The organism is Streptomyces sp. SLBN-31 (assembly GCF_006715395.1).
Taxonomy (GTDB): Bacteria; Actinomycetota; Actinomycetes; order Streptomycetales; family Streptomycetaceae; genus Streptomyces.
Map to the genome: position 1 here is coordinate 2314498 of NZ_VFNC01000002.1, position 230686 is coordinate 2545183.

Genomic DNA, 230686 nt, shown 5'->3' on the forward strand with positions numbered 1-230686 from the left:
CTCGGCCTCGACGGCAAGGAACGCAGCCTGCCCGGCGAGCTGTCCGGCGGTGAGCAGCAGCGGGTCGCGCTGGCCCGCGCCCTGGTCAACCACCCCCCGCTGCTGCTCGCCGACGAGCCCGCCGGCAGTCTCGACAGCAAGGGCACCCGCGAGGTGATGCGGCTGCTGTCCCGCTTCCACGGACGCGGCCAGACGATCGTGCTGGTCACCCATGACGCGCGGCTGGCCAGCGCCGCGGACCGGGTGATCTCCTTCTTCGACGGCCGCATAGCCGACGACGCGGAACTGGACGGCGCCCCGAAGTCCCGCAGGAGCGGCATATCCGGGGTGCTGGAGCTCAGGGACTGAGATGCGGACGTACCACGCTCTCCGGAGGCACTGATCCGCATGCGAGCCACCCTGCGCTGGGCGCACTCCGATCTGCGCACGCACCGCGGCGAGGCGCTGTTCCTGGTCCTGGCCACCGCCGGGATCGTGGTGTCGCTGCTGCTGGCCACCGCCCTGTTCGGCTACGCCACCAACCCCTGGCAGCGGGTCTTCGCCGAGTCGCGCGGCGCCCACGTCTGGATCCACACCAGCCAGTCCGCCAAGGTCGGCCGGCTCACGGGGCTGGACGGCGTCGATTCCGTCGCCGGCCCCTACCCCACCGCCTCCGCGACCCTCGCCTCCCGCGGCGCCCGGGCCGCCGTCGAACTGCGCGCGACACCCGACCGTCCCGCCGTCGGCCGGCCCCTCGTCGCCTCCGGCCGCTGGCTGAACGCCCGGACCCCGGACGGCGTGGTCCTGGAGAGCAGCCTGGCCCGCGCCCTGCTCGCCGAACCGGGCGACACGCTCACCCTGCCGGGCACCGGGCGGAGGGTGACCGTCCTGGGCGTGGCCGACGCGGCCGAGCCGCGCTACCACGCGGGCGAGCGGCCGGGCCTGGTCTGGGCGCTGCCGTCCGCCGTGCCCCACCCGACCGGCCGGGTCATCGGCCTGCGCCTGACCGACCCCGAGGACACCGACTACGTCGTCCAGCGCGCCGTCACCGTCCTCGGCGCCGGAGCCGTGGGCGAGGTCTCCACCTGGCAGCAGGCGCGCGCCGAGGCCCAGGGCGACTACCGGCTGCTCGGTCAGGTGCTGGGCCTGTTCGGGCTCGGCGCGCTGATCGCCGCCGGTCTGGCGGTCCACGGCGCGATCGCCACCCGTATCCGCGGCCACCTGCGGGACATCTCGGTCCTGAAGGCGATCGGCTTCACACCGGGCCAGGTCGTACGGGTCTTCCTCTCACAGCACCTCGCCTACGCGCTGCTCGGCGCCGTGGCCGCGGCGGCGCTGACGGAAACACTGGGCAGCCGCTTCCCGGGCCGCCTCGGGGACGCGGTCGCCGTCTGGCAGGGGCTGCCCGGCTACACCGCGGCGCTGTTCGCGGTCCCGGTGGGCGCGGTGCTGTTCATCGGCGCGACGACGGGCCTGGCGGCCTGGCGCGCGGGGCGGGTGCCGCCGGTGCCGGGAGTACGGCCCGTCGGAGCCCGGGGAGAGCGTGTCCCGGGCGGAGTACGGACGACGCCGGGCGTGCGTGCCGTGTCCCTGCCGGCCGGGCAGCTCTCCGCGCTCTCCCGGCGCGCGCTCGGCACCCGGCTGTCGCCCGCGCTGGTGCTGGGCTGGCACACGGTCGTCAGCCGTCGTCTGCGGTCGGTGACGACCGTGGCCCGGCTGGCTCTGCCCCTGCTGCTGATCGTCGTCGCGATGTCCGCCTGGACCACCATCGACCGCTTCCACAGCAGCCCGGAGCGGATCGGTCTGCCGGCCGCCCTCACCGTCCACGCCAACGACGGCCTGGGCGAGCACGGCACCCGTGCCCTGCTGGACCGTGACCCGCAGGTCGCCGCGGCCTACCCCGGCCTGGAGGTGGCCGCCCTGGTCCCCGGCCAGACCGCCACCATCGCCCTGCGCGGCCTGGGCACCCGCCAGGACCCCTACCCGTACGCCCTCGCCGAGGGCCGCCCCGCGCGCGGGGACGACGAGGCGGTGGCCGGGCAGGGCCTCCTCGACCTGCTGGACGTACGGATCGGCGACTGGGTCCGCCTCACCGTCGGCGACCAGCCGCAGATCCTGCACATCGTCGGCCGCAGCATCGAACCGGAGAACGCCGGCCGGGTCGTCTCCACCTCCCTCGACACCCTCCACCAGAACGACCCCCGCCTGACCCCGACCCTCTACCAGGTACGGCTGCGCCCAGGCGCCGAGCCCCGCGCGGTGGCGGCCCGCCTGACCGCCGCCGGGCACGGACGGCTGGACGTGCACGCCGTGACCAACCCGGCCGACGGGCTCTCACCGCTGCGCGGAGTCGTGGCCGGACTGATCGCCGTCCTCGCCCTGATCGGCCTGATCGAGCTGCTCACCGCCATCGGCGGCACCGTCCGCGAGGGCGAACGCGATCTCCTCGCCCTCAAGGCCATCGGCCTCTCCCCCCGCCAGATCACCGCGATCACCGTCACCGCCAGCGGCTGCACGGCCCTGGCCGCCGCCCTCGTCGGCACCGCCCTGGGCACGCCCCTCGCGCACTGGCTGATCAACTCCCAGGGCAGGTCGAGCGGTATCGGCTCGGGGATCGCCCAGGCCCCGTCGCCGGCGCTGCTGGTGCTGCTCGGGGTGGCGGCGGTGCTGGGCGCCACGGGACTCGCCGCCCTCCCGGCGGCACGAGCGGCCCGCCGGCGCCTGGCGGACACCCTGAGCGCGGTGGCGTGAGAGCGGTGGCCTGAGCGGGCCGGTCATCCACCACCCGCTCAGGCGCAAAGATGGTCAGGCGCGTCCGCGCAGTTCCCGGTACTTGGCCACCAGCGCCTTGCTGGAGGCGTCCAGACCCGGCACGTCCGCGCCCTCCGTCAGCGCGGGCTCGACCCGCTTGGCCAGCACCTTGCCCAGCTCCACGCCCCACTGGTCGAAGGAGTCGATGTTCCACACGGCACCCTGGACGAACACCTTGTGCTCGTAGAGGGCGATCAGCTGCCCCAGCACGGACGGCGTCAGCTCACGCGCGAGGATCGTGGTCGTCGGGTGGTTGCCCTTGAACGTCTTGTGCGCCACCAGCTCCTCCGGCACACCCTCCGCACGCACCTCGTCCGGCGTCTTGCCGAAGGCCAACGCCTGCGTCTGCGCGAAGAAGTTGGCCATCAGCAGGTCGTGCTGCGCCTTCAGCGCCTCGCTCAGCTCCGCGACCGGCTCGGCGAACCCGATGAAGTCCGCGGGGATCAGCTTCGTGCCCTGGTGGATCAACTGGTAGTAGGCGTGCTGGCCGTTGGTGCCGGGCGTGCCCCACACCACCGGTCCGGTCTGCCAGTCGACCTCCTGCCCGTCCCGGCCCACGTACTTGCCGTTGGACTCCATGTCCAGCTGCTGCAGGTACGCCGTGAACTTGGAGAGGTAGTGGCTGTACGGCAGCACCGCGTGCGACTGGGCGTCGAAGAAGTTGCCGTACCAGATGCCCAGCAGACCGAGCAGCAGCGGCACGTTGGACTCGGCGGGCGCGGTCCTGAAGTGCTCGTCGACCAGCCGGAACCCGTCGAGCATCTCCCGGAAGCGGTCCGGGCCGACGGCGATCATCAGGGACAGGCCGATCGCGGAGTCGTAGGAGTAGCGGCCGCCGACCCAGTCCCAGAACTCGAACATGTTCGCCGTGTCGATGCCGAAGTCGGCCACCTTCTCGGCGTTCGTCGACAGGGCCACGAAGTGCTTGGCGACCGCCTCCTGACCGGCCTTCAGCTCACCGAGCAGCCACTCGCGCGCCGAGGTCGCGTTGGTGATCGTCTCGATGGTGGTGAACGTCTTGGACGCGATGACGAACAGCGTCTCGGCGGCGTCCAGGTCGCGGGTGGCCTCGTGCAGATCGGCGCCGTCGACGTTCGACACGAAGCGGACCGTGAGGTCGCGGTCCGTGTAGGCGCGCAGCACCTCGTAGGCCATCGCGGGGCCGAGGTCCGAGCCGCCGATGCCCACGTTGACGACGTTCTTGATGCGCTTGCCGGTGTGGCCGGTCCAGGCGCCGGAGCGGACGCGGTCGGCGAAGCCGGCCATCTTGTCGAGGACCGCGTGCACGCGCGGGACCACGTTCTCGCCGTCGACCTCGATCACCGCGTCGGGTGCGGCGCGCAGGGCGGTGTGCAGGACCGCGCGGTCCTCCGTCGTGTTGATCTTCTCACCGCGGAACATGGCGTCGCGCAGCCCGAACACGTCGGTGGCGGCGGCGAGTTCACGCAGCAGGCGGAGGGTCTCGTCGGTGACCAGGTGCTTGGAGCAGTCGACGTACAGGTCTCCCACCTCGAGCGTGTGTCCGCTGCCGCGGCCCGGGTCGGCGGCGAACAGCTCCCGCAGATGGGTGCCGGAGAGCTCCTCGCGGTGCTTGGCCAGCGCGGTCCACTCGGGCATCTGGTTGAGCCTGGTACGGCCGTCTGCGTTCATGTGCGACTTCAGCCTTCTTTCGTGCCTGTCCCAGCTGTTCCAACCTAGTTGATCAGCGCGGCGCGTGAGCCGTGGTGGCGTCGTCGTGCGGCGCAACAACAGGTACGTTCACCTTGAGCGCGGGTATCAGCGCGATGACGGCGAGGACGAAGAAGGCCGCTGTCAGCAGGGGCGGGGTGTTGAGGCCCCAGGCGGTGGCGACGGCGCCGCCGAGGAGGGCACCCAGCGGGACTCCGGCGTAGGACAGGGTGCGGAAGGCTGAGCTGACGCGGCCGAGCATGTCGGCGGGGCTGCATTCCTGCATCAGGGTCGTGGTGTTGACGTTCCACACCATGCCCATCAGTCCGAAGACCGCGATCGCCACCACCAGGACGAGCAGGCTGCGCACGCTGCCCATGACGACCAGAGCCGCGGTCTGCGCGGTGCCGGCGGTCAGCACGGCCCGCAGCCGGCCGAGACGGGCGACGAACCGACCGTTCACCACTCCCCCGACCAGGCTGCCCAGGGTGACCGCGGTGCCGGCCGCGGCGTATCCGGCGGTGCCGCCGTGCAGCCAGCCGGTCACGAGGACCACCAGAGTGGCGAGCTGGGCGCCCATGCCGATGTTGCACAGGGCCGTGGCGGCGCACAGTCCGCGCAGGGCACGGTCCCGGGCGAGGGTGCGCAGTCCCTCAGCGATCTCCCGGCGCAGGGTGCTCCCAGCCACCGCCGCTCTGCGCTGCGGGGCGGCAGTCCGCAGCGAGGCGACCAGGGCCGCGGCCACCAGGAAGGTCGCCGCGTCGACCGCGAACGGCGCGGCGGCACCGGCCGCCAGCAGCAGGGGGACGGCCGGGGCGCCCAGCAGTCCGCCGGCGATGCGCTGCCCCGTCAGCAGCCGGGCGTTCGCACTGCCGAGGACCTCACGGTCCACCAGGACCGGCAGCAGGGCCGTGGACGCGTTGTCGAACAGGGTCTGGAGCGTGGTCAGGGTGAAGGCCAGGGCGATCAGCAGCCCGATGGAGGCGTGTCCGAGGGCGACGGCGACCGCGAAGGAGGCGACCAGCAGCCCTCGTAACGCGTCCACCGTCCACATCGCCCGCCGCTGGTCCACCCGGTCGGCCACCGCACCGCCGAGCAGCCCGAAGGCGAGCCAGGGCAGATAGCCGCAGGCGGTCACCGTCGCGACCAGCAGCGGCCGGTCCGTGAGCCGCACGGCGAGCAGGGGCAGCGCCGCACCGCGCAGGGCGTCCCCGAAGCTGGAGAGCACGGCGGCGCTCCACAACCGCCCGAACCCCCCGCGCCACGCCGGCGCGCGCACCCCCGCGGACTCGACCGTCGCCACAGCTCCCCCTCACGATTCGTCCGTATCGAGACGATGCACAAACCGTAGAGGGTGCCACTGACAATCGATGCGGGAGCGGGCGGGCAGCCGCTGTGGGTGCAGGAGGGCAGCCGATGCCCGCGGGCGGGCAGCCGGTGCGAAACAGCTCCGGCCAGGCGCCCTCTCGGTGCCCGGCCGGCTTTCAACTCCTAGATCTCGCCCCGCAGTTTGGCGAGTGCCTCGGCGAGGATGGCCTCGCCGTCCGCGTCGCTGCGCCGCTCCCGGACGTACGCGAGGTGCGTCTTGTAGGGCTCGGTGCGCGGCGGGTCCGGCGGGTTGTCCCGGTCCTGTCCGGCGGGGAAGCCGCAGCGCGGGCAGTCCCAGGTCTCGGGAACCTGCGCGTCGCTGGCGAAGCTGGGCTGCGTCTCGTGCCCGTTGGAGCACCAGAAGGAGATGCGCAGACGCGGCGCGGACTCGCCGCGCTCGGCCTCGCCCATCGGCCCCGCCCCGACCCGGCTTCCTCGGATCGCGTTGCCACTTGCCACGGTCGTAACTCCCTGCGTGATGGTGCCGCGAAGCGAGTCGGCGTTTCGCTTCGTTGCGAGCGCCTCAGTCTACGTAAGGCCCAACGCACGTCCAGTGGTTGGAGTTACCGCCCCCACACCTAGACGCAAGCCCCATGATAGGCCGCGCTCAGCTGCGCGTACCGAACATGGGGCCTTACGTATGGAATGAAGGTGCTGTGTGTGCGTTGCCGCTCAGCCGTTCGACGTCAGGACGTCTTCATGATGAGGCCGAGTACGACAATGCACGCGAACCACAGCAGACCGATCACCAGGGTGATGCGGTCGAGGTTGCGCTCGGCGACCGAGGAGCCGCCGACGGACGACTGCATACCGCCACCGAACATGTCGGAGAGGCCGCCGCCCTTCCCCTTGTGCATCAGCACCAGCAGCATCAGCAGCAGGCTGAAGACGATCAGGGCGATCGAGAACCCCAAAACCACGGCTGGACCAACTTCCTCGGATTCGGACGGACGACGCGGGGTCCGGCACAGTGCCGGACCCCGCAAGGGTACGACGGATCGGGCCTAGCGCATACTCACTGGTCGCGGAAGCGCACGATCTTGACGAACTCGTCGGCGTCCAGGGACGCGCCGCCCACCAGGGCGCCGTCGATGTCGGCCTGGGACATGATCTCGGCGACGTTGCCCGCCTTGACCGAGCCGCCGTACTGGATGCGGACCTTGTCGGCCAGCTCCTGCGTGTACAGCTCGGCGATCTTGCCGCGGACGGCCGCGCAGACCTCCTGGGCGTCCTCGGCGCCGCAGACCTTGCCGGTGCCGATGGCCCAGACGGGCTCGTAGGCGATCACGACGGTCTCGGCCTGCTCGGCCGGGAGGTCCTTCAGACCGCCCTCGACCTGGGCGAGGGTGTGGGTGACGTGGTTGCCCGCCTCGCGGACGTCCAGCTCCTCGCCGACGCACAGGATCGGGGTCAGACCGTGCTTGTAGGCGGCCTTGACCTTGGCGTTGACGATCTCGTCCGTCTCGGCGTGGTACTGACGGCGCTCGGAGTGGCCGACGGCCACGTACGTGCACTTCAGCTTGGCCAGCATGGCGCCGGAGATCTCGCCGGTGTAGGCGCCGGAGTCATGGGCCGAGATGTCCTGGGCGCCGTACTTGATCTTGAGTTTGTCGCCGTCGACCAGGGTCTGCACGGAGCGCAGGTCGGTGAAGGGCGGCAGGACGGCGACCTCGACGGCCTCGTAGTCCTTGTCCGCGAGGGCGAAGGCGAGCTTCTGGACGTGTGCGATGGCCTCGAGGTGGTTGAGGTTCATCTTCCAGTTGCCCGCCATCAGCGGCGTGCGCGTGCTCATGCTTGGTCAGTCCTCCAGTGCGGCGAGGCCGGGGAGCGTCTTGCCCTCGAGGTATTCGAGGGAGGCGCCGCCACCGGTCGAGATGTGGCCGAATGCGGTCTCGTCGAAGCCCAGGAGGCGCACGGCCGCGGCGGAGTCGCCGCCGCCGACGACCGTGAAGGCCGGGGAGTCGATGAGGGCCTGGGCGACCGCCTTGGTGCCCTCGGCGTAGTCGGGGTGCTCGAAGACGCCCATGGGGCCGTTCCAGAAGACGGTGGCGGCGTCGGCGAGCTTCGAGGCGTACAGCTTGCGGGTCTCCGGACCGATGTCCAGGCCCTGCTGGTCGGCCGGGATGGCGTCCGCGGCGACGGTCGTGGGATTGGCCGGGGCCTTGGTCTTCAGGTCCGGGAACCCGGTGGCGACCAGCGCGTCGACCGGCAGGACCAGTTCGACGCCGGTCTTCTCGGCGCGCTCGATGTACTCCTTGACGGCCGGGATCTGGTCCTCCTGAAGGAGGGAGTTGCCGATCTCGTGGCCCTGGGCCTTGAGGAAGGTGTAGGCCATGCCGCCGCCGATGAGGAGGCGGTCGGCCTTGCCGAGGAGCTCGTCGATGACGGCCAGCTTGTCGGAGACCTTGGCGCCGCCGAGCGCGACGACGTACGGCCGCCGGACCTCGTCGGTGAGCTTCTTCAGGACGCCGACCTCGTTCGCGATGAGGTAGCCGGCGTAGTGCGGCAGGCGGGCCGGGAGGTCGTAGACGGAGGCGTGCTTGCGGTGCACCGCGCCGAAGCCGTCGCCGACGTAGACGTCCGCGAGGGCGGCGAGGCGGTCGGCGAACTCGCCGCGCTCGGTGTCGTCCTTGGAGGTCTCACCGGCGTTGAAGCGGAGATTCTCGATCACCGCGACCTGGCCGGGCTGCAGGCCGTTCACCGCGTCGTGGGCGGCGGGGCCGACGGTGTCCTGGGCGAACGCCACGGGCGCGTCGAGGAGTTCACCGAGCCGCTCGGCGGCGGGCAGCAGGGAGAAGGCGGGGTCCGGGGCGCCCTTGGGGCGGCCCAGGTGCGAGGCGACGACCACCTTGGCGCCCGCCTCGGCGAGGGCCCTGACGGTGGGCAGTACGGCGCGGATGCGGCCGTCGTCGGTGATCAGGCCGTCGGCGAGCGGCACGTTGAGGTCGGCGCGGACGAAGACCCGCTTGCCGTCCACGCCTTCGGCGAGAAGTTCGTCGATCGTCTTCATGAAGGGGCTCCTAGAAAGGGCTCGGGAGGCTCGGAGGTCCGAGTGGGCTGCTCCTGTCCGTGAGGCTGCTACCTGTGCGGGGCGGGCGCGAGGGCCGGTCGGGCCCCAGCCACGCGACACAGGGCTCGGACAGCGCGGCCGTGCGCTGCCCGAGCCCTGCACTCACACCGAGGTGCTGCCTGCTGCGGCTATCAGAGCTGGTTGCCGACGAAGACCGTGAGGTCGACGAGGCGGTTGGAGTAGCCCCACTCGTTGTCGTACCAGCCGAGGATCTTCACCGTCGTGCCCTCCTGGACCATGGTCAGGGAGGAGTCGAAGGTGCAGGACGACGGGTCGCTGACGATGTCCGAGGAGACGATCTCGTCCTCGGTGTAGGTCAGGTAGCCCTGCAGCTCGCCCTCGGAGGCCTTCTTGAAGGCGGCGTTGACCTCGTCCTTGGTGACCTCGCGCGACAGCTCCACGACGAGGTCGGTGGCCGAGCCGGTCGGGACCGGGACGCGCATCGCGATGCCGTCCAGCTTGCCCTTGAGCTGCGGCAGGACCAGGGCGGTGGCCTTCGCGGCACCGGTCGTGGTCGGAATGATGTTCTCGGCGGCGGCACGAGCGCGGCGCAGGTCCTTGTGCGGGAAGTCCAGGATGCGCTGGTCGTTCGTGTACGCGTGCACCGTCGTCATCAGACCCTTGACGATGCCGAAGTTCTCGTCGAGGACCTTCGCCATCGGCGCCACACAGTTGGTGGTGCAGGAGGCGTTGGAGATGACGTGGTGGTTCGCCGGGTCGTACTTGTCCTGGTTGACGCCCATCACGATGGTGATGTCCTCGTCCTTGGCCGGAGCCGAGATGAGGACCTTCTTCGCGCCACCGGCGATGTGCTTCTCGGCGTCGGCCTTCTTCGTGAAGATGCCGGTCGACTCGATGACGATGTCGACGCCCAGCTCGCCCCACGGGATGTCGGCGGGGTTGCGCTCGGACAGGACCTTGATGGTCTTGCCGTCGACGGTGATGGTGTCGGCGGTGTGCGAGACCTCGGCCTTGAGGCGGCCCAGGATGGTGTCGTACTTCAGCAGGTGGGCGGTGGTCGCGGTGTCACCCAGGTCGTTGACAGCCACGATCTCGATGTCAGCACCCTGCTCCAGCAGCGCGCGGAAGTAGTTGCGACCGATACGACCGAAGCCGTTGATGCCTACGCGGATCGTCACGAACCGATCTCCTCGTTGGTACGCCGGCCATGCGGTGCCGGCGAGCTCTGTTTGGGATGTCCCCGACCACCCCCGACCCTACCTCCCTGAGGCCCCCGGAGTGACATCGAGACGCCCCATACATGGGCAGGCGGTCCGTACCGGCCAGTAGGGGTACGGACCGCCCGGCCCGAAATTCCGATCACTCCTTTTGACTACGGTGACCTAGTCATCGTTGACCAGGCAGTTCACCCTTCCAGGGCCGCGAATGCCTTCTTGAGGAGCGCGGCACGGTCCGTCGCCGCGGTGACGTGCTCCAGGCCGAAGCCCAACAGCACGGTGCGGTCGGTGGTGACGGCGCCGTAGGTCTTGAAGAGCGCTCCGGTGCGCGTCCAGTCCTTCAGCACCGCCGGGCTGCCCGCGGGCGGTCCGGACACGCTCCAGGCGCCGAGCGAGGTCTCGAAGCCCTCGGGCTGGGTGGCCGTGCCGCCGAGGACGAGCGCGGTGTCGTCGGCGAGGACGCCGCGGCCGCCGGAGCCGGGGTCGGTGACGTAGGCGATCGACACCTGCACCGACTTGCCGGCGTAGGCGCTCAGGTCGTAGTCGACCTGCTGCCAGCCGCTGGAGGAGCCGGTGAGGCTGTTCCAGGAGCCGCTGGTGCCGGTCGCGGTGCAGCCGGAGGAGGCGACGGTCAGGTAGTGCTTGAGCCACGGGTGCTCGTTGACCAGGAAGCCCGCCTCGCACTCCGCCGGTACGGCCGTGCTGGTCGCACCGCCCGCCTCCGGAAGAGTCGTCCAGTCGTCGGCGCCGTTGTGGGCCTCGACGATGACGTGGTCGTAGCCCGGCTCGGTGTCCCACAGCAACTGGCTGCGCAGGGTCGGCTTGTCGGCCGCCGCGACACCGGTGAGGTCGATGGTGCCGGTGAGGCGCTTGTAGGAGTCGTCGGTGTGGACGGCGGCCGCCATGTACGAACCCGAGTAGGGCCCGTACGGGTTGACGGTCCCCGCGAACTGGCCGGCTCCGGCGCTCGCGAACTGCGGGTACTTGTCGACCGGCAGCGAGTCGGAGGTGACGGCGTAGGTGCCCGCCTTGTCGAGCGGGTTGCCGGGGGCCGCACCGAGCGCCCCGCTGAAGCCCGCGAGTTCACCGGAACCGGTGAAGCCGGTGGCGCCCGGGGTCGACGTACGCGAGTAGGCGCCCAGGTAGTACTGGCTGAAGTCGTTGGACAGGGTGCCGCCGCCGAGGTCGACGCTGCCGCCGGCCTGCTCCCCCGCCTCGATCAGCTTGCCGCCCTCGTTGAGGTAGGCCCGCAACTGGAGCTGGGTGGCGTTGCCGGGGGCGCTCGCGCCCGTGTAGTGCACGACGGTCCTGAAGTGCTTCAGCACGCCGAGCGCGTCGGGCGCGCCCTGGCCGGCGACGTCCCAGACGACCGCCTTGCGGCCGTTCGCCTTCAGCGCGTCCACGTAGGTCTGCGCCTGCGTGGCCGTCGCGCCCTCCTCGGCGACGACGAGCGTGTCGGCCTTGGCCCGCTGGGCGACGGTGTAGGTGAAGTGTTCGCTGGAGACCTTCTTGCCGCTCCTGGACCGGCCGGTGAACCACACCTCGACCTTGTCGCCCGGGTCGCCGTCGCGGACCTTGGCGCGGTACTCGTCGAAGTGCAGGTTGTCATCGCCGCCGTAGATCTCGCCGCCCTTCCACGCCTTCAGCGGCCGGTCCTTCGTACGGCCGCCGTTGACGCGGTAACGGAGTTCCTTGTCGCGGACCGCCTTGCGGACGACGACCGAGACCTCCTGGTCGGCGCCGCGCGAGTACGAGGTGGCGAACTTCGCCGGGGTGAAGTCGGCGGCCTTCAGGCCCAGGGACGAGGACGGCGTGTCGGGGTGCCGGGCGGTCTCGGCGACCGACAGCGCGAAGGGGACGTTCTTCGCGAACTCCTGCTGGATCAGCTTCTCGTCGTCCGGGAAGTTGAACACGGACTGGCAGTCGGCGGCGTTCCACTGGTCACCGGGGTCGAGGTTCGAGGCGGTCTGACAGGTCGACATCTCCGGGGTGAACATCGACATGCCGTTGACGTTGGCCGCGTGGCCGTCCGCCTCGCCGTTGGTGGTGTACAGCTCCGAGGAGACCTGCGGGCGGTAGCCGGGGATCGCGGAGTTGCCCGGGGTACCGGCGAGGGCCTTGTAGAGCACGTCGTCCGGGGTCGGGGTGGCGACCTGCCAGCCGACGCCGTAGAGCAGGAGCTCGGCGGCGGAGTGGTAGTTGATGCCGTACGAGAACCCGATCCGCTTCTCGAAGCGGTCCAGCGCCTTGGTCTCGGGCTCGGATCCGGGGCTCGCGCCGCGGTAGGTCTCGCTGGTGGGGTTGGGGGACGAACCCTCGTCGTCGTAACCCCACTTGTAGGCGAAGTTGCGGTTGAGGTCGACGCCGTCACCGGTGGAGATGACGCCGTCGCCGTTGACGTCCCGCAGGTTCTTGCGCCACAGGCGGGTGTCGGAGTCCTTGAAGGTGTAGTCGTAACCGTCGGGGTTGGCCGAGATGACGAACCACAGTTCGGTGCTGTCGACGATCCGCTTGACGCGCTTGTCCGTCCTGTAGTTGTCCAGGTAGTAGTGCATCAGCCGGCGGGTCATCTCCGGCGTGATCCACTCGCGGGCGTGCTGGTTGGACATGTAGAGCACGGAGGGCCTGGAGCCGTCCTTGGTCTTCTTCGCGTCCCTGGTCAGTTTGAGCGCGAGGATGTCCTGCCCGTTGACGGTCTTTCCGATGGAGACGACCTTGGTGAGACCGGGATTGAGCTGACCGGTCCGGACGATCTCCTCCTTCAGGCCACCGCTGCCGCTGTACGGGCGGAACACGCCCTGCGCGGCGGTGTCCACCCGTTTCTCGGCATTGGCCGAAAGTGTGTGCTCGGTGAGGTCGACGCCCTGCTTCCGCAGCTTCCCGGCCTGCCGGCCGGTGAGATAGACCTCGACGGTGGCCTTCCCCTTCGCGGGGACCTGCTCGCCGAGTTCCTGGCCGTCCTGCCCGGCGGCCAGCAGCAGGGGTACCTGCTTGGCCGTGGCCTCGGCGCGATAGACGTTGACCTCGTTCGGATCGGAACCCTGTGAGGTCCCGTTCTGTGCCTGGGCGATGGGCGCAAGGCTCGCTCCGCCGAGCAGGAGCGCGCCGACAGCGAGGATCGATCTCGCTCTGGGTCTCATGAACCCCCCTAGCAGACCTTCGTCACGGTGACGAAGTGCTGCCAGGCTCATGTCAGTTCACAACCGAGTCAAGGGCGACACAAAGACAGTAAAAGACCGCTGCCGGCGCCCAAATGGACGCCGGCAGCGGGAGGTTGTCGGTAGGTCAGCCGACGAGGTTGTCCGCCAGCTCCTCGGTGATGCTGGACTCCGTGCCCGGGATGCCGAGGTCGGAGGCACGCTTGTCGGCCATCGCCAGCAGGCGGCGGATACGGCCGGCCACGGCGTCCTTGGTCAGCGGCGGGTCGGCGAGCGCGCCCAGCTCCTCCAGGGAGGCCTGCTTGTGCTCCATGCGCAGGCGCCCGGCGGCCGCGAGGTGCTCGGGGACCTCCTCGCCGAGGATCTCCAGCGCGCGCTGGACCCGGGCTCCGGCGGCGACGGCCGCGCGGGCGGAGCGGCGGAGGTTGGCGTCGTCGAAGTTGGCGAGACGGTTCGCCGTGGCCCGGACCTCCCGGCGCATCCGGCGCTCCTCCCAGGCCAGCACCGACTCGTGGGCGCCGAGCCGGGTGAGCAGGGCGCCGATCGCGTCGCCGTCCCGGACGACGACCCGGTCCACCCCCCGTACCTCGCGCGCCTTCGCGGCGATCGACAGCCGGCGGGCCGCGCCGACCAGGGCGAGCGCCGCCTCGGGCCCCGGGGAGGTCACCTCCAGGGAGGAGGAGCGGCCGGGCTCGGTGAGCGAGCCGTGCGCCAGGAACGCACCGCGCCAGGCGGCCTCCGCGTCGCAGGTGGCCCCCGAGACCACCTGCGGGGGCAGACCGCGGATCGGGCGGCCGCGCCCGTCCACCAGGCCGGTCTGGCGGGCCAGCTGGTCACCGCCGGCGACGACCCGGACGACGTAACGCGAGCCGCGGCGCAGTCCGCCGGGCGCCATCACGATCAGCTCCGAGGAGTGGCCGAAGATCTCCAGAATGTCTCTCTTCAGGCGCCGGGCCGCCATCGCGGTGTCCAGCTCCGCCTCGATCACGATGCGGCCGCTCACCAGGTGGAGGCCGCCGGCGAACCGCAGAATGGCGGAGACCTCCGCCTTCCTGCAGCAGGTCCGGGTGACGGGGAGCCGGGAGATCTCGTCCTTCACCGCTGCCGTCATCGCCATGGGCCGATCCTTCCATGCATCCGAAAAATACGGTCGTACGCGGCGGCCAGCAGCTCCGGGTCGTGCCGCGGAGTTCCGTCTCTCCGTGCCACCGGGGCGAGCTCGACCGCGGCCCCGAGCCGCTTGGCGGCCTCGGTGAGCACGTCGCGGTCGGGCACGGCGGCCTCGTCGGCCAGCACCACGTCCAGGGCGAGTTTAGGGGCGTGTCGTCCCAAAACCTCCAAATGACGCTGCGGGGAGAAGCCCTCGGTTTCTCCGGGCTGCGGGGCGAGGTTCAGCGAGAGTACCCGGCGTGCCTTGGTCTGGGTGAGGGCGTCCAGCAGTTCCGGTACGAGCAGGTGCGGGATCACCGAGGAGAACCAGGAGCCGGGGCCGAGCACGACCCAGTCCGCGTCCAGGACCGCCTCGACGGCCTCGGGGACGGCCGGCGGGTCGTGCGGCACGAGGTGCACGGACTGCACCTCGCCGGGTGTGAGGGCGACCGTGGCCTGGCCCCGGACCGTGTCCACGTCCTCCGGCCGGTCCGGGTCGTGCCCCTTGACCAGGGCCTGCAGCTCCAGTGGTACGGCGGACATGGGCAGCACGCGCCCGTGCGCGCCCAGCAGCCTGCCGACCAGGTCGAGGGCCTGGACGTGGTCCCCCAGCTGCTCCCACAGGGCGACGATCAGCAGGTTGCCCACCGCGTGGTCGTGCAGGTCGCCCTTGGAGTGGAAGCGGTGCTGGATGACCCGGGCCCAGGTCTGGCCCCACTCGTCGTCGCCGCACAGCGCGGCCAGCGCCTTGCGCAGGTCGCCGGGCGGCAGCACGCCCAGCTCGTCACGCAGGCGCCCGCTGGAGCCGCCGTCGTCGGCCACGGTGACGACGGCGGTGAGGTCGCCGGTGATCCGGCGCAGCGCGGCGAGTGAGGCGGACAGGCCCATGCCGCCGCCGAGGGCGACGACCTTGGGCTGTGCACCGCGCCGGCGCGGCCTGGCTCCGCGGGTCTCGACCGTCCGGCCCGCGCGTGACTCGGGCACCATCCGGCGCAGCCTGCTCAGCCGCACAGAGCGTTCCGTCATTCGCGTCCCATGTCCCGGTGCACGACCACCGTCTCCACGCCCTCGGCCGCGAGGCGGGCGGCGAGCTTCTCCGACATGGCCACCGAGCGGTGCTTGCCGCCCGTGCAGCCGATGGCGACGGTCACGTACCGCTTGCCCTCGCGGCGGTAGCCGGCCGCGATGAGGCGCAGCAGCTCGGCGTAGCGGTCCAGGAAATCCTTGGCGCCGGGCTGGTTGAAGACGTAGGCCGCCACCTCCTCGTTGAGGCCGGTGAAGGGGCGCAGCTCCGGGACCCAGTGGGGGTTGGGCAGGAAGCGCATGTCCGCGACCAGGTCGGCGTCGACCGGTAGGCCGTACTTGAAGCCGAAGGACATGACGGTGGCCCGCAGCTCGGGCTCCTCCTCGCCGGCGAACTGGGCGTCCATCTTGGCGCGCAGCTCGTGCACGTTCAGGCTGGAGGTGTCGATCACCAGGTCGGCGTCACCGCGCAGCTCGCGCAGCAGCTCGCGCTCCGCGGCGATGCCGTCGACGATGCGGCCGTCGCCCTGGAGGGGGTGCGGGCGGCGCACCGACTCGAAGCGGCGGACCAGGGCCTCGTCGGAGGACTCCAGGAAGACGATGCGGCGGGTGACGTGCCGGGTCTCCAGGTCGGCCAGGGACTCGCGCAGATTGTCGAAGAAGCGCCGGCCGCGTACGTCGACGACGACCGCGATCCGGGCCACGTTGCCCTGCGAGCGGGCGCCGAGCTCCACCATGGTGGGGATCAGCGCGGGCGGGAGGTTGTCGACGACGAACCAGCCCAGGTCCTCCAGGCACTTCGCGGCCGTCGACCTTCCGGCGCCGGACATGCCGGAGATGATCACCAGCTCGGGGATGGCGACTTCGGGAAGCCCACCCGTCTCGCCGGTCGTGCCCGTACTCACCTGTGCTCCGTCTCCGCCTCGGCCCGTTTGTTCGTGCTGCTCGTCGTGGTTGTTCACATTCATGTCTCCTGCCCCCGTCGTTCGTCCGGGGCTCCCGTCGTCACGGGCTCCCCACCGGAACCCATGGTGCCGGGTTCCTCCTCCATGATCTCTCCAGTGGCCGTGTTCACGGCGGGTGCGGCCGGAGCCGCCTGGGCGAGGGCCACGGCGATCGTCTCGGCCGTCTTGCGACCTATGCCGGGTACCTCGCAGATCTGGTCGATGGTGGCGGATCGCAGTCTCTTCAACGAACCGAAGTGCTTCAGAAGTGCCTGCTTGCGGGTGTCGCCGAGGCCGGGCACCTCGTCCAGCGGGCTGGAGCGGAAGCGCTTGGCCCGCTTGGTGCGCTGGTAGGTGATCGCGAAGCGGTGTGCCTCGTCGCGGACGCGCTGCAGCAGGTAGAGGCCCTCGCTGGTGCGGGGCAGGACCACGGGGTCGTCCTCGTCCGGCAGCCAGACCTCTTCCAGCCGCTTGGCGAGACCGCAGACGGCGACGTCGTCGATGCCGAGCTCGTCCAGGGCTCTCTTCGCCGCCGCGACCTGCGGCTGTCCGCCGTCGACGACGACGAGCTGGGGCGGGTAGGCGAACTTCTTGGGCCGGCCGTCCTCGTTCTTCAGGCCGTCGGTCTGGAATCCGTCGTCCTGCAGGTCCGCCTGGAGACCTGCCTGCGTACCGTCCACCTGGAGGGCGTCCGTCGCCTCACCCACGAGACCGTCCCCCTGGCCGTCGTCCCCCCACTCGCCGGTCTTCTCCTTCTCGGCGAGGTAGCGCCGGAAGCGGCGGGTGATCACCTCGTGCATGGAGCGGACGTCGTCCTGGCCCTCGAAGCCCTTGATCTGGAAGCGGCGGTACTCGCTCTTGCGCTGCAGGCCGTCCTCGAAGACGACCATGGACGCGACGACGTCGTCGCCCTGGAGGTGCGAGATGTCGTAGCACTCGATGCGCAGCGGGGCGCTGTCCAGGTCGAGGGCCTCGGCGATCTCCTCCAGGGCACGCGAACGCGTGGTGAGGTCGGAGGCGCGCTTGGTCTTGTGCAAAACGAGCGCCTGCTGCGCGTTGCGCTGCACAGTCTCCATCAGCGCCTTCTTGTCGCCGCGCTGCGGGATGCGCAGCGAGACGCCCGAGCCGCGCCGGTCGGCGAGCCACTCCTGAACGGGTTCGACCGGGTCGGGCAGGGCGGGGACGAGGACCTCCTTGGGGACGGAGTCGCCCTTCTCCTCGCCGTAGAGCTGCTGCAACGCGTGCTCGACGAGGGCGCCGGTGGTGATCTCCTCGACCTTGTCGGTGACCCAGCCGCGCTGGCCGCGCACGCGCCCGCCGCGGACGTGGAAGATCTGGACGGCCGCCTCCAGCTCGTCCTCGGCGACCGCGATCAGGTCGGCGTCGGTCGCGTCGGCGAGCACGACCGCGTTCTTCTCCATGGCCTTCCGCAGGGCCTCGATGTCGTCGCGCAGGCGGGCGGCCCGCTCGTACTCCATCTCCTCGGCCGCCTCCGTCATCCGCTTCTCCAGGCGGCGGAGGTAGGTGCCGGTGCGGCCGGCCATGAAGTCGCAGAACTCCTCGGCGAGTTCGCGGTGCTCCTCGGGGTCGACACGGCCCACGCAGGGTGCCGAGCACTTGCCGATGTAGCCGAGCAGGCAGGGGCGGCCGGTACGGGTGGCGTTCTTGAAGACGCCTGCCGAGCAGGTGCGTACGGGGAAGACGCGCAGCAGGAGGTCGACGGTGTCGCGGATCGCCCACGCGTGCGCGTACGGGCCGAAGTACCGGACTCCCTTCCTCTTGTGACCGCGCATCACCTGCACGCGCGGGAACTCCTCGTTCATCGTCACCGCGAGGTACGGGTAGCTCTTGTCGTCGCGGTACTTGACGTTGAACCGGGGGTTGAACTCCTTGATCCAGGAGTACTCCAGCTGCAGCGCCTCGACCTCTGTGGACACCACGGTCCACTCCACGGACGCGGCGGTGGTGACCATCGACCGGGTGCGGGGGTGCAGGTTCGTCAGGTCCTGGAAATAGTTCGCCAGGCGCTGACGCAGGCTTTTCGCCTTTCCGACGTAGATCACCCGGCGGTGCTCGTCACGGAACCTGTACACCCCGGGAGAGTCGGGGATCTGTCCCGGCTTGGGGCGGTAGCTGGAGGGGTCGGCCATGTCTCACACCCTACTGGCGGGGGGTGACAGTACGGCGAGGCTGTGGACAACGCCTATCGAGCCTACGCGCCTCGGGGAAGGCCGGCACGCTCGGCAGGTGGGCGCCCCCGCGGCGCCGGGCGACGGCCCCGGTGCGCGCCGCGTCGACGATCATGAGACCGGAGGATCGACGGCGACCGGACAGGTGGCGGGCTGTGACGGGGCGGCCACGCGGGCGTGCGGCCACCGATCGGGTCTCGGCCAGGTGTCCGCGCCTGTCGGGCATCAGGTGTTGTCGGGACTTGGTCAACACGCTTCAATGCGGGGGAACTCGGGGCCGTGAACGACGGCGTACGGATGTGAAGACGCCCCCGACGCCGACGGGGTGGCCCCGACCTTCGCACCAACCGGCCCGACCAGCCGTAGCGAGCATTCACAGAAAGGCCCCCTGCATGCCGCACGCCACACAGCACGCGGACGTCGCCGCCGTCGTCGGCGCGGAACTGGAATCGGCCCTGCGGGGCGGGCCCTTCCACGTCGCGTTGCGCGCCGCCATCGCCGCCCGCGGGCTGCCGCTGCAGCGCGTGCAGCACCATCTGTCGCGCCACGGGGTGAAGGTGGGCGTGACCAGCCTGAGTTACTGGCAGCAGGGCGCCCGGCGGCCACAGCGGCCGGAGTCGCTGCGGGCCGTGCGGGCCCTGGAGGAGATACTCCAGCTGCCGGAGGAGTCACTGATACGGCTGCTCGCCGAGACCGACGAACGGACCTGTGCCGAACGGCCCGCCGCCCGCTCGTACCGCTCCCTGGTCGCCGCCTCGGACGTCCTGGACCGGATGCTGACCGAGCTGCGCCTGCCGCCGGACGGCGGGCTGCACACCCTCGGGCACCACGAGCGGGTGCGCATCGGCCCGCGGCGCGAGCTGTCGGGGCGCGAGTCGCAGCACATCGTGCGCGCCCACAAGGACGGCATCGACCGTTTCGTCGCCGTCCACCACGGCGACCCGGGGTGCGCGCCGGAGCGCATGCGGGTGCACGCCCTGGAGAACTGCCGTACAGGACGCGTGCGCGCACACCACGACACCGGGGTCCTCGTGGCCGAACTGCTCTTCGACACCCGGCTGCGGGCCGGGGACACCTTCCTCTTCCGCTACTGCGTCGAGGACGGCACGGCCGGCGTCTGCCGCGAGTACGTCCGCGGGTTCGGGCCGGCCGGCGGGCAGTACGCCCTGCAGGTGCGCTTCGACGAACACGCGCTGCCGGTGCGCTGCCATCGCTTCGCCCAGCACTCCGCGGCCGCTCCGCGAGGCGGCCGCCAGGAACTCGTCCTCAGCGGCCACCACCACTCGGTCCACCTCGTCGAGCCCCGGGTGCGCACGGGGATCGTGGGCATCGGCTGGGACTGGGAGTGAGCTCTGGCCGAGAGCTGTCCCTCGACGCTCCGGGTGCGCGCTGCCTCAGGTGAGCGGGCCCGCGACGATCTTGCCGTTCGCCGTCCGCACCGAGAGTTCGCGCAGCGGCTCCGTGGCCGGGGAGCGCAGCACCTTGCCGGTCCTGGCGTCGAACTCGCTGCCGTGGCAGGGGCAGATCAGCGTCGTCCCCTCCAGCTTGTTGATCGGGCACCCCGCGTGCGTGCAGATCGTGCTGTACGCCTTCAGCGAGCCGTCCCCGGCACGGCTGACCACGACATTGTGGTCCCGGTAGAGCTCGGCACCGCCCGTGGCGACGTCCGATCCCGGGCCGAGTTCGACGGGCGCCGTCGGTGTGGTGGGTGCCCCTTCCGCCCCGGCCCCCGTCGCACAGGCGGCGAGTCCTGGACCGGCCACGGTCGTGAGGGCCGCGCCCCGCAGGACGGTACGACGGCTCGGGGAAGGGCGGGCAGGCATACGGTTCTCCGCTGGTGAGGGGCTGGTGCACGGCGACGATACTCCCGGGCGACCGCCGAACCGCTGGTCGGGGGTGGTGTGAGTTAAACGCTTGCGTAAGCGTTTACGTCGCGCGGGGAATGAGATACGTTCCGCCCTGGAGCGCGTGGTACGGACAGCCGGCCTCAAGCGCTCGGTACGGAGAGGAGGACGCGGTGCCGACCATGGCCGATGTCGCGCGGAGCGCCGGGGTGTCCGTGGCGACCGTCTCGCACGTCCTCAACGGCACCCGGCCGGTCCTGCCGCACACCCGGCAGTCCGTCCTGGACGCGATCGAGCGGCTGGGCTACACACCGAACAACCTGGCCCGTTCCCTGGTGACCTCCCGCACCCGGTCGATCGGTCTCGCGGTCTCGGCCATCAGAAACCCGTACTTCACGGAGATCCTCCAAGGCGTGGAAGCGGCCGCCCTGGACGCGGGCCACGGCCTGCTCATCGCCGACCCGCACGACGATCCCGCCCACGAGCGCACGGTCGTCCAGCTGCTGCACGAACGGCGCGTGGACGGCATGATCGTCGCTCCCTCGGCCGACCCACGCGAACTCATCGCCTACCTCGCGCGCCATGACGTACCGACCGTTTTCCTCGACCGGCTGGTCGACACGGCCGCGGCTTCGCCCGAAGGGGCTCCGGGGTCGGGTGACGGCGGCCTGCGCTTCGACCAGGTCTGTGCCGAGAGCGCGGAACCGACCGCACGGCTCGTCGCCCACCTCGCCGGACGCGGCCACCGCCGCATCGCCCTGATCGCCGGGCTGCCCGGCCTCAGCACCACCCGCGAGCGCATCGCCGGCTACCGGGAGGGGATCGCGGCCGCCGGCCTCCCCCACGACGAGCGTCTGCTGGCGCACGGCGACTCCGAGTCGGCCGGTGCCGAACGGGCCACGGCCGCCCTGCTGTCCCTCGCCGCCCCGCCCACCGCGCTCGTGACGGCCAACAACGCGATGACCCTCGGTGCCCTGCGCGCCCTGCGCGACCGCGGTCTGTCCGTGCCCGACGACATCGCGCTGTGCTGCTTCGACGACTTCCCCTGGGCCGATCTCTTCTCCCCGCGGCTCACCGCGATCGCCCAGCCCGGCAGGGAGATCGGCACCCAGGCGGTACGGCTTCTGCTGGACCGCCTCGCCGCACCGGACCGGCCCGCCCGCACCGTGCGGCTGCCCTGCGCCTTCGTCCACCGGACCTCGTGCGGGTGCCCGGAACCCGGTCCGGCGGCACCAGCCGACCGATCCGCGGAATCCGGGGAGTCCGGGGAGTCCGGGGAGGACGGACGGTCCGGGGAGGACGGACGGTCCGGGGAGTCGGAGCGGTCCGCCGAGTCCGAGCGGACCGGTGAGTCGGCGCGACCCGCTCACGCCGGCAGGTCCACGCAGTACCCGCAGTCCGCGCAGTTCGAGAGAGGAACCGTCTCGTGATCGTCGTCGCCGGTGAGGCCCTGATCGATCTGGTACCGCAGGGCACGGGTGCCCTCGCCGGGCTGAAGCCGGCGCTCGGCGGCGGCCCGTACAACACCGCCGTGGCCCTCGGCCGCCTCGGCTCGCCCACCGCGTTCTGCTCGCGTACCTCGCTGGACGCCTTCGGCGAGGCCCTCCTCGACGGGCTCCGGGAAGCCGGCGTGGACGTGTCGGCCGTGCAGCGCGGCCCCGAGCCGACCACGCTCGCGGTCGCGACGATCGACGGAAACGGCTCGGCCGCCTACTCCTTCTACGTCGAGGGCACCGCCGACCGGCTGTTCACCGCGCCTGCGACGCTCCCCGCCGGGACGCGCGCCGTGTCCTTCGGGACGTGCTCGCTCGTCCTGGAGCCCGGCGCGAGCGCCTACGAGGAGCTGATGCGAACGGCGGCCGAACAGGGCGTGTTCACCGCGCTCGACCCCAACATCCGGGCCGGGCTGATCCCGGACGCGGACGCCTACCGGGCGCGCTTCAAGAGCTGGCTGCCGTCGGTGTCCCTGCTGAAGCTCTCCGAGGAGGACGCCCTGTGGCTGGGCGGCACCCCGCGTGAGTGGCTGGCCGCGGGACCTTCGGCAGTGGTGATCACCCAGGGCGGTGACGGGCTGAGCGTCTTCACGGCGGACGGCGCGGTGCATTCCGTGCCGGGCGAGAAGGTCGAGGTCGTGGACACGATCGGTGCCGGAGACACCGTGAACGCGGCTCTGCTGCACGGTCTGGCCGCCCAGGACGCCCTGTCCGCCGAGGCACTCCTGGGGCTGGGCGCCGACGGGTGGACGAGGCTGCTGCGATTCGCGGCGCGGGCGGCCGCCGTCACGTGTTCCCGGGCGGGCGCGGAGCCGCCGTACGCCTCCGAACTCGGAGACCTGTGACGAACGGCGCCCCGCGGGGAACTCCCGCGGGGCGCCGTGCCTTCTCCGTCGTTCGGTGACCTCAGGCCTTGCGCGCCCGTGTTGTCTTCTTCGCGGGCGTCGCCTTCTTCGCGGCCGTGTTGTCGGCGGTCTTGGCCGTCGTGCTCCTGGTCGCCGCGGCCTTGGCCGTCGCCGTCCTCTTCGCCGTCGACTTGGCCGCGACCGTCTTCTTCGCCGCCGTCCTGCGCGGAGCCTTCACGGGGGCAGCGTCGCTGATCCGGTCGGCTCCGAGGACCTCGCGCAGGAACTTGCCGGTGTGGCTGGCCGGGACTCCGGCGACCTCCTCGGGCGTGCCCTCGGCGACGACGAGTCCGCCGCCGGCACCGCCCTCGGGACCCATGTCGACGATCCAGTCGGCGGTCTTGATGACGTCGAGGTTGTGCTCGATGACGATGACCGTGTTGCCCTTGTCGACCAGGCCGGACAGCACCTTGAGCAGCTTGCTGATGTCCTCGAAGTGCAGGCCGGTGGTCGGCTCGTCGAGGACGTAGACGGTGCGTCCCGTGGAGCGCTTCTGCAGCTCGCTGGCGAGCTTCACGCGCTGCGCCTCACCACCGGAAAGGGTGGTCGCGGACTGGCCGAGGCGGACGTAGCCCAGACCGACGTCGTTCAGCGTCGAGAGGTGACGGTTGATCGCCGGGACGGCCTCGAAGAAGTTCATCGCCTCCTCGATGGGCATGTTCAGGACCTCGGCGATGGACTTGCCCTTGTAGTGGACCTCCAGCGTCTCCCGGTTGTACCGGGCGCCGTGGCAGACCTCGCACGGGACGTAGACGTCCGGGAGGAAGTTCATCTCGATCTTGATCGTGCCGTCGCCCGCGCAGTTCTCGCAGCGGCCACCCTTGACGTTGAAGGAGAACCGGCCGGGCAGGTAGCCGCGGACCTTCGCCTCGGTGGTCTCGGCGAACAGCCTGCGGATGTGGTCGAAGACGCCGGTGTAGGTCGCCGGGTTGGACCGCGGGGTGCGGCCGATGGGCGACTGGTCGACGTGCACGACCTTGTCGACGAGATCGTCGCCGTCCACGCGCGTGTGCCTGCCGGGGACGTTGCGCGCGCCGTTCAGCTCGCGGGCCAGGTGCGTGTACAGGATGTCGTTGACCAGCGTGGACTTGCCGGAACCGGACACCCCCGTGACGGCCGTGAAGACGCCCAGCGGGAACGAGACGTCGATGTCCTGCAGGTTGTTCTCGCGGGCCCCGTGCACCGTGAGCCGGCGGGACGGGTCCTGCGGGCGGCGGATGTCGGGCAGCGGGATCGCCTTCTTGCCGGACAGGTACTGACCGGTCTGCGACTCGGCGTTGGCGAGCAGCTCCTTCAGTGAGCCGCTGTGCACGACCTTGCCGCCGTGCTCGCCCGCGCCGGGGCCGATGTCGACGACCCAGTCGGCGACCTTGATGGTGTCCTCGTCGTGCTCGACGACGATGAGCGTGTTGCCCATGTCGCGCAGCCGGACCAGGGTCTCGATCAGCCGGTGGTTGTCGCGCTGGTGCAGGCCGATGGACGGCTCGTCGAGGACGTACAGGACGCCCACGAGGCCGGAGCCGATCTGGGTGGCCAGGCGGATGCGCTGGGCCTCGCCGCCGGAGAGGGTGCCGGCCGCGCGGTTGAGGGAGAGGTAGTCCAGGCCGACGTCGACCAGGAAGCGCAGCCGCTCGTTGACCTCCTTCAGCACGCGCTCGGCGATCTTCTTGTCGCGGGCGGTCAGCTTCAGCTCGCCAAGGAAGTCCGCGCAGTCGCTGATGGACATCGCCGAGACCTCGGCGATCGACTTCCCCATGATCGTGACCGCGAGGACGATCGGCTTCAGGCGGGTGCCCTCACAGGTGGGGCAGGGCACCTCGCGCATGTAGCCCTCGAAGCGCTCCCGGCTGGAGTCGCTCTCGGCCTCGCTGTGCCGGCGCTTGACGAAGGGGACGGCTCCTTCGAAGGGCGTCGTGTACACGCGCTCGCGGCCGTACCGGTTGCGGTAGCGGACCTCGATCTGGGTCTTGTGGCCGTGGAGCAGGGCCTTCTTGGCCCGCTGCGGCAGGCCGGCGAAGGGGATGTCCGTCCGGAAGCCCAGCGCGTCCGCCAGGGCACCGATCAGGCGGCCGAAGTAGTCCTTGGTGTGACCGTGCGACCAGGGGTGGATGGCGCCCTCGTCGAGGGACTTGTCCTCGTCCGGGACGATCAGTTCCGGGTCGACCTCCATGCGCGTGCCGATGCCGGTGCACTCGGGGCAGGCGCCGAAGGGCGAGTTGAAGGAGAAGGAGCGGGGTTCCAGCTCCTCGAAGGACAGGTCGTCGTACGGGCAGTACAGGTGCTCCGAGTACATGCGCTCGCGCTCGGGGTCGTCCTCGGGGAGGTCGACGAAGTCGAGGACGACCATGCCGCCGGACAGGCCGAGGGCGGTCTCCACGGAGTCGGTGAGGCGGCGCTTGGCGGAGTCCTTCACCGTGAGGCGGTCGACGACCACCTCGATGGTGTGCTTCTCCTGCTTCTTCAGCGTCGGCGGGTTGGAGAGCTGGACGGTCTCGCCGTCCACGCGCGCCCGGCTGTAGCCCTTGGTCTGCAGGTCGGCGAAGAGGTCGACGAACTCGCCCTTGCGCTCCCGCACCAGCGGCGACAGCACCTGGAAGCGGCTCCCCTCCGGCAGCTCCAGGACCCTGTCCACGATGGCCTGCGGCGACTGGCGCGAGATCGGGCGGCCGCACTCGGGACAGTGCGGCTTGCCGATGCGCGCGAAGAGCAGCCGGAGGTAGTCGTAGACCTCGGTGATCGTGCCGACCGTCGAGCGCGGGTTGCGCGAGGTCGACTTCTGGTCGATGGAGACCGCCGGCGACAGACCTTCGATGAAGTCGACGTCCGGCTTGTCCATCTGGCCGAGGAACTGACGGGCGTACGAGGAGAGCGACTCCACGTAGCGCCGCTGCCCCTCGGCGAAAATGGTGTCGAAGGCCAGCGAGGACTTGCCCGACCCCGACAGGCCCGTGAAGACGATGAGCGAGTCGCGCGGCAGGTCGAGCGAGACATTCTTCAGGTTGTGCTCGCGCGCGCCACGGACGATGAGACGGTCGGCCACGCCGGTCCGCACCTTTCTTGAGAGAAGTGACAGGGGCGAGGCCCCCGTGTCTTCTCACACTAGGGGGAGCCACTGACAACGCCGGTCGGATTCCGGGTTGCATAACAATCCCCGGCCATCCAGCATGCCCGACGCCACTCCCGACCATATAGCACGTGCTTTCGATTTACGGCACTGCTTCACCACCTTCACCCAAAGGTGTGGCGAGGCTAGGGTCAGCACCATGATTGATCACGGTCATGACCTGGCGTCTGTACATGACGCGACGAACCGGCTGCTCACCGCAGCCGCCGAACTGGACAACGCGTCGGTGACCGAGCCGTCACGGCTGCCGGGCTGGACCCGTGGCCACGTTCTCGCGCACCTCGCCCGCAACGCCGACGCCCTCGTGAACGTCCTGGAGGGCCGCCCCATGTACGTTTCCGGCAAGGCCCGCGACGCCGACATCGAGCGTGACGCGCCGCGCCCCCTTCAGACACAGCTCGCCGATCTGCGCGAGAGCGCAGCCCGCTTCCAGGCGGCGGGGGCGGCACCCGCGGACTGGTCGCGGACTGTGGAGCTGCGCAACGGGGTCACCGACTCGGCGTCCCGGGTGCCGTTCCGGCGTTGGGCTGAGGTGGAGCTGCATCACGTGGACCTCGGCATCGGATACGAGCTGGAGGACGTGCCGGAGCAGTTCACGGAGCGGGAGATCGCCTTCCTGGCCGACCGCTTCTCGGGCCACCCGGACGTGCCGCCGACCCGCCTCATGGACGGCACGCGCGCGTGGCGGACCGGCCGGGAGGCGGCGGACGTGGAGATCACGGTGACGGGGCCGGCGCCCGAGCTGCTGGGCTGGCTCGCGGGGCGCCGGGACGGCTCCGGGCTGACGGTGCGGGGCGGCTCGCTTCCCGGACTGCCGCCGCTGTAGGGCGCGGGCCCCACTCGGCCGCGGGCGCGACCTTCGGCGGGGACTCCTGCGCCCTCCCCCGCTATAGGCTGACCGCCATGACGTACAGCGGACAGGTGACGGTCGGCGGCCCGGCGGACGTGCACGAGCTCAAGGACCTGATGATCACCAAGATCGCGGTCGGCCCGATGGACAACAACGCCTATCTGCTGCGCTGCCGGGCCACGGACGAGCAGTTGCTGATCGACGCGGCCAACGACGCGGACATCCTGCTCGGCATGATCGGTGACGACGGCATCGCCTCCGTCGTCACCACGCACCAGCACGGGGACCACTGGCAGGCGCTCGCCCGGGTCGTCGCGGCCACCGGGGCGCGCACGTACGCGGGCCGGGACGACGCCTCGGGCATCCCGGTGCCGACCGACGTCCTGGTCGACGACGGCGACACCATCCGGGTGGGGCAGGTGGAGCTCACCGCGCGCCACCTGGTCGGGCACACGCCGGGCTCGATCGCGCTCGTCTACGACGACCCGCACGGGCATCCCCATGTGTTCACGGGCGACTGCCTCTTCCCCGGCGGGGTCGGCAACACCCGGAAGGATCCGAAGGCGTTCGCGAGCCTGATCCGCGACGTGGAGACGAAGATCTTCGACGTGCTGCCGGACGAGACCTGGGTCTATCCGGGGCACGGCAACGACACGTCGCTGGGCGCGGAGCGACCCCACCTGCCGGAGTGGCACGCGCGCGGGTGGTGACGGTCTCCGGACGGCGCACAGGGGCGGAGGGTCGATCGATCCTCCGCCCCTGTGCGCCTCGGCCCGCTTGCCGCCTCGAGAGGACGGGCCCGTGACCCATGGGAGTCATGCCGTACAGCGCACGGAACGGCGAATGCGTCACGCACCCCTGGGCCGAAGTCCCGCACGCCTTGGGCCGAAGTCCCGCACCGCGTGGGCCGAAGACCCGCACCCCACCGTCGAAGTTCCGTACGCCCGCGCCGAGTCGGTGCGCGCCCCGTGTGAACCGTTCGCACGCGCCGGGGCCATGCGCGCGCTCCCGGCGCACTTGGTTGCGCGGTCAACTGGAAATCGCCCCGCTCAGGATGACGGCTCCTGCGCGGTACGGGCCGCCGGTCCACCCAACCCCGCCCTCGACCGGCGGCCCCGGCGTTCCACCGCGTGCGGCCGGAGCGCGTTCACAGGAATGCAACACCCGTTCCCAGTATGCGGACAGTTGCCGACGTGACCTCGACAAACGAGACGTCGGGCTGTCAATCTCCCGCCATGCATCTCGCCCCTCGCGCAATGCGCCGCGCCGTCGCCGCGGCAACCATCGTCCTGCTCGCCACAGCCGTCGGCTGCGCGCCGCAGCCGGAGGACAAGGCGAGCGACAACGCCTCGGGATCGACCGGAAGCACCTGCGCCAAGGGCAAGTTGGCCACCAAGACCTCCGGCAGGCTGACGATCGCCACCGACGAGCCCGCGTACGAGCCCTGGTTCAAGGACGACAAGCCGGCCAACGGCAAGGGCTTCGAGTCGGCGGTCGCGTACGCCGTCGCCCAGCAGCTCGGATACGCCAGGAGCGCGGTCGTCTGGCAGAGCGTTCCCTTCAACAAGGCCTTCGCTCCCGGCGAGAAGACCTTCGACTTCGACATCAACCAGGTGTCGGTCAGCGCCGAGCGCAAGAAGGCCGTGGACTTCTCGTCCGGCTACTACGACGTGCGTCAGGCCGTCATCGCGCTCAAGGGCAGCAAGGCCGCCAAGGCGACCGGCATCGCGGACCTCAAGGGCCTCAAGCTGGGCGCCCAGGTCGGCACGACAAGCCTGAACTACATCAGCGACGTGGTGAAGCCGTCGCAGCAGGCGGCCGTGTACTCCATGAACGACCAGGCCATCTCCGCTCTCAAGAACGGCCAGGTCGACGCGATCGTCACCGATCTGCCGACCGCGTTCTACGTCACCGCGGCCCAGGTGACCAACGCCAGGATCGTCGGCCAGTTCGAGAACCAGGGCACCACGCCCGAGCAGTTCGGGCTCGTCCTCGACAAGGGCAGCGCTCTCACGTCGTGCGTGTCGTCGGCGGTGGACGCCCTCCGCGAGGACGGCACGCTGGCGAAGCTTGAGAAGCAGTGGCTGTCCGACGCCGTCGACGCTCCGGTGCTCAAGTGACGCTCCTCAAGGACGACTCGGGCCGGGAAGGCGCGGACGGCGGGGGCGGCGCGCCGGGCGCGGACGAAGCGTACGTCCCCTCGGAGCGGCGTCTGGACCGGGAGCGTCACAAGCGTGCCCGCGCCCGCCGTGCGACCGCCATCGCCGCACTGTCCACCCTCCTCACGGCCGTCGTGCTGTACGTGGTCGTCGTCAACGCGCCCGGCTGGCCGCGCACCAAGGAGACCTTCTTCGACGCGCACTACGCGCGCGAGGCCTTGCCCAAGGTCCTCGAAGGGCTCTGGCTCAACGTCCGGTTGCTGCTCGTCTGCGGCGTGCTGGTGCTGGTCCTCGGCATGCTGATCGCCATCGCGCGCACTCTGCCCGGGCCGGTGTTCTTCCCGCTGCGGGCGCTCGCGGCCGCATACACGGACTTCTTCCGCGGCCTGCCGCTGATCATCAACCTGATGATCGTGATCTTCGGCGTACCCGCGCTGCGTCTGCAGGGCGTGACGGTCGATCCGGTGCTGCTCGGCGGTACGGCGCTGACGCTGACGTACTCCGCTTACGTGGCCGAGGTGTTCCGCGCGGGCATCGAGTCCGTCCATCCCTCGCAGCGGGCCGCGGCCCGCTCGCTGGGCCTGACCAACCGGCAGGCGCTGCGGTACGTGGTCCTCCCCCAGGCCGTACGCCGTCAGGTGCCACCTCTGCTCAACGACCTTGTGTCCCTCCAGAAGGACACCGGTCTGGTGTCGATCGGCGGCGCGATCGACGCCGTGCGGGCGGCCGACATCATCGCGCAGCGCAGCATGAACTACACGTCGTACATCGTCGCGGGACTGGTCTTCGTGGCGCTGACGATCCCCATGACGCGCTTCACGGACTGGGTGACGGCGCGGATGGACCGGCAGCGCGCTCAAGGAGGAGCGATATGAGCGACGCCCCCGTGCTGCGCATGGAGTCCGTGCGCAAGACGTTCGGCGGCTCCGTGGTTCTGCGGGACGTCGACCTGGAGGTCGCCCCCCACACGGTGACCGCTCTGATCGGTGCCTCGGGTTCGGGCAAGTCGACGCTGCTGCGGTGCGCGAACCTGCTGGAGGAGATCGACGACGGCGCCATCTGGCTCGACGGCGAGGAGATCACGGATCCGCGCGTCGACCAGGACGCCGTACGGCGCCGTATCGGCGTGGTCTTCCAGGCGTACAACCTGTTTCCGCACATGACCGTGCTGGACAACATCACCCTCGCCCCGCGGCGCGTCCACGGCGTGTCCCGCGAGGAGGCCGAGGAGCGCGCCGGAGAGCTGCTGGAGCGGCTCGGGCTCAGCGAGAAGGCCCACGCCTACCCGGACCGGCTGAGCGGCGGCCAGCAGCAGCGTGTGGCCATCGTGCGTGCCCTCGCCGTGCGGCCCCGGCTGCTGCTGCTCGACGAGATCACCGCCGCGCTCGACCCGGAGCTCGTCGGCGAGGTGCTCACCGTCGTGCGCGACCTGAAGGGCGACGGGATGACCATGGTGCTGGCGACGCACGAGATGGGCTTCGCCCGGGACGTCGCCGACCAGGTCTGTTTTCTGGACGGAGGTGTCGTCCTGGAACGAGGTACGGCCGAGCAGATCTTCGGCGACCCGCAGCAGGAACGCACACGGCGTTTCCTGCGACGCATCGTCGAGGCGGGGCGGCTGTAAGCGGCCTGGTAAGGGGCGCCCTCCTGGCGAGCGGGAGTTACGCCGGGCGCGATGCCTGCGCCGCGAGCGGGAGTTACGCCGCGCGCGATGGCTATGCCTCGGCCTGCGCGGGACCCGCCAGTGCCGCCACCCGCTCCACTCCGAAGACATATCCCTGGACACCGCAGCCGGCGATGACGCCGTCGGCGCGCAGCGACACGTAGGAGTGGTGCCGGAAGGACTCCCGCTTGTGGATGTTGGAGATGTGGACCTCCAGCACGGGCAGTCCGTCGCAGGTGTTGAGCGCGTCCAGGATCGCCACGGACGTGTGCGAGTAGGCGCCGGGGTTGATGACGATCCCGCAGTGGTTCAGCCGTGCCTCGTGGATCCAGTCGACCAGCTCGCCCTCGTGGTTGGACTGCCGGAAGTCCACTCGGCCGCCATGCGCGGCCGCGGCCTTGGCGCACAGGGCCTCCACGTCGGCCAGGGTGTCCTTGCCGTAGATCTCGGGCTGCCGCTGGCCGAGCAGGTTCAGGTTCGGCCCGTTGAGGATCATGATCGGGGCGTTGGCCAGGGTGCGGGGCACGGTTCCTCCGGTCCGGTCGGATAGAGCGATCCACGGGGACCACTGTTCGGACCCGGTCTATCACGGCGCCCCGGCAGCGGGTCTGCGGGGACGTTTCTACGGGTTGATCGCCAGCTCCAAGTAGGCCGCGAACAGCACGAGATGGACGCCTCCCTGCAACGGGGTGGCCCGTCCGGGCACCACCGTCAGGGAGGCCACCACCACGGTCAGGGCGAGCAGCACCATGTGGGTGGCGCCGAGTCCGAGCACCAGTGGGCCGGAGAGCCACACCGAAGCCAGGGCGACGGCGGGGATGGTCAGGCCGATGCTGGCCATGGCCGAGCCGAGCGCGAGGTTCAGGCTGGTCTGCACCCGGTCGCGGCGGGCGGAGCGCAGGGCGGCGATGGTCTCGGGCAGCAGCACCAGCAGGGCGATGATCACGCCGACGACGGCATGGGGCAGCCCGGCGGCCTCCACACCGGACTCGATCGTCGGGGACACGCCCTTGGCCAGGCCGACCACGCCGATCAGCGCGAGGCCGAGGAAACTCAGGCTGATCCACGCGGTGCGGGCGGTGGGTGCGTCGGCGTGGTCGTCGGCGGTGATCACGTCGCCCTGGCGGGGGATGGGCAGGAAGTAGTCACGGTGGCGCACCGTCTGGGTCGCGACGAACAGGCCGTAGAGGATCAGGGAGGAGATCGCGGCGAAGGTGAGCTGGATGGCGGAGAACTCCGGGCCGGGCCGGCTGGTGGTGAACGTCGGCAGGACCAGGCTGAGCGTGGCCAGGGTCGCGACGGTCGCGAGGGCGGCGCCGGTGCCCTCGGGGTTGAACACCGCGGTGCCGTGCCGGAGCGAGGCGACGAGCAGACTGATGCCGACGATGCCGTTGCAGGTGATCATCACGGCCGCGAAGACCGTGTCCCTGGCCAGGGTCGAGCCCTTGTCGCCGCCGTCTGCCATCAGGGTGACGATGAGGGCGACCTCGATGATCGTGACGGCGACCGCGAGGACGAGGGAGCCGAAAGGTTCCCCGACCCGGTGGGCGACCACCTCGGCGTGATGGACGGCGGCCAGCACGGCCCCCGCGAGGACCAGCGTCACCAGCGCGACGACCACGCCGGGGAGGTCACGCCCCCAGGTGAAGATCAGCAGGACGACCGCCAGAACCGGCACGAGAGACGTCCACTGGCTGGTGAGCGACCCGAGCCGAGCGATCATGGAGCGATCCTCGCAGAGGGGCACGGGCCCCGCATTCCGGTGGTACGGGGCCCGGATCGTGTCATGTGAGCTGTGTCATCTCCTGGACGTCGCAGTCGGTGAAGGACGGCGGCCGGGTGCACAACGCGGCCATCCGCTCGGCGAACTTGGAGGTCTCGGGGTCGTCGCTGTTGGCCATCGCCTGCTCGTACGAGTCGAACTCGATCACCACGAGGTAGCGGCCCGGCCGGTTCCTGTCCTTGAGGACGAGGCGGTGCGTGGGACCGCCGCTGCGGCCCGCGAAGCGTTGGTCCATCTCCTCGCCCAGCTTCCGCAGTTCCTCGATGCGGTCGGTCTCGAAGTCGATGATCTGTACGAACTTCTCCGGTGCGTCCACGGGTTCCTCCACCGGGCCATGGCTCTCCCGGGGTGGGATCGCCTGGCAACCAACGAAGCACCGGGAGCGATATGTTGCAATTCATCCCGTCTCGCTCCCGGTGCTGGTTGTTCCTACGCCGGTCGTCCTCAGACCTGGACGCCGTCCTTCGGAGCGCCTTCGCTCCCGGCCTGCGCCGCCTCGACCGCCGCCTGCTTCTTCGAGGCACGCAGGCTGGTGATCGTGGTGACGATCAGGACCGTGCAGATCACACCCAGGGAGACCGGTATGGAGATCTCCGGGACGTGCACGCCGGACTCGTGCAGGGCGTGCAGCACCAGCTTGACGCCGATGAAGCCGAGGATGATCGACAGGCCGTAGCTGAGGTGGACCAGCTTCCTGAGCAAGCCACCTATGAGGAAGTACAGCTGCCTGAGGCCCATCAGGGCGAAGGCGTTGGCGGTGAAGACGATGTACGGGTCCTGGGTCAGGCCGAAGATCGCGGGGATCGAGTCGAGGGCGAAGAGGACGTCCGTGGTGCCGATCGCCAGCATCACGACCAGCATCGGGGTCATGACCCGCTTGCCGTTCTGCTGGATCAACAGCTTGGTGCCGTGGTAGCGGTCGGCCACGCCGAAGCGACGCTCGGCGGCCTTGAGGAGCTTGTTCTCCTCGAACTCCTCTTCCTCCTCGCCGGCCCGGGCCTCCTGGATGAGCTTCCAGGCGGTCCAGATCAGGAAGGCGCCGAAGAGGTAGAACACCCACGAGAAGCTGGCGAGGATCGCGGCACCCGCGGCGATGAAGATCGCCCGCAGGACCAGGGCTATGAGGACGCCGATCAGCAGGACCCGCTGCTGGTACTGCGAGGGCACGGCGAACTTCGCCATGATCAGGACGAAGACGAAGAGGTTGTCGACGCTCAGGGACTTCTCGGTGATGAAGCCCGCGAAGAACTCGCCGGCGGGCTGTCCGCCCGCGAAGACGAACAGACCGAGTCCGAAGAGCCCGGCGAGGGCGATCCAGACGATCGTCCAGATCCCCGCTTCCTTGATCGACACGTCGTGCGGTTTGCGGCCGATGAAGAAGTCGACCGCGATCAGGGCGGCAAGGCCCACGATGGTCAGAACCCACAGGTTCACGGAAACATCCACTGCGCCTCCGGCAGGACGGAACGGCCAATTACCAGCGTCGTCGCGCTGCCGGAGGTCTCTTCCACCCACGGTGGGCCGACGCCCCGGGATCCGATCGGATCCGTATTGACGGGTACGCCGCAGTCGACAGGGAGTACTCCCCTCCGTGGGAACAACCGTACCCCAATCACCAAGGAAAGGTAAAGTGATTGGCAAAAGAAAGGTCAAAGCAGCAGCTCAGAGTCGCTTTACGTGTACTTGGTACGGGCTGCCGCCACCAAAGTGAGCACCTGCTGCAGGACCTGGCTCCCGGGCGGTACGAGCGCGGGCTCGAACGTCCAGGCGTGGCCGACCCAGGGGTCGGCGAGGTGGTCGTCGGGCACCGGCGTCAGTCGCAGCAGCGAACGCCACAAGGGGTCGAGCAGGGGCCCGTAGCTCGAGGCCTCCTCCCGGTCCGCGACCATCATCAGGTGGACACCGACGGCGGGGCCCTCGTCCGCGAGGTAGCGCAACTGGTTCACGGCCCTGTCGTCGAAGCCGTGCGGGAAGTCGTTGACGATCAGCAGCTGCTCCGCCGTGTCGAAGCCGGGCGGCAGCGCGTCGGGGGCGCCGCCGCGCACCGCCATCTGCACCAGGTCGACGCGCTCGGTGAGACGGCCGAGGACGTCCGCCACGCCGGCGGCACCCAGCGCGGGCGGGGCCCCGAGCACACCGGTGCGCACCAGCGGTGCGAGAGCCCGCGCGCCCGAGCCCGCCGGGTCCACGACGTGCACGGCGAACTCGCCGGCGGGATAGACGGCCAGCAGACGGGCCGCGAGCGCGACCGCCGTCTCCATGGCGAGGTGCCCCAGTCCCGCGGCGTCGGCGAACGACTCGTCAAACAGCTCGGAGCGTCCGCTGTCGATCCAAAGACCCCGCTCCAACGGCAGCCGCACCAGCATCGGGATGCGCAGCAGCCCGCTCTCCGGTAGATGGAGATCGCCCACGCGGACGGCCATCGGGAGCTCCATCGGCACCCGGTAGCCGTGCCAGACGGGGTTGTCCCAGCGCGCGTACGCGGGCGGCAGCGCGGGCTCGACGACGTCGGCCTCGGCGGAGAGCTGGGCGAGGTCGCGGTCCAGGGCCGCCCGTGCCTGGTCGACGAGGTGCGCGTGCTTGGCCTGCGCCGCTTCCCGCGCGGCGTCGCCCTGTCCGCCGATCCTGCTGCGCGGGTCGGAAAGGGCCTGGTCGAGTTCCTTCTCCATCCGGGAGTCGGCGAAGTCGACGGCGCTGCGGTAGGCGGCGGTCGTGCGGGCCAGGTCCTCGAACATGCCCCAGACCTGGTTGTACAGCCGCTCGTCCATGGACCAGCCGGTCGCGTCGCCGGCGACGGGCTGCGCCGGTTGTCCCGGCGAGGCCGGGGGCGCCGTCGGGACGGGCGGCGGGGGTGCGGCGGGCCTGCGGCCCGGGTGGCTGTAGTCGATGGGGCCGGAGACGGTGGGCGCGGACGGCTGGGTGAGCGCCGAGGAATCCGGGGGCGTGAGGCCCTGCGGCACCGTGGGCTGCGCGGCGCCGGACGCGGGCGTGCTCTGCGGGCCGTAGGGAGAGGCGTGCGGTCCCGCTGCCTGCCGCGTACGGTCGCCGTCCGCGGTCCGCTGCGGGGGTGCCTGGACCGAGCGGGCCAGACTCTGGGCGACCGCCTCGTCGATGTGGCCCGCGAGGTGGTGGGCCTCGGGCAGGCCCTGGTCGGTGAGGAGTTCGGCGAGACCGCCGGCATATCCCTGCCCGACGGCGCGCACCTTCCAGGCGCCCTGCCGGCGGTAGAGCTCCAGGGCCACGACGGCCGACTCGGCGTCCAGACCGGTGATCGTGTAGGTGGCGACCTCGGTGCCGTCGAGCCCGGTGACGGCGACGAAGGGGGCGGCCACGGCGCCGAAGCGGGCCGGGCCCGCACCGCCCGCCGTGGGCAGCGCGAGCAGCACGTTGACCCGGTGGACGGCCTCCGGCATGGCGTCCAGGTCCACCGCGAGACGGTGGTCCGCGGCCGCCTGCCGGGAGACCTCAAGGCCCGGCAGGGTCGGCGCACCCGGGTGGGCCACCCATTCGGTGCTCCGCGCCTTGCCGTTTTCGTCGCCGAGCGTGGCCGAGGCCACGACCGGCGCGCCGGCCGAGACCCGGATCTCGAGTCGGGCCTGGGAGAGCGGGTGGTTCTGCCCCCGCACCAGCTCGGCCGCCATCGCCCTCGTCCCCCTGTGTCGCCGGTGTGCCGTGTGTAGCTCTTCGGGTGGTCCTACAGGACCGGCAGGATCGTCGGCATCAGGTCCTGGAAGGTGCGGCCGTTGGCCGGGGCGCCGATGGCCGTCATCGTCCAGCCCGTGCCCGAGCGGTGCACCTTCGCCATGATCTGGGCCGTGTAGGCACCGCCGCCCGCGAGCGTGTAGCGGGCCAGTTCCTGGCCGTTGGTCTCGTCGACGAGACGGCAGAAGGCGTTCTGCACCTCCTGGAAGGTCTGTCCCGTGAAGGAGTTCACGGTGAAGACGATCTGGTCGATGTGGACCGGGACGCGCGCGAGGTCGACGAGGATCGCCTCGTCGTCGCCGCCCTGGCCGACACCGCCGACGAGGTTGTCGCCGGTGTGGCGCACGGAGCCGTCGTCGCTCACGAGGTGGCGGAAGAAGACGACGTCCACGGGCTGCTTGTCGGCGAACAGGACGGCCGAGGCGTCCAGGTCGATCTCCCGCGTACGCGAACCGAACAGGCCGCGCCGGGGAGCCGCCTGCCAGCCGAGACCCATGCGCACCGCGGTCAGGCTGCCCCCGTCGTTCTTCTGCAGACTGATGGCCTGACCCTTGGTCATGTTGACGGTCACGCGCTGATTCCCCTCTCGAGCTGTCCCCTGTTGCCGCGGAGTCCGCGGTTGAGCAGAACCCTACGCAGGGGGACCGACGGTGCCGTACCCCGGCTCCCGCTTTGTGTCGGTCTTGCAACACAGTCGGCGGGCCGGGGCACGGGGTGGACCGGCGAGGTCAGGCCAGTCCCGCCTCCTTCATCTGGCGCAGTTCCTTCTTCATCTCGGAGACCTCGTCGCGCAGTCGGGCGGCGATCTCGAACTGCAGGTCCGCAGCGGCGGCGCGCATACGCGCCGTCATCTCCTCGATCTGCGCGGCGAGATCGGCCGCGGGACGGTCGGTCGGGACCGTCTCCCCGGCCTTGCCCTTGGCGGTCTTGGCACCGCCGGCCGCCTTGCCGCCGAGGGCGGGCACGGGTGCCTTGGCGGCCTTGCCGTCCTTGGACTTGCGGTAGCCGGAGCCGAGCAGCTGCTCCGTGTCGATGTCCTCGCGGGCGATCTGCGCCACGATGTCGTTGATCTTCTTGCGGAGCGGCTGGGGGTCGATGCCGCGCTCCGTGTTGTAGGCGACCTGCTTCTCCCGGCGGCGGTTGGTCTCGTCGATGGCCTTCTCCATCGCCGGGGTGATCTTGTCGGCGTACATGTGGACCTGGCCGGAGACGTTGCGCGCCGCGCGGCCGATGGTCTGGATCAGGGAGGTGCCGGACCGCAGGAAGCCCTCCTTGTCGGCGTCGAGGATCGCCACCAGGGACACCTCGGGCAGGTCGAGTCCCTCACGGAGGAGGTTGATGCCGACCAGGACGTCGAACTCGCCGGAGCGCAGCTCGCGCAGCAGCTCGACACGGCGCAGGGTGTCGACGTCGCTGTGCAGGTAGCGCACCTGGATGCCGAGCTCCAGGAAGTAGTCCGTGAGGTCCTCGGCCATCTTCTTGGTGAGGGTGGTGACCAGGACGCGTTCGTCCTTCTCCGTGCGCGTGCGGATCTCGTGCACCAGGTCGTCGATCTGCCCCTCGGTGGGCTTGACGACGACCTCCGGGTCGACCAGGCCGGTGGGGCGGATGATCTGCTCGACGACGCCGTCCCCGCGCGAGAGCTCGTACTTTCCGGGGGTCGCCGACAGGTACACGGTCTGTCCGATGCGCTCCTGGAACTCCTCCCACTTCAGCGGGCGGTTGTCCAGGGCCGAGGGCAGCCGGAAGCCGTGGTCGACGAGGGTGCGCTTGCGGGAGGCGTCGCCCTCGTACATGGCGCCGATCTGCGGGACGGTGACGTGCGACTCGTCGATGACCAGGAGGAAGTCGTCGGGGAAGTAGTCCAGCAGGGTGTTGGGCGGGGAGCCGGGCGAGCGTCCGTCGAAGTGCATCGAGTAGTTCTCGACGCCGGAGCAGGAGCCGATCTGGCGGAGCATCTCGATGTCGTACGTGGTGCGCATCCGCAGGCGCTGGGCCTCCAGGAGCTTGCCCTGCTTCTCCAGCTCGGCGAGGCGCTCGCCGAGCTCCTTCTCGATGTCGTTGACGGCCCGCTCCAGGCGCTCGGGGCCCGCGACGTAGTGGGAGGCCGGGAAGACGTACAGCTGCCGGTCGTCGCTGATGATCTCGCCGGTGAGCGGGTGGAGCGTGGAGAGGGCCTCGATCTCGTCGCCGAACATCTCGATGCGGACCGCGAGCTCCTCGTAGACCGGGAAGATCTCGATGGTGTCGCCGCGGACCCGGAAGGTGCCGCGGGTGAACGCCAGGTCGTTGCGCGTGTACTGGATGTCCACGAAGCGGCGCAGCAGCTCGTCGCGGTCGATCTCGTCGCCGACCCTGAGGGGGACCATGCGGTCCACGTACTCCTGCGGTGTACCGAGGCCGTAGATGCAGGACACCGAGGCGACCACGACGACGTCGCGGCGGGTGAGCAGCGAGTTCGTGGCGGAGTGACGCAGGCGCTCGACCTCCTCGTTGATCGAGGAGTCCTTCTCGATGTAGGTGTCCGACTGGGGGACGTACGCCTCGGGCTGGTAGTAGTCGTAGTACGAGACGAAGTACTCGACGGCGTTGTTCGGGAGCAGCTCGCGGAACTCGTTCGCCAGCTGGGCGGCCAGCGTCTTGTTCGGCGCCATCACCAGGGTGGGACGCTGGAGCTTCTCGATCATCCACGCGGTGGTGGCGGACTTGCCGGTGCCGGTCGCGCCGAGCAGGACGACGTCCTTCTCACCGGCCTCGATGCGCTTGGCCAGGTCGGCGATGGCCGCCGGCTGGTCGCCGCTGGGCTGGTAGGGGCTGACGACCTCGAAGGGCGCCACCGTGCGTTCGATGTTGGAAACGGGCCGCATGGCATCCACCGTACGACCCCCCACTGACAATGCGGTCCGATCAGCGGTTCTGTGGGGTGCGGGAGGCGCGGCGGCCCAGAGGCCGGACCGGTCGGTGGGGGTGGTGGGCCGGGTGGTGGACGGAGGGGTGGGCCGGCACGCCCGGCTTGTGCTCGACGGGACTCCAGTCGGGCTTGCCCATGACCATCAGCGGGTCGAACATCACCACCACGGCGGCGATCAGGAGGAAGGCGAGCGGTCCGATCAGCATCGGCCACAGCAGGGCCGCGGGCGACTCGCCGGACGTGGGGGCGGACGTGCCGTGGAGGTGGACGGTGAGGGCGGCCATGCCCGTGTAGTGCATGCCGCTGACGGCGAGACCCATGACGAGGCTCGCGCCCACGCTCCACAGGAACCCCCGGACCTGTCCCGCGGCCCACAGGGCGGCGGTGGCGGCGCACATCGCGATGACGACGGAGACGGCGACCGTGAACGTGTTGTACCCCAGCCTTCCGTTCAGGCGCATCGCGGCCATGCCCAGGTAGTGCATCGACGCGATGCCCAGGCCGGTGATCGTTCCGCCTGTGAACAGGGCGGTCCCCCTGGCGCCGCGGTATCCGACGATGAAGATCCCGACGCCCACCATCACGATGGCGACGCCCAGGCTGGCGAACGTCATCGCCTTGTCGTAGTGGAGGGGCGCCTGTCTGACCGTGAACCCCATCATCGCGACGAAGTGCATGGTCCATATGCCGGACCCGATCGCCGCCGAGCCCAGGGCGAGCCAGGCCGGGCGCGAGGAATGTGTAACGAGCATGGATCTGGTGGTGCAGCGCAGGCCGAGGGCGCCACCGAGGCAGGCCATGAGGTAGGCCACCAGCGGTGTGACGAGTCCGTAGCTGAATCCGTCGACCGTGCCTTGCATGCGCGGCTGCCCTTCCCGCCCTTTGCGTACCGGAACTACATGATTGCGCCCCCTCCCCCGACCGGCCGAGCGGTCAGGGCTGAGGCAGAGAGTATGACCCCCACCGGAACGGTCGAACGATTTTCCGGCAAAGAAACACGTCGTTGCCCCAGTTGTGCGGCACCAGTGAGCGGACTTGGGCAACTCCATTCAATGTGTGGTCATTGTGTACCCCGTCGGCGTTGACTCACTGCTGTCACAGTTGAGCTGTTCGTGATCGCTCGACGCGAGGAGTGCGTATGTACGCGCGCGCAGTTGTCGCCATCGTCACCGCGTTGCTGGGGGCCGCCGCCTTCCTGCTGCCCGGTTCCGACGCCCGGGCGGGCGACGGCGAGCCGCCCCTGGTCATCGCGCACCGGGGCGCCTCCGCCCGTGCGCCGGAGAACACCCTGGCCGCCATCGACAAGGCGGCCCGGATGGGCTTCTCCTGGGTCGAGAACGACGTTCAGCGCACCAAGGACGGTGAGCTCGTCGTCCTCCACGACGACAGCCTGCGGCGGACGACCGATGTGGAGGAGGTCTTCCCCGACCGCGCGCCCTGGAAGGTGAAGGACTTCACCGCGGCCGAGATCGCTCGCCTGGACGCGGGCGCCTGGTTCGCGCCCCGCTACGCGGGCACGCGCGTGCCGACGCTGGAGCAGTACATGCGCCGGGTCGAGCGCAATCACGAGAAGCTGCTGCTCGAGATCAAGAACCCGGAGCTGTACCCGGGCATCGAACGGCAGATCCTGAAGCTGCTGGGCAACGACGGCTGGCTCGACCATCGGCACCTGGCCGGCCGGCTGGTCGTGCAGAGCTTCAGTGCGGCCAGCCTGAAGATCGTCCACCACCTGAAGCCCGCGGTCACGACGGCCTACCTCGGTGCGCCGACCGTGGCCCACCTGCCCGAGTACGCGGCGTTCACCGACGGGATCAACCCCTCCCTCGGTGCGGTCTCGACGGGCTACGTCTCCACGGTGCACGCGTTCACGGGGCCGCACGGCAAGCCGCTGTCGGTCTTCGCGTGGACCGTCGACGACGCGGACGCCGCCCGTCGGGCGGCGCGGTACGGCGTCGACGGCGTCATCACCAACAAGCCCGACTTCGTCCAGGCGGCCCTCCAGTCGCCCTGAACGGCGGCCGGACGGGCGTTGTCAGTGCCGGGCCGTACCGTGGGCGCATGGACAGCGATGGGCGGTACGAACAGCAGGTCGTGTGGACGGTGGTCGGCACCGGGGTCGGTCCGCTGCTGCTCGCCGCGACCCGCGAGGGTCTGGTCAACGTCGTGTTCCACGCCACGGACGCGGTGCGCGACAAGGCGCTCGAGCGGCTCCGGTCGCGGCTGGGCGGCGAGCCCGTCGAGGCACCCGACTCCCCCCTGCTGGCCGAGGCGATACGACAGGTGGAGATGTACTTCGCGGGCGAGCGGCACGACTTCGACCTGCCGCTGGACTGGTCGCTGATCTCCGGCTTCAACCGGCAGGTGTTCCGCGAACTGGCGTCCGGCGTGCCCTACGGAGCCGTCGTCGGCTACGGCGACCTGGCCGGGCGAGTGCGGCAGCCCAGTGCGGCCCAGGCCGTCGGCGTGGCGATGGGTTCCAATCCGCTGCCGGTCGTGGTGCCCTGCCACCGGGTCGTGGAGAGCGACGGGGGCATCGGCGGGTTCGGCGGCGGGCTGGAGACCAAGCGGAAACTGCTCGCCCTGGAGGGCGTGCTGCCCGAGCCGCTGTTCTGATCCGCCCCGTCCCTCAAGCGACCGGTTCGGCGGCCCGAAAGGGGCACGTTCAGGGTGGCCGGGAAGGCTAGGCCGTAGCAGACTCGAACATGCGCACAGCCACTGGCATCCGAGGGCTCGGAAGCCGAAGGGACGGCGATCACGCATGAGCGGAAACAGGGCAGTCGCGTATCTCAAGCCGGGCGCGGTGGAAGTCCAGTCCATCGACTACCCGACGCTTGAAGTGAAGGACGGGCCGGGGGTCGCGCCCGACAACGTCGGCCGGAAGTGCCGGCACGGGGTGATCCTCAAGGTGCTCGCCAGCAACATCTGTGGCAGCGACCAGCACATGGTGCGCGGGCGGACGACCGCGCCCGAAGGGCTGGTCCTCGGACACGAGATCACCGGAGAGGTCGTCGAACGGGGTCCCGACGTCGAGTTCATCGATGTCGGCGACATCGTCTCCGTACCGTTCAACATCGCCTGCGGGCGGTGCCGCAACTGCAAGGAGCGCAAGACCGGCATCTGTCTGAACGTCAACCCGTCCCGCCCGGGAGCGGCCTACGGCTATGTCGACATGGGCGGCTGGGTCGGCGGTCAGGCGGAGTACGCCATGGTCCCGTACGCGGACTTCAACCTGCTGAAGTTCCCGGACCCGGACCAGGCCCGCGAGAAGCTGCTCGACCTCACCATGCTGTCGGACATCTTCCCGACCGGGTTCCACGGCGCGGTGACCGCGGGCGCGGGCGTCGGCTCGACGGTGTACGTCGCCGGGGCCGGCCCGGTCGGTCTGGCGGCGGCCGCGTCGGCGCAGCTGCTGGGTGCGGCCGTGGTCATCGTCGGCGACCTCAACACCGAACGCCTCGCCCAGGCGAGGAGCTTCGGCTGCGAGACCGTCGACGTGTCGCAGGGTGACATCGGGGAGCAGATCGAGCAGATCCTCGGCGAGCCCGAGGTGGACGCGGCGGTCGACGCCGTCGGCTTCGAGGCCCGGGCCCACGGCCCGGACGCCCAGGAGGCGCCCGCCACGGTCCTCAACTCACTGATGTCGATCACCCAGGCGGGCGGCGCCCTGGGCATCCCGGGGCTCTACGTCACGGACGACCCCGGCGGGGTCGACGAGGACGCGAAGTCTGGGACGCTGAAGGTGCGGCTGGGCCTGGGCTGGGCCAAGAGCCACCGCTTCACGACCGGGCAGTGCCCGGTGATGAAGTACCACCGCAACCTGATGCGGGCGATCCTGCACGAGCGTGTGCACATCGCCAAGGCGGTCAACGCGACCGTCATCGGCATCGAGGACGCGCCGCGCGGCTACGCCGAGTTCGACCAGGGCGCCAGCCGCAAGTACGTGCTGAATCCGCATGGGGTGCTGGACAGCCTGCAGCCCGTCTGAGGGCCGGTGAGAAGTACGGTGCCCATGCCACGGCCACGCGCGCGTGGGCACCGCCCTCCGCTCCCCGGTCTCGATCCGCTAGTCGTAGTGCCGGGCCTCGAAGACGTTCCCGTCGGGGTCACGGAAGTAGAAGCTGCGCCTGGCCTTTCCGCGGGCGCCGAACGAGTCGTGGTCGATGTCCGACACGGGCACCGAGCCCTCCTGGAGTCGGCTCCGCAGTTCCTCGAAGTGCTCGGCGGGCATGGCCAGGCAGACGTGGTTGACCGGGTGCCCCGAGCTCTCGGCGGCTCCCGGGAGCATCCGCATCCGCTCCGCCATGGTGAGCGGCATGAGATCGAGGATGGTCTCCTCGTTGAGCCGTACTGAGGGGAAGGGCGCTGTGCCCTCGGCGAATTCGGTGAGCCGCAGCGTTTCCAAGCCGACGGTCTTCTCGTAGAAGCCGGCCGAGGCCTCGGGGTCGCGTACCCAGAGGACGACGTGGTCGAGGCGTGCCGTGTTGTCGGTCATGCACCCAAGGCTCGTGTCGTCCTCGACCGACCGCAAGGGTTTGACCGGGCACGCCGCTTGCCAGAGATGAGGGGAGAAACGAACGACAGGAGGCGGGCTCGTGGTGCTGGTGGTGTCGGAGGAAGTACGCGAGGCGGTCGACGCGCGTCGACCCGTGGTGGCCCTGGAGTCCACGATCATCGCGCACGGGCTGCCACGTCCGCGGAATCTGCAGGTGGCGCTGGAGCTGGAGGACGTCGTACGACGGGAGGGCGCCGTTCCGGCGACGATCGCCGTGCTGGACGGGCGGCCCCACGTCGGCCTCGACAAGAAGCAGTTGGAGCGGGTCGCGAACGAGGACGGCATCCGCAAGCTGGGCCATCGCGATCTGCCGCTCGCGGTGGCTTCGGGGGCCAGCGGGGCGACCACGGTGTCGGCCACCGCTCTGCTGGCGGCGCTGGCGGGGGTGCGGGTGTTCGCCACGGGCGGCCTCGGCGGCGTGCACCGGGAGTGGACGGTCACGCAGGACGAGTCGGCCGACCTGGGACTGCTGGCGCGGACGCGGATCACCGTGGTGTGCGCGGGTGTGAAGTCGATCCTGGACGTGCCGGCGACCCTGCAGCGTCTGGAGACGCTGGGCGTCGCGGTGGCCGGATACGGCACGGACCGCTTCCCCGGCTTCTATCTGTCCGACTCGGGACATCCGGTGGAGTGGACGCTGGAGAACCCCGGGCAGGTGGCGGACGTCATGCGGGCGCAGGACGCGCTCGACGGGCCGGAGTCGGCGCTGATCGTCGCCAATCCCGTGCCCGAGGAGGAGCAGCTCGACCCCGAGTTGCACGCGCGTGTGCTGACCGAGGCACTGCACGCGTGCGAGGCCGAGGGGGTCGCCGGGCAGGCCGTCACGCCGTTCCTGCTCGACTATCTGGTGCGGCACACAGACGGCGCCTCGCTCAGCGCCAATCTGGCGGCGGTACGCGGCAACGTAAGGCTCGCGGCACGGATCGCGGCGGCCTGGGCCGGAGCGTGACGACGACGCCGGAGGGGGCCGGATCCGAGGGTGTGCGGGCGGCGGTCACCTCGGCGGGCGGTGCCCTGCTGGTCGTCGGCGACGTGATCACGGATGTCGTCGCCCGGCACCGCGGGCCGCTGGCACCGGGGACCGACACCGCTGCCGCGATCCGCACGGTGCCGGGTGGGGCCGGCGCCAATGTGGCCTGCTGGGCGGCACACTGGGGCTGCCCGGAGGTGCGGCTGCTCGGTCGGGTCGGCGCGGACGCGGCGGACTGGCACGAGCGGGAACTGACCGCTTGCGGGGTGCGGCCGCGGCTCGTCGTCGATCCGCAGGCGGCCACGGGAACGGTGATCTGCCTGGTGGACGCGGGTGACGCGGCCGAGCGGACATTCCTGACCGACAGCGGGGCGTCGCTGCGCCTGGACCCCGACGACTGGTCGGACACGCTGCTGGACGGCGTGGCCCGGCTGCACCTGTCGGGCTATCTGCTGTTCTCCGATCCCAGCCGAGCGCTGGTCACGGTCGCGCTGGAGGCGGCACGCGCGCGTGGTGTGCCGGTGAGCCTGGACCCCGCGTCGGCGGGATTCCTCGCGCGGCTGGGGGTGGAACGCTTCCTGGGCCTCGTCGACGGACTGGACCTGCTGCTGCCGAGCCGGGACGAGGCGTGCCTGCTCACCGGGCTCCCCGACCCGTCGGACGCGGCCGCGAAGCTGAGCCGGCACGTGCCGCTGGTGGTGACCAAGCAGGGCCGGGACGGTGCTCTGGTGGCCCACTCCGGTGCGGTCTCCGCCCACGTCCCCGCCGTACCGGCGACTCCCACGGACACCACGGGAGCCGGTGACGCGTTCACGGGCGCCTTCCTCGCCGCGCTGGTCGCGGGCGCGGAGCCGGAGGACGCGGCGCGGGAAGGATGCAGGGCCGGGGCACAGGCGGTCGAGCGAGTGGGTGGGAGACCGCCGGGGAGGGGCTGAGCGGACGTCACGGTCGGGGAGGGGCTCAGCGGACGCCACGGCCGGGGAGGGACTGAGCGGACGCCACGCCGGGCAGGGACTGAGCGGACGCCACGGTCGGGCTTCCCGTGACCGGTCCCGCGGATCTCCCAGCACCTCCCCGCACGTCTACGCCCTGCGCCCCCAAGCGGAGATCATCGGGGCAGTGGCCAGGTCCATTCCCCCGGCGGCCACCTTGGCGAGATGGGTCTCGATGTCCTCGTCCGTGGCGAGTCCGGCGTCGACGAGCCGGCCGCGGATCTGGCGGATCGTGGCGGATTCCAGGGCCGCGCAGGCGGGTGAGGCGAGCGGGAAGTAGGCGTCGGCCTCCACTTGGCGCAGACCCGCCTCGCGCAGCAGTCGGGGCAGGCGGCGGCCGTAGGAGAGGTCGGCGCCGCGGTCGGCGAGGAGTTGGCGGAATCCGTGCCGCAGGCGGTTGGCGAGGCGCTGCTCGGGACCGTGTTCGTCGGGGCAGGCGAGGGGCTGCAGGGCAGGGTCGGCGTCCTCGATCAGGAGGCGGCCGCCGGGGCGCAGGGCCGCGATCATCGACCGCAACGCCCGTTCGTGGTCGGGGACGTGGACGAGGACGAGCCGGGCGTGCACCAGGTCGAACCCCTCCCCCGGTGGTTCCTCGGTGCCGACGTCGTGGACGCGGACGTCCACCGGCGGGCGTGCGGCGGCGGCCAGGAGGGAGGTGTCGATGTCGGTGGCGACGACCTTCCCGGTCGGTCCGACCTTCTTGGCCAGCCAGGACACCACGGAGGTGCCGCCGGCGCCGACCTCCCAGCAGCGCCAGCCGGGGCCGACGCCGAACCCTTCGAGGTGCCGGAAGGTCGTGGGGTCGAAGAGCCTGGCGAAGGCGTCGAAACGCTCGGCCGCCTCGCTCTGCCGGTTGTCGAGGAGATACCCGTCGGATCGCGTCATGCCGCGATCATCCCAGTTGCCCCGGTTGCGGCGAGCGGTCGACGCGACCGCACCTTCCTGCGCCGTCCTTCGGCGAACCGTCCGAGAACCAGTCGTCGAGCCCTGGCGTCCACATGCGCAAACCCCCTCGTCCACAGGCGGGAACAAAGCGGAATCCTCTGTTCCCACAGGCTCGCCCGGCGCTTACGAAGACCTGGCAGACTGGCGCGCCACGACGCAGGAATGCGGCGCAGCGCGAACGAGCAGAAGGAGCTGAGGGCTCCTGACGCGAACGGCAAGTCACGCACGAGGAGATCCACGCGAGGAGATCCAGATGTCCATGGCAGGGAATCTGCGGAAGGTCACGAGCCTTGGCAGGGTCGGCGGCCTCCGCAGGGTGGCACGGCTGACTCGACGGCGCCCGCGCGTCGACCTGAGCCACCCGGCCCGGTCCCCCCTGGGCTCCTCGGTGGTGAACTGCGTGAGCTATCGGGACGGTGTGCGGGTGCCGGGTGGCAGCGATCTGGTCGACACGGTGGAACGTGTGCGCAAGAACCGGGACGGCTTCGTCTGGCTCGGTCTGCACGAGCCGACGGACGACGAGTTCGCGGGCATCGCCGAGCTGTTCGACCTGCACCCGCTGGCGGTGGAGGACGCGGTCGAGGCACATCAGCGTCCGAAGCTGGAGCGGTACGGCGAGACGCTGTTCGCGGTGTTCAAGACGGTCTGCTACGTCGAGCACGAGCAGCTGACGGCGACCAGCGAGGTGGTGAACACCGGCGAGATCATGGTGTTCGTCGGCGAGGACTTCGTGATCACCGTCAGGCACGGCATGCACGGCTCCCTCGGCCCCCTGCGCGAGGAACTGGAGGCCGACGCGCAGCAACTGGGCAAGGGTCCGGCCGCGGTGCTGCACGCGATCGCGGACCACGTGGTAGACGACTATCTGAACGTCACGGACGCGGTGCAGGCGGACATCGACCAGGTGGAGACGGACGTGTTCGCGGAGAGCGGCGCACGGACCGACCCCGGGCGCATCTATCAGCTGAAGCGTGAACTCCTCGAACTGAAGCGGGCGGTGGTGCCGCTCGCCCGCCCGGTCGAGGACCTCGCGACACGGCCGATCCGGGTGGTCGACCCGGAGATACAGGCGTACTTCCGTGACGTACTCGACCACCTCATGCGGGCGAAGGAGCAGATCGCCTCCTTCGACGAGCTGCTCAACTCGATCCTGCAGGCGCATCTCGCGCAGGTCACCGTCGCGCAGAACGAGGACATGCGGAAGATAACCGCCTGGGCCGCCGTGATCGCCGTACCGACGATGGTCTGCGGGGTGTACGGCATGAACTTCCAGTACATGCCGGAGCTGCACTGGAAGTTCGGCTACCCCCTGGTCATAGCCGTGATTTCGGCGGCCTGCCTGGTCCTCTACCGCGGGTTCAGGCGCAACGGCTGGCTGTGAGTTCCAGGTCGGCGGTCAGCCGGTCGTCGTCCTGGCGTAGACGCCGTGGGCGAAGTCGGCGATCTGGTCCCCCGTCAGGTGCTGGGCCAGGTCGGCCTCGCTGATCATGCCGACCAGCCGCTTGTTGTCGATGACGGGGAGCCGGCGGATCTGGTGGTCGCGCATCTCCCGCAGCACGTCTGCGACATCGGCGTCCGCGTCGATCCAGCGCGGGGTGCCCTTGGCCATCTCGCCGGCGGTCACCCTGGCCGGGTCGTGGCCCATGGCCACACAGCCGATGACGATGTCGCGGTCGGTCAGGATGCCGCACAGCCGCTCGCCCTCGTCGCTGATGGGCAGGGCTCCGACGTTCAGCTCGCGCATGAGCTGGGCGGCGCGGTCCAGGGTCTCGTGGGCGGGGATCCACTGGGCGCCCCGGTGCATGATGTCTCCGGCGGTGGTCATGGAGTACCTCCCGGTGCCGGGCGGCCGGCGCGGCACAGGACGCACCGCGGGAACCGGCGCCCTACATTCTCGCCGCGCGACATGACGGCCGCATCCGCAGCGGGACGGGCACCGCTCAGACGTTGAAGCCGACGATCCTGCGCGGGGTGACACGGATGATCACGCGGACCTCGTCGTCCTTCTCCGCGGGCGGGTCGATGCCGAGGTACTTGTGCGAGAGCTCGTACGGCAGGCGCTTGGCCTCGTCGGGGAGGATCTCGGCGGTGCCGCGGATCTCGACCGAGGTGTAGGGGTCGGCGAGGTCGAAGACAGTGAGGCTGACGCGGGGGTCGCGGCGGAGGTTGCGGACCTTCTGGCGGCCGTCGGTCGAGGAGAAGAGCACGGTGTCGCCTTCCCGCTTGATCCACACCACCGAGTTGTGCGGAGCCCCGTCGGGGCCGAGCGTGGCGACGCCGGCGAAGTTCTTGCCGTCGAGGAGGGCGCGGACGGGATCGTCGAAGGTGACGGGGCCCGCGGAGGAGATCGTCATGCGGCCAGGATAATTAAATGCACGCGCATAGAAAAGAGGTTTGCCGAACCACCTGTTCCAGGGTCACCCGCTCCACGCCGGATGGCGAGGATCGTCCGCACGAACGAGCACGTCGGCCGTGCCGGCCGGGTCGGTCTCGGCTTCGTAGCGCTCGTAGGCGGGGAGTGTCCAGTGGTCGGTCTCAGGGGTGCGGCGGCGCAGGGCACCGGGCGACAGGAGGACGTGGACGGTCAGATCGAAGGGGAACCAGTGACGCAGCAGGAGGGGGCCGTGGAGCAACAGAAAGCCGCTCGGCGGGAGTTGGACGTAGTCGCTGCGGGTGGCCCGGTCGGTGGCCGGGTCCCGCAGGTCGGGCAGGACGCGTCCGTCGGCACCGGGTTCGAGGGGGCCGAACACCTCGCGCCACAGGGCGCCGGTGTCGAACCAGCCGTTGTAGTAGGCCTCGACGTCCTGGCGACCGTACTCGAGGCGGACCGAGGCCGGACGCAGGAAGCCCTGGGCGCCGACGACCAGCGAGGGGCGACCGCGTGTACGCAGCGACTCGGCGACGCGTTCGGCGAGGTCTCCCGGGCGGGCCGCCGGGGCGCCGTCGAAGGCGACGCGGGGCCAGGGGCTGCCGTCGGCGGGCTTCAGGCCGAGCAGTCGCTCGGCCAGGAGGTCGCCGAGCCGGTCCCAGGTGATCGCTTCGAGTCGCACACGGCCCATGATGCGTCAGGCACCGGTCGCCGGCGTCGTCGGTGTGGCGCGAAGGGCGGGATCGCGAAGGGCGGGATTCGGAGTGGTCCGCGGATGAGGCGGGGGAAGGAAACACGTATGGCGCACCTCGCGACTCCCCCGCCCCGCACCGGACTTCTCGTGATCCAGCCGCTCAAGAGACGCCGTTGCGCGGACTGCCAGGCGGGGCCGCTTGGGATGCTCGTGCTCGAAGAGGGAACGCCGCGCTGTCTGGACTGCGCCGACCTGGGACATCTGGTGTTCCTGCCGCGCGGCGACACGGCGTTGACGCGGCGGTCGCGGGAGGAGAGCACGCTGTCGGCGGTCGTCGTGCGGTTCAACCGTCGGAAGTCGCGCTACGAGCGGCAGGGCGTTCTGGTCGAGGAGGCGGGGCTGGCCCGGGCCGAGGAGCGCTGCCTGGCGGACGCGGAGGCGCGGCGCCGGCGTCGGGCCCGGGACGCGCGGCGGCGGGCCGCCGAGGACGTGCGGTTCGCGGAGGCGTTCGCGGCCGAGATACGGCGGCTGTTCCCCGGTTGTCCTCAGGAGCGGGCGCGGGCCGTCGCGGGTCACGCGTCGGCGCGGGGCAGCGGGCGGGTCGGCCGGAGCGCGGCCGGGCGGGCGTTGTCGGAGGGGGCGGTGGTCGCGGCGGTGGCGGCGTCCGTGCGGCATCTGGAGACGCCGTACGACCAGCTGCTGATGAGCGGGGTGCCGCGGCACGAGGCCAGACGGCGGATCAGGGCGGGGGTGGAGACGGTGCTGCGGAGCTGGCGGTCGGCGGGGACGGGTGCGGAGGCGGGCTGAGGGATCGGGAGCGGGGCCGGTGGTCGTGCCGTCGGCCTGGACGCTCGCGCATGGGCCCGCGTTCCTCGGCCATGGTCCCGGTGCTCGGACGGGGTTCGACTTGTGGTGACGGGGGCGCCGGGCGAGATACCGGCCGACACGGGGAGTTGAGGTTGTGGTGATCGATGGACCGTACTTCTGGCTGACGGTGCTGGGGGTGCTCGGGACCGGTGTGGTGGCCGGGGTGTTCTGCGGGTTCTCGACGTTCGTGATGAGGGCACTGGCCACGCTGCCGCCGGCACAGGGGGTGGCCGCGATGAACGCGATCAACACCACGGCGGTGATGCCGGCGTTCATGATCGTGTTCGTGGGGTCGGCGGTGCTGTGCGCGGTGATCGGCGTGGTGACGTTCGTGCTGTGGCCCGAGAGCGGCACGGCGGAGCTGCTGGTGGGCAGTGCGCTGTATCTGTTCGGGTGCTTCGGGGTGACCATGGTGGCGAACGTGCCCCGCAACGAGATATTGGGCAGGCTGGATCCGGGCACCCCCGAGGCTGCGGCGTACTGGCCGTCGTACCTGCGCGAGTGGACGTTCTGGAACCACGTCCGGACGGTGGCCTCGGCCGGGGCGGCGCTGGCGTACGTGCTGGCGATCACCTGAAGGTGTCCTGAGACGTTCCGATTTCGGGCTCAGGGTGTCCTGAGACGTTCCGATGGCGGGCTGAGAGTGCCCTGAGAGGTTTCCGGGGCGGGCTGGGCGGCCTCTGAGAAGGCCGGTCCGAAAGCGCTGTCCGCCCACTCTGCGCCCGTGCCCGACCCGTCGTATCGTGGCCGGAAGAGTGCCGCCCTATTACGCACGGCCGTCGTACCCGCAGCAAGGAAACCGGCCATGGCCGATCCCAAGGGTTTCATGACCACGCCCCGGCAGGACTGGCCCCGGCGGCCGGTCGAGGAGCGGGTGCGGGACTGGAACGAGGTCTACGTCCCCGGGGCGTTGCTGCCGATCGTCAACCGGCAGGCAGACCGTTGCATGGACTGCGGCGTGCCGTTCTGCCACGACGCCTGTCCGCTCGGCAACCTGATCCCGGAATGGAACGACCTGGTCAGCCGGGACGACTGGCGGCAGGCGGCCGACCGGCTGCACGCCACCAACAACTTCCCGGAATTCACCGGACGGTTGTGTCCGGCGCCCTGCGAGGCGGGGTGCGTGCTGGCGATCAACCAGCCCGCGGTCACCATCAAGAACGTCGAGGCGGCCATCGCCGACCGGGCCTGGGAACTGGGGCTGGCGCCGCCGCGGCCGCCGGAGCGGCTCTCCGGACGGACCGTCGCGGTGGTCGGCTCGGGGCCGACCGGGCTGGCGGCGGCACAGCAGCTGACGCGGGCCGGGCACACGGTCGCGGTGTACGAGCGGGACGACCGGCTCGGCGGGCTGATGCGGTACGGCATCCCGGAGTTCAAGATGGAGAAGCACCATCTGGAGCGGCGGATCGAGCAGATGCGGGCCGAGGGGACGAAGTTCCGCACGTCGATGGTGGTCGGCCGGGATGTCGGGGCGTCCGAGCTGCGCACGCGCTACGACGCCGTGGTGATCGCCACCGGGGCGACGGCGTGGCGCGAACTGCCCGTCCCGGGGCGCGAGCTGGACGGCATACATCAGGCCATGGAGTACCTTCCGCTGGCCAACCGGGTGTGCGAGGGGGACCTCGAGAGCTCCCCGGTGTCCGCCGCCGGGAAGCACGTCGTCATCGTCGGCGGCGGTGACACCGGCGCCGACTGCCTGGGTACGGCGGTGCGCCAACGGGCCGCCTCGGTCACCCAGTTGGACATCTACGCGCAGCCGGGCACCGAGCGGGACGAGGACGCCGAGCCGTGGCCGACGTACCCGAAGATCTACCGGTTGTCGGCCGCCCACGAAGAAGCGCGTGAGCTGCGGACGGCGCCGGCGGCGAGGGCGGACGCGCGGCTGTTCGCGGCGTCCACGCTCCGCTTCACCGGGGACGGGGGCGGGCATGTGCGATCGCTGCATCTGGTCGAGGTCGACGCGGCCCGGCGCCCGTTGCCGGGCACCGGGCGAACACTGCCCGCCGACCTCGTGCTGCTGGCGCTCGGCTTCTCCGGGCCGGACCGGGGCGACGGGCTGATCGACCAGCTGGGGCTTCAGATGGAGCCGCGCGGGACGATCAGGCGGGACGCCGGGTTCGTGACGAGTGTGCCGGGCGTGTTCGCCGCCGGGGACGCCGCTCGCGGGCAGTCGTTGATCGTGTGGGCGATCGCGGAGGGGCGGGCGGTGGCGGCGGCCGTGGACCGTCACCTGACGGGGAGCTCACAACTGCCGGCACCGATCGGCCCGTTCGACCGGCCGATGATGGTGTAGCCGTACGGCGAACGGAGGTGCCTCAGCGGCGCCGCTCGTCCGTCCCCGCCACCTTGCCCGTCGACAGCGCCACCCTGTTCCACGTGTTGATCGTGAGGATCAGGGCCAGCACGTGGGCGAGTTCCTCTTCGTCGAAGTGGGCAGCGGCCTCGGCGTAGACGTCGTCGGGGACGCCGCCGTCGGACACCAGGGTCACCGCCTCCGTCAGGGCGAGGGCGGCCTGCTCCTTCTCGGTGAAGAAGTGGCGGGCCTCGCGCCAGACGGCGACCATGTGCAGCCGGTCCTCGCTCTCCCCCGCCCTGCGGGCGTCGTTGGTGTGCATGTGCAGGCAGTACGCGCAGTGGTTGAGGAGCGAGGAACGGATCTGGACCAGTTCGACGAGCGTCGGGTCGAGGCCCTCGCGGGCGGCGGCGTCGAAGCCGACGAGGGCGCGGAAGACCTTCGGGGCGGACTTCGCGAAGTCGAGGCGCGTGCGGGGCGAAGCGGCCGCGGCGGCGGGGCCGGCGGGGTTCGTGAGGGAGGTCGTGTGCGTCATGTGATCGACCCTACGGACCCGATAGACCGGTTGTAGGGTGCATTTCCATGGCGAAATCGTGGGTCAATTCCGCGGAGCGGGTCGGGACCGACCTGCATCTGGAGCTGTCCGGGACGGGCGGGCGGCGGGCCGCGCTCATCGCCGCGCTGCGCGAGGCCGTACGCGACGGGCGGCTCGCTCCCGGCACCCGGTTGCCGCCCTACCGCTCGCTCGCCGCCGACCTGGGCGTCGCCCGCAACACGGTGGCCGACGCGTACGCGGAGCTGGTCGCGGAGGGATGGCTGACCGCCCGGCAGGGATCGGGCACCCGTGTCGCGGACCGCGCCACCCCCTCATCGCCGACCGCCCCCACCCCCGTCCGCGCGCCCGCGCCCACACCCCCGCGCCCCCCGCTGCACGACCTGCGCCAGGGCACGCCGGACGCCTCCGCGTTCCCCCGCGCGGCCTGGCTGGCCTCCTACCGGCGGGCCCTCCAGCAGGCGCCCAACGAGGTGTTCGGACCCGGCGATCCGGCCGGGCGCGTCGAGCTGCGGGAGGCGCTCGCGGAGTATCTGGCACGCGCGCGTGGGGTGCGGACGGATGCGGACCGGATCGTGGTCTGCTCCGGGTTCGCGCACGCCCTGCGGCTGCTGTTCGGCGGCGGAGTGCTGCGCGGGCCGCTGGCCGTGGAGGCGTACGGGCTGCCCTTCCACCGGGAGCTGCTCACGGCGGCGGGTGTGCGGACCGTACCGCTGCCCCTGGACGAACACGGGGCGCGGGTGGACCGGTTGGGGCGGGAGCGGGCCGTACTGCTCACGCCCGCACACCAGTTCCCGACGGGCGGGCCGCTGCACGCCGAGCGACGGGCGGCCGTGATCGGCTGGGCACGCGCGCGTGGCAGTGTGGTGCTGGAGGACGACTACGACGGGGAGTTCCGCTACGACCGCAAGCCCGTCGGCGCCGTCCAGGGGCTCGACCCCGAGCGGGTGGTCCTGCTGGGCTCGGTCAGCAAGAGCCTGTCACCGGCCGTGCGGCTGGGCTGGATGGTGCTTCCGGAGCGGTACGTCGAGGGGGTGCTGGCGGCCAAGGGCGAACGCGAGGCGTGGGCGAGCGTCCTCGACCAGCTGAGCCTCGCCGACTTCCTCGCGAGTGGCTCCTACGACCGTCATGTGCGGCGGATGCGGCAGCGGTACCGGAGCCGCCGCGACCGGCTCGTGGCCGCCCTCGCCGCGCAGGCGCCGCACGTCGGGGTGACCGGGGTGGCCGCCGGTCTGCACGCGGTGCTGCGGCTGCCGCCCGGCACCGAGCGGTCCGCCGTGAAGGCCGCGGCCTGGCAGGGCGTCGCGCTGGACGGGCTGGCCGGGTTCCGCCATCCGGAGACGGACATGGAGGCTGCCGACGGCCTGGTCGTGGGGTACGCGACACCGGCGGAGCACGCGTACGAGGCGGCGTTGGAGGCGCTGTGCCGGGGGCTGCCCGGCGCGCTCTGAGGGGGGTGGCGCGCCGTGCGGACCGACTCCCGGTGTCGGGGCGTCGGCCAGCACGACCTGCGTGGACTGCGTGGACTGCGTGGACTGCGTCAGATCCCTGTGCGGGACCGTCCGGTTGACACGTGCCACGAACGGCACGCGGAGGTCCGGGGCCGGCGTCTGCCGGCCTTCCCCCACGTCCTGCCGTCGATCTCGACCATCGGCTGATTACCCATCAATTCATAACCATGGAAAGGAAAACGGGAAGAAAAGTCGCTGGAGCGCCGGACCATCGCGTCACGACAGCAGAAAGTCGGCCTCCCCCGCCTTGGCGCCCTCGATGAACGCCGTCATCTCGTCGGTGGTGTAGATCAGCGCCGGGCCGTCCGGGTCGGTGGACTGGCGGACGGCGATGCGGCCGTCGGCGAGTTTCATCGCTTCCAGGCAGTTGCCGCCGTTGCCGCCGCTCCAGGGCTTGTGCCAGCCCTCGCTGCCCAACTCCCGCGCGGGCATGCCGTTGTAGACGTGTTTGCGCGGCTTGATGCGATCCATTCACAGCTCCTTGCGGAGATCCCGGAGGATCTCCTTCGTGCGATGTGCCGTAGCGGCCTGCGCCGCCATGCGGTCCATGACCTCGAGGTGGGTCGCCACCTCGGCGCGCGCGTCCAGGTAGACGGCGCCGGTCAGGTACTCGCTGTAGACCATGTCCGGCAGTTCTGACATGGCAAATCGGAACAGCACGAAGGGGCCGAACGTGCCGGGGTGCGGGCCGCTCAGGAACGGCGCGACCTGCAGCGTGACGTTGGGCAGCTTCGTGGCGTCGAGCAGCTTGTCGATCTGGGCACGCATCACCTCCGGGTCGCCGACGGGGCGGCGCAGCGCGGTCTCGTCGAACACGGCCCAGAAACGGGGCGCGTCCGGGCGGGTGAGCAGTTCCTGGCGTTGTATGCGCAGCGCGACATGACGCTCGATGTCCTCGGGCCGGGTCTGGCCGATGGCGCCCGATCTCAGCACACCGCGCGCGTAGTCCTCGGTCTGCAACAGGCCGGGGACGAAGTGCGGATCGTAGGAGCGGATGAGGGAGGCCGCGCCCTCCAGGCTGACGTACATGGAGAACCAGCCGGGCAGGATGTCGTGGAACCGCTGCCACCAGCCCGGTTTGTTGGCCTCCTCGGCCAGCTGCACGAAGGTCTCGGCCTCCTCGTCGGAGACGCCGTAGGACTTCAGCAGCAGTTGCAGGTACGGGATTTTCAGGCCGACCTCGGCCATCTCCATACGGCGGACCGTGGCGGGGGCGACGCGCAGGACCTTGGCGGCCTCCTCGCGCTTGAGTCCGGCGCGTTCCCGCAGGTCCAGCAGGCGTCGGCCGAGGACGACCTGACCGACCGTCGGCGCGGACCGCGGCTCGCTCACCCTCCACCTCCCTCGACCCCTGGGAATCCACCAGCATGCTGACAGCCATACGGCGCCATTCGAAGACCTATTCGAAGATCTGTACGGTTCGGTACCGATCCACGCTGATCTCAACTGGCGCCGTTCGACGTGCTGTTGCGAGCAGTGTGCCACGCCGTTCCACAACGTCACACAGCACTCTGCAATTTTCAGAGTGACACTTGCCAAGTGTTCACGCCGGGGCGATAGTGGCAAGCGTGATTCCGTCCGCGCCCTTAGGAACAGACGCCGCCGAAGGCCACCCCCACAGCCTCGGTGCCGCCCCGGGAGCAGACCCCGCAGGGGTCGCCGCCGAGCGCCGGTTCCGATTCGAGCTGGCCGCCCATCCGGGCTCTCCCGCGCAGGCCAGACGCATGACCCGGGCGCGACTGAACGGCTGGTCGGTGTGCGAGGACGTCTGCGACACCGCCGCCCTGGTGGTCACCGAGCTGGTCACCAACGCCCTCGTCCACACCGCGAGCAGCCTCATCGTCTGCGAGCTGCACGACGGCGAGGACCTGGTGCGGATAGCCGTGCGTGACGAGGGCTGTGCGCCGGGTGCGCCCCATCCGTCGCGGGCTCGGCCCGAGGAGGAGCACGGGAGGGGACTGCTTCTTATCGACGCCCTCTGTCACGCGTGGGGAGCCCATGAACACGGCCCCGGTCTGCTGGTCTGGGCGGAGCTGCCGCGCAAGTCCGAGGAGCCGTGGCACGACTGCGGACCCTGCAACGACCTGGGCTGGGGAGCCCGCCCCAAGCCCGGCCCGGCCGGCGGCGACGGGGACGGCGACGAGGCGGACGCGCAGCACGGGACGGGGGCCGTGGGGGCCGCTCCGACCGCGCGGCTCCGAGAGGGGGGACGGGAGTGAGGGCCGCATCCGGCGGTCAGGTGCTGAGCCTGGACACGTTGGTCCGCCTCAAGCGCGGACTGCACGGCTCGGGCAGGCCCCGGCGGCTGCCCGTGCCCGAGGGGATGACGGCCCCCCTGGGCTGCGACGCGGTGGCGGTGCCCGCCTGCCTCGGCCCGCTGCTGATGCCCCGGCTGCCACGGGTGGGGTGCGTCTACGCCGATGAGGCGCACTGGTGGTGGCTGGTCCCGTCCGACTCCGACTACGCCCTGGAGTGGCCGGCCCCCGCCCTGTACGCCGCCGGGGCGGTTGTTCCGGACGCCCCGGCGGTCCCCGGCCTGATCCACAAGCCGGACGGCACGCTCCCGTACACCCCGCCGATACCGCTGTACCTGGCCCTGTGCCGGGTCACGGGCACGACGCCGACGTGGTCCCGCCCGGTGATCGCCTGACGGGCTGTGGCCCGTGGTTGCGTAAACACCGGCGCGGGGAGCCGGGGTCCGGAGTCCGGGGTCACCCGGCACAGGGCCCGCGCTGCCCGTGCATCGCTCGGCACTGGACCCGCGCGGCCCGTGCATCGCTCGGCACCGAACCCGCGCGGCCCGTGCATCGCCATGGGGCGTACGCCCGCGCGCTCGTCCTTCTCCCACCCGCGCCCTGCCCTCGCGGACGCCGTCCCGCGATAGTGGCCGTCCGGCGAGGTGAAGGGGGAAGCCGGCGGTGGGAAAGACGCGGGACTCGGACGGGCTGGGCGACGCGCGGCGCGCGGAGGAACGGGACGGCACACGGGACGCGGACCCCGGGGAGGAAGCCCGGGGCGCGGCAGACGGCGCGGGGACACGGGGACGCGACGCGCCACGGCAGCGGGACGCGACGCGGAAACCGGACGCGGCCCAGGAGCCGGATGCGACACGGCACCCAGACGCGCCGCAGGAATCTGACGGCACACGGGTGCCAGGCCGGACACGGAAACCAGACACGACAGAGACACCGAACCCGCAGCAGAAGCCCCGCCTCAGGGACCGCCGCCGTGGGAGGCGTGTGCTCGGGCGGAGGAAGAAGCGTGCCGGTGACGCGCAGCCCGGGGTGTCGGAGTCGGAGCAGTTGCTGTTCGGCGGGCCGCTGCGTTACGACATGGGCTGGAACCGGCACACCGACGCGTTCCTGGAGCTGAATCTGCGGGCGATGGTGACGCGGCTGCCGGAGCTGCTGGGGGCGAGCTGTCGGCTGGCCTGGCAGGCCGACCCGCGGGCGGCGCGCGCCGTGCTCGCGGCCGAGGTGGGCCGGGGCGTGGCGCAGGCGGTGGGCCTGCTCGCGATGAACAGCGTGCTGGGGCGGCTGATCGCCGGGGGCGCGATCGGGGACCGGCTGCGCGACGCCGTACCGGTACTGGCCGTGATGGCCGCCGTGGCCCTGGTCGGGGCGCTGCTGCGGGCCGCCTCCACATGGGCGACCGGGCGCCTGGAGCCCAAGGTGGAGCGGGTGGCCACCGAGTTGTACCTGGAGCGGGCGGCCGCCGTGGAGCTGGCCGCGATCGAGGACCACGCCTTCCACAAACTGCTGGACACCGCCCAGTACGGCGCCGGATCGGCGCGGCGGATGATCTCGTACGCCACGCGCGTGGTGAGCGCCCTGATCTCGCTCGTCGCGGCGGCGAGCGTGCTGACCGTGCTGCACCCGGTGCTGCTGCCCCTGCTGGCGACGATGACGCTGCCGACCGCCTGGGGCGCGCTGACGAACGCCCGGCGCCGCTACGAGTCCTGGCACACCTGGGTGCAGCACGCGCGGGCGAGCCGCCTGGTCAGCGGTCTGCTCACCGAACCGGAAGCGGCGCCCGAGATTCGGGTGCACGGGGTCGGCCCCTTCCTGCTGCGGCACTACCGGACCATGGCGGAGACGGCCGAGGCCGAGCAGGCACGGCTCGCCCGGCTCGCGGCGCGCACCGGGGTGATCGCGTCGGCCTGGACGGGCATCACGACGGTGGCGACGTACGCGACGCTCGCCGGGCTGCTGCTGGCCGGGGCGATGGCGCTGTCGGTGGCGGGTACGGCGGTGATCGCGATCCGGACGGGCTCGTCGAGTCTGGACAACCTGGTCGTGGCGGTCAATTCGCTGCACGAGGACGCGCTGTTCGTGGGCGACCTGCAGAGGCTGTACGTCGAGGCGGCCGAGCGGGCGATCCCGGTGGGCGGCGACGCCCTGCCCGAGGACCCGCGGGAGATCCGCTTCGAGCACGTCAGCTTCAGCTACCCCGGCGAGCCCGCGCGCCCGGCCCTCGACGACGTCACCCTCAGCCTCCCGCTCGGCCGGATCGTGGCCCTGGTCGGCGAGAACGGCTCCGGCAAGACCACCCTGGTCAAGCTGCTGGCGGGCCTGTACCGGCCGGACAGCGGCCGCATCCTGTGGGACGGCGTGGACGCGGCGACGGCCGACCGGTACCAGCTGGCCGAGCGGGTCGCGATGGTGGCCCAGGACTTCAAGCGCTGGCCGTTCACGGCCCGCGTCAACGTGGCGATCGGCCGTTCCTCGGCGCCGCTGACGGAGGACCGCATGGCGTCCGCGCTCGCCGAGGCCGGTGCAGAGGACGTGGTGGCCGGTCTGCCGCGCGGCCTGGACACTCTGCTCGCCCGCCAGTTCAGCGGAGGGCACGAGCTGTCCGGCGGTCAGTGGCAACGGCTGGGCATCTCGCGGGCGGCCTACCGGCGCGGCCGGATCCTGGTCGTGGACGAGCCGACGGCGGCCCTGGACGCCCGGGCCGAGCTGGAGGTCTTCGAGAAGATCCGCGCGCTGGCCTCGACCGGCCAGACGGTGGTCCTCATCACCCACCGGCTGGCGTCCGTACGGCACGCCGATCTGGTGCACGTGCTCGACCGGGGGCGGCTGGCGGAGTCCGGCACCCCGGAGGAGCTGCTGGCCGGTGGCGGTATCTACGCGGAGCTGTACTCGCTCCAGGCGGAACAGTTCACTGCGCCGGTGCCCGCCCCCGAGGCGGGATGACGCGCCTCAGGCGACCGCGTCCGCGGCCGCGTCACCACGCACGATCACCAGGAACATGTCCGTCGCGAGGTCCATGACGACCTCGGCGGCCAGTCCTTCCAGTCGTCGCGCGTGCGCGAACTCCTCCGCCGGCCACGAGCCTCGCGGCCCACCTGCGGGAAAGCGTTCGAGCACCATTCGCCCGTTCACCATCTCGCACCTCCAGAAAGCGTTGTGCTTGTAGGAGTTAACGCCTTCGGGGGCCGAAAGGCCTCGCTCAGTTGCGGGACTGAGACGTAGTTGACACTTGTTCAGCGCGGAGTGTGAGGATCCCGTAACTTTGCGATCATATTGGTCGCTTTCCGTATCAGTCCTCGTACTCATCGTGACAGCGGACGCGGGCGCTGTTCACAGGCGCCCCAGGAGACGACGCACGTCCCTTCGGTTCCTCCCAGTCCTCCTGTCGGCCCAGCGCGGTCAGGTCGAGCAGGCTCGTCGTGGACCCGAGCCCGTCGAGCCCGCGCCCGTACGTCGAGTACGTGTGACAGATGCGCTCCCCGTCGCGCAGGAAGCAGCTGACACCGGCTCGCTCGACGAGCTCGCCGTCCCGCTCCACAGTCGCCTCGAAGTCGTGATTGAAGTCACTGCCGAAGGACGAGTACCAGGGCAGCGTCCAGCCCATCCGCGCCTGGAACGGCAGGATTTTGGTGTACGTCGCCCGGGACGACCGCGAACGTCGTACCGCGCGCCGCCAGATGCGCCAGGTGCCCGATCTGGTCCAGGAACGCGGCGCAGTCGCGGCAGCCGGCGTCCCACTCCCCGCTCTGCGTTGAGCGCGCCGTGCGCGCGCGTGGCGGCCTTCTCCTTGACGAGCAGGTCGGCGCGCGCCGCGCGCCACTGCTCACGCGAGACGATCTCCGGAAGCGACATGGCCCCTCCTGTGCAGCGGTCCCTTCGGTGTGGTGAGCGGCGGGAGAGGCCGAACTCATCGGCGCCGCACGGGCTTTGCCGAAAGCCGGGGTTGGGCGGCACGTCCGGGGAGCCGTCCGGTACGACGACGGCCGCGGCCTCCTCGATGCCGATCCGTCCTTGATCGTCGTGCGCGCGGGCGGTGCATCCGGTGATGATGAGATCGGCGGGAGTCTCGGTCATACCGTCGACGTATGCCGCGGTTGTCGGAACGCCTGAGCCGAACCGCGCATCCTGTCGTCGCTCTACCGCGGAATCGGCCGGACGGGGATCCTTGGCTCACCCGGCCGGCCCGACGGCTCTGGAAAGGGGCCCGTCATGCTCCTCGGCACCTGGAACCTGGAGAATTTCTTCCGTCCCGGCGATCCCGGTGGGCCGCCGGACGATGCGACGTACCGGACGAAGCTCGCCGCGCTCGCCGCCGTCGTCACGGAGCTCGATCCGACGCTGCTCGGCGTGCAGGAGGTCGGTGACCCGGAAGCGTTGCAGGACCTGCTGGACCTGGTCGGCGGTGACTGGCACAGCGCGCTCTCCAAGCACGAGGACGGCCGGCACATCCGGGTGGGCGTCATCAGCCGCGCGCCGCTGCGGGTGCTGGCCGACACCAACGCCTTCCCGCCGGGGCTCCACCCCGTGCAGGTGAACGACTCCGGCACGGAACTCTCGGCCGCGGGGCGCGGCTTCCTGGCCGTCGAGGTCACGACGGACGCCGGTCCGCTGCGGGTGGCCGTGGCCCACCTGAAGTCGAAGCTCCTGGAGTATCCGGGGAACCGATTCTTCCCCCATGACGAGGGTGAACGCGCCCGCTACGGCGCCTACGCCCTGTACCGGCGCGCCGCCGAGGCGGCCACCCTGCGCGCCCTCGCCGACGAACTGCTGGCCGGGGACGGCCGCGCGCGGGATGTCGCCGTGCTGGGCGACATGAACGACGAGGTGCAGGCGGCGACCACGCAGATACTGCTCGGACCGCCCGGTTCCGAGATGGGCACCCCCGGCTACGACCGCCCGGACCAGGGCGACGCCGAGCGGCTGTGGGACGTGGCCCCGCTGATCCCGCCCGAACAGCGCTACTCCCGGGTCAACTCGGGGCGTCGGGAGCTCATCGACCACATCCTGCTGAGCCACCGCCTGGTCCACCGGGTGACGGCGGCCGGCACGGGCCTGCCCGGCGACGGCGCCGCGCACCTGCCGTCGGTGGGCCAGGACCCCTCCGAGCGACGCGGGAAGCCCGGTTCGGACCACGCGCCGGTGTGGGCACGGGTGGGTCAGTAGCGGCGGCGGCCGGCCCCCGTGGGTCAGTCCTCCGTCACCCTCAACTTCGACTGCCCGTGCGGCAGGGCCTCCCAGTCGTCCATGAACCGTGCCCGCAGCCCGTGCTTCTCGGCCAGGGCCACCAGCGTCTGCGTCCGGTAGTAGAAGTCCTCCCGCAGTACGTGGTGTTCCTCCCCCTCGGTGCGGTCGAAGGTGAAGTCGAACCAGCCGCCGGGCGCCAGCACCCGCCCGACGTGGGCCAGGCACTCCTCGATGACGTGCAGGGGCGAGTGCGAGAAGACGCTGTGGGCGTGTACGACGTCGAAGTGCGCGTCCGGCAGGAAGCGGAAGGTGAGGTCGCGGACGGGGGTCAGCGTGGGCAGCCGCTTCTCCAGGCCCATCTCCACGACCGTGTCCTGGGCGGCGAAGAGGATGTCGGGCGAGATGTCGATGCCGTAGTAGTGCCCGGGCTCCAGGTGCCGGATGAACCGCCAGCCGCCGCGCAGGTTGCCGCAGCCGATCTCCAGCATCCGGTGCTCGGGGCGCAGTCCGTGGCCGACGAGGTAGTCGAACTGCATCGCGCCGAGTGCCAGCCAGCGCTCGCGGGTTCGGCTGCCGACGGCCGCGTCCGGGCTGTCGCGGGTGTCCGACCGCATCACGGCCCGGTAGTAGTCGACGTGGTCGGGGTGGCGGTGGCTCAGCCACAAGTCCCTTGCCGCACGGGCGAGATGGCGGGGCACCCGGTCGGGGTGACGCAGCGCGTAGCCGAGGCGGTGGCCGAGGGCGGCGCGGTTGGCGGTGAGGTTCCTGGCGGGCATGGTCCGGCCTTTCCGAGACGGAGGAGCGGGGTACTGCCGCAAGCCTCGGGGCGGGGACGGGGTCTGCGGATCGGCCGACTGCAGCCGTCCGCCGGGCGGTTCGGGCGAGCACGATGTCAGCCGATCGGTTGATGCGGGACGGGGCGGGCCACGTTAGACACGGAACATGGAGAACACCGAGGGCCCGGGCACGGGGAGCGTCGAGGGCCCGGGGGCGGATCGTGACGCCGTTGCGGACCCGGGGGCGGATCGTGACGCCGTTGCGGACCCGGGGGCGGATCGTGGCGCCGTTGCGGACCCGGGGGCGGATCGTGACGCCGTTGCGGACCCGGGGGCGGATCGTGACGCCGTTGCGGACCCGGGGGCGGATCGTGGCGCCGTTGCGGATCCGGACGAGCGTCGTCTGGCCGCCGTCGTGCACGGCGCGTTTCTGCTGCTGCTGGGGTCCTCCTTCGCGCGCTTCCTCGGCCGCGACCAGGGAGAGGCCCGTACCGCCTGGGTGGCGGGGCTCTTCGCGGGCTTCGCGCTGCTGTACGCCCTGGGCCACCTGCTCGCCCCGCCACCGCGCGCCGGCACCCCGCCCACGGCACGTCATCTGGTCTGGCTGGCCTCGGTGTCGGCGGTCTGGGTGGCGCTGCTGGCCCTCGCGCCGAGCGCCACCTGGTGTGCGATGCCGTTGCTGTTCGCCGGCCTGTACGCGCTGCCGCCCCGGATCGCGGTGCCGTTGGCCGCCGTACTCACGGCGTTGGTAGTGGTGTCCGAAGTCCGGGCGTCGCAGGGCCGGTTGAACCCCAACATGGTCGTGGCACCGATCGCCGTCGCCGCGGTCGCCACGGCCGTCTTCGTCCATCTCCAGCGACAGGGGGCACGTCAGCGGGCGCTGATCGACGACCTGGTCCGCACGCGCCGCGACCTGGCGGCGACGGAGCGGCGCGCGGGCGTCCTGGCGGAGCGGCAGCGGCTGTCGGCGGAGATCCACGACACGCTCGCACAGGGGTTGTCCAGTCAGGGGATGCTGTTGCAGGCCGCGCAGCGCGTATGGGCGACGGACCCGGAGACCGCCCGTACGCATGTGCGCGAGGCGGCCGCCGTCACCGCGCGCAGCCTCGCCGAGGCCCGCCGGTTCGTCCACGACCTCGCGCCCGCCGACCTGGCCGGGCAGTCCCTGCCCGCGGCCCTCGCCGCCCTCGCCGAACGGGAGAGCGGCCCGGGCCTGACCGTCGGCTTCCGCCTCGACGGCGAGCTTCCCGGCCCGCTGCCCGAGCGCACCGAGGCGGCGCTCCTGCGCATCGCCCAGGGCGCCCTGGCCAACGTACGGGAACACGCCGCCGCGACCCGGGCCGCGCTGACCCTGACCTGCCTGGACGAGCAGATCTCCCTCGACGTCGCCGACAACGGACGGGGCTTCGAGCCGGCCCCGACCGCCCTGCCGCCCCCTACCGCCCGGCCGGCTGCCGACCCCGGCCGGGCCCGCGGCCACGGGCTGCCGGCCATGCGCATCCGGGCACGGCAGTCGGGCGGCACCCTCACGGTGGAGTCGGCACCGGGCGAGGGGACGGTCGTGACGGCGGCGATCCCGCTGGCCCCGAAGGAGGCGGCCGTATGAGCACGGTGCACGGCTCGACGCCCCGCGTCTCGACGCCGGAGCCGGCCGCGTGAGCGGGCCCGTCCGGCTGCTGCTCTGCGACGACCACGCGGTGGTCCGCGCCGGGTTGCGCGCGCTGGTGGCCAGCGCCGAGGGGATCGAGGTGGTCGGGGAGGCGGGCAGCGGGGAGGAGGCGCTCGTCATGACCGCCCGGCTGCGCCCCGACGTGGTCCTGATGGACCTGCAACTCGGCGACGGCATGGACGGGGTGGCCGCCATCCGGGAGTTGACGGCTGGTCAGTCGCCGCCGCGCGTTTTGGTGTTGACGATGTTCGACACCGACGCCGACATCACCCGGGCCATCGAGGCGGGCGCCACCGGCTACCTGCTGAAGGCCGAGCGCCCCGAGGAACTCTTCGCGGCCGTCCACAGCGCGGCCCGCGGCCATACGGCTCTGTCGGCCCCCGTCGCCGACCGCCTCCTCGCCCGGATGCGCAGCCCGCACCCGGTGCTGTCCGCCCGGGAACGGGAGATCCTCGGCCAGCTGGCCCGCGGCCTCGGCAACCGGGAGATCGCCCGTGCGCTGTTCATCAGCGAGGCGACGGTGAAGACCCATCTGGGTCGGATCTACGGCAAGTTGGGGGTGGAGACCCGGGCGGGCGCGGTGGCGGTGGCGAAGGAGCGACGGCTGCTGGGCTGACGCCTCTACCGGGCGGTGTCAGCTCGGGCGCCGTCGCACGGCTGCCGGGGTGATCGCCCCTACCTTGCCGGAGGCAGCTCGGGCGCCGTAGCACAGCTGCCGGACCCACCGCTCCTGCCCGGCCGGGTCACCTCGGGCGCCGTAGCACAGCTGCCGGACCCACCGCTCCTGCCCGGCCGGGTCACCTCGGGCGCCGTAGCACAGCTGCCGGACCCACCGCCCCGCCCCTACCCGGCCAGGGGCAGCTCGGGCAGTCGTAGCCGGGCACGTTCGCCGTCCTTGGCCAGCTCGGCCAGCAGGGCGGCGATCTGCTCCCGGTCGCGGGCCGAGAGGTGCCCCGAGTCGTCGAGGTGGACGGCGCAGGCGGTGGTGGCGTCCGCGAGCCGTTCGAGCGAGGCGACGACCTCGTCGGCGCCCTCCGAGTGCCGGGCGAGTGGGGGCAGTTCGGCGGCTGTGAGGGCGATGGCGGTACGGGCCTCGGCGAGCGCCCGGTAGGCCTCGCGGCGCAGCGTCCATCGTGTGGCGCGGTCGGCCGACTCGCTCAGCACGTGGGCGAGATAGGCCTGCGTGGCTTCGCCGGCCGCCGCCAGCCGGGCCCGCACTCCCCCGCCGCGCTGCCCCGGCATCGGCAGATGGCCGACGACCAGCACGATCGCGCAGGCCAGCAGCGTCTCGCCGATCCGGCTGACGGAGGCCTGTGGCTCGCCGCCGACCATCACCAGGGCCAGCACCAGGACGGTGACGACGGTGGTCTGCGCGGCGAAGTGCCGGGTGGCGACGGGGATGAGGGCGCCGCAGAGGGTGACGAGGACGACGAGCCCCTCCGGTCGGGGCAGCACGGCGGCGAACCCGGCGAACAGCAGCGCCCCCAGCACGGTTCCGGCGGCCCGGCTCAGCACCCGGGAGGCGAGCGGCCCGAGGTCGGGCTTGACGAGGAAGACTGCGGTGGCGGGCAGCCAGTACCAGTGGGTGTGCTGCCCGTACCAGCGGGCGTGGTGCAGTGCCTGCGCGACGGCGGCACTGGCCCCGAAGCACAGTCCGACCCGTAGGCCGTACTCGCGTCCGCCGGCCCCGAAGGCGACTCGAAGCAAGTCCCGCACGGACCGGCTGCGTGTGTGCAGATCGCCGCCGCTGCCCCGGTCGAAGGCGTCGGCGGCGTGCAGCAGGGCGTCGTCGAGGGCGCGCAGGGCGGGCACGGACCGGTGCGGTGCGGGCAGGGGCCCGGTGTGCGTGTTCTCCCGTACGGCGCCGGCGAGTCGGCGGGGGCCTTCGGAGATACGCCCGGCGACGGGCTCCCCGGCCCAGGCGAGCGCCGTCGCCGCCTCGGCGAGCGGCAGCGCGGCGGCGTACTGCGCGTGCAGCCGCCGCTCCGCCGAGGAGCTGGCGTACCGCCGCAGCCGGGGTCCGGTGAGGGCGTCCTGCGCGTGGTCGAGGGCGGCGGTCAGCGCGACGCGGCGCGCGACGGCCGCCTCGGTGCCGGCGGCGTCGAGCAGGTCGGCGACGGCGTCGTACACCGCCGCCACGGCGGCCCGTTCCCCGTCGAACCGGAAGTCGCCGGCGGTGGCGCCGGGGGTGGGCAGGAGCAGCCGCAGACCGAGCAGCCAGCCGGCGCCGAGGACGAAGGCGAGCGCCCGCGCCCAGCCGGCCTCGGACGCCGGCATCCCGGCCCCGACGGCCGAGGCGACGAGCAACTGCGTCCCGGCGCCGGAGGCCACGGGCCCCACGGCGCTGACGCCGCCGGCGAGGAGCCCGATACCGGTGAACAAGACGGTGAGGGCGACGGGTCCGGCGTGCACCCCGGCGTACGTCCCGACGAGCATCCCCCCGGCCCCGGCGAGCGCGGGCATCCCGATCCGCTTCACCGACGCCCGCCGGCTGCCCGGGCGGTCGTTGATCCCGGCGAGCATGGCGGCGATGGCGGCGATGACGCCGAGCGCGGTGCGGTCGAGGAGGACGGCGGTGAGGAGCAGTGGCCCGGCCGACAGCGCACCGCGCGTGACGGCACTGAAGGAGACGGGACCGCGCTGGGCACGCAGGGCGTGGGCGAGCCAGGGCGGCGGACGGAACGTGACGGCGGGGCGGGACACGGGGCTCCTGTCCGGACGAGGGCGGGGTGTGCCTTCGGGCGACGGTGGCCGGGCTGGGGGTGTGATGTCCACGGTAAGGGGCGTTGCCGTGACGGACGGGGCGATTGTGTTTCGGGGGTGTGACGGTCGGGCCGGAAGCCGGGTTCTTTATGAACGCAATCAGGTGCGGCTGCGATGCCGTCGGCCGGAAGCGGCTGGAGAACGAGGCGACGATCCGGCGGCCCATGGATTCCAAAACGAAGGCCTGGGCATTTGCACCGCTGGTGTCGCCATCCCAACGTCCCTCGCAACTCGCTTGCCTCAACGGCAATTGACTGCATAGCATCATGTTCACTATCGCGAATCGATGTTCGTTCCGGCGCGACGGGGGCCTGGTATGACGTTGGTGATGGCGGTGGCGGTCTTCTGGGGAGTGCTGCAACTGTTCGCCGTCTCCTGGCCGACCCGTTCGGTGCGCTTGTCGACCGTGCTGCTGGCGCTCGCGGTCGGGGTGTACGGCTGCGGTGTGGCGACCGCATTGGTGCAGCTCGCATACACCCGTCTGTATGCGGACCAGTCGGGGCAGTCGCTGGTGACGGTGGTGAACACCACCGGCTACACGGTGGCTCCGTGGGTGGAGGAACTGATCAAGGTTGCCCCGCTGCTGCTGGCCGAAGGGAGCCTGAAGGTTCGCCGTCAGTGGGGGCTGACCGACTTCGTGGTGGTGGGCGCGGCACTGGGAGCGGGGTTCGGGCTGCTGGAAGCGGTACTGCGGTTCGGTCTGGACGCGGACCGGGCGATGGCCCGCGACGGGGGCTGGATCATCCCCGACAGCTTGTCTCCTCCTTATGTCCCGGGCCTGAAGCAGGTGTTGACGACCTGGCTCCCGGCTCCGTTCAGCCAGCTGAAGCTGGGCGGTCCGGCAGTCACGGAGACCTTCTCTCATCTGGTGTTGACGGCGATGGCCGGCTTGGGAGCAGGGCTGCTGTGGCGCGCGCGGGGCTGGGTGCGCCTCGTGTCGGCGCTCCCGGTCGCGGCGGCTGTCGCGTATCACACGGTGAACAACTACGCCGTGCAGGAACCCGCCAGCCGAGCCGCGCACTGGCTCGAATCCCTGGACGGAAGGGCGTGGGCGGCGCCCCTCGTGTGCCTGGCCATCGCCGGGGTCGTCGACCTGCGTCAGATCCACCGCGGTAAGCGCACCGTGCCCGGTGTGCTGCTCACCTCCGAACGCGCCGACGGCGACAGCCTGGGAGCACTGCTGCGGTACGCGGCCTGGCGTCCGCCTTGGAGTCTGGTGATCGCCCTGCGCTATGTCAGGCTGCGACGATCCTTGCTGTACGCCGCCGCGTCGGCGCCGACCGACGACGCCGGAGAACTGCACCAGGCGGTAGCTCGGATCACCACTCGGATCGAGGCATCCGACAACCAGGACGCCTGGCGGGCGCTGGACATCCGCGCCCTGCTGAAGGCGGCGCGCACGGCCCGCGGCAACCGGCGGCGATGGCTCCTCGTGATCCCGTGCGTGCTGGTGCTCCCCTCCTTATTGTTCCTCGGCGTCGGCTCGTTCACCTCGACTGCTGGTCTCCAGAGGTTCTTCAGTACCGGTTCCGGGCCGAAGGTCCTCATGGGCTTCGGCATCGCCGCCCTGGCCTGGATCGCCTACCAGCTCGCCGTGCTTCTGCGCATGTGGCGGACGGCATCGGCGCAGCCCCTGGGCGAGCTGCTCGCGATCCACCGTTTCCGTCTCGGCACCGCGCTGGGGTCGGCCACCACCGGCGTGCTCCTGCTCTGGCGCGGGTTGGGGGAATGCTCGCGTGATACTCAAGGCGGACCCCTCAACTGCGTCTGGATATCGCGTCCTCACATCGTTCCCCGCACCCTGACATGCATTGCTTGGAGTTGTTGATGAGTCAGGCACTTCCGCCGGAACCGCGGTTCTACGAACTCAGCGAACGGCTGGAGGCCTATGCGAACACCGGTTACACGTTCTCTGACACGGCCGAGAGTCCAGGGCCCGGTCTGGCCTCTTACCTGAGAATCGCGGCACGGGATCCCGCGCGTGCTGCCACGGCGGTCCGGCAGATCGACCAACTGCTCTCGGTCGGACTCTTCTCGGATGAGGTCGCCGAGGACGTGGAGGACCTCCCACACATTCGTCCTCCGGCGGGAACGAGTGTGGAGGACTGTCTGCGCGTCGCCAGGGAGCACCTGAACCGCTTCCTGCAAGCTCCGTCCCAGGTCCCGCTGATGAACCCGCAGAACAACTGGGAATGGAACGAGCGATTCCCCGAATTGAGCCAGCTGCTCGGTGCCTATTTTCACCAGGATTTCTTTTCCTTCTACGATTCCCGCGACGATGCTCTCGACGAATACGTCGCCGAGGTCCTGCCGGAGAATCGCGCACAGGCAGCGCAGGAACTCGGTGAACTCATGGCCATGGTGACCTCGGACCAGGAACTCCACACCGCAGCGGATGCGCTGGGGCTCAGCCTCTTGCCTCCGGAAGGGATGTCGCTCCGGCAGTGGCTGGAGCTGCTCCGCCACAGGATCACCGCACCATAGAGGCGGCGCGTCGGCACGCCTTGCTCACCGGCTGGTCGGAGTCGACGACACGCTCGAGCAGCGCCTGGGCGTCGGAGAGGGCGGCGTCCAGGGACGCGGGATACCGCTCCATTCCGGCCACGAGGTCGTCCACGCCGCGCAGTCCTGCCCGCTCCAGTAGCCGCTTTTCATTGGTGACCCATGCGCCGCGCCCCGCCAGCACCGCGTGCGCCATCTGTACGGCGGCGGTGGCGACCGCTCCGGCGACCTCCGTGAGACGGCCTGCCGGAGCGTGGTTGACCTTCGCGTAGGACAGGGTGGCGCGCGCGGTGTCGCGCCAGCGAGCTGTGGCGGAGGCCCGCAGTTTCGCCGGGTAGGAGGCCACGCGTGGCAGGTCGCCGCGGAGGACGTGGTTGATCGCGAGTTCCGCCACCACCAGGTAGCTCGGGATCCCCGCGAGATGGAAGAGCAACGGCTCCACCCGGAACCGCCCCTCCTCGGCCTCCCCCATCTCCCGCTCCACGACGTCCAGGTCGCGGTAGTGCACGTCGACGCGTCGGCCGTCGATCGTCAGCCACGCGCCGCCGTTGAAGACGCCGCCGCCCCAACCGCCGACCTCGGAGATCTCGCCCTCCCAGCCGATGGCGCGGAGGTCGTCGGGGTCGAAGGGGCCGCGGTAGTAGACGGCCAGGTCCCAGTCGCTGTCCGGCCTGTGGGTGCCCTGGGCACGGGATCCGCCGAGGGCCACGGCGCGGACGGTGGGGAGGGCGGCCAGGCGGTCGGCGGTGGCGTCGAGGAAGGCGCGGTCGGTGAGAGAGGGCACGGTGCGGTTCCCGTCGGTGGGCGTCCACGGGAGTCTCGTCGCCCGTGGCGGGCGGTGTCGAACGGTTATCCGCCGGTCGACGGGCGCGGAAATTCGGGTGCGCACCCGGGCCTCGGGACCGACCATCTATGGGTTGCGCATGACCTGCTTGCCCCTCCCCTCGTCCAAGGAGCCGCCCCCCGTGATCCGTCGCGTCACCTCACCCGCGCTCTTCCCACCGCCCCGCTACTCCCACGCATCCGTCGTCGAGGCCGGGACGAGGCTCGCGTTCCTCGCCGGGGCCGTGCCGCTCGACGCCACCGGCACGCTGGTCGGGGAGGGGGACGCCGTGCGGCAGGCCGAGCAGGTGCTGGAGAATCTCGGGGAGCAACTGCGCGCCGTGGGCAGCGACTTCGCGCAGGTCGTGGCGACCGACGTGTACGTGGTGAGCGATGACACCTCCGTGCTGTCCGCCGTCTGGGAGGTCGTGGAGGCGTCCGGGCTCAGCGTCGGACCGCACTCCTCGACGCTGCTCGGGGTGAACTGCCTCGGCTACAGCGGCCAGTTGGTGGAGATCACCGCCACCGCGGTCGTGCCCGAGGCGGTGTCGTCGTGAGTGCATCCGAGGCGCCTGCCGTCCTCCGCCGGGCCACCGCTCCCGATGCCCTCGCCGCCGCCGACGTCTGGCTGGAGTCCTTCGCCGCCGCGCTGCCGACCGTGGTCGGTCCGCGTTCCGCCGACGAGGTGCGGGAGTACTTCCGAAACGTGGTGGTGCCGTCGCGCGAGACCTGGCTGGCCGAGGCCGCCGACCGGATCGTGGGAGTCATGGTGCTCTCGGGTGACGAGCTCTCCCAGCTCTACCTCTCCCCGGACTGGCGGGGGCGCGGCATCGGCGACCGTTTCGTGGCGTTGGCCAAGGAGCGCAGCCCGCGGGGCCTGGAGCTGTGGACCTTCCAGGTCAACGAGCCCGCCCACCGGTTCTACGAGCGGCACGGCTTCGTCGCCGTCGAGTACACGGACGGCAGTGGCAACGAGGAGCGGGAGCCGGACGTGCGGTACGCCTGGCGGCCGTGAGTCAGGGGGCGATCTCCCGTCGCCCGAACGCCCAGCCCGCGGCCTGTGCCGCCAGGCCGACGAGGTCCGGTTCGCCGGTCTCGCCGTTCAGGTGCCGGTACTCGACCGCGGTGAGGATGACGATCCGTTCGCGCAGGCCGAGGTGGTCGTAGAAGCCGGTGTCCAGGATGTCGGCGGCCGCCTCGCCCGCCGGGACGCCTGCCGCGTGGCGGGTGTGGACGAGGGCTTCGAGCCGCAGGAGGTACGTGATGTGGTTCCGGACCTCCTGGGGGCTCATCACCGGCCCGTGCCCGGGGACGACGGTCTCCGGCTCCAGCGCGAGGATCGTCTCGCAGGCCGCGGTGATCCGGGCGAGCGGGCCGTCCCAGTGCACGGGGTGGTCGTCCGCGAACAGGACGTCCCCGGCGCAGACCACCCGCTGCGCGGGCAGGTGGACGATGAGGTCGCCCGCGGAGTGCGCGGGGCCCACCTCGATGAGCTCGGCCTCGATGTCGCCGACCCGGAGGTCGTAGCGGCCGCTGAAGGTGACCGTCGGCGGCACGGCCTCGACGTCCTCGTACCGATAGCGGCCGAAGTGTTCGCGGGCGTACCAGCCGAGCGGCTGGTCGGCCGGCGTTCCGGTGGTGAGGAAGTGCATCTGCTGGGGCGAGGGCTCCCGGCACAGGTGCTCCGCGCTCGCCTTGGTGGCGATGATCCCGGCGCCCGGGAAGAGGCCGTTGCCGAAGGTGTGGTCGCCGTTGACGTGGGTGTTGACGATCGTCCCCACCCCCGCCGCGCCGGCCGGCAGGACCGGGCGGGCGGCGGCGATCAGCGCTTCGGTCATCGGCCGGTCGTAGGGCGTGTCGACCAGCACCGCCTGCTCGCCGGAGGTGATGAGCAGGCAGTTGGCGAAGCCCCAGGTACCCGTGTGGGGCGGGGCCCACAGGTGGAGGCCCTCGGCCACCGGGGTGAGAGCGTCGGGAAGGTTCATGGCGCTCATTGTGGGCGAGGACGATCATCCTCGGGGATCCGCCCCCACACCCGCCGCTTCGGCACCGGCTTCGCCCAACTGCCCGCGCGGCTGGTCGTCAGCCCCAGCCCCACCAGCGACTCCGCCAGCTTCACCGCCGCGCCGACCCCGTCCACCACCGGCAGCCCGAGTTTCTCCCCGACCGCCCGCTGCAGTCCGGTCATCCCCGCACACCCGAGCACAAGCACCTCGGCGCCCGCCTCCCTCGCCCGCTCGGCGGCCGTCAGGAACGCGGCCTGCGCGCGGTCGGCGTCGCCGAGGTCGAGCACGCCCAGGCCGGTGCCGACGACCGCCGCGCAGTTGCGTCCCACGCCCGCCAGTTCGAGGCTGTCCTCGATCTGCCCGCAGGACCGCTCCAGCGTCGTGACGACCCCGTAGCGCCGCCCGAGCAGGCAGGCCAGGTGGGCCGCGGCCTCGGTGATGTCCACGACGGGTACGTCCACCAACTCCCGGACGCCTTCCCGCCCGTGCTCCCCGAAGCCGGCCAGCACGACGGCGTCGTAGGCCGGGCCCTCGTAGGTCCGCAGTAGGTCGATGACGGCCGCGGCCGAGAGGTGACTGTCCAGCCAGCCCTCGGCGGACTCCGGTCCCCAGGCGGGGGTGAGTCCGAGCACGGTGGTGCCCGGGCCTGCGGCGGCCCGGGCACCTCGTACGATCTCCTCGGTCATCTCCTGCGTGGTGTTGCAGTTGGTGACGACGATCCGCACGTCCGTCAGACCTCCACGGCTTCGGGCTCGGACGCGCGCTCGGCCCGGCAGATCAGCAGGTACAGTCCGGCCGCGAGGGCCGTGCCGATGAACCACGAGTACGGGGCGACGTCGCTGAAGGTCTTCACCAGCGCGAGCACCGCCGCGACCCCGGCCGAGGGCAGGAACGCCCACAGCGCCTTGGGGTTGACGCCCTTCCTGTAGTAGTAGCGGGAGCCGGGGCGGGCGTCGAAGAGCTCGTCCACGTTCACACGGCCGCGCTTGACCAGGTAGTAGTCGACCATGATGACGCCGAACAGCGGGCCCAGGAAGGCGCCGAGGCCGCCGAGGAAGTAGTTGACGACGGTCGGGTTGGAGAAGAGGTTCCAGGGTGTGACGACCAGCGCGGCGACCGTACTGATCATGCCGCCGACCTTGAACGTGATCTTCTGCGGCCAGACGTTGGCCAGGTCGTACGCCGGTGAGACGAAGTTGGCGACGATGTTGACGCCCATGGTGGCCACGGCGAAGGTGAAGGCCGCGACGACCAGCACCCAGGTGTTGCCGATCTTGGCGACGAGTTCGGCCGGGTCGGTGATGGCCGTACCGAACACCTTCAGGGAGCCGGCCGTGACGATCACCGAGACGACCACGAAGGCGGTCGAGTTGACGGGCAGCCCCCAGAAGTTGCCGCGGCGCACGGTCGGGTAGTCCGGCGCGAAGCGGGAGAAGTCGCAGAAGTTGAGCATCAGCGTGCCGTAGGTCGCGAGGATCAGGCCGATCGCGCCGAACCACTGCCGCCACTGCTCGCCGACCGGCACCGGGTGCGGGGTGGAGGTGAGCGAGATGCTCCAGTCGGCCTTCCACAGCACCCACACCGCCAGCGCGATCATCACCAGCCAGATCGCGGGACCGCAGAAGTCCTGGAACTTCCGTACGGACTCCATTCCCTGACTGATGATCAGCGCCTGGATCAGCCACAGGGAGACGAAGGAACACCAGCCCAGGGCGTCGAGTCCCAGGAAGGAGTGGTGGGTCCAGGACACCAGGCCCGGCCACGCCGCCAGCAGCATGACGTTCACGGCGACGGAGGCAAGGTAGGTCTGGATGCCGTACCACATGATGGCGATCACGGCGCGGATCAGGGCCGGGATGTTGGCGCCCCAGACGCCGAAGCTGATGCGGCTGACGACCGGGAAGGGCACGCCGTGCCGCTGGCCGATCCGGCCCATCCAGTTCATGCCGACGTAGATGAGCACGAAGCCGATGAGCAGGGCGGTGAAGACCTGCCACACGTTCATGCCGAGGACCAGCAGGCCGGCGGCGAAGGTGTAGTTGCCGAGGTTGTGGACGTCGGACATCCACATGGCGAACAGGTCGAAGACCTTCCAGTTCCTCTTCCCGGCGGGCGCGAGGTCTTCGTTGGTGAGGCGGGGATCGGGGACGAACGCTGGGGCGCCGGTGGCTGCGGCGCGGTCGGCGAGGGACACGGGGCCTCCAGAACGGGGGAGGGAGGAACGGGTGCGGCCGTTTGGTATACCAAACTGCGGTCATGGTCCCCCCGTCAAGGGTTCCGACCGATGTCGTCGTCGTTAACGCTCCGTAAAACACCCCATGGCCCGGAGCGGGCGCCCCCACGGGGACAATGGCTCCATGAGCTCCCCCACGAAGATCGAACCCCTGGGCGCGGTCCGTGAACGCGTCCTGGCGAACCTGCGGCAGGAGATCATCGCGGGCCGCCTCCTGCCCGGCGACCGACTGGTCGAGCGGGAGCTCGCGGACCGCTACGGCGTCTCCCGGGTGCCGGTCCGCGAGGCGATCCGGGCGCTGGTCGCCGAGGGGTTCGTGCACTTCGAGACCCCGCGCCGCACGGTCGTACGGCGGCTCACGCCGAACGACGTCCGGGAGCTGTTCGAACTGCGCGAGGCGCTCGAGGTCTACGCGGCCGGGCTCGCCGCGTCGAACGCCACCCCGGAGGATCTGGCGGAGGTGCAGGAGCTCCTGGAGCGCGCGGCCGCCGCGACCGAGGCCGGGGACGCCGAGCTGATCACGGACATCAACAGCCGTCTGCACGACCGCATCGTGGCTATGGCGGGCAACAGCCTGCTGACCGCCGCCCTGGAACCGGTCGCCGGCCGGCTGCGCTGGATGACCCGGCGGAACGAGGAGTGGCCTCAACTCCTCTTGGAACACCGCGAGTTGTACGAGGCGATCGCCTCCGGCGACCCCGAACGCGCCCGCACGCACGCGCTGGCCCACGTGCGCACCAACTACCGCTCCACGGTGCGGCATCTGTTCGGCGACGCCGAGAGCTGAGCCGGACTCCCGGGATCAGCGGCGGGCGTACTTGTCCGTCGCCGCCACCAGCGCCTCGGCCATGCCGGGGCCGCCCACGCTGTGGCCCACGTCGTCCACGATCACCAACTCGCTGCCGGGCCAGGCGTGGTGGAGCCGCCACGAGATGCCGAGCAGGTTGCCGAAGTCGAGGCTGCCCTGGACGAGGGTGCCCGGCACGTCCTTCAGCAGGCCGGCGTCCCGCAGGACGACGCCCTCGTCGTTGCCCTCGCCGAGGAAGTGGTCGTGGCCCCAGTAGTGCGTGACGGTGCGGGCGAAGCCGTAGCGGAACTCCGGGTCCTCGAACCGCGGGACGGACCTGGGCGGCGCGGGAATCGTCGCCGTCTCCCAGTCGGTCCAGGTCCGCGCCGCCCTCGCCCGCACCTCCGGATCGTGCGACTCCAGCAGCCGGTTGCAGGCGGCGGCGAGGTTGCCGTCCCGTTCCGCGGCGGGCAGAGCGGCCAGGAACCTTTCGAAGGCCTCCGGGAAGAACCGGCCGACTCCCCTGGTCAGCAGGGCCACTTCGGCGTCGGAACCGGTCGCGACCCCGGTCACCACCACCTCCGACACCGCGGCCGGATGCGTCTGCGCGTACCGCAGCCCCAGCGCCGAACCGAACGACACCCCCCACACCAGCCACCGCCCGATCCCCAAGTGCCGCCGCAGCAGCTCCAGATCGGCGATGAGGTGAGCGGTCGTGTTGACGCTCATGTCGGTGTCGTAGGCGCTCGCGCTCGGTGTGGAGCGTCCGCTGCCACGCTGGTCGAGCAGGACGATCCGGTAGACGGCCGGGTCGAACAGGCGCCGGTAGTAGGGGCTGGAGCCGGAACCCGGTCCGCCGTGCAGGACGAGGGCCGGCTTGCCCCGCGGGTTTCCGCAGGTCTCCCAGTACACGCGATTGCCGTCGCCGACGTCGAGCAGGCCGTGCTCGTACGGTTCGATCTCCGGGTAGGGGGGCATCCGGGCACGGTAACGCCCCCCGGTCGGGACCGCCTCCTCATTTCACGGGCAGGCCCGCCGCCTCCCCCGCCGTGCGCAGCACGTCCCGCAGCATGTCCGGGGTGAGCCTGCCGGTGAAGGTGTTGCGCTGGCTGACGTGGAAGCAGCCGAAGAGGTCGAGGCCGTCCAGCGGCACGCGCGCCCCGTGCGCGAACACGGGCCGCGGCCGCGGAACCGCCCAGCCCGCCTCGGCGAACGCGGGCAGCGCCGCCTGCCAGCCGAACGCGCCGAGCACGACCACCGCGCGGAGCGTCGGCCGCAGCAGCCGCAGCTCCTGCACCAGCCAGGACCGGCAGGTGTTCCGTTCCGCGGGCGTGGGCTTGTTCTCGGGCGGGGCGCAGTGCACCGGCGAGGTGACACGGACGCCGTGGAGCTCGAGGCCGTCGTCGGCGGCGACGGAGGTGGGCTGGGAGGCCAGCCCCACGTCGTACAGCGCCCGGTACAGCACGTCCCCGGAGCGGTCCCCGGTGAACATGCGGCCGGTGCGGTTGCCGCCGTGCGCGGCGGGAGCCAGGCCGACGATCAGCAGCGAGGCGTCGGAGGGACCGAACCCGGGCACCGGCCGCGCCCAGTACGTCCAGTCCCGGAAGGCCGCCCGCTTGGTCCGCCCGACCTTCTCCCGCCACTCCACGAGCCGAGGACACGCGGCACATCCGGCGATCCGGGAGTCGAGCTCGACCAGGCTGTCCATGGATCAACGGTACGTCGCCCGTCCCGTCGGAAAACCGCGCGGAATACCCGGCCCGAGCGAGCTAAGGTCGGGGACATGGCTCCGCACGCTGACGAGGACGGCACCGCCGATCCGCACAACACCGTCCAGAGGGCCGACGCCGAGCAGGCCGTCGATCCGAAGGTCGCCGCCGCGATCGCCGCCGCGGAAGCGGCCGGGCCGGCGAACGGCGAGAGCGTCCGCGTCGACAGCTGGATCTGGGCCGTCCGCCTGATCAAGACCCGTTCGCTCGGTGCCACCGCCTGCAAGGGCGGGCATGTGCGGGTGAACGGCCAGAACGTGAAGCCCTCACACAGCCTCCGCGTCGGCGACGAGGTGCGGCTGCGCCACGAGGGCCGGGAACGGATCGTGATCGTCAAGCGGCTGATCCGCAAGCGGGTCGGCGCGCCCGTGGCGGTCCAGTGCTACGTCGACAACTCGCCGCCTCCGCCGCCGCGCGAGGCCGTCGCCCCGATCGGCATCCGCGACCGCGGCACCGGGCGACCGACCAAGCGCGACCGCCGTGAGCTGGAACGACTGCGCGGGATCATGGGCGGCGGCACGGGACGAACGGGCGGGCACTGACTCCGGGCACACGGAGGGGGCGTCCGGCGCGAACCGGACGCCCCCTCCGCCGCCGGGGCTCACCCCCGTCGTCGTACGAGATCCAGCAGATCCCTGTTCGAGCCGCGCCGCGCCCAGGCGATCACGGCCAGCGGCACGATCAGGATCAGCGGCGTCGCGGCGTTCTCCCCTCCGAAGACGATCATCTGGACGAAGAACGCGCCGACCATCAGCGCGCTCAGCGCGACCGCGGCCACGGACTGCAGCACCGGGATCAACAGGGCCACGGCACCGGCGAGTTCGAGCGCGCCGATGGTGTACATCCCCACGCCGCCCCAGCCGATCTCGTCGAAGGCGTCGACGGCGTACTGGTTGCCGATCAACTTCGGCAGGGCGCTCGCGACACCGTAGAAGAGGGCGAGCAGGACCTGCACGGTGCGCAGGGCGACCCGGGCGCGGCGGCCGCGGACGGAGACGGAAGCGGCGGAGGCGGAGGCGGAGGGGACGGTGGTCTCGGACATGGGGTTCTCCTGCGGTAAGCGGTCGGTGTCGGTGTCGCTGTCACAGGGGAAGACCCCGGCGCCCGCCCGAACTCATCGCCGTCCGCGCCCCTTTCACAGCTCGAACCAGCCGTGCCCGTGGTACCAGTGGCCGCCCGCCCGCAGATGGTCGCCGACGGCCCGTTCCAGGGCGCTGCGCCGGGGCAGGGTCTCCACCGGCAGGTCCGGGTCGCCGAAGACGAACTCCACCGGGTCGGTGTCCGCCGGTTCCTTGTCCTCGCGGGCGAGCCGGAAGCGCTGCTGGAAGCGGACGATGTTGGAGCCGGCCGGCAGGTAGCGCGTCAACTGCCGGTCCAGCAGCCAGGAGTGGCAGGTCGCGACCCGGTACTTCTCCTCGGGGAAGCAGCGGGCGAAGAAGTCCGCGGCGAGCGCCAGCGAGCGGTCGCAGGCGGCCGGGGTGAGCGGGCCGAGGAAGTCGGGGATGTGCAGGTTCAGGCACGGCGTGCCCGGACCGACGTCGAGTCCCGCCGCCGCGAGCGCGGTGCCCGTGCGCCGGCCCAGTCGTGCCCGCTCGAACTGCAGCCGGCCCAGCTGGTACAGCTCGCCGCGGAAGTGGTGGCCGAACCACCAGACGGCGTGCACGCCCGCCACGCCGTACCGCCGCCGGTGCACCGCCATGTGCCGCCCGAGGTCGGCCAGGGTCCGCCGGGACACCTCGTCCGGGACGCCCCGCTCGCGGTGCTGGGCGCGCGTGTACGGCAGTGCCGCCACGAACACGAACACGGGGAAGCAGCGCTGCAGCGGGCCCGAGGCCCAGTCGAGGTCGGGCAGGTCGAGGCCGGTGCCGATCTCGCCCATCCCCCGGACGAGCTCCGCCACGGAACGCTCCAGCGCCTGCCGCAGCTCCGGGTCGTCGATCACCCGTCGGCTCATCCGTACGAGTTCCCCGATGTCCTCATGGGGTACCGCGAGATCGAGCAGCACCTCGGCCAGTTCGTCCGCAGCCGGCAGCACAGGAACCCCCTTTGGTGAACGTCCGCATCGAAGAGTACGTTGCAGGAAGGAACGGTGATCAGGCGATGCGTACCGGCAGTGAACCCACGACCGCGCGCAGTGCCCTGCGGGCGCGGTTCTGGCTGAGCGTGTGGGGGCTGGTCTGGGCGGTCTTCGGCACGGCCGCGTTCGCGCTCGTGGGACGGCCCGGATGGGCGGCGGCCTGCGGAGTGCTGTGGCTGGTGATCACCATCGACCTGACGTTCATCCTCAGGCACATGCGCCAGGGCCCGCACTACCAGCCGGGCCCGGACATCCCGCCGTACCGGCCGCCGGGCAGGCGTTAGCTCAGGCCGACTCGTCGAAGCGGGCCGCCCTCAGGTACTGCGGGTTGGGGTCCAGCGCGGCCGCGAGGCGGAAGTGGCGCTTGGCCTGGTCGCCGCGGCCCTGGCGTTCGTAGGTGCGGGCGAGCGCGAAGTGCGCGAACGAGTTGTCCGGCTCGCGCTCCAGGACGATCGTGAACTCCAGCTCCGCGGGCCGCAGTTGCGCGGCGGCGAAGAAGGCACGCGCGCGCAGCAGACGGGCGGCGGTGTTCTCGGGGTGCGCGGCGATGACACCGTCGAGCAGCTTCACCGCGCCCCGCGGGTCCCGTGCGTTGAGCAGTTGCTCGGCGGCACGGAAGTCGATGACGTGCGTCTCCGGAGTACGTCCGGTCGAACCGCTGGTCTCGGGCACGGCAGAGTCCTTCCCTCACTGGAGGGGTTCAACGCGCCAGGACAGGCGTGCTATTCCCGGGGCTGCCGTGACGAGTGGCCCTCAGCGTGCGCCCGACGCTCGAGATCGGCCCATACGTCCCGCACCCGGCGCCGCAGCTCCTCCAGCGGTACGTCGTTGTCGATCACGACGTCCGCGATCTCCCGGCGCTTCTCCCGCGTCGCCTGGGCGGCCATCCGGGCGCGGGCGTCCTCCTCGGTCATGCCGCGCAGCCGCACCAGCCGGTCGAGCTGGGTCTCGGGGCTCGCGTCGACGACGATCACGACGTCGTACAGCCCGGCCAGGCCGTTCTCGGCGAGGAGCGGCACGTCGTGGACGACGACGGCGTCCTCGGCGGCGGCCTCCTCCAGTTCCCGGGACCGCACGCCCACCAGGGGGTGCACGACCGAGTTGAGCACGGCCAGCTTCTCCGGGTCCGCGAAGACGATCGAACCGAGCTTGGGACGGTCCAGGGTGCCGTCCGCGGTGAGCACGTCCGGTCCGAAGGCGTCCACGACGGCGGCCAGTCCTGGCGTGCCCGGCTCGACGACCTCGCGCGCGATGCGGTCCGCGTCGATCAGCACGGCCCCGCACGCCACGAGAAGCCGCGACACCTCGCTCTTACCGGCACCGATGCCCCCGGTCAGGCCCACCTTCAGCATGCCCCGAAGCTTACGGCCCGCCTCCGGCCGCGCGTGCCGGACCCTCGGGAGTCAGTTGTCGCCCTCCCGCTCCGCCAGGAAGCGCTCGAACTCCTGCCCGATCTCGTCGGCGGAGGGGATGTCCACCGGCTCGGCCAGCATGTTGCCGCGGCTCGCGGCGCCGGCGACGGCGTCGTACTGGTTCTCCAGGCCCTGCACCAGGGTGGTGAGCTCCTCGTCGCCCTCGCGGATCTGCCGCTCGATCTCCGTCTGGGTGCGGTGGGCGTCGGTACGCAGGCCGTGCGCGATGCCCGGGAGGACCAGGCCGGTGGCGGCCGTGATGGCCTCCAGCACGGTCAGGGCCGCGTCCGGGTACGGGGAGCGGGCGATGTAGTGCGGGACGTGCGCGGCGACGCCGAGGACGTCGTGCCCGGCCTCCATCAGGCGGTACTCCACGAGGGACTCCGCGCTGCCGGGGACCTGCGCCTCGTCGAAGGGGCTGCGGTGCCCGGGCACCAGGTCGCCGCGGTTGCCGTGCGGGGTCAGGCCGACGGGGCGGGTGTGCGGGACGCCCATCGGGATGCCGTGGAAGTTCACGGCCAGGCGTACGCCGAGCCGCTCCACGATCTGCTCGACGGCCTTGGCGAAGCGCTCCCACTCCACGTCCGGCTCGGGGCCGGAGAGCAGCAGGAAGGGCGCCCCGGTGGCGTCCTGGACGAGCCGCACGTCGATGCTCGGCTCCTCGTAGTCGGTCCACCGGTCGCGCTCGAAGGTCAGCAGCGGACGGCGGGCGCGGTAGTCCACGAGCCGGTCGTGGTCGAAGCGGGCCACGACCTGGTGGGGCAGCGAGTCGAGCAGCCGGTCGACGATCTGGTCGCCGGTCTCGCCCGCGTCGATGTATCCGTCGAAGTGGTAGAGCATGACAAGGCCGGCCGACTCCTGGGCGAGCGCCATGTCGACGACTGCCAGGCCCTTCGGCTCCCATGCGTACAAACCCTGCGGATCAAGCACAGTGACCGCTCCTCCTCGTGTTCGTACACATCAACACGCCCTGGAGCAGGGTCATTCCCACCGGGGCCCCTGATCAGCCACATCTCAGTCGCTTTTCATGGCAGGGCTGATTGGAGCGCGCCCCAAAGGGGTGCGGGGAACTGCGCGACAAGCCCCCACCGGCCGGCAGCCGAAAACACCGAGGGGCCGCACCTCGAAAGGTACGGCCCCTCAGTCAGGAGCTACTGCTCAGTGAGCGTCAGCTCAGCTCTGGCCACCGGCCAGCTTCTCGCGAAGCGCGGCAAGCGCCTCGTCCGAAGCCAGCGCACCGGAGGTGTCCGCACCCTCGGAGGAGTACGAACCGCCGCCACCCGCGGCCGGAGCCGCACCGGCGGCGTCGCCGCCCTCGGCGGCAGCGGCAGCGTCGGCCTCGCGGCTCTTGATGACCTGCTGCTGGTGCTGCTCGAAGCGGGTCTGCGCCTCGGCGTACTGGCGCTCCCACTCCTCGCGCTGCTTCTCGTAGCCCTCGAGCCAGTCGTTGGTCTCGGGATCGAAGCCCTCGGGGTAGATGTAGTTGCCCTGGTCGTCGTACGACGCGGCCATGCCGTACAGCGTCGGGTCGAACTCGACCGAGGCCGGGTCCGAACCGAAGGACTCGTTGGCCTGCTTCAGCGAGAGGCTGATGCGACGGCGCTCGAGGTCGATGTCGATGACCTTGACGAAGATCTCGTCGTTGACCTGGACGACCTGCTCCGGGATCTCCACGTGGCGCTCGGCCAGCTCGGAGATGTGGACCAGACCCTCGATGCCCTCGTCCACGCGGACGAACGCACCGAACGGAACCAGCTTCGTGACCTTGCCGGGCACGACCTGGCCGATCTGGTGGGTACGGGCGAACTGCTGCCACGGGTCTTCCTGGGTCGCCTTCAGCGACAGGGAGACGCGCTCGCGGTCCATGTCGACGTCGAGGACCTCGACCGTGACCTCCTGGCCGACCTCGACGACCTCGGAGGGGTGGTCGATGTGCTTCCAGGACAGCTCGGAGACGTGGACCAGACCGTCGACGCCACCCAGGTCCACGAAGGCACCGAAGTTGACGATCGAGGAGACCACACCGGAGCGGACCTGACCCTTCTGCAGGGTCGTGAGGAACGTCTGGCGGACCTCGGACTGGGTCTGCTCCAGCCAGGCACGGCGGGACAGGACCACGTTGTTGCGGTTCTTGTCCAGCTCGATGATCTTGGCCTCGAGCTCCTTGCCCACGTAGGGCTGGAGGTCGCGGACGCGGCGCATCTCGACCAGGGAGGCCGGGAGGAAGCCACGGAGGCCGATGTCGAGGATGAGACCACCCTTGACGACCTCGATGACGGTACCGGTGACGATCCCGTCCTCTTCCTTGATCTTCTCGATGGTGCCCCAGGCACGCTCGTACTGGGCGCGCTTCTTCGAGAGGATCAGGCGGCCTTCCTTGTCCTCCTTCTGGAGAACAAGGGCCTCGATCTCGTCACCGACGGCGACGACCTCGTTCGGGTCGACGTCGTGCTTGATGGAGAGCTCGCGGCTCGGGATAACGCCTTCGGTCTTGTAACCGATGTCGAGCAGGACCTCGTCCCGGTCGACCTTCACGATGACGCCGTCGACGATGTCGCCGTCGTTGAAGTACTTGATCGTCTCGTCGATCGCGGCGAGGAAGGCTTCCTCGTTACCGATGTCGTTGACCGCTACCTGCGGGGTGGTGGCGGTGGTCTCGGTGCTGCTCGTCATGTGGGAAAGGGCTCCGGTACGGACATTGAAGTCGTAGGTACTGCTTACGCCGGGAGCCCGTTTCGCTCTGAAGAAGCCGGACAGCCAAGGAAGCGCCCCACCGAAATCGGTGATGGCGCCTCGACAACCGAGGGGACATACAACAGATGCGAGCGCAGCCTGCTACGTCTGAGGTGCGCAGGCCCGCAGCGCAACTTGTAGCATACGGGGGCAGCCAGGCAGGGTCAATGCGCGAAGGCGCACACCCGGGGCGGATCGCCCCATACCCGGCACAAGAACTGTCTCGCGAGGCCACGCAGGCCTGCGACACGCCCTCCGTGACACCCGTGGGCGTCGGGTTGGAGGGAAGAGTACGACGAGGGAGCCGATCATCCAAGAGTCCGTTTCTTCCGAGCGCGAGTACGACCCCGAGTCCGGGCCCGGCCCCGAGTCCCGGCACGACTCGGAGCACGAGGTCGAGCCCGAGGCCACCCGGCGCACGGCCGGTGTCGCGGAGAGCTCCCGGGCCAACCGGGGCTGGTGGGACCGGAACGCCGACGAGTACCAGGTCGAGCACGGCACGTTCCTCGGGGACGACCGCTTCGTGTGGGGCCCGGAGGGCCTCGACGAGGTGGAGGCCGAGCTGCTGGGTCCGCCGGAGGACCTCAAGGGCCGGGACGTCCTGGAGATCGGCGCGGGCGCCGCCCAGTGCTCGCGCTGGCTGGCCGCGCAGGGCGCCCGCCCGGTGGCCCTGGACATCTCGCACCGCCAGCTGCAGCACGCCCTGCGCATCGGCGGCGCGTTCCCCCTGGTCTGCGCGGACGCCGGCGAGCTGCCCTTCGCGGACGCGTCCTTCGACCTGGCCTGCTCGGCGTACGGGGCGCTGCCCTTCGTCGCCGAGCCGGTACGGGTACTGAAGGAGGTGCGGCGGGTGCTGCGTCCCGGCGGGCGTTTCGTCTTCTCGGTGACCCACCCGATCCGCTGGGCCTTCCCGGACGAGCCGGGACCCGAGGGGCTGAGCGTGTCGGCCTCCTACTTCGACCGCACGCCGTACGTCGAGCAGGACGAGGAGGGCCACGCGGTCTACGTGGAGCACCACCGGACGATCGGCGACCGGGTCCGGGACGTGGTGGCGGGCGGCTTCCGGCTCGTCGACCTGGTCGAGCCGGAGTGGCCGGCCTGGAACACCGCCGAGTGGGGCGGCTGGTCGCCGCTGCGCGGGAACCTGATCCCGGGGACGGCGATCTTCGTCTGCGTACGAGACTGAGCGTGTGATCCGTTACGACGCCCTGGACGCACTGCCCGTACGCGCGGCGCTGCCCGCTCTCGACGACGCCCTGGAGGGGCACGGTACTGCCGTTCTCGTGGCGCCTCCGGGCACCGGCAAGACGACGCTGGTGCCGCTGGAGCTTGCCGGACTGCTCGGGCGGGGCGCGGCCCGTCGCGTGGTGGTGGCGGAGCCGCGCCGCATCGCCGTCCGGGCCGCGGCGCGGCGGATGGCGTGGCTGCTGGGCGAGCGGACGGGCGAGAGCGTCGGCTACACGGTGCGCGGCGAGCGGGTGGTCGGGCGGCACACGCGCGTGGAGGTCGTCACGACCGGCGTGCTGCTGCAACGGCTGCAGCGGGACCAGGAGCTGACCGGGGTGGACGTGGTGGTGCTCGACGAGTGCCACGAGCGGCATCTGGACGCCGACACCGCGGCGGCCTTCCTGTGGGACGTCCGGGAGGCGCTGCGGCCCGAGCTGCGGCTGGTGGCGGCGTCGGCGACCACGGACGCGCAGGGGTGGGCGCGGCTGCTGGGCGGGGCGCCGGTGATCGAGGCGGAGAGCGTCTCGTACCCGGTCGAGGTGATCTGGTCGCCGCCGGTCCGCCCCGTACGTCCGCCGCACGGCACGCGCGTGGACCCGGCGCTGCTGGCGCACGTGGCGTCGACGGTACGGCGGGCGCTGGCCGAGCGGGACGGGGACGTGCTGTGCTTCCTGCCGGGCGTGGGCGAGATCGCGCGCGTGGCCGGGCAGTTGGGGGATGTGGGCGGCGCCGAGGTGCTCCAGGTGCACGGGCGCGCGCCGGCGGCCGTGCAGGACGCGGTGCTCTCCCCCGGCACCCGGCGCCGGGTGGTGCTGGCGACGTCGGTGGCGGAGTCGTCGCTGACGGTCCCCGGCGTACGGGTGGTCGTGGACTCGGGGCTGTCGCGTGAGCCGCGCGTCGACCACGCGCGCGGGCTGAGCGCGCTGACGACGGTACGGGCCTCGCAGGCCGCCGGGCGGCAGCGGGCGGGCCGGGCCGGGCGTGAGGCGCCGGGTGCGGTGTACCGCTGCTGGGCGGAGGCCGAGGACGCGCGGCTGCCGCGCTTCCCGGCGCCGGAGATCAAAGTGGCCGACCTGACGGCGTTCGCGCTGCAGACAGCGTGCTGGGGCGACCCGGACGCGTCCGGGCTGGCGCTGCTGGACCCGCCCCCGGGCGGGGCGATGGCGGCGGCGCGGGCCGTCCTGACGGCGGTGGGCGCGGTGGACGCCGACGGCCGCGCCACGCGGCGGGGAGCCGCCCTGGCCCGCCTGGGCCTGCACCCACGACTGGGCCGAGCACTGCTCGACACCTCCGGACAGGGCGCAGAGGCGGTGGCACTCCTGTCGGAGGAACCGCCCCGCGAGTACGGCGACGACCTCACGGCCGCCCTGCGAACCGCCCGCCGCGGCAACGACCCGTACGCCGCCCGCTGGCGCACGGAGGTACGACGGCTCCGGGCGAGCACGCGGACACCCGCAGGGGAGGACCCGTCGCGGGCGGCGAGCGAGGCCACACCGACGACGCATGTGACGGACGACAGCCCGCGGATGGCCGGCAGCACCACATCCACGCCCGGCGCGGACGACCGAACACGGGCAGTCGGCGGGTCGGCGACGGGTACGGAAGACAACACGCGGGCAGGCGGTCCGGGCGCGTCGACGCCGAACACGGACGACCACACGCCGACGACCGGGGCGCGCGCGGCGCGGATGGACGCGGACGACCACACGCCGGCAGCCGGGGCGCACGCGGCGACGGCGGACGCGGACGACCACACGCCGACGACCGGGGCGCGCGCGGCGCGGATGGACGCGGACGACCACACGCCGGCAGCCGGGGCGCACGCGGCGACGGCGGACGCGGACGGCCGCGCGCCGACAGGCAGGGCGCGCGCGGCGCGGATGGACGCGGACGACCACACGCCGGCAGCCGGGCCGGGCGCGGCGACGGCGGGCGCGGACGGCCGCGCGTCGGCAGGCGGGGGCGATGAGCGGATCGTGGGGCTTGTGGCCGCGCTTGCTTTTCCCGAGCGGGTCGCAAGGGCCGACGGGGGTTCCTATCTCATGGCCTCCGGCACCAGGGCCGAGTTCGCCGACGGCAGTCCGCTGCGGGGGGCGCCCTGGATCGCGGTCGCCGTGGCGGATCGGCCCGTCGGCAAGGGGCACGCGCGCGTGCGGCTCGCGGCCGTGATCGACGAGGACCTGGCCCGGCGCGCCGCCGCCCCCCTGTACTCCGAGGCGCAGGAGGTCCACTGGGCCGACGGGGACGTCGTGGCACGGAGTGTGCGGCGGCTGGGGGCGATCGAGCTCGCGGTGCGGCCGTTGCCGGACGCCGACCCGGGCCTCGTACGGGATGCGCTCCTGGAGGGGCTGCGGGAGGAGGGGTTCGGGCTGCTGCGGTGGTCGCCCGAGGCCGTCGTACTGCGTCAACGGCTCGCCTTTCTGCGGCTGCGTCTCGGGGAGCCGTGGCCCGACGTCGGCGACGACGCGCTGCATGCGCGCGTGGACGAGTGGCTGGAGCCCGAGCTGGGGCGGGCCCGGCGGCGGGCGGAACTGGGGCGGATCGACGCGGGGCAGGCGCTCGCCCGTCTGCTGCCCTGGGCCTCCGGGGAGGCCGGGCGGCTCGACGAGCTGGCGCCGGAGCGCATCACCGTACCGAGTGGGTCCAGGATCCGGATCGACTACGGCGATCCCGAACAGCCCGTTCTCGCCGTGAAGTTGCAGGAGATGTTCGGTCTGCACAAGTCGCCCGCGGTGGCGGGCGTGCCGTTGCTCGTGCACCTCCTCTCCCCCGCCGGGCGGCCCGTCGCCGTCACCGCCGACCTCGCCTCCTTCTGGAAGGACGGCTACAAGGGCGTGCGCGCCGAACTGCGCGGCCGGTATCCGAAGCATCCGTGGCCCGAGGACCCGGCGGCCGCCGAGCCGACGCGGCACACCAAAGCGCGGCTCAGGCGCTGACGGGTTCGGGCGCCGCGGACTCGGCGCGTGCCGGGTCGGCCGGGCGGCGGCCGCGGGCCTCCAGCCACAGGGAGAGGGCGAGCAGCAGAGTGCCGAGGATCAGGAAGCCCCACGGCAGGTACGAGGTCATCAGCAGGACGAGGGTGCGGTTGGACTTGACCAGCGCGACCGTGTGCTCGATGTAGTCCTCGCGCATCTTCACGTGGCCGGCGAAGGCCGTCACCTTGTCCCGGCCGCCGAGCAGGGTGCCGCCGCGCAGCTCCTCCTTGTGGATCTCCTCGCCGTAGACCGGTGCGCCGGTGACGGGCTCGACCCAGAACCTGCGGACGGTGGTGTACCAGCGGGTGGTGCCGGTCTTGGCGACCGACTCGGGGGTGATGCCCTTGACGGGCATGGTCCTGGGGAAGGCGACCTTGGTCCAGGGGATGGTCTGCTCGAAGTAGTAGACCTTGACGCCACGGAAGTCCTGGGTGCCCTTGTAGTGGATGGGGTTGGTGGTGCGGGTCTGCGCGTCGAAGTACTCGTAGTCCCGTTGCTGCGTCAGGAAGGGCCACTTGAACTCGATGCCGGTCCGCTTCACCGGGTCGCCGTCGACCATCTCGCCGGTGGCGTGGACCGGGGCCTGGCTGTGGGCGTCGAAGATGTAGCGCTCGGGGATCTCGGAGACCATCTTGCCGTCGGGCCCCTGGACGTAGGACAGGCCGTCCCAGACGACGACGTCCCGGCCGGCCGCCTTCCCGATCTTCTTCGCGGCCTCCACGTCGCCCTTGAGGGTCTGAACGATGGTGACCTTGGAGACCTTCCTCGCCTTCATCGTGCCGTAGTCGAGGAGGGTCGCGTCCTTCGCCTCCAGGACCATGTCCTGGTACTGGCCGGCCGGGATCTTGGCCAGACGCGGGAAGGCGTACCAGCGCAGCAACGGGGACAGGGCCGCGAAGAACACGGCGAAGGCGAGCAGGACCAGACTGGCCTTGCGGCGCATCTCGGCCTCCCGGGCGGACGGCTACGGGTGTGCGGGCACCGTCGTCAGCAGCGGCTTCGGCGACGTCTTCCCCGTCGGGGTCCCCATCGCGGTGATCGTGAGGACCAGCGCGAACGCGACGGCGAGACCGGTCGCGGCGGCGATCAGGGCGCGCATGCCTGCCTCCCGACGGACTGGAGAGGAACCTGGAACTGATACCTCGTCAGATCCGGCACCGTAGCAACGGGCGGGCGAGATGAGAACAGGTCGCACACGACTACGGCGCCCCTGCGCAGAGGGACGCCGTGGTCGTCGTGGAGGAACGGGCCGGTACGCGGCTTACGAACTCGCGCTCGCCGACGGGCTGGGCGACGGGGTCGCGGAGGTGTCGGCCGCCGCCACCGTCAGCTGGACGTCGAGCGTGGCGCCGCCCGCGGTGGTGACGCGCAGGACGAAGGTGCCGGTGGTGTCGTCCGCGTACATCTTGGGCAGCTGGAGCTTGCCGTCGGCGTCAGTCGTCAGACCCGTGAGGGTGCGTACGGTCTTGCCGTCCGCGTCCTTGAAGTAGGGGCCCTTGTCGTTCGCGGTCGCGTCGTCCTTGGACTTGATCAGCATGGCGGTGACCGCGACCTTGTCCGCGACGGCGCTCTTGTAGGTGGCCTTCACCTCGACCTGGTCGGCGAACTCGCCGCCCGGCGTGCAGGTGAGCGCCGTGTCGCCGGTGCGGACGAGCGTGTCGGCGACGCGCTCGGTGACGGTGGCCTTGTAGTCGAGGGCGGCGACGGCGCGGCCGACGACCGTCGCGCGGACGGTGAAGTCACCGGTCTTCTCGCCGGCCTGCAGCGCGGGCGCCACGGCAACGCCGGAGGCGTTGGTGACGGTGCTGGCCACGCTCTCGCCGCCGGCGAAGGTGGTGTCGGTGTCGCCGATGATCGTGAAGCGGACCCGGACCTTGGCGACGGCCTTGCCCGCCTTGGTGACGGCCTTGGTGCTGATCTTCTTGGTGAACTCGTCGCCCGCCGTCGCGGTTAGCTTCGCGGTGCCCGCGTCCGCCAGGTGGTCCACCGTGTCGGTGGGCGTTGCGGGCGGGGACGGCGGGGTGGACGGGCTCGGGCTGCCGCCGCCGCTGCTGCCGCCCGGCTTCGGGCTGGGGCTGGTGCCCGGCTTGGAGGGCTTGCCCGTCGGCGGCTTCGACGTCGTCGGCTTGGAGGTGTTCCCGCTGCCGCCGCTGTCGCTGCGGTTCGACGGGACCGTACCGGTGCCGTCCGGGATGGAGTGCGTGCCCTTGCGGTAGTACTCCAGCCACGACAGGACGGTGTTCAGGTAGTCCTGCGAGTTGTTGTAGCTGAGGATCGCGCTGTTGAGGTCCGTCTGGTTCGACAGGTCCCAGTTGTCGCGGCACAGGTAGTGGGCGGCGGCGAGAGCGGCGTCGTAGACGTTGTTGGGGTCCTTCTTGCCGTCCCCGTTGCCGTCGCGGCCCGCCCACGCCCAGGTGGACGGGATGAACTGCATGGGCCCGACGGCCTGGTCGTAGGAGCTGTTGCCGTCGTACTTGCCGCCGTCGGTGTCCTTGATCAGCGCGAAGCCGTCGCCGTCGAGCTGCGGACCGAGGATCGGGGAGAGCGTGGTGCCGTCCGCGCTGACGCGGCCGCCGCGGGCCTGTCCCGACTCCACCTTGCCGATGGCGGCGAGGAGTTGCCAGGGCAGGTTGCAGCCCGGCTTGGCCGCGCGCATGGCCGTCTCCGCCTTCTTGTAGGCGTCGAGGACGGTCGCGGGGATGCCCGCCTCACCGCTGCCCTGGACCACCGGAGTACCGGACGCGGACGGTGAGGGGCTGGGGTTGGGGCTGTTGAGCGGCGGGAGGTCCGTGTAGTACGGCGAGTTGCCGGTCGCCGAACCGGCGTCGGCGGTCGCGTCGGGTGACGGCGTGGCGTCCGAGGCGGTCTGTCTGCCGTGGCCGTCGACCGTGACTCCTGGCGCCTGCGACGCGGACAGGGCCGCGACCGCCAGCGCCGCCACGGCGGTGGTCGCCGCTCCCTTGGCCAGCCTCCTGCCGAATTGCGCCGCCATAGAGTGAACCCTCCCGTGGACGCCCGAGCGCCCTTCTCTGTCTGCCTGCTCGCCTTGATGTGACGATCGACCCACGGGGCTGGTTGCCCTTGTGGGGCGATTGCTTGTTCTTTTTTCGTCCGCTCGGTGCTGGTGTTCTGTGCTTCTGTTGTGTTTTGCGGTTCTTCGGTCTGCCGAGCAGCCCGGTGCCCCGTGCTGTGACCCAGGCGACCCTACGACAACTTGCTTGCCATGGGCACCCGTTCGTGCCCGTCATTCACCAGATGGCCATCTACAGCCGGTGGCAGACCGGTCGACGTCTTCTCCTAGGAGCCCTGTTGCCGTTCACCCTGAGCCATGCGGCGGCCGTACTGCCCGGTGTGCGCGGCGACGGAAGCGGGCGGGGGCGGCTGGTTCCGGCCGTGCTCGTGGCCGGATCCTTCTCCCCCGACATGACCTACTTCGCGGCGAGTGCCGTGCCCGGTGCGATGGAGTTCGGCGACTTCACCCACTCGTTCGCCGGCGTGTTCACGGTCGACGTGGTCGTGGCCTGGGTGTTGGTCGGGCTGTGGCTGTTGGTGCGCGAGCCGGTGGTGGCGTTGCTTCCGCGGGCCTGGCAGGCGCGGCCGGCCGTGCTGTTGCGGTGCGGGGTGGCGCGCTCGCGGGCCGGGGCGGGGGTGGCGGTGCGGTGGTACGCGTCGGCGGTGCTGGGGGCGCTGACGCATGTGGTGTGGGATGCGTTCACGCATGCCGACCGGTGGGGGATGCGCTGGTTTCCCGTGCTGGGGACGGAGATCGCGGGGTCGCCGCTGTACTGGTACCTGCAGTACGGGGGGTCGGTGGTGGCGGCTGTCGTGATCGCGGTGTGGGTGGCTCGGGCTCTGCGGCGGGTGCGGCCGGCTGTTCCGGGGCCGTTCGGGGTGCCTGTGCTGGCGGGGCGGGATCGGTGGTGGGCCGGGGGATTTATCGCGGGGTGCGCGGTGGTGGCGGGGGTGCGGCGGGCCACCGTGTGGTGGGGGGAATGGGGGGCGCGGGCTCGGCCGTGGGAGCTGGTTCCGACGCTGTGCTTCGGGATGGGGGCCGGGCTGGTGCTGGGGGTACTGCTGTACGCGGTCGGTGTGCGGGTGTGGCGTCCGGTCCCGGACGGGGACAGCGGCCCGGAGCCGGTCAGCGTGGGGCGGAGCGGTGCCGAAGGCGGCCGGTGAGGTGGGCCGCGGTGCGGTGCAGGGTTGTCGCGAGGCCTGAGGGGAGGCGGTGCAGGGTTGCCGCGAGGTCCGTGGGGATGCGTGCGGTGCTCGCGTCGGCCGCGAAGACCGGGACCGGCGTGGACCCGGGCCCCGGCTTGGCATCTGCCTGCGCTTTCGCCGTGCGGCGGTTGAGCATGCGTATACCCATGCCCGCATCCTGACGGCGGGGGTGGCGGAGGGCGTGTTCGCGGGGGCCACGTGGGTGACGGGCGGGTCGGCGCGGCGGTCCGGTGGTGGGCCGGGGTCGTGGGGGTGCGGCGAGCCCGCCGCCGACGGGGCGTCTGCCTGCTGAGACGCGGAACGTGTGCAGGAAGCGCACGCGGCGGGCTGCGCCGCACCCCCACGACCCGCTCCCGTGCGTGCGCGGGTGCGGACCGTGGGGGGACTGCCCCGGTGGTCCTGTCAGTGGGCCGCCGATTCCCAGTCCGGTCCCGCGCCGACCGAGACGCCCAGGGGGACCCTGAGGTGGACCGCGTCGGACATCTCGCGGCGGACCAGTTCTTCGACCTGGGTGCGCTCGCCGGGGGCGATCTCCAGGACGATTTCGTCGTGGACCTGCAGGAGCATGCGGGACTTGAGGTCGGCCTCGCGCAGGGCGCCGTCCACGCGGAGCATGGCGATCTTGACGATGTCGGCCGCCGTGCCCTGGATGGGGGCGTTGAGGGCCATGCGCTCGGCCGCCTCGCGGCGCTGGCGGTTGTCGCTGTTGAGGTCGGGCAGATAGCGGCGGCGGCCGAACAGGGTGGCCGTGTAGCCGGTGGCCCGCGCCTCGTCGACGACCCGGCGCAGATAGTCCCGTACACCGCCGAAGCGCTCGAAGTAGGCGTCCATCAGGGCCCGCGCCTCGCCGGCCTCGATGTTCAGCTGCTGGGAGAGGCCGAAGGCCGACAGGCCGTAGGCGAGGCCGTAGGACATCGCCTTGATCTTGCGGCGCATCTCCGCGTCGACCGCGGTCTGCTCGACCGCGAAGACCTGGGAGGCGGCCGTGGTGTGCAGGTCCTCGCCCGAGGTGAAGGCCTCGATGAGGCCCGCGTCCTCGGAGAGGTGGGCCATCACCCGCAGTTCGATCTGGCTGTAGTCGGCCGTCATGAGGGACTCGAAGCCCTCGCCGACGACGAAGCCCCGGCGGATGGCCCGGCCCTCGTCCGTGCGGACGGGGATGTTCTGCAGGTTCGGGTCGGTGGAGGAGAGGCGGCCGGTCGCGGCGACGGTCTGGTTGAAGGTGGTGTGGATGCGGCCGTCGGCGGCGATGGTCTTGATCAGGCCCTCGACCGTGACGCGGAGCTTCGCCTGCTCGCGGTGGCGGAGCATGATCACCGGGAGTTCGTTGTCCGTCTGGGTGGCGAGCCAGGCGAGGGCGTCCGCGTCGGTGGTGTAGCCGGTCTTCGTCTTCTTGGTCTTGGGCAGGGCCAGTTCGCCGAAGAGGACTTCCTGGAGCTGCTTGGGCGAGCCCAGGTTGAACTCGTGTCCGGCCGCCGCGTGCGCCTCCTTCACCGCCTGCTGGACGGCGCCCGCGAACATCTGCTCCATCGCCTCCAGGTGCGCGCGGTCGGCCGCGATGCCGTGCCGCTCCATGCGGGCCAGCAGCGCGGAGGTGGGCAGCTCCATGTCCTGGAGGAGATCCGCGGCGCCGACCTCCTGCAGGCGGCCGGCGAAGGCCTGGCCGAGGTCCAGGACGGCGCGGGCCTGGATCATCAGTGCCTCGGCCTCGGCGCCGTCGTCCGCGCCGAAGGCCAGCTGGCCGTCGGCGGCCGCGGCCGGGGCCAGCTCGCGGCCCAGGTACTCCAGGGACAGCGCGTCCAGGTCGAAGGAGCGGCGGCCCGGCTTGACCAGGTAGGCGGCGAGCGCGGTGTCCATGGAGACGCCGGCGACGCTCCAGCCGTGCTCGGCGAACACGCGCATGGCGCCCTTGACGTTGTGCAGGACCTTGGGGCTCGTGTCGCTCGCGAGCCAGGCCGTGAACGCCCGCTCGTCGGCCTCGTCCAGCTGGGACGGGTCGAACCAGGCGGCCGGGCCGTCGGCCGTCGCGAGGGCGACCTCGGCGACCGAGCCGGTGCCCAGCGCCCAGGTGTCGACGGTGGCCACGCCGAGGGGGCCGTCCGCGTGCCCGGCGAGCCAGGGGGCGAGCTCACCGGTGCCGAGGACCGTGCCGTCCAGCTCCACGCCGTCGGCGATCACCGGCGTCTCCTCCGCCTGGGCGGCGCCCGGGTCGACGGCCAGCAGCCGCTCGCGCAGGGAGGGATTCCTGATCTCCAGGGTGTCCAGGACCAACGCGAGGGCCTTGCGGTCGTACGGGGCCCGCTCCAGGTCGGTGACCGCCTTGGGCAGCTCCACCGTGCGCACCATCTCGGTCAGGCGGCGGTTGAGCTTGACGGCCTCCAGGTGGTCGCGGAGGTTCTGGCCGGCCTTGCCCTTGACCTCGTCGACGCGCTCGACCAGATCGGCGAAGGAGCCGAACTGGTTGATCCACTTCGCGGCCGTCTTCTCGCCGACCCCGGGGATGCCCGGCAGGTTGTCGGACGGGTCGCCGCGCAGGGCCGCGAAGTCCGGGTACTGCGCCGGCGTCAGGCCGTACTTCTCGAAGACCTTCTCCGGAGTGAACCGGGTCAGCTCCGAGACGCCCTTCGTCGGGTACAGCACGGTGGTGTGCTCGGTGACCAGCTGGAAGGAGTCGCGGTCGCCGGTGACGATCAGCACCTCGAAGCCCTCGGCCTCGGCCTGGGTGGCGAGGGTGGCGATGACGTCGTCCGCCTCGAAGCCGTCGATCGCGAAGCGCGAGACGTGCATGGTGTCCAGCAGCTCGCCGATCAGCTCGACCTGGCCCCTGAACTCGTCCGGCGTCTTGGAGCGGTTCGCCTTGTACTCGGTGAACTCCTCGGAGCGCCAGGTCTTGCGGGAGACGTCGAAGGCCACCGCGAAGTGCGTGGGCTCCTCGTCACGCAGGGTGTTGGCCAGCATCGACGCGAAGCCGTAGATCGCGTTCGTCGGCTGGCCCGTCGCCGTCGTGAAGTTCTCCGCGGGCAGCGCGAAGAACGCGCGGTACGCCAGCGAGTGCCCGTCCATGAGCATGAGGCGGGGCCGCTTGCCGCCGGGGGTCGTCTCGGTCTTCTTCGATGCTGTCTCTGCCACGGACCCGATCCTGCCACGTGCCACTGACAGTCGGCCGCCATCGGGGGCGGCCGCACCTTCGGCGGCAGTGTCGGCGGCGCGTGCGAGGATCGAAGGCGTACCCACATGCGCAGCTGAAGGAGATGGCGCCATGGCCACCAAGCCGCCCAAGAGCGATCCGGTTCAGGACGCGCCGCAGGTCGCCGAGCCGCAGCACGCGGCGGCGGGCCTTCCGGCCATCGGGCACACCTTGCGCATCGCACAGCGGCAGATGGGTGTGCGGCGCACGATGCTGACGCTGCTGAACGTCAACCAGAAGGACGGCTTCGACTGCCCGGGCTGCGCCTGGCCGGAGCCGGAGCACCGGCACACGGCGGAGTTCTGCGAGAACGGCGCGAAGGCGGTGGCCGAGGAGGCCACCCTGCGCCGGGTCACCCCGGAGTTCTTCGCCGCGCACACCGTGGCCGACCTCGCGGGCAGGAGCGGGTACTGGCTGGGCCAGCAGGGGCGGCTGACACATCCCGTGTACCTGCCCGAGGGCGGGGACCGCTACGAGCCCGTGAGCTGGGAGCGGGCCTTCGACATCGTCGCCGAGGAGATCGCCGCGCTCGGCTCCCCGGACGAGGCCGTCTTCTACACCTCGGGGCGTACCAGCAACGAAGCGGCGTTCCTCTACCAGCTGTTCGCGCGCGAGCTCGGTACCAACAACCTGCCGGACTGCTCCAACATGTGCCACGAGTCGTCCGGGTCGGCGCTGTCGGAGACGATCGGCATCGGCAAGGGCAGCGTCCTGCTGGAGGACCTCTACAAGGCGGACCTGATCATCGTGGCGGGGCAGAACCCGGGCACGAACCATCCGCGCATGCTCACCGCCCTGGAGAAGGCCAAGGCGGGCGGTGCCCGGATCATCACCGTCAACCCGCTGCCCGAGGCCGGGCTGGAGCGGTTCAAGAATCCGCAGACGCCGCAGGGCATGCTCAAGGGGGCCGCCCTCACCGATCTGTTCCTGCAGATCCGCATCGGTGGAGACCAGGCCCTCTTCCGGCTCCTGAACAAGCTGATCCTCAAGACCGAGGGCGCGGTCGACGAGGAGTTCGTCCGCGAACACACGCACGGCTTCGAGGAGTTCGCGGCCGCGGCCGAGGCCGCCGACTGGGACGAGACGCTGGCCGCAACCGGTCTCACGCGCGAGGAGATCGAGCGGGCCCTCGGCATGGTGCTCGCCTCGAAGCGCACCATCGTGTGCTGGGCGATGGGGCTGACCCAGCACAAGCACTCGGTGCCGACCATCCGCGAGGTGGTCAACTTCCTGCTGCTGCGCGGCAACATCGGCCGCCCGGGCGCGGGCGTGTGCCCGGTGCGCGGTCACTCGAACGTGCAGGGCGACCGGACCATGGGCATCTTCGAGCGGCCCGCACCCGCCTTCCTGGACGCGCTGGAGAAGGAGTTCGGCTTCGCGCCGCCGCGCGAGCACGGCTTCGACGTCGTCGAGGCCATCCGGGCACTGCGCGACGGCCGGGCGAAGGTCTTCTTCGCCATGGGCGGCAACTTCGTCTCCGCCTCCCCCGACACGGAGGTCACGGAGGCCGCCATGCGGCGCGCCCGCCTCACGGTGCACGTGTCGACGAAGCTGAACCGCTCGCACGTGGTCACGGGCGCGCGTGCCCTGATCCTGCCGACCCTGGGCCGTACCGAGCGGGATCTGCAGGGCGGCGGCGAGCAGTTCGTGACCGTGGAGGACTCCATGGGCATGGTGCACGCCTCCCGCGGCCGTCTGGAGCCGGCGAGCGGGCATCTGCTGTCCGAGCCCGCCATCGTGTGCCGGCTGGCCCGCCGTGTCCTGGGCGAGGGCAGCACGGTGCCGTGGGAGGAGTTCGAGAAGGACTACGCGACCATCCGCGACCGCATCGCGCGCGTGGTCCCCGGTTTCCAGGACTTCAACGCGCGCGTGTCGCATCCGGGCGGCTTCGCGCTTCCGCACGCCCCGCGCGACGAGCGCCGCTTCCCCACGGAGACCGGGAAGGCGAACTTCACGGCGGCCCCCGTGGAGTACCCCGGGCTGCCCGAGGGCCGGCTGCTGCTGCAGACGCTGCGCTCGCACGACCAGTACAACACCACGATCTACGGCCTCGACGACCGCTACCGGGGCATCCGCAACGGCCGCCGGGTGGTCCTGGTCAACCCGGAGGACGCCCGGAGGCTGGGGGTCGCCGACGGTTCGTACGTCGATCTCGTCAGTGAGTGGCGGGACGGAGTGGAGCGGCGGGCGCCGGGCTTCCGGGTGGTGCACTACCCGACGGCGCGGGGATGTGCGGCCGCCTACTACCCGGAGACCAATGTCCTGGTCCCGCTGGACCACACCGCCGACACCAGTAACACCCCGGCCAGCAAGTCCGTGGTGGTGCGTCTGGAACAATCGTCGACCGACTGAGCGTTTGCTCAGTCAGGCCGCACGACTGATCACGGACGAACGGAGCACGGCCCATGGGCGAGCAGCAGCACGTGAGGTTCCCGCAGGAGGTCATCGACGAGTACGCCGCCCTCGGCGTGGACCTGCCGGCCCTGTTCTCCGCGGGACATCTCGGGACGCGCATGGGCGTGGAGATCCTGGAGGCCTCCGCCGACCGTGTCGTCGGCACCATGCCGGTGGAGGGCAACACCCAGCCGTACGGGCTGCTGCACGGCGGCGCCTCCGCCGTGCTCGCCGAGACGCTCGGTTCCGTCGGCTCGATGCTGCACGGCGGCAGCTCCAAGATCGCGGTCGGCGTCGACCTGAACTGCACGCACCACCGGGGCGTGCGTTCCGGGATGGTGACCGGGGTGGCCACGCCCGTGCACCAGGGGCGTTCGACGGCGACGTACGAGATCGTGATCAGCGACGAGGAGGGGCGGCGCGTGTGCACCGCGCGGCTGACCTGTCTGCTGCGGGACGTGCGGCAGGGCGACGGGGTGCCGACGGGCACCGCGGGCTGACGGCGGCCCCCCTCTGGCCGCATCCGGCGATCAGGCCATAGCGTCGTGCCATGAGAACGGGAGGAGCCACCCGGCCGGGTCTCGTGTTCGGCTTCGGGCTGGCACTGGCAGTGGTGACGGCCGGGCTGTGCGCCGGGTGCGGGGATCCGGGCTCCGCGGGAGGCTCGACCGCCGGGCGCACGACCGCGTCCACGCCGGCCGCGGCGACCACCTCGCCCGAGGACCTGTGCACCCGCGTCGTCGCCCACTGGTCCCGCGAGGTGCTCGACAGCCACAGCTACGGCGATTACCAGACGATGGGCCTGTCCAACGGGCAGTACGACATCCTGCGCGAGGTGGTCGACGCCGCCCGGGTGGAGAAGAAGAAGCACGGCGCCCGCGCGGCCGACGAGCTGATCGGCCGCGAGGCGCGCGCCGGCTGCCGCGACTGGTACCGCACCGGCGGCCCGAGCAACGGACCCTGGTCATGAGCGGCGTCGGCCCCGTCGAGCCCGGTGAGGGCACCCGGGCCCGCGACCTCACGGACGACGACTCCCCCTCCCCTCCCCGCCCGCGCGGCCGGTTCGGGCAGTGGTACGACCGGCACCGCCGTGGGGCCCTCGCCGCGGCCGCGGCGGCCGTCCTGCTCGCGGCCGGCGGCTATCTGTATCTGACCCGGCCGCACGCACCGGCGCCCGCCGCACCGCCGTACCCGTCCCAGGTCGTCGACGTCACCTATCTGGAACCGGTGGCCACCCCAAAGGGGGTACGCCCCCGCAGCTTCAGCTTCGCGGTCGCTCTGAGTGTCGAGTCCGGCCCACCGGTGACGGTGCGTTCCATCAGTCAGCCCTACCCCGGCATCTCACTGACGTCGGAACCGCTTGCTCCCTTTCGCGCCCGGGCGGGCGGCACACGGAACGTCGTGATCACCATGCACGTCACGGATTGCCGGAAAGCGCCAGAAAGCGCCGGACTGCCTTTCCTGGACGTAACTCTGCGTAATAAGCGTGCAATAGAAGTCCACAGCTACATCCTCGGACAGCGCTATGCGCAACACCTCTCCACCGCCCTGCAAGGCATCTGCAGGCACCGTTCCCGGTAATTACCAAAAGCCTCGAAGCACATGACAGATCCCGTCGGGTCCTGCAGGTTCTCAGAATGCGGACTGGGCGAATCGGCCGGAATTCTGCTGTACTGCCCACAGAGCACCGCTCTGCATTACCTCGTGTCATAACGAAGGAGTCACAGCCTCCCCCAGACCCTCCTCCCGGGTTCCTCCACCCGCTTAGAGTCACGGCCAGTCACCGTGCAGCCGAAAAAGCACTTCGGCACGGCGCAGGGACTCGGCCACTTCCAGAGGGAAGGGCCGTGCCAGGGAAAGGACTGATCGTGCGTCAACGTTCGCTCATCGCCATCACCGCCGCGCTGGCGGCGGGAGCACTCACCCTCACCGCCTGCGGCTCGCGCGACAGCGGCGACAAGAGCAGCTCCGGCAGCGGCGGCACCACCGTCACCATCGGAGTCGACGCCCCGCTGACCGGCGACCTGTCCGCGCTGGGCCTGGGTATCAAGAACTCCGCCGACCTCGCGGTCAAGACGGCCAACAAGGACAAGACCGTCGACGGGGTCACCTTCAAGCTCGTCGCCAAGGACGACCAGGCTCAGGCGTCGTCCGGCCAGCAGAACGCCTCGGCCTTCGTCGCCGACAAGAGCGTCCTGGGCGTCGTCGGCCCGCTGAACTCCTCCGTGGCGCAGTCCATGCAGAAGGTGTTCGACGACGCGAAGCTGGTCGAGGTCTCCCCGGCCAACACCAACCCGGCGCTCACCCAGGGCGACGCCTGGCAGAGCAAGAAGGTCCGCCCGTTCAAGTCGTACTTCCGCACCGCGACCACGGACGCCATCCAGGGCCCGTTCGCCGCCGAGTACATCTACAACACGGCCAAGAAGAAGAAGGTCTTCGTCATCGACGACAAGAAGACCTACGGCGCCGGCCTCGCCGCGACCTTCACGCAGGAGTTCAAGAAGCTCGGCGGTACGGTCGTCGGCACGCAGCACATCAACCCCGACACCAAGGACTTCTCCTCGGTCGCCACCCAGGTGAAGAACTCCGGTGCCGAGGCCGTCTACTACGGCGGTGAGTACCCGCAGGCCGGCCCGCTCAGCAAGCAGATCAAGGCCGCCGGTGCCAACATCCCGCTGGCCGGCGGTGACGGCATCTTCGACCCGACCTTCATCAAGCTGGCCGGGGCCAAGGCCACCGGCGACCTCGCCACCTCGGTCGGTGCCCCGGTCGAGACCCTGCCTTCCGCGAAGAAGTTCGTCGCGGACTACAAGGCGGGCGGCTACTCGGAGGAGTACGGCGCCTACGGCGGTTACTCCTTCGACTCGACCTGGGCGATCATCCAGGCCGTGAAGAAGGTCGTCGACGACAACAACGGCAAGCTGCCCTCGGACGCCCGTGCCAAGGTCACCGCCGCCATGCAGAACGTCTCCTTCGACGGAGTGACCGGCAAGGTCTCCTTCGACGAGTTCGGTGACGCCACCAACAAGCAGCTCACCGTCTACGCCGTGAAGAACGGTGCCTGGGCGGCCGTCAAGTCCGGTACCTTCACCGGCTGACCCACTCCCGCACCACTCACGAGCCGCGCGGGGCGCTGTTCCACTGGCGCCCCGCGCGTTCTCGCATCCGGCTCCATCCGTCGAAAATCATCCGAATAGTCTCGGAGGACATGCGGTGAACGAACTGCCGCAGCAGCTGGTCAACGGCCTGCTACTGGGATCCATGTACGGGCTGGTCGCCATCGGCTACACGATGGTCTATGGCATCGTCCAGCTCATCAACTTCGCCCACGGCGAGATCTTCATGACCGGAGCGTTCGGCGCTCTGACGGTCTACTTGTACGTCCTGCCGGACGGCACCTCCATGGCGATCGCCCTGCCCCTGATGATCGTCGGCGCCATCATCGTGGCCGTCACGGTCGCGGTGGGGGCGGAACGGTTCGCCTACCGTCCCCTGCGCAACGCGCCACGTCTCGCCCCGCTCATCACCGCCATCGGCCTCTCGCTCGCCCTGCAGCAGGCGGTCTGGGCCTGGTACCCCGACGCGAAGTCCTCCGTGACGTTCCCGCAGATCGACGGCGGGCCGTTCCACATCGGTGACGTCACCATCCAGACCGGCGACGTCTTCCTGCTGGTCGCCGCGCCCATCAGCATGGCCGTCCTCGCGTACTTCGTCATGAAGACCCGCACCGGACGTGGCATGCAGGCCACCGCCCAGGACCCCGACACCGCCAAGCTGATGGGTGTCAACACCGACCGCATCATCGTGATCGCCTTCGCCCTCGGCGCCACCTTCGCCGCCATCGGCGGCGTCGCGTACGGCCTGAAGTACGGCGAGGTCAACTTCCGTATGGGCTTCATCCTGGGCCTCAAGGCGTTCACCGCGGCCGTGCTCGGCGGCATCGGCAACATCTACGGAGCCATGATCGGCGGTGTCGTCCTCGGTATCGCCGAGACGCTGGCCTCCGCCTACATCTCCAACATCCCGGGCATGGAAAAGTTCGGCAGCCAGTCCTGGGCCGACGTCTGGGCCTTCGTACTCCTCATCCTCGTGCTCCTCTTCAGGCCACAGGGTCTGCTCGGCGAGCGCGTCGCGGACAGGGCGTGACACCGATGACCACACAGACCACCGCGCCCGAGACCCCGGGCACCCCCGCCGCTCCCGCCCCGGCCGGCCTCATCGGCATCCCGCCGCACATCGGCCGCGCACTCGCCGTCGGCGGCGGCGCACTCACGATCATCTCCACCTTCATGTCGTGGACCTGGACCTCCGCCTTCCCCGGCGATCTCACGGTCTACGGCTACCCGGGCGGCCTGCAGGTCCTCGTCCTCATCGGCGGCGTGCTGACCACCCTCTTCGCGCTGGCCGGCCACGGCGTCAAGGGACTGCGGTACATCGTCCCCTCCGGCGGTGACGCGGCGCTGAAGTTCGCCGCCCTGGCCGCCTTCGCCACCGCCTGGTACACGGTCATCGCGATCAGCGTCGAGCTCGGCGGCGTCGCCAACCTCGACCCGGGCGGCTACGTGGTGGCGATCGCCACGCTCGCCGCGTTCGTCGGCGCCCTGGCGCTGCCGTTCGAGCACCCCGCGCCCGACCCGATCGACCCCGACGACGACTCCTGGGAGCAGTTCAAGAACCGGTCCTCGCACAAGTGGGAGACCGTCAAGACCGCCTTCTCCGCGCGTTCCCCGCGGCCCGTCGGCAAGCTCCCGACCTATGTCGAGATCCTGGTCATCGCCGTCGTGATGGCGCTCGGCCTGCTGGTCTTCACGTACGGCATCGGCACCCAGTACGACGAGCTCTTCGTCGGCTTCCTGATCACGGCCGGCTTCGGCTTCACCGCCCTGAACAAGTCCGGTCTCGTCGCCCAGGCCACCGAGATCACCTCGCGGCACCAGACGATCACCGTCTGGGGCGCCTTCATCGCGGCGGCGCTGTTCCCGTTCACCCAGACCGACGACCAGTACGCGACCATCGGCGTCTACATCCTGATCTTCGCCACCGTCGCCCTGGGCCTGAACATCGTCGTCGGCCTCGCCGGCCTCCTCGACCTCGGTTACGTCGCTTTCCTCGGTGTCGGCGCCTACGCCGCGGCCCTGGTCTCCGGCTCTCCCAGCTCGCCGTTCGGGGTGCACTTCCCGTTCTGGGCGGCCGTCCTCGTCGGCGCCGCGGCCTCGCTGGTCTTCGGTGTCCTGATCGGCGCCCCGACCCTGCGACTGCGCGGCGACTACCTGGCCATCGTGACGCTCGGCTTCGGTGAGATCTTCCGCATCACGGCCAACAACCTCGACGGGACCTCCGGACCGAGCCTGACCAACGGCTCCAACGGCATCTCCTCGATCCCGAACCTCACCATCCTCGGGTTCGACCTCGGCGCGCCGCACACCATCGCGGGCTTCACCATCGGCCGGTTCGCCAACTACTTCCTGCTGATGCTGCTCATCACGGCCGTCGTGGTCCTCGTCTTCCGGCGCAGCGGCGACTCCCGTATCGGCCGCGCCTGGGTCGCCATCCGCGAGGACGAGACCGCCGCGCTGGCCATGGGCATCAACGGCTTCCGCGTGAAGCTGATCGCGTTCGCCGTCGGCGCCTCCCTCGCGGGTCTCGCCGGTACGGTCCAGGCCCACGTGACCTACACCGTCACCCCCGAGCAGTACCAGTTCGCCGGGCCCATCCCGCCGAACTCCGCCTTCCTGCTCGCCGCGGTCGTCCTCGGCGGCATGGGCACCATCGGCGGTCCGCTGATCGGCGCCTCCCTGCTCTACCTGATCCCGAACAAACTCCAGTTCCTCGGCGACTACCAGCTCTTCGCCTTCGGTGTCGCGCTCATCCTGCTGATGCGCTTCCGCCCGGAGGGCCTCGTCGCCAACCGGCGCCGTCAGCTGGAGTTCCACGAAGAGGCCGAAGCGCCCACAGTCCTCAGCAAGACAGGGGCCTGACCACACATGACCACCGACACCACCACCCAGGGCACCACCCCGGGCGCCACCGCCCCCGGTCAGGCCGTCCTCGACGCCCGCGGCGTCACGATGCGCTTCGGCGGTCTGACCGCCGTACGCAACGTCGACCTGACCGTCAACAGCGGCGAGATCGTCGGCCTCATCGGCCCCAACGGCGCCGGCAAGACGACCTTCTTCAACTGCCTGACCGGCCTCTACATCCCCACCGAGGGCGAGGTCCGCTACAAGGACGAGGTCCTGCCTCCGAAGTCCTTCAAGGTCACCGCGGCCGGTATCGCGCGCACCTTCCAGAACATTCGTCTGTTCGCCAACATGACGGTGCTGGAGAACGTGCTCGTCGGCCGCCACACCCGGACGAAGGAAGGATTCTGGTCCGCGGTCCTGCGCCTCCCCGGCTTCCACCGGGCGGAGAACGCCTCCCGGGCACGGGCCATGGAGCTGCTGGAGTTCGTCGGCCTCGCGAGCAAGGCGGACCACCTCGCCCGCAACCTCCCCTACGGTGAGCAGCGCAAGCTGGAGATCGCCCGCGCCCTCGCGAGCGAGCCGGGACTGCTGCTGCTCGACGAGCCCACCGCCGGCATGAACCCGCAGGAGACGCGGGCCACGGAGGAACTCGTCTTCGCCATCCGTGACATGGGCATCGCCGTCCTGGTCATCGAGCACGACATGCGGTTCATCTTCAACCTCTGCGACCGCGTCGCCGTCCTCGTCCAGGGCGAGAAGCTCGTCGAGGGCGACAGCGCGACGGTGCAGGGCGACGAGCGCGTGATCGCCGCCTACCTCGGGGAGCCCTTCGACGGCTCCCCCGGCGACGACGAGGCCGCCGAGGTCGACGCCGCCGAAGTACACGCCGACGCCCCGAGGGACGCCGCGCCCGGCAAGGAGAACGACCGATGACCGCACTCCTGGAGGTCGAGGACCTCCGCGTCGCCTACGGCAAGATCGAGGCCGTGAAGGGCATCTCCTTCAAGGTCGACGCGGGCGAGGTCGTCACCCTGATCGGCACCAACGGCGCCGGCAAGACCACCACCCTGCGCACCCTGTCCGGGCTGCTCAAGCCGGTGGGCGGTCAGATCAGGTTCGACGGCAAGTCGCTCAAGAAGACCCCCGCCCACCAGATCGTCTCCCTCGGCCTCGCGCACTCCCCCGAGGGGCGGCACATCTTCCCCCGCATGACGATCGAGGACAACCTGCGCCTCGGCGCGTTCCTGCGCAGCGACCGGGCGGGCATCGAGAAGGACATCCAGCGCGCCTACGAGCTCTTCCCGATCCTGGGAGAGCGTCGCCGGCAGGCCGCGGGCACCCTCTCCGGTGGTGAGCAGCAGATGCTCGCCATGGGCAGGGCCCTGATGTCCCAGCCGAAGCTGCTGATGCTCGACGAGCCCTCCATGGGTCTGTCGCCGATCATGATGCAGAAGATCATGGCGACGATCGCCGAGCTGAAGTCCCAGGGCACGACCATCCTGCTGGTCGAGCAGAACGCCCAGGCGGCGCTCTCGCTCGCCGACCACGGTCATGTCATGGAGGTCGGCAACATCGTCCTGTCCGGCACCGGTCAGGACCTGCTGCACGACGAGTCGGTGCGCAAGGCCTACCTCGGCGAGGACTGAGGCCTTCGGGCGGTACGACGAGGCCCGCGCCCCCGGTTTCCGGGGACGCGGGCCTCACCGCTGTCGGTGACGAGGTCAGCCCTTGCCGGCCTTCTTCTCGTCGGCGTCCTGGATGACCGCCTCGGCGACCTGCTGCATGGACATGCGGCGGTCCATGGAGGTCTTCTGGATCCACCGGAACGCGGCCGGCTCGGTCAGGCCGTACTCGGTCTGCAGGATGGACTTGGCGCGGTCGACGAGCTTGCGGGTCTCCAGGCGCTGGGTGAGGTCGGCGACCTCGTTCTCCAGCTCCTTCAGCTCGGTGAACCGGGACACGGCCATCTCGATCGCCGGTACGACGTCGCTCTTGCTGAAGGGCTTGACAAGGTAGGCCATGGCGCCGGCGTCCCGGGCCCGCTCGACCAGGTCCCGCTGCGAGAAGGCCGTGAGCATCAGGACCGGGGCGATCCGCTCCTCGGCGATCTTCTCGGCGGCGGAGATGCCGTCGAGCTTGGGCATCTTCACGTCCAGGATGACGAGGTCGGGCTGGTGCTCTCGGGCGAGTTCGATGGCCTGCTCGCCGTCGCCGGCCTCGCCGACGACGCTGTATCCCTCTTCCTCCAGCATCTCTTTGAGGTCGAGCCGGATGAGGGCCTCGTCCTCGGCGATGACGACACGGGTCGTCAGCGGAGGCACGTGCGACTTGTCGTCGTCGGGCGCGTCTACGGGCTGGGGCGACTCGGGGGAGGTCACGGGGGCTCCTTGTTCAGGGCAGGGGTACTGCTGACAAGAGCGTACCCAGCTGCGGTAAGGTGGGGGCACGGCGGGTGACCGCCGACCTTTGTTTCACAGGGAGCCCCGGTAGCCCAGCGGTAGAGGCAATGGTCTCAAACACCATCCAGCGTCGGTTCGAATCCGACCCGGGGTACTTTTCCTTCTATTTCAAGGTCGCGTTCTGAGGTGCCTTTTTTCGGGCGCCTTTTCTATTTGGGGCTGTCGTCCTCTCCGATGTGGTGAACCCGCACCATGTTCGTCGCGCCCGAAACACCGGGCGGTGAGCCCGCGGTGATGACCACGATGTCGCCCTTTTCGCAGCGGCCGTATTTCAGCAGGAGTTCGTCCACCTGGTCGACCATGGCGTCCGTCGAGTCCGCGTGCGGGCCCAGGAAGGTCTCCGCGCCCCAGGTCAGACTGAGCTGGGAGCGGGTGGCCTGTTCCGGGGTGAAGGCCAGCAGCGGGATCGGCGAGCGGTAGCGGGAGAGGCGGCGGGCCGTGTCGCCCGACTGGGTGAAGGCGACCAGGAAACGGGCGCCCAGGAAGTCCCCCATCTCGGCGGCCGCGCGGGCCACCGCGCCGCCCTGGGTGCGGGGCTTGTTGCTCTCGGTCAGCGGCGGCAGGCCCTTGGCGAGGACGTCCTCCTCCGCGGCCTCGACGATCTTCGCCATGGTCCGGACCGTCTCGACGGCGTACTTGCCGACACTGGTCTCGCCGGAGAGCATCACCGCGTCCGTGCCGTCAATGACCGCGTTGGCGACGTCCGAGGCCTCCGCACGCGTCGGGCGGGAGTTGTCGATCATGGAGTCCAGCATCTGCGTCGCCACGATCACCGGCTTGGCGTTGCGCCTGGCGAGCTTGATGGCACGCTTCTGGACCATCGGGACCTGCTCCAGGGGCATTTCGACGCCCAGGTCGCCGCGCGCGACCATGACCCCGTCGAAGGCGGCCACGATGTCGTCGATGGCCTCCACCGCCTGCGGTTTCTCCACCTTGGCGATGACGGGCAGCCGGCGCCCCTCGTCGTCCATGATGCGGTGCACGTCCTCGACGTCGCGGCCGCTGCGCACGAAGGACAGGGCGATGACGTCGGCACCGGTGCGCAGGGCCCAGCGCAGGTCGTCCTCGTCCTTCTCGGACAGGGCGGGCACGGACACGGCGACGCCGGGGAGGTTGAGGCCCTTGTGGTCGGAGACCATCCCGCCCTCGACGACCCGGGTGCGGACGCGGGGGCCGTCGACGGAGGTCACCTCCAGGCAGACCTTGCCGTCGTCGACGAGGATGCGCTCACCCGCGGTGACATCGGCGGCGAGGCCGGCGTAGGTGGTCCCGCAGGAGTGGCGGTCGCCCTCGGCGCCCTCCTCCACGGTGATGGTGAAGGTGTCGCCGCGTTCAAGGAGTACGGGACCTTCGGCGAAACGGCCGAGCCGGATCTTCGGGCCCTGAAGGTCGGCGAGGATGCCGACGCTGCGGCCGGTCTCGTCGGCGGCCTTGCGGACGCGCCGGTACCGCTCCTCGTGCTCGGCGTGCGTGCCGTGGCTGAGGTTGAGTCGGGCGACGTCCATTCCGGCTTCGACCAGGGCTTTGATCTGGTCGTACGAGTCGGTTGCGGGTCCCAGAGTACAAACGATCTTTGCTCGGCGCATGATTCGACCCTAGGCCTTACCGGCGGGTAGGGAATTGGTCGTGGATGACTACTCAACAACCTCTGAGTGAAAGGCCGTTGACAAGTATTGAATTGTGCGCTGGGGTGCTCCGATGAGCATTCCGCGGCTTACTGGAATGTGGGCGGAGCCATGGTGAAGCGGGCGTTGACCGCGGCCTGCACGGTCTGCCGCTGGGGTTCGAGGTCGAGCGCGGCCGGGGCGTCCTCGGCGCCCGCCGCGTAGGCCATGGAGCGCATCCGGCCGCGGTAGGGCTGGGCGTCCTCGGCGCCGATGTCCGCCAGCTCCACGAGGGCGACGAGCGACGTGCCGAGCGCCTCGGCGTACTCCCTCGCCCGCTGCACCGCCTCCCGCACCGCCTGCTGCCGGGCCTCCCGGTGGGCCGGGGAGCCGGGGCGCAGCGCCCACCACGGACCGTCCACCCGGGTCAGTTCCAAGTCGGCCAGTCGGGTGGTGACTTCACCGAGGGCGGTGAAGTCGGTGAGCTCGGCGGTGATGTGCACGCGGCCGTGGTAGGCGTGGACGCGCTCCCCGCGCCCCTTGTCCTTCAGTTCGGGGCTGATGGAGAAGGCCCCTGTCTCGACGCGCTCCACGGCCTCGCCGTAGGACTTGATCAGGTCCAGGGCCGTGGCGTTGCGGCGGGTGAGGTCGTCGAGGGCGGCCCGGCGGTCCTTGCCGCGGGAGGCGACGGTGACGCCGATGCGGGCGATCTCGGGGTCGACTTCGAGGTGGGCCTCGCCGCGGACGGCGATGCGGGGGGCGTCCGGGGTGCCATAGGGGGCGGGGCGCGGGTCGTCCGGTGCGGGCGTGGTCATACGCCCCACTGTGTCACTCTCCGGTCCGTCGCCGGGGCCGGTCGGCGCGCGAGAGGTCACCGGATCGAAACCTGGCGGGTCTGTTGCCGGTTGCCATGCTCGGGTCAGAATCTACGCGCGTTGTTGACCGTTTCCCGAGGAGATCGAGACATGCCCTTGAACCGGCGGAAGTTCCTGAAGAAGTCGGCCGCGACCGGAGCGGGGGTGGCGATCGCGAGCGCGGCGGCGGCTCCGGCGGCGCAGGCGGCGCCCGGCACGCCGGCGAAGAAGCCCGCCAAGCGGTACTCGCTGACCGTCATGGGCACCACCGACCTGCACGGGCACGTCTTCAACTGGGACTACTTCAAGGACGCGGAGTACGCCGACAAGGCCGGCAACGCGCAGGGCCTGGCCCGGATCTCGACGCTGGTGAACCAGGTGCGCGAGGAGAAGGGCCGCTGCAACACCCTGCTGCTGGACGCGGGCGACACGATTCAGGGCACCCCGCTGACGTACTACTACGCGAAGGTGGACCCGATCACCGCCGAGGGCGGGCCGGTGCACCCGATGGCGCAGGCCATGAACGCGATCGGGTACGACGCGGCAGCACTGGGCAACCACGAGTTCAACTACGGCATCGAGACCCTGCGGAAGTTCGAGGAGCAGTTGCGCTTCCCGCTGCTCGGGGCGAACGCGGTGGACGCGAAGACGCAGAAGCCCGCCTTCCCGCCGTACTTCATCAAGAAGTTCCGGGTGCCGGGGGCACCGCCGGTCAAGGTCGCGGTGCTCGGTCTGACGAACCCGGGCATCGCGATCTGGGACAAGGCGTATGTCCAGGGGAAGCTTCAGTTCCCGGGCCTCGAGGAGCAGGCCGCGAAGTGGGTGCCGAAGCTCAGGTCGATGGGCGCCGACGTGGTGATCGTGTCCGCGCACAGCGGCTCGTCCGGCACGTCCTCGTACGGCGACCAGGTGCCGTACGTCGAGAACTCGGCCGCGCTGGTCGCCCAGCAGGTGCCGGACATCGACGCGATCCTGGTGGGCCACGCGCACGTGGAGATCCCGGAGTTGAAGGTCACCAACACAAGGACCGGGAAGTCCGTGGTGCTGTCGGAGCCGCTGGCCTACGCGGAGCGGCTGTCCGTGTTCGACGTCGAGCTGGTCTTCGCCAAGGGCCGGTGGACCGTGGAGTCGGTGTCGTCGAAGGTGCTGAACTCCAACACGGTCGCCGACGACCCGAAGATCACCAAGCTGCTGACGGACGAGCACGCGAAGGTCGTCGAGTACGTCAACCAGGTCGTCGGGCGGGCCACCGAGACGCTGACGACGGTGGAGGCACGCTACAAGGACGCGCCGATCATCGACCTGATCACCAAGGTGCAGGAGGACGTGGTGAAGGCGGCGCTGGCGGGCACGCAGCACGCCTCGCTGCCGGTGATCGCACAGGCCTCGCCGTTCTCGCGGACCTCGGAGATCCCGGCCGGCGCCGTCACCATCCGGGACCTGTCGTCCCTCTACGTGTACGACAACACGCTGGTCGCCAAGTTGCTGACGGGCGCGCAGATCCGGGCGTACCTGGAGTACTCGGCGGAGTACTTCGTGCAGACCGCGCCGGACGCGGTCGTCGACGTGGAGAAGCTGACCAACGCCGGCAACCGCCCGGACTACAACTACGACTACGTGTCGGGGCTGTCGTACGACATCGACATCGCGCAGGCGGCCGGTTCGCGGATCAAGAACCTCACGTACGGCGGCGCCGCGCTGGACGACGCGCAGCAGTTCGTGTTCGCGGTCAACAACTACCGCGCCAACGGCGGCGGGGCCTTCCCGCACGTGGCGTCCGCGCAGGAGCTGTGGTCGGAGTCGACGGAGATCCGTACGCGGATCGCGGAGTGGGTGACGGCGAAGGGCGTGCTGGACCCGAAGGACTTCGCGTCGGTGGACTGGAAGCTGACCAGGAACGGCACGCCGGTCTTCTAGATCGTCGTCCGGAACGTCTCCTGCCTGCCGTCCACGAGCGGGGTGAGGACCTGCGCCTGCCGGGCCTGCGGGACGACGGGCGCGGGCGGCCGCTGTTCGTCGAGTCCGAAGGTGGTGAACGCCGTCCGCGCGGGCAGCGGGTAGGCCTCCTCGCCGCTCAGGGTGTTGAGGATGGCGGCGCTGCGCCAGGCGGCGAGGCCGAGGTCGGGGGTGCCCACGCCGTGGGTGTGGCGTCCGGCGTTCTGGACGTACACCGAGCCGGTGACCGAGGGGTCGCAGACCAGACGGAAGGACTCGTCGACCCCGGGACGATCGCGGCTGTCACGGCGCAGGTAGGGGTCGAGGCCGGCGAGGATGCGGTCGAGGGGGCGTTCGCGGTAGCCGGTGGCGAGGACGACGGCGTCGGTGGTGAGGCGGGATCGCGTGTTCTGCTGGGTGTGCTCCAGGTGGAGTTCGACCTTGGTGGTCGCGATCCTGCCCGCCGTGCGGACGCGGACGCCCGGGGTGAGGACGGCGTCGGGCCAGCCGCCGTGCAGGGTGCGGCGGTAGAGCTCGTCGTGGATGGCGGCGAGGGTGTCGGCGTCGATGCCCTTGTGCAGCTGCCACTGGGTGGTGACCAGGCGGTCGCGGACGCCTTCGGGGAGGGCGTGGAAGTAGCTGGTGTAGTCGGGTGTGAAGTGTTCGAGGCCCAGCTTGGAGTACTCCATCGGCGCGAAGGCCTCGGTACGGCCGAGCCAGTGCAGCCGTTCGCGGCCGGCGGGGCGGGTGCGCAGCAGGTCGAGGAAGATCTCGGCGCCGGACTGGCCCGCACCGATCACCGTGACGTGACCGGCGGCGAGGATCGTGTCGCGGTGGGCGAGGTAGTCGGCGGCGTGGAACACCGGGACGGCCGGGGCCTCGACGAGCGGCTTGAGGGGGTCGGGCACGTACGGTTCGGTGCCGATGCCCAGGACGACGTTCCGCGTGTAGGTACGGCCGAGGGCCTCGGCCTCCCCGTCGCTGTCGAGCTGGGTGAAGTCGACCTCGAACAGGTCGCGTTCGGGGTTCCAGCGGACGGCGTCGACCTGGTGGCCGAAGCGCAGGCCCGGCAGGTGGTCGCTGACCCAGCGGCAGTAGGCGTCGTACTCGGTGCGCTGGATGTGGAAGCGCTCGGCGAAGTAGAAGGGGAACAGGCGGCCGCGGTCCTTGAGGTAGTTGAGGAAGGTCCACGGGCTGGTGGGGTCGGCGAGGGTCACCAGGTCGGCGAGGAAGGGGACTTGGATGCGGGCGCCGTCGATGAGCAGGCCCGGGTGCCAGTCGAAGGCGGGACGCTGGTCGTAGAAGACCGTGTCGAGTCCGGTGAGCGGGTGGGCGAGGGCGGCCAGGGAGAGGTTGAAGGGGCCGATGCCGATGCCGACCAGGTCGCGGGGGGCGTCGGGCTCGTGGTGCGGGGGGTGGGGGTTGGGGGTGGTGCTCATCGGGGGGTGCTTCCTTCCGCGAGGTCCTTCGCGCGTTCTTGGCTTGCTTCTCCTGCTCGGAGGGCTTGCGCGACGGCGGTGAGCAGGCTGGTGAGGTCGGCCGGTCGGGTGTGGGGGTTGAGGATCGTCGCCTTGAGCCAGAGGCGACCGTCGAGCCGGGCCCGGCCGAGGACGGCGCGGCCCTGTTCCAGGAGGTGCCTGCGGACCGCGGCCACCGCGTCGTCGGGGGCGTGGGCGGGCCCGAACAGGACCGTGCTGACGGTGGGGCGGTCGTAGAGCTCGAAGCCGGGGTCGTTCCGGACGAGCTCCGCGAACTCCTCTGCCTGCTCGCAGACTTGGTCGACCAGGGCGCCGAGGCCCGTCCGCCCGAGGGCCTTGAGGGTGACGGCGGTCTTCAGGACGTCCGGGCGTCGGGAGGTGCGCAGGGAGCGGCCGAGGAGGTCGGGGAGGCCGGCCTCGGTGTCGTCGGGGGCGTTGAGGTAGTCGGCGCGCTGGCGCAGGGCGTCGAGGTCGCGGGCGTCGCGGACGGCGAGGAAGCCGGCGGGGACCGGCTGCCAGCCGAGCTTGTGCAGGTCGAGGGTGACGGTGTGGGCGTCCGCCAGGCCGGTGAGCAGCCCGCGGCGGCGGGCACTGAACAGCAGGCCTCCGCCGTAGGCGGCGTCGACGTGCAGTCGGGCGTGGTGCGCCCGGCACAGGCCGGCGATCTCGGGGAGGGGGTCGATGAGGCCGGCGTCGGTGGTGCCGGCGGTGACGGCGACGAGCCACGGTCCGGGAACGGCGGTGAGGGCCTCGTCCAGGGCGGCCGGGTCGAGGGTGCCGGCGGGGGCGGGCACGGTCACCGGCTCGGGCAGGCCGAGCAGCCGGGCGGCGCGGGGCAGCGAGTGGTGGGCGTTGGCCCCGCAGACGAGCCGGACGCCGGCGCCGAGGGTCTCGCGGGCCAGGAGCAGGGCGAGCTGGTTGGACTCGGTGCCGCCGGTGGTGACGAGGGTGTCGGCGTCCCGCGCGTCGGGCGGGCCCGGGTAGACCTCCCGCGCGAGTGCCCGGGTCACGAGGGATTCCAGTTCCGAGGCCGCCGGCGCCTGGTCCCAGGAGTCCAGGGAGGGGTTGAGCGCGCTCGCGGCGAGGTCGGCGGCCACGGCGACGGCCAGCGGCGGACAGTGCAGATGGGCGGCGCACAGCGGGTCGGCCGGGTCGGCGGCGCCCTCGGCGAGGGCGTGCACGAGGGTGCGCAGGGCGTCCGGATCGCCGTCCCCCGGCAGTACGTCGCCCACGGCGGCCCGCACCCGCGCGGCGACGGCGTCGGGCCCCCCGGCCGGCAGCGGGCCGCCGCGTGCGCGGGCGCCGAGGGCGAGTGCGTCGAGCACGGTGTCGAGGAGGGGGCGCAGGGCGTCCGGGCCTCCGGGGCCCGAGGCGAGGCTCGGTGTGCTCATGGGTTCCTCCGGGACGCGCGAACAGGGGGAGTTCCAGCTTGTACGTGGATGGGCGCGCGTGCCCGAAAAGTTCAACGATCGGAACCCGAAGGGGGGTACTCCCGTGCGGGGAAAAGGTGTTGGACCGCCGGCGGGAGGTGGGGCGGGTCGCCGCCCTCCCGCCGGCGTGCGCGGGCGGCTATCCCTCCCTCACCCGCAGTGCGCGGCGCAGGTCGTCGAGTTGGTCGACGAGCTTGCGGCGCAGTGCGGGGATGGGGTCGGCGTCGCGCAGGCACGCCTCGCCCAGGCGCAGCGTCTCGGCGTCCACCGCGTGCACCGGGAAGGCCGAGCGGCCGGCGGCGTCGGCGATGGCGGGGCCGCGGCGGGCGGAGACGGCGACGGCGTCCTCGTAGTAGCGAGGGACGTACGCGCCGACCAGGTCGGCCTGTTCGGGCTGCCAGAAGCCCTGGGCGGTGGCGGTGAAGAGGTAGTTGGACAGGTCGTCGCCGCCGAACATCGCCTCCCAGGCCTTGGCCTTGCCCGCCTCGTCCGGCAGCGCGGCCCGGCAGCGGGCGGCGCCCTCCTGGCCGGTGGCCGACAGGTCGCGGTCGAGTTCGAGGGCGATCTCCGCCTCGTCGACGGCGCCGAGGACGGCGAGGCGGGCGAGGACCCGCCAGCGCAGCTCGGGGTCGAGTTCCGGGCCGCCGGGGACGGTGCCGTCGGCGAGCCATGCGGCGATCGTGTCGGGCTGGGCGGCGACGTCGATGAAGTGGCGCACGGCGATCAGGCGCAGACCGGGGTTGTCGCCGTCCTCGGTGCGGCGGATGAGGTCGCGGCACAGGGAGGAGAGGGTGGCCAGGGCGGAGGGGCGGCCCTCGGGGGTGACGTAGCGGCCGGCGACCTGGGCGGTGGCGAAGGCGAGGACGCCCTGGACGAGGGCGAGGTCGGTCTCGTGCGGGAGGTGGGCGCGGGCCGCCTCCAGGTAGGCGGTGGGCGCGAGTTCGCCGTCGCGGACGCTGTCGCGCAGGGCGTTCCAGACGACCGCGCGGGTGAGCGGGTCGGGCAGGCCGCACAGGTTGGCCCGCACCGTCTCGAAGGACTCCGCGTCGAAGCGGATCTTGGCGTAGGTGAGGTCGCCGTCGTTGAGCACGAGCAGGGCGGGGCGCTTGCCGAGGGGCTGGGGCTCGGTCTGCGGGACGTCGAGGTCGAGGCGTCGGCGCAGCACCAGGTGGCGGCTCTCGTCGGCGACGTCCTGGTCGTAGAGGCCGACTGCGACGCGGTGCGGGCGGCTGCCCGTGTGCTCGATCCGCAGGGTGTAGGTGCCCTCTTCGCCGCGGGTCACCACCGGCCTGAGGGTGTCGACGCCGGTGGTGCGCAGCCAGGCGTCGGCCCAGGCGTGGACGTCGCGCTCGGTGGCGGAGGCGAGGGAGTCGATGAAGTCGGCGAGGCCGGCGTTGGCGAACCGGTGGCGGGCGAAGTGGGTGTTGATGCCGGCCAGGAAGTCCTTCTCGCCGAGCCAGGCGACGAGTTGGCGCAGCGCGGAGGCGCCCTTGGCGTAGGAGATGCCGTCGAAGTTCAGGAGGGCGGCGGCCGTGTCGTCGACGTTCTCGGGGGCGACGGGGTGGGTGGAGGGGCGCTGGTCGGCGTCGTAGCCCCAGGCCTTGCGGGCGACGCCGAAGTCGGTCCAGGTGTCCGTGAAGCGGGTGGCCTCGGTGAGGGTCTGGTAGCCCATGTATTCGGCGAAGGACTCGTTCAGCCAGATGTCGTCCCACCAGCGCAGGGTGACCAGGTCGCCGAACCACATGTGGGCCATCTCGTGGGCGACGACCATGGCGCGGGTCTGGCGCTCGGTGTCGGTGACCGCGGAGCGGTAGACGAACTCGTCGCGGAAGGTCACCAGGCCCGGGTTCTCCATGGCGCCGGCGTTGAACTCGGGGACGAACGCCTGGTCGTAGGAGTCGAAGGGGTAGGGCTCCTCGAACTTCTCGTGGTAGCGGTCGAAGCACCGCCGGGTGATGTCGAACAGCTCCTCGGTGTCCGTGTCGAGGTAGGGGGCGAGCGAGCGGCGGCAGTGCAGGCCGAAGGGCAGCCCGCGGTGCTCGGTGCGCACGGAGTGCCAGGGGCCGGCGATGACGGCGACGAGGTAGGTGGAGATCAGGGGGGTGGGGGCGGCCCGCCAGCGGCCGTCGTCGAGGCGCTCGGTGATGCCGTTGGCGAGGACCGTCCAGCCGTCGGGGGCCGTCACGGTCAGCTCGAAGACGGACTTGAGGTCGGGCTGGTCGAAGGCGGCGAAGACGCGCTGGACGTCGTCCATGAAGAGCTGGGTGTAGACGTAGGTCTCGCCGTCGGTGGGGTCGGTGAAGCGGTGCATGCCCTCGCCGGTGCGGGAGTAGCGCATGCGCGCCTCGACGCGCAGCTCGTGCTCGCCGGCGGTGAGGCCGGCCAGGGGCAGGCGGTTGCCGTCCAGGCTCTCCGGGTCCAGGGGCTGTCCGTCGAGGGTGGCGGCGCGCAGCTCGGCGGGCTTGAGCTCGACGAAGGTGGCGGCGTCCGTGCGGGCGGTGAAGCGGATGACGGTGCGGGAGTCGAAGGTCTCGTCGCCGGTCGTCAGATCGAGCTCGATCGAGTAGCGGTGGACGTCGAGGAGCCTGGCACGGGTCTGCGCTTCGTCGCGCGTCAGTACGGACATGCGGGTAATGCTGCCCGATGGCGCTGACAGGGCACAGAGGCGGATCGGTACGCGGCCTATGTCCGGTCCTGCTCGAGCTCCCCGTCGTGCGCCTCGGACGCCCGTTGCGGGGGCACCCGGGCGTCCGGGTGGGGCAGGGCGGCGCCGGACGCGGGCTCCGTTCCGCTGGTGCCGGGGTGCTCCTTGACGAGGGCGCGCAGCTCGCGGATCTCCTGTTCGAGGGCGAGCCTGGCGCGGTGGGCGTCGTAGAGGTAGCGGACCTTGGTGCGCAGGGCCCAGGGGTCCACGGGTTTCATGACGAGGTCGGCGACGCCGAGGCCGAAGGCGGCGGCGGTCAGTTCGTGGTCCGGGCCGAAGCCGGTGACCAGGATGACCGGGATGTGCTGGGTCTGTTCCACGCGGCGCATGTAGCGCACCACCTCCAGGCCGCTGACCCGGGGCATGCGGACGTCGAGGACGAGGAGGCCGACCTGCCCGCGCAGCACCTGCTTGAGCGCCTCGTCACCGCTGGTGGCGCGGCCGAGCTGGTAGCCCAGCGGGGCCAGGGCGCTCTCCAGCGCGTACAGCGTGTCCTCGTGGTCGTCGACGATGAGGATCTTGGCATCCGGCATGGCCCGACGTCCCTCCCGCGTGGGACAACCAGCTTAGGACCGAACCCCTGACGGGGCGTGTCCGTCAGCTGACATGCAGTGCACAGCGCAGCATGCCCCCCGGCGGCCCGCCTGTCACCTCCTTTGCCGCATCGACCGAGGTCAATTCGCCGTTTTTGCGCTGCCGTTGACGGCGTCCTCCGCGATGCGCTCGTGGTGGCGGATGACTTCGGCGATGATGAAATTCAGGAACTTCTCAGCGAAGGCCGGGTCGAGCTTGGCGCTTTCGGCCAGGCCGCGCAGGCGCTCGATCTGGCGGGCCTCGCGGGCCGGGTCGGCGGGCGGCAGCTGGTGGGCGGCCTTGAGGTGGCCGACCTGCTGGGTGGCCTTGAAGCGTTCGGCGAGCATGTGGACGACGGCCGCGTCGATGTTGTCGATGCTGTCGCGCAGCCGGGCCAGTTCGGCGAGGACGGCCGGGTCGACGTCGCCGGCCGCGTTGTTGCTGGTGGTCATGGGCGCACAGCCTACGGGGCGGGGGTGTGTTCGATCATGGGCGGATCGTCGGGATCGGGCACCTGGTCGCTCCGGCCGCCGGGGACGGCGCGGTACTGCTGCGCGCGGAAGCGGCACGAGGTGCCACCCGCTCCCCCGGTGCCGGGCGCGCCGGCCGAGGTGCGGCTGACCGGTCGGGCGTCCCTCGACGCCGTACTGGAGGCCCGAGGCGGCCCGGAGACGGCGGCGCCCGTGCCGCCGATGTTCGAGGAGCTGGACGTGGACCGGGGCCTGGTGCGGTACGCGGTGACGGTGCCCGGGCCAGGGCAGCCCTACCCGCTGATCGCGCGCGGTCTGCGGGACCTGGCCGTGGTGTACGTCGACGGGGAGCGGGCCGGGGTGCTCGCCGAGGGCGACGAGCAGCTCAAGGAGCCCGTCGCCGGGCACGCGCACGTGGAGCTGCGGGGGGAGTCGCTGGGCCGGGTCGACTACGGGCCCCGCAGCGGTGAGCCCAAGGGCATCGCCGGGGGCCTGCTGCACGAGCGCGGCAGTACCCGCACGGGGTACGTGCGCGTGGGCTGCGCCTGGACGCCCTGGAGGACATCGGGGACGTGCCCTTCGAGCCGTACGCCGGGGACGGCGCCCCCGGCCTGTACGGGGGCACCGTCACGGTGCGCGGCGCCGGGGACGCGCACCGCTGGAACTGCCGGGCCTCACCCGGGCTTCGCGTGGATCAACGGCTTCGGCCTGGGCCGCTACTGGTCGGCAGGCCCGCGGCGGTCGCTGTACGTGCCGGGGCCGGTGCTGCGCGAGGCGAGAACGAGGTGTGGCTGCTGGAGCTGGAGGAGGCGTCCGCGGAGGCTCCGCGGCTGCGTCCCGTCCCGCCTCCCGGCGCCGGGAACGCGACCAGCGAAAATCCGCTCTCCTCCCCGTAGAGTGGAGTCGGGTTCAGGGCGTCTTGGGGGTTCAGGCGTGGCGAACGGCGGACCGGTCGAGCACGGCTACCCACACCTGGAGACGGTGCGGGCCGCCATCACCGCGCTCTACAAACGGTTGTCCTACGACACCGTCCAGACGTTCTCGGCCAGCGTGCTCCCGGCCGACGTGGCCTTCTGCGACACCGACGACCTCCATCTGGGCACCCAGCGCGTGGCCCGCGAGCTGGTGCGCCACTACCACCTCCCGGATGCCCGGATGATCGTCGGTTTCCGCGAGATGACGCACGCGGCGAACGTCGAACTGGCCGCGGGTCCGGAGTACTTCGTGGAACTGAACGATCGTTTCCGCACCCACCGCCGTGACATCGGCGCCGCCCTGGCCCACGAGATCATGCACGTCTATCTGCACCGCCTGGACCTGTCCTTCCCCGGCACGCGCGAGAACGAGATCCTCACGGACACGGCGACGACCTACCTGGGCGCGGGCTGGCTGCTGCTGGACGCCTACCGCGAGGACGCGGCCTCCTCGCAGAAGCTGGGCTATCTGACCCCGGAGGAGTTCGGCTACGTCCTGGCGAAACGGGCCCTGGTCTTCCACGAGGACCCGTCCGTGTGGTTCACCAGCCCCCAGGCCTACGAGGCCTACACCCGGGGCATGGCCCTGGCCCGCCGCGACGAGCAGCAGCCCCCGCTGACGGGGGCCGGCTGGGCGGGCCGCCGCCGCTACGCCCGGGACCGCCGCCACGCCCAGGACCGGGCCGACGGTTCCCCGCATCCGGAGGTCCCCTACAGCTTCACCCCCGACGGCCACGGCCCCCTGCGGGTGTCGTTCCCCTGCCCGACCTGCCACCAGCGGATCAGGGTGCCGGTGAAGGGACGGGTCCGGGCGCGCTGCGGGCTGTGCAGGACCGTACTGGAGTGCGACACCTAGGGCCCCGCCGGGCCGTGACGAAGATCCCCGACGCCCGGCCCGCCGGCTCGCCGGGCACCGCGCACAGCACCGCGTGCGCGGCACCACCAGGGCCTCGGCCCGCCCCCGGTGTGCGGGTCCGGCGCGCGGCCGACGGCCGCGCGCCGGGCCGCCACCCGGACGCCTGCCTCAGCGCGCTCAGGCGCCGTACACCGTCCCCGGGGGCTCGGCCAGCGCGAGGAGCTTCAGGGCCTCCTCCCCCGCCTCGGCGGGACTTCGGCGCGCCCCCTTGTCGGCGCTCGGTCCCGGCCGCCAGCCCTCCATGACGGTGATCCGGCCGCCCTCCGCCTCGAAGACCCGGCCCGTCACGCCGGCGCTCGCGGCGGAGCCGAGCCAGACGACGAGCGGTGAGACGTTCTCGGGGGCCATGGCGTCGAAACCGGTCTCGGGGGCGGTCATCGTCCCGGCGAACGTGCGTTCCGTCATCCGGGTGCGGGCGGCGGGGGCGATCGCGTTGGCCTGGACGCCGTAGCGGGCCAGTTCGGCCGCGGCGACCAGCGTCAGACCGACGATGCCGGCCTTCGCGGCGCTGTAGTTGCCCTGCCCGACCGACCCCAACAGGCCTGCTCCGCTGCTGGTGTTGACGACCCTGGCCACCGGCGTCCGGCCCGCCTTGGCCTCCGCCCGCCAGTGCGCGGCGGCGTGCCTGAGCGGCAGGAAGTGCCCCTTGAGGTGTACGCGCATCACGGCGTCCCAGTCGTCCTCGTCGAGGTTCACCAGCATCCGGTCGCGCAGGAACCCGGCGTTGTTGACGAGGGTGTCGAGACGGCCGTAGGCCTCCAGGGCGGTCGTGACGAGCGAGGCCGCGCCCTCGGTGGTCGCGATGTCGCCGCCGTGGGCGACCGCCTCGCCGCCCGCCGCGCGGATCTCGTCGACGACCCGCCCCGCCGGACTGTCGGGGCCCGGCGTGCCGTCCAGGCCGACCCCCAGGTCGTTGACGACGACCCGCGCGCCCTGCGCCGCGAACGCCAGCGCGTGCGCCCGCCCGAGCCCGCGCCCGGCACCGGTGACGGCGACGACCCTGCCCTGACAGATTCCGCTCATCTCACGTCTCCTTGTTGGCGGTCGCGGCATCGAGGAAGGCGGGCCGCTCCCCGCCCCCGTGCACCAGCAGGCTCGCGCCGGTGATGTAGGCGGCGGCGTCGGAGGCGAGGAAGACGGCGGCCGCGCCCACGTCGGCGGGTGTCGCCAGCCGGCCCAGCGGCACCGTGCGGGAGACCGCCTCGACGCCCTCCTCGCCGCCGTAGTGCAGATGGGAGAGCTCGGTGCGGACCATGCCGACGACGAGGGTGTTGACGCGCACCTCGGGCGCGAACTCCACGGCCATCGAGCGGGCCAGGTTCTCCAGCCCCGCCTTGGCCGCCCCGTAGGCGGCCGAGCCGGGCGAGGGCCGGCCGCCGCTCACACTGCCGATCATCACCACGGACCCACGGCTGCGCCGCAGGTGCCCGTAGGCGGCGAGGGACGCGGTCAGCGGGGCGACGAGGTTCAGCTCGATCACCCGGGCGTGCCGCCGGGCGTCCGTCTCCGTCAGCCGCCGGTAGGGCGTGCCGCCCGCGTTGTTGACGAGGACGTCCACGCGGGCGAGCGCGGCGAAGAAGTCGTGCACGGCGTCCGCGTCGCGCAGGTCCAGGGGCACGAACTCCGCGCCCTTGAGGGGCACTTCGGGAGGTCTGCGGGCACAGACCACGACCTGGGCGCCGGCCTCGGCGAAGGCCCGTGCGATCCCGGCGCCGACGCCGCGCGTGCCGCCGGTGACGACCGCGACCTTCCCGTCCCACTCCATTCGCCGCTACCCTTCACCTAACAAACGTTTGGTGGAAAGGTAGCTGATGCTTCCATGGGTGTCTCCACCTCGTCCCCGGAAAAGGGGCCGGAAGGTTCGCAGGGACCGGCAGACGACGCGATCGCCGTCGTCACGGTCGACTTCCCGCCGGTGAACGCCCTTCCGGTACAGGGCTGGTTCGCCCTGGCCGACGCCGTGCGCACGGCCGGGCGCGATCCGCGGGTGCGGTGCGTGGTGCTCGCGGCCGAGGGACGGGGTTTCAACGCGGGCGTGGACATCAAGGAGATCCAGGCCCGGGGCGCGGGCGCGCTGGCGGGCGCGAACCGGGGCTGCTTCGAGGCGTTCGCGGCGGTCTACGAGTGCGAGGTCCCGGTGGTGGCGGCCGTGCAGGGGTTCTGCCTGGGCGGCGGCATCGGACTCGTGGGGAACGCGGACGCGATCGTGGCGAGCGAGGACGCCACCTTCGGGCTGCCCGAGCTTGAGCGGGGCGCCCTGGGCGCCGCCACGCACCTGGCCCGGCTGGTCCCGCAGCACCTGATGCGCGCCCTGTACTACACCTCGCGCACGGCGACCGCCGCGGAGCTGCACGCGCACGGCTCGGTGTGGCGGGTGGTGCCCCCCGGTGAACTCCGCGACGCGGCACTTGAGTTGGCGCGCGAAATCGCCGCCAAGGACGGGGAGCTGCTGCGTCTGGCGAAGGCCGCCATCAACGGCATCGACCCCGTCGACGTGCGCCGCAGCTACCGCTTCGAGCAGGGCTTCACGTACGAGGCGAGCACGGTCGGGGTCGCCGACCGGGTCCGGGACGGGTTCGGCAGGGAGGGCGGCTGAGTGGGCGACAAGACCATGACCGCGGACGAGGCCGTCGCGCGGCTGCGTAGCGGCATGACCCTCGGCATCGGCGGCTGGGGTTCGCGCCGCAAACCGATGGCCCTGGTCAGGGCGTTGCTGCGATCCGACGTCAGGGATCTGACGGTCGTCTCCTACGGCGGCCCCGATGTCGGCATGCTGGCGGCCGCCGGGCGGATACGCAAGCTGGTCGCCGCCTTCGTCACCCTCGACTCCATCCCCCTCGAACCGCACTACCGCGCGGCCCGCGAGCGCGGTGCGATCGAACTCATGGAGATCGACGAGGCGATGTTCATGTGGGGGCTGCGCGCGGCGGCGAACCGGCTGCCCTTCCTGCCGGTGCGGGCCGGACTCGGCTCGGACGTGACGCGGGTCAACCCCGGCCTGCGTACGGTCACTTCGCCCTACGACGACGGGGAGACGTTCGTGGCGATGCCCGCCCTGCGGCTGGACGCGGCCCTGGTGCACGTCAACCGCGCCGACCGGCTGGGCAACGGACAGTACCTGGGCCCGGACCCGTACTTCGACGACCTGTTCTGCGAGGCGGCGGACGAGGCGTACGTGTCGTGCGAGCGAATCGTCGACACCACCGAGCTGACCAAGGAGGCGGCCCTCCAGACGCTGCTGATCCGGCGGCACGCGGTCACCGGGGTCGTCGAGGCCCCGGGCGGCGCGCACTTCACGTCCTGCGTGCCCGACTACGGCCGGGACGAGGCCGCGCAACGGGAGTACGCCACCACATCCTGGCCGGAGTACGCCGACCGCCTGCTCGACCCGCCCGCGAAGGAGGGGTCATGACCGTCACCCGTGCCGAGTACTGCGTCATCGCGTGCGCCGAGGCCTGGCGGGGCGACGGCGAGGTGCTGGCCAGTCCGATGGGCCTGATCCCCGCCCTCGGCGCCCGGCTGGCCCGGCTCATCTTCGCGCCGGACCTGCTGCTGACCGACGGCGAGGCGACGCTGGTCCGCCCGGACGGGACGCCGGAGGGCTGGCTGCCGTACCGGCGGCATCTGGAGTTCGTCACCGGCGGCCGGCGGCACGTGATGATGGGCGCGAGCCAGATCGACCGGTTCGGCAACCAGAACATCTCCTGCATCGGCGACTGGGAGCGGCCCAAGCGGCAGCTGCTGGGGGTACGGGGAGCGCCGGTGAACACCCTGAACAACCCGACCAGTTACTGGATCCCCCGGCATTCGCGCCGGGTCTTCGTCGAGAGGGTCGACATGGTGTGCGGGGTCGGGTACGACCGCGCGGGCGGCGCGCGTTTCCACCGGATCCCGCGTGTCGTGTCCGACCTGGGCGTCTTCGACTTCGCGACCCCGGACCACTCGATGCGGCTGGCCTCGCTGCACCCGGGGGTCACGGTGGCGGAGGTCAGGGAGGCGACCTCGTTCGACCTGGCCGTCCCGGACGATGTGCCGCCCACGCGCGAGCCCACCGCGGAGGAACTGCGGCTGGTCCGCGAGGTGCTCGACCCGGCGAACGCCCGTGCCAGGGAGGTCGCCCAGCCATGGACACGGCGCTGACCCGGCTGGTCGGAATCCGGCATCCGATCGTGCAGACCGGCATGGGCTGGGTGGCCGGCCCCCGGCTGGTCGCCGCGACGGCGAACGCGGGCGCGCTGGGCATCCTGGCCTCCGCGACCATGACCGTCGACCGGCTGCGAGAGGCGGTGCGCGAGGTCCGCTCCCGGACCGACGCGCCGTTCGGGGTCAACCTGCGCGCCGACGCGGCGGACGCGGGCGACCGGGTCCGCGTCATGATCGAGGAGGGCGTCCGGGTCGCCTCCTTCGCGCTCGCGCCCTCCCCCGGACTGATCGCCGAGCTCAAGGAGGCGGGCGTCGTCGTCATCCCCTCCATCGGTGCCCGGCGGCACGCGGAGAAGGTCGCCGCCTGGGGCGCGGACGCCGTCATCGTGCAGGGCGGCGAGGGCGGCGGGCACACCGGCGAGGTGGCGACGACGGTGCTGCTGCCGCAAGTGGTGGACGCGGTGCGGATACCGGTCGTGGCCGCGGGGGGCTTCTTCGACGGGCGGGGGCTGGTCGCGGCACTGGCGTACGGGGCGGCGGGGGTCGCGATGGGCACGCGGTTCCTGCTCACCTCCGACTCGACCGTCCCCGACGGGGTGAAGGCGCGGTATCTGGCGGCGGACGTCAGGGACGTCACCGTGACCAGGGCCGTGGACGGGCTGCCGCACCGGATGCTGCGCACGGACCTGGTAGGCGCGCTGGAGGACGCCGGGCGCGCGCGGGCGCTGTTCCACGCCGTGCGCCGGGCGGCCGGCTTCCGGAAGCTGTCCGGGCTGACCTGGCGGCACATGGTGCGCGACGGGCTCGCCCTGAAGCACGGCAAGGAACTGTCCTGGAGTCAGGTGCTGCTCGCCGCGAACACACCGATGCTGCTGAAGGCGGCGATGGTGGACGGCCGTACGGACCTGGGGGTGATGGCGGCCGGGCAGGTCGCCGGGGTGATCGACGACCTGCCGTCGTGCGCCGAGCTGGTGGAGCGGATCATGAAGGAGGCGGAGGAGGTACGGGAGCGGCTCACAGCCTCTCGATGATCGTCACGTTGGCCTGCCCGCCGCCCTCGCACATGGTCTGCAGCCCGAACCGGCCGCCGGTGCGCTCCAGTTCGTGCAGCAGGGTCGTCATGAGCCGGGTGCCGGTCGCGCCGAGGGGGTGACCGAGGGAGATCGCGCCGCCGTTGACGTTGACCTTGTCCGGGTCGGCTCCGGTCTCCTTCAGCCAGGCCAGGACGACCGGGGCGAAAGCCTCGTTGATCTCGACGAGGTCGATGTCGTCGATGGTCATGCCGCTCTTCTTCAGGGCGTGGGCGGTCGCCGGTATCGGCGCGGAGAGCATGCGGATCGGGTCCTCGCCGCGCACGGAGAGGTGGTGCACGCGCGCGCGTGGCGTGAGTCCGTGCTCGCGCACCGCCCGCTCCGAGGCCAGCAGCATGGCCGCGGCCCCGTCGGAGACCTGGGAGGAGCAGGCGGCGGTGATGGTGCCGCCGTCGAGGACCGGTTTCAGCCCGGCCATCTTCTCCAGCGAGGTGTCCCGGCGCGGCCCCTCGTCGACGGCGGTCTCGCCGTAGGGGACGATCTCCCGCTCGAACCTCCCCTCGTCGATGGCGCGCAGCGCCCGCCGGTGCGAGCGCAGGGCGAACTCCTCCTGGTCACGCCGGGTGATCCCCCACTTCCCGGCGATCATCTCGGCGCCCACGAACTGGTTGACGGGCTGGTCCCCGTACCGCGCCCGCCAGCCCTCGCTGCCGGCGAAGGGGCCCTGCGTGAGCCCGAGCGGCTCGGCGGCCTGCCGGGTGGCGAAGGCGATGGGGATCATCGACATGTTCTGCACCCCGCCCGCGACCACCAGGTCCTGGGTGCCGGACAGCACGCCCTGCGCGGCGAAGTGCACGGCCTGCTGCGAGGAGCCGCACTGCCGGTCGACGGTCACGCCCGGCACCTCCTCGGGCAGCCCGGCCGCCAGCCAGCAGGTCCGCGCGATGTCCCCGGCCTGCGGCCCGACCGCGTCCAGACAGCCGAGGACGACGTCCTCGACGGCGGCCGGGTCCACGCCCGCCCGTGTCACCAGTTCCTTGAGCACGTGCGCGCCGAGATCGGCCGGGTGGACCCCGCTCAGCCCACCTCCGCGCCGCCCCACGGGCGTTCGGACCGCTTCGACGATGTAGGCCTCGGCCATGGCGACTCCCCACTCGGTCAAGTGCGTACGGCGATCCCGTCCAGCACCATCGACAGGTACTGCCGGGCGATCTCCTCCGGGCTGTGCTGTCCGCCCGGCCGGTACCAGGACGCGGCCACCCACACGGTGTCGCGCACGAACCGGTAGGTCAGGCGGACGTCCAGGTCGGCCCGGAACACCCGGGCGGCGACTCCGCGTTCCAGCGTGGACAGCCACGCCTTCTCGAACCTGCGCTGCGACTCGGCGAGGAACGCGAACCGCTCCTGCGCCACCAGCTGCCGGCTCTCCTTCTGGTAGATCGCGACCGCGGCGCGATGCCGGTCGATCTCCCGGAACGACTCCGTGACCAGGGCCTCCAGCGTCTCCCGCGGCCCCGACCCGGCTTCGAGGACGGCGTCGTAGCCGGCCCACAGCTCGTCGAGGAAGGTGCGCAGGATCTCCTCCAGCATCGATTCCTTGGAGTCGAAGTGGTAGTAGAGGCTGCCCGCGAGCATGCCCGCGTGGTCGGCGATCTTGCGTACGGTCGTGGCGTTGTACCCCTGTTCGGCGAACACCTCGGCGGCGGTGACGAGGAGTTCGCGGCGCCGCTCGGGGGCGGCGGTCACCTGGGGCTTCTTCTTGGTCGGCACGGGTACATTCTCGTCCTAGGCGTGCTGGCTGCTGACGGCGACGACCTCGCCGGTCATGTACGAGGAGTAGCCGGACGCCAGGAACACGATCACGTTGGCCACCTCCCAGGGCTCGGCGTACCGCCCGAAGGCCTCGCGTGCGGTCAGCTCCCCCAGCAGCTCGGGCGTCGTCACCTTCACCAGGTGCGGGTGCATGGCGAGGCTCGGCGAGACCGCGTTGACCCGTACCCCGTACTCGGCGGCCTCGATCGCCGCGCACCGGGTCAGCGCCATCACCCCGGCCTTCGCGGCGGCGTAGTGCGCCTGACCGGCCTGGGCGCGCCAGCCCACGACGGAGGCGTTGTTGACGACGACCCCGCCCGCGCCCTGCTCGCGCAGGATCCGCAATGCGGCCCGGGTGCACCGGAAGGTGCCGTTCAGGGTCACGTCCAGCACCCTCGACCACTGCTCGTCGGTCATGTCGACGAGGCTCGAAGTGCCGCCCAGACCGGCGTTGTTGACGAGGACGTCCAGCCGTCCGTGCCGGCGCACGGCGGTGTCGAACAGCGCTCTTACCTGCGTCTCGTCGGTCACGTCGCACACCGCCGCGTCGACCGCCCGCGCCCCGAACTCCCCGGCCAGCTCGGCCTCGTACTCCTTCAGCCGGCGTCCGTGCGCGTCGCTGATCAGCACGCGCGCGCCCTCCTCCAGGAAGCGCCGCGCGGTCGCGCCGCCGATGCCCGCGCCCGCCGCGGCGGTGATGACGGCGGTGCGGCCCGTCAGCAGCCCGTGCCCGGGCACGTAGGCCGGAGTCTCGACCGTTGTCATGGGGCCACGCTAATCTACCAAATGCTTGTTAGGGAAGGAGCGTGACGACCGTGGACCTCACCGCTTCGCCTGCCGAGGAGGCCTTCCGCGCCGAGGCCCGGGGCTGGCTCGCGGCCCATGTGCCGCGCGAGCCGCTGCCGTCCCTGGAGACGGCGGAGGGCTTCGCGGCCCATCGCGCCTGGGAGGCCGAACTGGCCGCGGACCGCTGGTCGGTAGTCCACTGGCCGGTGGAGTACGGCGGACGGGACGCGGGCCTGATGCGCTGGCTGGCCTTCGAGGAGGAGTACTGGGCCTCGGGCGCGCCCGGACGGGTCGGCCAGAACGGCGTCAGCCTGCTCGCGCCCACCCTCTTCGACCACGGCACACCCGAGCAGCGGGCCCGGGTGCTGCCGCCGATGGCCACCGGTGAGGTGGTGTGGGCGCAGGCGTGGTCGGAGCCGGAGGCGGGCTCGGACCTGGCCTCCTTGAGGTCCCGGGCCGTGCGGGTGGACGGCGGGTGGCGCCTGAGCGGGCAGAAGACGTGGTCCTCGCGGGCCGCCTTCGCCGACCGTGCCTTCGGGCTGTTCCGCAGCGCCCCGGACGCCCCGAAGCCGCACCAGGGCCTGACGTACCTGATGTTCGACCTGCGGGCCCCCGGGGTCACCGTCCGCCCGATCGGACGGCTCGACGGGAAACCGGCCTTCGCGGAGCTGTTCCTGGACGGGGTGTTCGTGCCCGACGAGGACGTGATCGGGGCGCCCGGCGAGGGCTGGCGGATCGCGATGTCGACGGCGGGCAACGAACGGGGGCTGATGCTGCGCTCCCCCGGCCGCTTCCTCGCCGCGGCGCACCGGCTGCACACGCTCTGGAAGGAGCGGGGCAGCCCGGAGGAGACCCGCGCGCGCGTGGCCGACGCCCTGATCGGCGCCCGCGCCTACCAGCTCTTCACCCACGCGGCGGCCACCCACTTCCTGGAGGGCGCCTCCCTCGGGGCGGAGTCCAGCATGAACAAGGTGTTCTGGTCCGAGTACGACATCGCGCTGCACGAGACGGCGCTCGATCTGCTGGGCGAGGAGGGCGAGTCGGCGGACACCGCCTGGTCCGAGGGGTACGTCTTCGCCCTCGCCGGCCCGATCTACGCGGGCACGAACGAGATCCAGCGCGACATCGTCGCCGAACGCCTGCTGGGCCTGCCGAAGGGACGCCGGTGATGCGCTTCCTCCTCGACGCCGAGCAACGCGCCTTCGCCGGGTCCCTGGACGCCATACTGTCGGCGGCGGACACGCCGTCGGTGGTACGGCACTGGAGCCGCGGCGAGCACGGAAGCGGACGCGCGCTGTGGCGCCGGGTCGCCGACGCGGGCGTGTTCGGGCTCGCGGTTCCCGAGGAGCACGGCGGGCTCGGCCTGCGGCCCGTCGAACTGGTCGTCGCCTTCGTGGAGTTGGGCCGGCACGCGGTGCCGGGCCCGCTGGTGGAGACCGTCGCGGCGGCCGTGCTGCTGGCCGGTCCGGAGGACACCGGTCCCGTCAAGCGTCTGCTCCCCGCGCTGGCCTCCGGGGAGGCGATGGCGACGGTGGCACAGGAGGGGTCGTACGCCCTGGACGGTGACGTGGCGGACACCCGCCTGGTCCTGGCGTCCGACGGTCTGCGTCTCGCCCCCGGTCACGGCCCGGTCCGCCGCTCCCTCGACCCCGCCCGCCGCCTCACCCCTCTGACGACGGGCGGTGAACTCCTCACCGACGGTCCTCCGCTCGGCCCGGCCCTCGTCCACGCCCGCCTGGCCACCGCCGCCCAGGCCCTCGGGGTCGGTCTCGCCCTCCTCGACCGGACCGTGGCATACGTCCGGCAGCGCACCCAGTTCGGCGTCCCCGTCGGCTCCTTCCAGGCCGTCAAGCACCGGCTGGCGGACGCGAAGATCGCGCTGGAGTTCGCGCGCCCCCTGCTGTTCGGGGCCGCGCTCACCCTGGAGCCGGCCGACGTCGCCGCCGCCAAGGTCGGCGCGTGCGAGGCGGCGTACGCCACCGCCCGGACGGCCCTCCAGCTGCACGGCGCGATCGGGTACACCGCCGAGTACGACCTGTCCCTGTGGCTGACCAAGGCCCGCGCACTGCGCACCGCATGGGGCGGCCCGCGGGAGTGCCGGGACCTGGTCGTCAGTGGTGGTGGTCGCCGCTGGTGAGCTCCCGGTACTCCTCCCGCGTCGGCTTCTCCACATGCGTCCCGGGCCCGAACATGGCGCGGGCCAGCTGGGCCCGGACCCGCTGGGAGACGGTCACCGGCCTGCGCACCCCGTTGGCGTCCACGCGCGGCCCGATCTCATAGGGCGGGTTCTGCTCGTGCTGGGTGAGGGTGAACAGCTGGTCCTGCGGGAGCGGCTCGTGCACCTCGACGAACTCGCCGTTCGGCAGCCGGGTGATGGTGCCGGTCTCCCTGCCGTGCAGCACCTTGTCCCGGTCCCGGTGCTGCAGACCCATGCAGACCCGTTGGGTGACGACGAAGGCGACGACCGGCGCAACGAAGAAGGCGATCCGCACGAACCAGGTGATCGCGTTGATGGACAGATGCAGATGCGTGGCCACGATGTCGTTGCCGCCGCCGATCAGCAGCACCACGTACAGCGCCAGCCAGGCCACGCCCAGCCCGGTGCGCACGGGCACGTTGCGCGGCCGGTCCAGGATGTGGTGCTCACGTCTGTCACCGGTGATCCACGCCTCGACGAAGGGATACAGCCCCAGGACGAGCAGGAGCAGCGGGAAGAGGGAGAAGGGGATGAGGACGCCCAGCACCAGGGTGTGGCCCCAGGCGTTGATCTCCCATCCCGGCATCACCCGGATCAGGCCCTCGGAGAAGCCGAGGTACCAGTCGGGCTGGGCGCCCGTGGTGACGAGATCCGGGCGGTAGGGCCCGAAGGCCCACACGGGGTTGATGCTCGCGATGCCGCCCATGACCGCCAGCACGCCGAAGACGAGGAAGAAGAAGCCGCCCGCCTTGGCCATGTAGACCGGCAGGAAGGGCATGCCGACCACGGTCTTCTGGTCGCGTCCGGGCCCCGGGTACTGGGTGTGCTTGTGGTAGAAGACCAGGATCAGGTGGGCGACCACGAGTCCCAGCATCAGCCCGGGCAGCAGCAGGACGTGCACCGGGAAGAGCCGCGAGATGATGTCGTGGCCCGGGAACTCGCCGCCGAACAGGAACATCGACAGGTATGTCCCGACGATCGGGATCGACAGGATCGCGCCGTCGGCGAAGCGGATGCCGGTGCCGGAGAGCAGGTCGTCGGGGAGCGAGTAGCCGGTCAGGCCGGTGATGATGCCGAGCATCAGCAGGGTCCAGCCGAACAGCCAGTTGACCTCGCGGGGCTTGCGGAAGGCGCCGGTGAAGAACACCCGCATCATGTGCACCAGCATGCCGGTGACGAAGACCAGCGCCGCCCAGTGGTGGATCTGCCGGATCAGCAGTCCGCCGCGCACGTCGAAGCTGATGTCGAGCGTGGACTCGTACGCCCGGGTCATGCTGACGCCGTTCAGCGGCACGTACGAGCCGTGGTAGACGACCTCGACGCCGCTGGGCTCGAAGAACAGGGTCAGGTAGATGCCGGTGAGGATCAGGATGATGAAGCTGTACAGGCAGACCTCGCCGAGCATGAAGGACCAGTGGTCCGGAAAGACCTTGCGCATGTTGGCCTTGGCCAGCGCGTAGAGGCCCAGCCGCCCGTCGGCCCAGTCGGCGACCTTCTCGCCCTTGCCCGCGGGCTCCCTGCCCACGAAAGCCCTGTCGTTCTCCGCACGTGCGCCGTCCATACGTTCGTCGCCTCCCCGTCGGATCATCCTCAGGGTGGCACGCCCGGCCCCGCCGAGCCAACGGTGCGGTCAGGCAGACGGCAGTATCCCCAGGTCCCGGGCGGCCACCAGCCACTTGGGGAACTCGGCCACGAGACGGTCGTACAGCTCCGCGTCCGACACCTTCCGCGGATCCGCGCCCGCGTGGAAGAACCCGGCGTTGTCCACCACCCGCTTGTGCGGCACCGCCAGCTCGTCCAGCCTGCGCAGGAAGTCGAACTGCTTGCTGCCCGGGTCCCCGAAGCCCACGAACTGCCAGAACAGCGGCAGCCGGGCCGCCTTGCACAGATACCGCTCGGCGGCGAGCTTGTTGATCGGTCCGCCGTCGGTCTGGAAGACGACCAGCGCGGGGTGGGTGGAGCCGCTGCCGAGGTAGTGGTCGATGACCGCGTCCATGGCCAGGTGGTAGCTGGTCTTGCCCATGTGCCCGAGCCCGGCCACGATCTCGTCGATCCGACCCTGGTGGCCGGCGAGCGCGATGTCGGTCTCGGCGTCGACGTCCGTCGAGAAGAAGACCACCGGCACGCGCCCGTCGTCGTCGAGGTGCGCGGACAGGCCGAGCACCCGGTCGGCGAGGGCCTGCACGCTGCCGTCCTTGTAGTACGGCTTCATCGACCCCGAGTAGTCGACGACGAGGTACACCGCGGCCCGCAGCCCGCCCAGCCCGTGCTTCTCGAGCGACACCCCGGCGCTCTTGTAGAGGCTGACCAGGGCGGGGGCGGTCTCCTCGACCTTCTTCAGACTGATCGCAACCATGGCCCCTACTCTCCCATCCCTCACATCCGTTCGTTATTTTGTTCGCCGCCGACCCCACCGGCTCACCATCCCGTCCCATTGCGCTTTCCGAGGAGCCGGCCGTGGAGTCCGAGTCCACCGTCACCACCTGCTACCGCCATCCCCGGGTGGAGTCCCACGTCCGCTGCACCCGCTGCGACCGTTACATCTGCCCCGACTGCATGCGGGAGGCGGCCGTCGGCCACCAGTGCCCGGAGTGCGTGCGGGAGGGGGCGCGGTCGGTACGGCAGGCGCGTACGGCGTTCGGCGGTCGCGTCACCGCGGCGCCGACGGTGACGTACGTGCTCATCGCGTTGAACGTGCTGGCCTACCTGGGCGAGATGGTGCGGCCCTCGATCGTGGACCGGTTCGACATGCTGGGCACCGTGCCCGTCGGCTACCTTCCCGAGGGTGTCGCCCACGGCGAGTGGTACCGCCTGCTGACCGGGGCGTTCCTGCATCTGCCGCCCACCGACGGCACGTTCGGGATCCTGCACATCGTGATGAACATGGTGTCGCTGTGGAACATCGGCCGGGTCGTCGAGATGCAGCTCGGCCGGGTCCGCTACCTCGCCCTGTACCTGCTGTCGGCGCTGGGCGGTTCGGTCCTCGTCCTGCTGATCGCGCCGACCACGCCCACGCTGGGGGCGTCCGGCGCGATCTTCGGGCTCGGGGCCGCGTACTACGTCATGGCCCGGCGCCTGGGCGCCGACATGAACGCCGTCAACCGCTTCATGGCGGGCCTGCTGCTGTGGCTGGTGATATCGGCGTGGATCACCTCCTGGCAGGGCCACCTCGGCGGTCTGCTGGCGGGCGGCCTGGTGACACTGGCGTACGCCTATGCCCCGCGCGACAGCCGCCGCACCCTCGTCCAGGTGGGCGCCTGCCTCGCCCTGCTGGCGCTGCTGGTGATCCTGGCGATGGCGAAGGTCGCGGAGCTGACGATCTGAACGCCCCGCTCAGGGCCCCCACTCCTCCCGCAGCACCTCCTCGGCCGGCTTTCCGCGGGGCGTGTAGGCGAGCTTCACCGGTGTCTCACCGCTGTCCGGCCAGTCGTCCCAGCAAGCGGGACCCCGCCTATCCGGGCGGTCAGCGGTTCCTGGCGACCGGCCGGACACCGTATCCGGTCGGCCGGTGGTACGACGTGACGGTCGAGCAGCGGGGCGGGGTGCTGTCGGTGTCGGTGGGCGGCAAGCCGCTGGTGACGTTCACGGACGCCGAACCCCTACAGCCGGGGCAGGGCGGGGGCGTACACCGAGGACGCGACCGTGAAGTTCGAGGTTCTGAAGGCGAGTTCGGGCCGATAAAGGCGATGGCGCCTGCCCTCAGTCCGGTCGGGGACTGGGCAGACGCCATCTGTGTTCCGTACGCCTTTGTACGGGACGCTTTATGACAGGCCGTCAGACCATCAGGGAGCGGTCCGTCGGCCGGATCGGGGCCGGCAGGTCGCTGGCACCGGTCAGGAAGCGGTCGCAGCCGCGGGCGGCGGAGCGGCCCTCGGCGATCGCCCACACGATGAGCGACTGGCCGCGGCCGGCGTCACCGGCGACGAAGACGCCCGGCACGTTGGTCTGGAAGTCGGCGTCGCGGGCGATGTTGCCGCGCTCGTCGAGCTCCAGGCCGAACTGCTCGACCAGACCGTTCTCCCGGTCGGTGCCGGTGAAGCCCATGGCCAGGGTCACCAGCTGGGCCGGGATCTTGCGCTCGGTGCCCGGCTTCGGGGTCAGCCGGCCCTCGATGAACTCCACCTCGGTGAGGTGCAGCCACTGGACGTTGCCGTCCTCGTCGCCCTCGAAGTGGGTCGTGGAGACGGAGTAGACCCGCTCGCCGCCCTCCTCGTGCGCGGAGGTGACCTTGTACAGCATCGGGAAGGTCGGCCACGGCTGGTTCGGGTTCCGCTCCTCGCCCGGGCGGGGCATGATCTCCAGCTGCGTGACGGAGGCCGCGCCCTGGCGGTGGGCGGTGCCCACGCAGTCGGCGCCGGTGTCGCCACCGCCGATGACCACGACGTGCTTGCCCTCGGCCGAGATCGGGGAGGTGACGTAGTCGCCCTCCTGGACCTTGTTGGCCAGCGGCAGGTACTCCATCGCCTGGTAGATGCCCTTCAGCTCCCGCCCGGGGACGGGGAGATCACGGGCGGTGGTGGCACCGGCGGCGATGACGACCGCGTCGTACCGCTTCTTCAGGTCGGTCGCCTTGAGATCGCGGCCGATCTCCACGCCGGTACGGAAGCGGGTGCCCTCCGCGCGCATCTGCTCGATACGGCGGTTGATGTGCCGCTTCTCCATCTTGAACTCGGGGATGCCGTAGCGCAGCAGACCGCCGATGCGGTCGGCCCGCTCGTACACGGCGACGGTGTGGCCCGCCCGGGTCAGCTGCTGGGCGGCGGCCAGGCCGGCCGGGCCCGAGCCGATGACGGCGACCGTCTTGCCCGACAGGCGCTCGGGGATCTGCGCGTCGACGGTGCCGGCGTCCCACGCCTTGTCGATGATCGAGACCTCGACGTTCTTGATGGTGACGGCCGGCTGGTTGATGCCGAGCACGCACGCCGACTCGCACGGAGCCGGGCACAGACGGCCGGTGAACTCCGGGAAGTTGTTCGTGGCGTGCAGGCGCTCGGAGGCCGCCGTCCAGTCCTCGCGGTAGGCGTAGTCGTTCCACTCGGGGATCAGGTTCCCCAGCGGACAGCCGTTGTGGCAGAACGGGATGCCGCAGTCCATGCACCGGCCGGCCTGCTTGCTGATGATCGGCAGCAGGGAGCCGGGGACGTAGACCTCGTTCCAGTCCTTGACGCGCTCCTCGACGGGACGGGACTTGGCGACCTCGCGGCCGTGGTTCAGAAAGCCCTTCGGGTCAGCCATTGATCGCCGCCTCCATCATCTTCTCGGTGATCTCGGACTCGGAGAGTCCCGCCTGCTCGGCGGCGTCCTTGGCGGCGAGCACTGCCTTGTACGTGCTGGGGATGATCTTGCTGAAGCGGTCCACGGCGGTGTCCCACTCGGCCAGCAGCTTCTCGGCGACCCTGGAGCCGGTCTCCTCCTGGTGCCGGCGCACGACGTCGTGCAGCCACTGCTTGTCGATGTCGTCCAGCGCCTCGACGGCGTCGACGTTGCCGACGTTGACGTTGTCGCGGTCGAGGTCGATCACGTAGGCGATGCCGCCGGACATGCCGGCCGCGAAGTTGCGGCCCGTCGGGCCGAGCACCACCGCGTGACCGCCGGTCATGTACTCGCAGCCGTGGTCGCCCACGCCCTCGGAGACCACCAGTGCACCGGAGTTGCGGACACAGAACCGCTCACCGCTACGACCGCGCAGGTACAGCTCGCCGCCGGTCGCGCCGTAGGCGATGGTGTTGCCCGCAATCGTCGAGTACTCGGCGAGGTGGTCGGCGGCCCGGTCGGGACGCACGACCACGCGGCCGCCGGAGAGTCCCTTGCCGACGTAGTCGTTGGCGTCGCCCTCCAGGCGCAGCGTGACACCTCGCGGGAGGAAGGCGCCGAAGGACTGGCCGGCGGAACCGGTGAAGGTGATGTCGATGGTGTCGTCGGGCAGGCCCGCGCCACCGAACTTCTTCGTCACCTCGTGGCCGAGCATGGTGCCGACCGTGCGGTTGATGTTGCGGATCGCGACCTGGGCGCGCACCGGCTGGGCGTCGGTCGCGGAGTCCGCGGCCAGCGCGTCGGCGGCGAGCCTGATGAGCTCGTTGTCGAGCGCCTTCGCCAGGCCGTGGTCCTGCTCGATCAGCTGGTGGCGCACCGCGCCCTCGGGCAGCTCGGGCACGTGGAACAGCGGCTCCAGGTCCAGGCCCTGCGCCTTCCAGTGGTTCACCGCGCGGGTCACGTCGAGCGCCTCGGCGTGGCCGACGGCCTCCTCGATGGTGCGGAAGCCGAGCTCGGCGAGGATCTCGCGGACCTCCTGGGCGATGTACTGGAAGAAGTTGACGACGTACTCGGCCTTGCCGGAGAAGCGGTCGCGCAGGACCGGGTTCTGGGTGGCGATGCCGACCGGGCAGGTGTCCAGGTGGCAGACGCGCATCATGACGCAGCCGGAGACGACGAGCGGCGCGGTCGCGAAGCCGAACTCCTCGGCGCCGAGCAGCGCGGCGATGACGACGTCACGGCCGGTCTTGAGCTGACCGTCGGTCTGGACCACGATCCGGTCGCGCAGGCCGTTGAGCAGCAGCGTCTGCTGGGTCTCGGCGAGACCGAGCTCCCAGGGGCCGCCCGCGTGCTTGAGCGAGGTCAGCGGGGAGGCGCCGGTGCCGCCGTCGTGACCGGAGATCAGCACGACGTCCGCGTGCGCCTTGGAGACACCCGCGGCGACCGTGCCGACGCCGACCTCGGAGACCAGCTTGACGTGAATCCGCGCCTGCGGGTTCGCGTTCTTCAGGTCGTGGATCAGCTGGGCCAGGTCCTCGATGGAGTAGATGTCGTGGTGCGGCGGCGGGGAGATCAGGCCGACACCCGGCGTGGAGTGACGCGTCTTGGCGACCCACGGGTAGACCTTGTGGCCGGGCAGCTGGCCGCCCTCGCCGGGCTTGGCACCCTGGGCCATCTTGATCTGGATGTCGTCCGCGTTGACCAGGTACTCGCTGGTGACGCCGAAGCGGCCGGAGGCGACCTGCTTGATGGCGGACCGGCGGGCCGGGTCGTACAGGCGGTCCGGGTCCTCGCCGCCCTCACCGGTGTTGGACTTGCCGCCCAGCTGGTTCATGGCGATGGCGAGGGTCTCGTGCGCCTCGCGCGAGATGGAGCCGTAGGACATGGCGCCGGTGGAGAAGCGCTTGACGATCTCGGAGACCGGCTCGACCTCGTCGATGGAGATCGGCTGCCGGTCCGACTTGAAGCCGAACAGGCCGCGCAGCGTCATCAGGCGCTCGGACTGCTCGTTCACGCGCTCGGTGTACTTCTTGAAGATGTCGTAGCGGCCGGAGCGCGTGGAGTGCTGGAGGCGGAAGACCGTCTCCGGGTCGAACAGGTGCGGCTCGCCCTCGCGGCGCCACTGGTACTCGCCGCCGATGTCCAGCGCGCGGTGCGCGGGAGCGATTCCGGAGGCCGGGTAGGCCTTGGCGTGGCGGGCGGCGACCTCCTTGGCGATGACGTCGAGGCCGACGCCGCCGATCTTGGTGGCCGTGCCGTTGAAGTACTTCTCGACGAAGGCGTCGTCGAGGCCGACGGCCTCGAAGACCTGGGCGCCGCGGTAGGAGGCGACGGTCGAGATGCCCATCTTGGACATGACCTTCAAAACGCCCTTGCCGAGGGCGTAGATCAGGTTGCGGATGGCCTGCTCGGCCTCGATGTCCGACAGGAAGGTGCCGGCGCGGACCAGGTCCTCGACCGACTCCATCGCCAGGTAGGGGTTCACGGCCGCGGCGCCGTAGCCGATGAGCAGGGCCACGTGGTGGACCTCGCGGACGTCGCCGGCCTCGACCAGCAGGCCAACGTGGGTGCGCTGCTTGGTGCGGATGAGGTGGTGGTGGACGGCCGCGGTCAGCAGCAGCGAGGGGATCGGCGCGTGCTCGGCGTCGGAGTGGCGGTCCGACAGCACGATCAGGCGGGCGCCGTTGTCTATGGCCGCGTCGGCCTCGGCGCAGATCTCCTCGATGCGGGCGGCGAGGGCGTCGCCGCCGCCGGAGACCCGGTACAGGCCGGAGAGCGTCGCGGCCTTGAAGCCGGGCATGTCGCCGTCGGCGTTGATGTGGATGAGCTTGGCCAGCTCGTCGTTGTCGATCACCGGGAAGGGCAGGGTGACCGAGCGGCAGGAGGCGGCCGTCGGGTCGAGCAGGTTGCCCTGCGGACCCAGGGAGGAGCGCAGCGAGGTCACGAGCTCCTCGCGGATCGCGTCCAGCGGCGGGTTGGTGACCTGCGCGAACAGCTGGGTGAAGTAGTCGAAGAGCAGGCGCGGGCGCGAGGACAGCGCGGCGATCGGCGAGTCCGTGCCCATCGAACCGATGGGCTCGGCACCGGCCTTGGCCATCGGTGCCAGGATGACGCGCAGCTCTTCCTCGGTGTAGCCGAAGGTCTGCTGGCGGCGGGTGACCGAGGCGTGCGTGTGCACGATGTGCTCGCGCTCGGGCAGGTCGGAGAGCTCGATCTCCCCGGCCTCCAGCCACTCGGCGTACGGGTGCTCGGCGGCGAGGCCGGCCTTGATCTCGTCGTCCTCGATGATGCGGTGCTCGGCGGTGTCGACGAGGAACATGCGGCCGGGCTGCAGGCGGCCCTTGCGGACGACCTTGGCGGGGTCGATGTCGAGGACGCCGACCTCGGAGCCGAGGACGACGAGGCCGTCCTCGGTGACCCAGTAGCGGCCGGGGCGCAGGCCGTTGCGGTCGAGGACCGCGCCGACCTGGGTGCCGTCGGTGAAGGTGACACAGGCCGGGCCGTCCCAGGGCTCCATCATCGTGGAGTGGAACTGGTAGAAGGCGCGCCGGGTCGGGTCCATGGAGTCGTGGTTCTCCCACGCCTCCGGGATCATCATCAGCACGGAGTGCGGCAGCGAACGGCCGCCCAGGTGCAGGAGTTCGAGCACCTCGTCGAAGGACGCGGAGTCGGAGGCGTCCGGCGTGCACACCGGGAAGACGCGCTCCAGGCCCTTGTCGCCGAACAGGTCGGAGACCAGCTGGGACTCGCGGGCGCGCATCCAGTTCCGGTTGCCCTGGACGGTGTTGATCTCACCGTTGTGCGCGACGAAGCGGTAGGGGTGCGCGAGCGGCCACGACGGGAAGGTGTTCGTGGAGAAGCGCGAGTGGACCAGCGCGATGGCCGAGGCGAAACGGCGGTCGGACAGGTCCGGGAAGAAGGGCTCCAGCTGGCCGGTGGTCAGCATGCCCTTGTAGACGATGGTGCGGGCCGACAGCGACGGGAAGTAGACGCCGACCTCGCGCTCGGCGCGCTTGCGCAGCGCGAACGCCTTGCGGTCGAGGGTGATGCCCTGCGACGCGCCGTCCGTGACGAATATCTGCCGGAAGGCGGGCATCGTCGAACGGGCGGTGGCACCCAGCAGTTCGGGGGCGACCGGGACCTGGCGCCAGCCGAGCACCGTGAGGCCCTCGTCGGCGGCGATCGTCTCGATGTGTGAGACGGCTTCGGCGGTCCCGTCCTCGGGGAGGAAGGCGACGCCGACGGCGTAGCCGCCCGCCTCGGGCAGGTCGAATCCGGCCACATCGCGGAAGAAGGCGTCGGGCACCTGGGAGAGGATGCCGGCGCCGTCCCCGGAGTCCGGCTCCGAGCCGGTGGCACCGCGGTGCTCCAGGTTGCGCAGGACCGTCAGGGCCTGTTCGACCAGGGTGTGGGACGCCTCGCCGGTGAGGGTGGCCACGAAGCCGACGCCGCACGCGTCGCGCTCGAAGCGGGGGTCGTACATACCCTGCGCAGCAGGGCGAGCATCCATGAAGGACCAGTTCTGGCCATTCGCGGAATGCTGGGACGGCTGGCGCGGCGTACGCATCGGCTCTCCCGTCGTCGTCTCAAGTGGCATGCAGATTGCCGAGGGACGACGTTGGCCCTCTGCGGAGTGCAAAATTTCGTGCAGGTTACATGATGGAGCGATTCTCGGGAACCGGGATATCCCGTTCCAACATGCGGACACCGCACGGCTGCGGCGCGGGTACCGCGCCTGCGGTGGAGGCTATGGGGGCCGAACGGGACAGATCGGTGTCCGTCGACCCGAAAGGCGGGGAGGGCTGCGTCACCCTTCCCGCGAGTGCGCGGCAGGCCTCATTGCCCACAGCGCTTACGGCTCATGCCCGGTGGTCAACCATTCGAAACCAGCGAGTAACGGCTACTTATGCGGTCCAACGCATAAGTACCAGCCGCACTATCCTACGGCCGTTCCGAAGAAGCTGCCCAGGGCGTACGTCACACCCGCCGCGGCACCACCGAGAGCGAGCTGACGCAGCCCGCTGTACCACCAGCTCCGGGCGGTCACCCGAGCCACCACCGCACCGCAGGCGAACAGCCCGAAGAGCGCGAGCAGCAGGGCCGGCCACAGCGCGGTCGCACCGAGCAGATACGGCAGCACGGGCAGCAGGGCGCCCAGCGCGAAGGAACCGAACGAGGAGACGGCGGCGACGAGCGGCGAGGGCAGGTCGCTCGGGTCGATCCCGAGCTCCTCGCGGGCGTGGATCTCCAGGGCCTGCTCGGGGTCCTTCGACAGCTGCCGGGCGACCTCGCGGGCCAGCGCGGGCTCGACGCCCCGGGCCTCGTACAGGGCCGCCAGCTCGGCCTCCTCGTCGGCCGGGTGCTTGCGCAGCTCGGCACGCTCCACGGCCAGCTCGGCCTCGACGAGCTCGCGCTGAGAGGCGACGGAGGTGTACTCTCCGGCGGCCATCGAGAAGGCGCCCGCGGCGAGTCCGGCCAGCCCGGTCAGCACGAGGGTGCTCGGGCTCACGGCCCCGCCCGCCACACCGGTCATCAGCGCGAGGTTGGACACCAGCCCGTCCATGGCCCCGAACACCGCCGGCCGCAGCCAGCCCCCGTTGACGTCCCGGTGCGTGTGGTTGTCGCGGTGCGCCTCGTGGAGCGTGGCCTCGGTCTCGATGATCGCCATAGCGGGGGTCCCCCAAGGAAGCTAAGCCAAAGCTAACTTTGGACAATGTCTACTCTTCGACAACACGGAACCTACGCCTTCGCATTCCCGTCCGCCAGCAAGGAAAGGCTGAGCTAACCTGCGCTTTTGCGATGTCGACCGGGTGACATGAGCCCTCTGGAGGCTGGGGTCAACCGCCGATGGTGGGACTTATCCGCAAAGGGTTCCGCGTCCCTGTGCGGACGAAGGGTTCCGCGCCCTGTACGGACCCCCCTCCCGGAGAGGCCCCGTATGGCATCGATCCGCGAACGCGCACGCGGCGCACTGCTCGGTCTGGCGGTCGGGGACGCCCTCGGGGCACCCGCCGAGAACCTGAAACCGTCGGAGATCCGGGCCCGTTGGGGCCGTATCACCGGCTACGTAGCGGAAGAACCGGCCGGCACGGACGACACGGAGTACGCGATCTTCTCCGGTCTGCTCCTGGCCCGCCACGGCTCGGCCCTCACGCCGGCCCATGTGGAGGCGGCCTGGCACGAGTGGATCGCGGACCGCGCGGAGGGGCCCTTCCGCGGAGCGGGCTTCAGCGAACGCGGCACGCTGCAGAACCTCCGCCGCGGCCTCGCGGCCCCCATCTCGGCCCAGCACCGGCACGCCTGGAGCGACGGCCTGGCCATGCGCGCGGCCCCCTTCGGCGTCTTCGCGGCGGGCCGCCCGGCCGAGGCGGCCCGGCTGGCGGCGATCGACGGCTCGGTGAGTCACGAGGGCGAGGGCATCTACGGCGGCCAGGCGGTGGCGGCCGGGGTGGCCGCGGCGATGGCGGGAGCCCCGCCGACCGCCGTGGTGGCCTCGGCCCTGGCGGTCGTCCCCGACGACTCCTGGACGGCCCGCTCCCTGCGCCGCGCGGTCACGGTGGCCCACCGCGGCGAACGGGCCGTCCGCTCGGCGGTCGTCATCGGCGGCTACCCCTGGACCGACCTGGCCCCGGAAGCCGTGGCCCTGGCGTTCGGCGCGTACGCGGCGGCCGACGGCGACTTCCGCGACGCGGTCCTCACCGCGGTGAACATGGGCCGCGACGCCGACACCACGGCCGCGGTCGCGGGCGCGCTGGCGGGGGCGACGCGGGGTGAGGCGGAGATCCCGCGTGAGTGGGCGGCGGCGATCGGCCCGGCACGGGGAAGCTGCCTGCCGGCGATGGCGGGCCACCACGTCCTGGAGGTGGCCGACCTGCTGACGGCGGCCTTGACGGAGGCAACACCATGACGCCACCGAGCCCTTGGGACGAGGGCACGATCACAGAACCCGCGATCACCGCAAGGTGCCTCGAACCCGCGGTCGCCGACGGTGGGGACGCCCCACAGGGCCCACCCGCACCCGACGACGAAACCAGCACGGGTGGTGCGGCTGGGTACCGATCCGCCGAAGGCGAAGCCGAGACCCGCGCCGGCACCCCGCCCCACAGAACCGTCGGCCTCCTCCTCGGCCTGGCCGCAGGCGACGCCGCCGGATGGCCCGCCGCCCGCCACAGAGCCGCCCGTATGCCCGACTGGACCCGCCGCCTCACCCGCGAACTCGACACCTTCGCCGAGACCAACGCCACGACCACCCTCCCCGTCCCCCTCGCCCTCAACCAACCCCCGGAGCCCCTCCACCTCGGCCCCTCCGACGACGCGGAGTGGGCGGCCTTCGCCGCGGAGGCCCTGCTGCGCGCCGGCGACGACACCGTCCTCGCCGACCTAGGCCGGGAACGCCGTACGAGAGCCGCCATCGACCTCACCTGGAACGCCCTGGCGAGCGAGGTGGCCGCGGCGGCGCAACGCGCCCCCGAGGTCGAGTCCGCCGTCCTCCCCCTCCGCGCCCGCATCTCCGTCCGCGCGGGCCTCGGCAACCTCGCCGCCGGCCTGCGCCCACCCGCCACCGGCCACGACAACCCCCACTACTTCGACGACGCGGCCTGCGTCAGGGCCTGTGTCCTCGCCGTCGCCCACCCCGGCGACCCCCGACTCGCCGCGGACCTGGCCGAGTTCGACGCCCGCTACACCCAGGACGGCGACGGGGTGCACGGCGCCCGCGCGATGGCAGCCGCCGTCTCCCTCGCCCTGACCGGGGCGGACGCGGCGACCTGTGTCTCGGCGGCCCTGGCCCAGCTCCCCGAGGGCACCGAGATCGGCCGCAATGCCCACCACGCCCTGAAGCTGGCCCACGACACCGAATCCGCCTTCGCCCTGGTCCCCCTCCTGGAACACCAGATCGTCGACCACGTCTACAGCTACGGCATCGCGGCGGCCGAGACGGTGCCGGTGGCCCTGGCCCTGACCGTGGCCGCCCGGGGCCGCATCACCGAAGCCGTGCCGGCCGCGGCCTGTCTGTCCAGGGTCGCCGACTCCGCCCCGGCCCTGGCGGGCGCCCTGACCGGCGCGCTGGGCGGCGGCGCGTCGATCCCTGCCGCCTGGCGGGACGCCTGCCGCACGCTCTCCGGCTGCGCGCTCCCCCGCCTCACCGGTACCGACCTCGTGGAACTCGCCGAACTCCTGGAAGCCGCACAACCGGCCCCGCCGGGTGGATGATTCGGGGCATGACGCCCAAACACCCAGAAACGAATCTAGAGGACCGCATCACCGGAGCCCTCGTGGGCGCCGCGGTCGGCGACGCGTTGGGCGGCCCGGTCGAGGGCTACTCCCCCGCCCAGATCCTCGAACGCCACGGCGGCCGCGTGCACGGCGTCGTCGGTCCCTGGAACGGGGACGCCTGGCGCACGGCCCGCCCCCTCGCGCCGTACCACAAGGGCGACGGTCACGTCACCGACGACACCTTGATGACCCACGCCCTGGTACGGGTCTACGCGACCGTCCGCGATCACCTGGACGCGTACGCGGTCGCCGACCACCTGGTCCCGGACCTGATGACGAACCCCCGCTGGATTCCGGAACTCGAGCAGGAGGCCCTCCCCCTGCACCGCCTCTTCCTCGCCGAGAAGTGGCTGGTCACCCGCCTCCACTACGCCCACGCGGACCCGCGCGAGGCCGGCGTCGGCAACATCGTCAACTGCGGCGCGGCGATGTACATGGCTCCCGTCGGCCTGGTCAACGCGGCCAACCCGCAGGGCGCCTACGCCGAGGCGATCGACATCACGGGCGCCCACCAGTCGTCGTACGGCCGAGAGGCGGCGGGTGTCTTCGCGGCGGCGGTGGCGGCCGCCTGCGCCCCGGACGCGAGCCCGGACTCGATCGTCGCCGCGGCGCTCTCCCTGGCGAAGGACGGCACCCGCGCGGCGATCGAGCAGGTCTGCGAAGTGGCGTCCCGGTACAACGACTTCGAGTCCGCCCTGGTCCCCCTCCGCGAGGCGGTCACCCCGTACGACACCGTGGGCCCCGACTACCGCCGCCCCTCCCTCGGCGCGCGCCGCCCCTCCCGCCTCCACGCCATCGAGGAACTCCCTGTCGCACTGGGCATGTTGGTCATGTCCGGCGGCGACCACCACCACGCGGTCCTCGGCGCCGTCAACTACGGCCGTGACTGCGACTCCATCGCGACGATGGCGGGCGCGCTGGCCGGCGCCCTCGGGTCCCCGGTCCCGGAGGCCTGGTCGAAGACGGTGGCGGAGGCGAGCCGGCTGGACCTGTGGGAGCCGGCCGCGGCCCTGACCGACGTCACCCGGGAGATCTTCGAACGGGACGTGCGCCGCCGCAGGGCCCACGAGTCGGCCTTCACCGAGGTCGGGGGCCTGAGATGCTCCGACTGACCTGGGTCCAGCCGGAGGACCTGCTCGGTCACGAACTCCGCCAGGCACGACTGGACGGCCGGGAGCCCGCGGCCATCGCGGCGCGCTGGAGGGCGGCGGGTGGTCCGGACGCCCCGGCCGCGGCGGGCGCCTCGGCCGACCGGCCCTCGCGCTACCTGAGACAACTCGCGGAGGACCTGCTGGACGAACTCGCCGATCTCCCGGACCGGTTGGCGGAAGCCGAGCCGACGGATCTGGCGGGGATCAGGGCCCTGTGCCCGGACTGGCCGGCACCGGTGAGCGACCTGACCCCGACAGCGACGGGGTTCGAAGCCGCCTGGCTCGGCCGGGCGGTCGGCTGTCTCCTGGGCAAGCCCGTGGAGAAACTCCCCCTCGAAGCCATCCGCAGCCTGGCCCGGTCCACCGGCAACTGGCCGCTGGGCACCTACTTCACGGCCAAGGGCGTCCCCGAGGACCTCCTGCGCGCCCATCCCTGGAACCGCCGCTCCGCCCCCACCTCACTCGCCGAGAACATCGACGGCATGCCGGAGGACGACGACCTCAACTACCCCCTTCTCAACCTTCTGTTGCTGCAACGCCACGGCCGCCGCTTCACCCTCGACGACGTGGCGCGACTCTGGCTCGACGAGCTTCCGGCGGGCCGCACCTTCACGGCCGAGCGCATCGCCTACCGCAACCTCCTGGGCGGCATCGAACCCCCGCACACCGCCCGCCACCGCAACCCCTTCCGGGAGTGGATCGGCGCCCTCATCCGCGCCGATGTCCACGGCTGGACCAACCCCGGCGACCCGGCCGCCGCGGCGGAACAGGCGCACACCGACGCCACCCTCACCCATACCGCCAACGGCGTCTACGCCGCGATGTTCACGGCGGCCACCATCGCGTGCGCGGCGACCGGCACCCTCGACGTCCACACCTGTCTGCGCACCGGCCTCACCGTGATCCCACCCCGCTCACGGCTGTCCGAGGCGATCCGCCACGCCGTCCGACTCGCCCACGAACACACCGACTTCGACACCGTCGTGGACGAACTCCACGCCACCTACGGCGACACCCACCACTGGGTCCACGCCGTCCCCAACACCGCCCTGATCGCCGCCGCCCTCACCCACGCCGACGGCGACTTCACCGGCACCGTCTCACGCGCGGTCGGCGGAGGCTGGGACACGGACAGCAACGGCGCCACCGCCGGCGGCATCGCCGCCCTCCTCGCCGGCACCCCCACCGCACTTTCCCACCACTGGACGGCCCCCCTCAAGAACCGGCTCGCCACCTCCGTCGGCGACTTCAACGGCATCGGCTTCGACACCCTGGCCCACCTCACCCACCGGGAGGCATCCCGCCCATGACCCACATCGTCGTGCTGGGCAGCACGAACATGGACCTCGTCACCTACGTCGAGAAGCCGCCGCAGCGCGGAGAGACCGTGACGGGACGGGAGTTCCGCACGGTCCCCGGCGGCAAGGGCGCCAACCAGGCGATCGCCGCGGCCCACGCGGGCGCCACCGTCTCGATGATCGGCGCGGTCGGCACCGACGTGTACGGCCCCCGGCTGCGCGCCACCCTCGAAGGCTCGGGTGTCGACACCGATCTGCTGCGCACCATCGAGGGCCCCTCCGGCACCGCCCACATCGTCGTCGACGACGAGGGCGGCAACGCGATCGTCGTGATTCCCGGCGCGAACGGCACCGTCGACCACCTCGCCCCCGGCGACGAGGCCCTGATCGCCTCCGCCGACACCCTGCTCCTCCAACTGGAGGTCCCGATGCCGGCGGTCGTCGCGGGCGCGCGGGCCGCCCGCGCCCACGGCGTCCGCACCGTCCTGACCCCCGCCCCCGCCCAGCCCCTGCCGGCCGAACTCCTCGCCGCCACGGACCTGTTGGTGCCCAACGAGTACGAGGCGATCACCCTCACCGGCCGTACCGACGCCGTCGAGGCGGCCATCGCCCTGCTGGACAGCGTCCCGGCAGTGGTCGTCACGCTCGGCGCTGCGGGCAGCCTGTACGTCGCGCGCGGCGCCCAACCCCTCGCCGTTCCCGCGCCGCAGGTGACCGCCGTGGACTCCACGGGCGCGGGCGACACCTTCGTCGGCGCTCTCGCCACGGCCCTCGGCGAGGAGCGGCCGATCCGCGAGGCCCTGAGGTGGGCCGCCGCCGCGGCGGCACTCTCCGTCCAGCGCCCGGGCGCCTCCGCGTCGATGCCGTACCGCTCAGAGATCGAGGCCCAGTACACGTCATGACCACGACCCCCGCCCCCCGCACCGCCCCGCTCACCGGTCTGCGCGTCCTCGACCTCGCCACCCTCTTCGCCGGTCCCCTCGCCGCCACCATGCTCGGCGACTTCGGCGCGGAGGTGATCAAGGTCGAGCACCCCAAAAAGCCCGACCCCTCACGAGGGCACGGCCCGTCGAAGGACGGCATCGGCCTGTGGTGGAAGATCCTCGGCCGCAACAAGCGCACGATCACCCTCGACCTGTCCAAGAAGGGCGGCCGGGCCACCCTGCTGCGGCTCGCGGCCGAGGCAGACGTGATGATCGAGAACTTCCGCCCCGGCACCCTGGAGAAATGGGACCTCGGCTGGCCGGAGCTCTCCGCCGCCAACCCCCGTCTGGTCCTCACCCGCGTCACCGCATTCGGCCAGTTCGGCCCCTACGCCCACCGTCCCGGCTTCGGCACCCTCGCCGAGGCGATGAGCGGCTTCGCCGCGATCACCGGCGAGCCCGACGCCCCGCCGACGCTGCCGCCCTTCGGCCTCGCCGACTCCATCACCGGCCTGGCGACGGCGTACGCCGTCATGACGGCCCTCGCCGCCCGCGACCGTACCGGTGAGGGCCAGGTCGTCGACATGGCGATCATCGAACCGATCCTCACCGTCCTCGGCCCCCAGCCGACCTGGTACGACCAGCTCGGCTACGTCCAGCGGCGCACCGGCAACCGCTCCGCCAACAACGCCCCGCGCAACGCCTACCGCACGGCCGACGGCACCTGGGTCGCCGTCTCCACCTCGGCCCAGTCGATCGCGGAACGGCTGATGCGTCTGGTGGGCAGGCCCGACCTGATCGACGAGCCCTGGTTCGCGACGGGCGCCGACCGCGCCGCACACGCCGACGTCCTCGACGAGGCGGTCGGCAGCTGGATCGCCGCCTGCACCCGCACCGAGGTGCTGGCCGCCTTCGAGAAGGCGGAGGCGGCGGTCGCCCCCATCCAGGACGTACGGGACGTGCTGACCGACCCGCAATACCAGGCCCTCGACACCGTCACCACCCTCGACGACCCCGACCTGGGCCCGCTGCGCATGCAGAACGTCCTCTTCCGGCTCTCCGACACACCCGGCGCGATCCGCTGGGCGGGCCGCGCGCACGGCGCTGACACGACGGAGGTCCTCACCGAACTGGGCCTGACGACGGCCGAGTTGACGGCCCTGCGCGAGGAGGGCGCCGTATGACGTCACCGACCCCGCTCACCTGGCTGTACGTGCCCGGCGACCGCCCCCGCGTGGTCGCCAAGGCGCTGGTCTGCGGCGCCGACGTCGTCATCGTCGACCTGGAGGACGCGGTCGCCCCGGACCGCAAGGCCTACGCCCGGGAGGCGACGGCCGACCTGCTGTCCTGCCGCCAGCCCGTCCCGGTCCACGTCCGCGTGAACGCCCTGGACGGGCCCCTGGCGGCCCGGGACCTGGAGGCGATCGCGCCGCTCCCGGGCCTGGCCGGTGTACGACTGCCCAAGGTGACGTCCCCGCTCCAGGTGACCCGCATCGCCGCGGCCACCGCCCGCGCCTCGGTCTCCGGGGCGGCCCTCGCCCTGTACGCCCTGCTGGAGACGGCCCTGGGCGTGGAGCACGCCTACGCCATCGCCGCCTCCCACCCGTCCCTGCGCGGCATCTCCCTCGGCGAGTCGGATCTCCGCGCCGACCTGGGCGTACGCGGGGACGCGGGTCTCGACTGGTCCCGGTCCCGGGTGATCGTCGCGGCGAGGGCGGCGCGGCTGCCCCCGCCGCCCCAGTCGGTCCACCCCGACATCCGTGACCTGGAGGGCCTGGCCGCCTCCTGCACCCACGGCCGCACCCTCGGCTTCCTCGGCCGCGCCGCCATCCACCCCCGCCAGCTCCCGATCATCGAACGCGCCTACCTCCCCACCGAGCGGGAGATCGAGGAGGCGGAGACGATCGTGAAGGCGGCAAGCCGCGAGAAGGGCGCCCAGGCCCTGCCGGACGGCCGCTTCATCGACGCGGCGGTGGTGGCGGCGGCCCAACGCACCCTGTCCCTGACGAACCGCCGCTGACTTGTTCCCGCCGCAACGGCGAGAACGACGACGGCGGGTCTGGGGGTCCCCCACGCCCTCAAGGCAGTGGGGGAGGTACCAAACCCGCCGTGGACCCGCCGTCGAACAATCAGGTCAGCCCTTCTTGGCCGACTCGGCGTCGTCCTTGACCTCGTCCTTTACCTCGTCCTTGTCACCGTCGGACGCCTCGTCCTTCACCTCGACGTCGGCCTCACCGCCGGAGGCTTCCTCACCGCCGGAGGCATCGGACGCACCGTCGGTCGCACCCGGCTCGACCACCGCTTCCCGGCCCGGCCGCTTCTTCGCCGAGAGGACGATGTACGTCACCGCCAGCAGGAACACGATCCCCGCTGTCCAGTCGTTCAGCCGCAGCCCGAGGATGTGGTGCGCGTCGTCGACCCGCATGTACTCGATCCACGCGCGCCCCACGCAGTACGCCGCGACGTACAGCGCGAACGCCCGCCCGTGTCCCATGTTGAAGCGCTTGTCGGCCCAGATGACCAGCACCGCGACGCCGATGCACCACAGGGACTCGTAGAGGAAGGTGGGGTGGTAGTACCCGGGCACCCGGCCGTCCGTCGAGGACGTGATGTGCAGCGCCCAGGGAACGTGCGTCTCCTTGCCGTACAGCTCCTGGTTGAACCAGTTGCCCCAGCGGCCGAAGGCCTGCGCGAGGGCGATGCCGGGTGCGACCGCGTCGGCGTACGCGGGCATCGGGATGCCCCGGCGGCGGCAGCCGATCCAGGCACCCAGCGCACCGAGGGCGATCGCGCCCCAGATGCCGAGGCCGCCCTGCCACACCTTGAAGGCGTCCACCCAGTCACGGCCCTGGCTGAAGTACAGCTCGTAGTCCGTGATCACGTGGTAGAGCCGGCCGCCGACGAGGCCGAAGGGCACCGCCCAGACAGCGATGTCGGCCACCGTTCCGGCCCGCCCGCCGCGGGCGATCCAGCGCTTGTTGCCGAGCCAGACCGCGACGAAGACGCCGATGATGATGCAGAAGGCATAGCCGCGCAGCGGAATGGGGCCGAGATACAGCACCCCGCGTGACGGGCTCGGAATGTAGGCAAGTTCTTCCATGGCAGGGTCGACGCTACCGTGCCGGACCGGGCCCACGGCAGGCAGCCCGGCTACGGGTCCATAACGGGCGGGTGTGAATGCGCCCGCCGCGCCTTACCCCTTGTCGGCCTGCTGCACCAACTGCTTCAGCTTCGCCGGGGTCATCGACTGGTCCTGGTAGATGTTCTTGCCGTTCAGCAGCACGGTCGGGGTGCCGGTGAAGCCGCTCGACTTGAAGGCCGCGTTCGACTTGTCCACCCAGCCGTCGTGCGTGCCCTTGTCGACGCAGGCACGGAAGGCCGCCGTGTCGAGCCCGCCCACCTTGCCGGCCAGCTCGATCAGCTTGGCGTTGCCGCCGAAGGCGTCGTTGGTCTCCTCGGGCTGGTTGCCGTAGAGCACGTCGTGGTAGTCGCGGAACTTCCCCGCGTCCTGGGCGCAGGCGGCGGCGTTGCCCGCGCGCAGGGAGCCGGTGCCTCCGAGGTTGCCGTCGATCAGCCTGACCAGGTGGTACTCGATCCTCAGTCGGCCGGAGTCCGCCAGTTCGTGGAGCGTGGGGCGGTACGTCGTCTCGAAGGCCTTGCAGGCCGGGCAGCGGAAGTCCTCCCAGACGGTGAGCGTGGACTTGGCGCCGTCCTTGCCGACGGGGATCGCGAGACCGTCCTTGCCCTGTGCCCCGGACGGCGCCGTGGCCGGGCCGGAGGCCTTGGAGCCCTTGTCCTTCCCGGCGTTCGCGGCGATCACGCCGATCACCGCCGCCAGCCCGAGCACGCCGACCACGCTCACGCCGACGATCAGGGCCCGCCGCCGCTTCTCGGCGGCCTTCTGCTTCTCACGCTCGGCCGCCAGCCGCTCCCGGGCGGTGCGCTTTCCCTCTTTGTTCTTCTCGCTCACACCCCAGGAACGAACCGGGGAGGCGCAGCGCGCCTCCCCGGTCCCAGGTCCACCCGTTCGAGTGACCGAATGATCCCTTGTGTTCTGTTCCGGACGGATCACGCCTGTCGGCGCACGCCCTTCGCCAGCTCGCCCGCGAGTTCGCGGACGGCCTCCAGACCCGCCGCATCGTCCGGCGCGTCGAGCATCCGCTTCACGAAGGCGGACCCGACGATCACGCCGTCGGCGAAGCCGGCCACCTCGGCGGCCTGCTCGGCGTTGGAGACGCCGAGCCCGACGCAGACGGGCAGGCCGCTGCCGGTGGCGCGGGTGCGCTCGACCAGGTCGTGGGCCTGCGCGCCCACGGACTCGCGGGTTCCGGTGACGCCCATGAGCGAGGCGGCGTACACGAAGCCGCTGCCGGCGGCGGTGATCTCGGCGAGCCGCGCGTCCTTGCTGCTGGGCGCGACCACGAAGACCGTGGCGAGCCCGTGCTTCTCGGCGTGCTCCCTCCACAGCGCCGACTCCTGGACGGGCAGGTCGGGCAGGATGCACCCGGCGCCGCCCGCTTCCGCGAGTTCGGCGGTGAAGCGCTCGACACCGTAACGGTCGATGGGGTTCCAGTACGTCATGACCAGGATCGGCTTGCCGGTGGCCCGGTGGGCTTCCCTGACCGTGCGCATGACGTGCGCGATCTTGACGCCGCCGCGCAGGGCGATGTCGTCGGCGGTCTGGATGACGGGACCGTCGAGGACGGGGTCGCTGTGCGGCAGGCCGACCTCGACCACGTCCGCCCCGCCGTCGAGGGCGGCCTTGATCGCCTCGATGCCGCCGTCCACGGTCGGAAAGCCGGCCGGGAGGTAGGCGATGAGCGCCGCGCGTCCCTCGGCCTTGGCGGCCGCGAGGGTGTCGGACAGCAGCTGAATGTTCCCGCTCACTTGGCGTCCCCCTCGATCTCGGCGGTGTCGGCGGCGTTGGCCGCAACCTCGGCGTCGGTGTCGTACAGGCCGAAGTAGCGCGCGGCGGTGTCCATGTCCTTGTCGCCGCGGCCGGACAGGTTGACGACGATCAGGCCGTCCTCGCCCAGCTCCCTGCCGACCTCCAGGGCGCCCGCGAGGGCGTGCGCGCTCTCGATCGCCGGGATGATGCCCTCGGTGCGCGACAGCAGGCGCAGGGCCTGCATCGCGGCGTCGTCGGTGACCGCGCGGTACTCACCGCGACCGCTGTCCTTGAGGTACGAGTGCTCCGGGCCGATGCCGGGGTAGTCCAGGCCGGCCGAGATCGAGTACGGCTCGGTGATCTGGCCCTCCTCGTCCTGCAGGACGTAGGACCGGGAGCCGTGCAGGATGCCGGGCTCGCCCGCGGTGAGGGTGGCCGCGTGCTCGCCGGTCTCGACGCCGTGGCCGGCCGGCTCGCAGCCGATGAGGCGGACGCCCTCGTCCGGGATGAAGGCGTGGAAGAGGCCGATGGCGTTGGAGCCGCCGCCGACGCAGGCGATGGCTGCGTCGGGGAGGCGGCCGGCGCGCTCCAGGAGCTGGCGTCGGGCCTCCACGCCGATGACCCGGTGGAAGTCGCGGACCATGGCCGGGAAGGGGTGCGGGCCTGCGACCGTACCGAAGAGGTAGTGGGTGCGGTCGACGTTGGCGACCCAGTCGCGGAACGCCTCGTTGATGGCGTCCTTGAGGGTGCGCGAGCCCGACTTCACGGCGATGACCTCGGCGCCCAGCATGCGCATGCGGGCCACGTTCAGGGCCTGGCGCCGGGTGTCGATCTCGCCCATGTAGATGGTGCAGTCGAGGCCGAAGAGGGCGCACGCGGTGGCGGTGGCCACGCCGTGCTGGCCGGCGCCGGTCTCGGCGATGACCCGGGTCTTGCCCATGCGCTTGGTGAGCAGGGCCTGGCCGAGGACGTTGTTGATCTTGTGGGAGCCGGTGTGGTTGAGGTCCTCCCGCTTGAGGAAGATCCGGGCACCACCGGCGTGTTCGGCGAACCTCGGCACCTCGGTGAGGGAGCTGGGGCGGCCGGTGTAGTTGACCAGCAGGTCGTCGAGTTCGCGGGCGAACTCGGGGTCGTGCTTGGCCTTGTCGTACTCGACGGCCACCTCGTCGACGGCGGCGACGAGGGCCTCCGGGATGAACTTGCCGCCGAACGCGCCGAAGTAGCCTTCGGCGGTGGGGACTTGACCCTCCGGGTCTGGGATGAAGAACTCGCTGGGCATGTGGATACCTCACGGTGAGTGCGTGTTGATGACACTGAGCGCCGTGGGGCGAAGGGTTGTGTGTGTTCTGCGGGCCGTCAGTGGCTGATCGCGCAGTTCCCCGCGCCCCTGAAGGGCGCGCTGCCATCGACGGCCGTTCACCTGGCCGGGTTCGTCTCCGATGACGTATCGCACTCGACGGCCGTGCACCCTGCGGGCGGGCGCACGGCAGCCCCGGGGGCGGCAGCCGCGCGCGAGGCGGGCGTACCGGTCCAGGGTCGTCGCAGTGAGAGTCATCGGAATCAGCCTACCGAAAGATCAACTGCGCCCGTGCCGCAGAGCCGGGTGCTCGCCCGCCGCCACCAGGTCCGACACCGCGGTCTTCGGGTCCTTGCCGGTGACCAGGGACTCGCCGACCAGGACGGCGTCGGCTCCGGCGTTGGCGTAGGCGATGAGGTCGTGGGGTCCGCGGACGCCGGACTCGGCGACCTTGACGAGGTGGTCGGGGATCTCGGGGGCGACGCGCTCGAAGGTGGTGCGGTCCACCTCCAGGGTCTTGAGGTTGCGCGCGTTGACACCGATGATCTTGGCGCCCGCGTCCACCGCCCGCTCGACCTCGTCCTCGTCGTGCACCTCGACGATCGGGGTGAGACCGATGGAGACGGCGCGCTCGATGAGGGACTCCAGGGCGGGCTGTTCGAGGGCCGCGACGATCAGCAGCGCGAGGTCGGCGCCGTACGCGCGGGCCTCCCACAGCTGGTACGAGGTGACGATGAAGTCCTTGCGCAGGACCGGGATGTCCACACGCGCGCGGACGGCCTCCAGGTCGGCCAGCGAGCCGCCGAAGCGGCGCTGTTCGGTGAGGACGGAGATGACGGCCGCGCCGCCCGCCTCGTAGTCCGCCGCGAGGCCGGCCGGGTCGGCGATGGCGGCCAGCGCGCCCTTGGACGGGCTGGAGCGCTTGACCTCGCAGATCACCTTGACGCCGTCGCCCCGCAGGGCGGCCACCCCGTCCTTGGCCGCGGGTGCCTTCGCCGCGCGCTCCTTGAGCTCGTCGAGGCTGACGCGCGCCTGCCGTTCCGCGAGGTCGGCACGGACTCCGTCGATGATCTCGTCGAGCACACTCACGCGAGCGGCCCCCTTCCAGACGGTTGACAGTTAAAGCTTTCGACCCGGCGGAAAGCCGGTGGTCACTGCGATGGTATCCGCAGGAGGGCGAAGGCCTCGCATCCGGTTGACGCCCGTCCCTCTATCCGGACGTCCGCAGGTCGATCAAGGGCGCAGCCAGCCACCCGACGGCAGGTTCCGGACAATGCTGAAGACCAGCAGCAACGCCCCCAGCGCCCACATGTGCGCCGGGCCGAGAGTCAGCCGCGCGGGGCGCCCGCGCGCGGCGCGCACCACCCATACGGTCCACAGCACCGCGAAGAGCGGATAGCCGACGGTGGCCAGGGCGTTGTCGTGCAGCGCCGCCACGAAGTCCCCGTGGACGAAGGCGTGGGCGCTGCGCAGGCCGCCGCAGCCCGGGCAGTAGAGGCCGGTGACGCGGTAGAGGGGGCAGACGGGGTAGTGGCCGGGCTCATTCGGGTTGACGGCGCCCACGTACGCGAAGGCCCCGGCGACGGCCGCCATGATGCCGGCGGGCACGGCGAGGCGCGCGGCCGCGGAGCCGGTGCTGGTCGGTGTCACGGTCTGGGTCTCGGCGTTCACGTCTCGCATTCTCCCCCTGGAAGGCCGCCACGCACGCGTGAGGGGCGATCCGGATGCGGATCGCCCCTATGCCGGTCCGGTGCGCGGACCCGTGCGCGCGTCAGCCCTTGGCGGCCGCGGTGGCCTGATTGTCGGCCAGCGCCTCCTGGAACTTCTCGTGCGTGTCCTTGGGCTGGCCGAGGCCCATGGCACTCATGACCCAGCCGACGATGCCGCCGATCACCACGAGCGCCATGCCGGCCCAGAAGCCCACGGGCTGAGCCATCACCATGAAGGCACCCGAAACGCAGAAACCGATGAAGGCGATGATGACACCGGTCCAGGCGGCCGGGGTGTGACCGTGGCTGCTGCCCGCCATGACTTGCTCCTCGTTGCTGTTTACGTGTCTGAGCCGGATGCTCGACCACATTGTCCCGCACGCGCACACGTGCGCTCCTCGGGGGTGGCCCCAGCGCGTCCGCCGACGGCGGCGCGGCCTGTCCGGCGGGGCACCGCTTCCGCCGAACGCTACGCCCCCGTGGGGTCCTCGCCGCGGTCCAGTGCCTTCCACAGCTCCTCGGGCCGGTCGGGGTCGACGCCCGCGGCCGTCCGGCGCGGGCGGGGCGCGCCGCCCCGCTCGTAGCGGCCGGACATCGCCGGCCAATACCGCCCGTAGCGCAGCGCCAGCAGCCCGGCCAGCAGGATCAGCGCGCCGCCGGCGGCCGCCACGTAGGGCCAGGCGGTGTGACCGAGGGCGTGCACGGTCGCCGAGGTGTCGCCCGCGGCCCGTGCGGCCTTGTCGTCGAGGGCGGAGCTGTCGGAGACGCCCAGCAGCGCGGCGGCGACGGTGCCCGCGCCGCAGAGCGCGAGCAGGGCGGCGACCAGGGTGCGGCCGGCGCCGCGGACGGCGAAGACGGCGACGAGCGCGGCGAGGCCCACTATGGCGAGGGCCGCGGGGACGCCCGTGACGTCGCTGCCCTTGGCGGTCAGCGAGAAGGGGGCGCCGGCCACGGTCGCGGTGCCCTCCGCCCAGCGCTGCCGGGTGGCCAGCAGGGCCACGGCCGCGCCGAGCGCGCCGGCCGACAGGGCCACGGCGAGGGAGACGCGGCCGGCCCGAGCGGGTCCTGCGGCTTGGGAACGGGGGTGCGGTACGGCAGTCACGTACTCCACTATCGCCTGCCTCCGGCCGAACGCGTCACCCGGGGCTGTCAACCCATGGCCAGGCCATGGTTCCGCCATGCACACCTCAGGCGGATCACACGGCACGCCCAGGTAAGGCAAAGGAAGGTCACGGCTTCAACGATCTTCTTGTTGACGTGTTCCAGCCACATTTAGGTTCACGGCGGTCCGCGGGCAAACCCGCCTCCGGGCCGATCGGCGCACCCGCATGTCTCCCCATGGTTCACCAGCCTCTCGGAGGAAGTACGTTGCGCAGAACCGTTTCCGCAATGGTTGTGGCCACCCTGTCCACGACCGCGCTCGCCCTGGCCGCCCCCGCCGGCCTGGCCGCGACACCGGCGTCCCACGGCGTCACCGTCGCCCACGCGTGCGCGACTCCCAGCCAGAAGAACATGATGGCCTGCAATGCCCTGAAGGTCACCGCGGGCACCCCGAAGTCCGCCCACGCGGAGAGCGACCTGACCGCGGCCGCGGCGCCCTCCGGCTACGGCCCCGCGTCGCTGCAGGCGGCGTACAACCTGCCGTCGGCAAGCGGCGGTTCGGGCCAGACCGTGGCGATCGTCGACGCCTACGACGACCCGAACGCCGAGGCGGACCTCGCCACCTACCGCTCGCAGTACGGGCTTTCGGCCTGCACCACGGCCAACGGCTGCTTCAAGAAGGTCGACCAGAACGGCGGCACGAGCTATCCGCGCGGCGACTCCGGCTGGGCCGAGGAGGAGTCCCTCGACCTCGACATGGTCAGCGCGGCCTGCCCCAACTGCAAGATCCTGCTGGTGGAGGCCAGTTCGGCGTCCATGGCCAACCTCGGCACGGCCGTGAACACCGCGGTCCGGCTCGGCGCCAAGTTCGTCTCCAACAGCTACGGCGGCTCCGAGTCCGCCAGCGACTCGACGTACGACTCCAGCTACTTCAACCACCCGGGCGTCGCCATCACCGTCTCCTCCGGCGACAACGGCTACGGCGTCGAGTACCCGGCCGCCTCCAAGTACGTGACGGCGGTGGGCGGCACCTCCCTGAAGACCGCGTCGAACTCCCGCGGCTGGACGGACACGGTGTGGAGCGGGGCCGGCTCCGGCTGCTCCGGCTACGACGCCAAGCCGACCTGGCAGACCGACGGCGGCTGCGCCAAGCGGACCGTCGCCGACGTCTCCGCGGTCGCCGACCCGAACACCGGCGTCGCGGTGTACGACAGCTACCGGCAGGCCACCGGCTGGATGGTCTTCGGCGGCACCAGCGCCTCGGCCCCGCTGATCGCGGCGACCTACGCGCTGGCGGGCGCCCCGTCCGCCGGCTCCTACCCCGCGTCGTTCCCCTACGCGCACACCTCGGCGCTGTACGACGTGACCAGCGGCTCCAACGGCAGCTGCGGCGGCACCTACCTGTGCACCGGCACCACCGGCTACGACGGGCCGTCCGGCCTCGGCGTGCCGAACGGGACCGCCGCCTTCACCGGCTGAACCGCCCTAGGGATTCAGCCTGTTCGCGGTGTGCACCGCGCGGAGGACCGCGGCCGCCTTGTTGCGGCACTCCTGGTCCTCCGCGACCGGGTCGGAGTCGGCCACGATGCCGGCTCCGGCCTGCACATACGCGGTGCCGTCCCGCAGCAGGGCCGTACGGATGGCGATGGCGGTGTCGGAGTCGCCCGCGAAGTCCAGGTAGCCGACGCAGCCGCCGTACAACCCGCGCCGGGACGGCTCCAGTTCGTCGATGATCTGCATCGCGCGCGGCTTGGGCGCGCCGGAGAGGGTGCCCGCCGGGAAGCACGCCGTCAGGACGTCGAAGGCGGTGCGGCCCGCGGCGACCTTGCCGGTGACGGTCGAGACGATGTGCATTACGTGCGAGTACCGCTCGACGGACATGAAGTCCACGACCTCGACGGAGCCCGGCTCGCAGACCCGCCCCAGGTCGTTGCGGCCGAGGTCGACCAGCATCAGGTGCTCGGCGCGCTCCTTGGGGTCGGCGAGCAGCTCGTCGGCGAGGGCCTGGTCCTCCTGCGGGGTGGCCCCGCGGTGCCGGGTGCCGGCGATCGGGTGGACCATGGCGCGTCCGTCCTCGACCTTGACCAGTGCCTCGGGGGACGAACCGACGACGTCGAAGCCGTCGGAGCGGAGCAGGTACATGTACGGGGAGGGGTTGGTCGCCCTCAGGACCCGGTAGACGTCCAGCGCGCTCGCCGTGCACGGCGTTTCGAAGCGCTGCGAGGGGACGACCTGGAAGGCCTCGCCGGCGCGGATGCGCTCCTTGACGTCCTCGACCGCCCGCTGGAAGTCGGGGCCGCCCCACAGCGCCGTGTACGCGGGCAGCTCCGAGGGCGGGAGGTGGGCCGGGGGCTGGGCGACCGGACGCGAGAGGTCGGCCTCCATGGCGTCGAGGCGGGCCATCGCGTCCGCGTGGGCCTCGTCCACGCCCGTGTCGAGGTCGTTGTGGTTGATCGCGTTGGCGATCAGCAGGACCGAACCCTCCCAGTGGTCCATCACGGCGAGGTCGCTGGTGAGCAGCATGGTCAGCTCGGGCAGCTTCAGGTCGTCCCGCTCGCCGGGGCCGATCTTCTCCAGGCGGCGCACGATGTCGTAGCCGAGGTAGCCGACCATGCCGCCGGTGAAGGGCGGCAGGTCCTCCTGGTGCGGGGTGTGCAGCGCCTCGATGGTGGCGCGCAGGGCGGCGAGCGGGTCGCCGTCGACGGGGACGCCGACGGGCGGGGTGCCGAGCCAGTGGGCCTCGCCGTCACGGGCCGTCAGGGTGGCCGCGGAACGCACGCCGACGAAGGAGTAGCGGGACCAGGAGCGGCCGTTCTCCGCGGACTCCAGCAGGAAGGTGCCGGGCCGCTCGGCGGCGAGCTTGCGGTAGAGCGCGACCGGGGTGTCGCCGTCGGCGAGGAGCTTGCGCGTGACCGGGATGACACGGCGGTCGGTGGCGAGCTTGCGGAAGGTCTCGAGGTCCATGGCGGATGACCTTACTGAGCCGGGCCGGGGACACCGGAGTCGGCGTCCTTCAGGAGTACGTCCGCGTCGAAGCAGGTGCGTGCGCCGGTGTGGCAGGCGGCGCCGACCTGGTCGACCTTGACCAGCACGGTGTCGGCGTCGCAGTCCAGGGCGACCGACTTGACCCACTGGAAGTGCCCCGAGGTGTCGCCCTTCACCCAGTACTCCTGGCGGCTGCGCGACCAGTAGGTGCAGCGGCCGGTGGTGAGGGTGCGGTGCAGCGCCTCGTCGTCCATCCAGCCGAGCATCAGCACCTCACCGGTGTCGTACTGCTGGGCGATGGCGGGGACGAGCCCGTCGGGGCTGCGCTTCAGGCGGGCGGCGAGCGCCGGGTCGAGAGGGCCGGGCGGGGGCGTACTGGTCATGGGGCCATTGTGCCGTGCGCAACTGACAGTGACCGTGCCGTGTCCACTACGCGGACCCGTCGTCCGGTCGTAGGCTGGCTGCATGTCGACATTCGCCAAGCGTGAACGACTTCTTCTGGCCGACCTGTTGGAGGCGGAGGGCCCGGACGCCCCCACCCTGTGCGAGGGCTGGCGGACCCGTGAACTCGCCGCGCACGTGGTGGTGCGCGAGCGCCGCCCCGATGCCGCCGGCGGCATCCTGATCAAGCAGCTCGCGCCCCGCCTGGAGCGGGTGATGGCGGAGTTCGCGGCCAAGCCGTACGAGGAGCTGATCCAACTCATCCGCACCGGGCCGCCGCGCTTCTCGCCGTTCCAGCTCAAGCAGGTCGACGAGATGTCGAACACGGTCGAGTTCTACGTCCACACCGAGGACGTCCGCCGGGCCCGGCCGGACTGGACGCCGCGGGAACTCGACCAGGTCTTCCAGGACGCCCTGTGGTCGCGGCTGGAGCGGACCGCCCGGTTGATCGGCCGCAACATCCCCACGGGGCTGGTGCTGCGCCGGCCCGACGGGCAGACGGTGGTCGCCCACCGCGGCACGCCCGTGGTGACGGCGACCGGGGAGCCGTCGGAGCTGCTGCTGTTCTCCATGGGGCGGCAGAGCACCGCCACGGTGGAGCTGGACGGCGACAAGGACGCCATCAGCAAGCTGCACGAGGCCAAACAGCTGGGCATCTGAGCCGACGGCTCACCGGGGCAGCTCGGCCCGGCGCAGGGAGCCCGAGCACAGGGCGACGACTCCACCCAGGGCGCTGACCGCGGCGCACACAGCGAAGACGGGCCCGATGCCGCACAGGTCGGCCGCCCAGCCGACCACCGGGAAGGTGAGCGGCGCGACGCCGAAGCCGACGAGCGTGGAGGCGGCGGTGACCCGGCCGACGTAGGCCGGGCCCGCCGCGCTTTGTATGAGCGCCCCGGTAACGGCTCCCGCCAGGCCGGCGAGCAGCCCGACGCACACGGCCACGAAGGTCGCCGCGGCGACGGTCGAAGTCTGGGCGAGCGAACCGATGGCCACGGCGCTCAGGAGGTTCGTGACCGCGGCGACGAGGCCGGCCCGGGGCACCCGGCCGCGCCAGGTGAGCAGCAGCGAGGCGGTCCCGGTGCCGAAGCCGGCCGGCACCCAGCCCATGCCGGAGGAGCCCCAGCCGCGGTCCTGGGCGAGCAGGGTGAGGCCGAGGTTCATGGGACCGACGAAGCCCAGGTCGCTGAGCCTCAGCGCACGGGGTGGCCCGCGGCCTTCAGTGTCTGCTTCACCTCTCCGATCCGCAGATCCCCGAAGTGGAACACCGACGCGGCCAGGACCGCGTCCGCGCCCGCCGCGATGGCCGGCGGGAAGTCGGACAGCCTGCCGGCGCCGCCCGAGGCGATCAGCGGGACCGTGACGTGCTTGCGGACCGCGGCGATCATCTCCAGGTCGTAGCCGTCCTTGGTGCCGTCCGCGTCCATCGAGTTCAGCAGGATCTCGCCGGCGCCCAGCTCGGCCGCCCGGTGCGCCCACTCGACGGCGTCGATGCCGGTGCCGCGCCGGCCGCCGTGGGTGGTGACCTCGAAAGTGCCCTCCGGGGTGCGGCGCGCGTCGACGGAGAGCACCAGCACCTGCCGGCCGAACCGCTCGGCGATCTCACGGATGAGGTCGGGACGGGCGATCGCGGCCGTGTTGACGCCCACCTTGTCGGCACCGGCGCGCAGCAGCCTGTCCACGTCCTCGGCGGTGCGCACGCCGCCGCCCACGGTCAGCGGGATGAAGACCTGCTCGGCCGTGCGGCGCACCACGTCGTACGTGGTCTCGCGGTTGCCGGACGACGCGGTGATGTCCAGGAACGTCAGCTCGTCGGCGCCCTCGGCGTCGTACACCTTGGCCATCTCGACCGGGTCGCCCGCGTCACGCAGGTTCTGGAAGTTGACACCCTTGACGACCCGGCCGTTGTCCACGTCCAGGCAGGGGATGACTCGGACCGCCAGGGTCATGAATCCACGGCTCCTTAAAAACAACCAGCTGTTCTAGCCCCGGAAGGCTTCCAGTTCCACTTCGACCAGGATGCGCGGGTCGACGAAGCCCTCCACGACCAACAGGGTGGACACCGGCCGCACCGCGTCGAAGAACTCCTTGTGGGCGCGGCCGGCCGCTTCCACATCCCGCGCGTGGGTGAGGTACATCCTGGTGCGGATCACGGACTCGACGTCGAGCCCGAACTCGCCGATCGCCTCGATCGCGCTGGTGAAGGCCACCTTGGCCTGCTCGTACGGGTCGCCCTCCCCGTACAGCACGTCGCCCTTGAAGGACGTCGTGCCCGCCACCAGCACCCGGTCGCCGGCCGCCACGGCACGGGCGAAACCGAAGGACTCCTCCCAGGGACTTTCGCTCTGCACGCGCCGTACGGCATCGCTCATGACACTGTGTCCGATCTCAAGACGTGGCCTCCAAGGCCTCTTCCAGGGTGAACGCCTTCGCGTACAGGGCCTTCCCGACGATGGAGCCCTCGACACCGAGGGGCACCAGTTCGGCGATGGCGCGCAGGTCGTCGAGCGACGACACGCCGCCGGACGCCACGACCGGGCGGTCGGTGGCGGCGCAGACGTTCCTCAGCAGCTCCAGGTTCGGGCCCTGCAGCGTGCCGTCCTTGGCGATGTCCGTCACCACGTACCGCGCGCAGCCCTCCTTGTTGAGGCGCTCCAGCGTCTCGTAGAGGTCGCCGCCGTCGCGGGTCCAGCCGCGGCCGCGCAGGGTCGTACCGCGGACGTCCAGGCCCACCGCGATCTTGTCGCCGTGCTCGGCGATGACCCTGGCGACCCACTCCGGGGTCTCCAGGGCGGCCGTGCCGAGGTTGACCCGGGTGCAGCCGGTGGCGAGGGCGGCGGCGAGGGTGTCGTCGTCGCGGATGCCGCCGGACAGCTCCACCTTGATGTCCATGGCCCCGGTCACCTCGGCGATCAGCGCCCGGTTGTCGCCCGTGCCGAACGCGGCGTCCAGGTCGACCAGGTGCAGCCACTCGGCGCCCGAGCTCTGCCAGGCGAGGGCGGCCTCCAGCGGGGAGCCGTACGAGGTCTCCGTGCCGGACTCGCCGTGCACCAGGCGGACGGCCTGGCCGTCGCGCACGTCGACGGCGGGGAGGAGTTCGAGCTTGCTCACAGTGTTCCGATCCAGTTGGTGAGGAGCTGGGCTCCGGCGTCGCCGGACTTCTCGGGGTGGAACTGGGTGGCCCACAGGGCGCCGTTCTCGACGGCGGCCACGAAAGGCTTGCCGTGCGTCGACCAGGTCACCTTGGGGGCGTGCATGGTCGGGTTGTGCGTCTGAAGCGCCCAGTCGTGGACGGCGTAGGAGTGCACGAAGTAGAAGCGGGCGTCCGCGTCCAGGCCGGCGAACAGCTCGGAGTCCGCCGGCGTCTCGACGGTGTTCCAGCCCATGTGCGGCACGATCTCGGCCTGCAGCGGCTCGACGGAGCCGGGCCACTCGTCGAGGCCCTCGGTCTCCACGCCGTGCTCGATGCCGCGCGCGAAGAGGATCTGCATGCCGACGCAGATGCCCATCACCGGGCGCCCGCCGGACAGCCGCCGGTCGATGATCCAGTCACCGCGGGCCTCCTTGAGGCCCTTCATGCAGGCGGCGAAGGCGCCGACGCCGGGCACCAGCAGACCGTCGGCGTTCATGGCCCGGTCGAAGTCACGCGTGATCTCGACGTCGGCTCCCGCGCGCGCGAGGGCGCGCTCGGCGGAGCGGACGTTACCGAAGCCGTAGTCGAAGACCACGACCTTCCTGGATGCGCTCAATTCCACACCTCCAGCCTCATGACCCCCGCGACCAGGCACATCGCGGCGCCGATCGACAGCAGCACGACGAGCTGCCTGGGCATGCCCTGCTTGACGAAGGAGATGATGCCGCCGACCAGGAAGAGGCCGACGACGATCAGGAGGGTCGACAGGCCGTTCACAGCGCGCCCTTCGTGGAGGGGAGGATGCCGGCCGCGCGCGGGTCGCGCTCGGAGGCGTATCGCAGGGCCCGTGCGAGCGCCTTGAACTGGCACTCCACGATGTGGTGCGCGTTGCGACCGTACGGCACGTGCACGTGCAGCGCGATCTGGGCCTGGGCCACGAAGGACTCCAGGATGTGCCGGGTCATGGTGGTGTCGTACTCGCCGATCATCGGCGCCATGTTCTCGGGCTCGGTGTGCACGAGGTAGGGGCGGCCGGAGAGGTCGACGGTGACCTGGGCGAGGGACTCGTCCAGCGGGACCGTGCAGTTGCCGAAGCGGTAGATGCCCACCTTGTCGCCGAGCGCCTGCTTGAAGGCGGCGCCGAGCGCGAGGGCGGTGTCCTCGATGGTGTGGTGGGAGTCGATGTGCAGGTCGCCCTCGGTCTTCACGGTGAGGTCGAACAGACCGTGCCGGCCGAGCTGGTCGAGCATGTGGTCGTAGAAGCCGACGCCCGTCGACACGTCGACCTTGCCGGACCCGTCGAGGTCGATCTCGACGAGCACCGAGGTTTCCTTGGTGACTCGCTCCACGCGTCCAACGCGGCTCATGAACTCTGCTCCTTCTTCATTGCACGGACCGCGTCGAGGAACGCGTCGTTCTCCTGCGGGGTTCCCGCGGACACCCGCAGCCACCCCGGGATGCCGTTGTCGCGGACCAGCACACCCCGGTCGAGGATCCGCTGCCAGGCGGTGTGGGAGTCCTCGAACCGCCCGAACTGCACGAAGTTGGCGTCGGACTCCACGACGTCGTAGCCGGCCGCGCGCAGCTCGTCGACCAGCCGGTCCCGCTCCGCCTTCAGCTGCTCGACGTACTTCAGCAGCGTGTCGGTGTGCTCCAGGGCGGCCAGGGCGGTCGCCTGGGTGACCGCGGACAGGTGGTAGGGCAGCCGTACGAGCTGGACGGCGTCCACGACCGCCGGGTGCGCGGCGAGGTAGCCGAGGCGCAGGCCCGCCGCGCCGAAGGCCTTCGACATCGTCCGGGACACGACCAGGTTCGGCCGGCCCTCGATGAGCGGCAGCAGAGAGCGGCCGTGGCTGAACTCGATGTACGCCTCGTCGACGATCACCATGGACGGCTTGGCCGCCTGCGCCGCCTCGTACAGGGCGAGGACCGTCTCGGGCGGGACCGCGTTGCCGGTGGGGTTGTTGGGGGTGGTGACGAAGACGACGTCCGGCCGGTGCTCGGCGATGGCCTTCTCGGCCGCCGCGAGGTCGATGGTGAAGTCCTCGTTGCGCGGACCGGAGATCCAGCCCGTGCCGGTGCCGCGCGCGATGAGCGCGTGCATCGAGTACGACGGCTCGAAGCCGATCGCCGTGCGGCCCGGTCCGCCGAAGGTCTGCAGCAACTGCTGGATGACCTCGTTGGAGCCGTTCGCCGCCCACACGTTGGCGAGGCCGACGTCGTGGCCGGAGGTGTCCGTCAGGTACTTGGCGAGCTGTGTGCGCAGCTCGACGGCGTCCCGGTCCGGGTAGCGGTTGAGGTTCCGGGCGGCCTCCCGGACGCGCTCGGCGATGCGCTCGACCAGCGGCTCGGGCAGCGGATAGGGGTTCTCGTTGGTGTTCAGCCGTACGGGGACGTCCAACTGGGGCGCGCCGTAGGGGGACTTGCCGCGCAGCTCGTCCCGTACGGGGAGATCGTCGATGCCGGTCACTTGCTCTGGGGAACCTTCCATCCGAACCGGGCCTTGATCGCCGCGCCGTGCGCCGGGAGGTCCTCCGCCTCCGCCAGCGTGACCGCGTGGTGCGCGACCTCGGCCAGCGCGTCCTCGGTGTAGTCGACGATGTGGATGCCGCGCAGGAAGGACTGCACGGACAGGCCGGAGGAGTGGCAGGCGCAACCGCCGGTCGGCAGCACGTGGTTGGAGCCGGCCGCGTAGTCGCCGAGCGAGACCGGGGCCCAGGGGCCGATGAAGATCGCGCCCGCGTTCTTCACCCGGTCGGCCACCGCGGTGGCGTCGGCCGTCTGGATCTCCAGGTGCTCGGCGCCGTAGGCGTCGACCACCCGCAGGCCCTCGTCGATCCCGTCGACGAGCACGATCGCGGACTGCCGGCCGGCGAGCGCCGGGCGGATGCGGTCCTCGATGTGCTTGGTGGCGGCGACCTGGGGCTCGAGCTCCTTCTCGACGGCGTCCGCGAGCGCGAGGGAGTCGGTGACGAGGACGGCGGCGGCGAGCGGGTCGTGCTCGGCCTGGCTGATCAGGTCGGAGGCGACGTGCACCGGGTCGGCCGTGTCGTCGGCGAGGATCGCGATCTCGGTCGGGCCGGCCTCGGCGTCGATGCCGATCCGGCCGGTGAAGTAGCGCTTGGCGGCGGCGACCCAGATGTTGCCGGGGCCGGTGACCATGTTGGCGGGCGGGCAGGACTCGGTGCCGTGCGCGAACATCGCGACCGCGGTGGCGCCGCCGGCCGCGTACACCTCGTCGACGCCGAGCAGCGCGCAGGCGGCGAGGATCGTCGGGTGCGGCAGGCCACCGAACTCGGCCTGCGCCGGGGAGGCGAGGGCGATCGACTCGACGCCGGCCTCCTGGGCCGGGACGGCGTTCATGATCACGGAGGACGGGTAGACCGACCGGCCGCCCGGCGCGTACAGGCCGACGCGCTCGACCGGCACCCACTTCTCGGTCACGGAGCCGCCGGGCACGACCTGGATCGTGTGGGACGTGCGGCGCTGCTCGCGGTGGACTAGGCGGGCACGCCGGATGGACTCCTCCAGGGCCGCGCGCACTGCCGGGTCGAGTTCGTCGAGGGCCTTCGCCAGGGCCTCGGCGGGCACCCGCACCTGCTCGAGCCGGACGCCGTCGAACTTCTCGGCGAAGTCGATCAGCGCCGCGTCGCCCCGATGATGCACGGCCTCGCAGATCGGACGCACCTTCTCCAGGGCGGCCGAGACGTCGAAGTCGGCTCGGGGCAGCAGGTCGCGCAGGGCGGGGCCTTCGGGAAGGGCGTCGCCGCGCAGATCGATTCGGGAGATCACGGGGTCAATTCTCTCAGACCCGGGTCAGCCGTCGTCCGCGCGTATCAATGGCTGATACAGAACCACCGCATCGTCCCGCACGGCACAGTACGTCCAGTGATTCGGGTGTGACGCAACGGGCATGAACAGTTGTGCGAACACAGGACAGGAGGAGCTGTGACCGAGGGGGCCGGCATCCACGCCGGAGACCTGCCCGACGACCTGACCGCGGCCGAGGCCGGCATGTGGCAGGCCTTCCGCAATGGCAGCCCGTACGACCTGAGCAGCGGCGACGCGGCCGTCGACGATCCGCACGGCGGCCACCGCTGGGGACCGGAGCGGACCGTGCGGGCACGCATCGTGGCGTGGCTGCTGCTGGACGGCCCGCCGGCGCTCGCGGGCCGCGTCTCCGCACTGAAACTGCGCGGCGTGCAGGTCAGCGGCACCCTGGAGCTCTCCGGCGGGATAGTGGTGCCGTACGTGGAGATGCGCGGCTGCCGCTTCGAGCGGGAGCTGCTGCTGCCGGAGGCCCGTTTCACCACCGTGCGGCTGGTGGACTGCGCGGTGCCGCGCCTGGAGGCGGCCCGGGTGCACACCGAGGGCGATCTGCACCTGCCGCGCTGCCGGTTCCCGGGTGGCGTACGGCTCACCGACGCCCACATCGGCACCGACCTGATGCTCAACCAGGCGATCGTCCACCCCGACCGCGCCGGCCGCTCGATCGCCGCGGACGGCATGACGGTCGGCCAGGACCTGCAGGCCGAGCTGCTGGAGGCGGAGGGCGAGGTGAGCCTGCGCAGCGCCAAGGTGGGCGTCAGCCTGAGCCTGCGCGGCGCCCGGCTGAGCAGCTCGTACACCCGGCACGCGCTGAACGCGCCCCAGCTGACGGTCGGGCGCACCCTGTACCTGACCCCGGCGGGCGTCGGCTCGTCGACGCCCGCCGGGGCGACTCCCGCACGCGGGACCCGGATCCAGCGGTTCGAGTGCCGGGGCGGGGTGCGGCTGGACGACGGGCGCTTCGGGGACGCCGTGGACCTGGAGCGGGCGCGGTTCGCCTTCACCGACGACCAGGAGCTGTCGCTGCGCCGGGTGCAGACGCCGGAGCTGCGCTTCCTCGGCGAGCGACCGCAGCGCGGCAAGGTCGCCCTGTCGGGGGCGCGGGTGGTCAACCTCGTCGACCGGGCGAGCGCCTGGCCGGCCCCGGGCAACCTGCACATGGGCGGTTTCCAGTACGAGAACCTCGTACCGCTGGGGCCCTTCCCGCTGGCGGAGCGGCTGGACTGGGTGGCCGCGGCGACCGCCGAGTACAACCCGGAGCCGTACGAGCGCCTGGCCGCCGTGCTGCGGGCCGGCGGCGAGGACGAGGACGCGCGCGAGGTGCTGCTGGCCAAACAGCGCCGGCGCCGCGAGAGCCTGCCGCTCGCCGCGAAGCTGTGGGGGTACGCGCAGGACTGGACGGTGGCCTACGGGTACCGGCCGGGGCGGGCCGCGGTGTGGATGGCGGTGCTGTGGGCGGCGGGCTCGCTGGCCTTCGCGCACGCGAGCCATCCGCCGCTGCAGCCCGGGGCTGCGCATCCGCCGTGGAACCCGGCCCTGTTCGCCTTGGACCTGCTACTGCCGGTCATCGACCTGGGTCAGGTCGGCGTCTGGCAGCTCAGCGGCGGCTGGCAGTGGCTGGCCGCGGTGATGGTCCTCCTGGGCTGGGTGCTGGCGACGACGGTGGCCGCCGGGGCGACGCGCATGCTGCGCCGCAACTGATCATCACAGGTCCTGCACACGTCGGTCATTTGTTCAACATTCGACCTTTACCGGCTCTTGACCGCCGGGCGTACAACTTTCCGTGAGTTGTCCCCTCCGGCTGGCGCACGCCTGACCTGCGGCCTTTCAATGGTCGACACCATGGCACTGCTGCACCCGTTCAGCCGCGCGGCCCGGACCGCCCACTCCGCGACGCGCCCCCGCTCCGCGCCGCCCGCGGACGCGTCCGGGCTGCCCGCCGACGACGAGGTGCTCCTCGACGCGCCCGACGACCGCCTCGGACCGACGCTCGTCGCGGCGGCGGACGGCGAGTACGCGCCCGTGGCCGGGCTGCTCGCGGGCACACGCGCGCGTGCCGAGTGGGAGTACCGCGACCGGTACGCCAGACGGCTGTCGGCCTTCGCCCGGGCCCGGGTCGAGTGGCTGGAGCGGTGGTACGCCGACGCGCCGCAGGACCCGGACGTGCTGCTGCTGCGGGCCCAGCTCGCGGTGGACCGCGCCTGGGACTCCCCGGCCCGCGCCGAGCTGCTGCGCGAGGTGAGCTCCCTGATCACGGCCGCCGCGCGGGCCACCGACCGCGACCCGGTGCCCTGGCGGATCGCGCTGGACCACGCGCGCGGCACGGGCGCCGGCCACAAGTACTTCGGGGAACTGTGGGAGGCGGCGCTGCGCCGCACCCCGCACCACTACGGCTGCCATGTGGCCGCCCTGCGCTATCTGGCCACCTCCTGGCAGGGCTCGTACCGCGAGTGCTTCGACTTCGCCGACCGGGCCGCGCAGGACGCCCCCGACGACTCGCTCCTCCAGGCGCTGCCGTCGAGGGCGGCCCTGGCGTGCTTCACCGGTGGCGCCGGCCCGGCGGTGCCGCGGGAGCGGCTGCACGCGGCCGCCGACCGGGCGATCGCGTTCTCGGCCCGCTTCCCGGCGGCCACGCCGTGGCCGGCCGAGATCCGCAACAAGCTGGCCTACGTCCTCGTGGGCCTGGAGCGCTGGCAGGACGCCCTCGGCCAGCTGCGGCTCATCGGCCCGTACGCCACCTCCTTCCCCTGGGGCCAGCTGTCGGACGACCCGCTGGCCCTGTTCCTGAAGGTGCGTGCCGACGTCGTCGGCCGGTGTCCGGCGGGGGCCGGCCCGGTGCCGCACGATCCACGAAGTGAGCGCGGCGGACGCGTCGGCTCCGGCGACCATTAGGCTCTTGCGCCGTGACCACCGTCCGTCTTCCGCTCTTCCCCCTGAACTCGGTGCTGTTCCCCGGGCTGGTACTGCCGCTCAACGTCTTCGAGGAGCGCTATCGCGCCATGATGCGTGAGCTGCTGAAGACCCCCGAGGAGGAGTCGCGCCGGTTCGCCGTCGTGGCGATCCGCGACGGCCACGAGGTGGCCCCGAGCGCCCCCGGCATGCCGGATCCCACGTCCGTGCCCGACCTCGGCCCGGCGGCCGGCTTCGGCGCCGACCCGGCGATCTCCTTCCACGACGTGGGCTGCGTGGCGGACGCCGCGACGATCCGGGAACGGGAGGACGGCACCTTCGAGGTGCTGGCCACCGGGACGTCCCGGGTGCGCCTGCTCTCGGTGGACGCCTCGGGCCCGTTCCTGACGGCCGAGCTGGAGGGGCTCGACGAGGAGCAGGGCGAGGAGGCCGGCGCGCTCGCGGAGGGTGTGCTGCGGGCCTTCCGCCAGTACCAGAAGCGGCTGGCGGGCGCGCGCGAACGCTCCCTGTCGACCGGCGCGGAACTCCCGGACGAGCCCTCCGTGGTCTCCTACCTCGTCGCGGCGGCGATGATGCTGGACACCCCCACCAAGCAGCGTCTGCTCCAGGCCCCGGACACCGCGTCCCGGCTGCGCGACGAACTGAAACTCCTTCGCTCCGAGACGGCCATCATCCGTAACCTGCCCTCACTGCCGGCGGCGGACCTGACCCGCGGCCGCACGAGCCTCAACTGACGTCACTGTGAAGGCCGGGATGGCGAAGAAGTCGAAGAAGCAACAGCAGGGCGGCACGCCCGCGACGGTGGCCCTTACCGCCGCGGGCGTCGCGTTCACGATCCACGCCTACGACCACGACCCCTCCCACCCGTCCTACGGCGAGGAGGCGGCCGAGGCCATGGGCGTCTCCCCGGACCGCGTCTTCAAGACGCTGGTGGCCGACGTGGACGGGACCCTCACGGTGGCGGTCGTCCCGGTGGCGGGCAGCCTGGACCTCAAGGCGCTGGCCTCCGCGGTGGGCGGCAAGCGGGCGGCGATGGCGGACCCGGCCCTCGCCGAGCGCACCACGGGCTACGTCCGGGGCGGCATCTCCCCGCTCGGCCAGCGCAAGAGGCTGCCCACGGTCCTGGACTCCTCCGCCTCGGCCCACGAAACGATCTGCGTGTCGGCAGGGCGCCGCGGCCTGGAGGTCGAACTGTCCCCCGGTGACCTCGCGAAGCTCACCGAAGCGGTGGTGGCCCCCGTCGGACGTGCGTGACCCCTCGACGGCCGTCCCTCGCTCGGTTAAGAACGAGGGACATGTCGAAGAGAACCCGCAAACGCAAGTGGCGCGTCAAGAAGGCCCGCTCCAACCACGGCCACCGTCCGGCGTAAGTCCCTACGGCAGCGGGGTCCCGGCATCTTCTACGGCAGCGGGGCCCCGTACGGGTCGGTCTGGACGGGGTGGTGCTGGTATGGCTCCGGGTCCCGGGGGCCGAACAGCGCGGTCAGGCCGAGGTGCACGATCAGGGCGGCCAGCGGCCAGGTCAGCAGCGCCCCCTTGGCGCCCAGCTTGAGCGGCGCCGAGAAGGTGATGCCCTTGCCCACCTGCCGGGCGTGGGCGATGACGTCCTGCTCTGGGCCGAGCCACACGCCGAGCCGCCAGGCCAGCAGGGACGCGAGCAGTCCGCCGACGCCCAGGGCCACGACCAGCGGCACTCCGCCGCGCCGGCGCCACAGGAAGACCGCCAGGGCGCTGACGACCCCGAAGGCGAGCGCGAGCAGCGTGAACGTTCCGTCCACCCCGATGGCCTGCTCCCCCTCGCTGTCCGAGAGGTAGACCACCCAGCTCTTGTCGACGATGTCGCCGACCAGCGGCACGTGCGGCGCCAGCCACCACCACAGCAGCCCGAGCAGCACACCGCCCACCGCCACCGCCACCGTGACGACGGCGGCCTCCCGCACTTCCGTCTTCATTCCGGGCCCGTCCTGTCCGTACGTACCGTGCCAGGCGGCGTCATGCGGCGCGGGAGCCGAATGCCCGGCAGCCGGGGGCTGCCACGCGTTCTGCGCGGACTGTTCATGCGGCGGTGGAGGCGGCGTCAACGGTGCGGTCACCCTGACATCGTGCCAGGCCCGCCTGTGCGGCGCGTCACCGGACGGCCGCCCGACGGTACGCCCAGGTGGCCACGGCCAGCGAAGCGACGCCCACGCCCGCGCACACGGCGAGGTCACCGGCCACGAACGCCCAGTCGGGATGCGGCCCGAAGGTCCGCCCGAAGGCCTCGACACCGTACGTCGACGGCAGCAGGTCCCGCGTGAACCGTACGGCCCCCGGCATCCGGTCGGCCGGCAGCACCCCCAGCAGCAGCGCGGCCGACATCCCCAGCTGGCCCAGCAGTGTGGCCAGTTCGGGGCGGGGCGCGAGCAGCCCGAGGGCCGCGCCCAGCCCGGACAGGGCGGCGCCCGCGAGCGGGATCACCGCCGCCAGCACCCACAGATGCGACAGCGGCAGCCCGAACAGCACCCCGCCGAAGACGGCGGTCACCACGGTCCCGGGCACCGTGAAGGAGGCGTAGGCCCCCGCCGCCCCCAGCACGACCGCCGCCGGCGGCACCGGCAGCGTCGCGTAGTGGTCGAGCCCGCCGCTGCCCCGCAGCTGCCCGAAGTACTGCGCGAGCAGGTTCAGCCCGACGTAGGCCACGACCAGCACGGACGACCCGGCGACCACGAACCGGGCGTCGTGGCCGCCCGCGTCCACGACCCCGCGCATCATGACCAGGATGCCGACCGACTGGAAGGTCGCCACGAACAGCAGCGGAATCCGCGCGACCCGGGCCCGCGACAGCTGCGCACGGTAGACGGCGACGAGCGACGGCCACATCCGCGCGCGCGGTCCGAGCTCGGCGGCCCCGCGCGCGGAGTCGTCCTCGTCGGCGACGGCGCCGGGCAGAATCTCGGCGGGTACGACACTCACGACGAGCTGCGCTCCTTCCCTGCGGCGCGCACGCCGTCCCCCACGGACGCGCTCCTACGTACCTGTACGGACACGCTCTGTCCCCCGCTCACGCCTTCACCAGCCCTCGGGCGGCGCCGCCCAGCGCCAGGTACACGTCCTCCAGGCTGGGCGTCGCGAGCGTGAAGTCGTCCAGGGCGGCGAAGGCCGCCCCGCCGGTGACCGTGGCGACGACCGCGCGGGCCTCCTCGGGAGCGAGCCGCAGCGTCCAGCGCCGCCCGGCCTCGACGGCCCGCTCGCGCAGCGCGGCGACCTCGGGGACGTGCAGCGGCGCCGTCTCGCGCCACACCAGCTCCACCCGGACCTCGTCGGCGACCTGTTCCTTCAGTCCGGCGGGGGTGTCGCAGGCGATCACCCGCCCCTGGTCGAGCACGGCGACCCGGTCCAGGACCGTCTCCGCCTCGATGACGTTGTGGGTGACCAGCAGGACGGTCGTCCCGCGCTCGGCCCGCCGCCGGTCGACGGCCGCCCACACGGCCCGCCGCGCGACGGGGTCCATCCCGGTGGTCGGCTCGTCCAATACCAGCAGCGGCCGCTCGCCGACCAGGGCGGCGGCGAAGCACGCCAGTCGGCGCTGCCCGCCGGACAGCTTCTTCAGGGCCCGCCCGGCGATGGCGGTGAGCCCGAGCTCCTCCAGGACGGCGTCCCGCTCGGCCCGTGCCCGCCGTGCCTCCAGGCCGCGCAGCCGCCCGGTCGTCTCGGCGGCCAGCGACACCGTCAGCTCGTCGAGGGCGGACGACTCCTGGCCGAGGTAGGCGAGGATCCGGGAGGCCCGCTCGGGGTGCCGCACGATGTCGTGCCCGAGGATCTCGACGCTGCCCGCGTCGGGCCGCATCAGCCCGGTCAGCTGCCGCACCAGGGTGGACTTCCCGGCCCCGTTCGGTCCGAGCAGTCCGAAGATCTCACCGCGTCGCACGTCCAGCCGTACGTCGTCGGTGGCCCGCACCGCGGGCGCGCCGGGAACGCCCCTGCGTCCTCGGACGGCCGGATAGGTCTTGGTCAGCCCGCGCACCGCGCACACGACATCACGACCGTGCCGATGTGCCTGTGCCGCGCGCGTACTCACAAAGGACGAGGGTACGGGGTCGGAGGCCTTTACCCGCCCTTGGGGCCGCTCGTCACCCCCCGGGCCGCCGCCCGGGGTTCACTCGCCGACGGGCGCGTGCTCGGCCGCCGTCCGTACGTCGATCTCCCGCCAGAACCCCGCCCGGATGGCGTAACGGTCGTGCTCGTCGATCTGGTCGTCCTTGTGGGCCAGCAGTCCGAAGCGGGCCGCGTACCGCAGCAGCTCGCCGTCGATGCGGTGCGGAATCCGCGGGTACATGCCCGACAGCTTCTGCAGATGGCTCTGGTCCCCCAACCGCTCCATCCAGCGCCGCGCGAACACCTGACCGACCTCGAACGGGTCTCCGCCGACGGTCGTGATGTCCTCCTCCCGGTCGGCCCACCGCTGCTCCGCCGAGGTCAGCTGGGCCAGCGTCGGCATCGAGGCGGCCTCCGGGGGCTCGGCGACGGGCCGGTCGACCCATCCTTTGTCGGAGGACCAGCGCAGGGTCGCGTTGGCCGGTTGCGGGCTCGGCTGGACGCCGGGCGCCCGCAGGGCGGCGAGGTCCTTGGGGGTGGGCACGCCCTTGGGCGCGGGCACCCGCTCCTGCGTGCCGTTGTCCGCGACGGCGGCCGCCGATGCGTGCTCCCGCTCCTCGGCGGGCCGCTCGGCGGTGAGCGCGGAGTCCGGCAGCGGCGCGGAGAGGATCGCGGCGATCTCGGGCCGGGGCACGGGCGGCGGCGCGCAGATCCCACCGAGCTCCTTGGCCCGTACGGCTTTGGTGATCCACGTCCGGTCGAGCACCCGCCGCTCGTCCGCCTCGGCGACCAGGTCTTCCGACTGGTTGTAGTCCCCGTCGGCGGCCTGCACCGCCCACAGGTGTACGGCGACCCCGTGCTCCTTGGCCGCCATCATGCCCGGCAGCAGATCGCCGTCGCCGGTGACCAGGACGACGTCGGAGCAGGCGCGGTTGCGGGCCAGCTCGGTGAGCTCGGCGTGCATGGCCGCGTCCACGCCCTTCTGGGCCCAGCGTCCGTCGCTGCGGGTCAGAGCACCGAGCCGCACGGTGACGCGGGGCATCACCCGCAGTCGGCGGTGCTCGGGCTGGGGCACCCGGTCGGGGGCGCCGTCGAACCAGTAGATGCGCAGCAGGGGCCGTTCGGTGTCGGACTCGGCGCGTTCACGCAGGCCCTGGATGAGGGCGGTGTGGTCGACGGTGATCCGGGATCGGGAGGGCTCTCCGGCAAGGAGACTGGCGGCGGCCCCCAGCAGATACCCGGCGTCCACCAGGACGATGCAGCGGTCCACGCGATCCACCCTCTTTCCGGGAGGTTTGCTTCGGGCTTCCTTCGAGTCTGCCCGACTACGCAGGTGTTAACGGCCCGAACTCGATCTTCGGCGTGGCGTTTCGGAGTGCGGGCCCCTCCCTCGCTCCCCGACAAGCCTGTCACAGACGGTAATTATCCGACATGCGCTTGTTGTCAGCCTATGTGAATCTGGTCCCGGCCCTGGCCCCTAGATCCCCCACAGGAGGCAGATCACCATGGCCAAGAACAAGAAGCAGAACCGTAAGCAGCCGCAGACCGGGCGTGGTCAGCAGGCGGCCGAGCAGATCTCGATGGAGTCGTCGGCCGAGCAGGACGTCCAGCAGGTCACCCCGGGTCACATGGCCCGCAAGGGGCGGCAGAAGAGCTTCGGTCACAACTGATATCTGCGTAACGGGTTGTTGAGACCCAGGCACACGTCGAGGGGCGCACTCCGTGCGGAGTGCGCCCCTCGCGCGTCCATGGCGTGCTCAGCCGGCCAGGCAGGACGGGCCGAGCAGCACCTTCAGGTCGCCGAAGAGCGCGGGGTCGGGCTTCACCCGGTGCCGGTCCAGCCGCAGTACGGTCGTCTTCGTCGGGCCCTGGAGCTTGATGCGGACCTCGCTCTCGCCCTTGTGGTGGGTGAGGATCTCACCGAGGCGGCTGACCATCGGCGGGGTGACCCGGGTGGCCGGGATGGTGAGGATCACGGGCGCGTTGGTACCCGCGTTGGACAGGTCGGGGACCTGCAGCTCCATCGCCACGAGCCGGGGCACGTCCTCGCGCTTGTCGAGACGGCCCTTGACGAACACCACGGCGTCCTCGACGAGTTGGGTCGACACCAGCTGGTAGGTCGCCGGGAAGAACATGCACTCGATGGAACCGGCGAGGTCCTCGACGGTGGCGATCGCCCAGGCGTTGCCCTGCTTGGTCATCTTGCGCTGCAGACCGGAGATGATGCCGCCGATGGTGACGACCGCGCCGTCCGCGTGCTCGCCGCCGGTGAGCTGGGCGATGCCCGCGTCGGCCTTGTCGGACAGCACGTGCTCCAGGCCGAAGAGCGGGTGGTCGGAGACGTACAGGCCGAGCATCTCGCGCTCCTGGGCGAGCAGATAGGTCTTGTCCCACTCCTCGTCGGTGAACTGCACGTCGAGGCCGAAGCCAGGCTCGCTGGTCTCCTCCTCGCCCATCCCGCCGAAGAGGTCGAACTGGCCCTCTGCCTCCTTGCGCTTGACCGCGACCACGTTGTCGATCATCGGCTCGTACTGGGCGGTGAGTCCCTTGCGGGTGTGACCGAGGGTGTCGAAGGCACCGGCCTTGATCAGTGATTCCGTGGTGCGCTTGTTGCAGGCGGTGGCGTCGACCTTGTCGAGGTAGTCCGGGAAGGACGCGTACTTCCCCTTCGCCTTACGGGCCTTGATGATCGACTCGACGACGTTGGTGCCGACGTTGCGCACGGCCTCCAGGCCGAAGAGGATCACGTCGTCGCCCTGCGCGGCGAAGTTGTGCACCGACTCGTTGACGTTCGGCGGGAGCACCCTGATGCCCATGCGGCGGCACTCGTTGAGGTAGATCGCCGACTTGTCCTTGTCGTCCTTGACGGACGTCAGCAGGGCGGCCATGTACTCGGCGGGGTGGTTGGCCTTCAGATAGGCGGTCCAGTACGAGACCAGGCCGTACGCGGCCGAGTGCGCCTTGTTGAAGGCGTAGCCGGCGAACGGCACCAGCACGTCCCACAGGGCCTGGATCGCCTCGTCGCTGTAGCCGTTCTTCTGGGCGCCGGCCTGGAAGATGGTGAAGTTCTTGGCCAGTTCGTCGGGCTTCTTCTTGCCCATCACGCGGCGGAGGATGTCGGCCTCGCCGAGCGAGTAGCCGGCGATGATCTGGGCGGCCTTCTGCACCTGCTCCTGGTAGACGATCAGGCCGTAGGTGACGTCCAGGACCTCCCTGAGCGGCTCCTCCAGCTCGGGGTGGATCGGGGTGATCTCCTGGAGCTTGTTCTTGCGCAGGGCGTAGTTGGTGTGCGAGTCCATGCCCATCGGGCCGGGACGGTAGAGCGCGGAGACGGCGGAGATGTCTTCGAAGTTGTCCGGCTTCATCAGACGCAGCAGCGAGCGCATGGGGCCGCCGTCGAACTGGAAGACGCCGAGGGTCTCGCCCCGCTGGAGCAGTTCGAAGGTCCTGGGGTCGTCCAGCGGGAGACTCAGCAGCTCGAGGTCGATGCCCTTGTTGGACTTCACCATCTTGACGGCGTCGTCCATGATCGTCAGGTTGCGCAGGCCGAGGAAGTCCATCTTCAGCAGGCCGAGCGACTCGCAGCTCGGGTAGTCCCACTGCGTGATGGTCACGCCGTCGGTGTGCCGCACCCAGACCGGCACGTGCTCGGTGATGGTCTCGCTGGACATGATCACGCCGGCGGCGTGCACGCCCATCTGTCGGACCAGGCCCTCGACGCCCTTGGCGGTGTCGATGACCTTCTTCACGTCCGGTTCGTTCTCGTACATCGCCCGGACCTCGCCCGCCTCCGAGTAGCGGGGGTGCGAGGGGTCGGTGATGCCGTTGAGGTCGATGCCCTTGCCGAGCACGTCGGCGGGCATGGCCTTGGTGATGCGGTCGCCCATTGCGTACGGATAGCCCAGCACGCGCGCGGAGTCCTTGATCGCGTTCTTGGCCTTGATCTTGCCGTAGGTGCCGATCATGGCGACCTTGTCGGCGCCGTACTTCTCCGTCACGTACCTGATCACCTCGACGCGCCGACGCTCGTCGAAGTCGATGTCGACGTCGGGCATGGAGATGCGCTCGGGGTTGAGGAAGCGCTCGAAGATCAGGCCGTGCGGGATGGGGTCGAGGTCGGTGATGCCCATGGCGTAGGCGACGATCGAGCCGGCCGCGGAGCCTCGGCCGGGGCCGACCGCGATGCCGTTGTTCTTGGCCCACATGATGAAGTCGGCGACGACGAGGAAGTAGCCGGGGAAGCCCATCGAGATGATGACGTCCATCTCGTAGTCGGCCTGCTTCTGGCGGTCCTCGGGGATGCCGCCGGGGAAGCGGCGCTCCATGCCGCGGCGGACCTCCTCCTTGAACCAGGTGACCTCGGTGTACCCCTCGGGGATGTCGAACTTCGGCATGAGGTTCTTGGCCTCGAACATGCCGGCGGTGTCGACCATCTCGGCGATCAGGAGGGTGTTGCGGCAGCCCTCCTGCCAGGCGTCCGAGGAGTCGATGGCGTACATCTCGTCCGTGGACTTCAGGTAGTAGCCGGTGCCGTCGAACTTGAAGCGGTCGGGGTCGGAGAGGTTCTTGCCGGTCTGGATGCACAGCAGGGCGTCGTGGGCGGTCGCCTCGTGCGCGTACGTGTAGTGCGAGTCGTTGGTGACCAGCGGGGGGATGCCGAGCTTGCGGCCGATCTCCAGCAGACCGTCGCGGACCCGGTGCTCGATGTCGATGCCGTGGTCCATCAGTTCCAGGAAGTAGCGGTCCTTGCCGAAGATGTCCTGGTAGTCGGCCGCCGCCTTGAGGGCCTCCTCCTCCTGGCCCAGGCGCAGCCGCGTCTGCACCTCGCCGGAGGGGCAGCCGGTGGAGGCGACGATCCCCTCGGACCACTGGGAGATGGTCTCCTTGTCCATGCGGGGCCACTTCTGCAGCCAGCCCTCGGCGTAGGCGTCGGAGGAGAGGCGGAAGAGGTTGTGCAGACCCGTCGAGTTCACGGCCCACATGGTCTTGTGGGTGTAACCACCGGAACCGGAGACGTCGTCCCGCTTCTGGTGCGGCTGGCCCCACTGGATCTTGCGCTTGTTGCGCCGGGACTCCGGGGCGACATAGGCCTCGATGCCGATGATCGGGGTGACCCCGGCATTCTTCGCGGAGTGGAAGAAGTCGTACGCCCCATGGAGGTTGCCGTGGTCGGACATGGCGATGTGCGTCATGCCCATCTCGTTGCAGGCGTTGAACATGTCCTTGAGCCGCGCGGCACCGTCCAGCAGCGAGTACTGGGTGTGGACGTGCAGGTGCGTGAACGGCGGCTTTGACACGGTGTGGCCTCCATGGAAAACAGTCGGTGACGGGCGCTGGGACAGTTCCGGGGTCAGCGTCGAAGTCTATGCCTCGGCACTGACACTGGAGGGGCTCCCCCGCGTACCTTCACAGCGAGGGCCGCGGGCACTTCCGCGCACCCTCGACCGTTGGACACGACAGAAACGCTGTCGTACACATCCATGCACCAGGAGGCACCTCGCGATGTCGGTACCCCAGCTCAACGACGAGCAGCGCGGCGACGAGATCCTTGCCGTCTTCGACACCGCCTTCGGCGAGCTCCTGGCCGCCGACCCGGCAGCGTTCCGTGTGAAGTTCCGCAAGATGGCGGCGTCCGCCTTCGCGTTCTACCGGGGCACGGCGTGCCTCTTCTACCACGACCTCGACGCCGAGAAGCGGGGCGGACCGTACCTCGACGAGCGCACCTCGCGCGTGTGGATCCACGGTGATCTGCACGCGGAGAACTTCGGCACGTACATGGACTCCAACGGCCGCCTGGTCTTCAACGTCAACGACTTCGACGAGGCCTACGTCGGGCCCTTCACCTGGGACCTGAAGCGCTTCTCCGCCTCCGTCGCGCTGATCGGGTACGCGAAGGCCCTCAGCGACGACCAGATCACCGAGCTGGTGCGGGTGTACGCGGGCGCGTACCGCGAGCGCGTCCACGCGCTGGCGACCGGCGCCAAGCGCGACGAGGTGCCGCCCTTCACGCTGGACACCGCCGAGGGGCCGCTGCTGGGCGCCCTGCGCGCCGCCCGCTCGCTGACCCGCTTCGAGCTGCTGGACTCCATGACGGAGATCCGCGACTTCGAGCGCCGCTTCGCCCCGGGCGGCGGTTCCATCGAGCTGGACGCGGCCACCCGCTACAAGGTCCTCGCGGCCTTCGACGGCTACCTGGAGACGCTGCCGGACTCCTCGCTGGCCCGCCCCGACTCCTACCGCGTCAAGGACGTGGTCGGGCGCCGCGGCATCGGCATCGGGTCGGCCGGACTGCCGTCGTACAACATCCTTCTCGAAGGGCACAGCGACGCCCTGGAGAACGACGTGGTGATCTACATCAAGCAGGCCCAGACCCCGGCCGTCTCCCGGCACATCACCGACCCGGCGATCCGCGACTACTTCCAGCACGAGGGCCACCGCACGGTGATCTCGCAGCGCGCCCTGCAGGCGCACGCCGACCCGTGGCTGGGCTGGACCGAGCTGGACGGTGCGGGGCAGCTGGTGGCCGAGGTGTCGCCGTACGCGGTCGACCTGGACTGGGGCGACATCGACGACCCGGAGGAGATCGCGGCCGTCGTCGCCGACCTCGGCCGGGCCACCGCGACGATGCACGCGGCGGCCGACGACACCTCCGGCGAGTCCCTGGTGCCGTTCTCCACTGAGCGGGCCATCGACGCGGCGATCGCCGCCGACGAGGCGGGCTTCGCGGACCTCCTGGTCGACTTCGCGCACGACTACGGCGCACGCGCGCGTGCGGACCACCAGATCTTCGTGGACCTGTTCCGCAACGGCAGGATTCCGGGTCTCTAACGGTCCGTAATCTCACAGCCCGTTTTTAGGGGTCCCTTACAGGACCGCGTGACAGACTCTCCACACCATGGACATATCCGGGATCCGGCTCAGGGCGCTGCGCGCGGCGGTGTTCACGACACTGGTCGTGACACTCGGCACCGCGTCGCACGTGCTGCTGTCCCGGGTCCCGTTGCCGCTGAACACGGTGGCCGCCGTCGCCGTCGCCGTGTTCGCGGTCTCCTACGCGCTGGCCGGCCGCGAGCGCGGATTCGGGCCGATCGCCGCCCTGCTGATCCCGCTGGAGCTGGCCGCAGACACGGTCTTCACCACCGGCCAGCACGTCTGCTACGGCCGGGCCGGCGGCCCGGTCGCCGGGCCCCTGCGCTCCGTCGGCTGGGATCTGCTGTGCGGCAGCAACACCCAGGTCGGCACCCCGCTGACCCGCGTCACCGGCACGGGCACGGACCGTCTGACGGTGCTGATGGCGCACGCCGCCCCGGGGACGGCCTGGCTGCTGCTCGGCGCGCACGTCTGCGTCGGGCTGCTGGCCGCCGCCTGGCTGGGCCGCGGCGAGCGGGCCCTGGCGGAGCTGGTGCGGGCCGTGACCGCGACGACGTTCCGGCCGCTGCTGCTGGCGGTCGCCGCGGTGACCGTCCGGCCGACGACGGCGGTCCCGCGCGTACGGCGCCCCCGGCTCCGTACGGCCGTCGTCCGCGACCGGCTTCTCGTGCACTCCCTGGGACGACGGGGACCACCCTGCTCGACCGCTCTCGCCTGATCCACGGCTCCGAAGAGCACTGAGCACGTCACCTCTCACCCACGTATCACGCGTACGGCATGTGCGCGTCCCCCATGGAGATCACCGATATGAGCAAGCGGAACAGCGCGGCGGCGAAGACGGCGGCCCGGGAGCGGCTGCGTCAGGAGCGCGAGCGCCAGGCCAAGCGGGCCAAGGCCAAGCGCCAGATCATCGTCGCCGCCTCGGTCGTCGCCGTCCTCGCGGCGGCCGGCGGCATAGGCTACGCCGTCGTCCAGGCCAACAAGCCCGGCCACTGGGAGGCCGTCAAGAGCGACAAGGTCGTCGCGCCGGCCAACACCACCGGCACCAACGGCACGACCGTCGTCATCGGCAAGGCGAACGCCAAGAAGACCCTCAAGGTCTACGAGGACCCGCGCTGCCCGATCTGCGCCACCTTCGAGCAGACCGTCGGTTCCACGGTCAAGAAGGACCTCGACGACGGCAAGTTCAAGATCCAGTACATCGGCGGCACCTTCCTCGACGGCGACTCCCTGGGCAAGGGCAAGATCGGCTCGCGCGGCGAGGGCTCCAAGAACGCGATGAGCGCCATGGGCGCCGCGCTGAACGTCAGCGACGAGGCCTTCCTCGAGTACAAGACGGCGCTGTACTCGAAGAAGTGGCACCCGGACGAGTCCACCGACAAGTTCAAGAGCGACGACTACCTCATCAAGGTCGCCCAGACCGTCCCGGCCCTGAAAGACAACAAGACGTTCCAGAACGACGTCAAGAGCGGCAAGTACGACGCCTGGGCGCTCGCCATGTCGAAGACCTGGGACACCAACAAGGACGGCGTGACCGGCACCCCGAGCTTCGTCATGAACGGCAAGATCCTCACGGCCGACAGCCAGGGCAACCCGCCCATGACGGTTGCGCAGTTCAACCAGGTGGTCGGCGCGGCTCTCAAGGCCTGACCGACCTCCGGGAGAAGAGCGGGCGAACTTTCGCGAGTTCGCCCGCTCGGGCGTCTACCGATCAGTAACCTGATCGCTCGTGACCAGTCGATACAGAACCGACGAGAGCTCCAACCCGCTTTCCCCGCGCCGTCGTACGGTCGTCAAGGCCGCGGCGGCGACCGCTGTCCTGGCCGGCCCGCTCGCGGCCGCCCTGCCCGCCCGGGCCGCCGCGGAGACCCCGCAGTTCCTGCACGGCGTCGCCTCCGGCGACCCGCTGCCCGACGGCATCCTGCTGTGGACCCGCGTCACGCCCACCTCGGAGGCGACGCCCGGCTCCGGCCTCGGCCCGGACACCGAGGTCGGCTGGGTCGTCGCCACGGACCGGGCGCTGACGAACATCGTCACCAAGGGCTCCACCACGGCCACCGCCGCCTCCGACCACACCGTCAAGGCGGACATACGGGGCCTGCAGCCGGCCACCGACTACTACTTCCGCTTCTCGGCCGGCGGCACGGACTCCCCGGTGGCGCGCACCCGCACCGCGCCGGCGGCGGACGCGGCCGTGACCTCCCTGCGCTTCGGCGTGGTCTCCTGCGCCAACTGGGAGGGCGGCTACTTCGCCTCGTACCGCCATCTCGCGGACCGGGGCGACCTCGACGCCTGGCTGCACCTCGGTGACTACATCTACGAGTACAAGTCCGGCGAGTACGCGGCCCGTGGCACGGTGGTCCGTCCGCACGCGCCGGCCAACGAGATCCTCACGCTCGCCGACTACCGCACCCGGCACGGCAAGTACAAGACCGACCCGGACCTGCAGGCCCTGCACCTCAAGGCGCCGGTCGTCGCGATCTGGGACGACCACGAGTTCGCCGACAACGCCTGGTCGGGCGGCGCGGTCAACCACACCGAGGGCGCCGAGGGCGCCTGGACCGACCGCAAGGCGGCCGCCAAGCAGGCCTACTTCGAGTGGATGCCGGTGCGCCCGGCGATCGCGGGCACGACCTACCGCCGGCTGCGCTTCGGCAAGCTGGCCGACCTGTCGCTGCTCGACCTGCGCTCCTTCCGCTCCCAGCAGGCGGCCTCCGGCTCCGGCACGGTGGACGACCCGGACCGCACCCTCACCGGCCGCGCCCAACTCGACTGGCTGAAGGCCGGGTTGAAGGCCTCCGACACCACCTGGCGGCTGGTCGGCAACTCGGTGATGATCGCGCCGTTCGTCGTCGGCTCGCTCTCCGCGGACCTGCTCAAGCCGCTGGCCAAGTTGCTCGGCCTGCCCCAGGAGGGGCTCGCCGTCAACACCGACCAGTGGGACGGCTACACCGACGACCGGCGCGAACTCCTCGCCCATCTGCGGTCCAACGCCATCCGCAACACCGTGTTCCTCACCGGCGACATCCACATGGCGTGGGCCAACGACGTGCCGGTGGACGCCGGCACCTACCCGCTGTCGGCCTCGGCCGCCACGGAGTTCGTCGTCACCTCGGTGACCTCCGACAACCTCGACGACATCGTGAAGGTCCCCGAGGGCACCGTCTCCGCGATCGCCGCGCCGGTCATCAGGGCCGCCAACCGGCACGTCCACTGGGTCGACACCGACCGCCACGGCTACGGCGTCCTGGACATCACCGCCGACCGCGCGCAGATGGACTACTACGTCCTGTCCGACCGCACGGACCGGAACGCGACCTCGACCTGGGTGCGTTCGTACCGCACCCGCAGCGGCACGCAGAAGGTCGAGCGGACGTACGACCCGGTCTGATCAGAGCGTTTCGAGGAAGCCGAGCGCCACCCGCCAGGTGGCCTCGGCGGCCTCCTCGTCCCAGTCGGGCAGTGCGGGGTCGGTGTAGAGGTGGCCGGCGCCCGCGTACCGGTAGATCTCCACGTCCGCGCCCGCTCTGCCCATCTGCAGGTACCAGGCGCTCAGCCAGTCGTCCGTCTCGAACGGATCCGGCTCGGCCACGTGCAGCTGGACCGGCAGCTCGTCCACCGAGGCGTTCGGCGCGATGTCCGACGTGCCGTGCAGGAGCAGCAGCCCGCGGGCCTTGTCGTCGCCGAGCGCGAGGGTCTGCGCGATGGAGGCGCCGAGCGAGAAGCCGGCGTACACCAGGCCCCGCTCCGAGTAGGGCGCGGCGGCCAGCACGGCACGCTTGAGCAGTTCGTCCTTGCCGATCTCGTCCTTGAACGCCATGCCCTCCTCGACCGTCTCGAACGTGCGTCCGTCGAAGAGGTCCGGGGTCCACACCTCGTGTCCGGCGCCGCGCAGCCGGTCCGCGGCCTCGCGCACCGCGGGCCGCAGGCCGTAGGTCGAGTGAAAGAGCATGATGTTCATGAGGCCATGGTGCCAGCCGGGACCGACGGCGCCGTCCGGCGGCCGTACCCGTTTCCCGCCCGAAGTCACATGTTCATGACCCCGCCACGCCGGTTAGGTTCGCAGGCATGGAGAACGTACTCCGCCCTCTGATCGTGATCGGCGGGTCGGTCGTGCTCACGCTGCTCATCGGCTGGGCCACCGACCTGCTGCTGCGCAAGGCCGACGAACGCGACAGCGAGACACAACTGTGGGGACTGCTGCGGCGCGGCCGGTTCCCCTACCAGCTCGTACTGTGCGCCGCCCTGCTCAGAGGCTCCTACGACCAGGCCCGGCTGACGAGGGAACACCGCGTGGCCGTCGGCCAGTTCCTGACCCTGGTGCTGATCGGGGCCGCGGCCTGGCTGGTGATCCGGATCGCGGCGGCCATCGTCGAGACCTCGTACACCCGTTACGCCCGCGCCCACCACGACGCAGCCCGGGTCCGCCGGGTGCGCACCCAGGTGTCCCTGATCATGCGGGTGGTGACGGCGGTCGTCGGCGTGGTGGCCGTGGCCGCGATGCTGCTGACCTTCCCCGCGATGCGCGCGGCCGGCGCCTCCCTGCTGGCCTCGGCCGGCATCCTCGGCATCGTCGCCGGTGTCGCCGCCCAGTCGACGCTGAGCAACATGTTCGCCGGGCTGCAGATCGCCTTCGGCGACATGGTGCGCCTGGGCGACACGGTCGTGGTGGACGGCGAGTGGGGCACCGTCGAGGAGATCACGCTGACCTTCCTGACCGTGCGGACCTGGGACGAGCGGCGGATCACCATGCCGGTGTCGTACTTCACGTCGAAGCCGTTCGAGAACTGGTCGCGCGGCACCCCGCAGATGACCGGCATCGTCTACTGGCACCTGGACCACTCGGCGCCGGTCGAGGAGATGCGCGACAGGCTGCGCGACATCCTGCGGCAGTGCCCGGCCTGGGACGGCCGCGACTACGGTCTCGCGGTCACCGACTCGACGCCGAACACCATCCAGGTCCGCGCCCTGGTGACGGCCAAGGACGCGGACGACATCTGGACGGTGCGGGTCACGGTCCGCGAGCAGATGATCCGCTGGCTGAACGAACACCACCCGCACGCCCTGCCCCGCGTCAACACCGCGGAGGCGGTGCTGCCCCCGGGTCTGCTGCCGCACCAGGACCGCGCCGGCCACCGCCACCGCGCCTACGAGACACCGCGCACAGGGCGCGGCTGAGGCAGCGCGGCGCATGGGGGCGCCGTTCAGTGACCGCGCTCGGCGCCCCCGTTGACCTGGACGACCTGCGAGGTGACATGCCCGGCGCCCGGTGACGCCAGCCAGTGCAGGGTCGCGGCCACGTCACCGGGGGTGCCGGCGCGCTTGTTCGAGGTCTCGGCGACGAGCCGCTCGCGCCGGGCCGGGTCGATCCGCGGCCCGAAGAACTCGGTGTCCTCGATGTACCCCGGCGCGACCACGTTCGCGGTGATCCCGCGCGGCCCCAACTCCCGCGCCAGATCATGGGCGTACGGATGCAACGCCGCCTTGGCTCCGCCGTACGCCCCGCTGCCCGAACCCCGGTAGGCGGCGATGGAGCTGACGAACAGCACCCGCCCGCCGGGAGAGGCGAGCCGGTCCTTGAGTGCCTCGGTCAGGAGCGCGGCGGTCAGGGTGTTGATGCGGAAGTTGACGGTCCAGTCGTGGGCGACCCGGTCGAGCGGATCGCCGCTCTCGGCCGGCGGCTCCAGCCGCCCACTGCCTCCGGCGCCGTTGACCAGGACGTCCACCGTCCCGAACTCCCGTGCCACGAAGTCCGCGACACCGCGCACGGCGGCCGGGTCACCGAGGTCGGCGGCGTACGTCGAGGCGCCGGGCACGTCGGCCCGCTTCAGCACCTCGTCGCGCCGCCCGAGCAGCAGCACCCGGTCCCCGTCCGCCGCGAACAGCCGGGCCGCCGCGAGCCCGATCCCCGTACCACCACCGCTGATCACCACGTTACGAGCCATGATCCGACCCTACGACAGGGCCCAAGCCCAGAACGCCCCCGACCCTCAACCGCCTTGCGGTCACCGCAGGCTGCGTACGTCGAGATGGCGCAGCACCCGGTCCACGACCTCCGGATCGGCGCCCGGCTCGTTCCGCGCCGCCAGCACCTCGTGCCGCGCGGCGCTCAGCAGCTCGCCCTGGATCCGCCGCATCCGCTTGAGCCTGCGCACCCGCATCTCGTGCGCCTCGCGCCGCTCCTCCTCGCCCATGTCCGGGCTGATGCGCACCCCGATCTCGAAGGCCCGCCGCAGCATCTGCTCGGACAGTTCCTCCGGCAGCTCCTCGACCTCCTCGATCTCGCGCAGCCTGCGCTTGGCCGCCTTGGCCGCCCGCACGGCAAGCTCCCGCTCGAACTTCTTCTCGCGCTCGGTGTCGGACTGCACGCCGAGCCTCTTCACCAGCCACGGCAGGGTCAGCCCCTGCAGCACCAGCGTCCCCATGATCACGCCGAAGGCGATGAACACGATCTCGTCCCGGTCGGGGAAGGCCGAACCGTCGTCCGTTTTCAACGGGATCGCCAGGGCCAGGGCGACGGAGGCCACGCCCCGCATGCCGGACCACCACATGACGACGGTCTCCCGCCAGCCCGTCGGAATGTCCTCGTCGTGGTCCCGCTTGGCGTGCAGCCGCTGGGTGAGCCACGTCGCCGGCAGCAGGTACACCAGGCGTACGAGAACGACCACGCCGAGGATCGCCGCCGACCAGGCCAGCAGCTCGCCCCACCGCCCGGACGCGGTGCGGATGGCGTTGTGCAGCTCCAGGCCGATCAGCCCGAAGGCGACGCCCGTGACCAGGGTGTCGACGATGTCCCAGAAGGTGTGCCCGGCGAGCCGGGTCATCACGTCGTCGGGGTCGGTGGCGTACTCGGCGAGGAACAGCGCGGTGGTGAGCACGGCGAGCACACCGGACCCGTGCATCTCCTCGGCCAGGACGTACGAGGCGTACGGCACGAGCAGCGTCAGGCCGACCTGCAGGGTCGCGTCGCCCAGCAGGTCCAGGAGCCTGTTGGCGCCCCAGCCCAGGGCGACGCCCACCGCGACCGCGACCACGGCGGACAGGACGAGGTCGAGCGCGGCCCGCCCCGCGTGGAACTCCCCGCTGACAGCGGCGGTCACCGCCACGTGGTAGAGCACGATCGCCGTCACGTCGTTGAACAGGCCCTCACCCTCCAGGATGGACACCAGCCGGCGCGGCAGCCCGAGCTGGCCCGCGACCGCCGTGGCGGCGACCGGGTCGGGCGGCGCGACCAGGGCACCGAGGGCGACGGCGGCGGCGACGGGCAGCCCCGGCACGACGGCGTGCGCGACCGCGGCCACACACACGGTGGTGACGAAGACCAGCGCCACCGCCAGCAGGAAGATCGGCCGGATGTTCGCCGCGAACTGCCGCCACGAGGTCCGCCGTACCGCCGCGTACAGCAGCGGAGGCAGCAGCAGGGGCAGGATGAGATCCGGCGGGACATTGACGTCGGGGACGAAGTCGGCGACGGCCAGGACCATCCCGAGCAGGGTCATCAGGACCGGCGCGGGCAGCCCGAACCGGTCCCCCACCGGCACGCTCAGCACGGCCCCGAGCAACAGCACGAACAACAGGGCCAACTGATCCACGGTCAGCACTCCGGAAGATCGACGTCCGACGGGCAGACCTCCAGCCTGCCACGACACCGACGCGACCTGGGCTTTCGGCTCCCTGCTACAGAGCGCGGCGCATCGCCCGGTGCGGGATGCCCGCCTCCTGGTACTCCGGTCCGTACGCCTCGTACCCCAGCCGTTCGTAGAACCCCAGGGCGTGCGTCTGCGCGTGCAGGTCCACGGCCGTCAGCCCGCGCGCGCGTGCCGCGTCCTCGATGGCCCGGACCAGCGCGACACCGACCCCCGTCCCGCGCGCCTCCCTGGCGACCGCGAGCCGCCCGAGCGATCCCACGGACAGGTCGCCGCCGACCTTGGCCGCGGCCGCCTCCCCGTGCAGCAGCCGCCCGGTGCCGAGCGTGAAGCCGTCCTCCCGCACGGCCAGCACGTGCGTGGCCACGGCGTCGTACTCGTCGTACTCGATGTCCTCGGGCACGCCCTGCTCGCCGACGAAGACCTCCTTGCGTACGGCGAAGCAGGCCTCCAGGTCGGCCGGGTCCTCGGCAACGTGCACCCGGTACGCGGGGGTGCCGCTCATCCGTAGGTCTCCTCGCGGACCAGGTCCAGCGCCTTCTGCAGGTCGGCCGGGTAGTCGCAGGCGAACTCCACCCACTGTCCGTCGCCCGGGTGCTCGAAGCCGAGCCGGACTGCGTGCAGCCACTGCCGGGTCAGGTGCAGCCGCTTCGCCAGCGTCGGGTCGGCGCCGTAGGTGAGGTCGCCGACGCAGGGGTGGCGGTGGGCGGACATGTGGACGCGGATCTGGTGGGTGCGGCCGGTCTCCAGCTTCACGTCGAGCAGGGAGGCGGAGCGGAAGGCCTCGATGAGGTCGTAGTGCGTCACGGAGGGCTTGCCGTCGGCCGTGACCGCCCACTTGTAGTCGTGGTTGGGGTGGCGGCCGATGGGCGCGTCGATGGTGCCGCTGGTCGGGTCCGGGTGGCCCTGCACGAGCGTGTGGTAACGCTTGTCGACCGTGCGCTCCTTGAACTGGCGCTTGAGCGAGGTGTACGCGTACTCGGACTTGGCGACGACCATCAGGCCGGAGGTGCCGACGTCGAGGCGGTGCACGATGCCCTGGCGCTCGGCGGCGCCCGAGGTGGAGATGCGGTAGCCGGCGGCGGCCAGGCCCCCGATGACCGTCGGTCCGGTCCAGCCCGGCGACGGGTGCGCGGCCACGCCCACCGGCTTGACGATCACCACCACGTCATCGTCGTCGTGCACGATCTCCATGCCCTCGACGGGCTCCGCGACGACCTGTACGGGCGCGGGTGCCTGCGGCATCTCGACCTCGAGCCAGGCGCCGCCGTGGACACGCTCCGACTTCCCGACCACCGATCCGTCGACCATGACCTTTCCCGCCGCGGCGAGCTCGGCCGCCTTGGTCCGGGAGAAGCCGAACATGCGGGAGATGGCGGCGTCGACGCGCTCGCCCTCCAGGCCGTCGGGCACGGGCAGGGTACGGATCTCGGGAATCGTGCTCACCCGTCGAGTATGCCGGACACCGCCGGGCGCCCCGACCGGGCCTGTGGAAAACCGGGGCTCAGTCCCTGTGGACGGTGCCGTCCGGGTCGAGCCCCCGGAAGGACAACAGCACGATCAGCACACCGCCGCAGACGATCGCCGAGTCGGCCAGGTTGAAGACGGCGAAGCCCTTGGGCGCGATGAAGTCGACGACCGCGCCCTCGAAGACGCCCGGTGAGCGGAAGATCCGGTCGGTGAGGTTGCCGAGCGCACCGCCGAGCAGCAGGCCAAGCGCGATCGCCCAGGGCAGGCTGTAGAGCTTGCGGGCGAGCCGGACGATCACCACGATCACCGCCGCCGCGATCACCGTGAAGATGATGGTGAACGCCTCCCCGAACCCGAAGGCCGCGCCCGCGTTGCGGATCGCCTCCAGCTTCAGCCAGTCCCCCACGACCTCGATCGGGGCGTGGTGCTCCAGCTTGGCGACCACGAGCAGCTTGCTGCCGAGGTCGAGGAGGTACGCGAAGGCGGCGACCGCGAACAGCACGGCGATCCGGCGCTTGCCCTCGGGGCGCGCGACCGTGTCCTGCCGCGATTCGGACCCCGCCGCCTCTGGGGTATCCGGCGTACCGATGATGCGCTCCGCCTCTGCCACGTGAGTCCCTCAACCTAGGTACCTGACTGAGGACGAGGGTACGGCACGCGTGCGTACGCCCTCAGTACCGGCGTTCCTGCTTCTGCTTGCACTCCACGCACAGGGTGGCGCGCGGGAAGGCCTGCATACGGGCCTTGCCGATCGGGTCGCCGCAGTTCTCGCACAGACCGTAGGTGCCCGCGTCCAGCCGCTGCAGGGCGTGCTCGGTCTGGGTGAGCATCTCGCGCGCGTTGGCGGCGAGCGCCATCTCGTGCTCGCGCGTGATGTTCTTGGTGCCGGTGTCCGCCTGGTCGTCGCCCGCGCCGTCCCCGGAGTCCCGCATGAGGCCCTGCAGGGCGGCCTCGGAGGACGCGATCTCGTCGGCCAGCCGCTGCTGCTCGGACTGCAGCTCGGCGCGCGCCTCCTCGACCTCCTCCGTCGTCCAGGGGTCCTCTCCGGGGCGCACCGCCAGCTCGCCCGGCTCCACCGCCGCGGCGAGGCGTGCCTTGGGTACGGCGGTCTTCGCCGCCGTGGCCGTGCCAGGAGTCTTCTTCGCAACCACTGTCGTGGCTCCCGTCTGCTCCGCGGCCTGCGCCGCGCCCGCCTTCTTGGCCGTGCTGTCGTTCTTCTCGCCCGCACTCACAGAGGCCGCCGCCTTCCCGGCGCCCCCTCCCCCACGCACCGCCTTCTTGACAGCACGCTTCCCACCCGACGCCTCTTTGACGACGCCCTTTTCGGCAACCGCCTCCTTGGCGACGGCCTCCCCACCCGGCGCCTTCTTGACGGCACCCTTGGCCGAGGCGGCCTTCTTGGCGGCGCTCTTCCCGGCCGCCTCCTTGGCCACCGTCTTCTTCGCCACCGCCTTCTCCACCGCTGCTTCCTTGGCCGCCGTCTTCTTCACGGCGGCCTTCTTGACCACCGCCGCCTTACCGGCCGCCGCTTCCGCAGCCCCCACAGCCTTCCCCGCAGCCGCCTCGCCGACCGCCGCCTTCCCGGCGCCCGCAGCCTTCCCCGCGGCGGCCTTCCCCGCACTCGCCTTTCCGGCCGCCGCCCCCGCGGCCCGCTTGCCCGGAGTCCTCGCCGCGGACGTCCGCTCGGTACTCGCAGACCGCCCGGAACCCTCCGCCTCGACGGCCTTCCTCAGCGGGGCCGCCCTGGACGCCGCGCCCTTCGCCGAAGCGGCCACCCCGGGCTCCGCGGCCTTCCGGGCGGCCTTCGCGGCACCCGCATCCCCCGCGCCCTTCGCCGCAGCGGCCGCCCCCCGCACCCGCTTCACCGGCTCCGCGCTCTGCTCCGCCTTCGACGCCCCGCCCGCGCGCCCGCCGGACCCGCCCCGTGCGCTCTTCTTCCCGCTCACATCCTTGGCCGCACCGCCCGAGGCCTGTGTGGACCTGCCGGACGCCGACTGCTGTACGGCGGTCTTCTTCGCCACCATGGCCGCGGCCCCTTCACATATTGTGATCTTGCACGCGAATCGTGCTGGGACGATAAATCGACTTGAGTCCCGCGGCAACGGGGCACACCGCCCGATTCGCCCGGCTCGCGCACGCCGCTCCGCGAGCCTGCATCCGTTGTGCCCACCTCCTCGCGGCATAATCCGCCGGACCGTGCCTCCCGGAATCCGAACACGCGTATCGCTCCATTCGGGTCACCTCCGCTCCTCCGGCACCCCGGCCACGGGAGCACCGAAAACCGGTCGGCCGCTGTCCGCGCGGCGCCGTACACTGGGCGGAGCGAAAAGCGTGGATGGGGACGAGTAGCGGCGTACGCAGCCCAGAGCGACCCGGGGACGGTGGAAGCCCGGGGGCGAGCGCGACGTGAAGATCACCCCGGAGCCGCCGGAAGAAAGCCGCAGCCGAGCAGCCGCGGCCGGTAGAACCGGCATCGCGACCCCAATGAGGGGGCTCATCGGCGCACACCCCGCGCCGGCGGGCCAAGGAGGGTGGTACCGCGGGAGCGCGCCGAAACCGGCGCAGGGAAGACTCGGCTCTCGTCCCTCCGGACGGAAGGCAGCAAGTCCGCCGGAGGAAGCTCGCTGATGACAACGCCGACGTACCGCCAGGTGCCCGCCCAGGTCGACCTGCCCGCCCTCGAGCACGCCGTGCTCGACTTCTGGCGCGAGCAGAAGATCTTCGCCAAGACCCTGGAGCAGTCCGAGGGCCGCCCCGAGTGGGTCTTCTACGAGGGCCCGCCCACCGCCAACGGCATGCCCGGCGCCCACCACATCGAGGCCCGCGTCTTCAAGGACGTCTTCCCCCGCTTCCGCACCATGCGCGGCTACCACGTCGCCCGCAAGGCCGGCTGGGACTGCCACGGCCTGCCGGTGGAGCTCGCGGTCGAGAAGGAGCTCGGCTTCAGCGGCAAGCCGGACATCGAGAAGTACGGCATCGCCGAGTTCAACGCCAAGTGCCGCGAGTCGGTGACCCGCCACACCGACGCCTTCACCGAGCTGACGACCCGCATGGGCTACTGGGTCGATCTGGACGACGCCTACCGCACGATGGACCCCGAGTACATCGAGTCGGTCTGGTGGTCGCTGAAGACGATCTTCGACAAGGGTCTGCTGGTCCAGGACCACCGCGTCGCCCCCTGGTGCCCGCGCTGCGGCACCGGCCTGTCGGACCACGAGCTGGCACAGGGCTACGAGACGGTCGTCGACCCGTCCGTCTACGTCCGTTTCCCGCTCACCTCCGGTCCACTCGCCGGCGAGGCGGCACTCCTGGTCTGGACGACGACCCCATGGACGCTGGTGTCCAACACGGCCGTCGCCGCCCACCCCGACGTCACCTACGTCGTCGCCACGAACGGCGATGAGAAGCTCGTCGTCGCCGAACCGCTCGTCGGCAAGGCGCTCGGCGAAGGCTGGGAGACGACCGGCCAGTCCTTCACGGGTACCGAGATGGAGCGCTGGACGTATCAACGTCCGTTCGAGCTCGTGGAGTTCCCGGAGCCGGCGCACTACGTGGTCAACGCGGAGTACGTCACGACCGAGGACGGTACGGGCCTGGTCCACCAGTCCCCCGCCTTCGGTGAGGACGACCTCAAGGTCTGCCGCGCGTACGGCCTGCCCGTGGTGAACCCGGTCCTGCCCGACGGCACCTTCGAGAAGGACGTCCCGCTGGTCGGCGGCGTCTTCTTCAAGAAGGCGGACGAAAAGCTCACCGAGGACCTCCAGCAGCGCGGCCTCCTCTTCAAGCACATCCCGTACGAGCACAGCTACCCGCACTGCTGGCGCTGCCACACCGCGCTCCTCTACTACGCGCAGCCGTCCTGGTACATCCGCACCACGGCCATCAAGGACCGTCTGCTGCAGGAGAACGAGAACACCAACTGGTTCCCGGACACCGTCAAGCACGGCCGGTACGGCGACTGGCTGAACAACAACATCGACTGGGCGCTGTCCCGCAACCGCTACTGGGGCACCCCGCTGCCGATCTGGCGCTGCGAGGACGACCACCTCACCGTCGTCGGCTCCCGCGCCGAGCTCACCGAGCTGACCGGCACCGACCAGTCCGATCTGGACCCGCACCGCCCGTACATCGACGACGTCACCTTCGCCTGCCCGAAGTGCCGCAAGACGGCCACGCGCGTGCCGGAGGTCATCGACGCCTGGTACGACTCGGGCTCGATGCCGTTCGCGCAGTGGGGCTACCCGTACAAGAACAAGGAGCTGTTCGAGAGCCGGTACCCGGCGCAGTTCATCTCCGAGGCCATCGACCAGACCCGCGGGTGGTTCTACACCCTCATGGCCGTGGGCACGCTGGTGTTCGACAAGTCGTCGTACGAGAACGTCGTCTGCCTGGGGCACATCCTGGCCGAGGACGGCCGCAAGATGTCCAAGCACCTGGGCAACATCCTGCAGCCGATCCCGCTGATGGACCAGCACGGTGCGGACGCCGTGCGCTGGTTCATGGCGGCGGGCGGCTCGCCGTGGGCCGCGCGGCGCGTGGGCCACGGCACGATCCAGGAGGTCGTCCGCAAGACGCTCCTCACCTACTGGAACACGGTCGCCTTCCAGGCCCTGTACGCCCGCACCTCCGGCTGGGCGCCCAGCAAGGCGGACCCGGCCCCGGCCGACCGCCCCGTCCTGGACCGCTGGCTGCTGTCCGAACTGCACGCCCTGACGGACCAGGTGACACAGGCGCTGGAGGCCTACGACACCCAGCGCGCCGGCAAGCTCCTGTCGGCGTTCGTCGACGACCTGTCCAACTGGTACGTCCGCCGCTCGCGCCGCCGCTTCTGGCAGGGCGACAAGGCCGCGCTGCGCACCCTGCACGAGGTCGTGGAGACGGTCACCAAGCTGATGGCCCCGCTGACGCCGTTCATCACCGAGCGGGTCTGGCAGGACCTGATCGTGCCGGTGGCCCCGGGCGCGCCGGAGTCGGTGCACCTGGCCTCCTGGCCCGAGGCGGACCTGACGGCGATCGACCCCGAGCTGTCGAAGCAGATGCTCCTGGTACGGCGGCTGGTGGAGCTCGGCCGCGCCACGCGCGCGGAGTCGGGCGTGAAGACGCGTCAGCCGCTGTCGCGGGCGCTGGTCGCGGCGGCCGGGTTCGAGTCCCTCGACGCCGAGCTGCACGCCCAGATCACCGAGGAGCTGAACGTCTCCTCGCTGGCTTCGCTGTCCGAGGTCGGCGGTTCCCTGGTGGACACCACCGCGAAGGCCAACTTCCGGGCGCTGGGCAAGCGGTTCGGCAAGCGGGTGCAGGACGTCGCCAAGGCCGTCGCGAGCGCCGACGCGGCCGCGCTGTCGCTGGCCCTGCGCGAGGGCACGGCGTCGGTGGAGGTCGACGGGGAGACCATCTCCCTCGCACCGGACGAGGTGATCATCACGGAGACCCCGCGCGAGGGCTGGTCGGTGGCGTCCGACTCCGGCGCGACGGTGGCCCTGGACCTGGAGATCACGGAGGAGCTGCGGCAGGCCGGTCTGGCCCGTGACGCGATCCGGCTGATCCAGGAGGCCCGGAAGAACAGCGGGCTGGACGTGGCCGACCGGATCGCGCTGCGCTGGACGTCCACGGACCCCGCGGTCATCGCGGCGCTGAGCGAGCACTCCGGTCTGATCTCGGACGAGGTGCTCGCGACGGACTTCGCCCAGGGCGAGGCGGACGACTCCTACGGCGAGGCGTTCACCGACGAAGGACTGTCGCTGACGTTCCGCCTTCGGAAGGCGTAGTCCTCAACCGTTCGCGGCCCGCGGGTCGCGGGGAGCGGTCGCACAGCTCGCGCCCCGGGGCCGGCGCGATCAACCCGCGTAAAAGGGGCGAGCCCCGGACCTGAGTCCGGGGCTCGCCCCTTTGAACGCCGCCGACGACTACGGCGTACTACTCACCGTGCCGCGGCCGTCAGTTGTCGTCCTCGTCGATCAGGAAGCCACGCATCGGCGACGGCGCCTGCCCCATCGGGGACGGGCCCTGCGGGCGGACCGGAGCCATCGGCTGGGTCATCGCCGGGGACATCTGCTGCTGGCCGCCGTAGGACGGGGCAGCGGGGCTCGGCGCACCGCCCATGGGCTGGTTGCCGCCGTAGGACGGGGCGCTCGCGCCGGCCGGTGCCATGGAGGGCGCCGGGGACGGCGGGAGGGAGGCCGCGGCCGGGGTGCGGGGCGGGGCGAGGGAGTCGTCGGCCTGGGTCTCCAGCTGGCGCAGCTGCGACTCCAGGTAGGACTTCAGACGCGTGCGGTACTCGCGCTCGAAGCCGCGCAGATCCTCGACCTTGCGCTCCAGCGTGGCGCGGGCGGACTCCAGGGAGCCCATCGCGACGCGGTGCTTCTCCTGCGCGTCCCGCTCCAGCGCGTCGGCCTTGGCACGGGCGTCACGCTCGAGACCCTCGGCACGCGAACGCGCCTCGCCGACGATCTTGTTGGCCTCGGAACGGGCCTCGGCGATCGCCTGGTCGGCGGTCTGCTGGGCCAGCGAGAGGACTCGGGCGGCGCTGTCGCCACCGGGGCCCTGACCGGGGCCGCCCATCGGACCGCCCATGGGGCCGCCCATCGGGCCACCCATCTGCTGCTGCATGGGGGGCTGCCCCATGGGGCCGCCCATCTGGCCCTGGCCCATGGGGCCCTGACCCATCGGACCCTGGCCCATGGGGCCGGGACCCTGCGGGCCGCCCTGTCCACCGGGACCGGCGGGCAGCTGCGGCGCACCGCTCGGCAGCTGGGGCGGGCCACCCATGGGGCCACCCATCTGCTGCTGCGGCGGGCCCGATATGCCGGCCGGTACCGGGGCGCCAGGCCCTCGCATGCCCTGCTGGGGCATACCGCCCTGCTGAGGCATGCCACCCTGCTGGGGCATTCCACCCTGCTGCGGCATACCGCCCTGCTGGTCCTGCGGACCGCCGGGACCCTCCGGGGGCTTGCGCATGTTCTGCTGGTTCTGGGCAGCAGCACGCGTCGCCGCGGCCAGTTTGGCGCGCAGGTCCTCGTTCTCGCGGAGCAGGCGGGTCAGTTCGGCTTCGACCTCGTCGAGGAAGGCATCGACCTCGTCCTCGTCATAGCCTTCTCGGAGGCGGACGGTCGTGAACTGCTTGTTCCGCACGTCCTCGGGGGTCAACGGCATCTCTTCACCTCAACGTAGTCGTCGGCATTCGGCAAGACGGTAGGTCACATCGCTCACAGCCGGCTCACGATCGAGATCAGGATGTAGACGATGATCATCAGTACGAAGAAGGACAGGTCGAGCGCCACGCCCCCGAGACGCAGCGGCGGAATGAACCGCCGCAGAAGCTTGAGCGGTGGATCAGTGACAGTGTAGGTGGCCTCCAGAACGACCACCATCGCCTTGCCGGGTTGCCATGAGCGGGCGAACTGGAAGACGTAGTCCATGACCAACCGGAAGATGAGCACGATCAGGAAGCACATCAGCGCGATGTAAATGACCTGCCAAACCACGCTCATTGCTGGTGCTTCCCTCTCCCCTGTTTCCGTGCTGCTGGGTCCTACTTGTACTGCTGTTTCCGGTCGTGCGTCTCAGCTCTGGTTGAAGAACCCGCCCTCTGCGATGCGGGCCTTGTCCTCCGCCGTGACATCGACGTTAGCAGGCGACAACAGGAACACCTTCTGCGTCACCCGCTCGATGCTGCCGTGAAGACCAAACACCAAACCGGCCGCAAAGTCGACAAGTCGCTTCGCGTCTGTGTCATCCATCTCAGTCAGATTCATGATCACCGGGGTGCCCTCACGGAAGTGTTCCCCGATAGTACGGGCCTCGTTGTAGGTCCGCGGGTGAAGCGTGGTGATCCGGTAAGGCTCTCGTTCGGACACGACCTTGGGCATGATCACCGGTGCGTTCTTCTCCAGACTTGCGCGTTCTTGTGTGATGGACGCCACGGGCGCGATGCGCGCCGGACGGCCGGATTCCGCGGGTAGCGAAGCGGAACGGGCGACCGGTTCGCGCGGCACGGAGGGCTGCACGATTCGCACCTCTTCGTCCCTTTGGGACTGATGTGCGGCGTGAGACTGGTGCGACGGTTCGTGCCGTCGGTGGTCCCGCTCCGGCTCGGGGTCGAGTTCGGGCTCGAAGTCGTCATCGGGGTCGAATCCCCTGCCGTCGTACCCATCGTCCTCCACGAGGCCGAGGTAGACCGCCATCTTGCGCATCGCGCCGGCCATGCTCTGAGTCCTCCGCTCTGTGGTGGATCGACTGACGACTGCCAAGTGCCCGCGATCCACGAGGCCGTTGTGCCCGCCTTTCGGCGGCATTGACCATATTTTCTGCTGTGGTCCGACTTCCTGGCGACGTTACCCGAGCCGTGCGCGGAGTCCGAGTACCGCAGTGCCGACGCGTACATGTGTCGCTCCGGCCGCCACGGCCTGTTCGAGGTCCGCACTCATTCCTGCCGAGACCATGTTCGCAGCCGGATGGGCCCGGCGCAGGTCGGTCGACAAATCCATCAACCGCTCGAACGCCGCCTGTTCGCGTCCCGCGTAGGGTCCGGTGAGCGGCGCGACGGTCATCAGACCCGCCAGCCGCAGTCCGGGCGCGCCTGCCACGAGTTCGCCCAGCTCTTCGATTCCGTCCGGTCCGACACCCCCGCGCTCCCCGCGCCCGTTCTCCCCCGCGTCGAGCGCGACCTGGATCAGACAGCCCAGCTCGCGCCCCTGCCGCTCCGCCTCCCTGGAGAGGGCGGTGACCAGCCGGGCACGGTCGACGGACTGCACCATATCGGCATAACCGACCACGGATCGAACCTTGTTGGTCTGCAACTGACCAACAAAGTGCCAAGTCAACGGCAGGTCCGAGCAAGCGGCAGCCTTGGGCGCGGCGTCCTGGTCCCGGTTCTCGGCAACGTGCCGCACGCCGAGCTCCGACAGGATCCGCACATCGCTCGCCGGGTAGGTCTTGGTGACCACGATCAGGGTCACCTCGTCCCGCCCCCGGCCGACGGCCGCGCACGCGTCGGCGATACGACGCTCCACCTTCGCCAGGTTCGCGGCGAGTTCGTCCTTACGGTCCGTCATGTCCCTCAGTCCAGCCAGACATATCCCGCGAGTCGCCCCGTGGTGCGGTCGCGTCGGTACGAGAAGTGATCGGCCGACTCCAGCGTGCACGCCGGGGACTGCCACCGGTCGCGCACCCCGAGCCGGTCGAGCTGCGCGTGCACTCCGGCGGTCACGTCGACCGCGGGCGTGCCCCAGCTCGTCTCGGCGTACGCCGCCGGTTCGACCGCGGCCACGTCGGCGCGCATCTCCTCGGGCACCTCGTAGCACCGGCCGCAGACGGCCGGTCCGGTGCGGGCGACGATCCGGGCGGGGTCGGCGCCCAGCTCGGTCATCGCGCGTAGCGCGGCCGGCACGACGCCGGCGACCATACCGGGCCGGCCCGCGTGCGCCGCGGCGACGACTCCGGCGACCGGGTCGGCGAGCAGGACCGGCGTGCAGTCGGCGGTGAGCACGGCGAGGGCGAGTCCGCGCCGCGTGGTGACGATCGCGTCGACCTCGGGCACGGGACTCTCGCCCCACGGTCCGTCGACCACGGCCACCTCCGCTCCGTGCACCTGGTTCATCCAGACCACGTTCGCCGGGTCGAGGCCGAGGGACTTGGCGGCCAGCTCCCGATTGGTGCGTACGGCGTCGGGGTCGTCGCCGACCGCTCCGCCGAGGTTGAGCTCCTCGTACGGAACGGCGCTCACCCCGCCCCACCGGTCGGTGAAGGCGAAGTGCGCGCCGCTCACGGTGTCGCGCTGCTTTATCACGTCAGAAGGATCACTTGAGGAAGTCCGGTACGTCCAGCTCCTCGGCGGCGCTGTCGGTGTAGGACCGCGACGGCGGGACCGGAGGGGCGACCGGGAGGTCGGCGACCGGCTCGGGAGCGGGCTCCGGGTCCTCCTTCGGCGTCACGCTGCCGAGCGAGCCGAAGGACGGGCGGGACTCGGGCTGCCGTACCGGAGTGGGCTCGTCGCGGCGGGCCGAGGCCGAGGACGAGCCCATGACGGTCTCTCGGCGGGCCGGCGGCTGACCGCCGTCGAAGCCGGCCGCGATCACCGTGACCCGGACCTCGTCGCCGAGCGCGTCGTCGATGACCGCGCCGAAGATGATGTTGGCCTCGGGGTGGGCGGCCTCGCTCACCAGCTGGGCCGCCTCGTTGATCTCGAACAGGCCGAGGTCGGAGCCGCCGGAGATGGAGAGCAGCACACCGCGGGCGCCGTCGATGGACGCCTCGAGCAGCGGCGAGGAGATCGCCATCTCGGCCGCGGCCACCGCGCGGTCGTCGCCGCGGGCCGAGCCGATGCCCATGAGGGCCGAACCGGCCTCGGACATGACCGACTTGACGTCGGCGAAGTCGAGGTTGATGAGGCCGGGGGTGGTGATGAGGTCGGTGATGCCCTGGACACCGGAGAGCAGGACCTGGTCGGCCGACTTGAAGGCGTCGAGCACCGAGACCTGGCGGTCCGAGATGGACAGCAGCCGGTCGTTCGGGATGACGATGAGGGTGTCGACCTCTTCGCGGAGTTCGGCGATGCCGTCCTCTGCCTGGTTGGCGCGGCGCCGGCCCTCGAAGGTGAAGGGGCGGGTGACCACGCCGATGGTGAGGGCGCCCAGGGAGCGGGCGATGTTGGCCACGACGGGCGCGCCGCCGGTGCCGGTGCCGCCGCCTTCACCGGCCGTCACGAAGACCATGTCGGCCCCCTTGAGGACCTCCTCGATCTCCTCGCGGTGGTCCTCGGCGGCCTTGCGGCCGACGGCCGGGTTGGCTCCGGCGCCGAGTCCGCGGGTGAGTTCGCGGCCGACGTCGAGCTTGACGTCGGCGTCGCTCATCAACAGCGCCTGCGCGTCGGTGTTGATGGCGATGAACTCGACGCCCTTGAGACCGACCTCGATCATCCGGTTGATGGCATTGACACCACCGCCGCCGACACCGATGACTTTGATGACTGCGAGGTAGTTCTGCGGTGCTGCCACGTCGAAGGCCTCTCGCCTCGAGTTACGTGTCGCCGTTTCGCGGGTGAGTGCGATCCGGCGACTGATGCCGATTGGGACGGTCCGTAGCGCCGACCCGAACCCTAACGTTGAAGTTTAGGGTTACCAGTGTGACTGTTCGCTGGAGTCTTCCGAACAGGACACTAAGTCGACAAGTGGCGCACGTTCAACGAACACGCCGAACCTCCCGTTTTTCTTTTCACCCTATGTGATCAGGCATAGCAGTGCCCAACCAGGGTGCTGGCCTGCGCGGATGTGCGTCAACTCCCCGATGACGCCGGAGCGGTGGGAACCGAGACGTCGAAGTGCCGCGCATCGGGCGCCGCTTTCATGAGAGCGGTGAGCGTACGGGCCTTCAGCGCGCCCCTCTCGGAACTCCCCCACGCCACGGTCCGGCCCCCGCTCAGCAGCAGCAGGATGTCGTCGTAGGAACGCACTTTGACGGTCGCGGTCTCGCCCGCGACGGCCGCCGGAATGGCGTCGGCGACGCGCACCGCCTCGCGCACCAGACGGGCCTCGCCGAAGCGCCGCAGGCTCGCCGCGGCGGAACCCCGGGAGAGCCGCAATTCCAGTGCCGGCACGCCCTTCGGAGCCCGGGAAACCGTGGCGAAACGGACACCTTCATCGTCCACTTCGACGAAGTTTCCGCCCTTTTGGACAATCAGAACCGGAGTGCGTTCAACCACTTTCAGGTCGATTCCGTGCGGCCAGGAACGGACCACGTCAACGGTGTCGATTCGGGGCAGTTTCGCGCGCAGCCTCGCCTCGATCTCGTCGGTGTCGACGGAAATCAGCGGTGCCCCGACGGGAACCTCGGCGGCCGCCCGCACCTGCGTGGGCGTCAGGACCCTGGTGCCGGAGACGGACACCCGCTCCACACGGGTCCACGAGGAGCCGTACAGCACCCACACGGTGCCCGCGCCGAGGAGGACCAGCACCACGGCGAGAATGATGATCGTACGAACGCGTGGCGGCTTCAGCCGCCTCAACCGCCGGGCGAGAGGCGGGCCGGACGACTCCTGCTGACGTTCACCACGCTCGGCGGTGGTCGGTCCGGCCACGCTCCCTGCCCTTCGCTCATGCGGTCCTAGTGCTGTGCACGGTGGGCGGCGATCGCCTCGTACACCATGCCGACGAGGAGTTCGTCGGCGTCCCGGCGGCCGAACTCGGCGGCGGCGCGGGACATCTCGTACAGCCGGTGCGGGTCGGCGAGCACGGGCAGGACGTTCGCCCGCACCCAGTCGGGCGTCAGTTCCGCGTCGTCGACCAGCAGTCCGCCGCCGGCCTTGACCACCGGCTGGGCGTTCAGCCGCTGTTCGCCGTTGCCGATGGGCAGCGGGACGTAGGCGGCCGGGAGCCCGACGGCGGAGAGTTCGGCGACGGTCATCGCGCCCGCGCGGCAGAGCATCATGTCGGCCGCCGCGTACGCGAGATCCATCCGGTCCAGGTAACTTACCGGGATGTAGGGGGGCATCCCCGGCATCTGCTGCACGTGCGGCAGTTCGTTCTTCGGGCCGACCGCGTGCAGGATCTGGATGCCGGCCTGCTGCAACCACGGCGCGACCTGCTGGACCACCTCGTTGAGGCGGCGGGCGCCCTGCGAGCCGCCGGAGACCAGCAGCGTGGGCAGGTTGGGGTCGAGACCGAACATGTGCCGGGCCTCGGGGCGGGCGGCGGCCCGGTCCAGGGTGGCGATGGTGTGCCGCAGCGGGATCCCGATGTAGCGGGAGTTCCGCAGCTTGCTGTCCGGGGTGGCGACGGCCACCTGGGCGGCGTACCGGGACCCGATCTTGTTGGCGAGGCCGGGGCGCGCGTTGGCCTCGTGGATGACGATCGGCACGCCGAGGCGCTTGGCGGCGAGATAGCCGGGCAGCGCGACGTAACCGCCGAAGCCGACCACCGCGTCCGCCTTGGTGCGCTCCAGGATCTGCTCGGTCGCCTTGATCGTGCCGCGCAGCCGGCCCGGAACGGTGATCAGCTCGGGGGTGGGCTTGCGCGGCAGGGGTACGGCGGGGATCAGCGCGAGCTCGTAGCCCCGCTGCGGAACGAGCTTGGTCTCCAGGCCGCGCTCCGTGCCCAGGGCCGTGATCCCCACGGTCGGGTCCTGCCTGCGCAGGGCGTCCGCGAGGGCGAGCGCGGGCTCGATGTGGCCGGCGGTCCCCCCACCGGCGAGTACGACATGCACCGAAATTCACCGCTCTCCGGACGAGCGCGCCGCCGAGGCACGCCGTCGCATCGTGTTCCATCTCCGAGGCCCCCGGTCCCGCACGGCGCCTCCCGCCCGCTTTCTACCAAAGCGGGGTTGCCGCATGGAAAGCGCCGCCCGCGCTGCGGGCTCGTCACGCGCGAACGCGATCAGCAGCCCGATGGCGAACATGGTCGGCAGCAGGGCGGATCCCCCGTAGGAGAACAGCGGGAGGGGGACTCCGGCGATCGGCAGCAGGCCGAGCACTGCACCGATGTTGATCACCGCCTGAGCGGTGATCCAGGTGGTCACACCTCCCGCGGCATACCTGACGAAGGGGTCCTCCGTGCGTCCGGCCACGCGGATACCCGCATAGCCTAGAGCCGCGAAGAGGGCGAGTACCGACAGCGTGCCCGCCAGGCCCAGTTCCTCACCGGTGACGGCGAAGATGAAGTCCGTGTGCGCTTCGGGGAGTTGCCCCCATTTTTCCACACTCGCACCGAGCCCGGATCCGAAGATTCCGCCGGATGCGAGCGCGTAGATCCCGTGCACGGCCTGCCAGCAGTCGGCGACGCCGGACTTGGGCTCCGTGGCGCCGATGCAGGCGAGGCGGGCCATGCGGTTCGGGCTGGTCTTGATCAGGATCACACCGAGAGTGGCGGCGATCGACAGCACGCCGACGAAGAGGCGGGTGGGCGCCCCGGCCAGCCACAACAGGCCGAACAGGATCGCCGTGAGGATGATCGCCGTGCCCATGTCGCCGCCGAGCATGATCAGCCCGAGCAGCAGGAAGGCGACCGGCACGAGCGGCACCAGCATGTGCTTCCACTGGTTGAGCAGGTTCTTGTCCTGCTTGCGGGCCAGCAGGTCGGCGCTCCACAGGACCAGGGCGAGCTTGCCGAACTCGCTGGGCTGGATCTGGAAGGAGCCGCCGAGCGAGATCCAGTTCTGGTTGCCGTTGACCGACATCCCTATCCCCGGCACCTGCACCAGCGCCATCAGGAAGACGGCGCCCGCGAGGATCGGATAGGCCAGCGCGCGGTGCAGCTTGACCGGCATCCGGGAGGCGACCAGCAGCAGGACGGCGCCGATGACGGCCGCGAGCAGCTGCTTGCGGAAGAAGTAGGAGCCCGGCAGGGACATCTGCAGCGCGGTGACCTGGGAGGCCGAGTAGACCATCACCAGACCGAGCAGGGTGATCAGGAAACTGCCGCCGGCGATCAGGTAGTAGGCGGTCAGCGGCCGGTCCCAGGCGCGCTTGGCGTTCAGGTAGGCGCGCAGCACCGGGTTGTCGCGGGGCGGCCTGGGGCCGGCGGGACGTCCGACGGCCCGCTGAACGGGCGGCCGTCCGGTACGGCTACTGGGCATCAGACGCCTCCGCTACGTCGGTCAGGCGCCGAGTTCGCGAACCGCCTCCGCGAACGCGTCACCGCGCTTGTTGTAGTTGGCGAACATGTCCATCGAGGCACAGGCGGGGGCCAGCAGCACCGTGTCGCCTTCGACCGCGAGCCGCTGGGCCTCCTGGACAGCCGCGAGCATCGCCCCAGTGTCGGTCCGGTCGAGGTCGACGACGGGTACTTCCGGCGCGTGTCGCGCGAGCGCTTGGCGGATGAGAGCGCGGTCGGCGCCGATGAGCACGGCGCCACGAAGTCGCTTTGCCGACTTGGCGACCAGCTCGTCGAAGGTGGCGCCCTTGGCGAGGCCGCCCGCGATCCAGACGATGGACTCGTACGCCGCCAACGAGGCTTCCGCGGCGTGGGTGTTGGTGGCCTTGGAGTCGTCGACGTAGGCGACCCCGTCCACATGGGCCACGTGCGCGATGCGGTGCGCGTCGGGCGTGAAGTTCCGCAGACCGTCGCGTACGGCCTTGGGGGGCACCCCGAAGGCGCGCGCGAGAGCCGCCGCGGCAAGGGCGTTGGCGATGTTGTGCGGAGCCGGCGGGTGGACGTCGGCGACCTCGGCGAGCTCCTGGGCGTTCTTGTGCCGGTTCTCCACGAAGGCGCGGTCGACCAGGATGCCCTCGACGACGCCGAGTTGGGAGGGCCCCGGGGTGCCGAGGGTGAAGCCGATGGCCCGGCAGCCCTCCTCGACGTCGGCCTCGCGGACCAGGTCCTCGGTGGCCTTGTCGGCGACGTTGTAGACGCAGGCGACCCGATTGCCCTCGTAGATGCGACCCTTGTCCCTGGCGTACGCCTCCATGGAGCCGTGCCAGTCGAGGTGGTCGGGAGCGAGGTTGAGCACCGCCGCCGAATGGGCGCGCAGCGAGGGCGCCCAGTGGAGCTGGTAGCTCGACAACTCCACTGCCAGGACGTCGTAGTGCTCCTCGCCGAGCACCGCGTCCAGCAGCGAGACGCCGATGTTGCCGACGGCGGCCGTGCGCAGGCCGGCCGCCTTCAGGATCGACGCCAGCATCTGCACGGTGGTGGTCTTGCCGTTGGTGCCGGTGACGGCGAGCCAGGGGGCCGCGTCGGGGCCCCTGAGCCGCCAGGCGAGTTCGACGTCGCCCCAGATCTCCAGGCCGGCTTCGCGGGCGGCCTCGAACAGCGGCTTGTCCGGCTTCCAGCCGGGCGCGGTGACGACGAGTTCGGTGCCGTTCGGCAGGGTCGCGCCGTCGCCTAGGCGCACGGTGATGCCGAGCGCCTCCAACTCCGCGGCCTGTTCACGCGCGCGTGCGTCGTCGCCGTCGTTGACGACCGTGACGATCGCCCCGCGCGCGTGCAGGACCTTGGCCGCCGGGATGCCGGAGACGCCGAGCCCGGCGACGGTGACGTGCTTGCCCTGGAACTCCGAGAATCCCTCAGGCACCGAGGAGGTCACTTGTCCGCTGCCCATCCCGCGTAGAAGAGGCCCAGTCCGACGATCACGCAGATGCCCTGGATGATCCAGAAGCGGACCACGACCAGGACCTCGGACCAGCCCTTGAGTTCGAAGTGGTGCTGCAGTGGCGCCATCCGGAAGACGCGCTTGCCGGTGAGCCGGAAGGAGCCGACCTGGATGACGACCGACATGGTGATGAGGACGAACAGACCGCCCATGATGGCCACCAGCAGCTCCGTGCGGGAGCAGATGGCGAGGCCGGTCAGGACACCGCCGAGGGCGAGCGAACCGGTGTCGCCCATGAAGATCTTGGCCGGCGAGGTGTTCCACCACAGGAAGCCGAGGCAGGCGCCCATCAGCGCGGAGGCGATGACCGCGAGGTCCAGCGGGTCGCGCACCTCGTAGCAGGCGCCCGGGTTGGTGAGGGTCTGCGCGTTGGCGCAGGACTCCTGGAACTGCCAGACGCCGATGAAGGTGTAGGCGCCGAAGACGAGCACGGAGGCGCCGGTGGCCAGGCCGTCCAGACCGTCCGTCAGGTTCACGCCGTTCGACATCGCGAGGATCATGAACAGCGCCCAGACCACGAACAGCACCGGGCCGATGGTCCAGCCGAAGTCCGTGATGAACGACAGCTTGGTGGAGGCAGGGGTGTTGCCGCGGGCATCGGAGAACTGCAGCGCGAGCACCGCGAAGCTGATGCCGACGATCAGCTGGCCGGCCATCTTCGCCTTGGCCCGCAGGCCCAGCGAACGCCGCTTGACGATCTTGATGTAGTCGTCCAGGAAGCCGACCAGGCCCATGCCGCACATCAGGCCGAGGACCAACAGGCCCGAGTAGGTGGGCGGCTGACCGGTGATCACCTTCGACAGGAAGTACGCGGCGACGGTGGCCAGGATGAAGGCGATACCGCCCATCGTCGGCGTACCGCGCTTGCTGGCGTGCTCGCGCGGGCCGTCGTCACGGATGTACTGGCCGTAGCCCTTGCGCGCCAGCAGCTTGATCAGCAGCGGGGTGCCGACCAGCGTCAGGAAGAGACCGATGACGCCGGAGAACAGGATCTGCTTCATCATCGGGCATCAGCCCCACCCGCGGCACCGGTCTCGAGCAGCGCCTGCGCCACGCTTTCGAGCCCCACCGACCGGGACGCCTTCACGAGCACGACGTCCCCCGGGCGCAACTGGCTGCGCAACAGGTCGACCGCCGCCTGTGCGTCGGACACGTGCACCGACTCCTCACCCCACGAACCCTCGTTATATGCGCCCAGTTGCAGCCAGGACGCTTCCCTGCCCCCGACCGCGACGAGCTTGCCGACATTGAGCCGGACGGCGAGCCGTCCGACCGCGTCGTGCTCGGCGAGCGCCTCGTCCCCGAGCTCGGCCATCTTGCCGAGCACCGCCCAGGTCCGACGTCCCTTGCCCATGGCCGCGAGCGCGCGCAGGGCGGCTCGCATGGACTCGGGGTTCGCGTTGTAGGCGTCGTTGACGATGGTCACGCCGTCCGGTCGCTCGGTGACCTCCATGCGCCAGCGGGAGAGGGAGTCCGCCTCGGAGAGCGCGGTGGCGATCTCACTTGCGGACATGCCCAGCTCATGGGCGACGGCGGCCGCGGCGAGCGCGTTCGACACGTGGTGCTCACCGTACAGGCGCATGGTCACGTCGCTTGCACCGGAGGGTGTGTGGAGCCTGAACGCGGGCTGTCCCGTGTCCGTGAGTCGCACGTTCTCGGCCCGTACGTCCGCTTCGTCGGTCTCGCCGAAGAGGACCACCTTGGCCTTCGTACGGGACGCCATGGCGCGTACGAGGGGGTCGTCCGCGTTGAGGATCGCGGCACCGTCCTCCGGAAGGGACTCCACGAGCTCGCCCTTGGCCTGCGCGATCTGCTCGCGTCCGCCGAACTCGCCGATGTGGGCGCTGCCGACGTTGAGCACGAGGCCGATCCGCGGCGGGGTCAGCTCGGTGAGGTAGCGGATGTGGCCGATGCCGCGGGCGCCCATCTCCAGCACGAGGAACTTCGTCTCCTCGGTGGCGGACAGGGCGGTGAGCGGCAGGCCGATCTCGTTGTTGAGCGAGCCGGGCGTGAACACCGTCGGCGCCTTGCGCTGCAGGACCTGGGCGATCAGGTCCTTGGTGCTGGTCTTGCCCGCGGAGCCGGTCAGGGCCACGAGGGTGGCGCCGAGCCGTCGTACGACGTGCCGGGCGAGGGCGCCGAGGGCGCTCTGGACGTCGTCGACGACGATCGCGGGGACACCGACGGGCCGGGACGCGAGGACGGCGACCGCGCCCGCCTCCACGACCTGCCGGGCGAAGTCGTGGCCGTCGACGCGCTCGCCGACGAAGGCGACGAACAGGCTGCCGGGCCGCACCTCGCGGGAGTCCCTGACGACCGTGGCGGTGACCTGGACGGACGGATCCGGTATGTCGTGCGTCTGCCCGCCGACGACTGCTGCGATCTCGGCGAGAGAGAGGGCGATCACAAGTTCATCCCTGGGTCTGCTGGATGGCTTCTCGAAGCACCTGGCGGTCGTCGAAGGGACGGACCACACCGGCGATGTCCTGGCCCTGCTCGTGGCCCTTGCCCGCGACGAGCACGGTGTCACCGGGCTGCGCGCGGGCGACGGCTGCGGCGATCGCGGCGGCCCGGTCCTCGAAGACCTGCACCTCACCGCGTTCGTGTGCTGGTACGGACGCGGCGCCCTCGAGCATGGTTGCAAGGATCGAGAGGGGGTCCTCGGAGCGGGGGTTGTCGGAGGTCAGTACGGCGGTGTCGGCGAGGCGGGCCGCGGCGGCGCCCATCGGCGCCCGCTTGGTCCTGTCGCGGTCGCCGCCGCAGCCGAGCACGACGTGCAGCCGGCCCTCGGTGACCTTGCGCAGGGCGCGCAGGACCGACTCGACGGCGTCCGTCTTGTGGGCGTAGTCGACGACCGCGAGATACGGCTGTCCGGCGTCCACGCGCTCCAGCCGGCCCGGTACGCCCGGCACGGCGGCGACGCCGTCGGCTGCCGCCTGCGGGTCGAGTCCGGCCGTGGCGAGGGCGGTGATCGCGGCGAGGGTGTTGGCCACGTTGAAGCCGCCCGGCAGGGGCGAGGTGGCCTCGATCCGCTGGCCCTCGGGGCCGACGACGGTGAACGTCGAGTCCATCGGGCCGACCCGGACGTCCTCGGCCCGCCAGTCGGCGTCCGGGTGGCCCTCGGCGGAGTAGGTGACGACCGGGACGGTGGCCTCCCTGGCCAGCCTGCGGCCGTACTCGTCGTCGACGTTGACCACGCCGAGCCTGCTGCGGCGGGGCGTGAACAGCTGCGCCTTGGCCCGGAAGTAGTCCTCCATGTCGGAGTGGAACTCCATGTGTTCCGGGCTGAGGTTGGTGAACACGCCGATGTCGAAGACGCAGCCGTCGACCCGGCCGAGGACCAGGGCGTGGCTGGAGACCTCCATGGCGACCGCCTCGACCCCGCGCTCGCGCATCACGGCGAACAGGGCCTGCAGGTCGGTGGCTTCGGGGGTGGTGCGCTCGGACTTGATGCGCTCGTCGCCGATGCGCATCTCGACCGTGCCGATGAGGCCGGTGTTGTTCTTGGTCTTCAGACCGCCCTCGACGAGGTAGGCGGTGGTGGTCTTGCCGGAGGTGCCGGTGATGCCGATCTGGAGCAGGTCGCGGCCCGGGTGGCCGTAGATCGTGGCCGCCAGCTCGCCCATCCGTGCCCGCGGGTCGTCGACGACCAGGACCGGCAGGCCCGTCGCGGCGGCGCGCTCGGCTCCGGTCGGGTCCGTCAGCACCGCGACGGCGCCGAGGCCGGCGGCCTGTTTCACGAAGTCGGCGCCGTGCAGGCGGGCGCCCGGCAGGGCGGCGTACAGGTCGCTGGGGCGGACGGCGCGCGAGTCATGGGTGATGCCCGTGACCTCGGCGGCGCTCTCCGGCGCGGTGGCACCCAGCTGATCGGCGAGCTCCGTCAGGGGTGTGGCGGAGACCTGAACCGGTCGCGGCGGCCCCGGATATGTCACGGAAACGCCCTTCTGGGTGGTTTGGGACTGATCAGCGTGTGGCACGGCGGTGAGCGTACCGGGCGCACCCGCCTGCGGGCGAAGCGAGGGGCGGGGGGTGTCCGGGTTGCCGGAGTCGGGAGTGATCATGGTCACGGAGCGTTCCTGGCTGGTTGCGCTGATCAGGGAGTGAAGGTGACGGGAAGTCGCGCGGGCTGGGCGCCCGTCGGCGGGACCTGGAGGGTCTTCAGTGCGAACTCCATCACCTCCTTGAAGATGGGCCCGCAGATCTGGCCGCCGAAGTAGTTGCCCTTCGTGGCGTTCTGGATGGCGCAGTAGACGGTCACGCGCGGGTTGTCCGCGGGGGCGAACCCGGCGAACGAGGACGTGTATCCGCGGTACTTGCCGGTGGCCGGATCCACGCGGTTGGCCGTACCCGTCTTGCCCGCCACCCGGTAGCCGGGGATGCGCGCCTTGGCGCCCGTGCCCTCCTGGTCGTCCACGACCGACTCCAGCATCTGGGCGAGCGTCTTCGCCGTCTTCGCGCTCACGACCCTTGTCTTCTTGGGCTTCGCGGCCGGCACGAACCGTCCGTCGGGCCCCTTCGTGCCGCGTACGAGGGTGGGTGCGACGCGGACGCCGCCGTTGGCGATCGTCGAGTAGACCGACGCCGCCTGGAGCGCGTTGAGCGACATGCCCTGGCCGAAAGGAATCGTGTACTGCTGGGAGGTCGACCACTTGTCGGGCGGGGCGAGGATGCCCTTGGTCTCGCCGGGGAAGCCCAGTCCGCTGTAGCTGCCGAGGCCGAAACCGCGCAGGTACTTGTAGAGGACCTGGTTGGCCTGCCCTTGCGTCCTGCCGAGCTGGCCGGTGGCCAGGATGGTGCCGATGTTGCTGGACTTGGCGAGGACGCCGTTGAGCGTGAGGTCCCAGGTCTTGTGGTCGATGTCGTCCTTGAAGAGACGGTCGCCGCGGTGCAGCCGGTTGGGCACGACGACGTGCGTCAGCGGCGTGGCAACGTTCTCCTGCAGGACGGCGGCCATCGACATGATCTTGGCGGTGGAGCCGGGCTCGTAGGCGTCCTCGACGGCCCAGTTGTGCAGGGCGTTCGGGTTCGCCTTGGACAGGTCGTTCGGGTCGAAGCCGGGCGAGTTGGCCATCGCGAGGATCTCGCCGGTGCGGGTGTCCTGCACTATCACGTAGCCGCGGTCCGCCCCGGACTTCTTCACCTGCTCGCTGATCGCGCTCTGGGCGGCCCACTGGATGTCGCGGTCGATGGTGAGCTCGACGTCGCTGCCGGGCACCGCGGGGGTCTCCGTGGAGCCCGCGGTGGGTACCAGCCGGCCGCCGGACTGGGCGTAGCGGATCTTGCCGTCCTTGCCGGACAGTTCCTTGTTCAGCTCCTGCTCGATGCCGCCGCCGCCCTTGCCGTCGGCGTTGACCCAGCCCAGTATCCCGGCGGCGAGGGCGCCGTTGGGGTAGACCCGCTTGCTGCTGGGGGTGGAGAAGACGCCGGCCAGGACGTCGGCGGTGTCCGACTTCTTCGCCAGCGCGGCCTTCAGGTCCTTGATCTGCGTCCACACCTGCGGCGTCTGCCGCTGGGCGAGCAGGGTGTAGCGCAGCGCCTTGTTCTTCGGCCGGAGCTTTTTCACCAGGGCGTCCTGGTCCACGCCGAGGATGGGCGCGAGCAGTGCCGCCGCCTGCTCGGGCCCGTCGTCGATCTTCAGCTGCTCACGGGTGAACATCGTGGGGTCGGCGGTGATGTCGTAGGCGTCCACGCTGGTCGCGAGTGCCACGCCGGCGCGGTCGGTGATGCCGCCGCGCTCGGCGGGCAGCACCTGGCCGACGTAGCGGTTCTGGTCGGCCTTGGCGGCGTAGGTGCTCGCGTCGACGGCCTGGACCTGCAGCAGTCGTACGACGAAGGCGATCAGGACGAGGGCCAGGGCGAGGCCCACCAGGCGCAGTCGGGGGCGCGGGCTGCCCAGACGCAGCGGCTTGGGGGCGGCCGGGCGGGCCGGTGCCGGGCGGCGGGCCGCCGGGCGGGCGCCGGGGCGCTGCCGGCCGGCGGCGGGACGGACGGGACGCGCGGGGCCGGGCACGCGGCGGCGCGGCGGTTCCCTGTCGGACACTTCCGTCACCTGCCGGGGGTCGTGGTGGGGGTGAGCGCGGGCGTGGGAACCGCGGTGGGCGTGTCGGCCTGCGGGAGGGTGTCGGCCGGTGACTGGGCGAGGGTCTCCGGCGGGCGCAGGACCAGCGGGATCTGTGCGGCGGACTGCTGGGCGGCGGCCGAGGGGACCCCCTTGACCGTGCCGTCGGGGCCGAGGAAGGCGGGGTCGCCGCCGGGCAGCATGCCGAGCTCCCGGGCGCGGCGCTGGAGGGCGTCCGGCGCGGAGTAGGCGTCGATGTCCCGCTGGAGCGCCTGTTCCTCGTCGGTGAGGTTCTTGGTGTCCTTCTGCAGGTCGTCCAGCTTGAACGAGCCCTCGCTGAGTGCGGAGTTCAGCACCAGCAGACCGATCAGACCGCCGCCGAGGAGGAGCACGACGAGAAGCACGAACGGGGTGCGGGCCGCCTGCCCGGAGCTTCCCGGGCCGGGGAAGAGCCGGGCGAGACGAGCGGCCCGCCCCCTCAGTTCGGGTTTCCTACTCACACGGCCTCCAGTGAGTGCGGTTTCCCAACTCACTCACGCCCCTCATTGTTCGGCGTCCTCCCTGATGCGCTCGGCCCCGCGCAGCCGCGCCGGTGCCGCCCGCCGGTTCTCGGCGACCTCTTCCTCGGTGGGAAGTTCGGCACCGCGCGTGAGCAGCTTGAGGCGGGGCTGGTACCGCTCGGGGACGACCGGCAGCCCGGGAGGCGCGGTGGTGGCCGCACCCGCCGCGAACACCTGCTTGACCAGCCGGTCCTCCAGCGAGTGGTACGACAGGACGGCGATCCGTCCGCCCACGGCGAGCGCCTTCACGGCCGCCGGGATCGCCCGCTCCAGCACGGAGAGCTCACCGTTGACCTCGATGCGCAGGGCCTGGAAGGTGCGCTTGGCCGGGTTGCCGCCGGTGCGCTTGGCGGCCTGCGGCAGGGCGTCCCGGATGAGTTCGACGAGCCGCGCGCTGTTGTCGAACGGCTCCTTCGCGCGCTCGCGCACGATTGCGGACACGATCCGCTTGGCCTGCTTCTCCTCGCCGTAGGCGCGCAGGATCCGGACCAGTTCGCCCGGCGGATAGGTGTTGAGGACCTCGGCGGCGCTGATCCCGGTCGTCTGGTCCATGCGCATGTCGAGCGGGGCGTCCTGGGCGTAGGCGAAGCCGCGGTCGGCCTCGTCGAGCTGCATGGAGGAGACACCGAGGTCGAACAGGACGCCCTGCACGCGCGCGATGCCGAGCCGGTCCAGTACGCCGGGGAGCTCGTCGTAGACGGCGTGCACCAGGGTGGCGCGCTCACCGAAGGGGGCGAGCCGCTCGCCGGACAGGCGCAGCGCCTCCTTGTCGCGGTCGAGGGCGACGAGCCGGGCCTCGGGGAAGCGCTGGAGGAGGGCCTCGCTGTGACCGCCGAGTCCGAGGGTGCAGTCGACGACCACCGCTCCCGGCCGCTCCAGCGCGGGCGCCAGCAGATCCAGGCACCGCTGGAGCATCACCGGGACGTGTCGACTCTGGCTCAAGGGGCCCTCTCAGGTCCGGCTGGGCCGTACGCACCGCCGGGTCCCCGCCCGCTCGTGAAGGGGAGGCCTGCCGCGCCGGAAGCGTCAGCCGGCCGTGAGCGGGAGGAGGCCGAGCCGTACGTACGCGCCGCGCACGTGGGGAGAGCCCGGAAAATCGCCGGGTCTCCGGGGATGTCAGTCCAGCAGGGAGAGCCTCGCCTCCCGCTTCGCGCCACTTTAGTCCACGGTGTCTCGCGGTCAATCAACCGGCCTGCGCGTCGTGCCCCGAGGTGCGTGCGAAGCGGCATACCGGGGAAAATCACCCGTACGGCTTTCCGTCCGCCACCTATGTGGGTTACCTCACAAGAGGACCGTGATGACGCTCTTTTCCCGCTCTCACACGAAGACCGGACCGACGGTGACCAGTAACGTCATGACTATGACGACTTCCGCATCAGTTTCCACCGAATCCGAAGGCGCCATACGAGGCGGCACGGTCACCGACCGCCTGGTCGAGGCGAACGAACGCTACGCCGAGGCGTTCACCGACCCCGGGATGGACGCCCGCCCCGTGCTGCACGTGGCGGTCGTGGCCTGCATGGACGCCCGTATCGACCTGCACAAGGCGCTCGGTCTGCAGCTCGGCGACTGCCACACCATCCGCAACGCGGGCGGCGTGGTCACCGACGACGTGATCCGCTCCCTCACCATCAGCCAGCGCAAGCTCGGCACCCGCAGCATCGTCCTCATCCACCACACCGGCTGCGGCATGGAGACCATCACCGAGGACTTCCGCACCGAGCTGGAGGAGGAGGTCGGCCAGCGCCCCGCCTGGGCGGCGGAGGCCTTCGCGGACGTCGACCAGGACGTCCGCCAGTCCATGCAGCGGGTGCGCACCTCGCCGTTCCTGCTGCACACGGACGACGTGCGCGGCTTCGTCTTCGACGTGAAGACCGGCCTGATGCGCGAGATCGACCCCGCGTGATCGGTCCCCGGCCCTTCTCGTTCCTCGCGGAACGCGCGCATGCTGGAGCCCAAGCACCGTAAAACCCGACATATCGCGGCCACTTGTCCACAGTCGAGTGACACGAAACGGTAACGGCAGCAAGAATGCGGGGTGTGGCGCCGCGCGGGACGTTTCCCGCGTGGTGTCCGTGATTCGGGGTGGGCCGGGGCGTACAGCTGTGCATCGGCCCATGAAAGAACGGGCCGAGGAGGGCCGGGTGACGACCTATGACGATCGAGCGAGCCTTAGTGATCTGACTGCCACTGTGGAGCGGGTCCGCAGTTCGGTGGAAGGAGTGATCGAGGGCAAGCCCGAGGTCGTACGGCTTTCGCTGACCGTACTGCTCGCCGAGGGACATCTTCTGATCGAGGACGTCCCCGGCGTGGGCAAGACCATGCTCGCCAAAGCTCTGGCGAGGTCCATCGACTGTTCGGTGCGACGCATCCAGTTCACCCCGGACCTGCTGCCCTCGGACATCACGGGCGTGTCGATCTGGGACCAGCAGCGCCGCGACTTCGAGTTCAAGCCCGGAGCGATCTTCGCGCAGATCGTGATCGGCGACGAGATCAACCGCGCCTCGCCCAAGACCCAGTCCGCGCTGCTGGAGTCGATGGAGGAGCGCCAGGTCACCATCGACGGGCAGACGTACGAGCTGCCGAGCCCCTTCATGGTGGTGGCCACGCAGAACCCGGTGGAGATGGAGGGCACCTACCCGCTGCCCGAGGCCCAGCGCGACCGCTTCATGGCCCGGGTCTCGGTGGGCTACCCGAGCGTGGAGGCCGAGCTGCAGATGCTCGACGTGCACGGCGGTGTCTCCCCGCTGGAGGACCTGCAGCCGGTGGCGCACGCGCACGACATGGTCAAGCTGATCGAGGCCGTCCGCTCGGTGCACGTCGCCGAAACGGTCCGGCGCTACGCGGTCGACCTGGTCACGGCCACCCGTACCCACCCCGACCTCAGACTCGGCGCCTCCCCGCGCGCGACGCTGCACCTGCTGCGCGCGGCGAAGGCCTCCGCGGCCCTGAGCGGCCGGGAGTACGCCCTGCCGGACGACATCCAGGCGCTCGCCGTCGCCGTCCTGGCCCACCGGCTGCTGCCCACCGCCCAGGCCCAGCTCAACCGCCGCACCTCCGAGCAGGTCGTCCAGGAGATCCTGCAGCGCACGCCGGTGCCCGCCACGCCCCAGCAGGGCGGCTTCGGCGGACTCGGGCACGGCACCCCGGCCTACGGCCAGCAGCCGCCGCGGAGGCTGTGATGACCACCGGGGCGAGCGGGCCCGCGGACGCCGACCGCGGTGAGAAGGGCGGCATCCGCACCGCCCTGGCGGGTCTGACCACCCGTGGGCGCTCCTTCCTGGCGGCCGGCATCGCGGCCGCGATCTGCGCCTACGTCCTCGGCCAGAGCGATCTGTTGCGGGTCGGCCTGCTGCTCGCCGTGCTGCCCCTGGTCTGCGCGGTCTTCCTCTACCGCACGCGTTACCGGGTCGCCGGCAGCCGCCGCCTCTCCCCCGCGCGCGTGCCCGCCGGCAGCGAGGCCCGGGTCCACCTGCGGATGGACAACGTCTCCCGGCTCCCCACGGGCCTGCTGATGCTCCAGGACCGGGTGCCCTACGTCCTCGGCCCGCGCCCGCGCTTCGTGCTGGACCGCGTCGAGCCGGGCGGGCGCCGCGAGGTGTCCTACCGCGTCCGCTCCGACCTGCGCGGCCGCTATCCCCTGGGCCCGCTCCAACTGCGCCTGACCGACCCGTTCGGCATGTGCGAGCTGACCCGCTCCTTCTCCTCCTACGACACCCTGACGGTGATCCCGCGCGTGGAGGCGCTGCCTCCGGTGCGCCTCAGCGGCGAGTCCAAGGGGTACGGCGACGGGCGGCAGCGCTCGCTCGCGCTGGCCGGCGAGGACGACGTCATTCCCCGCGGCTACCGCTACGGCGACGATCTGCGCCGTGTGCACTGGCGCTCCACCGCCCGCTACGGCGAGCTGATGGTGCGCCGGGAGGAGCAGCCCCAGCGCGCCCGGTGCACCGTGCTGCTGGACACCCGGGGCATCGGTTTCCGGGGCGCGGGACCCGACTCGGCCTTCGAGTGGGCCGTCTCGGGCGCCGCGTCCGTCCTGGTGCACATGCTGGAACGGGGCTTCTCCGTGCGGCTGTTGACCGACACGGGCAACTCGGTGCCCGGCGAGGGCGCCGACGGGTTCGCGGGGGCGAGCCAGGAGACGGCCGACGCGGCCGGGCTGATGATGGACACCCTCGCGGTCGTCGACCACTCGGACGGCGCGGGCCTGTCCCGGGCGTACGACGTGCTGCGCGGCGGCAACGAGGGGCTGCTGGTGGCCTTCTTCGGCGACCTCGACGAGGAACAGGCCACGATCGCCGCCAAGATGCGCCAGCGCAGCGGGGGCGCGGTCGCCTTCCTGCTGGACAGTGACGCGTGGGTGCGGGAACCCACCGACGTGCCCGGGCCGTTGAACGGGCGTGCGGAGCGGCTGCGGATGCTGCGGGAGGCGGGCTGGACGGCCCTGAGCGTGCCGCGCGGCACCGCGCTGAGCGAACTGTGGCGGCAGGCCGACCGCGAACGCGCGGGGCTGGGTGTGGCCGCGGCGAGCGGGGCGAACGGTGAGGGGGCGGGCTCATGAGCGGGCGGGGACGACTGGCACTGTGCGCCTGGGCGGCCACGCTGATGGCGTCCTGCGCCCTGCTGCCCCTGGTCACACCCGCCACCTGGATCCTGCAGGCGGCCCTCATGCTGGGCGTGCAGACCGGCGTGGGCGCGGCGACCCGGCGGGTGCCGCTGGCCCGGCCGCTGACGGTGGCGGCGCAGGCGCTCGTGACCCTGCTGATGCTCACCCTGGTCTTCGCCCGGCAGCAGGCGTTCATCGGGATCGTGCCCGGCCCCGAGGCCTTCCGGCACTTCGCCGATCTGCTGCAGCAGGGCGGCGACGACATCGCGCGGTACGCGATACCGGCGCCGCTTGAGTCGCACGGCATCCGGCTGATGCTGCTCGGCGGTGTCATGATCATCGGGCTCGCGGTGGACACCCTCGCGGTGACTTTCCGCGCCGCGGCCCCCGCGGGGCTGCCGCTGCTCGCGCTGTACTCCGTCGCCGCGGGACTGTCCGAAGGCGGTACCGACTGGCTGTGGTTCCTGGTGGCGGCGGCCGGCTATCTGATGCTGCTCCTCGCGGAGGGCCGGGACCGGCTCTCGCAGTGGGGGCGGGTTTTCGGCGGGGCTGCGCGCACCCCGGGCGGGGAGCCGGGCGCGATGGCGCCGGTGCGTACCGGACGGCGCATCGGGGTGCTCGCCCTCGGGCTCGCCCTCGTGGTGCCGGTCGTTCTGCCCTCGATGAGCGGCGGTCTGCTGGACGGCGCCGGGGCGGGCGTGGGACCGGGCAACGGCAGCGGGGGCACGATCTCCGCGGTCAACCCCCTGGTGTCGCTGCGCGACAGCCTGAACGTGGACGAGGACCGCCAGGTCCTGTCCCTGAAGACCAACGGCGACGTCGCCGACCTGTACTTGCGGATCGTGTCCCTGGACGACTTCGACGGCAGCACCTGGAAGCCGTCCAAGCGGCATGTCACCGGCGTGCCGGACAAGCTCCCCACCCCGACGGGCCTCGGCCCGGACGTCAAGCGCGCGGAGATCGACACCCGTGTCTCGGCCGCCGACTGGTACGCCCAGGACTGGCTGCCGATGCCCTACCCGCCCAGCGGCGTTCAGGTCGGCGGCAAGTGGCGCTACGAACCGGTGGGCATGACGCTCGTCGGCGACCACGGCGAGACCACCCGCGGCAAGACGTACCTGGTCAAGAGCCTCGACGTGCAGCCGACGGCGGAGCAGCTGGCCGAGGCGCCGGAGCCGCCCAAGGCACTGAAGAACGAGTACACCAAGCTGCCGAAGTCGCTGCCCGACGTTGTGCGAACGACCGCCCGCAAGGTCACCGAGGGCTCGACGAGCCACTACGAGCAGGCGGTCAAGCTCCAGGACTGGTTCGCGGTCAACGGCGGCTTCCAGTACAGCACCCAGGTGCAGGTCGGCACCGGCCCGCAGGCGATAGCGAAGTTCCTCAAGGACAAGGAGGGCTTCTGCGTCCACTTCTCCTTCGCGATGGCGGCGATGGCCCGCAGCCTGGGCATCCCGGCCCGGGTCGCGGTCGGCTTCGCGCCCGGAACCCCGCAGTCGGACCGTTCGGTGTCGGTGGGCCTGAAGGACGCCCACGCCTGGCCCGAGCTGTACTTCGAGGGTGTGGGCTGGACCCGCTTCGAGCCGACCCCCAACCGGGGCGTGACGCCCTCGTACACGCAGACGGACACGCCGGGCAGCAGCCTTCCCGACATCCCGCACGCCTCGCAGTCGGCGGGCGCGTCCGCGTCGGCGGCGCCGTCGGCGACCACGAGCTGCGGTGTGCAGCAGAAGAAGCTCCAGGAGTGCGGCAACGCCCTCCCGGTGGACACGGCCACGCCGGGGGGTGGCGGTCCGGCCTGGTACGAGATCGCCGGGTGGACGCTCCTCGGCCTGCTCGCGGTCGTGGTGCCGCTGCTGCCCATGCTGTGGCGCATTCGCCGGCGCACGGTGCGGCTGGCCTCGGCCCAGCACTCCGCGTCCGGCGCGGTGTCGGCGCGCGGCCGCGGTGAGCGGGCCGCGGACGGCCTCGCCGCCGGTGAGGTCACGCTGACAGGTTCCTCCACGACGGTCGAGGCGGAGGCGCGGTACGCCGCCGAGGTCGCCGCCGGGCATGTGCTGGCCGTCTGGCGCGAGCTCACCGACACCGCGTGGGACTACGGCATCGTTCCGGACGACGCGCTGACCCCACGGAAGGCGGCGGCGCGGATCGTGCGGCTCGGGGAACTGGAACCGGCCGCCGCGGAGTCGGTGCACCGGGTTGCGAGCGCGGTGGAACAGGTGCTGTTCGCGCCACGGCCGCACGCGGCGCCCGGGCTGGCCGACGACGTCCGCAGCCTGCGGACGGCGCTGCGCTCCCGGGCGAGCTGGACGACCCGGGTGCGCGCGGTACTCGCCCCACGGTCGGCGGTCCGCGCCCTCTGGGACACCTCGGACCGCTGGAGCGCCTTCAAGAACCGCACGACGGAACGCTGGACCACACTGCTACGACGCCCGTCCGGACAGCAGAGCGGCTGAGGGCCGGGCACAAGCCGGTCGCGCGCGGCGGGCACAGGTGCCTGCCTCGCGGGCCGGCACGAGATGGCAGGCGAGCACCCTGCCGATGGTTCCCGGGGCGTAGGGCAGCGCCGTGCAGACCCGCCCCCGGGCACGGGCAAGCGCCCGGGGGCCGGCCGCAGGCACGGGGCGACGCCCAGACGGCCGCCCGCAGGCGCAGGGCCGGGTGCGTGACGGCCAACCTGAGGACACGGGGCAACGCCCAGACAGCCAGCCCACAGGCGCAAGGCAGCGCCTGACGGCCGGCCCGTGGACACGGCGCGACGCCCTGACCGTCAGCCCGCAGGCGCAAGGCAGCGCCTGCCGACCGCCCCCGGGCACGGGCGAGCGCCCTGACAGCCAGCCCATAGCGCAGGGCAACTACCTGACAGCCAGCCCGCAGGCGCAGGGCAACTACCTGACGGTCGGGCGTCGGTCGCGGAGGGGTTGGGCCTCGGCGCTGGGCACGGGTGGTGCCGGGGCGTCGGGCACCGGACCGACGCGAGGCCTCGCCGCTGGGCATGCGTGAGGGGGTGACCACCCGTGGGTGGTCACCCCCTCATCGGTATGGGGAGCGCTAGTGGCCCTGCTCGTCGCGGCGCCGCTGCCAGCGCTCTTCGATGCGGTCCATCACGGAGCGCTTCGGCCGTCCCTGGCGGCGCGCGTGCGGGGTGCCCGCCGCCGGCTGTTCACCCGGCTTGGGAGCCTTGCGCCAGCCGGTCACGGCCAGTACGGCACAGCCCAGCATCACGAGGAAGCCCACCACGCTGAGCCAGACCTGCTTGGCGACCATTCCAGCCATGAGGAGCGCGATACCGACGAGGAAGCCCGCGACCGCCTGGTAGACCCGCCGCCGGGTGTACGTACGCAGCCCGCTTCCCTCGAGCGCCGACGCGAACTTGGGATCTTCGGCGTACAGCGCTCGCTCCATCTGCTCGAGCATGCGCTGCTCGTGCTCCGAGAGCGGCACGGAGTCCTCCTCATCGTGCAGTCGCCGGGGCGACCCGGGGGTCCCTTCAGGATAGGCAGGGAATCGCCCCCGTGAAACCCGCCCCTCTGCGCCAATTGGCCAACCGGATTCCGCCATCGACGTCCCGGCTCGCTGAATCTTCCATTCCCCAGCGACCGACCCGTCATGCCGGGTGATCTCCTTCGATCATACGGCTCCGTGCCCCCGAACGGGGGGCCTGTGGCGTACTCCATGCGCAGCCAACGCGCTGATCAGCGGCGCGTCTCGGGAGGAGACTCAGGCCCCGTCGGCCCCTCGCGTTTCACCGAGCACATGAAGCTGGGTCGCCACGGAGTGGAAGGCGGGGAGTTCGGCCGCCGCCTCCTCCAGCTTCAGCAGCGCCTCCAGGGCACCGGGCTCGGTGTCGACGAGCACGCCCGGGACGAGGTCGGCGAAGACCCGTACGCCGTGCACGGCGCCGACCCTGAGACCCGCGCCCTCGACCAGGGCGGTGAGCTGCTCTGCGGTGAACCGGCGCGGCACGGGGTCGCCCTCGCCCCACCGGCCGTTCGGGTCGCCGAGCGCCTGCCGGGCCTCCTTGAAGTGGCCGGCCAGGGCCCGCGCGAGCACGGCGCCGCCGAGGCCGGCCGCGAGCAGGCTGAGGACGCCCTCGGGGCGCAGGGCGGCGACCGCGTTGCGCACGCCCTCCGCGGGGTCGTCGACGTACTCCAGGACGCCGTGGCACAGCACCACGTCGTGACTGCCGCGCTCGACCACGTCGAAGAGGCCGTGCGCGTCGCCCTGGACGCCCCGCACCCGGTCGGCGACGCCGGCCTCGGCGACGCGGCGCTCCAGCGCGAACAGAGCGTTCGGACTGGGGTCGACGACGGTCACGCGGTGGCCGAGGCGGGCGAGGGGCACCGCGAAGTTGCCGCTGCCGCCCCCGGTGTCGAGGACGTCCAGCGCGTCGCGGCCCGTGGCCTTGACCCGCCGGTCGAGGGCGTCCTGGAGGACTTCCCAGACCACGGCGGTACGGAGAGAGGCGCGAGGTCGTAGCGGGTCCGACACGGCAGTTGACTCCTCGGCGCGGCACCGCCTGTCGAAGGGCGGAGCGAACGGGCTGTCTTCCCGGCCCCAAGGCGCGGCGGGGAAGACTTCAGGCGTTCTCCACCCTATTGCCTCGGACGCCCTGCCTGGTCACCGTGCGGGTGCCCTGCGGAACGTTTCGCACGGCGGGCTCGGTCACCCCTGGCGGTCACCCGGTGTCGGGGAAGTCCCGGCCGGTGTCGGGGTCCGACCTCGGGTGGTCCGCGTCCTGACGGGGCTGCGGCAGGACCGGCTGGAGGACGAGCATCCGCTCGACGAGGCGCAGGAACATCGCCACGTCACGTATGAGGTCGTCGGCGTCCCGGCGACTGGCCGCGCCCTGGATGCCGGCCTCGGCCCGGGCGCGGCGCCGGGCCCCGGAGGCGAACAGCGCGCTCCACTCGGTGAGTTCGGGCGCGATCTCGGGGAGCACTTCCCAAGCGCTCCGGATGCGGGCCCGGCGCCTAGGTGTGAGCTCCGGGCGGCCTCGCGCGGCGAGGACCGCGGCGGCCGTGCGCAGGGCGGCGAGGTGGGCCGTGGCGTAGCGCTCGTTGGGCGTCTCGAGGACCCCCGCCTCGTCCAGTCCGGCGCGGGCCTGGGCGAGCAGGTCGAGGGCGGCGGGCGGGGCGGCGGCCCGGCGGAGCACCGGGTGCACGTCGCTGGCCGGTCCGGTCAGTGAGGGGGCAGGGCCGGTGGCGCGGCGCCGACGGGCGGCTGCTGCGTGGTAACTGGCCATGACGAACCTCCTGTCGTCTGCGTGACGGCATGCCCACATACGGGATGTCGTATGTGCCCATCGTGGGGTATGGCACTGACAATCCGTTCCGACCTGGGCTTTTGCCTCGATCGAAGGTTCGGAGTAGTTTTTGCACTGACCAGTCAGTTCAATTGCAGTTCACATCCAGGGATGGGGGAAACCGTGCCCGGAATCGGTGTCACGGCCCGCGGCATCGGGCTCAGGGGCCCGCGCGGCTGGGCCTTCCGCGACGTCACGTTCGACGCGGAGCCCGGCTCGCTGGTCGCGATCGAGGGCTCGTCCGGGTCCGGTCGCACCTGCCTGCTGCTGGCGCTCACGGGCCGGATGAGGCTCACCGAGGGAGTGGCCACGATCGGCGACTGCAAACTGCCCAAACACCTGGCGGCCGTACGCCGCGTCGGCGCGGTGGCCAACGTCGCCGGGGTGACCGACCTCGACCCGGCCCTGACCGTCGGCGAGCACCTGCGTGAACGGGCCTTGCTGCAGCGCCGGTTCGGCGACTCGCTGCGGGAGCTGCTGCGCCCGCGCGCCGAATGCCTGCTGGAGGCGCGGCTGCGGATCGACGCCGCCCTCGCCGCCGCCGGGCTGGACACGGAAACCCTGCCCAAGGGCTCGCGTACCGCCGTACGCGACCTGGAGCGGCTGGAGGCGCTGCGGCTGTCCGTCGCCCTGGCGCTCATCGGCAGCCCGCGGCTGCTCGGCGTCGACGACACCGACCTCAAGCTCTCGGACGCCGAACAGGCCGAGGTCTGGGCGCTGCTGCGGTCCGTCGCCGCGGCCGGGACCACGGTGCTGGCCGTCTGCAGCCAGGCCCCGCAGGACATCACGACCGTGAGCACGTCGGGGAAGGAGAAGGCCGATGCGCTCGCCGAGACTGGCCGCTCTTGAGCTGCGGCGCTTCGGCAGGGGGAAACTGCCGCGCGCCGCGCTCGTCGCCCTGCTGGTGCTGCCGCTGCTCTACGGCGCCCTGTACCTGTGGTCGTTCTGGGACCCCTACGGCAAGCTCGACCGCATCCCGGTGGCGCTCGTCAACGACGACAAGGGGGCCACCGCCGACGGGAAGCGGATCACGGCGGGCGACGACCTCACCAAGGGGCTGCGCGACAGCGAGGTCTTCGACTGGCACGAGGTGAGCGACGCGCAGGCACGCGCGGGCGTGGAGAACGGCACCTACTACCTGTCGCTGACCATGCCGGCCGACTTCAGCAGGCAAATCGCCTCCAGCGCGGGCGACTCCCCCGAGACGGGCGCGCTCCGGGTGCGCACCAACGACGCCAACAACTACATCGTCGGACAGATCTCCAAGACGGTCTTCAACGAGGTGCGCACGGCCGCGTCCACGAAGGCCTCGCGTTCCTTCCTGGACCGGATCTTCATCTCCTTCTCCGACATCCACGGGGCGACCGTGAAGGCCGCGAAGGGCGCCGACCAGCTCAACGGGGGCATAGGGAAGGCGAAGAAGGGCTCCAAGGACCTCGCCGACGGGCTGAAGGACGCCGAGAGCGGCAGCGGAAAGCTGGTCAAGGGGCTGACGAAGCTCCACAAGGGCGCCGGCGACCTCGCGGACGGCTCGCAGCAGGTCGCGGCCGGCACGCAGACGCTCGCGGACAAGGTGAACGCGGTCGACAAGAAGGTGGGCCCGTTCCTGAAGGACAACGAGCAGACCATCGGGGACACCGCCCGGCTGGTCGCCCACTCCGCCAAGGCCATCCGCGACAACCTCGACGTCCTCGTGCGCACGGCCCCGGCCGCCGCCAAGGGCGCCCACACCGCCTCCGACGCGCTCGACGCCGTCTACCGGGCGCGCTGCGAGGACCCCGTCCTGCCGGATCCGGCCTGCTCGGACCTGAAGAAGGCCAAGGTCGCCGCCGCCGACGTGGCGAAGATCGCCGACGACCTGAACACGCTGATCGGCGACCAGGACGGCGACCTGAAGAAGCTCGACGCCGACCTCGCCACCCTCCAGACGCAGGCCCAGGCGCTCGCCGACCGCGCTCCGCACCTGTCGCAGGACCTCACCGACGCCGTATCAAAGATCAACAAGCTGAACGAGGGCGCCGGGAAGGTGGCAGCGGGCGCGAAGAAGCTGCACCGGGGGCTGGGCACGGCGGGCTCCGGCGCCTCCGCCCTGGACAAGGGCATCGGCCGGCTCGAGACCGGTGCCCAGACCCTCAACGGCGGCATGTACAAGCTCGCCGACGGTTCCGGGAAGCTCGCGGGCGGCCTGCACGACGGCGCCGGCAAGATCCCCGACTACGACAAGAAGGACCGCGACCGGCGCACCGAGGTCATGGCCGATCCGGTCGGCCTGGTCTCCAGGGACCTGCACAAGGCGCCCAACTACGGCACCGGGTTCGCCCCGTACTTCATCCCGCTCTCGCTGTGGGTGGGCGCGATGGTGGCGTACATGCTGATCCCTCCGATGAACCGGCGCGCGCTCGCCACGGGCGCCCCGGCCTGGCGGATAGCGCTGGCCGGCTGGCTGCCGGTGGTGGCCGTCGGTGTGCTGCAGACGGTGGCCCTGATGTCCGTCCTGCACTGGGCGATCGGGCTGGAGATGGCACGGGCGGCCGGCACGGTGGGCTTCCTGTTCCTGGTGACGGCGTGCTTCGCGGCGATCGTGCAGTGGCTGAACGCGCGCTTCGGGGCGGCGGGCCGGATCCTCGTACTGGCCCTGCTGATGCTGCAGTTGACGTCCGCGGGCGGCACCTATCCGGTGCAGACCAGCCCCTGGTTCTTCAACGCGATCCACCCCTTCCTGCCGATGAGCTACATCGTGGAGGCCCTCCGCAGGCTCATCACGGGCGGCGGCCTGGTGCCCGTCTGGCACGCGTGCGTGGTGCTCGTCGCCTTCACGGCCGGCTCCCTCGCGCTGACGGCGCTGTCGGCGCGCCGCCGGCAGGTGTGGACGCTGGACCGGCTGCACCCGGAGCTGACCCTGTGATCCCGAAGAAGGCCCTGCACACGCGCGTACCTGTGACAATCGGGGCCATGGAAAGCAGCAGTCCCACGACGGGCGGCAGCACGCGCCGCGAGGCCACCCGGCAAAAGCTCTACGAGGCGGCCGTCACGCTCATCGCCGAGCAGGGGTTCTCCGCCACCACCGTGGACGAGATCGCGGAACGGGCGGGGGTCGCCAAAGGCACCGTCTACTACAACTTCGCGAGCAAGTCCGTCCTCTTCGAAGAACTGCTGCGGCACGGCGTCGGACTGCTGACCGCCTCCCTGCGCGAGGCGGCCGAGCAGACGGCACGGGACGGCGGCAGCAAGGTCGACGCCCTGGACGCGATGATCCGGGCGGGCCTGGTCTTCATCGAGCGCTATCCGGCCTTCACCCAGCTCTACGTGGCCGAGCTGTGGCGCACCAACCGGGCCTGGCAGTCCACGCTGATGGTGGTGCGCCAGCAGGCGGTGGCCGTCGTGGAGGACGTGCTCCGGGACGGCGTGGAGGGCGGCGAGTTCAGCGACGAGATCGATGTGCCGCTGACCGCGTCCGCGCTGGTCGGCATGGTCCTGGTGGCCGCCCTGGACTGGCAGTCCTTCCAGCCCGAGCGCTCCCTGGACGACGTCCACGCCGCGCTGTCCCGGCTGCTGCAGGGCCGCGTCAGCGGACGCGCCCGGGACTGATCACGACGGAAAGCGCCGGTCCGTTGTGGCCGCGTCCCCCGCGGGCCACCTCGAACCGGCGCTTCCCCGTACTCCCCCGTGTCCCCCTTGGGACCCCCGTTGCGGTCGTTCCCCCGGGTTCCCCCGTGCCTCGCTCCCGCCGACCTCGGCCGGCGGAAGGAGCGGATCGCGGGCCGCTCCGTTCCGGCGCCCCGTGTCGCCGGTGCCGGAGCCGCGCCCCTTTCCGTGTCTCCACCTTCTCGTTCGCGCGGGTCGGCCCCCATCCGCGCGCGTACTCATCTCGCCCACTAGGTACGGATACTCAGCTCTGCGTGCTCATCCCCAGGACGCCGCGTCGCTCACTGGTTACGATCGCGTCCGTGTCCGTACTCCCTCTCGTCTTCACCAGCGGCTGGGCCAGCGGCATCAACGCCTACGCCGTGGTGCTGCTGCTCGGCGTGTTCGGTGCCACCGGGGTGAGCGACGACGTCCCCGAGGCGCTCCAGCGGCCCGAGGTCCTCGTCGCGGCGGGCGCGCTGTTCCTGTGCGAGGCCGTCGCCGACAAGATCCCCTACGTCGACTCGGTGTGGGACTCGGTGCACACCGTGGTCCGGCCGGTCGCGGGCGCCTGGGTCGGTGCGCTGCTCGCCGGACAGAGCGGTTCACTGAACGACGTGGTCGCGGGCCTGATCGGCGGCTCCACCGCTCTGGCCAGCCACACCGTCAAGGCCGGGACGCGGATGGCGGTCAACACCTCGCCGGAACCGTTCAGCAACATCGTCCTCAGCGTCGCCGAGGACCTCGGGGTCGCCGGGATCGTGACGTTCGCGATGTTCCATCCGCTCGCTGCGGCGTCGATCGCGGGCGCGCTGCTGCTGACCGGGCTGGTGGTGCTGGTCTTCCTGGTCTCCCGGATCCGGCGGTTCCTACGGCGCAGGGCCCAGCGGCGGGAGGAACGGCGGCTCGCCGCCGAGCCGGGACCACCTCCCGTTCCGTGACTGTCGGTGGCGGTCGATAAGGTCGCGGGCATGGGACGGATTGCGGTGATCGGCGCCGGGACGGGCGCGATGGCGGCCGCCGCCCGGCTGGCCGTCGCGGGCCACCGGGTGACGGTGTACGAGCGTACGGAGACGTACGGCGGCGCGGTGCGCCGGTTCGAGCGCGAGGGCTTCGCCTTCGACACCGGCCCCGGGCTGCTGACCCTGCCCGCCGTCTGGCGCGATCTGTTCGTCAAGACCGGCAAGGAGCCGCTGGAGGACCGCGTCGAGCTGGTCCAGGTCGACCCGTCCTCGCGGCACGTCTTCGCGGACGGCACGCGCGTGTCCCTGCCGAACGCCTCGCGCGCGGGCGTCGTCGCCGCCCTGGACGAGGCGCTCGGGGCGGCCGCGGGCGAGCGCTGGGGCGACTTCCTGGTGCGGGCCCGGGAGGCCTGGGACCGCACCCGGCGGCCGCTGCTGGAGGAGCCGCTGTGGCCCAACTGGTCGGTGCTGGCCGAACGCGAGCCCTATCCGGCGCTGGCGCACAAACGGCTGCTGCGCACCCGGCGGGCGAGCACCCTCGCCGAGGTCGGCGCCTGGGAGCTGCGGGACCCCCGGCTCGCGGCGCTGCTGGAGAGCCACGCCCTCGCGTACGGCCTGGACCCGCGCGTCACGCCGGCGAGCGCGGCCGTCCTGCCCTACATGGAGCACGCCTTCGGCGTCTGGTCCGTGCGGGGCGGCATGCGGGAGTTGGCGCGCGCCGTGTACGAGCGGTGCGTGGCGCGCAGGGTCGAGTTCCGCTTCGGCGCCGAGGTGACGGGCGTGCTGGAGAAGGACGGCCGGGCGACCGGGGTGGAACTCGCGGACGGCACGGTCGCGGAGGCGGACTTCGTGGTCGCCGGTGTCGCGCCCGGGACGCTGAGCCGTTGTGTACGGGGTTCGGCCGTCCGGGGCGAAGGCGAGGTCCCCCCGCGGCACGGGCTGCCGAGCCGTGTCACGGTGCTGCTGGCCCTGCGCGGCGGCCGCCCGGAGGGGACGGCCCACCGGACCGTGGTGCACGCGCCCGACCGGGAGGCCGAGCTGGACGCCCTGTTCGGCACACCGTCCGGGGTGACGAGCCGCCCCACGCTCACCGTCCTGCGCCCCGACGACCCGCGGCTGGTCCCGGACGCCGACCACGAGGCGATCACGCTCACCTCGGTCGTCCCGGCCCGAAGCGGGGGAAGCCGCGAGGACTACGCGGACCTGGCCGAGAAGCTGATCGCCGTGGCCGAGCGGGCCGTACCGGATCTGCGTGAGCGCCTGCTGTGGCACGAGGTGCGCACCCCGGCCGACATCGCCGAGGCGACCGGCGCCGAGGGAGGTGCGGTCCCGCCGCCGGCGCTCGCCGCGGGCGAGGGAGCCCTGCTGCACCCGGCGAACACCACCGCGCTTCCCGGCCTGTTCACGGTCGGCGGCTGGTCGCACCCCGGCGGCGGCCTTCCGCACGCGGGCATGTCGGGCGCGCTGGTGGCCGGTCTGATCGTGGAGGGACCCGGGTTCCGGGGTTCGCAGTGAGCGTCCGGCGCTGAGGAGCTGTCAGAAGCGGTACTGCTGCTCGTCGTACCCGGCGCCGCCCTGCTGCTGGCCGTTGCCCTGGTACGGGTACTGCTGCTCCGGCGGGAGTTCGCCGCCGTAGGTCTCGTCGGTGCGCTGCTGCGGGACCCAGACCCCGCCGGACGGCGTCTCGCCGTACCCGCCGGTGCCGTACTGCTCCTGACCGTAGCCCTGCTGGCCGTACTGGTCGTAGCTCGCGTCGTAGCCGCCGCCGTAGGTCTGGGTGCCGATGTACGGGTCGGAGTAGGCGGCGTACTGCTGCTGGCCGGTGGTGTCGTAGCCGTACTGCTGCTGGCCGTAGCCGGAGTAGTCGTACCCGTAGGTCTGGTCGGCGCCCTGGGCGGCCGTGGCGTACTGGTCCTGGGCCTGGGCGGCGTTGGCGTACGACGGGTCGGCGGCTGCGTACGAGGCGTCGCTGTATATGCCGTACGAGCCGGTGTCGTCGGGCAGGGGCTGCGGCTCGTAGACCGCGGTGCTCTCGGCGGCCGTGGGGCGAGCGGAGGTGAAGACGTCGTCGCGGTCGTAGTCGTCGTCCGCGCCGTAGGAGGCGCCGTCCTGCGTGTAGGCGGCGCGCTCCGGGCCGTAGTCCGTGTCGGCCTCCGGCTCCAGCTCGGACACCTCCAGGGTCGGGTCCCGGCGCTCCGCCTTGCCGCGGCGGCCCTTGAGGCCGGCGCCGAGGCCGTCGCCCTCGGGGCGCTTGACCGCCCAGCCCGCCGAGAAGCCGCGGCGGAACGACAGGGTGACGTAGGTCTGGCCGACCGCGAACGCCGCGGCGCCCAGGCCGATGACGATCACCGAGGGGATCAGGACACCGAGTACGACGCCGAGGAAGCCGGCGAAGGCGAGCAGCCGCCAGCGCAGCCGCGCCTTGTACTGCAGCAGCACCTCGCCCAGCAGCCACAGCGCGACGATGCCGAACGCGATGTAGAGGACCGTCCAGCCCATGTACGCCCCTCTCCCAGTCGCCGCTACGCAGTGTGTCGTATACCCGTGCGGCCGGTCTAGGCCTGCGGGGGGTGATGCAGGCCCAGGTTCTCGTAGATTTCCAGCGTCGCCGTGGAGTTGTTGAGCGTGATGAAGTGCAGTCCCGGCACTCCCTCGTCGAGGAGTCGCGCGCAGAACTCCGTGGCGAATTCGATCCCAATGGAGCGTACAGCGGCCGGATCGTCTTTTGCCGTGAGGATCCGCTCTTTCAGGGCGGAAGGGATGTGAGCGTTGCTGAGCTGCGGCAACCGCTGCAGCATCTTCACACTCGTGACCGGCATCACTTCGGGGATGACGGGCGTCTCGCAGCCCGCCGACGCCACGCGGTCGCGCAGCCGCAGGTACGACTCCGGCTGGAAGAACATCTGTGTGATGGCGTAGTCGGCGCCGGCCCGGCACTTGTCGACGAAGCGGGTGACGTCCGTGTCCCAGTCGGCGGAGCGCGGGTGCATCTCCGGGAAGGCCGCCACGCCGACGCAGAAGTCGCCCGACTCCTTGATGAGCTGGACGAGTTCGGCGGCGTAGGTCAGGCCCTGCGGGTGCGGCACCCAGTCGCCCATGGGGTCGCCGGGCGGGTCGCCGCGCACCGCGAGCATGTTGCGGATACCGGCGTCCGCGTACTGGCCGATGATGTTGCGCAGTTCGGCGATGGAGTGGTTGACGGCGGTGAGGTGGGCGACCGGTGTGAGGGTCGTGTCGACGACGATCTGCTGGGTCTCCCTGACCGTGCCCGCGCGGGTGGAGCCGCCCGCGCCGTAGGTCACCGAGACGAAGTCGGGGGCGACCGCCTCGACCCTCCTGAGCGCGCTCCACAGGTTCCGCTCGCCCTTGGGTGTCTTGGGCGCCGAGAACTCGAAGGAGTACGTCGTCTTGCCCGTCGCGAGCATGTCGCGCACCGTACGTGCGCGATCAGTCCTGGTGGATGCGGTTCCGAGGGCCATACTGGCAGGTTAACCAGGGGCGCCCGGTCCCCCAACCGAAGACCGGGTATTTGCCCGTTTTGTCGAGCTGTTGTCCACCCCTTGGACACCAGGGTCGGTCAGGGTCCGGTCAGGGCTGCCGCAGCCGCTTCGCGAACTCCGCGGCGGCCGCGCCGGGGTCGTCCGCCTCGGTGATGGCCCGGACGACCACGACCCGGCGGGCTCCGGCCTCGATCACCTCGTCGAGGTTGCCGAGGTCGATGCCGCCGATGGCGAACCACGGGCGGTCGGTGCCCAGGGCGGCGGTGTGCCGGACCAGGTCGAGGCCCGGGGCGTGGCGGCCGGGCTTGGTGGGGGTCGGCCAGCAGGGGCCGGTGCAGAAGTAGTCGACGCCCTCCTGGACGGCGGCCGCCTCGGCCTCCGCCTCCGCGTGCGTGGAGCGGCCGATGAGCACGTCCTCGCCGAGGATCGCGCGGGCCGCGGGAACCGGGAGGTCGCCCTGGCCCAGATGGAGGACGTCGGCGGCGGCCGCGTGGGCGACGTCCGCGCGGTCGTTGACCGCCAGCAGCCTGCCGTGGCGGGCGCAGGCCTGGGCGAGGACCTCCAGGTGCTCCAGTTCCTCGGCCGCCTCCATGCCCTTGTCGCGCAGTTGCACGATGTCGACCCCGCCCGCCAGCACGGCGTCCAGGAACTCGGGCAGGTCGCCCTGGGTCCTGCGGGCGTCCGTGCAGAGGTAGAGCCGGGCGTCGGAGAGCCGGGCGCGGGCGTCGGCGCCGGACGTGACGGGCATGCGGGTGTCCCCCGGGGGTGGATGGCGTGCGGGCCGTGGCCGGTGGTGCGGCAGGCCGCGGTGTCCCGCGGCCGTGGCACCACCGGCCACGGCCCGCACTCCGGACGGTGTTCGGGTCGTTCTGGCTGGTTCAGACGGCGAGCGCCTGGGCCCGGCGCTTCACCTCCGTGCCGCGATTCTCGCTCAGGGCCTGCGCGGGGGTGCCGGGCAGGCTGTCGTCGGGGGTGAAGAGCCACTCGAGCATCTCTTCGTCGGTGAAGCCGTCGTCCCGCAGGAGCGTCAGGGTGCCGGTCAGGCCCTTGACGACCTTGTCCCCGTCGATGAAGGCGGCGGGAACGTGCAGCGCGCGGTTCTCCCCACGGCGTACGGCGATGAGCTGGCCCTCCTTGACCAGCTGCCGCACCCGCGTCACCTCCACGTCGAGCATTTCGGCGATGTCGGGCAGGGTGAGCCAGGCGGGGACGAGAGCATCGATCTTTGCGTCAATCTCGGTCACGGAATCAAGCCTGCCATCCGGGACCGACAGTCGGAAGTCGGGCCCGCCCGACAAGTGGCGTACGGACTACGCCGTGGCCGCCTTCAGGGGCTTCGCCGGGTCCGCCAGCAGCCCGGCGTCCATCGGGGTGGCCGCCTCGATCAGCCGCCGCCCCTGGGCCAGGTCGCGCGGCCTGCCGACCGCGAGCAGCGCCACCAGGCGGTCCTCGCGCAGCCAGCAGACGGACCAGGCCGGACCGGAGGGGTCGCCCCGCCACACGGTCGTGTCGGCGGACGCGTGATGCCCGGCGTACTGCACGAACCGGCCGAACTGCTCCGACCAGAAGTACGGGACCGGGTCGTAGACCGCCGGGGGCTCGCCGGTGGCCTCGCCGACGATGTTCGCGGCGACCGTGCGCGGACCCTGGAGGGCGTTGTCCCAGTGGTGGACGAGCAGCCGGTCGCCGTACCGGGCCGAGGGGAAGGAGGC

The 230686-nt window shown here is 71.3% G+C and carries 206 protein-coding genes, 1 tRNA gene and 3 pseudogenes (2 of these 210 running past the window's edge); 85 read left to right on the forward strand and 125 right to left on the reverse strand.

Annotation, left to right across the window (positions count from 1 at the left end; all coding sequences use genetic code 11):
• Together FBY22_RS30650 and FBY22_RS30655 are read left to right on the forward strand one after the other, a co-directional pair.
• A protein-coding gene (locus FBY22_RS30650) for an ABC transporter ATP-binding protein (protein WP_142151222.1) crosses the window boundary here: on the forward strand, positions 1–348 show its end. Its footprint begins 405 nt before the window's first position; the window shows 348 of its 753 coding nt (coding positions 406–753); its start codon lies beyond the left edge, outside the window; it ends in the stop codon at positions 346–348.
• Between the two features lie 39 nt (positions 349–387).
• Positions 388–2730, forward strand: coding sequence for an ABC transporter permease (locus tag FBY22_RS30655; protein ID WP_142151223.1), 2343 nt, complete (start codon positions 388–390; stop codon positions 2728–2730).
• Positions 2731–2784: 54 nt separating this feature from the next.
• Here FBY22_RS30655 and pgi read toward each other — a convergent pair whose 3' ends face one another.
• From pgi to uvrC, 12 genes are all read right to left on the reverse strand, one after another.
• Positions 2785–4440, reverse strand: a complete 1656-nt coding sequence (gene pgi / locus FBY22_RS30660) for a glucose-6-phosphate isomerase (protein ID WP_142151224.1) — start codon at positions 4438–4440, stop codon at positions 2785–2787.
• 52 nt (positions 4441–4492) lie between these two features.
• Entirely contained in the window at positions 4493–5761 is a 1269-nt protein-coding gene (locus tag FBY22_RS30665; RefSeq protein ID WP_142151225.1) for an MFS transporter, read from the reverse strand.
• 188 nt (positions 5762–5949) lie between these two features.
• Positions 5950–6285 carry an RNA polymerase-binding protein RbpA gene (locus tag FBY22_RS30670; RefSeq protein ID WP_003976875.1) on the reverse strand — a complete coding sequence of 112 codons (336 nt, stop codon included), beginning with the start codon at positions 6283–6285 and terminating at the stop codon, positions 5950–5952.
• Between the two features lie 227 nt (positions 6286–6512).
• On the reverse strand, positions 6513–6746 hold the full coding sequence (secG, locus tag FBY22_RS30675; protein WP_142151226.1) for a preprotein translocase subunit SecG: 234 nt from the start codon (positions 6744–6746) through the stop codon (positions 6513–6515).
• A 95-nt stretch (positions 6747–6841) separates the two neighbouring features.
• Positions 6842–7618 carry a triose-phosphate isomerase gene (gene tpiA / locus FBY22_RS30680; RefSeq protein WP_142151227.1) on the reverse strand — a complete coding sequence of 259 codons (777 nt, stop codon included), beginning with the start codon at positions 7616–7618 and terminating at the stop codon, positions 6842–6844.
• A 6-nt stretch (positions 7619–7624) separates the two neighbouring features.
• Positions 7625–8836: a phosphoglycerate kinase gene (locus FBY22_RS30685; protein WP_142151228.1), complete on the reverse strand. Its 1212-nt coding sequence runs from the start codon at positions 8834–8836 to the stop codon at positions 7625–7627.
• 191 nt (positions 8837–9027) lie between these two features.
• On the reverse strand, positions 9028–10035 hold the full coding sequence (gene gap, locus FBY22_RS30690) for a type I glyceraldehyde-3-phosphate dehydrogenase (protein WP_142151229.1): 1008 nt from the start codon (positions 10033–10035) through the stop codon (positions 9028–9030).
• Positions 10036–10262: 227 nt separating this feature from the next.
• Positions 10263–13214: a M14 family metallopeptidase gene (locus tag FBY22_RS30695; RefSeq protein WP_142151230.1), complete on the reverse strand. Its 2952-nt coding sequence runs from the start codon at positions 13212–13214 to the stop codon at positions 10263–10265.
• Between the two features lie 145 nt (positions 13215–13359).
• Positions 13360–14349 carry a DNA-binding protein WhiA gene (gene whiA / locus FBY22_RS30700; protein ID WP_142151231.1) on the reverse strand — a complete coding sequence of 330 codons (990 nt, stop codon included), beginning with the start codon at positions 14347–14349 and terminating at the stop codon, positions 13360–13362.
• The gene (gene yvcK / locus FBY22_RS30705; RefSeq protein ID WP_142151232.1) at positions 14340–15407 is read right to left on the reverse strand and encodes a uridine diphosphate-N-acetylglucosamine-binding protein YvcK; all 1068 of its coding nucleotides are present in this window, start codon (positions 15405–15407) and stop codon (positions 14340–14342) included. The genes whiA and yvcK overlap by 10 nt, the downstream gene beginning before the upstream one ends.
• Positions 15404–16372: an RNase adapter RapZ gene (gene rapZ / locus FBY22_RS30710; RefSeq protein ID WP_142151233.1), complete on the reverse strand. Its 969-nt coding sequence runs from the start codon at positions 16370–16372 to the stop codon at positions 15404–15406. Before rapZ ends, yvcK begins: the two co-directional genes overlap by 4 nt.
• On the reverse strand, positions 16369–18498 hold the full coding sequence (uvrC, locus tag FBY22_RS30715; RefSeq protein WP_142151234.1) for an excinuclease ABC subunit UvrC: 2130 nt from the start codon (positions 18496–18498) through the stop codon (positions 16369–16371). The genes rapZ and uvrC overlap by 4 nt, the downstream gene beginning before the upstream one ends.
• Before the next feature lie 431 nt (positions 18499–18929).
• Between uvrC and FBY22_RS30720 the strand changes: the two genes are divergently transcribed.
• Complete coding sequence (locus FBY22_RS30720) at positions 18930–19886, forward strand: hypothetical protein (RefSeq protein WP_142151235.1); 957 nt, start codon at positions 18930–18932, stop codon at positions 19884–19886.
• Positions 19887–19931: 45 nt separating this feature from the next.
• Here the strand turns inward: FBY22_RS30720 and FBY22_RS30725 are convergent, their stop codons facing one another.
• On the reverse strand, positions 19932–20360 hold the full coding sequence (locus FBY22_RS30725; protein ID WP_142151236.1) for a Rieske (2Fe-2S) protein: 429 nt from the start codon (positions 20358–20360) through the stop codon (positions 19932–19934).
• Between the two features lie 194 nt (positions 20361–20554).
• Between FBY22_RS30725 and FBY22_RS30730 the strand changes: the two genes are divergently transcribed.
• Together FBY22_RS30730 and FBY22_RS30735 are read left to right on the forward strand one after the other, a co-directional pair.
• Positions 20555–21811 (forward strand): LacI family DNA-binding transcriptional regulator, encoded by a 1257-nt coding sequence (locus FBY22_RS30730; protein WP_142151237.1) that lies wholly within the window; start codon positions 20555–20557, stop codon positions 21809–21811.
• A complete protein-coding gene (locus FBY22_RS30735) occupies positions 21808–22719 on the forward strand; it encodes a carbohydrate kinase (RefSeq protein ID WP_142151238.1) in 912 nt (303 codons plus the stop codon). The genes FBY22_RS30730 and FBY22_RS30735 overlap by 4 nt, the downstream gene beginning before the upstream one ends.
• 61 nt (positions 22720–22780) lie before the next feature.
• Here FBY22_RS30735 and uvrA read toward each other — a convergent pair whose 3' ends face one another.
• Complete coding sequence (gene uvrA / locus FBY22_RS30740) at positions 22781–25819, reverse strand: excinuclease ABC subunit UvrA (protein WP_142151239.1); 3039 nt, start codon at positions 25817–25819, stop codon at positions 22781–22783.
• A gap of 223 nt (positions 25820–26042) precedes the next feature.
• Between uvrA and FBY22_RS30745 the strand changes: the two genes are divergently transcribed.
• From FBY22_RS30745 to FBY22_RS30765, 5 genes are all read left to right on the forward strand, one after another.
• Entirely contained in the window at positions 26043–26729 is a 687-nt protein-coding gene (locus FBY22_RS30745; RefSeq protein ID WP_142151240.1) for a maleylpyruvate isomerase family mycothiol-dependent enzyme, read from the forward strand.
• A gap of 77 nt (positions 26730–26806) precedes the next feature.
• Positions 26807–27463 carry an MBL fold metallo-hydrolase gene (locus tag FBY22_RS30750; protein WP_142151241.1) on the forward strand — a complete coding sequence of 219 codons (657 nt, stop codon included), beginning with the start codon at positions 26807–26809 and terminating at the stop codon, positions 27461–27463.
• Between the two features lie 525 nt (positions 27464–27988).
• Positions 27989–28873: an ABC transporter substrate-binding protein gene (locus tag FBY22_RS30755; protein WP_142151242.1), complete on the forward strand. Its 885-nt coding sequence runs from the start codon at positions 27989–27991 to the stop codon at positions 28871–28873.
• On the forward strand, positions 28870–29787 hold the full coding sequence (locus tag FBY22_RS30760) for an amino acid ABC transporter permease (RefSeq protein WP_142151243.1): 918 nt from the start codon (positions 28870–28872) through the stop codon (positions 29785–29787). The genes FBY22_RS30755 and FBY22_RS30760 overlap by 4 nt, the downstream gene beginning before the upstream one ends.
• Positions 29784–30536 carry an amino acid ABC transporter ATP-binding protein gene (locus tag FBY22_RS30765; protein WP_142151244.1) on the forward strand — a complete coding sequence of 251 codons (753 nt, stop codon included), beginning with the start codon at positions 29784–29786 and terminating at the stop codon, positions 30534–30536. The genes FBY22_RS30760 and FBY22_RS30765 overlap by 4 nt, the downstream gene beginning before the upstream one ends.
• Before the next feature lie 91 nt (positions 30537–30627).
• Here the strand turns inward: FBY22_RS30765 and aroQ are convergent, their stop codons facing one another.
• The 8 genes from aroQ to FBY22_RS30805 all read right to left on the reverse strand — a co-directional run bounded on the left by aroQ (position 30628) and on the right by FBY22_RS30805 (position 39831).
• On the reverse strand, positions 30628–31101 hold the full coding sequence (gene aroQ / locus FBY22_RS30770) for a type II 3-dehydroquinate dehydratase (RefSeq protein WP_142151245.1): 474 nt from the start codon (positions 31099–31101) through the stop codon (positions 30628–30630).
• A gap of 96 nt (positions 31102–31197) precedes the next feature.
• Positions 31198–32298, reverse strand: a complete 1101-nt coding sequence (locus FBY22_RS30775) for a calcium:proton antiporter (RefSeq protein ID WP_142151246.1) — start codon at positions 32296–32298, stop codon at positions 31198–31200.
• Between the two features lie 61 nt (positions 32299–32359).
• Entirely contained in the window at positions 32360–32674 is a 315-nt protein-coding gene (locus FBY22_RS30780) for a hypothetical protein (protein ID WP_142151247.1), read from the reverse strand.
• Positions 32675–32802: 128 nt separating this feature from the next.
• Positions 32803–33804 (reverse strand): TerC family protein, encoded by a 1002-nt coding sequence (locus FBY22_RS30785; RefSeq protein ID WP_142151248.1) that lies wholly within the window; start codon positions 33802–33804, stop codon positions 32803–32805.
• 227 nt (positions 33805–34031) lie between these two features.
• Entirely contained in the window at positions 34032–35999 is a 1968-nt protein-coding gene (locus tag FBY22_RS30790) for a TerD family protein (RefSeq protein ID WP_142151249.1), read from the reverse strand.
• 53 nt (positions 36000–36052) lie between these two features.
• On the reverse strand, positions 36053–36631 hold the full coding sequence (locus FBY22_RS30795; RefSeq protein WP_142151250.1) for a TerD family protein: 579 nt from the start codon (positions 36629–36631) through the stop codon (positions 36053–36055).
• Between the two features lie 157 nt (positions 36632–36788).
• Positions 36789–38927: an excinuclease ABC subunit UvrB gene (gene uvrB, locus FBY22_RS30800; protein WP_142151251.1), complete on the reverse strand. Its 2139-nt coding sequence runs from the start codon at positions 38925–38927 to the stop codon at positions 36789–36791.
• A 40-nt stretch (positions 38928–38967) separates the two neighbouring features.
• Positions 38968–39831, reverse strand: coding sequence for an MHYT domain-containing protein (locus FBY22_RS30805; RefSeq protein ID WP_142151252.1), 864 nt, complete (start codon positions 39829–39831; stop codon positions 38968–38970).
• 278 nt (positions 39832–40109) lie between these two features.
• Here FBY22_RS30805 and FBY22_RS30810 point away from each other — a divergent pair, with 278 nt between their 5' ends.
• The 3 genes from FBY22_RS30810 (at position 40110) to fdhA (ending at position 42956) form a co-directional block, all read left to right on the forward strand.
• Complete coding sequence (locus tag FBY22_RS30810; RefSeq protein WP_142151253.1) at positions 40110–40982, forward strand: glycerophosphodiester phosphodiesterase family protein; 873 nt, start codon at positions 40110–40112, stop codon at positions 40980–40982.
• A gap of 47 nt (positions 40983–41029) precedes the next feature.
• On the forward strand, positions 41030–41584 hold the full coding sequence (locus FBY22_RS30815; RefSeq protein WP_142151254.1) for a methylated-DNA--[protein]-cysteine S-methyltransferase: 555 nt from the start codon (positions 41030–41032) through the stop codon (positions 41582–41584).
• Between the two features lie 145 nt (positions 41585–41729).
• Entirely contained in the window at positions 41730–42956 is a 1227-nt protein-coding gene (gene fdhA, locus FBY22_RS30820) for a formaldehyde dehydrogenase, glutathione-independent (RefSeq protein ID WP_142151255.1), read from the forward strand.
• A gap of 78 nt (positions 42957–43034) precedes the next feature.
• On the opposite strand, the gene FBY22_RS30825 is transcribed toward fdhA, so the two are convergent.
• Positions 43035–43463: a VOC family protein gene (locus FBY22_RS30825; RefSeq protein ID WP_142151256.1), complete on the reverse strand. Its 429-nt coding sequence runs from the start codon at positions 43461–43463 to the stop codon at positions 43035–43037.
• A gap of 100 nt (positions 43464–43563) precedes the next feature.
• Between FBY22_RS30825 and FBY22_RS30830 the strand changes: the two genes are divergently transcribed.
• The gene (locus FBY22_RS30830; protein WP_174267299.1) at positions 43564–44472 is read left to right on the forward strand and encodes a pseudouridine-5'-phosphate glycosidase; all 909 of its coding nucleotides are present in this window, start codon (positions 43564–43566) and stop codon (positions 44470–44472) included.
• The gene (locus tag FBY22_RS30835; protein ID WP_399212122.1) at positions 44469–45428 is read left to right on the forward strand and encodes a carbohydrate kinase family protein; all 960 of its coding nucleotides are present in this window, start codon (positions 44469–44471) and stop codon (positions 45426–45428) included. The genes FBY22_RS30830 and FBY22_RS30835 overlap by 4 nt, the downstream gene beginning before the upstream one ends.
• A 147-nt stretch (positions 45429–45575) precedes the next feature.
• Here the strand turns inward: FBY22_RS30835 and FBY22_RS30840 are convergent, their stop codons facing one another.
• Complete coding sequence (locus tag FBY22_RS30840; RefSeq protein ID WP_142151257.1) at positions 45576–46370, reverse strand: methyltransferase domain-containing protein; 795 nt, start codon at positions 46368–46370, stop codon at positions 45576–45578.
• 313 nt (positions 46371–46683) lie between these two features.
• On the opposite strand from FBY22_RS30840, the gene FBY22_RS30845 reads away from it, so the two are divergent.
• Positions 46684–47811: a magnesium and cobalt transport protein CorA gene (locus FBY22_RS30845; RefSeq protein ID WP_142151258.1), complete on the forward strand. Its 1128-nt coding sequence runs from the start codon at positions 46684–46686 to the stop codon at positions 47809–47811.
• Between the two features lie 15 nt (positions 47812–47826).
• Here the strand turns inward: FBY22_RS30845 and FBY22_RS30850 are convergent, their stop codons facing one another.
• The 3 genes from FBY22_RS30850 to FBY22_RS30860 form a co-directional block, all read right to left on the reverse strand.
• Positions 47827–48255 (reverse strand): CBS domain-containing protein, encoded by a 429-nt coding sequence (locus tag FBY22_RS30850; protein WP_142151259.1) that lies wholly within the window; start codon positions 48253–48255, stop codon positions 47827–47829.
• A 115-nt stretch (positions 48256–48370) separates the two neighbouring features.
• Positions 48371–48784 carry a PPOX class F420-dependent oxidoreductase gene (locus tag FBY22_RS30855; RefSeq protein ID WP_142151260.1) on the reverse strand — a complete coding sequence of 138 codons (414 nt, stop codon included), beginning with the start codon at positions 48782–48784 and terminating at the stop codon, positions 48371–48373.
• 63 nt (positions 48785–48847) lie between these two features.
• Entirely contained in the window at positions 48848–49489 is a 642-nt protein-coding gene (locus tag FBY22_RS30860; RefSeq protein ID WP_174267300.1) for a uridine kinase, read from the reverse strand.
• Between the two features lie 108 nt (positions 49490–49597).
• Here FBY22_RS30860 and FBY22_RS30865 point away from each other — a divergent pair, with 108 nt between their 5' ends.
• The 3 genes from FBY22_RS30865 (at position 49598) to FBY22_RS30875 (ending at position 52652) form a co-directional block, all read left to right on the forward strand.
• Positions 49598–50299: a DUF2293 domain-containing protein gene (locus FBY22_RS30865; protein WP_142151262.1), complete on the forward strand. Its 702-nt coding sequence runs from the start codon at positions 49598–49600 to the stop codon at positions 50297–50299.
• A 157-nt stretch (positions 50300–50456) separates the two neighbouring features.
• Positions 50457–50936, forward strand: a complete 480-nt coding sequence (locus FBY22_RS30870) for a DUF1772 domain-containing protein (RefSeq protein ID WP_142151263.1) — start codon at positions 50457–50459, stop codon at positions 50934–50936.
• Between the two features lie 228 nt (positions 50937–51164).
• Complete coding sequence (locus tag FBY22_RS30875; protein WP_142151264.1) at positions 51165–52652, forward strand: glutamate synthase subunit beta; 1488 nt, start codon at positions 51165–51167, stop codon at positions 52650–52652.
• A gap of 22 nt (positions 52653–52674) precedes the next feature.
• Here FBY22_RS30875 and FBY22_RS30880 read toward each other — a convergent pair whose 3' ends face one another.
• A complete protein-coding gene (locus tag FBY22_RS30880; RefSeq protein ID WP_142151265.1) occupies positions 52675–53187 on the reverse strand; it encodes a carboxymuconolactone decarboxylase family protein in 513 nt (170 codons plus the stop codon).
• A 47-nt stretch (positions 53188–53234) separates the two neighbouring features.
• Here FBY22_RS30880 and FBY22_RS30885 point away from each other — a divergent pair, with 47 nt between their 5' ends.
• Positions 53235–54656 carry a PLP-dependent aminotransferase family protein gene (locus tag FBY22_RS30885; protein ID WP_142151266.1) on the forward strand — a complete coding sequence of 474 codons (1422 nt, stop codon included), beginning with the start codon at positions 53235–53237 and terminating at the stop codon, positions 54654–54656.
• A 276-nt stretch (positions 54657–54932) separates the two neighbouring features.
• Here FBY22_RS30885 and FBY22_RS30890 read toward each other — a convergent pair whose 3' ends face one another.
• Positions 54933–55187 carry a DUF397 domain-containing protein gene (locus FBY22_RS30890; RefSeq protein WP_058925966.1) on the reverse strand — a complete coding sequence of 85 codons (255 nt, stop codon included), beginning with the start codon at positions 55185–55187 and terminating at the stop codon, positions 54933–54935.
• Entirely contained in the window at positions 55188–56048 is an 861-nt protein-coding gene (locus tag FBY22_RS30895; RefSeq protein WP_142151267.1) for a helix-turn-helix transcriptional regulator, read from the reverse strand.
• A gap of 227 nt (positions 56049–56275) precedes the next feature.
• Between FBY22_RS30895 and FBY22_RS30900 the strand changes: the two genes are divergently transcribed.
• The 3 genes from FBY22_RS30900 (at position 56276) to FBY22_RS30910 (ending at position 59911) form a co-directional block, all read left to right on the forward strand.
• On the forward strand, positions 56276–56935 hold the full coding sequence (locus FBY22_RS30900) for an ATP-binding protein (RefSeq protein ID WP_142151268.1): 660 nt from the start codon (positions 56276–56278) through the stop codon (positions 56933–56935).
• On the forward strand, positions 56932–57366 hold the full coding sequence (locus FBY22_RS30905; protein ID WP_142151269.1) for a hypothetical protein: 435 nt from the start codon (positions 56932–56934) through the stop codon (positions 57364–57366). The genes FBY22_RS30900 and FBY22_RS30905 overlap by 4 nt, the downstream gene beginning before the upstream one ends.
• Positions 57367–58048: 682 nt before the next feature.
• Complete coding sequence (locus FBY22_RS30910; RefSeq protein WP_142152571.1) at positions 58049–59911, forward strand: ABC transporter ATP-binding protein; 1863 nt, start codon at positions 58049–58051, stop codon at positions 59909–59911.
• 6 nt (positions 59912–59917) lie between these two features.
• On the opposite strand, the gene FBY22_RS30915 is transcribed toward FBY22_RS30910, so the two are convergent.
• Together FBY22_RS30915 and FBY22_RS30920 are read right to left on the reverse strand one after the other, a co-directional pair.
• A complete protein-coding gene (locus FBY22_RS30915; protein WP_174267301.1) occupies positions 59918–60103 on the reverse strand; it encodes a hypothetical protein in 186 nt (61 codons plus the stop codon).
• A 154-nt stretch (positions 60104–60257) separates the two neighbouring features.
• Positions 60258–60820: pseudogene (locus FBY22_RS30920) on the reverse strand (DUF899 family protein).
• 357 nt (positions 60821–61177) lie between these two features.
• Between FBY22_RS30920 and FBY22_RS30925 the strand changes: the two are divergent.
• Positions 61178–62131, forward strand: coding sequence for an endonuclease/exonuclease/phosphatase family protein (locus FBY22_RS30925; RefSeq protein ID WP_142151270.1), 954 nt, complete (start codon positions 61178–61180; stop codon positions 62129–62131).
• Positions 62132–62154: 23 nt separating this feature from the next.
• On the opposite strand, the gene FBY22_RS30930 is transcribed toward FBY22_RS30925, so the two are convergent.
• Positions 62155–62928 carry a class I SAM-dependent methyltransferase gene (locus FBY22_RS30930; protein WP_142151271.1) on the reverse strand — a complete coding sequence of 258 codons (774 nt, stop codon included), beginning with the start codon at positions 62926–62928 and terminating at the stop codon, positions 62155–62157.
• 415 nt (positions 62929–63343) lie between these two features.
• On the opposite strand from FBY22_RS30930, the gene FBY22_RS30935 reads away from it, so the two are divergent.
• Positions 63344–64534 carry a sensor histidine kinase gene (locus FBY22_RS30935; protein WP_399212129.1) on the forward strand — a complete coding sequence of 397 codons (1191 nt, stop codon included), beginning with the start codon at positions 63344–63346 and terminating at the stop codon, positions 64532–64534.
• Between the two features lie 49 nt (positions 64535–64583).
• Entirely contained in the window at positions 64584–65213 is a 630-nt protein-coding gene (locus tag FBY22_RS30940; protein ID WP_142151272.1) for a response regulator transcription factor, read from the forward strand.
• A gap of 227 nt (positions 65214–65440) precedes the next feature.
• Here the strand turns inward: FBY22_RS30940 and FBY22_RS30945 are convergent, their stop codons facing one another.
• Positions 65441–67300 carry an FUSC family protein gene (locus tag FBY22_RS30945; RefSeq protein WP_142151273.1) on the reverse strand — a complete coding sequence of 620 codons (1860 nt, stop codon included), beginning with the start codon at positions 67298–67300 and terminating at the stop codon, positions 65441–65443.
• 376 nt (positions 67301–67676) lie between these two features.
• Between FBY22_RS30945 and FBY22_RS30950 the strand changes: the two genes are divergently transcribed.
• A complete protein-coding gene (locus FBY22_RS30950; RefSeq protein ID WP_260845214.1) occupies positions 67677–69188 on the forward strand; it encodes a PrsW family intramembrane metalloprotease in 1512 nt (503 codons plus the stop codon).
• Positions 69188–69844, forward strand: a complete 657-nt coding sequence (locus FBY22_RS30955; RefSeq protein ID WP_142151274.1) for a contact-dependent growth inhibition system immunity protein — start codon at positions 69188–69190, stop codon at positions 69842–69844. Before FBY22_RS30950 ends, FBY22_RS30955 begins: the two co-directional genes overlap by 1 nt.
• On the opposite strand, the gene FBY22_RS30960 is transcribed toward FBY22_RS30955, so the two are convergent.
• Positions 69831–70646, reverse strand: a complete 816-nt coding sequence (locus FBY22_RS30960) for a nucleotidyltransferase domain-containing protein (protein WP_142151275.1) — start codon at positions 70644–70646, stop codon at positions 69831–69833. The two genes, FBY22_RS30955 and FBY22_RS30960, sit on opposite strands and share 14 nt — an antisense overlap.
• A gap of 181 nt (positions 70647–70827) precedes the next feature.
• Here FBY22_RS30960 and FBY22_RS30965 point away from each other — a divergent pair, with 181 nt between their 5' ends.
• Complete coding sequence (locus tag FBY22_RS30965) at positions 70828–71241, forward strand: RidA family protein (protein WP_142151276.1); 414 nt, start codon at positions 70828–70830, stop codon at positions 71239–71241.
• On the forward strand, positions 71238–71699 hold the full coding sequence (locus tag FBY22_RS30970; RefSeq protein ID WP_142151277.1) for a GNAT family N-acetyltransferase: 462 nt from the start codon (positions 71238–71240) through the stop codon (positions 71697–71699). Before FBY22_RS30965 ends, FBY22_RS30970 begins: the two co-directional genes overlap by 4 nt.
• A 1-nt stretch (position 71700) precedes the next feature.
• Here FBY22_RS30970 and FBY22_RS30975 read toward each other — a convergent pair whose 3' ends face one another.
• Genes FBY22_RS30975 through FBY22_RS30985 form a run of 3 tightly spaced genes read right to left on the reverse strand, consistent with a single transcriptional unit; the run spans position 71701 to position 74884 of the window.
• Entirely contained in the window at positions 71701–72669 is a 969-nt protein-coding gene (locus FBY22_RS30975; protein ID WP_160159940.1) for an MBL fold metallo-hydrolase, read from the reverse strand.
• A gap of 5 nt (positions 72670–72674) precedes the next feature.
• Positions 72675–73415, reverse strand: a complete 741-nt coding sequence (locus FBY22_RS30980; RefSeq protein WP_142151279.1) for an aspartate/glutamate racemase family protein — start codon at positions 73413–73415, stop codon at positions 72675–72677.
• 5 nt (positions 73416–73420) lie between these two features.
• Positions 73421–74884, reverse strand: coding sequence for an NCS1 family nucleobase:cation symporter-1 (locus FBY22_RS30985; protein ID WP_142151280.1), 1464 nt, complete (start codon positions 74882–74884; stop codon positions 73421–73423).
• Positions 74885–75047: 163 nt separating this feature from the next.
• Between FBY22_RS30985 and FBY22_RS30990 the strand changes: the two genes are divergently transcribed.
• Entirely contained in the window at positions 75048–75710 is a 663-nt protein-coding gene (locus tag FBY22_RS30990; protein ID WP_142151281.1) for a GntR family transcriptional regulator, read from the forward strand.
• 15 nt (positions 75711–75725) lie between these two features.
• Here the strand turns inward: FBY22_RS30990 and pip are convergent, their stop codons facing one another.
• The gene (pip, locus tag FBY22_RS30995) at positions 75726–76688 is read right to left on the reverse strand and encodes a prolyl aminopeptidase (protein ID WP_142151282.1); all 963 of its coding nucleotides are present in this window, start codon (positions 76686–76688) and stop codon (positions 75726–75728) included.
• Between the two features lie 37 nt (positions 76689–76725).
• Positions 76726–77418 carry a uracil-DNA glycosylase gene (locus tag FBY22_RS31000; RefSeq protein WP_142151283.1) on the reverse strand — a complete coding sequence of 231 codons (693 nt, stop codon included), beginning with the start codon at positions 77416–77418 and terminating at the stop codon, positions 76726–76728.
• Positions 77419–77493: 75 nt separating this feature from the next.
• On the opposite strand from FBY22_RS31000, the gene FBY22_RS31005 reads away from it, so the two are divergent.
• A complete protein-coding gene (locus tag FBY22_RS31005) occupies positions 77494–78021 on the forward strand; it encodes an RNA-binding S4 domain-containing protein (RefSeq protein ID WP_142151284.1) in 528 nt (175 codons plus the stop codon).
• A 59-nt stretch (positions 78022–78080) separates the two neighbouring features.
• Here the strand turns inward: FBY22_RS31005 and FBY22_RS31010 are convergent, their stop codons facing one another.
• Both FBY22_RS31010 and FBY22_RS31015 read right to left on the reverse strand, forming a co-directional pair.
• The gene (locus tag FBY22_RS31010; RefSeq protein WP_142151285.1) at positions 78081–78521 is read right to left on the reverse strand and encodes a DoxX family protein; all 441 of its coding nucleotides are present in this window, start codon (positions 78519–78521) and stop codon (positions 78081–78083) included.
• A gap of 93 nt (positions 78522–78614) precedes the next feature.
• Complete coding sequence (locus FBY22_RS31015; protein ID WP_142151286.1) at positions 78615–79514, reverse strand: acyltransferase domain-containing protein; 900 nt, start codon at positions 79512–79514, stop codon at positions 78615–78617.
• A gap of 65 nt (positions 79515–79579) precedes the next feature.
• On the opposite strand from FBY22_RS31015, the gene FBY22_RS31020 reads away from it, so the two are divergent.
• Complete coding sequence (locus FBY22_RS31020) at positions 79580–79840, forward strand: DUF6343 family protein (RefSeq protein ID WP_142151287.1); 261 nt, start codon at positions 79580–79582, stop codon at positions 79838–79840.
• A gap of 1 nt (position 79841) precedes the next feature.
• On the opposite strand, the gene FBY22_RS31025 is transcribed toward FBY22_RS31020, so the two are convergent.
• The 4 genes from FBY22_RS31025 to rpsA form a co-directional block, all read right to left on the reverse strand.
• Positions 79842–80228 carry a M48 family metallopeptidase gene (locus tag FBY22_RS31025; RefSeq protein WP_142151288.1) on the reverse strand — a complete coding sequence of 129 codons (387 nt, stop codon included), beginning with the start codon at positions 80226–80228 and terminating at the stop codon, positions 79842–79844.
• A 50-nt stretch (positions 80229–80278) separates the two neighbouring features.
• Positions 80279–80908 carry a dephospho-CoA kinase gene (gene coaE / locus FBY22_RS31030; protein WP_142151289.1) on the reverse strand — a complete coding sequence of 210 codons (630 nt, stop codon included), beginning with the start codon at positions 80906–80908 and terminating at the stop codon, positions 80279–80281.
• A gap of 51 nt (positions 80909–80959) precedes the next feature.
• Positions 80960–81898, reverse strand: a complete 939-nt coding sequence (locus FBY22_RS31035; protein WP_142151290.1) for a PAC2 family protein — start codon at positions 81896–81898, stop codon at positions 80960–80962.
• A gap of 243 nt (positions 81899–82141) precedes the next feature.
• A complete protein-coding gene (gene rpsA, locus FBY22_RS31040; RefSeq protein WP_142151291.1) occupies positions 82142–83641 on the reverse strand; it encodes a 30S ribosomal protein S1 in 1500 nt (499 codons plus the stop codon).
• A 301-nt stretch (positions 83642–83942) separates the two neighbouring features.
• Between rpsA and FBY22_RS31045 the strand changes: the two genes are divergently transcribed.
• Together FBY22_RS31045 and FBY22_RS31050 are read left to right on the forward strand one after the other, a co-directional pair.
• Positions 83943–84887: a class I SAM-dependent methyltransferase gene (locus tag FBY22_RS31045; RefSeq protein ID WP_142151292.1), complete on the forward strand. Its 945-nt coding sequence runs from the start codon at positions 83943–83945 to the stop codon at positions 84885–84887.
• 4 nt (positions 84888–84891) lie between these two features.
• Entirely contained in the window at positions 84892–87864 is a 2973-nt protein-coding gene (locus FBY22_RS31050) for an ATP-dependent RNA helicase (protein ID WP_142151293.1), read from the forward strand.
• On the opposite strand, the gene FBY22_RS31055 is transcribed toward FBY22_RS31050, so the two are convergent.
• The 3 genes from FBY22_RS31055 to FBY22_RS31065 form a co-directional block, all read right to left on the reverse strand.
• The gene (locus FBY22_RS31055) at positions 87854–88846 is read right to left on the reverse strand and encodes a DUF3068 domain-containing protein (RefSeq protein WP_142151294.1); all 993 of its coding nucleotides are present in this window, start codon (positions 88844–88846) and stop codon (positions 87854–87856) included. The two genes, FBY22_RS31050 and FBY22_RS31055, sit on opposite strands and share 11 nt — an antisense overlap.
• 21 nt (positions 88847–88867) lie before the next feature.
• Positions 88868–89002 (reverse strand): SPW_0924 family protein, encoded by a 135-nt coding sequence (locus tag FBY22_RS31060; RefSeq protein WP_107416174.1) that lies wholly within the window; start codon positions 89000–89002, stop codon positions 88868–88870.
• Positions 89003–89164: 162 nt separating this feature from the next.
• Positions 89165–90895, reverse strand: coding sequence for a lytic transglycosylase domain-containing protein (locus tag FBY22_RS31065; RefSeq protein WP_142151295.1), 1731 nt, complete (start codon positions 90893–90895; stop codon positions 89165–89167).
• A 317-nt stretch (positions 90896–91212) separates the two neighbouring features.
• Between FBY22_RS31065 and FBY22_RS31070 the strand changes: the two genes are divergently transcribed.
• Positions 91213–92079, forward strand: coding sequence for a DUF4184 family protein (locus FBY22_RS31070; RefSeq protein ID WP_142151296.1), 867 nt, complete (start codon positions 91213–91215; stop codon positions 92077–92079).
• 444 nt (positions 92080–92523) lie between these two features.
• On the opposite strand, the gene polA is transcribed toward FBY22_RS31070, so the two are convergent.
• Entirely contained in the window at positions 92524–95250 is a 2727-nt protein-coding gene (gene polA / locus FBY22_RS31075) for a DNA polymerase I (protein ID WP_142151297.1), read from the reverse strand.
• A 130-nt stretch (positions 95251–95380) separates the two neighbouring features.
• Between polA and FBY22_RS31080 the strand changes: the two genes are divergently transcribed.
• The 9 genes from FBY22_RS31080 to FBY22_RS31120 all read left to right on the forward strand — a co-directional run bounded on the left by FBY22_RS31080 (position 95381) and on the right by FBY22_RS31120 (position 105311).
• A complete protein-coding gene (locus FBY22_RS31080) occupies positions 95381–97660 on the forward strand; it encodes an FdhF/YdeP family oxidoreductase (protein WP_142151298.1) in 2280 nt (759 codons plus the stop codon).
• Between the two features lie 53 nt (positions 97661–97713).
• Complete coding sequence (locus FBY22_RS31085; RefSeq protein WP_142151299.1) at positions 97714–98202, forward strand: hotdog fold thioesterase; 489 nt, start codon at positions 97714–97716, stop codon at positions 98200–98202.
• A 50-nt stretch (positions 98203–98252) separates the two neighbouring features.
• The gene (locus FBY22_RS31090; RefSeq protein ID WP_142151300.1) at positions 98253–98672 is read left to right on the forward strand and encodes a hypothetical protein; all 420 of its coding nucleotides are present in this window, start codon (positions 98253–98255) and stop codon (positions 98670–98672) included.
• Positions 98669–99283: a Tat pathway signal sequence domain protein gene (locus FBY22_RS31095; protein WP_142151301.1), complete on the forward strand. Its 615-nt coding sequence runs from the start codon at positions 98669–98671 to the stop codon at positions 99281–99283. The genes FBY22_RS31090 and FBY22_RS31095 overlap by 4 nt, the downstream gene beginning before the upstream one ends.
• 287 nt (positions 99284–99570) lie before the next feature.
• Positions 99571–100800: a branched-chain amino acid ABC transporter substrate-binding protein gene (locus tag FBY22_RS31100; protein ID WP_174267302.1), complete on the forward strand. Its 1230-nt coding sequence runs from the start codon at positions 99571–99573 to the stop codon at positions 100798–100800.
• 115 nt (positions 100801–100915) lie between these two features.
• The gene (locus tag FBY22_RS31105; RefSeq protein ID WP_142151303.1) at positions 100916–101848 is read left to right on the forward strand and encodes a branched-chain amino acid ABC transporter permease; all 933 of its coding nucleotides are present in this window, start codon (positions 100916–100918) and stop codon (positions 101846–101848) included.
• 5 nt (positions 101849–101853) lie between these two features.
• Positions 101854–103680, forward strand: coding sequence for a branched-chain amino acid ABC transporter permease (locus FBY22_RS31110; RefSeq protein WP_142151304.1), 1827 nt, complete (start codon positions 101854–101856; stop codon positions 103678–103680).
• Between the two features lie 6 nt (positions 103681–103686).
• Positions 103687–104598 (forward strand): ABC transporter ATP-binding protein, encoded by a 912-nt coding sequence (locus tag FBY22_RS31115; RefSeq protein ID WP_142151305.1) that lies wholly within the window; start codon positions 103687–103689, stop codon positions 104596–104598.
• Positions 104595–105311, forward strand: coding sequence for an ABC transporter ATP-binding protein (locus tag FBY22_RS31120; RefSeq protein WP_142151306.1), 717 nt, complete (start codon positions 104595–104597; stop codon positions 105309–105311). Before FBY22_RS31115 ends, FBY22_RS31120 begins: the two co-directional genes overlap by 4 nt.
• Positions 105312–105386: 75 nt before the next feature.
• On the opposite strand, the gene FBY22_RS31125 is transcribed toward FBY22_RS31120, so the two are convergent.
• Positions 105387–106043 (reverse strand): ANTAR domain-containing response regulator, encoded by a 657-nt coding sequence (locus tag FBY22_RS31125; protein WP_142151307.1) that lies wholly within the window; start codon positions 106041–106043, stop codon positions 105387–105389.
• Between the two features lie 102 nt (positions 106044–106145).
• Between FBY22_RS31125 and FBY22_RS31130 the strand changes: the two genes are divergently transcribed.
• Positions 106146–106218, forward strand: a tRNA-Leu gene (locus FBY22_RS31130).
• Positions 106219–106273: 55 nt separating this feature from the next.
• Here FBY22_RS31130 and pyk read toward each other — a convergent pair.
• A complete protein-coding gene (gene pyk, locus FBY22_RS31135; RefSeq protein ID WP_142151308.1) occupies positions 106274–107710 on the reverse strand; it encodes a pyruvate kinase in 1437 nt (478 codons plus the stop codon).
• A gap of 128 nt (positions 107711–107838) precedes the next feature.
• Positions 107839–108543, reverse strand: a complete 705-nt coding sequence (locus FBY22_RS31140; RefSeq protein WP_142151309.1) for an SIMPL domain-containing protein — start codon at positions 108541–108543, stop codon at positions 107839–107841.
• A 150-nt stretch (positions 108544–108693) separates the two neighbouring features.
• Between FBY22_RS31140 and FBY22_RS31145 the strand changes: the two genes are divergently transcribed.
• Complete coding sequence (locus FBY22_RS31145) at positions 108694–110499, forward strand: bifunctional UDP-sugar hydrolase/5'-nucleotidase (RefSeq protein ID WP_142151310.1); 1806 nt, start codon at positions 108694–108696, stop codon at positions 110497–110499.
• Here the strand turns inward: FBY22_RS31145 and FBY22_RS31150 are convergent.
• From FBY22_RS31150 to FBY22_RS46065, 6 genes and pseudogenes are all read right to left on the reverse strand, one after another.
• The gene (locus FBY22_RS31150; RefSeq protein ID WP_142151311.1) at positions 110496–111956 is read right to left on the reverse strand and encodes a lysine N(6)-hydroxylase/L-ornithine N(5)-oxygenase family protein; all 1461 of its coding nucleotides are present in this window, start codon (positions 111954–111956) and stop codon (positions 110496–110498) included. The two genes, FBY22_RS31145 and FBY22_RS31150, sit on opposite strands and share 4 nt — an antisense overlap.
• Complete coding sequence (locus FBY22_RS31155; RefSeq protein ID WP_142151312.1) at positions 111953–113386, reverse strand: aminotransferase class V-fold PLP-dependent enzyme; 1434 nt, start codon at positions 113384–113386, stop codon at positions 111953–111955. The genes FBY22_RS31150 and FBY22_RS31155 overlap by 4 nt, the downstream gene beginning before the upstream one ends.
• A 178-nt stretch (positions 113387–113564) precedes the next feature.
• Positions 113565–116051: an aminopeptidase N gene (pepN, locus tag FBY22_RS31160; RefSeq protein WP_142151313.1), complete on the reverse strand. Its 2487-nt coding sequence runs from the start codon at positions 116049–116051 to the stop codon at positions 113565–113567.
• A gap of 56 nt (positions 116052–116107) precedes the next feature.
• A complete protein-coding gene (locus FBY22_RS31165) occupies positions 116108–116662 on the reverse strand; it encodes a two-component system response regulator (RefSeq protein WP_142151314.1) in 555 nt (184 codons plus the stop codon).
• Positions 116663–116803: 141 nt separating this feature from the next.
• Entirely contained in the window at positions 116804–117154 is a 351-nt protein-coding gene (locus FBY22_RS31170; protein WP_142151315.1) for a chorismate mutase, read from the reverse strand.
• An 11-nt stretch (positions 117155–117165) separates the two neighbouring features.
• A pseudogene (locus FBY22_RS46065) lies at positions 117166–117273 on the reverse strand (AraC family transcriptional regulator); the annotation flags it as partial.
• Between FBY22_RS46065 and FBY22_RS46070 the strand changes: the two are divergent.
• A pseudogene (locus FBY22_RS46070) lies at positions 117272–118068 on the forward strand (beta-galactosidase); the annotation flags it as partial. The pseudogenes FBY22_RS46065 and FBY22_RS46070 sit on opposite strands and share 2 nt — an antisense overlap.
• 37 nt (positions 118069–118105) lie before the next feature.
• Positions 118106–119002: a hypothetical protein gene (locus tag FBY22_RS31185; RefSeq protein ID WP_142151316.1), complete on the forward strand. Its 897-nt coding sequence runs from the start codon at positions 118106–118108 to the stop codon at positions 119000–119002.
• A gap of 177 nt (positions 119003–119179) precedes the next feature.
• Here FBY22_RS31185 and FBY22_RS31190 read toward each other — a convergent pair whose 3' ends face one another.
• Both FBY22_RS31190 and FBY22_RS31195 read right to left on the reverse strand, forming a co-directional pair.
• Entirely contained in the window at positions 119180–120085 is a 906-nt protein-coding gene (locus tag FBY22_RS31190; RefSeq protein ID WP_142151317.1) for an SDR family oxidoreductase, read from the reverse strand.
• 1 nt (position 120086) lies between these two features.
• Positions 120087–120827 (reverse strand): SDR family oxidoreductase, encoded by a 741-nt coding sequence (locus tag FBY22_RS31195; RefSeq protein ID WP_142151318.1) that lies wholly within the window; start codon positions 120825–120827, stop codon positions 120087–120089.
• A gap of 54 nt (positions 120828–120881) precedes the next feature.
• Between FBY22_RS31195 and FBY22_RS31200 the strand changes: the two genes are divergently transcribed.
• Genes FBY22_RS31200 through FBY22_RS31215 form a run of 4 tightly spaced genes read left to right on the forward strand, consistent with a single transcriptional unit; the run spans position 120882 to position 124236 of the window.
• Positions 120882–121658, forward strand: coding sequence for an enoyl-CoA hydratase family protein (locus FBY22_RS31200; RefSeq protein WP_142151319.1), 777 nt, complete (start codon positions 120882–120884; stop codon positions 121656–121658).
• Positions 121659–122474 (forward strand): CoA transferase subunit A, encoded by an 816-nt coding sequence (locus tag FBY22_RS31205; protein WP_142151320.1) that lies wholly within the window; start codon positions 121659–121661, stop codon positions 122472–122474.
• A complete protein-coding gene (locus tag FBY22_RS31210; RefSeq protein ID WP_142151321.1) occupies positions 122471–123202 on the forward strand; it encodes a CoA-transferase subunit beta in 732 nt (243 codons plus the stop codon). Before FBY22_RS31205 ends, FBY22_RS31210 begins: the two co-directional genes overlap by 4 nt.
• Entirely contained in the window at positions 123187–124236 is a 1050-nt protein-coding gene (locus FBY22_RS31215; protein ID WP_142151322.1) for a nitronate monooxygenase family protein, read from the forward strand. The genes FBY22_RS31210 and FBY22_RS31215 overlap by 16 nt, the downstream gene beginning before the upstream one ends.
• On the opposite strand, the gene FBY22_RS31220 is transcribed toward FBY22_RS31215, so the two are convergent.
• Genes FBY22_RS31220 through FBY22_RS31230 form a run of 3 tightly spaced genes read right to left on the reverse strand, consistent with a single transcriptional unit; the run spans position 124220 to position 126813 of the window.
• Positions 124220–125377: an acetyl-CoA C-acetyltransferase gene (locus tag FBY22_RS31220; RefSeq protein WP_142151323.1), complete on the reverse strand. Its 1158-nt coding sequence runs from the start codon at positions 125375–125377 to the stop codon at positions 124220–124222. The genes FBY22_RS31215 and FBY22_RS31220 overlap by 17 nt on opposite strands.
• 17 nt (positions 125378–125394) lie before the next feature.
• The gene (locus FBY22_RS31225; RefSeq protein WP_142151324.1) at positions 125395–126006 is read right to left on the reverse strand and encodes a TetR/AcrR family transcriptional regulator; all 612 of its coding nucleotides are present in this window, start codon (positions 126004–126006) and stop codon (positions 125395–125397) included.
• 15 nt (positions 126007–126021) lie between these two features.
• Positions 126022–126813, reverse strand: a complete 792-nt coding sequence (locus tag FBY22_RS31230; RefSeq protein ID WP_142151325.1) for an SDR family oxidoreductase — start codon at positions 126811–126813, stop codon at positions 126022–126024.
• A gap of 50 nt (positions 126814–126863) precedes the next feature.
• Between FBY22_RS31230 and FBY22_RS31235 the strand changes: the two genes are divergently transcribed.
• Both FBY22_RS31235 and FBY22_RS31240 read left to right on the forward strand, forming a co-directional pair.
• Positions 126864–128003, forward strand: a complete 1140-nt coding sequence (locus FBY22_RS31235; RefSeq protein ID WP_142152574.1) for an acyl-CoA dehydrogenase family protein — start codon at positions 126864–126866, stop codon at positions 128001–128003.
• Positions 128003–128971: an acyl-CoA dehydrogenase family protein gene (locus FBY22_RS31240; protein WP_142151326.1), complete on the forward strand. Its 969-nt coding sequence runs from the start codon at positions 128003–128005 to the stop codon at positions 128969–128971. The genes FBY22_RS31235 and FBY22_RS31240 overlap by 1 nt, the downstream gene beginning before the upstream one ends.
• Here FBY22_RS31240 and FBY22_RS31245 read toward each other — a convergent pair.
• Both FBY22_RS31245 and FBY22_RS31250 read right to left on the reverse strand, forming a co-directional pair.
• On the reverse strand, positions 128946–130592 hold the full coding sequence (locus FBY22_RS31245) for a cytochrome bc complex cytochrome b subunit (protein ID WP_142151327.1): 1647 nt from the start codon (positions 130590–130592) through the stop codon (positions 128946–128948). The two genes, FBY22_RS31240 and FBY22_RS31245, sit on opposite strands and share 26 nt — an antisense overlap.
• A 69-nt stretch (positions 130593–130661) precedes the next feature.
• A complete protein-coding gene (locus FBY22_RS31250; RefSeq protein ID WP_142151328.1) occupies positions 130662–131387 on the reverse strand; it encodes a VWA domain-containing protein in 726 nt (241 codons plus the stop codon).
• Between the two features lie 101 nt (positions 131388–131488).
• Between FBY22_RS31250 and FBY22_RS31255 the strand changes: the two genes are divergently transcribed.
• Complete coding sequence (locus FBY22_RS31255) at positions 131489–132355, forward strand: rhomboid family intramembrane serine protease (protein ID WP_142151329.1); 867 nt, start codon at positions 131489–131491, stop codon at positions 132353–132355.
• Positions 132356–132805: 450 nt separating this feature from the next.
• Here FBY22_RS31255 and FBY22_RS31260 read toward each other — a convergent pair whose 3' ends face one another.
• The 3 genes from FBY22_RS31260 to FBY22_RS31270 all read right to left on the reverse strand — a co-directional run bounded on the left by FBY22_RS31260 (position 132806) and on the right by FBY22_RS31270 (position 139952).
• Positions 132806–134266 (reverse strand): glutamate synthase subunit beta, encoded by a 1461-nt coding sequence (locus FBY22_RS31260; protein ID WP_142151330.1) that lies wholly within the window; start codon positions 134264–134266, stop codon positions 132806–132808.
• Complete coding sequence (gene gltB / locus FBY22_RS31265; protein ID WP_142151331.1) at positions 134259–138851, reverse strand: glutamate synthase large subunit; 4593 nt, start codon at positions 138849–138851, stop codon at positions 134259–134261. Before gltB ends, FBY22_RS31260 begins: the two co-directional genes overlap by 8 nt.
• A 369-nt stretch (positions 138852–139220) precedes the next feature.
• The gene (locus FBY22_RS31270) at positions 139221–139952 is read right to left on the reverse strand and encodes a VIT1/CCC1 transporter family protein (protein WP_142151332.1); all 732 of its coding nucleotides are present in this window, start codon (positions 139950–139952) and stop codon (positions 139221–139223) included.
• Between the two features lie 270 nt (positions 139953–140222).
• Here FBY22_RS31270 and FBY22_RS31275 point away from each other — a divergent pair, with 270 nt between their 5' ends.
• The 7 genes from FBY22_RS31275 to FBY22_RS31305 are packed head-to-tail and all read left to right on the forward strand — an operon-like array spanning position 140223 to position 147950.
• Positions 140223–141191, forward strand: a complete 969-nt coding sequence (locus FBY22_RS31275) for an ADP-ribosylglycohydrolase family protein (RefSeq protein WP_142151333.1) — start codon at positions 140223–140225, stop codon at positions 141189–141191.
• A complete protein-coding gene (locus FBY22_RS31280; RefSeq protein ID WP_142151334.1) occupies positions 141188–142495 on the forward strand; it encodes an ADP-ribosylglycohydrolase family protein in 1308 nt (435 codons plus the stop codon). The genes FBY22_RS31275 and FBY22_RS31280 overlap by 4 nt, the downstream gene beginning before the upstream one ends.
• An 8-nt stretch (positions 142496–142503) precedes the next feature.
• A complete protein-coding gene (locus FBY22_RS31285; RefSeq protein WP_142151335.1) occupies positions 142504–143670 on the forward strand; it encodes an ADP-ribosylglycohydrolase family protein in 1167 nt (388 codons plus the stop codon).
• A complete protein-coding gene (locus FBY22_RS31290) occupies positions 143658–145019 on the forward strand; it encodes an ADP-ribosylglycohydrolase family protein (protein WP_142151336.1) in 1362 nt (453 codons plus the stop codon). The genes FBY22_RS31285 and FBY22_RS31290 overlap by 13 nt, the downstream gene beginning before the upstream one ends.
• A complete protein-coding gene (gene rbsK, locus FBY22_RS31295; RefSeq protein WP_142151337.1) occupies positions 145016–145909 on the forward strand; it encodes a ribokinase in 894 nt (297 codons plus the stop codon). Before FBY22_RS31290 ends, rbsK begins: the two co-directional genes overlap by 4 nt.
• Complete coding sequence (locus FBY22_RS31300) at positions 145906–147114, forward strand: CaiB/BaiF CoA-transferase family protein (protein ID WP_142151338.1); 1209 nt, start codon at positions 145906–145908, stop codon at positions 147112–147114. Before rbsK ends, FBY22_RS31300 begins: the two co-directional genes overlap by 4 nt.
• Positions 147111–147950, forward strand: coding sequence for a CoA ester lyase (locus FBY22_RS31305; protein WP_142151339.1), 840 nt, complete (start codon positions 147111–147113; stop codon positions 147948–147950). The genes FBY22_RS31300 and FBY22_RS31305 overlap by 4 nt, the downstream gene beginning before the upstream one ends.
• Positions 147951–148064: 114 nt before the next feature.
• On the opposite strand, the gene lgt is transcribed toward FBY22_RS31305, so the two are convergent.
• The 9 genes from lgt to FBY22_RS31350 all read right to left on the reverse strand — a co-directional run bounded on the left by lgt (position 148065) and on the right by FBY22_RS31350 (position 154935).
• Entirely contained in the window at positions 148065–149030 is a 966-nt protein-coding gene (lgt, locus tag FBY22_RS31310; RefSeq protein ID WP_142151340.1) for a prolipoprotein diacylglyceryl transferase, read from the reverse strand.
• Positions 149031–149123: 93 nt separating this feature from the next.
• Positions 149124–149900, reverse strand: a complete 777-nt coding sequence (locus tag FBY22_RS31315; RefSeq protein WP_142151341.1) for a thioredoxin domain-containing protein — start codon at positions 149898–149900, stop codon at positions 149124–149126.
• 98 nt (positions 149901–149998) lie between these two features.
• Complete coding sequence (trpA, locus tag FBY22_RS31320; protein WP_142151342.1) at positions 149999–150817, reverse strand: tryptophan synthase subunit alpha; 819 nt, start codon at positions 150815–150817, stop codon at positions 149999–150001.
• Complete coding sequence (gene trpB, locus FBY22_RS31325) at positions 150814–152097, reverse strand: tryptophan synthase subunit beta (RefSeq protein ID WP_142151343.1); 1284 nt, start codon at positions 152095–152097, stop codon at positions 150814–150816. Before trpB ends, trpA begins: the two co-directional genes overlap by 4 nt.
• 9 nt (positions 152098–152106) lie before the next feature.
• Positions 152107–152373 carry a tryptophan biosynthesis modulator TrpM gene (gene trpM / locus FBY22_RS46075; protein WP_399212151.1) on the reverse strand — a complete coding sequence of 89 codons (267 nt, stop codon included), beginning with the start codon at positions 152371–152373 and terminating at the stop codon, positions 152107–152109.
• 21 nt (positions 152374–152394) lie between these two features.
• Positions 152395–153204, reverse strand: coding sequence for an indole-3-glycerol phosphate synthase TrpC (trpC, locus tag FBY22_RS31335; RefSeq protein ID WP_142151344.1), 810 nt, complete (start codon positions 153202–153204; stop codon positions 152395–152397).
• A gap of 144 nt (positions 153205–153348) precedes the next feature.
• Positions 153349–153795, reverse strand: coding sequence for a DUF2752 domain-containing protein (locus tag FBY22_RS31340; RefSeq protein WP_142151345.1), 447 nt, complete (start codon positions 153793–153795; stop codon positions 153349–153351).
• Positions 153796–153886: 91 nt separating this feature from the next.
• Entirely contained in the window at positions 153887–154144 is a 258-nt protein-coding gene (locus tag FBY22_RS31345; protein WP_142151346.1) for an HGxxPAAW family protein, read from the reverse strand.
• 149 nt (positions 154145–154293) lie between these two features.
• Positions 154294–154935: a TIGR02234 family membrane protein gene (locus FBY22_RS31350; RefSeq protein ID WP_142151347.1), complete on the reverse strand. Its 642-nt coding sequence runs from the start codon at positions 154933–154935 to the stop codon at positions 154294–154296.
• Positions 154936–155162: 227 nt separating this feature from the next.
• Between FBY22_RS31350 and FBY22_RS31355 the strand changes: the two genes are divergently transcribed.
• Complete coding sequence (locus FBY22_RS31355) at positions 155163–156404, forward strand: S53 family peptidase (RefSeq protein WP_174267303.1); 1242 nt, start codon at positions 155163–155165, stop codon at positions 156402–156404.
• A gap of 6 nt (positions 156405–156410) precedes the next feature.
• On the opposite strand, the gene FBY22_RS31360 is transcribed toward FBY22_RS31355, so the two are convergent.
• Positions 156411–157889, reverse strand: a complete 1479-nt coding sequence (locus FBY22_RS31360; protein WP_142151349.1) for an anthranilate synthase component I — start codon at positions 157887–157889, stop codon at positions 156411–156413.
• Between the two features lie 11 nt (positions 157890–157900).
• Positions 157901–158293, reverse strand: coding sequence for a phosphoribosyl-AMP cyclohydrolase (gene hisI, locus FBY22_RS31365; protein WP_142151350.1), 393 nt, complete (start codon positions 158291–158293; stop codon positions 157901–157903).
• An 82-nt stretch (positions 158294–158375) separates the two neighbouring features.
• On the opposite strand from hisI, the gene FBY22_RS31370 reads away from it, so the two are divergent.
• Positions 158376–159011: a TIGR03085 family metal-binding protein gene (locus tag FBY22_RS31370; protein ID WP_142151351.1), complete on the forward strand. Its 636-nt coding sequence runs from the start codon at positions 158376–158378 to the stop codon at positions 159009–159011.
• Positions 159012–159020: 9 nt separating this feature from the next.
• Here the strand turns inward: FBY22_RS31370 and FBY22_RS31375 are convergent, their stop codons facing one another.
• Genes FBY22_RS31375 through hisD form a run of 9 tightly spaced genes read right to left on the reverse strand, consistent with a single transcriptional unit; the run spans position 159021 to position 165276 of the window.
• Positions 159021–159515 (reverse strand): MFS transporter, encoded by a 495-nt coding sequence (locus FBY22_RS31375; protein ID WP_142151352.1) that lies wholly within the window; start codon positions 159513–159515, stop codon positions 159021–159023.
• Between the two features lie 29 nt (positions 159516–159544).
• Complete coding sequence (gene hisF / locus FBY22_RS31380; protein WP_142151353.1) at positions 159545–160300, reverse strand: imidazole glycerol phosphate synthase subunit HisF; 756 nt, start codon at positions 160298–160300, stop codon at positions 159545–159547.
• 33 nt (positions 160301–160333) lie between these two features.
• On the reverse strand, positions 160334–160723 hold the full coding sequence (locus tag FBY22_RS31385; protein WP_142151354.1) for a RidA family protein: 390 nt from the start codon (positions 160721–160723) through the stop codon (positions 160334–160336).
• Positions 160724–160739: 16 nt separating this feature from the next.
• Complete coding sequence (gene priA / locus FBY22_RS31390) at positions 160740–161462, reverse strand: bifunctional 1-(5-phosphoribosyl)-5-((5-phosphoribosylamino)methylideneamino)imidazole-4-carboxamide isomerase/phosphoribosylanthranilate isomerase PriA (protein WP_142151355.1); 723 nt, start codon at positions 161460–161462, stop codon at positions 160740–160742.
• Positions 161459–162100 carry an imidazole glycerol phosphate synthase subunit HisH gene (hisH, locus tag FBY22_RS31395; RefSeq protein ID WP_142151356.1) on the reverse strand — a complete coding sequence of 214 codons (642 nt, stop codon included), beginning with the start codon at positions 162098–162100 and terminating at the stop codon, positions 161459–161461. Before hisH ends, priA begins: the two co-directional genes overlap by 4 nt.
• A complete protein-coding gene (locus FBY22_RS44305) occupies positions 162097–162261 on the reverse strand; it encodes a hypothetical protein (RefSeq protein WP_174267304.1) in 165 nt (54 codons plus the stop codon). The genes hisH and FBY22_RS44305 overlap by 4 nt, the downstream gene beginning before the upstream one ends.
• Entirely contained in the window at positions 162258–162851 is a 594-nt protein-coding gene (gene hisB / locus FBY22_RS31400) for an imidazoleglycerol-phosphate dehydratase HisB (protein ID WP_030932889.1), read from the reverse strand. The genes FBY22_RS44305 and hisB overlap by 4 nt, the downstream gene beginning before the upstream one ends.
• The gene (locus FBY22_RS31405; RefSeq protein ID WP_142151357.1) at positions 162848–163954 is read right to left on the reverse strand and encodes a histidinol-phosphate transaminase; all 1107 of its coding nucleotides are present in this window, start codon (positions 163952–163954) and stop codon (positions 162848–162850) included. The genes hisB and FBY22_RS31405 overlap by 4 nt, the downstream gene beginning before the upstream one ends.
• Complete coding sequence (gene hisD, locus FBY22_RS31410) at positions 163951–165276, reverse strand: histidinol dehydrogenase (protein ID WP_142151358.1); 1326 nt, start codon at positions 165274–165276, stop codon at positions 163951–163953. Before hisD ends, FBY22_RS31405 begins: the two co-directional genes overlap by 4 nt.
• Before the next feature lie 156 nt (positions 165277–165432).
• On the opposite strand from hisD, the gene FBY22_RS31415 reads away from it, so the two are divergent.
• The 4 genes from FBY22_RS31415 to ybaK all read left to right on the forward strand — a co-directional run bounded on the left by FBY22_RS31415 (position 165433) and on the right by ybaK (position 169476).
• Positions 165433–167013 (forward strand): oxidoreductase, encoded by a 1581-nt coding sequence (locus FBY22_RS31415; protein ID WP_142151359.1) that lies wholly within the window; start codon positions 165433–165435, stop codon positions 167011–167013.
• A gap of 129 nt (positions 167014–167142) precedes the next feature.
• Positions 167143–168204, forward strand: coding sequence for a hypothetical protein (locus FBY22_RS31420; protein WP_142151360.1), 1062 nt, complete (start codon positions 167143–167145; stop codon positions 168202–168204).
• A gap of 11 nt (positions 168205–168215) precedes the next feature.
• Positions 168216–168956 (forward strand): LON peptidase substrate-binding domain-containing protein, encoded by a 741-nt coding sequence (locus tag FBY22_RS31425; protein WP_142151361.1) that lies wholly within the window; start codon positions 168216–168218, stop codon positions 168954–168956.
• 19 nt (positions 168957–168975) lie between these two features.
• Positions 168976–169476: a Cys-tRNA(Pro) deacylase gene (gene ybaK, locus FBY22_RS31430; protein WP_142151362.1), complete on the forward strand. Its 501-nt coding sequence runs from the start codon at positions 168976–168978 to the stop codon at positions 169474–169476.
• A gap of 146 nt (positions 169477–169622) precedes the next feature.
• Here ybaK and FBY22_RS31435 read toward each other — a convergent pair whose 3' ends face one another.
• From FBY22_RS31435 to FBY22_RS31450, 4 genes are all read right to left on the reverse strand, one after another.
• Positions 169623–170315: a DUF2567 domain-containing protein gene (locus FBY22_RS31435; protein WP_142151363.1), complete on the reverse strand. Its 693-nt coding sequence runs from the start codon at positions 170313–170315 to the stop codon at positions 169623–169625.
• A gap of 34 nt (positions 170316–170349) precedes the next feature.
• Positions 170350–171174 (reverse strand): ABC transporter permease, encoded by an 825-nt coding sequence (locus tag FBY22_RS31440; protein ID WP_142151364.1) that lies wholly within the window; start codon positions 171172–171174, stop codon positions 170350–170352.
• A gap of 88 nt (positions 171175–171262) precedes the next feature.
• Positions 171263–172234, reverse strand: a complete 972-nt coding sequence (locus tag FBY22_RS31445; protein ID WP_142152575.1) for an ABC transporter ATP-binding protein — start codon at positions 172232–172234, stop codon at positions 171263–171265.
• A 123-nt stretch (positions 172235–172357) separates the two neighbouring features.
• Entirely contained in the window at positions 172358–173566 is a 1209-nt protein-coding gene (locus FBY22_RS31450) for an NYN domain-containing protein (RefSeq protein WP_142151365.1), read from the reverse strand.
• Between the two features lie 235 nt (positions 173567–173801).
• Here FBY22_RS31450 and FBY22_RS44310 point away from each other — a divergent pair, with 235 nt between their 5' ends.
• Entirely contained in the window at positions 173802–173966 is a 165-nt protein-coding gene (locus tag FBY22_RS44310; protein WP_174267306.1) for a hypothetical protein, read from the forward strand.
• An 87-nt stretch (positions 173967–174053) separates the two neighbouring features.
• Here FBY22_RS44310 and dnaE read toward each other — a convergent pair whose 3' ends face one another.
• Positions 174054–177593, reverse strand: coding sequence for a DNA polymerase III subunit alpha (gene dnaE, locus FBY22_RS31455; protein WP_142151366.1), 3540 nt, complete (start codon positions 177591–177593; stop codon positions 174054–174056).
• Between the two features lie 205 nt (positions 177594–177798).
• Between dnaE and FBY22_RS31460 the strand changes: the two genes are divergently transcribed.
• The 4 genes from FBY22_RS31460 to FBY22_RS31475 all read left to right on the forward strand — a co-directional run bounded on the left by FBY22_RS31460 (position 177799) and on the right by FBY22_RS31475 (position 182557).
• A complete protein-coding gene (locus FBY22_RS31460; RefSeq protein WP_142151367.1) occupies positions 177799–179124 on the forward strand; it encodes a DUF2252 domain-containing protein in 1326 nt (441 codons plus the stop codon).
• Between the two features lie 67 nt (positions 179125–179191).
• On the forward strand, positions 179192–179884 hold the full coding sequence (locus FBY22_RS31465; protein ID WP_142151368.1) for a hypothetical protein: 693 nt from the start codon (positions 179192–179194) through the stop codon (positions 179882–179884).
• An 89-nt stretch (positions 179885–179973) separates the two neighbouring features.
• On the forward strand, positions 179974–180816 hold the full coding sequence (locus tag FBY22_RS31470; RefSeq protein ID WP_142151369.1) for a thioredoxin domain-containing protein: 843 nt from the start codon (positions 179974–179976) through the stop codon (positions 180814–180816).
• Positions 180817–180895: 79 nt separating this feature from the next.
• Positions 180896–182557: an alkaline phosphatase gene (locus FBY22_RS31475; RefSeq protein ID WP_142151370.1), complete on the forward strand. Its 1662-nt coding sequence runs from the start codon at positions 180896–180898 to the stop codon at positions 182555–182557.
• Here the strand turns inward: FBY22_RS31475 and FBY22_RS31480 are convergent, their stop codons facing one another.
• Entirely contained in the window at positions 182558–183127 is a 570-nt protein-coding gene (locus FBY22_RS31480; RefSeq protein ID WP_142151371.1) for a dienelactone hydrolase family protein, read from the reverse strand.
• 107 nt (positions 183128–183234) lie between these two features.
• Between FBY22_RS31480 and FBY22_RS31485 the strand changes: the two genes are divergently transcribed.
• Complete coding sequence (locus FBY22_RS31485; RefSeq protein WP_142151372.1) at positions 183235–184344, forward strand: mechanosensitive ion channel family protein; 1110 nt, start codon at positions 183235–183237, stop codon at positions 184342–184344.
• 26 nt (positions 184345–184370) lie between these two features.
• Here the strand turns inward: FBY22_RS31485 and FBY22_RS31490 are convergent, their stop codons facing one another.
• The 6 genes from FBY22_RS31490 to FBY22_RS31515 all read right to left on the reverse strand — a co-directional run bounded on the left by FBY22_RS31490 (position 184371) and on the right by FBY22_RS31515 (position 190306).
• Positions 184371–185111, reverse strand: coding sequence for an SDR family NAD(P)-dependent oxidoreductase (locus tag FBY22_RS31490; RefSeq protein ID WP_142151373.1), 741 nt, complete (start codon positions 185109–185111; stop codon positions 184371–184373).
• A gap of 60 nt (positions 185112–185171) precedes the next feature.
• The gene (locus FBY22_RS31495) at positions 185172–186758 is read right to left on the reverse strand and encodes a Na+/H+ antiporter (RefSeq protein WP_142151374.1); all 1587 of its coding nucleotides are present in this window, start codon (positions 186756–186758) and stop codon (positions 185172–185174) included.
• A gap of 85 nt (positions 186759–186843) precedes the next feature.
• Complete coding sequence (locus tag FBY22_RS31500) at positions 186844–187317, reverse strand: GNAT family N-acetyltransferase (RefSeq protein WP_142151375.1); 474 nt, start codon at positions 187315–187317, stop codon at positions 186844–186846.
• A complete protein-coding gene (locus tag FBY22_RS31505) occupies positions 187314–188258 on the reverse strand; it encodes an RluA family pseudouridine synthase (protein ID WP_142151376.1) in 945 nt (314 codons plus the stop codon). The genes FBY22_RS31500 and FBY22_RS31505 overlap by 4 nt, the downstream gene beginning before the upstream one ends.
• A gap of 58 nt (positions 188259–188316) precedes the next feature.
• Positions 188317–188892 (reverse strand): signal peptidase II, encoded by a 576-nt coding sequence (lspA, locus tag FBY22_RS31510; protein ID WP_142151377.1) that lies wholly within the window; start codon positions 188890–188892, stop codon positions 188317–188319.
• A gap of 61 nt (positions 188893–188953) precedes the next feature.
• Complete coding sequence (locus FBY22_RS31515; RefSeq protein WP_174267307.1) at positions 188954–190306, reverse strand: TraR/DksA family transcriptional regulator; 1353 nt, start codon at positions 190304–190306, stop codon at positions 188954–188956.
• A gap of 603 nt (positions 190307–190909) precedes the next feature.
• On the opposite strand from FBY22_RS31515, the gene ileS reads away from it, so the two are divergent.
• A complete protein-coding gene (gene ileS / locus FBY22_RS31525; protein ID WP_142151378.1) occupies positions 190910–194047 on the forward strand; it encodes an isoleucine--tRNA ligase in 3138 nt (1045 codons plus the stop codon).
• A gap of 169 nt (positions 194048–194216) precedes the next feature.
• On the opposite strand, the gene FBY22_RS31530 is transcribed toward ileS, so the two are convergent.
• The 16 genes from FBY22_RS31530 to rsmH form a co-directional block, all read right to left on the reverse strand.
• Entirely contained in the window at positions 194217–195431 is a 1215-nt protein-coding gene (locus tag FBY22_RS31530) for a DivIVA domain-containing protein (RefSeq protein ID WP_142151379.1), read from the reverse strand.
• 53 nt (positions 195432–195484) lie between these two features.
• Positions 195485–195769, reverse strand: coding sequence for a YggT family protein (locus tag FBY22_RS31535; RefSeq protein ID WP_142151380.1), 285 nt, complete (start codon positions 195767–195769; stop codon positions 195485–195487).
• 72 nt (positions 195770–195841) lie between these two features.
• Complete coding sequence (locus FBY22_RS31540) at positions 195842–196483, reverse strand: cell division protein SepF (protein ID WP_058925846.1); 642 nt, start codon at positions 196481–196483, stop codon at positions 195842–195844.
• 129 nt (positions 196484–196612) lie between these two features.
• Positions 196613–197332, reverse strand: a complete 720-nt coding sequence (locus FBY22_RS31545) for a YggS family pyridoxal phosphate-dependent enzyme (protein WP_142151381.1) — start codon at positions 197330–197332, stop codon at positions 196613–196615.
• 5 nt (positions 197333–197337) lie between these two features.
• Complete coding sequence (gene pgeF / locus FBY22_RS31550; RefSeq protein WP_142151382.1) at positions 197338–198066, reverse strand: peptidoglycan editing factor PgeF; 729 nt, start codon at positions 198064–198066, stop codon at positions 197338–197340.
• Between the two features lie 10 nt (positions 198067–198076).
• Positions 198077–199273 (reverse strand): cell division protein FtsZ, encoded by a 1197-nt coding sequence (ftsZ, locus tag FBY22_RS31555; protein ID WP_142151383.1) that lies wholly within the window; start codon positions 199271–199273, stop codon positions 198077–198079.
• Between the two features lie 278 nt (positions 199274–199551).
• Complete coding sequence (locus tag FBY22_RS31560; protein WP_142151384.1) at positions 199552–200352, reverse strand: cell division protein FtsQ/DivIB; 801 nt, start codon at positions 200350–200352, stop codon at positions 199552–199554.
• 26 nt (positions 200353–200378) lie between these two features.
• On the reverse strand, positions 200379–201476 hold the full coding sequence (murG, locus tag FBY22_RS31565) for an undecaprenyldiphospho-muramoylpentapeptide beta-N-acetylglucosaminyltransferase (protein WP_142151385.1): 1098 nt from the start codon (positions 201474–201476) through the stop codon (positions 200379–200381).
• Positions 201477–201482: 6 nt separating this feature from the next.
• Complete coding sequence (gene ftsW / locus FBY22_RS31570) at positions 201483–202844, reverse strand: putative lipid II flippase FtsW (RefSeq protein ID WP_142151386.1); 1362 nt, start codon at positions 202842–202844, stop codon at positions 201483–201485.
• Positions 202845–202865: 21 nt separating this feature from the next.
• Positions 202866–204308, reverse strand: a complete 1443-nt coding sequence (gene murD / locus FBY22_RS31575) for a UDP-N-acetylmuramoyl-L-alanine--D-glutamate ligase (RefSeq protein ID WP_174267308.1) — start codon at positions 204306–204308, stop codon at positions 202866–202868.
• On the reverse strand, positions 204290–205363 hold the full coding sequence (mraY, locus tag FBY22_RS31580) for a phospho-N-acetylmuramoyl-pentapeptide-transferase (protein WP_174267309.1): 1074 nt from the start codon (positions 205361–205363) through the stop codon (positions 204290–204292). The genes murD and mraY overlap by 19 nt, the downstream gene beginning before the upstream one ends.
• On the reverse strand, positions 205360–206766 hold the full coding sequence (murF, locus tag FBY22_RS31585) for a UDP-N-acetylmuramoyl-tripeptide--D-alanyl-D-alanine ligase (protein WP_142151387.1): 1407 nt from the start codon (positions 206764–206766) through the stop codon (positions 205360–205362). Before murF ends, mraY begins: the two co-directional genes overlap by 4 nt.
• A 4-nt stretch (positions 206767–206770) precedes the next feature.
• Positions 206771–208291 (reverse strand): UDP-N-acetylmuramoyl-L-alanyl-D-glutamate--2,6-diaminopimelate ligase, encoded by a 1521-nt coding sequence (locus FBY22_RS31590; protein ID WP_142151388.1) that lies wholly within the window; start codon positions 208289–208291, stop codon positions 206771–206773.
• Positions 208292–208452: 161 nt separating this feature from the next.
• Positions 208453–210399 (reverse strand): penicillin-binding protein 2, encoded by a 1947-nt coding sequence (locus FBY22_RS31595; protein WP_313905469.1) that lies wholly within the window; start codon positions 210397–210399, stop codon positions 208453–208455.
• Between the two features lie 5 nt (positions 210400–210404).
• Entirely contained in the window at positions 210405–210917 is a 513-nt protein-coding gene (locus tag FBY22_RS31600) for a septum formation initiator family protein (RefSeq protein WP_260845215.1), read from the reverse strand.
• 42 nt (positions 210918–210959) lie between these two features.
• On the reverse strand, positions 210960–211919 hold the full coding sequence (rsmH, locus tag FBY22_RS31605) for a 16S rRNA (cytosine(1402)-N(4))-methyltransferase RsmH (protein WP_142151390.1): 960 nt from the start codon (positions 211917–211919) through the stop codon (positions 210960–210962).
• Between the two features lie 355 nt (positions 211920–212274).
• Here rsmH and FBY22_RS31610 point away from each other — a divergent pair, with 355 nt between their 5' ends.
• The 4 genes from FBY22_RS31610 to FBY22_RS31625 all read left to right on the forward strand — a co-directional run bounded on the left by FBY22_RS31610 (position 212275) and on the right by FBY22_RS31625 (position 218039).
• Positions 212275–212883: a carbonic anhydrase gene (locus tag FBY22_RS31610; RefSeq protein WP_142151391.1), complete on the forward strand. Its 609-nt coding sequence runs from the start codon at positions 212275–212277 to the stop codon at positions 212881–212883.
• Positions 212884–213121: 238 nt separating this feature from the next.
• On the forward strand, positions 213122–214159 hold the full coding sequence (locus tag FBY22_RS31615) for a MoxR family ATPase (protein WP_142151392.1): 1038 nt from the start codon (positions 213122–213124) through the stop codon (positions 214157–214159).
• A complete protein-coding gene (locus tag FBY22_RS31620) occupies positions 214159–215538 on the forward strand; it encodes a DUF58 domain-containing protein (protein WP_142151393.1) in 1380 nt (459 codons plus the stop codon). Before FBY22_RS31615 ends, FBY22_RS31620 begins: the two co-directional genes overlap by 1 nt.
• The gene (locus FBY22_RS31625; RefSeq protein WP_142151394.1) at positions 215535–218039 is read left to right on the forward strand and encodes a DUF3488 and transglutaminase-like domain-containing protein; all 2505 of its coding nucleotides are present in this window, start codon (positions 215535–215537) and stop codon (positions 218037–218039) included. The genes FBY22_RS31620 and FBY22_RS31625 overlap by 4 nt, the downstream gene beginning before the upstream one ends.
• Positions 218040–218634: 595 nt before the next feature.
• Here the strand turns inward: FBY22_RS31625 and FBY22_RS31630 are convergent.
• The 3 genes from FBY22_RS31630 to FBY22_RS31640 all read right to left on the reverse strand — a co-directional run bounded on the left by FBY22_RS31630 (position 218635) and on the right by FBY22_RS31640 (position 220828).
• A complete protein-coding gene (locus FBY22_RS31630) occupies positions 218635–219027 on the reverse strand; it encodes a DUF3040 domain-containing protein (protein WP_142151395.1) in 393 nt (130 codons plus the stop codon).
• A gap of 276 nt (positions 219028–219303) precedes the next feature.
• A complete protein-coding gene (locus FBY22_RS31635; RefSeq protein ID WP_142151396.1) occupies positions 219304–220074 on the reverse strand; it encodes a methyltransferase in 771 nt (256 codons plus the stop codon).
• Positions 220075–220261: 187 nt separating this feature from the next.
• Positions 220262–220828: an SAV_6107 family HEPN domain-containing protein gene (locus FBY22_RS31640; RefSeq protein ID WP_142151397.1), complete on the reverse strand. Its 567-nt coding sequence runs from the start codon at positions 220826–220828 to the stop codon at positions 220262–220264.
• 171 nt (positions 220829–220999) lie between these two features.
• On the opposite strand from FBY22_RS31640, the gene FBY22_RS31645 reads away from it, so the two are divergent.
• From FBY22_RS31645 to FBY22_RS31665, 5 genes are all read left to right on the forward strand, one after another.
• Positions 221000–221737: an ATP-binding cassette domain-containing protein gene (locus FBY22_RS31645; RefSeq protein WP_142151398.1), complete on the forward strand. Its 738-nt coding sequence runs from the start codon at positions 221000–221002 to the stop codon at positions 221735–221737.
• Entirely contained in the window at positions 221709–223793 is a 2085-nt protein-coding gene (locus FBY22_RS31650) for a YhgE/Pip domain-containing protein (protein ID WP_142151399.1), read from the forward strand. Before FBY22_RS31645 ends, FBY22_RS31650 begins: the two co-directional genes overlap by 29 nt.
• A 47-nt stretch (positions 223794–223840) precedes the next feature.
• A complete protein-coding gene (locus FBY22_RS31655; RefSeq protein WP_142151400.1) occupies positions 223841–224476 on the forward strand; it encodes a TetR/AcrR family transcriptional regulator in 636 nt (211 codons plus the stop codon).
• 359 nt (positions 224477–224835) lie between these two features.
• Positions 224836–225453, forward strand: coding sequence for a DUF4126 domain-containing protein (locus tag FBY22_RS31660; protein ID WP_142151401.1), 618 nt, complete (start codon positions 224836–224838; stop codon positions 225451–225453).
• A 30-nt stretch (positions 225454–225483) separates the two neighbouring features.
• Positions 225484–226989 carry an NAD(P)/FAD-dependent oxidoreductase gene (locus tag FBY22_RS31665; RefSeq protein WP_142151402.1) on the forward strand — a complete coding sequence of 502 codons (1506 nt, stop codon included), beginning with the start codon at positions 225484–225486 and terminating at the stop codon, positions 226987–226989.
• A 21-nt stretch (positions 226990–227010) separates the two neighbouring features.
• On the opposite strand, the gene FBY22_RS31670 is transcribed toward FBY22_RS31665, so the two are convergent.
• From FBY22_RS31670 to FBY22_RS31690, 5 genes are all read right to left on the reverse strand, one after another.
• On the reverse strand, positions 227011–227973 hold the full coding sequence (locus FBY22_RS31670; protein WP_142151403.1) for a hypothetical protein: 963 nt from the start codon (positions 227971–227973) through the stop codon (positions 227011–227013).
• A 56-nt stretch (positions 227974–228029) separates the two neighbouring features.
• On the reverse strand, positions 228030–228953 hold the full coding sequence (gene metF / locus FBY22_RS31675; RefSeq protein WP_142151404.1) for a methylenetetrahydrofolate reductase [NAD(P)H]: 924 nt from the start codon (positions 228951–228953) through the stop codon (positions 228030–228032).
• A 109-nt stretch (positions 228954–229062) separates the two neighbouring features.
• A complete protein-coding gene (thiE, locus tag FBY22_RS31680) occupies positions 229063–229722 on the reverse strand; it encodes a thiamine phosphate synthase (RefSeq protein ID WP_142151405.1) in 660 nt (219 codons plus the stop codon).
• Positions 229723–229852: 130 nt separating this feature from the next.
• Complete coding sequence (locus tag FBY22_RS31685; RefSeq protein WP_142151406.1) at positions 229853–230218, reverse strand: Rv2175c family DNA-binding protein; 366 nt, start codon at positions 230216–230218, stop codon at positions 229853–229855.
• 66 nt (positions 230219–230284) lie between these two features.
• Positions 230285–230686: the final stretch of an NAD(P)/FAD-dependent oxidoreductase gene (locus FBY22_RS31690; RefSeq protein WP_142151407.1), read on the reverse strand. The gene runs 828 nt beyond the window's last position; only the last 402 of its 1230 coding nucleotides appear in the window; its start codon lies off the right edge, out of view; it ends in the stop codon at positions 230285–230287.

Bases quoted from the DNA above. Each gene is read 5' to 3' on its own strand.
- FBY22_RS30655 (WP_142151223.1), top strand. From the start codon at position 388: ATGCGAGCCACCCTGCGCTGGGCGCACTCCGATCTGCGCACGCACCGC.
- pgi (WP_142151224.1), bottom strand. From the start codon at position 4,440: ATGAACGCAGACGGCCGTACCAGGCTCAACCAGATGCCCGAGTGGACC.
- tpiA (WP_142151227.1), bottom strand. From the start codon at position 7,618: ATGAGCACGCGCACGCCGCTGATGGCGGGCAACTGGAAGATGAACCTC.
- FBY22_RS30685 (WP_142151228.1), bottom strand. From the start codon at position 8,836: ATGAAGACGATCGACGAACTTCTCGCCGAAGGCGTGGACGGCAAGCGG.
- FBY22_RS30695 (WP_142151230.1), bottom strand. From the start codon at position 13,214: ATGAGACCCAGAGCGAGATCGATCCTCGCTGTCGGCGCGCTCCTGCTC.
- whiA (WP_142151231.1), bottom strand. From the start codon at position 14,349: ATGGCGATGACGGCAGCGGTGAAGGACGAGATCTCCCGGCTCCCCGTC.
- yvcK (WP_142151232.1), bottom strand. From the start codon at position 15,407: ATGACGGAACGCTCTGTGCGGCTGAGCAGGCTGCGCCGGATGGTGCCC.
- rapZ (WP_142151233.1), bottom strand. From the start codon at position 16,372: ATGAATGTGAACAACCACGACGAGCAGCACGAACAAACGGGCCGAGGC.
- uvrC (WP_142151234.1), bottom strand. From the start codon at position 18,498: ATGGCCGACCCCTCCAGCTACCGCCCCAAGCCGGGACAGATCCCCGAC.
- FBY22_RS30720 (WP_142151235.1), top strand. From the start codon at position 18,930: ATGCCGCACGCCACACAGCACGCGGACGTCGCCGCCGTCGTCGGCGCG.
- FBY22_RS30725 (WP_142151236.1), bottom strand. From the start codon at position 20,360: ATGCCTGCCCGCCCTTCCCCGAGCCGTCGTACCGTCCTGCGGGGCGCG.
- FBY22_RS30745 (WP_142151240.1), top strand. From the start codon at position 26,043: ATGATTGATCACGGTCATGACCTGGCGTCTGTACATGACGCGACGAAC.
- FBY22_RS30750 (WP_142151241.1), top strand. From the start codon at position 26,807: ATGACGTACAGCGGACAGGTGACGGTCGGCGGCCCGGCGGACGTGCAC.
- FBY22_RS30755 (WP_142151242.1), top strand. From the start codon at position 27,989: ATGCATCTCGCCCCTCGCGCAATGCGCCGCGCCGTCGCCGCGGCAACC.
- FBY22_RS30765 (WP_142151244.1), top strand. From the start codon at position 29,784: ATGAGCGACGCCCCCGTGCTGCGCATGGAGTCCGTGCGCAAGACGTTC.
- FBY22_RS30775 (WP_142151246.1), bottom strand. From the start codon at position 32,298: ATGATCGCTCGGCTCGGGTCGCTCACCAGCCAGTGGACGTCTCTCGTG.
- FBY22_RS30790 (WP_142151249.1), bottom strand. From the start codon at position 35,999: ATGGCGGCCGAGCTGGTGCGGGGGCAGAACCACCCGCTCTCCCAGGCC.
- uvrB (WP_142151251.1), bottom strand. From the start codon at position 38,927: ATGCGGCCCGTTTCCAACATCGAACGCACGGTGGCGCCCTTCGAGGTC.
- FBY22_RS30805 (WP_142151252.1), bottom strand. From the start codon at position 39,831: ATGCAAGGCACGGTCGACGGATTCAGCTACGGACTCGTCACACCGCTG.
- FBY22_RS30810 (WP_142151253.1), top strand. From the start codon at position 40,110: ATGTACGCGCGCGCAGTTGTCGCCATCGTCACCGCGTTGCTGGGGGCC.
- FBY22_RS30815 (WP_142151254.1), top strand. From the start codon at position 41,030: ATGGACAGCGATGGGCGGTACGAACAGCAGGTCGTGTGGACGGTGGTC.
- fdhA (WP_142151255.1), top strand. From the start codon at position 41,730: ATGAGCGGAAACAGGGCAGTCGCGTATCTCAAGCCGGGCGCGGTGGAA.
- FBY22_RS30825 (WP_142151256.1), bottom strand. From the start codon at position 43,463: ATGACCGACAACACGGCACGCCTCGACCACGTCGTCCTCTGGGTACGC.
- FBY22_RS30840 (WP_142151257.1), bottom strand. From the start codon at position 46,370: ATGACGCGATCCGACGGGTATCTCCTCGACAACCGGCAGAGCGAGGCG.
- FBY22_RS30845 (WP_142151258.1), top strand. From the start codon at position 46,684: ATGTCCATGGCAGGGAATCTGCGGAAGGTCACGAGCCTTGGCAGGGTC.
- FBY22_RS30850 (WP_142151259.1), bottom strand. From the start codon at position 48,255: ATGACCACCGCCGGAGACATCATGCACCGGGGCGCCCAGTGGATCCCC.
- FBY22_RS30855 (WP_142151260.1), bottom strand. From the start codon at position 48,784: ATGACGATCTCCTCCGCGGGCCCCGTCACCTTCGACGATCCCGTCCGC.
- FBY22_RS30860 (WP_174267300.1), bottom strand. From the start codon at position 49,489: ATGGGCCGTGTGCGACTCGAAGCGATCACCTGGGACCGGCTCGGCGAC.
- FBY22_RS30865 (WP_142151262.1), top strand. From the start codon at position 49,598: ATGGCGCACCTCGCGACTCCCCCGCCCCGCACCGGACTTCTCGTGATC.
- FBY22_RS30875 (WP_142151264.1), top strand. From the start codon at position 51,165: ATGGCCGATCCCAAGGGTTTCATGACCACGCCCCGGCAGGACTGGCCC.
- FBY22_RS30880 (WP_142151265.1), bottom strand. From the start codon at position 53,187: ATGACGCACACGACCTCCCTCACGAACCCCGCCGGCCCCGCCGCCGCG.
- FBY22_RS30885 (WP_142151266.1), top strand. From the start codon at position 53,235: ATGGCGAAATCGTGGGTCAATTCCGCGGAGCGGGTCGGGACCGACCTG.
- FBY22_RS30890 (WP_058925966.1), bottom strand. From the start codon at position 55,187: ATGGATCGCATCAAGCCGCGCAAACACGTCTACAACGGCATGCCCGCG.
- FBY22_RS30910 (WP_142152571.1), top strand. From the start codon at position 58,049: ATGGGCTGGAACCGGCACACCGACGCGTTCCTGGAGCTGAATCTGCGG.
- FBY22_RS30915 (WP_174267301.1), bottom strand. From the start codon at position 60,103: ATGGTGAACGGGCGAATGGTGCTCGAACGCTTTCCCGCAGGTGGGCCG.
- FBY22_RS30925 (WP_142151270.1), top strand. From the start codon at position 61,178: ATGCTCCTCGGCACCTGGAACCTGGAGAATTTCTTCCGTCCCGGCGAT.
- FBY22_RS30930 (WP_142151271.1), bottom strand. From the start codon at position 62,928: ATGCCCGCCAGGAACCTCACCGCCAACCGCGCCGCCCTCGGCCACCGC.
- FBY22_RS30950 (WP_260845214.1), top strand. From the start codon at position 67,677: ATGACGTTGGTGATGGCGGTGGCGGTCTTCTGGGGAGTGCTGCAACTG.
- FBY22_RS30955 (WP_142151274.1), top strand. From the start codon at position 69,188: ATGAGTCAGGCACTTCCGCCGGAACCGCGGTTCTACGAACTCAGCGAA.
- FBY22_RS30975 (WP_160159940.1), bottom strand. From the start codon at position 72,669: ATGAACCTTCCCGACGCTCTCACCCCGGTGGCCGAGGGCCTCCACCTG.
- FBY22_RS30990 (WP_142151281.1), top strand. From the start codon at position 75,048: ATGAGCTCCCCCACGAAGATCGAACCCCTGGGCGCGGTCCGTGAACGC.
- pip (WP_142151282.1), bottom strand. From the start codon at position 76,688: ATGCCCCCCTACCCGGAGATCGAACCGTACGAGCACGGCCTGCTCGAC.
- FBY22_RS31000 (WP_142151283.1), bottom strand. From the start codon at position 77,418: ATGGACAGCCTGGTCGAGCTCGACTCCCGGATCGCCGGATGTGCCGCG.
- FBY22_RS31005 (WP_142151284.1), top strand. From the start codon at position 77,494: ATGGCTCCGCACGCTGACGAGGACGGCACCGCCGATCCGCACAACACC.
- FBY22_RS31010 (WP_142151285.1), bottom strand. From the start codon at position 78,521: ATGTCCGAGACCACCGTCCCCTCCGCCTCCGCCTCCGCCGCTTCCGTC.
- FBY22_RS31020 (WP_142151287.1), top strand. From the start codon at position 79,580: ATGCGTACCGGCAGTGAACCCACGACCGCGCGCAGTGCCCTGCGGGCG.
- coaE (WP_142151289.1), bottom strand. From the start codon at position 80,908: ATGCTGAAGGTGGGCCTGACCGGGGGCATCGGTGCCGGTAAGAGCGAG.
- rpsA (WP_142151291.1), bottom strand. From the start codon at position 83,641: ATGACGAGCAGCACCGAGACCACCGCCACCACCCCGCAGGTAGCGGTC.
- FBY22_RS31055 (WP_142151294.1), bottom strand. From the start codon at position 88,846: ATGCGCCGCAAGGCCAGTCTGGTCCTGCTCGCCTTCGCCGTGTTCTTC.
- FBY22_RS31060 (WP_107416174.1), bottom strand. From the start codon at position 89,002: ATGCGCGCCCTGATCGCCGCCGCGACCGGTCTCGCCGTCGCGTTCGCG.
- FBY22_RS31065 (WP_142151295.1), bottom strand. From the start codon at position 90,895: ATGGCGGCGCAATTCGGCAGGAGGCTGGCCAAGGGAGCGGCGACCACC.
- FBY22_RS31080 (WP_142151298.1), top strand. From the start codon at position 95,381: ATGGCCACCAAGCCGCCCAAGAGCGATCCGGTTCAGGACGCGCCGCAG.
- FBY22_RS31085 (WP_142151299.1), top strand. From the start codon at position 97,714: ATGGGCGAGCAGCAGCACGTGAGGTTCCCGCAGGAGGTCATCGACGAG.
- FBY22_RS31090 (WP_142151300.1), top strand. From the start codon at position 98,253: ATGAGAACGGGAGGAGCCACCCGGCCGGGTCTCGTGTTCGGCTTCGGG.
- FBY22_RS31095 (WP_142151301.1), top strand. From the start codon at position 98,669: ATGAGCGGCGTCGGCCCCGTCGAGCCCGGTGAGGGCACCCGGGCCCGC.
- FBY22_RS31110 (WP_142151304.1), top strand. From the start codon at position 101,854: ATGACCACACAGACCACCGCGCCCGAGACCCCGGGCACCCCCGCCGCT.
- FBY22_RS31115 (WP_142151305.1), top strand. From the start codon at position 103,687: ATGACCACCGACACCACCACCCAGGGCACCACCCCGGGCGCCACCGCC.
- FBY22_RS31120 (WP_142151306.1), top strand. From the start codon at position 104,595: ATGACCGCACTCCTGGAGGTCGAGGACCTCCGCGTCGCCTACGGCAAG.
- pyk (WP_142151308.1), bottom strand. From the start codon at position 107,710: ATGCGCCGAGCAAAGATCGTTTGTACTCTGGGACCCGCAACCGACTCG.
- FBY22_RS31140 (WP_142151309.1), bottom strand. From the start codon at position 108,543: ATGACCACGCCCGCACCGGACGACCCGCGCCCCGCCCCCTATGGCACC.
- FBY22_RS31145 (WP_142151310.1), top strand. From the start codon at position 108,694: ATGCCCTTGAACCGGCGGAAGTTCCTGAAGAAGTCGGCCGCGACCGGA.
- FBY22_RS31150 (WP_142151311.1), bottom strand. From the start codon at position 111,956: ATGAGCACCACCCCCAACCCCCACCCCCCGCACCACGAGCCCGACGCC.
- FBY22_RS31155 (WP_142151312.1), bottom strand. From the start codon at position 113,386: ATGAGCACACCGAGCCTCGCCTCGGGCCCCGGAGGCCCGGACGCCCTG.
- pepN (WP_142151313.1), bottom strand. From the start codon at position 116,051: ATGTCCGTACTGACGCGCGACGAAGCGCAGACCCGTGCCAGGCTCCTC.
- FBY22_RS31165 (WP_142151314.1), bottom strand. From the start codon at position 116,662: ATGCCGGATGCCAAGATCCTCATCGTCGACGACCACGAGGACACGCTG.
- FBY22_RS31170 (WP_142151315.1), bottom strand. From the start codon at position 117,154: ATGACCACCAGCAACAACGCGGCCGGCGACGTCGACCCGGCCGTCCTC.
- FBY22_RS31190 (WP_142151317.1), bottom strand. From the start codon at position 120,085: ATGAGCGGAATCTGTCAGGGCAGGGTCGTCGCCGTCACCGGTGCCGGG.
- FBY22_RS31195 (WP_142151318.1), bottom strand. From the start codon at position 120,827: ATGGAGTGGGACGGGAAGGTCGCGGTCGTCACCGGCGGCACGCGCGGC.
- FBY22_RS31200 (WP_142151319.1), top strand. From the start codon at position 120,882: ATGGGTGTCTCCACCTCGTCCCCGGAAAAGGGGCCGGAAGGTTCGCAG.
- FBY22_RS31210 (WP_142151321.1), top strand. From the start codon at position 122,471: ATGACCGTCACCCGTGCCGAGTACTGCGTCATCGCGTGCGCCGAGGCC.
- FBY22_RS31215 (WP_142151322.1), top strand. From the start codon at position 123,187: ATGGACACGGCGCTGACCCGGCTGGTCGGAATCCGGCATCCGATCGTG.
- FBY22_RS31220 (WP_142151323.1), bottom strand. From the start codon at position 125,377: ATGGCCGAGGCCTACATCGTCGAAGCGGTCCGAACGCCCGTGGGGCGG.
- FBY22_RS31230 (WP_142151325.1), bottom strand. From the start codon at position 126,813: ATGACAACGGTCGAGACTCCGGCCTACGTGCCCGGGCACGGGCTGCTG.
- FBY22_RS31240 (WP_142151326.1), top strand. From the start codon at position 128,003: ATGCGCTTCCTCCTCGACGCCGAGCAACGCGCCTTCGCCGGGTCCCTG.
- FBY22_RS31245 (WP_142151327.1), bottom strand. From the start codon at position 130,592: ATGGACGGCGCACGTGCGGAGAACGACAGGGCTTTCGTGGGCAGGGAG.
- FBY22_RS31250 (WP_142151328.1), bottom strand. From the start codon at position 131,387: ATGGTTGCGATCAGTCTGAAGAAGGTCGAGGAGACCGCCCCCGCCCTG.
- FBY22_RS31260 (WP_142151330.1), bottom strand. From the start codon at position 134,266: ATGGCTGACCCGAAGGGCTTTCTGAACCACGGCCGCGAGGTCGCCAAG.
- gltB (WP_142151331.1), bottom strand. From the start codon at position 138,851: ATGCGTACGCCGCGCCAGCCGTCCCAGCATTCCGCGAATGGCCAGAAC.
- FBY22_RS31270 (WP_142151332.1), bottom strand. From the start codon at position 139,952: ATGGCGATCATCGAGACCGAGGCCACGCTCCACGAGGCGCACCGCGAC.
- FBY22_RS31275 (WP_142151333.1), top strand. From the start codon at position 140,223: ATGGCATCGATCCGCGAACGCGCACGCGGCGCACTGCTCGGTCTGGCG.
- FBY22_RS31280 (WP_142151334.1), top strand. From the start codon at position 141,188: ATGACGCCACCGAGCCCTTGGGACGAGGGCACGATCACAGAACCCGCG.
- FBY22_RS31285 (WP_142151335.1), top strand. From the start codon at position 142,504: ATGACGCCCAAACACCCAGAAACGAATCTAGAGGACCGCATCACCGGA.
- FBY22_RS31290 (WP_142151336.1), top strand. From the start codon at position 143,658: ATGCTCCGACTGACCTGGGTCCAGCCGGAGGACCTGCTCGGTCACGAA.
- rbsK (WP_142151337.1), top strand. From the start codon at position 145,016: ATGACCCACATCGTCGTGCTGGGCAGCACGAACATGGACCTCGTCACC.
- FBY22_RS31300 (WP_142151338.1), top strand. From the start codon at position 145,906: ATGACCACGACCCCCGCCCCCCGCACCGCCCCGCTCACCGGTCTGCGC.
- FBY22_RS31305 (WP_142151339.1), top strand. From the start codon at position 147,111: ATGACGTCACCGACCCCGCTCACCTGGCTGTACGTGCCCGGCGACCGC.
- lgt (WP_142151340.1), bottom strand. From the start codon at position 149,030: ATGGAAGAACTTGCCTACATTCCGAGCCCGTCACGCGGGGTGCTGTAT.
- trpB (WP_142151343.1), bottom strand. From the start codon at position 152,097: ATGCCCAGCGAGTTCTTCATCCCAGACCCGGAGGGTCAAGTCCCCACC.
- trpM (WP_399212151.1), bottom strand. From the start codon at position 152,373: ATGACTCTCACTGCGACGACCCTGGACCGGTACGCCCGCCTCGCGCGC.
- FBY22_RS31340 (WP_142151345.1), bottom strand. From the start codon at position 153,795: ATGCGAGACGTGAACGCCGAGACCCAGACCGTGACACCGACCAGCACC.
- FBY22_RS31345 (WP_142151346.1), bottom strand. From the start codon at position 154,144: ATGGCGGGCAGCAGCCACGGTCACACCCCGGCCGCCTGGACCGGTGTC.
- FBY22_RS31355 (WP_174267303.1), top strand. From the start codon at position 155,163: ATGGTTCACCAGCCTCTCGGAGGAAGTACGTTGCGCAGAACCGTTTCC.
- FBY22_RS31360 (WP_142151349.1), bottom strand. From the start codon at position 157,889: ATGGACCTCGAGACCTTCCGCAAGCTCGCCACCGACCGCCGTGTCATC.
- hisI (WP_142151350.1), bottom strand. From the start codon at position 158,293: ATGACCAGTACGCCCCCGCCCGGCCCTCTCGACCCGGCGCTCGCCGCC.
- FBY22_RS31370 (WP_142151351.1), top strand. From the start codon at position 158,376: ATGTCGACATTCGCCAAGCGTGAACGACTTCTTCTGGCCGACCTGTTG.
- FBY22_RS31375 (WP_142151352.1), bottom strand. From the start codon at position 159,515: ATGAACCTCGGCCTCACCCTGCTCGCCCAGGACCGCGGCTGGGGCTCC.
- hisF (WP_142151353.1), bottom strand. From the start codon at position 160,300: ATGACCCTGGCGGTCCGAGTCATCCCCTGCCTGGACGTGGACAACGGC.
- FBY22_RS31385 (WP_142151354.1), bottom strand. From the start codon at position 160,723: ATGAGCGATGCCGTACGGCGCGTGCAGAGCGAAAGTCCCTGGGAGGAG.
- hisB (WP_030932889.1), bottom strand. From the start codon at position 162,851: ATGAGCCGCGTTGGACGCGTGGAGCGAGTCACCAAGGAAACCTCGGTG.
- FBY22_RS31420 (WP_142151360.1), top strand. From the start codon at position 167,143: ATGGTCGACACCATGGCACTGCTGCACCCGTTCAGCCGCGCGGCCCGG.
- ybaK (WP_142151362.1), top strand. From the start codon at position 168,976: ATGGCGAAGAAGTCGAAGAAGCAACAGCAGGGCGGCACGCCCGCGACG.
- FBY22_RS44310 (WP_174267306.1), top strand. From the start codon at position 173,802: ATGGCCAAGAACAAGAAGCAGAACCGTAAGCAGCCGCAGACCGGGCGT.
- FBY22_RS31460 (WP_142151367.1), top strand. From the start codon at position 177,799: ATGTCGGTACCCCAGCTCAACGACGAGCAGCGCGGCGACGAGATCCTT.
- FBY22_RS31465 (WP_142151368.1), top strand. From the start codon at position 179,192: ATGGACATATCCGGGATCCGGCTCAGGGCGCTGCGCGCGGCGGTGTTC.
- FBY22_RS31470 (WP_142151369.1), top strand. From the start codon at position 179,974: ATGAGCAAGCGGAACAGCGCGGCGGCGAAGACGGCGGCCCGGGAGCGG.
- FBY22_RS31480 (WP_142151371.1), bottom strand. From the start codon at position 183,127: ATGAACATCATGCTCTTTCACTCGACCTACGGCCTGCGGCCCGCGGTG.
- FBY22_RS31485 (WP_142151372.1), top strand. From the start codon at position 183,235: ATGGAGAACGTACTCCGCCCTCTGATCGTGATCGGCGGGTCGGTCGTG.
- FBY22_RS31490 (WP_142151373.1), bottom strand. From the start codon at position 185,111: ATGGCTCGTAACGTGGTGATCAGCGGTGGTGGTACGGGGATCGGGCTC.
- FBY22_RS31500 (WP_142151375.1), bottom strand. From the start codon at position 187,317: ATGAGCGGCACCCCCGCGTACCGGGTGCACGTTGCCGAGGACCCGGCC.
- FBY22_RS31515 (WP_174267307.1), bottom strand. From the start codon at position 190,306: ATGGTGGCGAAGAAGACCGCCGTACAGCAGTCGGCGTCCGGCAGGTCC.
- ileS (WP_142151378.1), top strand. From the start codon at position 190,910: ATGACAACGCCGACGTACCGCCAGGTGCCCGCCCAGGTCGACCTGCCC.
- FBY22_RS31530 (WP_142151379.1), bottom strand. From the start codon at position 195,431: ATGCCGTTGACCCCCGAGGACGTGCGGAACAAGCAGTTCACGACCGTC.
- FBY22_RS31535 (WP_142151380.1), bottom strand. From the start codon at position 195,769: ATGAGCGTGGTTTGGCAGGTCATTTACATCGCGCTGATGTGCTTCCTG.
- FBY22_RS31540 (WP_058925846.1), bottom strand. From the start codon at position 196,483: ATGGCCGGCGCGATGCGCAAGATGGCGGTCTACCTCGGCCTCGTGGAG.
- FBY22_RS31545 (WP_142151381.1), bottom strand. From the start codon at position 197,332: ATGACGGACCGTAAGGACGAACTCGCCGCGAACCTGGCGAAGGTGGAG.
- ftsW (WP_142151386.1), bottom strand. From the start codon at position 202,844: ATGCCCAGTAGCCGTACCGGACGGCCGCCCGTTCAGCGGGCCGTCGGA.
- murD (WP_174267308.1), bottom strand. From the start codon at position 204,308: ATGGGCAGCGGACAAGTGACCTCCTCGGTGCCTGAGGGATTCTCGGAG.
- mraY (WP_174267309.1), bottom strand. From the start codon at position 205,363: ATGATGAAGCAGATCCTGTTCTCCGGCGTCATCGGTCTCTTCCTGACG.
- FBY22_RS31610 (WP_142151391.1), top strand. From the start codon at position 212,275: ATGACGCTCTTTTCCCGCTCTCACACGAAGACCGGACCGACGGTGACC.
- FBY22_RS31620 (WP_142151393.1), top strand. From the start codon at position 214,159: ATGACCACCGGGGCGAGCGGGCCCGCGGACGCCGACCGCGGTGAGAAG.
- FBY22_RS31625 (WP_142151394.1), top strand. From the start codon at position 215,535: ATGAGCGGGCGGGGACGACTGGCACTGTGCGCCTGGGCGGCCACGCTG.
- FBY22_RS31640 (WP_142151397.1), bottom strand. From the start codon at position 220,828: ATGGCCAGTTACCACGCAGCAGCCGCCCGTCGGCGCCGCGCCACCGGC.
- FBY22_RS31645 (WP_142151398.1), top strand. From the start codon at position 221,000: ATGGGGGAAACCGTGCCCGGAATCGGTGTCACGGCCCGCGGCATCGGG.
- FBY22_RS31650 (WP_142151399.1), top strand. From the start codon at position 221,709: ATGCGCTCGCCGAGACTGGCCGCTCTTGAGCTGCGGCGCTTCGGCAGG.
- FBY22_RS31655 (WP_142151400.1), top strand. From the start codon at position 223,841: ATGGAAAGCAGCAGTCCCACGACGGGCGGCAGCACGCGCCGCGAGGCC.
- FBY22_RS31665 (WP_142151402.1), top strand. From the start codon at position 225,484: ATGGGACGGATTGCGGTGATCGGCGCCGGGACGGGCGCGATGGCGGCC.
- FBY22_RS31670 (WP_142151403.1), bottom strand. From the start codon at position 227,973: ATGGGCTGGACGGTCCTCTACATCGCGTTCGGCATCGTCGCGCTGTGG.
- metF (WP_142151404.1), bottom strand. From the start codon at position 228,953: ATGGCCCTCGGAACCGCATCCACCAGGACTGATCGCGCACGTACGGTG.
- thiE (WP_142151405.1), bottom strand. From the start codon at position 229,722: ATGCCCGTCACGTCCGGCGCCGACGCCCGCGCCCGGCTCTCCGACGCC.